General features: G+C 43.2%; 195 protein-coding genes and 4 tRNA genes (1 of these 199 cut by a window edge). 104 read left to right on the top strand and 95 right to left on the bottom strand.

The window, feature by feature from the left end; translation table 11 throughout:
- Positions 1-108: 108 nt before the first annotated feature.
- The 3 genes from ACP7AE_RS03500 to uvrA form a co-directional block, all read right to left on the bottom strand.
- Positions 109-1,134, bottom strand: coding sequence for a P-loop NTPase fold protein (locus tag ACP7AE_RS03500; RefSeq protein WP_426241378.1), 1,026 nt, complete (start codon positions 1,132-1,134; stop codon positions 109-111).
- Positions 1,135-1,264: 130 nt separating this feature from the next.
- On the bottom strand, positions 1,265-1,531 hold the full coding sequence (locus tag ACP7AE_RS03505) for a hypothetical protein (protein ID WP_372860084.1): 267 nt from the start codon (positions 1,529-1,531) through the stop codon (positions 1,265-1,267).
- Positions 1,532-1,836: 305 nt separating this feature from the next.
- The gene (gene uvrA / locus ACP7AE_RS03510) at positions 1,837-4,743 is read right to left on the bottom strand and encodes an excinuclease ABC subunit UvrA (RefSeq protein ID WP_426241380.1); all 2,907 of its coding nucleotides are present in this window, start codon (positions 4,741-4,743) and stop codon (positions 1,837-1,839) included.
- Between the two features lie 678 nt (positions 4,744-5,421).
- On the opposite strand from uvrA, the gene ACP7AE_RS03515 reads away from it, so the two are divergent.
- From ACP7AE_RS03515 to ACP7AE_RS03580, 14 genes are all read left to right on the top strand, one after another.
- Entirely contained in the window at positions 5,422-6,786 is a 1,365-nt protein-coding gene (locus ACP7AE_RS03515; protein ID WP_426241382.1) for an MFS transporter, read from the top strand.
- 136 nt (positions 6,787-6,922) lie between these two features.
- Positions 6,923-7,534, top strand: coding sequence for a DUF3833 domain-containing protein (locus ACP7AE_RS03520; protein WP_426241384.1), 612 nt, complete (start codon positions 6,923-6,925; stop codon positions 7,532-7,534).
- A 264-nt stretch (positions 7,535-7,798) separates the two neighbouring features.
- On the top strand, positions 7,799-8,422 hold the full coding sequence (ssb, locus tag ACP7AE_RS03525) for a single-stranded DNA-binding protein (protein WP_201581943.1): 624 nt from the start codon (positions 7,799-7,801) through the stop codon (positions 8,420-8,422).
- Positions 8,423-9,105: 683 nt separating this feature from the next.
- The gene (locus ACP7AE_RS03530) at positions 9,106-9,717 is read left to right on the top strand and encodes a hypothetical protein (protein WP_201540264.1); all 612 of its coding nucleotides are present in this window, start codon (positions 9,106-9,108) and stop codon (positions 9,715-9,717) included.
- A 114-nt stretch (positions 9,718-9,831) separates the two neighbouring features.
- Positions 9,832-10,350: a BLUF domain-containing protein gene (locus ACP7AE_RS03535; RefSeq protein ID WP_426241386.1), complete on the top strand. Its 519-nt coding sequence runs from the start codon at positions 9,832-9,834 to the stop codon at positions 10,348-10,350.
- Between the two features lie 63 nt (positions 10,351-10,413).
- Positions 10,414-10,851, top strand: a complete 438-nt coding sequence (locus ACP7AE_RS03540) for a BLUF domain-containing protein (protein WP_201540263.1) — start codon at positions 10,414-10,416, stop codon at positions 10,849-10,851.
- 430 nt (positions 10,852-11,281) lie between these two features.
- The gene (locus tag ACP7AE_RS03545) at positions 11,282-11,605 is read left to right on the top strand and encodes an H-NS family nucleoid-associated regulatory protein (protein ID WP_045453321.1); all 324 of its coding nucleotides are present in this window, start codon (positions 11,282-11,284) and stop codon (positions 11,603-11,605) included.
- 346 nt (positions 11,606-11,951) lie between these two features.
- Positions 11,952-12,779: a type II secretion system protein N gene (gene gspN, locus ACP7AE_RS03550; protein WP_201540262.1), complete on the top strand. Its 828-nt coding sequence runs from the start codon at positions 11,952-11,954 to the stop codon at positions 12,777-12,779.
- A complete protein-coding gene (locus tag ACP7AE_RS03555) occupies positions 12,780-13,676 on the top strand; it encodes a type II secretion system protein N (protein ID WP_426241389.1) in 897 nt (298 codons plus the stop codon).
- Positions 13,677-13,830: 154 nt separating this feature from the next.
- Positions 13,831-16,077, top strand: a complete 2,247-nt coding sequence (gspD, locus tag ACP7AE_RS03560; protein WP_426241391.1) for a type II secretion system secretin GspD — start codon at positions 13,831-13,833, stop codon at positions 16,075-16,077.
- A 237-nt stretch (positions 16,078-16,314) separates the two neighbouring features.
- Positions 16,315-16,491 carry a hypothetical protein gene (locus ACP7AE_RS03565; RefSeq protein ID WP_426241393.1) on the top strand — a complete coding sequence of 59 codons (177 nt, stop codon included), beginning with the start codon at positions 16,315-16,317 and terminating at the stop codon, positions 16,489-16,491.
- A 187-nt stretch (positions 16,492-16,678) separates the two neighbouring features.
- Positions 16,679-17,659 (top strand): TatD family hydrolase, encoded by a 981-nt coding sequence (locus tag ACP7AE_RS03570; protein WP_426241395.1) that lies wholly within the window; start codon positions 16,679-16,681, stop codon positions 17,657-17,659.
- 165 nt (positions 17,660-17,824) lie between these two features.
- Positions 17,825-18,676 (top strand): tRNA threonylcarbamoyladenosine dehydratase, encoded by an 852-nt coding sequence (locus ACP7AE_RS03575; protein ID WP_296239636.1) that lies wholly within the window; start codon positions 17,825-17,827, stop codon positions 18,674-18,676.
- A 21-nt stretch (positions 18,677-18,697) separates the two neighbouring features.
- Entirely contained in the window at positions 18,698-20,515 is a 1,818-nt protein-coding gene (locus ACP7AE_RS03580; RefSeq protein ID WP_426241397.1) for an ATP-binding protein, read from the top strand.
- A gap of 291 nt (positions 20,516-20,806) precedes the next feature.
- On the opposite strand, the gene efp is transcribed toward ACP7AE_RS03580, so the two are convergent.
- Positions 20,807-21,382, bottom strand: a complete 576-nt coding sequence (gene efp / locus ACP7AE_RS03585; RefSeq protein ID WP_193012364.1) for an elongation factor P — start codon at positions 21,380-21,382, stop codon at positions 20,807-20,809.
- A 167-nt stretch (positions 21,383-21,549) separates the two neighbouring features.
- Between efp and epmB the strand changes: the two genes are divergently transcribed.
- The 8 genes from epmB to ACP7AE_RS03625 all read left to right on the top strand — a co-directional run bounded on the left by epmB (position 21,550) and on the right by ACP7AE_RS03625 (position 32,837).
- Entirely contained in the window at positions 21,550-22,557 is a 1,008-nt protein-coding gene (epmB, locus tag ACP7AE_RS03590; RefSeq protein ID WP_426241400.1) for an EF-P beta-lysylation protein EpmB, read from the top strand.
- A 220-nt stretch (positions 22,558-22,777) separates the two neighbouring features.
- A complete protein-coding gene (locus tag ACP7AE_RS03595) occupies positions 22,778-24,553 on the top strand; it encodes a hypothetical protein (protein WP_426241402.1) in 1,776 nt (591 codons plus the stop codon).
- Between the two features lie 354 nt (positions 24,554-24,907).
- Complete coding sequence (locus ACP7AE_RS03600) at positions 24,908-26,995, top strand: EAL domain-containing protein (protein WP_426241404.1); 2,088 nt, start codon at positions 24,908-24,910, stop codon at positions 26,993-26,995.
- 289 nt (positions 26,996-27,284) lie between these two features.
- A complete protein-coding gene (locus ACP7AE_RS03605) occupies positions 27,285-27,749 on the top strand; it encodes a c-type cytochrome (protein WP_045444348.1) in 465 nt (154 codons plus the stop codon).
- A 218-nt stretch (positions 27,750-27,967) separates the two neighbouring features.
- Positions 27,968-28,996, top strand: coding sequence for an AAA family ATPase (locus ACP7AE_RS03610; RefSeq protein WP_426241696.1), 1,029 nt, complete (start codon positions 27,968-27,970; stop codon positions 28,994-28,996).
- 148 nt (positions 28,997-29,144) lie between these two features.
- Positions 29,145-30,194, top strand: coding sequence for a DUF58 domain-containing protein (locus ACP7AE_RS03615; protein WP_426241406.1), 1,050 nt, complete (start codon positions 29,145-29,147; stop codon positions 30,192-30,194).
- A complete protein-coding gene (locus ACP7AE_RS03620; protein WP_426241408.1) occupies positions 30,191-32,491 on the top strand; it encodes a transglutaminaseTgpA domain-containing protein in 2,301 nt (766 codons plus the stop codon). The genes ACP7AE_RS03615 and ACP7AE_RS03620 overlap by 4 nt, the downstream gene beginning before the upstream one ends.
- Positions 32,492-32,558: 67 nt before the next feature.
- A complete protein-coding gene (locus tag ACP7AE_RS03625; protein ID WP_201540250.1) occupies positions 32,559-32,837 on the top strand; it encodes a DUF4031 domain-containing protein in 279 nt (92 codons plus the stop codon).
- A gap of 110 nt (positions 32,838-32,947) precedes the next feature.
- Here the strand turns inward: ACP7AE_RS03625 and ACP7AE_RS03630 are convergent, their stop codons facing one another.
- Both ACP7AE_RS03630 and ACP7AE_RS03635 read right to left on the bottom strand, forming a co-directional pair.
- A complete protein-coding gene (locus ACP7AE_RS03630) occupies positions 32,948-33,466 on the bottom strand; it encodes a DUF302 domain-containing protein (protein ID WP_426241410.1) in 519 nt (172 codons plus the stop codon).
- A 173-nt stretch (positions 33,467-33,639) separates the two neighbouring features.
- The gene (locus ACP7AE_RS03635) at positions 33,640-34,533 is read right to left on the bottom strand and encodes a LysR family transcriptional regulator (RefSeq protein WP_426241412.1); all 894 of its coding nucleotides are present in this window, start codon (positions 34,531-34,533) and stop codon (positions 33,640-33,642) included.
- A gap of 191 nt (positions 34,534-34,724) precedes the next feature.
- Between ACP7AE_RS03635 and ACP7AE_RS03640 the strand changes: the two genes are divergently transcribed.
- On the top strand, positions 34,725-35,849 hold the full coding sequence (locus ACP7AE_RS03640; RefSeq protein ID WP_426241414.1) for an S-(hydroxymethyl)glutathione dehydrogenase/class III alcohol dehydrogenase: 1,125 nt from the start codon (positions 34,725-34,727) through the stop codon (positions 35,847-35,849).
- Positions 35,850-35,956: 107 nt separating this feature from the next.
- Here the strand turns inward: ACP7AE_RS03640 and ACP7AE_RS03645 are convergent, their stop codons facing one another.
- Positions 35,957-36,652, bottom strand: a complete 696-nt coding sequence (locus ACP7AE_RS03645; protein ID WP_426241416.1) for a haloacid dehalogenase type II — start codon at positions 36,650-36,652, stop codon at positions 35,957-35,959.
- Positions 36,653-36,709: 57 nt separating this feature from the next.
- Positions 36,710-37,378, bottom strand: coding sequence for a DsbA family oxidoreductase (locus ACP7AE_RS03650; protein ID WP_201540245.1), 669 nt, complete (start codon positions 37,376-37,378; stop codon positions 36,710-36,712).
- A gap of 340 nt (positions 37,379-37,718) precedes the next feature.
- Between ACP7AE_RS03650 and nfsB the strand changes: the two genes are divergently transcribed.
- From nfsB to ACP7AE_RS03690, 8 genes are all read left to right on the top strand, one after another.
- Positions 37,719-38,375, top strand: a complete 657-nt coding sequence (gene nfsB, locus ACP7AE_RS03655; protein ID WP_426241419.1) for an oxygen-insensitive NAD(P)H nitroreductase — start codon at positions 37,719-37,721, stop codon at positions 38,373-38,375.
- Between the two features lie 299 nt (positions 38,376-38,674).
- Positions 38,675-39,322, top strand: coding sequence for a 2Fe-2S iron-sulfur cluster-binding protein (locus ACP7AE_RS03660; protein WP_426241421.1), 648 nt, complete (start codon positions 38,675-38,677; stop codon positions 39,320-39,322).
- The gene (locus ACP7AE_RS03665; protein WP_426241423.1) at positions 39,319-40,311 is read left to right on the top strand and encodes an FAD binding domain-containing protein; all 993 of its coding nucleotides are present in this window, start codon (positions 39,319-39,321) and stop codon (positions 40,309-40,311) included. Before ACP7AE_RS03660 ends, ACP7AE_RS03665 begins: the two co-directional genes overlap by 4 nt.
- Positions 40,312-40,313: 2 nt before the next feature.
- A complete protein-coding gene (locus tag ACP7AE_RS03670; protein ID WP_426241425.1) occupies positions 40,314-42,773 on the top strand; it encodes a molybdopterin cofactor-binding domain-containing protein in 2,460 nt (819 codons plus the stop codon).
- Between the two features lie 126 nt (positions 42,774-42,899).
- A complete protein-coding gene (locus tag ACP7AE_RS03675; protein ID WP_426241427.1) occupies positions 42,900-44,282 on the top strand; it encodes an XdhC family protein in 1,383 nt (460 codons plus the stop codon).
- Positions 44,279-45,019, top strand: coding sequence for an NTP transferase domain-containing protein (locus tag ACP7AE_RS03680; protein WP_201540239.1), 741 nt, complete (start codon positions 44,279-44,281; stop codon positions 45,017-45,019). The genes ACP7AE_RS03675 and ACP7AE_RS03680 overlap by 4 nt, the downstream gene beginning before the upstream one ends.
- A gap of 31 nt (positions 45,020-45,050) precedes the next feature.
- Positions 45,051-45,626 carry a GNAT family N-acetyltransferase gene (locus ACP7AE_RS03685; protein ID WP_426241429.1) on the top strand — a complete coding sequence of 192 codons (576 nt, stop codon included), beginning with the start codon at positions 45,051-45,053 and terminating at the stop codon, positions 45,624-45,626.
- Between the two features lie 125 nt (positions 45,627-45,751).
- On the top strand, positions 45,752-46,273 hold the full coding sequence (locus ACP7AE_RS03690) for a DUF308 domain-containing protein (RefSeq protein WP_055124633.1): 522 nt from the start codon (positions 45,752-45,754) through the stop codon (positions 46,271-46,273).
- A gap of 289 nt (positions 46,274-46,562) precedes the next feature.
- On the opposite strand, the gene ACP7AE_RS03695 is transcribed toward ACP7AE_RS03690, so the two are convergent.
- The 5 genes from ACP7AE_RS03695 to ACP7AE_RS03715 all read right to left on the bottom strand — a co-directional run bounded on the left by ACP7AE_RS03695 (position 46,563) and on the right by ACP7AE_RS03715 (position 49,876).
- Positions 46,563-47,177, bottom strand: coding sequence for a hypothetical protein (locus tag ACP7AE_RS03695; RefSeq protein ID WP_055124632.1), 615 nt, complete (start codon positions 47,175-47,177; stop codon positions 46,563-46,565).
- Between the two features lie 41 nt (positions 47,178-47,218).
- Positions 47,219-47,836 carry a hypothetical protein gene (locus ACP7AE_RS03700; RefSeq protein WP_060491697.1) on the bottom strand — a complete coding sequence of 206 codons (618 nt, stop codon included), beginning with the start codon at positions 47,834-47,836 and terminating at the stop codon, positions 47,219-47,221.
- A 157-nt stretch (positions 47,837-47,993) separates the two neighbouring features.
- Complete coding sequence (locus ACP7AE_RS03705; protein WP_055124630.1) at positions 47,994-48,743, bottom strand: PhnD/SsuA/transferrin family substrate-binding protein; 750 nt, start codon at positions 48,741-48,743, stop codon at positions 47,994-47,996.
- A 3-nt stretch (positions 48,744-48,746) separates the two neighbouring features.
- The gene (locus ACP7AE_RS03710) at positions 48,747-49,241 is read right to left on the bottom strand and encodes a PAS domain-containing protein (RefSeq protein WP_426241433.1); all 495 of its coding nucleotides are present in this window, start codon (positions 49,239-49,241) and stop codon (positions 48,747-48,749) included.
- A gap of 272 nt (positions 49,242-49,513) precedes the next feature.
- Entirely contained in the window at positions 49,514-49,876 is a 363-nt protein-coding gene (locus ACP7AE_RS03715) for a roadblock/LC7 domain-containing protein (protein WP_010201036.1), read from the bottom strand.
- Positions 49,877-50,512: 636 nt separating this feature from the next.
- Between ACP7AE_RS03715 and gdhA the strand changes: the two genes are divergently transcribed.
- On the top strand, positions 50,513-51,859 hold the full coding sequence (gdhA, locus tag ACP7AE_RS03720) for an NADP-specific glutamate dehydrogenase (RefSeq protein WP_055124628.1): 1,347 nt from the start codon (positions 50,513-50,515) through the stop codon (positions 51,857-51,859).
- 195 nt (positions 51,860-52,054) lie between these two features.
- The gene (locus tag ACP7AE_RS03725) at positions 52,055-52,639 is read left to right on the top strand and encodes a PepSY domain-containing protein (RefSeq protein WP_426241435.1); all 585 of its coding nucleotides are present in this window, start codon (positions 52,055-52,057) and stop codon (positions 52,637-52,639) included.
- A gap of 182 nt (positions 52,640-52,821) precedes the next feature.
- Here ACP7AE_RS03725 and hutI read toward each other — a convergent pair whose 3' ends face one another.
- From hutI to hutU, 5 genes are all read right to left on the bottom strand, one after another.
- Entirely contained in the window at positions 52,822-54,147 is a 1,326-nt protein-coding gene (gene hutI / locus ACP7AE_RS03730; protein ID WP_201540234.1) for an imidazolonepropionase, read from the bottom strand.
- A gap of 47 nt (positions 54,148-54,194) precedes the next feature.
- Positions 54,195-55,253, bottom strand: coding sequence for a formimidoylglutamase (gene hutG, locus ACP7AE_RS03735; protein ID WP_426241438.1), 1,059 nt, complete (start codon positions 55,251-55,253; stop codon positions 54,195-54,197).
- A 23-nt stretch (positions 55,254-55,276) separates the two neighbouring features.
- Entirely contained in the window at positions 55,277-56,839 is a 1,563-nt protein-coding gene (hutH, locus tag ACP7AE_RS03740; protein WP_426241440.1) for a histidine ammonia-lyase, read from the bottom strand.
- 119 nt (positions 56,840-56,958) lie between these two features.
- Complete coding sequence (locus tag ACP7AE_RS03745) at positions 56,959-58,320, bottom strand: YjiH family protein (RefSeq protein ID WP_426241442.1); 1,362 nt, start codon at positions 58,318-58,320, stop codon at positions 56,959-56,961.
- Positions 58,321-58,390: 70 nt separating this feature from the next.
- Positions 58,391-60,109, bottom strand: a complete 1,719-nt coding sequence (gene hutU, locus ACP7AE_RS03750) for a urocanate hydratase (protein WP_426241444.1) — start codon at positions 60,107-60,109, stop codon at positions 58,391-58,393.
- A gap of 305 nt (positions 60,110-60,414) precedes the next feature.
- On the opposite strand from hutU, the gene ACP7AE_RS03755 reads away from it, so the two are divergent.
- The 4 genes from ACP7AE_RS03755 to ACP7AE_RS03770 all read left to right on the top strand — a co-directional run bounded on the left by ACP7AE_RS03755 (position 60,415) and on the right by ACP7AE_RS03770 (position 63,923).
- Positions 60,415-61,200 (top strand): UTRA domain-containing protein, encoded by a 786-nt coding sequence (locus ACP7AE_RS03755; RefSeq protein ID WP_426241446.1) that lies wholly within the window; start codon positions 60,415-60,417, stop codon positions 61,198-61,200.
- Between the two features lie 314 nt (positions 61,201-61,514).
- Positions 61,515-62,351 (top strand): transporter substrate-binding domain-containing protein, encoded by an 837-nt coding sequence (locus ACP7AE_RS03760; RefSeq protein ID WP_426241448.1) that lies wholly within the window; start codon positions 61,515-61,517, stop codon positions 62,349-62,351.
- Entirely contained in the window at positions 62,351-63,088 is a 738-nt protein-coding gene (locus ACP7AE_RS03765; protein WP_055124618.1) for an amino acid ABC transporter permease, read from the top strand. The genes ACP7AE_RS03760 and ACP7AE_RS03765 overlap by 1 nt, the downstream gene beginning before the upstream one ends.
- 91 nt (positions 63,089-63,179) lie before the next feature.
- The gene (locus ACP7AE_RS03770; RefSeq protein WP_060491687.1) at positions 63,180-63,923 is read left to right on the top strand and encodes an amino acid ABC transporter ATP-binding protein; all 744 of its coding nucleotides are present in this window, start codon (positions 63,180-63,182) and stop codon (positions 63,921-63,923) included.
- A gap of 163 nt (positions 63,924-64,086) precedes the next feature.
- Here the strand turns inward: ACP7AE_RS03770 and ACP7AE_RS03775 are convergent, their stop codons facing one another.
- The 10 genes from ACP7AE_RS03775 to uraD all read right to left on the bottom strand — a co-directional run bounded on the left by ACP7AE_RS03775 (position 64,087) and on the right by uraD (position 73,125).
- The gene (locus ACP7AE_RS03775) at positions 64,087-65,034 is read right to left on the bottom strand and encodes a DMT family transporter (RefSeq protein WP_060491686.1); all 948 of its coding nucleotides are present in this window, start codon (positions 65,032-65,034) and stop codon (positions 64,087-64,089) included.
- A 295-nt stretch (positions 65,035-65,329) separates the two neighbouring features.
- The gene (locus ACP7AE_RS03780) at positions 65,330-65,977 is read right to left on the bottom strand and encodes an anthranilate synthase component II (RefSeq protein ID WP_426241451.1); all 648 of its coding nucleotides are present in this window, start codon (positions 65,975-65,977) and stop codon (positions 65,330-65,332) included.
- Positions 65,978-66,010: 33 nt separating this feature from the next.
- The gene (locus ACP7AE_RS03785; RefSeq protein ID WP_426241453.1) at positions 66,011-67,429 is read right to left on the bottom strand and encodes an anthranilate synthase component I family protein; all 1,419 of its coding nucleotides are present in this window, start codon (positions 67,427-67,429) and stop codon (positions 66,011-66,013) included.
- A 98-nt stretch (positions 67,430-67,527) separates the two neighbouring features.
- A complete protein-coding gene (locus tag ACP7AE_RS03790) occupies positions 67,528-67,803 on the bottom strand; it encodes a Trp family transcriptional regulator (protein WP_426241455.1) in 276 nt (91 codons plus the stop codon).
- 241 nt (positions 67,804-68,044) lie between these two features.
- On the bottom strand, positions 68,045-68,593 hold the full coding sequence (locus tag ACP7AE_RS03795) for an ureidoglycolate lyase (RefSeq protein WP_426241457.1): 549 nt from the start codon (positions 68,591-68,593) through the stop codon (positions 68,045-68,047).
- Positions 68,594-68,777: 184 nt separating this feature from the next.
- Positions 68,778-69,614, bottom strand: coding sequence for a bifunctional allantoicase/(S)-ureidoglycine aminohydrolase (locus ACP7AE_RS03800; RefSeq protein ID WP_426138309.1), 837 nt, complete (start codon positions 69,612-69,614; stop codon positions 68,778-68,780).
- Between the two features lie 55 nt (positions 69,615-69,669).
- Positions 69,670-70,650 carry an allantoinase PuuE gene (gene puuE, locus ACP7AE_RS03805; RefSeq protein WP_426241459.1) on the bottom strand — a complete coding sequence of 327 codons (981 nt, stop codon included), beginning with the start codon at positions 70,648-70,650 and terminating at the stop codon, positions 69,670-69,672.
- A gap of 97 nt (positions 70,651-70,747) precedes the next feature.
- The gene (locus ACP7AE_RS03810; protein ID WP_426241461.1) at positions 70,748-72,070 is read right to left on the bottom strand and encodes a urate hydroxylase PuuD; all 1,323 of its coding nucleotides are present in this window, start codon (positions 72,068-72,070) and stop codon (positions 70,748-70,750) included.
- A 122-nt stretch (positions 72,071-72,192) separates the two neighbouring features.
- Positions 72,193-72,561 (bottom strand): hydroxyisourate hydrolase, encoded by a 369-nt coding sequence (gene uraH / locus ACP7AE_RS03815; RefSeq protein ID WP_426241463.1) that lies wholly within the window; start codon positions 72,559-72,561, stop codon positions 72,193-72,195.
- A 42-nt stretch (positions 72,562-72,603) separates the two neighbouring features.
- The gene (gene uraD, locus ACP7AE_RS03820; RefSeq protein ID WP_426241465.1) at positions 72,604-73,125 is read right to left on the bottom strand and encodes a 2-oxo-4-hydroxy-4-carboxy-5-ureidoimidazoline decarboxylase; all 522 of its coding nucleotides are present in this window, start codon (positions 73,123-73,125) and stop codon (positions 72,604-72,606) included.
- A gap of 254 nt (positions 73,126-73,379) precedes the next feature.
- Here uraD and ACP7AE_RS03825 point away from each other — a divergent pair, with 254 nt between their 5' ends.
- Positions 73,380-74,045 (top strand): TetR/AcrR family transcriptional regulator, encoded by a 666-nt coding sequence (locus tag ACP7AE_RS03825; protein ID WP_045444445.1) that lies wholly within the window; start codon positions 73,380-73,382, stop codon positions 74,043-74,045.
- A gap of 150 nt (positions 74,046-74,195) precedes the next feature.
- Here the strand turns inward: ACP7AE_RS03825 and ACP7AE_RS03830 are convergent, their stop codons facing one another.
- Positions 74,196-75,605 (bottom strand): uracil-xanthine permease family protein, encoded by a 1,410-nt coding sequence (locus tag ACP7AE_RS03830; RefSeq protein ID WP_426241467.1) that lies wholly within the window; start codon positions 75,603-75,605, stop codon positions 74,196-74,198.
- Between the two features lie 656 nt (positions 75,606-76,261).
- Between ACP7AE_RS03830 and ACP7AE_RS03835 the strand changes: the two genes are divergently transcribed.
- Positions 76,262-78,337 (top strand): TonB-dependent receptor domain-containing protein, encoded by a 2,076-nt coding sequence (locus ACP7AE_RS03835; protein WP_426241470.1) that lies wholly within the window; start codon positions 76,262-76,264, stop codon positions 78,335-78,337.
- A 146-nt stretch (positions 78,338-78,483) separates the two neighbouring features.
- A complete protein-coding gene (locus ACP7AE_RS03840; protein ID WP_426241472.1) occupies positions 78,484-79,878 on the top strand; it encodes a PepSY-associated TM helix domain-containing protein in 1,395 nt (464 codons plus the stop codon).
- Positions 79,879-79,903: 25 nt separating this feature from the next.
- On the opposite strand, the gene ACP7AE_RS03845 is transcribed toward ACP7AE_RS03840, so the two are convergent.
- The 4 genes from ACP7AE_RS03845 to ACP7AE_RS03860 form a co-directional block, all read right to left on the bottom strand.
- Complete coding sequence (locus tag ACP7AE_RS03845) at positions 79,904-80,674, bottom strand: ABC transporter ATP-binding protein (RefSeq protein ID WP_201540218.1); 771 nt, start codon at positions 80,672-80,674, stop codon at positions 79,904-79,906.
- A gap of 100 nt (positions 80,675-80,774) precedes the next feature.
- On the bottom strand, positions 80,775-81,836 hold the full coding sequence (locus ACP7AE_RS03850; protein WP_201540217.1) for an iron chelate uptake ABC transporter family permease subunit: 1,062 nt from the start codon (positions 81,834-81,836) through the stop codon (positions 80,775-80,777).
- A 116-nt stretch (positions 81,837-81,952) separates the two neighbouring features.
- Positions 81,953-83,053, bottom strand: a complete 1,101-nt coding sequence (locus ACP7AE_RS03855) for an ABC transporter permease (protein WP_201540216.1) — start codon at positions 83,051-83,053, stop codon at positions 81,953-81,955.
- Positions 83,054-83,138: 85 nt separating this feature from the next.
- Positions 83,139-84,188, bottom strand: a complete 1,050-nt coding sequence (locus ACP7AE_RS03860; RefSeq protein WP_426241475.1) for a siderophore ABC transporter substrate-binding protein — start codon at positions 84,186-84,188, stop codon at positions 83,139-83,141.
- Positions 84,189-84,700: 512 nt separating this feature from the next.
- Between ACP7AE_RS03860 and ACP7AE_RS03865 the strand changes: the two genes are divergently transcribed.
- The 3 genes from ACP7AE_RS03865 (at position 84,701) to ACP7AE_RS03875 (ending at position 86,927) form a co-directional block, all read left to right on the top strand.
- The gene (locus tag ACP7AE_RS03865) at positions 84,701-85,675 is read left to right on the top strand and encodes a TonB family protein (RefSeq protein WP_426241477.1); all 975 of its coding nucleotides are present in this window, start codon (positions 84,701-84,703) and stop codon (positions 85,673-85,675) included.
- Between the two features lie 78 nt (positions 85,676-85,753).
- The gene (locus tag ACP7AE_RS03870; RefSeq protein WP_426241479.1) at positions 85,754-86,443 is read left to right on the top strand and encodes a MotA/TolQ/ExbB proton channel family protein; all 690 of its coding nucleotides are present in this window, start codon (positions 85,754-85,756) and stop codon (positions 86,441-86,443) included.
- 82 nt (positions 86,444-86,525) lie between these two features.
- Complete coding sequence (locus ACP7AE_RS03875) at positions 86,526-86,927, top strand: ExbD/TolR family protein (RefSeq protein ID WP_045444454.1); 402 nt, start codon at positions 86,526-86,528, stop codon at positions 86,925-86,927.
- Positions 86,928-87,088: 161 nt separating this feature from the next.
- Here the strand turns inward: ACP7AE_RS03875 and ACP7AE_RS03880 are convergent, their stop codons facing one another.
- Complete coding sequence (locus ACP7AE_RS03880) at positions 87,089-87,562, bottom strand: DUF2799 domain-containing protein (protein ID WP_201540212.1); 474 nt, start codon at positions 87,560-87,562, stop codon at positions 87,089-87,091.
- Positions 87,563-88,062: 500 nt separating this feature from the next.
- Between ACP7AE_RS03880 and ACP7AE_RS03885 the strand changes: the two genes are divergently transcribed.
- Positions 88,063-88,659, top strand: coding sequence for a hypothetical protein (locus tag ACP7AE_RS03885; protein WP_201540211.1), 597 nt, complete (start codon positions 88,063-88,065; stop codon positions 88,657-88,659).
- A gap of 287 nt (positions 88,660-88,946) precedes the next feature.
- On the top strand, positions 88,947-91,613 hold the full coding sequence (gene topA, locus ACP7AE_RS03890; protein ID WP_426241482.1) for a type I DNA topoisomerase: 2,667 nt from the start codon (positions 88,947-88,949) through the stop codon (positions 91,611-91,613).
- Positions 91,614-91,782: 169 nt separating this feature from the next.
- On the opposite strand, the gene ACP7AE_RS03895 is transcribed toward topA, so the two are convergent.
- The 3 genes from ACP7AE_RS03895 to lon all read right to left on the bottom strand — a co-directional run bounded on the left by ACP7AE_RS03895 (position 91,783) and on the right by lon (position 96,263).
- The gene (locus ACP7AE_RS03895; protein WP_198329377.1) at positions 91,783-92,340 is read right to left on the bottom strand and encodes a superoxide dismutase family protein; all 558 of its coding nucleotides are present in this window, start codon (positions 92,338-92,340) and stop codon (positions 91,783-91,785) included.
- A 199-nt stretch (positions 92,341-92,539) separates the two neighbouring features.
- Positions 92,540-93,688, bottom strand: a complete 1,149-nt coding sequence (locus ACP7AE_RS03900; protein WP_426241484.1) for a hypothetical protein — start codon at positions 93,686-93,688, stop codon at positions 92,540-92,542.
- Positions 93,689-93,830: 142 nt separating this feature from the next.
- A complete protein-coding gene (lon, locus tag ACP7AE_RS03905; protein WP_109589636.1) occupies positions 93,831-96,263 on the bottom strand; it encodes an endopeptidase La in 2,433 nt (810 codons plus the stop codon).
- Positions 96,264-96,864: 601 nt separating this feature from the next.
- On the opposite strand from lon, the gene ACP7AE_RS03910 reads away from it, so the two are divergent.
- Positions 96,865-98,226, top strand: coding sequence for a Na+/H+ antiporter family protein (locus ACP7AE_RS03910; protein ID WP_201540208.1), 1,362 nt, complete (start codon positions 96,865-96,867; stop codon positions 98,224-98,226).
- A gap of 93 nt (positions 98,227-98,319) precedes the next feature.
- On the opposite strand, the gene ACP7AE_RS03915 is transcribed toward ACP7AE_RS03910, so the two are convergent.
- From ACP7AE_RS03915 to ACP7AE_RS03925, 3 genes are all read right to left on the bottom strand, one after another.
- Positions 98,320-98,757: a hypothetical protein gene (locus tag ACP7AE_RS03915; protein WP_201540207.1), complete on the bottom strand. Its 438-nt coding sequence runs from the start codon at positions 98,755-98,757 to the stop codon at positions 98,320-98,322.
- A 141-nt stretch (positions 98,758-98,898) separates the two neighbouring features.
- Positions 98,899-99,147 carry a hypothetical protein gene (locus ACP7AE_RS03920; RefSeq protein ID WP_201540206.1) on the bottom strand — a complete coding sequence of 83 codons (249 nt, stop codon included), beginning with the start codon at positions 99,145-99,147 and terminating at the stop codon, positions 98,899-98,901.
- Positions 99,147-99,797, bottom strand: a complete 651-nt coding sequence (locus ACP7AE_RS03925; protein WP_201540205.1) for a 5-formyltetrahydrofolate cyclo-ligase — start codon at positions 99,795-99,797, stop codon at positions 99,147-99,149. Before ACP7AE_RS03925 ends, ACP7AE_RS03920 begins: the two co-directional genes overlap by 1 nt.
- A 195-nt stretch (positions 99,798-99,992) precedes the next feature.
- On the opposite strand from ACP7AE_RS03925, the gene fumC reads away from it, so the two are divergent.
- The 3 genes from fumC to ACP7AE_RS03940 all read left to right on the top strand — a co-directional run bounded on the left by fumC (position 99,993) and on the right by ACP7AE_RS03940 (position 103,059).
- Positions 99,993-101,396: a class II fumarate hydratase gene (gene fumC, locus ACP7AE_RS03930; protein WP_201540204.1), complete on the top strand. Its 1,404-nt coding sequence runs from the start codon at positions 99,993-99,995 to the stop codon at positions 101,394-101,396.
- Between the two features lie 438 nt (positions 101,397-101,834).
- Positions 101,835-102,266, top strand: a complete 432-nt coding sequence (locus tag ACP7AE_RS03935; RefSeq protein ID WP_201540203.1) for a DUF7606 domain-containing protein — start codon at positions 101,835-101,837, stop codon at positions 102,264-102,266.
- A gap of 277 nt (positions 102,267-102,543) precedes the next feature.
- Complete coding sequence (locus tag ACP7AE_RS03940) at positions 102,544-103,059, top strand: DUF6680 family protein (protein ID WP_201540202.1); 516 nt, start codon at positions 102,544-102,546, stop codon at positions 103,057-103,059.
- 155 nt (positions 103,060-103,214) lie between these two features.
- On the opposite strand, the gene ACP7AE_RS03945 is transcribed toward ACP7AE_RS03940, so the two are convergent.
- The 4 genes from ACP7AE_RS03945 to ACP7AE_RS03960 form a co-directional block, all read right to left on the bottom strand.
- Positions 103,215-104,027, bottom strand: coding sequence for a MipA/OmpV family protein (locus tag ACP7AE_RS03945; protein ID WP_201540201.1), 813 nt, complete (start codon positions 104,025-104,027; stop codon positions 103,215-103,217).
- Positions 104,028-104,257: 230 nt separating this feature from the next.
- Positions 104,258-105,232: a rhomboid family intramembrane serine protease gene (locus ACP7AE_RS03950; protein ID WP_426241489.1), complete on the bottom strand. Its 975-nt coding sequence runs from the start codon at positions 105,230-105,232 to the stop codon at positions 104,258-104,260.
- A 157-nt stretch (positions 105,233-105,389) separates the two neighbouring features.
- Entirely contained in the window at positions 105,390-106,577 is a 1,188-nt protein-coding gene (locus ACP7AE_RS03955; protein ID WP_426241491.1) for an alpha-hydroxy acid oxidase, read from the bottom strand.
- A 36-nt stretch (positions 106,578-106,613) separates the two neighbouring features.
- Positions 106,614-106,931, bottom strand: a complete 318-nt coding sequence (locus tag ACP7AE_RS03960; protein WP_426241493.1) for a glutaredoxin family protein — start codon at positions 106,929-106,931, stop codon at positions 106,614-106,616.
- A gap of 227 nt (positions 106,932-107,158) precedes the next feature.
- Here ACP7AE_RS03960 and mtgA point away from each other — a divergent pair, with 227 nt between their 5' ends.
- The 6 genes from mtgA (at position 107,159) to ACP7AE_RS03990 (ending at position 111,923) form a co-directional block, all read left to right on the top strand.
- On the top strand, positions 107,159-107,845 hold the full coding sequence (gene mtgA, locus ACP7AE_RS03965; RefSeq protein ID WP_426241495.1) for a monofunctional biosynthetic peptidoglycan transglycosylase: 687 nt from the start codon (positions 107,159-107,161) through the stop codon (positions 107,843-107,845).
- 198 nt (positions 107,846-108,043) lie between these two features.
- Complete coding sequence (gene ppk1 / locus ACP7AE_RS03970; protein ID WP_426241699.1) at positions 108,044-110,251, top strand: polyphosphate kinase 1; 2,208 nt, start codon at positions 108,044-108,046, stop codon at positions 110,249-110,251.
- A gap of 372 nt (positions 110,252-110,623) precedes the next feature.
- Entirely contained in the window at positions 110,624-110,794 is a 171-nt protein-coding gene (locus ACP7AE_RS03975) for a hypothetical protein (RefSeq protein ID WP_201540198.1), read from the top strand.
- A gap of 75 nt (positions 110,795-110,869) precedes the next feature.
- The gene (locus ACP7AE_RS03980) at positions 110,870-111,121 is read left to right on the top strand and encodes a hypothetical protein (protein ID WP_055125157.1); all 252 of its coding nucleotides are present in this window, start codon (positions 110,870-110,872) and stop codon (positions 111,119-111,121) included.
- 124 nt (positions 111,122-111,245) lie between these two features.
- Positions 111,246-111,632, top strand: a complete 387-nt coding sequence (locus tag ACP7AE_RS03985) for a hypothetical protein (protein ID WP_426241498.1) — start codon at positions 111,246-111,248, stop codon at positions 111,630-111,632.
- An 87-nt stretch (positions 111,633-111,719) separates the two neighbouring features.
- A complete protein-coding gene (locus ACP7AE_RS03990; RefSeq protein WP_201540196.1) occupies positions 111,720-111,923 on the top strand; it encodes a hypothetical protein in 204 nt (67 codons plus the stop codon).
- Positions 111,924-112,079: 156 nt separating this feature from the next.
- Here ACP7AE_RS03990 and ACP7AE_RS03995 read toward each other — a convergent pair whose 3' ends face one another.
- On the bottom strand, positions 112,080-112,775 hold the full coding sequence (locus ACP7AE_RS03995; RefSeq protein WP_201540273.1) for a tRNA-(ms[2]io[6]A)-hydroxylase: 696 nt from the start codon (positions 112,773-112,775) through the stop codon (positions 112,080-112,082).
- A 682-nt stretch (positions 112,776-113,457) separates the two neighbouring features.
- On the opposite strand from ACP7AE_RS03995, the gene ACP7AE_RS04000 reads away from it, so the two are divergent.
- From ACP7AE_RS04000 to ACP7AE_RS04050, 11 genes are all read left to right on the top strand, one after another.
- Entirely contained in the window at positions 113,458-115,656 is a 2,199-nt protein-coding gene (locus ACP7AE_RS04000; RefSeq protein WP_426241500.1) for a malate synthase G, read from the top strand.
- Between the two features lie 733 nt (positions 115,657-116,389).
- A complete protein-coding gene (locus ACP7AE_RS04005; RefSeq protein WP_201540194.1) occupies positions 116,390-117,454 on the top strand; it encodes a porin in 1,065 nt (354 codons plus the stop codon).
- Positions 117,455-117,649: 195 nt separating this feature from the next.
- Positions 117,650-119,284 (top strand): CTP synthase, encoded by a 1,635-nt coding sequence (locus tag ACP7AE_RS04010; RefSeq protein ID WP_426241503.1) that lies wholly within the window; start codon positions 117,650-117,652, stop codon positions 119,282-119,284.
- 230 nt (positions 119,285-119,514) lie between these two features.
- Positions 119,515-120,390 (top strand): 3-deoxy-8-phosphooctulonate synthase, encoded by an 876-nt coding sequence (gene kdsA, locus ACP7AE_RS04015; RefSeq protein WP_426241505.1) that lies wholly within the window; start codon positions 119,515-119,517, stop codon positions 120,388-120,390.
- Positions 120,391-120,420: 30 nt separating this feature from the next.
- On the top strand, positions 120,421-120,675 hold the full coding sequence (locus tag ACP7AE_RS04020) for a heavy-metal-associated domain-containing protein (RefSeq protein WP_060491650.1): 255 nt from the start codon (positions 120,421-120,423) through the stop codon (positions 120,673-120,675).
- Between the two features lie 233 nt (positions 120,676-120,908).
- Positions 120,909-121,133: a heavy-metal-associated domain-containing protein gene (locus ACP7AE_RS04025; protein WP_422548621.1), complete on the top strand. Its 225-nt coding sequence runs from the start codon at positions 120,909-120,911 to the stop codon at positions 121,131-121,133.
- Between the two features lie 219 nt (positions 121,134-121,352).
- Positions 121,353-123,713, top strand: coding sequence for a heavy metal translocating P-type ATPase (locus ACP7AE_RS04030; RefSeq protein WP_426241508.1), 2,361 nt, complete (start codon positions 121,353-121,355; stop codon positions 123,711-123,713).
- A gap of 320 nt (positions 123,714-124,033) precedes the next feature.
- Positions 124,034-125,350 carry a phosphopyruvate hydratase gene (eno, locus tag ACP7AE_RS04035; protein WP_055125148.1) on the top strand — a complete coding sequence of 439 codons (1,317 nt, stop codon included), beginning with the start codon at positions 124,034-124,036 and terminating at the stop codon, positions 125,348-125,350.
- 124 nt (positions 125,351-125,474) lie between these two features.
- A complete protein-coding gene (locus ACP7AE_RS04040) occupies positions 125,475-125,783 on the top strand; it encodes an FtsB family cell division protein (RefSeq protein WP_426241510.1) in 309 nt (102 codons plus the stop codon).
- A 150-nt stretch (positions 125,784-125,933) separates the two neighbouring features.
- On the top strand, positions 125,934-126,701 hold the full coding sequence (locus ACP7AE_RS04045) for an IspD/TarI family cytidylyltransferase (protein ID WP_201540190.1): 768 nt from the start codon (positions 125,934-125,936) through the stop codon (positions 126,699-126,701).
- A 406-nt stretch (positions 126,702-127,107) separates the two neighbouring features.
- The gene (locus ACP7AE_RS04050) at positions 127,108-127,731 is read left to right on the top strand and encodes a BLUF domain-containing protein (protein WP_045444510.1); all 624 of its coding nucleotides are present in this window, start codon (positions 127,108-127,110) and stop codon (positions 127,729-127,731) included.
- A 384-nt stretch (positions 127,732-128,115) separates the two neighbouring features.
- Here the strand turns inward: ACP7AE_RS04050 and ACP7AE_RS04055 are convergent.
- The 4 genes from ACP7AE_RS04055 to pyrC all read right to left on the bottom strand — a co-directional run bounded on the left by ACP7AE_RS04055 (position 128,116) and on the right by pyrC (position 130,762).
- Positions 128,116-128,191, bottom strand: a tRNA-Glu gene (locus ACP7AE_RS04055).
- A 53-nt stretch (positions 128,192-128,244) separates the two neighbouring features.
- Positions 128,245-128,442, bottom strand: coding sequence for a hypothetical protein (locus ACP7AE_RS04060; RefSeq protein ID WP_140412980.1), 198 nt, complete (start codon positions 128,440-128,442; stop codon positions 128,245-128,247).
- 298 nt (positions 128,443-128,740) lie between these two features.
- The gene (gene rnt, locus ACP7AE_RS04065; RefSeq protein ID WP_201600334.1) at positions 128,741-129,400 is read right to left on the bottom strand and encodes a ribonuclease T; all 660 of its coding nucleotides are present in this window, start codon (positions 129,398-129,400) and stop codon (positions 128,741-128,743) included.
- 291 nt (positions 129,401-129,691) lie between these two features.
- On the bottom strand, positions 129,692-130,762 hold the full coding sequence (gene pyrC, locus ACP7AE_RS04070; protein WP_426241513.1) for a dihydroorotase: 1,071 nt from the start codon (positions 130,760-130,762) through the stop codon (positions 129,692-129,694).
- 327 nt (positions 130,763-131,089) lie between these two features.
- Here pyrC and ACP7AE_RS04075 point away from each other — a divergent pair, with 327 nt between their 5' ends.
- Positions 131,090-132,328 carry an argininosuccinate synthase gene (locus ACP7AE_RS04075; protein WP_201540187.1) on the top strand — a complete coding sequence of 413 codons (1,239 nt, stop codon included), beginning with the start codon at positions 131,090-131,092 and terminating at the stop codon, positions 132,326-132,328.
- A gap of 146 nt (positions 132,329-132,474) precedes the next feature.
- On the opposite strand, the gene ACP7AE_RS04080 is transcribed toward ACP7AE_RS04075, so the two are convergent.
- Positions 132,475-133,773, bottom strand: a complete 1,299-nt coding sequence (locus ACP7AE_RS04080; protein WP_201540186.1) for a hypothetical protein — start codon at positions 133,771-133,773, stop codon at positions 132,475-132,477.
- A 146-nt stretch (positions 133,774-133,919) separates the two neighbouring features.
- On the opposite strand from ACP7AE_RS04080, the gene ACP7AE_RS04085 reads away from it, so the two are divergent.
- Together ACP7AE_RS04085 and ACP7AE_RS04090 are read left to right on the top strand one after the other, a co-directional pair.
- Positions 133,920-134,459, top strand: a complete 540-nt coding sequence (locus ACP7AE_RS04085; RefSeq protein WP_426241515.1) for a L,D-transpeptidase family protein — start codon at positions 133,920-133,922, stop codon at positions 134,457-134,459.
- A gap of 211 nt (positions 134,460-134,670) precedes the next feature.
- Positions 134,671-135,285 carry a nitroreductase family protein gene (locus tag ACP7AE_RS04090; RefSeq protein ID WP_426241517.1) on the top strand — a complete coding sequence of 205 codons (615 nt, stop codon included), beginning with the start codon at positions 134,671-134,673 and terminating at the stop codon, positions 135,283-135,285.
- Positions 135,286-135,492: 207 nt separating this feature from the next.
- Here the strand turns inward: ACP7AE_RS04090 and ACP7AE_RS04095 are convergent, their stop codons facing one another.
- Positions 135,493-137,184 carry a CYTH domain-containing protein gene (locus ACP7AE_RS04095; protein ID WP_426241519.1) on the bottom strand — a complete coding sequence of 564 codons (1,692 nt, stop codon included), beginning with the start codon at positions 137,182-137,184 and terminating at the stop codon, positions 135,493-135,495.
- 251 nt (positions 137,185-137,435) lie between these two features.
- Between ACP7AE_RS04095 and ACP7AE_RS04100 the strand changes: the two genes are divergently transcribed.
- Positions 137,436-138,590 (top strand): DUF4349 domain-containing protein, encoded by a 1,155-nt coding sequence (locus ACP7AE_RS04100; protein ID WP_426241521.1) that lies wholly within the window; start codon positions 137,436-137,438, stop codon positions 138,588-138,590.
- A gap of 221 nt (positions 138,591-138,811) precedes the next feature.
- Here ACP7AE_RS04100 and ACP7AE_RS04105 read toward each other — a convergent pair whose 3' ends face one another.
- Positions 138,812-140,398, bottom strand: a complete 1,587-nt coding sequence (locus ACP7AE_RS04105) for an isocitrate lyase (RefSeq protein WP_045444527.1) — start codon at positions 140,396-140,398, stop codon at positions 138,812-138,814.
- 689 nt (positions 140,399-141,087) lie between these two features.
- Here ACP7AE_RS04105 and ACP7AE_RS04110 point away from each other — a divergent pair.
- Both ACP7AE_RS04110 and ACP7AE_RS04115 read left to right on the top strand, forming a co-directional pair.
- A complete protein-coding gene (locus ACP7AE_RS04110; protein ID WP_045444529.1) occupies positions 141,088-142,077 on the top strand; it encodes a LysR family transcriptional regulator in 990 nt (329 codons plus the stop codon).
- Positions 142,078-142,478: 401 nt separating this feature from the next.
- Positions 142,479-143,861, top strand: coding sequence for an NAD-dependent succinate-semialdehyde dehydrogenase (locus ACP7AE_RS04115; RefSeq protein ID WP_426241523.1), 1,383 nt, complete (start codon positions 142,479-142,481; stop codon positions 143,859-143,861).
- A 154-nt stretch (positions 143,862-144,015) separates the two neighbouring features.
- On the opposite strand, the gene purN is transcribed toward ACP7AE_RS04115, so the two are convergent.
- Both purN and purM read right to left on the bottom strand, forming a co-directional pair.
- Positions 144,016-144,708, bottom strand: a complete 693-nt coding sequence (purN, locus tag ACP7AE_RS04120; protein ID WP_426241525.1) for a phosphoribosylglycinamide formyltransferase — start codon at positions 144,706-144,708, stop codon at positions 144,016-144,018.
- The gene (gene purM, locus ACP7AE_RS04125) at positions 144,708-145,757 is read right to left on the bottom strand and encodes a phosphoribosylformylglycinamidine cyclo-ligase (RefSeq protein WP_426241526.1); all 1,050 of its coding nucleotides are present in this window, start codon (positions 145,755-145,757) and stop codon (positions 144,708-144,710) included. Before purM ends, purN begins: the two co-directional genes overlap by 1 nt.
- Positions 145,758-146,099: 342 nt before the next feature.
- Here purM and ACP7AE_RS04130 point away from each other — a divergent pair, with 342 nt between their 5' ends.
- The 3 genes from ACP7AE_RS04130 (at position 146,100) to ACP7AE_RS04140 (ending at position 149,107) form a co-directional block, all read left to right on the top strand.
- The gene (locus ACP7AE_RS04130) at positions 146,100-147,206 is read left to right on the top strand and encodes an AI-2E family transporter (RefSeq protein WP_426241528.1); all 1,107 of its coding nucleotides are present in this window, start codon (positions 146,100-146,102) and stop codon (positions 147,204-147,206) included.
- Between the two features lie 332 nt (positions 147,207-147,538).
- Positions 147,539-148,342, top strand: coding sequence for a DnaA regulatory inactivator Hda (gene hda / locus ACP7AE_RS04135; RefSeq protein ID WP_060491634.1), 804 nt, complete (start codon positions 147,539-147,541; stop codon positions 148,340-148,342).
- Between the two features lie 75 nt (positions 148,343-148,417).
- Positions 148,418-149,107 (top strand): DUF2057 family protein, encoded by a 690-nt coding sequence (locus ACP7AE_RS04140; RefSeq protein ID WP_201502674.1) that lies wholly within the window; start codon positions 148,418-148,420, stop codon positions 149,105-149,107.
- 95 nt (positions 149,108-149,202) lie between these two features.
- Here ACP7AE_RS04140 and ACP7AE_RS04145 read toward each other — a convergent pair whose 3' ends face one another.
- Together ACP7AE_RS04145 and ACP7AE_RS04150 are read right to left on the bottom strand one after the other, a co-directional pair.
- Positions 149,203-149,679, bottom strand: a complete 477-nt coding sequence (locus ACP7AE_RS04145; protein WP_426241531.1) for a Dps family protein — start codon at positions 149,677-149,679, stop codon at positions 149,203-149,205.
- Positions 149,680-150,054: 375 nt separating this feature from the next.
- Positions 150,055-150,714: a YcxB family protein gene (locus ACP7AE_RS04150; protein WP_055125130.1), complete on the bottom strand. Its 660-nt coding sequence runs from the start codon at positions 150,712-150,714 to the stop codon at positions 150,055-150,057.
- A gap of 432 nt (positions 150,715-151,146) precedes the next feature.
- Here ACP7AE_RS04150 and serS point away from each other — a divergent pair, with 432 nt between their 5' ends.
- The 4 genes from serS (at position 151,147) to ACP7AE_RS04170 (ending at position 156,601) form a co-directional block, all read left to right on the top strand.
- The gene (gene serS / locus ACP7AE_RS04155) at positions 151,147-152,433 is read left to right on the top strand and encodes a serine--tRNA ligase (protein ID WP_426241533.1); all 1,287 of its coding nucleotides are present in this window, start codon (positions 151,147-151,149) and stop codon (positions 152,431-152,433) included.
- A gap of 256 nt (positions 152,434-152,689) precedes the next feature.
- Complete coding sequence (gene tkt / locus ACP7AE_RS04160; protein ID WP_426241535.1) at positions 152,690-154,687, top strand: transketolase; 1,998 nt, start codon at positions 152,690-152,692, stop codon at positions 154,685-154,687.
- A gap of 128 nt (positions 154,688-154,815) precedes the next feature.
- Positions 154,816-155,472 carry a LysE family translocator gene (locus tag ACP7AE_RS04165; RefSeq protein WP_426241537.1) on the top strand — a complete coding sequence of 219 codons (657 nt, stop codon included), beginning with the start codon at positions 154,816-154,818 and terminating at the stop codon, positions 155,470-155,472.
- A 76-nt stretch (positions 155,473-155,548) separates the two neighbouring features.
- Entirely contained in the window at positions 155,549-156,601 is a 1,053-nt protein-coding gene (locus tag ACP7AE_RS04170; RefSeq protein ID WP_426241539.1) for an NERD domain-containing protein, read from the top strand.
- A 12-nt stretch (positions 156,602-156,613) separates the two neighbouring features.
- Here the strand turns inward: ACP7AE_RS04170 and ACP7AE_RS04175 are convergent, their stop codons facing one another.
- From ACP7AE_RS04175 to exaC, 9 genes are all read right to left on the bottom strand, one after another.
- Entirely contained in the window at positions 156,614-157,585 is a 972-nt protein-coding gene (locus ACP7AE_RS04175) for a peptide ABC transporter ATP-binding protein (protein WP_426241541.1), read from the bottom strand.
- Positions 157,582-158,664 carry an ABC transporter ATP-binding protein gene (locus tag ACP7AE_RS04180; RefSeq protein WP_426241543.1) on the bottom strand — a complete coding sequence of 361 codons (1,083 nt, stop codon included), beginning with the start codon at positions 158,662-158,664 and terminating at the stop codon, positions 157,582-157,584. The genes ACP7AE_RS04175 and ACP7AE_RS04180 overlap by 4 nt, the downstream gene beginning before the upstream one ends.
- Position 158,665: 1 nt before the next feature.
- On the bottom strand, positions 158,666-159,580 hold the full coding sequence (locus tag ACP7AE_RS04185) for an ABC transporter permease (protein ID WP_087814459.1): 915 nt from the start codon (positions 159,578-159,580) through the stop codon (positions 158,666-158,668).
- Positions 159,581-159,722: 142 nt separating this feature from the next.
- Positions 159,723-160,739 carry an ABC transporter permease gene (locus ACP7AE_RS04190; RefSeq protein WP_045453107.1) on the bottom strand — a complete coding sequence of 339 codons (1,017 nt, stop codon included), beginning with the start codon at positions 160,737-160,739 and terminating at the stop codon, positions 159,723-159,725.
- Between the two features lie 213 nt (positions 160,740-160,952).
- The gene (locus tag ACP7AE_RS04195) at positions 160,953-162,593 is read right to left on the bottom strand and encodes an ABC transporter substrate-binding protein (protein WP_426241546.1); all 1,641 of its coding nucleotides are present in this window, start codon (positions 162,591-162,593) and stop codon (positions 160,953-160,955) included.
- A gap of 469 nt (positions 162,594-163,062) precedes the next feature.
- Positions 163,063-164,676, bottom strand: coding sequence for a GMC family oxidoreductase (locus ACP7AE_RS04200; RefSeq protein WP_426241548.1), 1,614 nt, complete (start codon positions 164,674-164,676; stop codon positions 163,063-163,065).
- A gap of 196 nt (positions 164,677-164,872) precedes the next feature.
- Positions 164,873-165,199, bottom strand: coding sequence for a DUF779 domain-containing protein (locus ACP7AE_RS04205; RefSeq protein WP_045444568.1), 327 nt, complete (start codon positions 165,197-165,199; stop codon positions 164,873-164,875).
- A gap of 206 nt (positions 165,200-165,405) precedes the next feature.
- Positions 165,406-166,434: an alcohol dehydrogenase AdhP gene (gene adhP, locus ACP7AE_RS04210; RefSeq protein ID WP_426241550.1), complete on the bottom strand. Its 1,029-nt coding sequence runs from the start codon at positions 166,432-166,434 to the stop codon at positions 165,406-165,408.
- A gap of 97 nt (positions 166,435-166,531) precedes the next feature.
- Positions 166,532-168,058, bottom strand: coding sequence for an acetaldehyde dehydrogenase ExaC (exaC, locus tag ACP7AE_RS04215; protein WP_238035328.1), 1,527 nt, complete (start codon positions 168,056-168,058; stop codon positions 166,532-166,534).
- A gap of 290 nt (positions 168,059-168,348) precedes the next feature.
- Between exaC and ACP7AE_RS04220 the strand changes: the two genes are divergently transcribed.
- The 4 genes from ACP7AE_RS04220 to ACP7AE_RS04235 all read left to right on the top strand — a co-directional run bounded on the left by ACP7AE_RS04220 (position 168,349) and on the right by ACP7AE_RS04235 (position 172,068).
- On the top strand, positions 168,349-170,274 hold the full coding sequence (locus ACP7AE_RS04220) for an AAA family ATPase (protein WP_426241552.1): 1,926 nt from the start codon (positions 168,349-168,351) through the stop codon (positions 170,272-170,274).
- Positions 170,275-170,450: 176 nt separating this feature from the next.
- Entirely contained in the window at positions 170,451-171,641 is a 1,191-nt protein-coding gene (locus ACP7AE_RS04225; RefSeq protein WP_426241554.1) for a type I glyceraldehyde-3-phosphate dehydrogenase, read from the top strand.
- A 162-nt stretch (positions 171,642-171,803) separates the two neighbouring features.
- Positions 171,804-171,894, top strand: a tRNA-Ser gene (locus ACP7AE_RS04230).
- A gap of 83 nt (positions 171,895-171,977) precedes the next feature.
- Positions 171,978-172,068: transfer RNA gene (locus ACP7AE_RS04235), tRNA-Ser, on the top strand.
- A 92-nt stretch (positions 172,069-172,160) separates the two neighbouring features.
- Here ACP7AE_RS04235 and ACP7AE_RS04240 read toward each other — a convergent pair.
- From ACP7AE_RS04240 to ACP7AE_RS04250, 3 genes are all read right to left on the bottom strand, one after another.
- Complete coding sequence (locus ACP7AE_RS04240) at positions 172,161-172,895, bottom strand: hypothetical protein (protein ID WP_426241556.1); 735 nt, start codon at positions 172,893-172,895, stop codon at positions 172,161-172,163.
- A gap of 230 nt (positions 172,896-173,125) precedes the next feature.
- Positions 173,126-173,467, bottom strand: coding sequence for a hypothetical protein (locus ACP7AE_RS04245; RefSeq protein WP_045447190.1), 342 nt, complete (start codon positions 173,465-173,467; stop codon positions 173,126-173,128).
- A 374-nt stretch (positions 173,468-173,841) separates the two neighbouring features.
- Positions 173,842-173,917 (bottom strand) — tRNA-Asn (locus ACP7AE_RS04250).
- A 486-nt stretch (positions 173,918-174,403) separates the two neighbouring features.
- Here ACP7AE_RS04250 and ACP7AE_RS04255 point away from each other — a divergent pair.
- The 14 genes from ACP7AE_RS04255 to ACP7AE_RS04320 all read left to right on the top strand — a co-directional run bounded on the left by ACP7AE_RS04255 (position 174,404) and on the right by ACP7AE_RS04320 (position 189,203).
- The gene (locus ACP7AE_RS04255) at positions 174,404-174,748 is read left to right on the top strand and encodes a DMT family transporter (protein ID WP_055125113.1); all 345 of its coding nucleotides are present in this window, start codon (positions 174,404-174,406) and stop codon (positions 174,746-174,748) included.
- Between the two features lies 1 nt (position 174,749).
- Positions 174,750-175,322: a TetR/AcrR family transcriptional regulator gene (locus tag ACP7AE_RS04260; protein WP_426241558.1), complete on the top strand. Its 573-nt coding sequence runs from the start codon at positions 174,750-174,752 to the stop codon at positions 175,320-175,322.
- Between the two features lie 172 nt (positions 175,323-175,494).
- The gene (betB, locus tag ACP7AE_RS04265; RefSeq protein ID WP_426241560.1) at positions 175,495-177,009 is read left to right on the top strand and encodes a betaine-aldehyde dehydrogenase; all 1,515 of its coding nucleotides are present in this window, start codon (positions 175,495-175,497) and stop codon (positions 177,007-177,009) included.
- 117 nt (positions 177,010-177,126) lie between these two features.
- A complete protein-coding gene (gene betA / locus ACP7AE_RS04270) occupies positions 177,127-178,827 on the top strand; it encodes a choline dehydrogenase (RefSeq protein ID WP_426241562.1) in 1,701 nt (566 codons plus the stop codon).
- Between the two features lie 257 nt (positions 178,828-179,084).
- A complete protein-coding gene (gene betT, locus ACP7AE_RS04275; protein WP_087814470.1) occupies positions 179,085-181,130 on the top strand; it encodes a choline BCCT transporter BetT in 2,046 nt (681 codons plus the stop codon).
- A gap of 190 nt (positions 181,131-181,320) precedes the next feature.
- A complete protein-coding gene (locus ACP7AE_RS04280) occupies positions 181,321-181,812 on the top strand; it encodes a M48 metallopeptidase family protein (RefSeq protein WP_045455132.1) in 492 nt (163 codons plus the stop codon).
- 160 nt (positions 181,813-181,972) lie between these two features.
- Positions 181,973-182,461, top strand: coding sequence for a hypothetical protein (locus tag ACP7AE_RS04285; protein WP_087814515.1), 489 nt, complete (start codon positions 181,973-181,975; stop codon positions 182,459-182,461).
- A 200-nt stretch (positions 182,462-182,661) separates the two neighbouring features.
- The gene (locus ACP7AE_RS04290; RefSeq protein WP_426241565.1) at positions 182,662-183,084 is read left to right on the top strand and encodes a tetratricopeptide repeat protein; all 423 of its coding nucleotides are present in this window, start codon (positions 182,662-182,664) and stop codon (positions 183,082-183,084) included.
- Between the two features lie 50 nt (positions 183,085-183,134).
- A complete protein-coding gene (locus ACP7AE_RS04295; protein ID WP_426241567.1) occupies positions 183,135-184,331 on the top strand; it encodes a flavin monoamine oxidase family protein in 1,197 nt (398 codons plus the stop codon).
- Positions 184,324-185,265 (top strand): DMT family transporter, encoded by a 942-nt coding sequence (locus tag ACP7AE_RS04300; protein WP_426241569.1) that lies wholly within the window; start codon positions 184,324-184,326, stop codon positions 185,263-185,265. The genes ACP7AE_RS04295 and ACP7AE_RS04300 overlap by 8 nt, the downstream gene beginning before the upstream one ends.
- Before the next feature lie 389 nt (positions 185,266-185,654).
- Positions 185,655-187,415 carry a TrkH family potassium uptake protein gene (locus tag ACP7AE_RS04305; protein ID WP_201581747.1) on the top strand — a complete coding sequence of 587 codons (1,761 nt, stop codon included), beginning with the start codon at positions 185,655-185,657 and terminating at the stop codon, positions 187,413-187,415.
- Between the two features lie 57 nt (positions 187,416-187,472).
- Positions 187,473-188,174, top strand: coding sequence for a potassium channel family protein (locus ACP7AE_RS04310; RefSeq protein WP_045455117.1), 702 nt, complete (start codon positions 187,473-187,475; stop codon positions 188,172-188,174).
- A 43-nt stretch (positions 188,175-188,217) separates the two neighbouring features.
- Positions 188,218-188,760 carry a DUF3124 domain-containing protein gene (locus ACP7AE_RS04315; protein WP_087814475.1) on the top strand — a complete coding sequence of 181 codons (543 nt, stop codon included), beginning with the start codon at positions 188,218-188,220 and terminating at the stop codon, positions 188,758-188,760.
- Positions 188,761-188,789: 29 nt separating this feature from the next.
- Complete coding sequence (locus ACP7AE_RS04320) at positions 188,790-189,203, top strand: PaaI family thioesterase (RefSeq protein WP_045447171.1); 414 nt, start codon at positions 188,790-188,792, stop codon at positions 189,201-189,203.
- 91 nt (positions 189,204-189,294) lie between these two features.
- Here the strand turns inward: ACP7AE_RS04320 and ACP7AE_RS04325 are convergent, their stop codons facing one another.
- The 7 genes from ACP7AE_RS04325 to ACP7AE_RS04355 form a co-directional block, all read right to left on the bottom strand.
- Complete coding sequence (locus ACP7AE_RS04325) at positions 189,295-189,933, bottom strand: YceI family protein (RefSeq protein ID WP_426241572.1); 639 nt, start codon at positions 189,931-189,933, stop codon at positions 189,295-189,297.
- A gap of 174 nt (positions 189,934-190,107) precedes the next feature.
- On the bottom strand, positions 190,108-190,899 hold the full coding sequence (locus tag ACP7AE_RS04330) for a PAP2 family lipid A phosphatase (RefSeq protein WP_426241574.1): 792 nt from the start codon (positions 190,897-190,899) through the stop codon (positions 190,108-190,110).
- Entirely contained in the window at positions 190,896-191,369 is a 474-nt protein-coding gene (locus ACP7AE_RS04335; RefSeq protein ID WP_250162943.1) for a diacylglycerol kinase, read from the bottom strand. Before ACP7AE_RS04335 ends, ACP7AE_RS04330 begins: the two co-directional genes overlap by 4 nt.
- Before the next feature lie 284 nt (positions 191,370-191,653).
- Positions 191,654-193,000 (bottom strand): sensor histidine kinase, encoded by a 1,347-nt coding sequence (locus tag ACP7AE_RS04340; protein WP_426241576.1) that lies wholly within the window; start codon positions 192,998-193,000, stop codon positions 191,654-191,656.
- A gap of 72 nt (positions 193,001-193,072) precedes the next feature.
- On the bottom strand, positions 193,073-193,759 hold the full coding sequence (locus tag ACP7AE_RS04345; RefSeq protein ID WP_426241578.1) for a response regulator transcription factor: 687 nt from the start codon (positions 193,757-193,759) through the stop codon (positions 193,073-193,075).
- Between the two features lie 40 nt (positions 193,760-193,799).
- Positions 193,800-195,521: a phosphoethanolamine transferase gene (locus ACP7AE_RS04350; RefSeq protein WP_426241580.1), complete on the bottom strand. Its 1,722-nt coding sequence runs from the start codon at positions 195,519-195,521 to the stop codon at positions 193,800-193,802.
- Positions 195,522-195,919: 398 nt separating this feature from the next.
- A complete protein-coding gene (locus tag ACP7AE_RS04355) occupies positions 195,920-196,360 on the bottom strand; it encodes a CopD family protein (RefSeq protein ID WP_198329311.1) in 441 nt (146 codons plus the stop codon).
- Between the two features lie 63 nt (positions 196,361-196,423).
- Between ACP7AE_RS04355 and ACP7AE_RS04360 the strand changes: the two genes are divergently transcribed.
- The gene (locus ACP7AE_RS04360) at positions 196,424-196,903 is read left to right on the top strand and encodes a hemerythrin domain-containing protein (RefSeq protein WP_426241582.1); all 480 of its coding nucleotides are present in this window, start codon (positions 196,424-196,426) and stop codon (positions 196,901-196,903) included.
- Between the two features lie 24 nt (positions 196,904-196,927).
- Here ACP7AE_RS04360 and modA read toward each other — a convergent pair whose 3' ends face one another.
- From modA to ACP7AE_RS04430, 14 genes are all read right to left on the bottom strand, one after another.
- The gene (modA, locus tag ACP7AE_RS04365; protein ID WP_426241584.1) at positions 196,928-197,773 is read right to left on the bottom strand and encodes a molybdate ABC transporter substrate-binding protein; all 846 of its coding nucleotides are present in this window, start codon (positions 197,771-197,773) and stop codon (positions 196,928-196,930) included.
- 94 nt (positions 197,774-197,867) lie between these two features.
- Positions 197,868-198,359, bottom strand: a complete 492-nt coding sequence (locus ACP7AE_RS04370; protein WP_201600185.1) for a molybdenum cofactor biosynthesis protein MoaE — start codon at positions 198,357-198,359, stop codon at positions 197,868-197,870.
- Between the two features lie 59 nt (positions 198,360-198,418).
- Complete coding sequence (locus tag ACP7AE_RS04375) at positions 198,419-198,709, bottom strand: MoaD/ThiS family protein (RefSeq protein WP_060491602.1); 291 nt, start codon at positions 198,707-198,709, stop codon at positions 198,419-198,421.
- A gap of 63 nt (positions 198,710-198,772) precedes the next feature.
- Positions 198,773-199,291: a cyclic pyranopterin monophosphate synthase MoaC gene (moaC, locus tag ACP7AE_RS04380; protein ID WP_426241587.1), complete on the bottom strand. Its 519-nt coding sequence runs from the start codon at positions 199,289-199,291 to the stop codon at positions 198,773-198,775.
- 59 nt (positions 199,292-199,350) lie between these two features.
- On the bottom strand, positions 199,351-200,109 hold the full coding sequence (gene mobA, locus ACP7AE_RS04385) for a molybdenum cofactor guanylyltransferase (RefSeq protein ID WP_426241589.1): 759 nt from the start codon (positions 200,107-200,109) through the stop codon (positions 199,351-199,353).
- A 3-nt stretch (positions 200,110-200,112) separates the two neighbouring features.
- Positions 200,113-200,643 carry a molybdenum cofactor biosynthesis protein B gene (gene moaB, locus ACP7AE_RS04390; RefSeq protein WP_426138528.1) on the bottom strand — a complete coding sequence of 177 codons (531 nt, stop codon included), beginning with the start codon at positions 200,641-200,643 and terminating at the stop codon, positions 200,113-200,115.
- A gap of 66 nt (positions 200,644-200,709) precedes the next feature.
- Positions 200,710-201,825 carry a GTP 3',8-cyclase MoaA gene (moaA, locus tag ACP7AE_RS04395; RefSeq protein WP_193008700.1) on the bottom strand — a complete coding sequence of 372 codons (1,116 nt, stop codon included), beginning with the start codon at positions 201,823-201,825 and terminating at the stop codon, positions 200,710-200,712.
- A 334-nt stretch (positions 201,826-202,159) separates the two neighbouring features.
- Positions 202,160-203,455 carry a gephyrin-like molybdotransferase Glp gene (gene glp / locus ACP7AE_RS04400; protein ID WP_426241591.1) on the bottom strand — a complete coding sequence of 432 codons (1,296 nt, stop codon included), beginning with the start codon at positions 203,453-203,455 and terminating at the stop codon, positions 202,160-202,162.
- A 144-nt stretch (positions 203,456-203,599) separates the two neighbouring features.
- A complete protein-coding gene (locus ACP7AE_RS04405; RefSeq protein WP_426241701.1) occupies positions 203,600-204,499 on the bottom strand; it encodes a peptidylprolyl isomerase in 900 nt (299 codons plus the stop codon).
- A 290-nt stretch (positions 204,500-204,789) separates the two neighbouring features.
- Positions 204,790-205,515 (bottom strand): respiratory nitrate reductase subunit gamma, encoded by a 726-nt coding sequence (gene narI / locus ACP7AE_RS04410; RefSeq protein WP_045447153.1) that lies wholly within the window; start codon positions 205,513-205,515, stop codon positions 204,790-204,792.
- Between the two features lie 14 nt (positions 205,516-205,529).
- Positions 205,530-206,384: a nitrate reductase molybdenum cofactor assembly chaperone gene (gene narJ / locus ACP7AE_RS04415; RefSeq protein ID WP_426241593.1), complete on the bottom strand. Its 855-nt coding sequence runs from the start codon at positions 206,382-206,384 to the stop codon at positions 205,530-205,532.
- Between the two features lies 1 nt (position 206,385).
- Complete coding sequence (gene narH / locus ACP7AE_RS04420; protein ID WP_055125087.1) at positions 206,386-207,924, bottom strand: nitrate reductase subunit beta; 1,539 nt, start codon at positions 207,922-207,924, stop codon at positions 206,386-206,388.
- A gap of 92 nt (positions 207,925-208,016) precedes the next feature.
- Positions 208,017-211,775, bottom strand: coding sequence for a nitrate reductase subunit alpha (locus tag ACP7AE_RS04425; protein ID WP_426241596.1), 3,759 nt, complete (start codon positions 211,773-211,775; stop codon positions 208,017-208,019).
- A 348-nt stretch (positions 211,776-212,123) separates the two neighbouring features.
- Entirely contained in the window at positions 212,124-213,503 is a 1,380-nt protein-coding gene (locus ACP7AE_RS04430; protein ID WP_426241598.1) for a NarK family nitrate/nitrite MFS transporter, read from the bottom strand.
- Positions 213,504-213,904: 401 nt separating this feature from the next.
- Between ACP7AE_RS04430 and ACP7AE_RS04435 the strand changes: the two genes are divergently transcribed.
- Together ACP7AE_RS04435 and narL are read left to right on the top strand one after the other, a co-directional pair.
- The gene (locus ACP7AE_RS04435) at positions 213,905-215,938 is read left to right on the top strand and encodes a histidine kinase (protein WP_426241600.1); all 2,034 of its coding nucleotides are present in this window, start codon (positions 213,905-213,907) and stop codon (positions 215,936-215,938) included.
- Between the two features lie 82 nt (positions 215,939-216,020).
- Positions 216,021-216,680: a two-component system response regulator NarL gene (narL, locus tag ACP7AE_RS04440; RefSeq protein WP_045447151.1), complete on the top strand. Its 660-nt coding sequence runs from the start codon at positions 216,021-216,023 to the stop codon at positions 216,678-216,680.
- A 194-nt stretch (positions 216,681-216,874) separates the two neighbouring features.
- Here narL and ACP7AE_RS04445 read toward each other — a convergent pair whose 3' ends face one another.
- Positions 216,875-218,353 (bottom strand): MFS transporter, encoded by a 1,479-nt coding sequence (locus ACP7AE_RS04445; RefSeq protein WP_045455078.1) that lies wholly within the window; start codon positions 218,351-218,353, stop codon positions 216,875-216,877.
- Positions 218,354-218,678: 325 nt separating this feature from the next.
- Between ACP7AE_RS04445 and ACP7AE_RS04450 the strand changes: the two genes are divergently transcribed.
- The gene (locus ACP7AE_RS04450; RefSeq protein ID WP_055125082.1) at positions 218,679-219,080 is read left to right on the top strand and encodes a DUF1971 domain-containing protein; all 402 of its coding nucleotides are present in this window, start codon (positions 218,679-218,681) and stop codon (positions 219,078-219,080) included.
- Positions 219,081-219,158: 78 nt separating this feature from the next.
- Here the strand turns inward: ACP7AE_RS04450 and ACP7AE_RS04455 are convergent, their stop codons facing one another.
- Positions 219,159-220,286 carry an alkene reductase gene (locus ACP7AE_RS04455; protein WP_238035363.1) on the bottom strand — a complete coding sequence of 376 codons (1,128 nt, stop codon included), beginning with the start codon at positions 220,284-220,286 and terminating at the stop codon, positions 219,159-219,161.
- Positions 220,287-220,464: 178 nt separating this feature from the next.
- On the opposite strand from ACP7AE_RS04455, the gene ACP7AE_RS04460 reads away from it, so the two are divergent.
- A complete protein-coding gene (locus ACP7AE_RS04460) occupies positions 220,465-221,361 on the top strand; it encodes a LysR family transcriptional regulator (RefSeq protein ID WP_426241602.1) in 897 nt (298 codons plus the stop codon).
- A gap of 141 nt (positions 221,362-221,502) precedes the next feature.
- On the opposite strand, the gene ACP7AE_RS04465 is transcribed toward ACP7AE_RS04460, so the two are convergent.
- Together ACP7AE_RS04465 and ACP7AE_RS04470 are read right to left on the bottom strand one after the other, a co-directional pair.
- Entirely contained in the window at positions 221,503-223,437 is a 1,935-nt protein-coding gene (locus ACP7AE_RS04465; protein WP_201540017.1) for an oleate hydratase, read from the bottom strand.
- Between the two features lie 205 nt (positions 223,438-223,642).
- Positions 223,643-224,119, bottom strand: a complete 477-nt coding sequence (locus tag ACP7AE_RS04470) for a hypothetical protein (RefSeq protein WP_201540018.1) — start codon at positions 224,117-224,119, stop codon at positions 223,643-223,645.
- Between the two features lie 631 nt (positions 224,120-224,750).
- On the opposite strand from ACP7AE_RS04470, the gene ACP7AE_RS04475 reads away from it, so the two are divergent.
- Both ACP7AE_RS04475 and ACP7AE_RS04480 read left to right on the top strand, forming a co-directional pair.
- Positions 224,751-227,108: an ATP-binding protein gene (locus ACP7AE_RS04475; RefSeq protein WP_426241605.1), complete on the top strand. Its 2,358-nt coding sequence runs from the start codon at positions 224,751-224,753 to the stop codon at positions 227,106-227,108.
- A 33-nt stretch (positions 227,109-227,141) separates the two neighbouring features.
- On the top strand, positions 227,142-228,080 hold the full coding sequence (locus ACP7AE_RS04480) for a response regulator (protein WP_426241607.1): 939 nt from the start codon (positions 227,142-227,144) through the stop codon (positions 228,078-228,080).
- Between the two features lie 75 nt (positions 228,081-228,155).
- Here ACP7AE_RS04480 and ACP7AE_RS04485 read toward each other — a convergent pair whose 3' ends face one another.
- Both ACP7AE_RS04485 and ACP7AE_RS04490 read right to left on the bottom strand, forming a co-directional pair.
- A complete protein-coding gene (locus ACP7AE_RS04485) occupies positions 228,156-228,983 on the bottom strand; it encodes a sulfite exporter TauE/SafE family protein (protein ID WP_426241609.1) in 828 nt (275 codons plus the stop codon).
- 88 nt (positions 228,984-229,071) lie between these two features.
- On the bottom strand, positions 229,072-230,686 hold the 3' portion of the coding sequence (locus tag ACP7AE_RS04490) for a TonB-dependent receptor (protein ID WP_426241611.1). The gene runs 689 nt beyond the window's last position; only the last 1,615 of its 2,304 coding nucleotides appear in the window; its start codon lies beyond the right edge, outside the window — the gene reads right to left on this strand; it ends in the stop codon at positions 229,072-229,074.

Here is a 230,686-nt window from a genome sequence, read left to right on the forward strand (position 1 = left end):
TATTAACGATTTGATTATCAGTAAAGCGTGTCTTTTTCATAGGATTCTCCTGCTGGTATATTTTAGCAGTTAATCTCTATTTCTAAGTGTTCTTATTTATTGGGGGGATTACCTAATCAATTCGATAACAACTTCAGTCCACCCTTTCATACGAAAGTTAGGGTAGAATTTTGAAAGCTTTTTCTCTACATCATCTTTTTTAGTTCTAACATTTGCTTTTAACGCTTCATCATCATTTTTTAAAAATATATCTAATCGATCATCGAGACCATCTTCAGAAAAGTATAGTTCTAACTCTTTCATATCGATATCAAGAACTTTAGGAATGTCATTAACAAGCTTGATAATAAGAATTTGTCTTAGGATTTCTTCTTTGCTCAACTTTGATAAAGATGATGAGTATTTTATTATCTCCTGATAGACTTTCTGAACACGCTGATAAAATCTAAGATTTCTAACGTCCATATTTTGATAGAAATTTTCGTAGATAGGGAATGTCTCGACATCACTAATCTCGCGTTTAATAATTGATAATGAGTCGTCTAAAATTAGGACTTCATCAAACACCTTTTCTTTATTTTTGTCAAAATATTCTTTATCTTCTGATTCTTCGTCATGCGTTATCATCAGTATTTGGCATTTACGCTCATTTCTTAAATAGTTTATCAAACCCAATATTTCTGACATTGGTAAGCTATCTGATTTCCTTTCTATATCATCTAAGCAAACTAATGTATTTTTGAGATGTGAAAAAACAACACTAGTAATAATATTATTACCAAGATTCAGTCCTATGCGCACATCAGAAGTAGTTCCAATGCTGCTACCTGTCAGGGATGATAGAAACTTTTTAGTAGGTTTGAGGATATCTTTTTTCCATATGCTGTCACTAACCCCAACTGATTTATGAACTTCTATAGCAATGGCAGATTTTAGGCTTGCTAATGAATCCAAGCCAAACAAAGAGACGTAGGCATACTTCTTACCAGAAAATGATTTTCCATTGTTATCACGAATTTCGTTCCACAGGTGCGTTTTCCCAACTCCCCATTCGCCAGTTAAAGCAATGGCACAAGGTTTTTCAGTTTCGATAAGATTTACAAGTCTTTTTTCTAGATTTTCTACATTTGCCATTGCTTATTGCCTTACATATGTTCTTAAATTAACGATTATATTAACACCAAAATAAAACTCCTACCCAACAAAAAAGGCCACTCCCTAAAGAGTAGCCTTTCATCAACGATTATCTAGAAATCATTAGTTATTAGTGACGACCTTGGCCTGCAGGCTTCTCAAACCCTTTTGCACTCATGCATGAATCTATTTTCTTCATATCGCTTTTACTTGGACGACTCTCTTTATTCATTTTTACGCCAACTCGTTGAGCACAATCATTCATGGCTTGTTTCATGTCTGCTGACATAGCAGGTCTTTGATGGTTGCGATCGTTTGAGCCATTTGATGTACCGTTTGACGCACAGGCACTAATGCCAACAGTAGATGCTAAGACAATGAACAGTAATTTTTTCATAAGAAGTCCTTGAGAGTTTTAGGGATAGGATAGGGGTTAGCTGTGTCAATGTGTAAGTGCTATTGCTTGCTACCCAGTTTTTAACCAGATATTTCTATATCGTATGCGTCTACGCATCATATCTAACGATTTAAATATTAATACAATCAACGTTTAAGTATCTTTAATAAATATTAAGAAAGGTAACGCAACGCGTTATATATATTAATCAAGATATATAGCGCGCAGGTTTTACAAAGCCTTATTTCACCCAATAAAAAAGGCCACCCTATAAAGAGTGGCCTTTTATCAATCATTCACTTGTATTAGCTGACTTCTTTCATGCCTTGCTCTAGCATCGGCTTTAAGAATATACCCGTGTATGACTCTTTGACTTCGGCCACTTGTTCAGGCGTACCTTCTGCGATGATCATACCGCCACCTTTACCGCCTTCAGGGCCCAAATCAATTACCCAATCTGCCGTTTTGATGACATCCAAGTTATGCTCGATGACCACGATGGTATTACCTTTATCGCGTAGGGCATGTAGGATATTGAGCAGCTTATCGATATCATGGAAATGCAAACCAGTGGTTGGCTCATCCAAGATATAGAGCGTCTGTCCCGTATCGCGTTTGGCAAGCTCACGCGCTAATTTAACACGTTGCGCTTCACCACCTGATAGGGTTGGGGCAGATTGACCTAAGCGAATATAGCCTAGACCCACATCCATCAAGGCTTGCAGGCGACGATAAATCGCTGGAATCGCTGAGAAGAACTCAGTCGCGTCCTCAACAGTCATATCGAGTACATCGGCTATACTCTTGCCTTTGTAGTGAATCTCTAAGGTCTCGCGGTTATAGCGCTTGCCCTCACAGGTATCACAAGGCACATACATGTCGGGTAAGAAATGCATTTCAACTTTGATAAGACCGTCACCTTGACACATCTCACAGCGTCCGCCTTTTACGTTGAAGCTAAAGCGACCCGGTTTATAACCGCGCGCGCGTGCTTCTTGCGTTTGTGCAAACATCTCACGTACCGGCGTAAAGACACCGGTATAAGTCGCTGGGTTTGAGCGCGGGGTACGACCAATCGGGCTTTGATCGATATCGACCATTTTATCCAAATGCTCAAGACCACTGATGCTGTCATGCTTATCCGCGATGAGTGTTGAGGCATTGTTTAACTGAGTCGCTGCCAATGGCATAAGGGTACGGTTGATCAAAGTTGATTTGCCCGAACCTGAGACACCCGTGATACAAGTCATAATACCAATGGGAATGGTCAAATCTACATCATGCAAGTTATTACCTGAGGCACCTTTTAGCTCAATCGTCATCGGAACTTTTTGAGCTTTGGTCTTACCTGTGATTTCAACATCCATCGTCTTGGCTTTATGACGAATGCTTGGAATCTCGATTCTCTTCTTACCAGACATATATTGCCCAGTCAGCGATTCTTTATTGGCCATGATGTCATCGACCGTACCCTGAGCGATAATATGACCGCCATGTACACCTGCACCAATACCGATATCGATGACGTGATCTGCTTGGCGAATGGCATCTTCATCATGCTCAACGACCAGTACGGTATTACCCAAATCACGTAAGCGCGTTAGAGTTTTTAGCAGACGGTCATTGTCGCGCTGATGTAGACCAATCGATGGCTCATCAAGCACATACATCACGCCCATCAGTCCTGCGCCAATTTGGCTAGCCAAGCGAATACGCTGCGCCTCACCGCCTGATAATGTTTCAGCAGAGCGGGCGAGTGATAGATAATCAAGTCCGACACTGACGAGGAAGTTTAAGCGCTCGTTAATCTCTTTAAAGATTTTTTCCGCGACTTCACCTTTATGACCGCCAATCTTGAGCGTTTTATAATAGTCAGCAGCGTCACCGATAGACAGCTTAACGATTTGAGCGATGGTTTGGTCATCGACACGGACATTGCGCGAGATTTCATTGAGACGCGCGCCATCACAGACGTTACAAGTGGTATCAGCCAAGTATTTCGCTAGCTCGTCACGGACGAGATTACTTTGCGTCTTAGCATAACGGCGTTCTAAGTATGGAAGCACCCCTTCAAATGGCACGGTCTTATTGGTTTTACGACCGCGCTCATCAGTAAAATTAAACGTCAGCTTCTCTTTACCAGAACCTTGCATAATCAGGTCTTGCTGTTCTTTTGGCAGATCTTGCCACGGTGCATCCATGTCAATTTTAAAATGATTACAAACGGTCGATAGCAAACCAAAATAGTAGGCATGACGCTTATCCCAACCATTGATCGCCCCTTGATTGAGCGATTTTTCATGATGGGTAATCAGTTTTTCGGCAGAGAAGTACTGACGTTTACCGAGACCATCACAGCTTGGGCACGCACCGTATGGATTGTTAAAACTGAACATACGCGGTTCAAGCTCAGGTACGGCACGATCACAGACAGGGCAAGAGTGCTTAGCTGACATGACTTGATTGTCATCGCCGCCTTCTTTTGGATTGCCATCCATAAAGTGCAGCGTGACCAGACCTTGTCCTAAGCGTAAAGCAGTTTCCAAGCTTTCAGCGACGCGGTTACCTAAATCATCACGGACTTTAAAGCGGTCAACGACGACTTCGATGGTATGCTTTTTCTTTTTATCGAGCGTTGGTAGCTCGTCAGTATCGTAGACATCGCCATCGACGCGCACACGTACAAATCCTTGACCAATCAGCTGCTCAAGCAACACGGTATGCTCGCCTTTACGCTCACGAATAACCGGTGCAAGTATCATGATCTTGGTATCATCGGGCAGCGCCATGACTTGATCGACCATTTCAGTCACCGACTGCGCGACCATTGGCTCGCCATGCTCTGGGCAAAAGGGAGTACCGATACGCGCATAGAGCAGGCGCAGATAGTCATAAATTTCGGTAATCGTACCGACCGTTGAGCGCGGGTTATGGTTGGTTGATTTTTGCTCGATAGCAATCGCCGGTGACAAGCCTTCGATACTATCGACATCGGGCTTTTCCATTTGCGAGAGGAACTGACGCGCATAAGCCGAAAGACTTTCAACATAACGGCGTTGCCCTTCAGCATAAAGCGTATCAAACGCCAATGAAGATTTACCAGAACCTGATAAACCGGTAATTACCACAAATTTATCGCGTGGAATGTCTAAATCGATATTTTTTAGATTATGAGTGCGTGCGCCGCGAACCTTAATATACTCGTGTGCCATCGGTGTTAGGTTTCCTATTTGCTAAAAGGGGATTGAAAATATCTCAAATTAAAAGCTAAATACAGATCAATAGAATGGTTGGTTAAAAACGTGAATATTTTGTAAGTTTATAATATGGTTATAAATAATATTTTTATAAAGTGTTCATACGTTGATGAAGTGAGAGCTATAGATGCCTAATTTACTGTTTTAATTTTTATAATTGCTGAGCGGTATACTGCTTGGCGTTCATTTTGCTGTTTTCTTATTCTACAGCCTTTGAGGTGATTGGTTTTCGTATGACTAAGCAAATCTAAATCAAATCAATGTTAAGTAGTAGTCATCTTTTGTCATGGTTTTGACCAAAATGTCGTTTTATAGAGGAGTTTGTCATCTAAGCGATCGCTCTAGCTGACGAGTAATAATGTTTATGACGCCTTACTTTATTGTCATGGCGACCGCATTATTCAAGGTGTGATTGCGCATCCGATGCAGTTGGTAACAAAATAATCGCGTAATATGAATGGCTTGGGTTGAGACGGTATAGGAGGCTGCACCAATAAGACAAAAGTCTCGGCAAGCAAACGGCGAATGTCTTATACTAGTGGGCTTAATTTGTAGCTAAAGTCTTGATAGCATCACAATAGTATAAGCAGCGCAGTAGTGATAAATCAGCAATGACGAACCAGTGAGGCAAGTATGAATAGCGTAGAGAAACGGGCAATCCTCGGGGTCGGTGGTATATTTGCTTTGCGGATGATTGGTCTGTTTATGATTGTGCCTGTGTTTTCTGTATATGGTGACAATTATGCGCACGCGACGCCGTTTTTGATTGGCTTAGCCGTCGGTATTTATGGGCTAGGGCAGGCGATATTTCAGATTCCCATGAGTTTGGCTGCGGATAAATTCCCGCGTAAGCCGATTATCTTTTTAGGACTCATCTTATTTGCTCTCGGTGGTATCATTGCGGCAAATGCGACGGATATTTACGAGGTTATCATTGGTCGGGCGCTGGCAGGTAGTGGCGCGGTTTCTGCGGTATTGATGGCGTTATTGGCTGATGTAACGCGCGAAGAGATGCGTACCAAAGCAATGGCGACGATGGGCTTGACCATTGCGACTTCTATCATGCTCGCTTTTGCCTTTGGTCCGTTATTGGTTGGCTCGCTGGGTATCTCTGGTTTATTTTGGTTGACCTCAGGCTTTGCCGTATTGGCAATGCTGTTATTGTTGTTTGTGCCGACACCGTTACGAGTACTTAAACACAATTTAGACAATAAATCGATTGGTCAACAATTAGCGACCGTCCTAAAAATTGGCGATTTAAACCGTTTACATATCGGTATCTTTGCTCTGCATCTAACCATGACGGCGATATTTGTGATATTGCCGCATCAGCTTAATGAAGTGATGGGTTTATCGGTACGTCAGCAAGGTTTAGTATATCTGCCTTTATTATTTATCGGTTTTTCTGTCGCCATTCCTTTTATTATCATCGCTGAAAAGAAACGCAAAATGCGTCAAGTATTCTTAGGCGCGATTGCGTTAATGACCGCTGCTTTAGCGATATTGGCCATTGGCAGTCAGGTTGGCGTTGGTATTATATTAGGTCTGTTGTTGTACTTTATGGGCTTTAACTTGCTTGAGGCAACGATTCCTTCATGGATATCTAAGCGCGCCCCAGTCGCCAATAAAGCAACAGCGATGGGGCTAAATTCATCGAGTCAGTTTTTTGGTGCGTTTGTCGGTGGAGCAATGGGTGGGTTGTTATTAAGTCAGCCGAATTTGCTGGCATGGGGTATTTTAGCCGTCATTATGGCCGCTGCTCTGCTCATTATCATTCCGATTGCACAGCCACCTTATTTATCAAGTACCACTGTTACGATTCCCAAGGATATCAATATCCAAGACTGGTCACGGCAAATGCTGGCGGTAGATGGCGTGGATGAGCTGGTCGTGATGGCAAAAGAACAAGTGGCCTATCTCAAGCTAGACAAGACACAATTGACAGATGACTCGCGGATGCAGTTATCGAGTTTGGCACAGAGTCCGCTAGATATTTAACAAACGGTATAGACAACGTACTTAGGCGAGTAGAGGTAAGGTTGAATAGGCAAAACCTGAGTAGACAACGACTAGATAGACAGCCATTATTAATAAGTGAACGATAAATCTTTATCTCTATTTAAAAGGAATTAATATGAGTAAGTTTACGATGTTTTCTGGTGGTGTTAGGAAAAATATTGCACCTCGAGTCATGGCCAAGCTGGCAATAGGTGCTGGTCTATCAGCCACGTTACTACTCTCAGGTTGCGCCACACAAAACATTCAGGCCTATCAGCACAGCACGCCGACGCTCGATATGCATGAGTTCTTCTCAGGTCAAATCGATGGTTGGGGCATGTTTCAAGGTCGCAATGGCGAGGTCAAAAAACGCTTTTACGTCGATATTGATGCCACTCAAGAAGGCGATAATGTCATCGTTTTAGATGAAAAATTCTCATGGGCAGATGGGTCAAAATCACAGCGTATATGGCGATTGACCAAACAAGCTGATGATAGCTGGAAAGGCACAGCAGGCGATGTCATTGGCGAGGCAACAGGGAAAGTGGTTGGCAATACCTTGCATTGGAATTACTTGTTAGAGCTACCCGTTGAGGATAAAACCTACAAAGTAAATTTTGATGACTGGATGTATCTGGTTGATAAAAACGTCATGCTCAATCGCTCAGTCATGAAAAAATTTGGCGTAGAGCTGGGTAGCGTCACCTTGAGTATGCATCGCAATAACGAGAGCAATGATTCTAAATAAGTTTATAAAGGGCAGAGTGAGTTGATAAGTCAGTAACTGGTAATAGTATTAATTCGCTTAATAAAATGGCAAAATAGCAATATCATGGTTTTTTAAACCCAAAAATTATAATATATATCTAAACGACATAGATTGTCGTCTTTAATAGATAGCTTGTAGATATTCCAATAAAAATTGATTACAGTAAAATCATTAATGAATGCGCTTAGCTGCACAGTCATTAAAGCGATTCATAAAATTATTCATAAGTAAAAGGACGGTATCATGCGCGGAGTTAATAAAGTTATCATCATCGGTAACCTTGGAGCAGACCCTGAGGCACGTCAATTTAATAACGGCGGTAGCGTGACCAATATCTCGGTTGCAACGTCAGAGCAGTGGACCGACAAGCAAAGTGGCGAAAAAAGAGAAGCGACGGAATGGCATCGTATTTCTCTATTTAATCGTTTGGGTGAAATTGCCGCGCAGTATTTGCGTAAAGGCAGTAAAGTTTATATCGAAGGCAGTTTGCGTACCCGTAAATATCAAGATCCCAATGGTCAAGACCGTTATATTACTGAGATTCGTGCTGAGCAAATGCAAATGCTAGATGGGGCGACTGGTGGTCAAAGTGATAATAGCTTTGGCGGTCAAAATCAGGGTCAAGGTGGTGGCTATGGCAATCAAGGTGGCCAAAACAGTCAAAACAACTTTGGTCAGCAAGCAAACAATCAGCCAGCACAGCAAGGCGGTTACAACCAGTCAGCTGCTCAAGGTGGTCAAAACAGCTTTAACAATCAAAGCGCACCTGCTCAGCAGAATCAATTCAATCAACCTGCGCAAAAGCCTGCACAGTCAAAGCCAACAGCAATGCCAGACGGCCCTGTCGATGATGATATTCCGTTTTGAGGAATACGTTATCTGTTAAGAATAATCTATAGAAGACCCTGCAATTGCAGGGTTTTTTTATGGCTAGTGATAAATGACTTAAAAAAATAAATTTTCTATAGTGCCCATAAAGGTCGTATGAGAGTGAGCGCGTTAAGAAAGATAGACTTTGTCAATTGCGATATTATCTCGCTAAAAAAGTAAAACGTTTGTTGGTTTTTATAGTTGCGCCCTGATGGTTATTTGAAAAAATAGAAAATTAATTATTGGGTGGCAAACGATTTAGTAAGAAGATAAAGCGGATAAATATTAACCTGCTTTATCGATTTTTTTATTCTCATTATTTTATCAAATTTTATATTGAAATTTATGAAAACTACCTTTCATATCCTATATAGACCGTCTGTTCTATTGGATTTAATTAATGCTAACGGTTCATTAAATGGGTTGATATAATCCACTCGAATCAATAATTCAAACAATATTAAATGTGGGGCTTTGATTTAAAGCAATTTTTATTAGCCACTGAAAAGTCAAAATCTGACTGTTCAATGGCTGAAATAATAAAAATTCATCTGGTCGACCGCTTACGATAGGGTTGGTTCAATGTGAAAGGTTAAAGCTGTCACGCTTTTATAATCAATTGACTATAAAAGTGCCCACCTTACTGCTATTGCTGAGTACAAAGAATGAAAGATGGTGATGTGTTTCAAAAAACTGATTTGGGCAGAGAAGAGATTAAATCTCAGAGTCTCGGCATATTGCCGCGTGAAGCGAGAACATTGCTCATTATGATCGATGGCAAACGCACGTATCAAAGCTATCTTGATACGCTTGACCGTAGCAAAATGTTTGCCGATTTTGGCGGTGTTGCACCACTATTTGAGTTGCTGTTAGGGCTTGAGTGCATAGAGATAGTGGGCGCTGATAATGCTGCCTCCCAAACATTCACTGCGCCGCAAGCACCGACGGCTGATCAGTCTCAATCATCGTCGTCTGAACGAAATATTGAGACAGAGTTTGATCGCACCTTTAATGATAAAGGTCTCAATAAAATGGCAGCATTAGGCAAGAAATCAATCAGTAGTATTTTCAAGGCTAGGTTATCTGGTGCGAGCTACGAAACGATAAAGTCAGAGTTGGCTAACTATATTGAAAAAAACGCACCACCAGTAGAAGCTTGGGGTTACTTGTTGAGTTTAGAACAATGCGCGGATAGCTCGCAATTATTGAGCTTGGTCAAAGAAATACAGAGCACTAGTAGCAGTAATTTATCACGCGGCATGAATGATTTTATCAAAAAAATTCAACGTTAATATATACGCGACTTATGTTATAAAAAAATGACTTATACCACAAATACTTGGTTATAAAAGACAGTAGCTGGGTGGGGATAAATGAAAAGTTTAGCAAACTAATTGGAGTGTTTTGTGGAATCAGCTGAGCTTTCAGAATTAAATCGTCTAAAAATGCATCATGGCGAGCATATTATTCTACGTTTAACTTATATTAGCCGTTATAACACCGACAATCCTAAAGGTGAAGTAACGCGCATCCTGGCACAAGCTCAGCAAAACAATGAGCGCAATGGTATTACGGGTGCTTTGGTGTTCAATCACAATTATTTTTTGCAAAGTATTGAAGGGGCGAGACCCGTCATTAATGAATTGCTCAGAAAACTGGTTAAAGATGATCGGCATCATGCCTTACAAGTCATTGAATGCCGTGAAGTAGAGCTGCGCCATTGGAGTAAATGGTCAATGAAGTATTTGATTCCGAGCGATGAAAACAAAGGACTTGCGCTCAAGTTTTCGACAGGTACTCAGTTTAATCCTTATTTGATGAACACCAATCAAATCATGATGTTAATTGAGACGTTATCAGATCTTCAAGAGCAAGAAGCAGCGCGCGCCGCTACGAAAAAGAAACCATGGTTTTCTATTGGCTAATTGACTGATATTTATAAACGCTAAAAAACCATCACATCCATGATTTTTTATAAGAGATAAGATATGACATCAGCAATGGAAGATGCACACATTTTGATGAGCATGACATACGCTAGCCGTGCCAACCCAGATGTATCGGCCAACGACTTCAACGAAATCTTGCAGCAAGCACAAGTAAATAATGCCGCCAATGGCATCACTGGTATGCTGACGTTTAATAAAGATTATTTTTTGCAAACCATTGAAGGGCCAAGAGCACAGATCAATCGTCTGTTATATAGTTTAATTGCTGATCCGCGTCATCATGACTTACAACTTATTGAAACACGTGAATTAAAGCATCGAGCATGGTCTAAATGGTCTATGAATTATGCTTCCCCGACTGAAAAAAATGCGGCGATTTATTTAAAATATTCGACAACGATTGATTTTAATCCCTATTTATTGAGCGCCGAAGCAGCCTATAATTTGATGAATGAGCTTAGTGATCAGCATGATTAATCAATGGCGATTTTAACTAATCGGTAGGTATATATGGAAACAATCGGTTGCTATTTTTTATGGATTTATGTTTGCTGAGTTATTCGTTTAACCGTTTTTAGGATATTGTTTATAAAGACTGGTTTTATCTTAAAATTAATAACTGTTTACGAATAACTATTAAATAAATAGTAGTTTTTCATTTACCCGATTTTACTATTCACTGACTTTTGTTATAGAAGATATAATAATCTACTGTTGTGATAGCAAGGTTTTTTGTTTATATTATCTATGCCCTTAGGTATTGTGTCTAACAATATTTTATTTGGTTGAAAAAATATCGATTTGTGACATTCATCGTTGTATTTAATGATGAATACGTCATTCTTAGTTCTTAATAGTGAATAATATCTATTAAGGTTATATTTTTTATCTTACAGTTGGATTTATTATGAGCAAAAATACCGCCATTGATTTAGAAAACCTGAACGTTGATGAGCTACGTGCCATCACTGAAAATGCCCAGCAGCTTATTGCCAAAAAACAACATCAGCGTTTGTATGACGCTTATATGCAGTTTGAGAAAATTGCAGAAGACAGCAATGCCTCTATCGAAGAGATTCTAAAAGCTGGTGAAACGCTAGAGAAAAAACGCAGCATCAAGTATCGCAATACTGACAATAACGAAGAAACATGGACTGGCCGTGGTCGCAAGCCAACGTGGTTGGTTGAAGCGCTAGCAGCAGGTCGTAGTATCGAAGATTTTGCTATCTAAATAGTGTAGTGGCTAACAAGATGATGTCGGTTTAAATTTAGCAAGGTACAATTTTTATTAAAGGCTATTTAAAATAAGCGCTCGTCTAAATAAGCGCTTGTTTAAATAAGTTCTGTTTTAAAAAAGCGCCATGTTATATCTACTCTGATCATCGGGCTTGTTTCTCATGATTTGTGTGTAATGATAGCGTTTGATCGTGATAGTCCTTTCGTCTTAGAAGCTGATAAAAGCCAGTATCTTTATTGCCATTATGTTGGTAAAAAGATACTGGCTTTTTTTCTGTCATCTGTATGCCATTGTTTGTTATGATAATGACGTTTTTGTCTTATATAAGAGTTATGCAACCGTGCCCCAAGTATCTGCGTCGTCTCATAAGCGCCCTCGTAAGCTGTGGTGGCTGGTTGGGTTTGTATTATTTGCATTATTTGCTGTGTTGCAAATGCCAGCGGCGTGGCTGCTTGAAAAGTATGCTCCCGAAACGCCTTATGTACAGCATGTGTCGGGTAATTTATGGCAAGGCTCCGTTATCTGGCAGATGCCTTTAGCAGCGACACCGCTCACAGGTACGGCAGAATGGTCGTGGCAGCCATGGCATTTGTTATTGGGTAAGATAAGTGCAGAGGTCGATATCAATTCAGCACAAACTCGCCTCAATGGACAAGTAAAAATAGGCACCAGCTCATGGCAAGTGGATAATATGAGCGGCAAGATAGCACCTGAGACGTTGGCAAGTTTGGTTGATTGGCAATTGCCCAATACACCGATTCAGGTCAATAATGTCTCGCTCAGCCGTCAGTCTGGCTCAATTGCCGCCGCAGAAAATGCTTCAACAAAAAATCCATCTGGTTTTACTCAAGCCGATGGTCAGTTGACATGGGTCGGCGGTGAGATAGGTTATCCTAGCGGTGGCAAGGTTTTTTATCTGACCATGCCTACGATGCGTGCTGAGTTAAGTGCCGAGCAAAAAAACAATAAAAACCTACTCCATATCAATTTATTAAACAATCAAGATAAGCGCTTGGGCGACTTATATATCGATGGCGATAATATGTTGGATGTCAGTTTGACGCAGCGTTTATTAGAAAGTATGCCTGAGTATAAAGGGCAAGCACCCCAAGATACGCCAGTTGTTAGTGTGCGTCAGCCGTTGCTAAATGGGCTGGGGACACGCTAGATGATGAATGTTTCTACAACTTTAAAACCTGTGCTTAACACCCTTAATCGATTCTCAGGTTGGGTATTGTTATTGGCTGTTGCTTGGTTATGCTGGACAGCGGCTCGATTACTATGGTTGTTGCTCGCAGCACCATTGGCACCGATGTTGCCACCAGCAGCTTTGCAAAATACATCGGCATCTGGCAAGGACTATAGTGGATTATTTGCTATTTTTGCAGACCCTGATCCTATTGCAGCAGCAGTGCAGCCACCGCCCAATGTCAATCTAAAAGGCGTTCTGTTAGCAATGCCAGAGAGCATGTCCTCGGCACTACTGGATGTCAATGGTGAAGTGAAAAACTATCGAATCGGTGACGCGCTAAAAGACAGTGGCTATACCCTTGTCGCTGTCGATTGGAACTCGGTTGTCATCGCTGATGCTAGTGACAAGCAAACCGTCATTAGCATGCCAGCCGCGATGCCATTAGACCAAAGTGACATGATCGCAGGTGCCGTCAGTAATCAGCGCTTGCCAGATAACAGCATGTTGCCAAACGCCCCTCAGCCTACACAAAATACTGAGGAAGAGTCCGCTGCGACAGGCAGTGACAGTAGCCCGCAATCTGCTATCGATGAGGCGGTCACAGAATTGCAAGAAAACCCCGCCAGTTATTTGAGTAGGATGGGGGTTATGGCAGCAGGGGAAAACTATCAAGTAACGCCTGCAATGCCAGCAAAGCTGCGTAATCGCCTAGGGCTTGAGCCAGGTGATAAAGTGCTAACGGTTAATGGTCAAAGCGTGGGTAGTAATCCTGCCCAAGATGCTAGTGTGCTGCAACAGGTACAGCAATCAGGTGAGGCGCAAATAGAGGTGCAACGCGGCGATCAAGTCATTACCATTCGTCAGCAGTTTTAAGCAAATAAGTTTTAAGTAAACAAGTATTTAGATAGTGCCACTTAAATAATGCCATTGTGGGCAGAATATTAAGTGAGCAAAGCAATCATTGAGCACCTTAGCACACAATAAATCCAGTACATACTAAGCGACATCACTGTAGGTAATCATCAATATGGTAAGTTTTCATAATTTTTCAGTCACGCCTCTGTACCATGTTTTGCAGCGCCTGATGCGCCTGTGTCGTCCTCTTTGCCTAGCCGTACCATTATGGGCTGCCAGTACGGGTCTTGCGAGTGCTGAGAGCTGGAAAGTCAACTTACAAGATGCCGATATCAAAGCCTTTATTAATGAGGTGGCAACCATCACTGACCAAAACTTTGTCCTTGATCCGCGTATCAATGGCAATGTGACGGTAATTTCTAACAAAGCCTTGTCGCGTGACGAAATCTATCAGCTGTTTTTGAGTGTGATGCAAGTCAACGGTATTGCAGCGATTGACTCGGGAACGACCATTAAATTGGTGCCAGATAATGTCGCCAAACAATCTGGTGTGGCTGTTGATTTACGTGGTGACAGTGTTGGTGAGGCATTAGCTACTCGTGTTATTTATTTAACCAATACTCAAGCTGCAGAAGTGCTGGGTGTCATCCGTCCGCTTATGCCCCAATCAGCTCATGCCGCTGCCGTGCCTGGCGTCAATGCCTTGGTATTGTCCGATCGTGCAGATAGTCTTAATCAGCTGACCTCGCTTATCCGCGATTTAGATAGCAACGTCAATGACAGTTTGCAAGTGATACCACTACGTCACGTCGATGCTGAACGTATGATGGAATTGATTAGCGCTTTGGTTGCAAGCGCTGGTAGCGGGCAAGCACAAGGTAGTAATAACCAGCTTAAAGTCATCGCTGATACCTCTAGTGATAGATTGTTAGTGAAAGGCAGTCCGGAGATGATTGCTAAAGTCAAAGAGATGGTCAATCAATTGGACACCACGCCTACAAGGCGTTTGAGTGGTCTGCGCGTCTTTCGATTAAAATACGCCAGTGCAGGTCATATTGCAGATATGCTACGCGGATTGCTCGCCAATCAATCTATTAATAGCGCTGGAGCAACGTCCTCGTTAGAGTCGGCATCATTGAATGATTCCAGTAGCACTGGCGCTACTTTGACTAATGAGTCTAGCACTAACACAACGAACAACGCGTCGACCTCAGCGACCTCTGGTGCCAATTCGAGTAGTACTGGTACAGGTGTTGGCGGGCGACCTTTTAGTATTATCGCTGATGAAACCCAAAATGCCGTTATTGTCAATGCCGCACCTGAGCTGATGTTTGAGATTGAAGATGCGGTCAATCAGTTGGACAGTCGCCGCGCGCAAGTATTGATTCAAGCGGCTATTGTAGAAGTGTCAGGTGATGATGCGACCCAGCTTGGTGTGCAATGGGCGCTTGGCAATGCCAATAGCGGCTACGGAGTCGTAAACTTCAATAACGTAGGCGCGAGTGCTACAGCACTTGCTGCCGCGGCGTTGGGTGGCGGTGCCGCCAGTATCAGTGCAGCAGCAGGCTCGATAGCTGGTGCTTTGATTGGTATTGGTGATAGCAGCAAAGACAGTCAGGGAAACACCCAGTTTTATGGGGCTATCTTGCAAGCACTTGATTCTTCTACCAGTGCCAATCTGCTGTCTATGCCATCAATTTTGACATTGGACAACGAAAAAGCCAGTATTTTAGTGGGTCAAAACGTGCCTTTTGTGACAGGCTCCTTTACCACCAGTGGCAACGATTCTAGCAACCCCTTTCAAACCATCGATCGTCAGGATATTGGTATCAACCTAAATGTCATTCCTCATATTGGCGACAATGGCACCGTACGCTTGGAGGTCTCGCAAGAAGTCTCGTCGGTGGTGCCTGGCAGTACGGGTAACGCCAGTGGTTTGATCACCAATAAAAGCCTCATCAATACGACGATTCTGGCTGATGATCAGCAGACCATTGCTCTCGGTGGCTTGATGCGTGAAAACAGCACCACGCGCCAACAAAAAGTCCCTGGCTTGGGTAATGTACCAGTCATTGGTAGACTGTTCCGCTCTGACAATGACACGACGCAAAAAAGCAACTTAATCATATTTTTACAGCCAACCATTTTACGTGATGGCAGGGCAGTCGCCAGTGTCACCGAACGCAAATTTAACCAAATGCGCGTCCTACAATTGGTCATTGATAAAAACGGTACCATTAAACAGCTGCCATTGAGCGGTACGGAAGGTTGGAATGGCGATGTTAGCGCAGATTATGAATTGATGCCGCTCAATCCCCTTGTTCCTAAGCGCGATCAGACACCAAAGTCTCAGTCTCAAGGTTTTACCAAAGTAGACAGTCCTAATAATGGTATGACAACTTACCCTTTAAACCGTTAAGCACTCAAAAAAGCGCTTTATTAATGATAGCTTAATAAAGCGCTTGCCTCCTATTCTTATAGCATGTAGAGACACGGTGTAATAAATAAACTACGCCGTACATTAGCTTGCGTATTCATAACACAGATAAACATAGCAGTTTTTATATCGCAGTATACTAATGAGTAATTGAGTAGTAAGTATGAACACTTGCTGATAAATATTGCAGATGATGATATAAAGGTAGGGGTGGAAGCAATGACAAGTCATACAAATACTAAAAAGTGGTTTTTATTAGCAGTCGCTGCCACCGCCTTATTGGTGATTCCTCGGCGTAGCAGTCGACAAGCTGATACCAGAGCGTTAGATGAGCACAATGTATCAGATGAGCACAATGCAAAAGCCAATCATGATAATACTAATAGGGCGTGTTGAAGGTCTCTTTACTTATCAAAAGCTCTTTTGTTGATTGGCATTTTTTAACTGTCGAAATCATTTTAAATAAAGTTGCCATTCTAAAGTGTTCATTGATGTGGTTATTGCTACAAAATGACAAATAATGTCTATTGAATGACAAATCACGGAACGCCTCGCTGAAAACTATTAATTTTGGAGTCTATCAATGACCCCTATCGATTCACCTAAGATGATTAAACAGCCCTTATCTACTATTTATCCTCTCATTGACACGCATACTCATTTTGATGCCCCTATATTTGATGATGATAGAGAAATACTGACGCAGCAGGCTCACAATCAGGGGGTACGCCATCTGATATTAGTGGGTTATCTATATCAGCATTTTGAGCGGATGTATGAGACTGAGCGCCTGTTAAATACGCTGTCATTACCTACGACAGCCAATGTCGATAGACAAAAAGTGTCAGATTTTAGTAGCCATATTGCGGTCGGTTTGCATCCTTTTTATATTAAACAACATACTGACGATCATTTAACCGCTATGGCAAAAAGGATTGCTGATAAACGCCCATTAGCAATCGGCGAGATTGGTTTAGACACCTTTACTGAGGCGATGAAAGCGCCTGACATATTTGCCAAACAAGTACGATTTTTTAAGGCACAATTGGACATGGCGGTGACTCATCAGCTGCCAGTGATGCTGCATATTCGTAAAGCACATGCAGAAGCGTTGGCCATACTAAAAGCGCATGACTACGATGCGCACAAACTTGGCGGTATCGCGCATAGTTTTAGTGGTGGGACGCAAGAAGCCAAAGCATTTGTTAAGTTGGGATTTAAGCTTGGGGTTACCGGTCAAATCACTAATCCCAATGCTAAGAAACTGCGCCGCGCCATTCAAGCAGCGGTTGATAGCTATGGCATTGAATGTTTGGTGATAGAAACGGATTGCCCTGATATGACGCCTATCATGTGTCAAATATCTGACCCTGATTCATCAGTGCCAACTCAAAAATCAGACAGTGCACGAGCCGTACATAATAGAAATGTACCTGCCAACTTGCCATGGGTGTTGCTAAGCTTGAGTGAGTTGCTCAATGTACCACCCGCCAGTTTTGCTAAGCAATTGTGGCACAACAGTTGCAGTGCTTTGCAAACAAAATGGGATTATCCGCTGTCGTAGTGCCACATATTTTAGTCACTGACGGTTTATTGTATGGCTAGCCATTGATATGATAGTGAATGAGATAGCCGTGAATAAAGAAATTAACGTAATATAAGCGTCACCAAAATAATTTAAAAGAGCATTTAATCTGTTATGAGTGAAATAAAACCATTTGAGCAAATAATGACAGAGTCCATTGGCACCGAAGACGTTACAAAGACAGAAGAGCTGAGCGAAGACAATGTGCAATATGAGCGCCGTTTTCAAGGTACGCGCACTCTTTATGGTACGACAGCTGTCACTACTTTTGCCGATGCGCATGTATACGTTATTGGCGTCGGAGGCGTTGGTTCTTGGGCAGCTGAGGCTTTGGCAAGAACGGCAGTGGGCACTATTACGTTGATCGATTTGGACGTATTGGTTGCGTCCAATGTCAATCGGCAGTTGCCTGCACTAGACAGCACCTTTGGTGAGAGTAAAATTGCAGCGATGGCCACCCGTATTCGTGAAATTAATCCCAAAGTAACGCTAAACTTGATCGATGATTTTTTAACTGTAGAAAACGTCGCCACTTTATTGCCAAGTCGCGATGAAGCAAAAGCCGCTATCGCTCAAGGCAGACCTATGGTCATTTTGGACTGCGTAGATGATATGAATGCCAAGCTTGCCATCGCGCTACATTGTCGTTTTAATAAATTAAAACTGGTGTGTGCAGGCGGCGCAGGTGGCAAGATAGACCCTAGTCAGATTAGGGTGAGTGACTTGCGTGACAGTTACCAAGATCCTTTACTTGCCAAATTACGCAATAAGCTGCGCCACGAAAAAGGCATTAATAGTACACTAAAAGAAAAGTTCGGTATCAAGTGTGTCTACTCTACAGAGCCACCACGTGTAGATAAGAGTTGTCAGACAGGCGGTTTGCAGTGTGGTGGTTACGGCTCAGCAGTAGTGGTCACATCGGTGGTTGCGATGATTATGGTGAGTGAAGCATTACAGTTATTAATAAAACAGGCAGGCATCAAGCCGAGCGTCTGATCTTATTTAATGGAGTCTATCTTGTCTATATTGAACGCACCTAAACACAGCTACCCAGTAGCGGCAGATGAAGTAGAACGCATCAATAAGCTTAGGAAGTATCAGGTGCTCAACGACAATGATGAGCCTGCATTTAAGCGTCTAATTGATCTGGCAAAGCTATTTTTTGATGTACCAGTCGTGACCATCACTTTCATGGACGAAGAAACACAGTATCTAAAATCTGTCCAAGGACTGGGCGGTGTTTGCCGCACGACGCGTGAAGTAGCTATTTGCAATTATACCGTGCTCTCTAACGACGTCTTTGTAGTACCGGATTTAACCAAAGACAGTCGCTTTAGCCACAATCCCCTAGTGACAGAATCGCCATACCTACAGTTCTATGCTGGTGCGCCAATTATCTTGCATGAGGACAATAAAAGCTATCGTTTGGGCTCGCTGTGTGTGATGGATATGAAGCCCAATCATGACTTTGATGAGCAAAAAGCAAAGGTGTTGGCTCAATTTGCGATGATGGCGGCTGATGCCTTGCAGCTACAGGATAAGCAGCGTAATGCCAAACATGCCAATGAGATGAAATCAGACTTTTTGGCCAATATGAGTCATGAAATCCGTACCCCAATGAATGGCATTATTGGTATGGTGGAGATGCTTGGTGAGACCAAACTCAGCAGTGAGCAACAAGAATACGTGGACAATATCAAAGTTTCCAATGAGCATTTGATGGCCATCATTAACGGGATTTTAGATTTATCGAAAGTAGAATCTGGGAAAATGACCATTGATTCTATTCCTGTTAACTTATCTGCATTATGTAATGAGGTGGTCAGCCTCTTTGCTGTCAAAGCACGTCAGCGAGGGCTCATTTTAGACTACCATTATACTGAGTCGTTATCGCCCTATGTACAAGGCGATCCGGTACGCCTCAAACAAATTTTAGCAAACCTTGTTAATAATGCGATTAAATTCACTCGTGAGGGCGGGCGAGTCACTATTGATGTCAAACATGTACCCAATTGTCATTGTGATGGTTTTGACGATGGCAGCGCTGACCAATATCGGGCTCAAGGTATTTCGGCAAGTGATCTCAGCAAAATAACGGCTCAAGAAGCTATCAGTAATACCATCTATCATGAAGTCATGACCTTATGCATTGAAGTCACAGATACGGGTGTCGGCATCAAAGCTGAGTCATTGGATGCAATATTTGATGCTTATGACCAAGCAAATAAATTCACACACCGTCTTTATGGTGGCACAGGTCTAGGACTCTCGGTTTGTAAGTCTTTAGTTGATTTGATGGGCGGTTATATCGATGTGGATAGCGAAGTAGGTGTGGGCACTACGTTCAGTGTTTTATTACCGCTACCGACTATTGATGAAAGCCAGTATGAGATGTGGCAAGAGTCAAATGACTTTACGATGATTGAGCCGACCCATGAGCGAGCTGGTCATATATTGTTGGTTGAAGACGATACCGTCAATGCCATCATCGCTAAAAAAGCCCTGAATAATAGTGGTCATACGGTCACGCATGTCACTGATGGGCAGCAGGCTATTGAAATTTTTGCGCTCTCACCTGAGCGTTATGATGTCATTTTAATGGACCATCATATGCCTATTTTAGATGGCGTACAGGCCACTATTAAATTGCATGAACTCTATGATCCTCAATCATTACCACCTATTATTGCGTTGACCGCCAATGCAATGGACGGTGAGCGCGAAAAGTATTTAAAAGTTGGGATGCAAGATTACTGTACCAAGCCTTTTAAACAAGAGCAGTTAAATGCGTTGGTACAATATTGGCTGATACAGAAACACTCATCAGCAGAGTAGTGTTTTGGTAGATATTTATAGAAGGTTATACGTCATCGCTGTCATCAATAGCGACAGTTCATCCACTATAAAAAACCACAGCGTTAACCTTGCTTGACATACTCCATATGAATTTTTACTCGGTTGCTTTGGAATACTTTTCAATCAAATTAACTACAGAGACAATATTAAAAAAATATTTATAAATAAAAAAAGCTGAACCGCTTTATCAGTGGTTCAGCTTTTTTGTGGAATAACAGCTAGAGGCTAACTGTTAAGTTCTATTATATCGAGCGCTATGACTTTTACATACTATTGGCTAACGCGAGTTTGATAGTCACCTGTGCGAGTATCAACACGCACGACTTCGTCTTGTTGTACAAACAATGGCACACGGACGACAGCACCTGTCTCTAACTTGGCAGGCTTGCCGCCACCACCTGAAGTATCACCACGCACACCAGGATCTGTTTCAGTGATTTGCAACTCAACAAAGTTAGGCGGTGTTACTGAAAGAGGAGTACCGTTGAATAAAGTGATGGTACATAGTGCATTGCTGTTTTCTTTTAGCCACTTTATTGAATCGCCCATCGCTGTTTTGTCCGCTTGAATCTGCTCAAAACTTTCAGGGTGCATGAAATGCCAAAACTCACCATCGTTATATAGATAGTTCATTTCAGTGTCCATGACATCAGCAGCTTCTAAGCTATCGCCTGACTTAAAGGTTTGTTCCAATACTTTACCACTACGAAGGTTGCGCAATTTAACACGGTTAAAGGCTTGACCTTTACCTGGTTTGACAAACTCGTTTTCAAGAATGGCACAAGGGTTGCCATCGAGCATGACTTTTAGACCAGCTTTAAATTCATTAGTAGAAAAACTTGCCACAAGAAACTCCTAGGGGTTATAAATAGGGTGGTAGATAAGGGAATGAATAGCTTGCTGCGTTAAAATCGCTTATTACGCTAAGTGTTTAAAGGATAGGTCGTATGCTTTGATAGGCTACGCACTAAGCGCGTATAATAGCGACTTTTGGGCACAGGTATTAGGTTGTCATGATAAACCATTTAATCACACAAAAAAACTGGCAAACGCAATTATCCGAGGCCATTACCTCTATCGATGAGCTGTTAAGCATCCTAAGGCTAGAATCATTGCGGGCAGAGGTTTATGTGCCTAAGCATTTTGAGCTGCGCGTACCACGTGGATTTGTGGCAAAAATGAGTATTGGCGATAGCAATGACCCTTTACTGAGACAAGTATTGCCTGATCAGCGCGAGCAAATCAAGGTAACGGGCTATGTGGCGGATCCTTTGAGCGAGAATACGCAAAACCCAGTCAAGGGTATGCTGCATAAGTACCAATCCAGAGTATTATTGACCGTGACAGGTGCTTGTGCCATTCATTGTCGTTACTGTTTCCGTCAGCATTTTGACTATAGTGCCAATATGCCGACGGCTGATGCCAAAGAAAATATCATTGATTACATTACCGCACACCCTGAGATTAATGAGGTGATTTTGAGTGGCGGTGATCCACTGAATGTGACAAATAGACGCCTGTTTGCTTGGCTAGATACTTTAGAGTCACTTCCGCAATTGACCACTATTCGCTTACATACGCGCTTGCCGCTGGTCATACCAGCGCGTTTGGATGATGCATTATTGACCAGACTGTCTCAAAGTCGCTGTCATATTGTGATGGTCATCCACTGTAATCATGCCAATGAAATCGATGCCTTAACAGCAGAGCATATACAACGTGCTCGAGCGGCTGGCATAACGTTATTGAATCAAGCGGTGCTATTAAAAGGCATCAATGATAGCGTTGCTGTTCAAACACAATTAAGTCAGCGTTTGTTTGCCTGTGGGGTACTGCCTTATTATTTGCATGTATTAGACAAAGTGGCTGGAGCCGCACATTTCGATAATGATGAGCGCTTCGCAATTGAGCTGTATTGGTCATTGTTGGCAGCACTCCCTGGTTACTTGGTACCCAAGCTGGTCAGAGAGCTACCAAATAAACCTTTCAAAGTACCGATTGATATTTACAATGATCGTTAATATAGGCACTATGGTATATTGAAAAATTAGTGAACAAAGCGTGGTTTTTAGAAGATGGGCGTGCGGTTAGATGATGCTATAGAACTTAATTGTTACTAAAAATGGGTGCTGTCGATTTTGATGGTTGCTGCTGATTTGTATCTTTTATCTTGTGTTGTTGCATACGGCATGGTTGAATATTTGCCTCCTGCCAAGTTACTCAAGGTTACTAGGAATACTGATGATAACTTTATCGACGTTTCAAGAGCACCTATCTTCTACAGAGGCATTGCCCCTAGTTTCTAAGCGATCCGCTAATGGCCAAGAAGGTTATTTGCTAAAATTGTTGGCAGCGTTACCTTCGCAAACGCAAGCACAGCAAGCTGAACAATTGGCAAAAATACTTACGGTACTACGCGTAGCTAATATAGATGAGTCGCAACGTCTTACCCTTATGGCGACAGTGATAGACGCCTCAGATCAGTTAATTGCCACTTTGCGACAGTCTTATATTTATGAGACAGGCGTGCTTAGCGACATTCAAATGGGTTATGTGGCTCAAATAAAGTCGCTATATTATTCAATGATTATGGTCTATGACAGAGTGATACGTCATAAAACCTCATTGCTCAATAATCAGCGAAAATACGCTGCAAGTAATGGCTGGCAGCGCTATTTTAATGGTGATAAGTCTTCATCAACGACACTCGCCATTGCTATTTACCAGACGCTGCTGATGTACCAGAAGCTATTGGGCGAAGAAGCACTGTGCTATCAAAAACCCTCATCTTACTTATGGCACAAAATCAATCAGCTGTATTACCTTGCTTATCAGTATCATGCGGCTGAGATTAATATGAGTGTTACGGCAGGCACCCAGCGTGCCAAGACGGTTCATCAGCTGTATTGCCAAATTTGTTTATACAGTCTATTAAATGTACGTGCCATGCGTCGTCCCAATATTCTGCTCGTCCAACGTTTGTTACCTGAATGGGCTAAGCATATCGTTGCGACGATTGAGCCAACCACTGAGACACGCGTGTTCGTTGATTTACAAAGTGACAATCCGCCAACTTACCTGACGGCCAGCTCTACAATCAACCCATACGACGATCGCTATCACTGTTTATTCATAGAAATTGCCCCGCTGGTTGAGTATCTTAAACGACGCAAACAGGCTTTAGTTACGGAAGGGGGTGACGGCGTTGAGAGTCACTTGCTTAATAAAATAGCGATGACGCTCAATTACCGCTATTTACAGCCGCCGCTCACCCTAGCGACTAAACATAGTGCGAAAGAAGACGCTGTTTTGATTACAGGTTTTAATAATATTCATTACCGGGTGAGCCATTCGCATAGCTTTACCAGTTTAATCGCTATAAAAGAGTTACCAGATGAGCAGCGTCCTCGTTATGATACCGTGAATAAAAAACAAGACAGCAGCCACGTATTAGCCAGTGAAACCTTTGATCGTAATGATGATTTGTCATTATTTCGTACCCTACGATTATCACAAACAGTAGATATTTTAAATAAAGACCGCTTTCATAAAGATGTCTTTCATAAAAACCGTGTTCATAAAGACAGTCTTAATATAGTGGCTGATGAGAATGCATCTGCGACGACTGCACCGCCAGCATTACATATGATGAGCCTTTTTTTAGTCTGTAGATCTGATACAATCACGCCGCCTGATTGGTCAATGGGCGTGGCGCGCTGGCTTGATTTTGATAGCAAAAACCCAGAGATTGAGTGGCAAGTACTCGGACATCAGCTAGTGGCTTGTGGCGTGCGTTTAGAAGGTAGAGAAACGCGTAGTCGCCATTTTGTGCCAGCATTTATCCTTGGTAGAGATGAGCGACTACAAACCACTGGTACTTTGATTGTACCGACTTCTTACTTTCAGACCAATGATAGAGTCATTATGCGTATTAATAGCAAACAAACCCCTTTACGTTTGGGACAGAGGTTGCTGATTACGGATGAGTTCAGCCAGTATGAGGTGGTGCAGCTGTAGTTTGTTTGAGCGTCTATGGGAAAGTTGTCAAATAGTAATGTCAATAAATGCTGGTTTAAAGGTTACTTCATTGAATTTTTTTATTCGATAATAGCAGTGAATAAATGTACTGAATAATGATGATAAGTTAGTCTGCAATCAGTCAAGTTATTGTCTATAATGATTGATACAGTTATGTTCGTTTATACGATGTTTTTGCTTCGCCAAGATGTCGCCTTGATTCGAAAAACGATGCCAATCTACTAAAAACCGCCAAGCCTATCCCTGATAGTATTTTCCTTGCTAGGTTAATGCTTGGAAAAGGTGTAGGGTATCAAACATAAAAATAAGATCACAAGATCCAAAAGGCTTCTTATGCGTACTCAGTCCATCTTAAACCTCTTAGTCATTGATGACGATCAGCTCTACGCTGAGCGTCTTGTGCACTTACTAGGTTGCTATTATGACACCATCAATTTAGGGTTTTTGGACGATAAAGAGGAGCTGTTAAAGTCACTTCGACAACCGTGGGATGTCTTGGTGTTTGGCAATGCTTATGATATGAGTTTCACCGATGTGGTGGGCGTCGTTCAAGAGCAAAGTATTGATTTGCCTATGATCTGCCTATTCAATGAAGAGATGGTAGCGTCCACCAATAATGATGAGGGGTTACCTGATATTATTAGCGGCACGATGGTCAAATCGCTCAAAGTAGACCAAGAAATGGCAGTAGTGATGTCTATCTGTCTACAGCATGATAATTTACGCAGTCGTCGTGAGCTTAGAACGTTGCGCCATGTTCTCTCTGAAGCAGAGCAACGCGCCAACGTATTGATTAAAAACTCTAAAAGTGCGGTCGCCTATATTGATCAGGGTATCCATATTTTTGCCAATGACCCTTATCTTCAGCTTTTTGGTTTTGAGTCAATGAATGATGCCATAGGCGTGCCTGTTGTTGACCTGATTGCAGGCGGTGATAACGTTAAGGGTTTCAAACAGTTCTTACGTCAATTTGATAAAGGTAGCCGCCAAGAAGTCGAGTTCAATTTTGAAAGTAAGCGGATGGATGGCAGTACTTTTGAGGCAAAGCTACAATTGGCAGCAGCGACCTTAGATGGCGAGCCAGTGACGCAGGTTATTATCCAACAAAACCATAATAACAGTGCGGAAGTCGCCAAGCGTTTGGCGGCCGCTGAATGCAAAGACAGTCTGACAGGAATCAACAACCGCCGCGGCTTTGAAGAACAAATGGCAATCGTGTACCAGCAAGCTCGTCAAGGTGTACTGACGGCTGGGCTTTTGTATATTCAGCTCGATAATGTCGGTAAAATAAGAAGCAGTCTAGGTTTGCAAGGGGTAGATGCGACCGTCAAGCAAGTCGCCTATGCGTTAGATGAGCTGATATCAGACGGGCATGTGAGTCGTTTTAGTGATACCGCCTTTACTATACTGGTGGAGGATAAGAGCACCACAGAGCTTGAAACACTGGCTAAGCATATTGGTTCACGTATCAGTGATATGCTCATTGAAGTAGATAAGCGTACGACCAGTACGACTGTCAGTATTGGTATTGTCAAAATCGAAACCAATACAGCAGAGCCAAGTATCGTGCTCGAACGTGCGATGGATGCCATCAATCAGATTATGATAGAGACCTCTAATCATGGCGGCACCTATCATTTATATGATCCAAGCGAGCATGCCAATAGTGATGATCATGCGCTTGCCGAATCTTTAGTTGACGCCATTGCCAATAGCCGTTTTGAGTTATCTTTCCAGCCAATATATGATATTAACAATGACCGAAGCGACTTTTTTGAAGTATATCTGCGGTTGCCATTGGCGGATGCGGACAATACGATATTGACGCCTGATCAATTTATGGCAGTCGCCAAGACACATAGATTGCTCGAAAAAATAGATCGTTGGGTGCTCATCAATGCCTGTAAAAAGGTCAATGAGGTACGTAAAACGCATCCTGAAGCCAGATTGCTAGTGCAATTGACCAGTGCCTCATTGATAGACAAAAAACTGCCTAGTGTTGCCAGTCAGCTTATAAAAGCGGTGGGCGGTGCAGCTGGTGTACTTACCTTGCAGTTCAACGAAAAAGACGTCTCAGACCATCTCACAGTGGCAAAAACACAATTTGCCGCCCTTAGCCAAGTCAGCTGTCAGATGGGCATCAATAATTTCGGTTCTTCTGCCAAATCCATAGAGATTGTCAGTTTTGTGCAGCCAGATATGGTGCGTTTAGCACGCAGCTATGTGGATGGCATTGATTCAGCAGACAATTTAGAAACTGTCAAATCACTTATTATGCGTACTAATGAAGTCAATGTGGACGTATTGATGCCTTATATTGAAGATGCGGCGACCATGTCCGTTGCTTGGAGCGTGGGCGCGCGCTATTTACAAGGCTATTATTTAGAAGAACCCAGCAGTACGATAAAGGTTGCGACCTAAAGACATTTAGAGTGCGTTTGATATGCAACTATCAACAGTGCCTATTTATGGAATACTCTACACGGCTTAATAGCTCATAAATTCTTTATCGTCATACATTACAAAAGTTTTACTCAAACTGTCCTATAAGCGTTGTTTATTGGCTCGATATGCCCCAATAAATAACGTTATGTTTTTACAAGCAGCTGTTTAGATGTGAAGAGGGTTCCACTTTGCATGTGTTTGACCCTACCTTATTATCTATATTGTTCACCTATAGCTGACATTCCTTAACCAAAGATTGCCGAAAATGCCCATCATTAATAAATATCAAATAAGCAGTATATTTGCTGCTGTTTTATTGCTCAGCGCTTGCGGAGAAAGTACGCCACCGGATCATCGTGCTGCTGTGACATTGCCGCTCTATACGGAAGGTGATGCTGATAACGGCGCGATCATTTATCAAGACGCTTGTGGTCAATGTCATCAGCTGAATGCGGGGCTCAACAAAAAAGGTCCGCAGCTGATGAATATATACGGTGCGCCCGCCGCTGAGCTGGAAGATTACACCTATAGTGACGGGCTAAAAACATCAGGTTGGGTATGGGATGCGCAAACGCTCGACCCTTATATTGCGGATGCAGAAAAAGCCATGCTAGACTCAAAAATGCTATCAAACCCGATGCCCGATGCGCAAGAACGCGCAGATGTCATCGCTTATCTGTCAACGCTTCGTGCCGCCGCGCCGATAACTGAAGATGACTCAAAGCAATAGACAATCTATGGCGTGTCCTCAAGCTAAACGAAAGCGACTAAATGGGCTAAAGATGGTTGAATTTTGCCAAACCACGTCAAACAATTGGTTAATATCTCGATATTATCAGCGCTATTTTCCTTGTTTGGCCGCCATTTATCTCATTTTTGTCACCATTTTCAAAATAAGAACACGCCCTAGACACACTAATCCCATAAGAAATGAGCCAATAATTGACTATGACCCACGCAGCTATCGATAGAGCCATTACAACACCACATCAATCAGCAGCAGAGGTGATTCATAATTCGACCTTTAGCGCTGCCGATTATCATCACAATCAGCAAAAAATTGCCCAACTTATGGCGCAGTTAAATCATATTGTGTTAGATAAGCCGCAAGTGGTTAAGCTTGCGCTGAGTGGTATTTTGGCAGGTGGACATTTGTTACTGCAAGATCTGCCGGGTATGGGCAAGACGACATTGGCGCAAGGCTTGGCGCAATTATTAGGCTTGAGCTTTAGTCGTGTACAGTTCACCAATGATATGCTGCCAGCAGATATTTTAGGGATGAGCATTTATGATCAAAAGGAACAGCAATTTGAGTTTCGAGCAGGTCCTATTTTTACTCAGCTGCTACTCGCTGATGAGATTAATCGCTCTAGTCCTAAGACGCAAAGTGCGTTACTAGAAGCGATGGAAGAACGGCAAGTTACCCAAGATGGGCAAACCTATCCTTTGCCGCAGCCGTTTTTTGTCATTGCAACCCAAAATCCTTTGCAGCAAGCAGGTGTCTATCCGCTTCCTGAATCGCAGTTAGATAGATTCTTATTATGCTTGTCGCTTGGTTATCCGTCGCCTACCGCAGAGCGTGAGCTATTAAAAGGTCAGGATCGCCGCGAGCTACTAAAAAAATTAGATGCGCTGCTTGATACCGAGGCGGTCTTATTAGCACAGCAAGGTGTTAAACACGTTTATGTCGCGGATGTGGTCTTGGATTATCTGCAGCGATTGGTCGCAAAGACACGAGCAAGCTCCGAGTATCATGGCTTATCACCGCGTGGAGTATTGTCGCTACAGCGAGCCGCGCAGGCTTATGCGTATGTATCGGGGCATATGGAAGTGACACCTGAGGATATCCAAGCGGTGTTTGCCGCGGTCACAGATCATCGTCTCGGTCAGCGTTTTGTCCCAGCGCATGTGACTGGTGGGCAGGCGACACAGACCATCGCACAACGTATATTGGCAGAAGTGGCTGTTATCAATTAAATGGTGGTTATTTAAATAGTTGTTATTACAATCACTGTTATCTGAGTATTTATTTTTCAGCTGCTTGTTGTTTCATAGCGTATTTGTTTTTAAAGCTATCACCAATTATGAATGAGAGTATCAATTTTATGGTAAGGATAGGGTAGTCATGAGCTTTTTGCCAAAAGCCTTAACCGTACCAGCCACTTCAGCATTAAGCCGTTGGTTTGCCTCGCGTGCGCCCAAAAGTGATAGTGCCACCCTCAATTTGCGTAACGTCTATATCTTTTTTAGCCGTGAAGGGACTCTATATGCGGTGTTATTAATCATCACCTTTATCGCTGGTATTAACTATGGCAATAACTTGGTGTTAGGTTTATGTTTTTATTTGGTCAGCGTCTGGCTGATCAGCTTTCATGTAACCTTTGCCCATATCTCAGGTCTTAAAGTACAGTTAATAGAAGTAACCATGGCAGAAGCGGGCGCGCCTGTTTGGGTGACTTTACAGTTGCGCAGTGAGAGCCGTCAACCGAGACGACAGTTGTTATTTAGCTTCGAGCAGGCTAATAGCAAGCTTAATAGTAAGACAGATAAAAAAGCCCATAAAAAAATCAAACATAGCGCTGATAATAAACAGTCGATACTGGTGACACGACTGCAAGGCGAGAAAATTATTCGCTTGCCAATACCGACGCAGAATCGTGGGCAGTTTGAATTACCGCGCTTAAAAATAAAAACGGTTTATCCTTTGGGCATTATGCGGGCGTGGTCCTATGTTTATTTTGCCCGTACTGCTTGGGTGTATCCAAAACCTGAAGTATTTGATTGGCAATCGCAATATGCCGTTGCCAGTCAGGAGGATTTGCCAACAGGTGGGCAATATCGGCAAGGTCAAGATGATTTTGAGCGGCTAGATAACTACGTTGAAGGCGAGTCGCTGGCACGGGTGTCGTGGGGACATGTAGCACGTGGTCAAGGCATGCTGACTAAGCACTTTGCTGATCCAGTCGGTCATGAGCAAACGTTGGATTATGCTGATATGCCAGCAGCACATCATGAGCAAAAACTGGCACAATTGGCGTATGGGGCGATGAAATTAGGTGAGCTGGGCGTGACATTTCATATGCGCTTACCCAATGATACCCAGTCTACTGCACCAATGGGTGAAGGCGACAGTTTTGCACAAGCGTGCTTGCTAAAATTGGCGAAAACGCCATGAACAACTCTGAACGATTCCCTACAAATGACGCTGAAAACACATTTATAGGTTTTCCTGAAACAAGTCCCACAAGCTTTGAGCAGTTGGCACTGGGTCAAAACGTCACTGATCGTGTTCTACAGGATAGCGCTGCAAAATGGACTCGTAAGCTATTCGCATTGCCTGCTTATTATTGGGTACTAATTGCTCAAATTACCGTTATTTTACCTCATGCGGCGCATCTGCCGTTTTGGTTGATAGGTTTTGCGGTGGTCAGCATCGCCGCACAGCTACCGTCTATAAAAGCTAAGTTTAAAAAAACAGCGCATTTAAAACGTGTCTATCAAGGCATGCAAATGCTCGGCTTTTTATTGGGGCTGGCAGGTCTATGGCTGACTTACAATACAGCGTTTGGACTGGATATGGGCGTGGCGTTTTTAGTGCTATGTCTCATTAGCAAATTGTGGGAGATGTATAAACGGCGTGATGCTTATGTGGTCCTAAATTTATCACTATTTGTCCTTGCCGCGCTGTTTTTGATGGATCAAGGTCTTGTTACGACTTTAGAAGTGATTGTTGGTGCAGTTGTCATTTTATTGGCATTTATTGCGCTTAATGATGACGGCAACACTCGCGGTGATGGTCGCTTGCGTACTTTGGGTGTGCTGGGTATCGGGGCATTACCGTTATTAGTCGTGCTATTTTTGTTCTTCCCGCGCTTGCCACCACTATGGTCAGTACAGCTATCAGGTCAGCAAGCAACCACTGGCGTGTCCGACAGTATGTCACCCGGTGATTTTGCCAATTTAGGACAATCGACTGAGCTGGCGTTTCGGGTAGAGTTTGCAGATAATCGCCCGCCGCAACAGCAGTTATATTGGCGTGGTTTGGTGTTTAGCGACTTTGACGGTATTACATGGCGTCCTAGCCCTCAGCAACGACAATGGCGACCTGCACCGCAAATGCCATCTTGGATTGAGAATGCCTTTGCAACTGTCCCTGATGAAGTAAAGGTTGCGCCTACCAGCTATGAAATTATCCTAGAGCCGACGCAGCAAAACTGGCTATTTGGACTTGATTATCCTTTTGCCCAGCGCCAAGATGTCAGTATTACTTCAAACTTTACCTTATTAAAAGATCAGCCCGTCACTCAGCAGTTACGTTATGACGTATTGCAATTTGCACCGATGCGTATCGATCCGATTCTCTCTGATGAGTTACGACGTCTAAATCTTACCTTGCCAGCCGACGGAAATCCGCAAGCAAGAGCACTGGCACAGCAGTTATTTGCGCAATCAGACTCAGACCCAGTGCGCTATATGGCGGCTATTGAACGCTGGATTAATCAAACAGAATTTCGTTATACGTTATCACCGCCACGGCTGAGTAATAACCGTATTGACGAGTTTTTATTTGAGACCAAAGCTGGGTTTTGTGAGCATTATTCCTCCAGTTTTACCTTTATGCTGCGCGCCGCTGGCATACCCGCGCGCGTCGTCGCCGGCTATCAAGGTGGTGAGCTGAGCCGCGGTGGTAATGTATGGGAGGTGCGGCAAAAGGATGCGCATGCTTGGACGGAAGTGTGGCTTGAGGGTCAAGGCTGGGTACGTGCCGATCCGACTGCTTTTGTTGCGCCTGAGCGTGTCGAGCAAGGGATGGATGCGCTGACGCAGGCACAAGGAGCGGCAATGTTCGGCGATGGCGCTAGCGCACAAATCAGCTATCAGCAGTATCAAATGCTACAAACCTTACGCCGTCTGTCCGACCAAGCCAGCTACTATTGGCAAAAAGACGTCGTCGGTTACGATCAGGACAAACAAGCAGACTCGCTACTCAAATGGTTTAATATCCGCTCAGTGATGCAGCAAATTATTTGGTTGGCAGTGAGTGCTATTACCGTCATGGCTATTTTGGTCTTTATCATCTGGCAACGTCGCCGTAAGCGTTGGCATCCAGCAGACCAGCCGCTTGCACAGTTATCAAAACGTATTGGCAAAGCGGATAAATCACTTGCTCGTGATGAAAGTGAAGGTCAGTTGGCTTGGCTTGAGCGTGTGGCAATAGCGGTTAATGACCGAGAAAATGATTCAAAGGCTGATATTAACGCTGATATCAATGCTAAAAGCAATAATAAGAGCAGTAAAGCTAGTAAGCTAACAGATAGCGGTGATTCAGACATTGCCCAAGCAAAAATCATGCAGATGAGGCAGGACTATCGTCAACTGCGTTATGGACGTCTAAGCACGCTTGGAACCAATCATAGCGAATACCAAACTATCCTGAAACAGCTTAAGAAAGATGCACGTGAATTGTTCTAATGGCTGCTCTGTGAAAGCGTTGCTTAACACATGATAAAAAGTTAAGGATAATAAAGGAGACGGTTCTATGGCGATATATGTGGATTTTATGCAGATAGAATTTAAAGGCTATAAGTGGTGCCACATGCTGGCAGATACCCTGCAAGAGCTGCATGATTTTGCCGCACTAATTGAAGTGGATAAGCGCTTATTCCATCGAAACGCCAGCTATCCGCACTATGACTTCACGGTACAAATGCGAGAAATAGCGATTGAATATGGGGCTATTCCTGCTGGTCGAAAAAAGATTATCGAATGTGCAAAGAAGTTAAAAATAGAGCTACACGATCTAAACAGCGCTATATGAGCAAGTAGCACAGTCTGAAGATTGCTAATACGTTAATTTTTTAAAGGCAAATAAAAGGTGGGAGTGCTTTTGCATTCCACCTTTTTTTTGTTCAGGTTTTCATTTATAGCTTATTTTGCAACTGCTGCTTTACTAACGCTATCAAGGGCTTTTGCGATATTCGCCAATTGGGTATCACAACCCTTTATATTATGGCGGTCTTTGAGATATTCAGGATTATTGTACGACAACCAAACTTTTTTATCAGCATCTTCACTGATGAGAATTTTTTGCGGCAAATCGATAGCGACGCTTTGCTCGCAATTCATCAATGGCGTACCCGCTTTTGGATTACCAAACATAATCACTTGCGTCGGTCTTAATGTTAAATCGACACCTTGGGCATTCTTCTGATGATCGACGCGTGCAAATACTTTCATACCTTTGCTTTCAATAACTGCCGCCAGTTTATCAGCAGTATCTTGCACGGAATGATTGCTTTGCATCGTAACCAAGCCTTTTTCGGCATCGATAGCAGTCATCGTTGCTGGCGTTGATGGTGCTTTGTCCGGCGCGTTTAAAATATTTTCAACACTGGCGCAGGAAGATACGGCCAATGCTAGGGCAGCGATAGAGATAATTTTAAGCATAAAAAGTCCTTTTATTGTCATTGTTTATTCAGCACATGATGGCTGGCAAGATCGAATATTTAGTGTGAGCCATGATATTCCTTGTGCTTAGTAGCATTGTGCGTAATAAACCGCGCATAGTAAAGCCTCGCATTGCAACACACCTTAAAAAATGCCTAAGCCAAAACGCATAGCTAAACCAAATGCTCTGCTAGATAATCAACGAGCAGTCTAATCTTTGGCGATAAATGATGGTTGTGCGGATATATGGCCCAGATACTTTCTTCAGGCTCTCGATAGTTATTCAATAAGCTGACCAGCTCACCTGATGCTAAGTATTTTTGCACATAATAATCAGGTAGCTGGACGATACCCAGACCTTTTAACGCCGCATCGACTAGACTGTGACCGCTGTTATATTGGACACTGCCAGACACGCGCAGGTTTTTTTCTTTATCAGCATTTTTTCCAGAATCTATTTTTCCATCTTCTATAAAGTGCCAATAGTCACGCGTGCCAAGTAAGCAGTTATGCTGACTCAGATCGCTCAAAGAATGTGGTATGCCGTATTTTTCGAGATAAGCAGGCGCGGCACAGACGAAATTGGTACGACGGCTGAGTTTTTTTGCCATCATCGTCGAATCACTTAATTTTCCGATACGAATCGCCAAATCATAACCGCCATCAATGAGGTCGATTTTTTGATTGCTCAAAAACGCCGTCACTTCGATATCGCGATATTGCACCATGAAATCATTGACCAGTGGCAATAATTGCTGCTCGCCATAAGTCACAGGAGCGGTCAGTTTAATCCTACCTTGCGGCTTTGATTGTAAGTTGCTAACCGCCTGTTCAGCAGCATCCAAGCCATCGAGCACACCGCGGCAGTGCTGATAAAACACGCGACCTTCTTCAGTCAGCGATACCTGACGCGTCGTGCGATACAGCAGTTTAATATTCAGTCGTTTCTCTAAAGCGCTTATCTGCCGACTGACTTGCGCGGTAGAAATACCCAGTTCTTTTGCCGCGCGCGTAAAGCTTTCGTGCTCTGCTACATAAACAAATTCGCTAATACCATCCCAGCGCATGATTATTACCACTGTGTAAAAGATATTTGCAAATATAGCACATTGTTATCGCTATAGAAAAAACTATAATAGTCAGTATAAAGCTTTACAGACTGCTACAACTGCCGCTTGCCTCCATTCAACAAGCAAGATAAGCTGAATAGAGGTCTGCGCTTAATAACCCATAAAATGAATTAAAAAGAGAGATAACGATGTCAGATAAATTTATTAAATCAAAAGCCGCCATTGCTTGGGGTCCAAAGGAGCCACTATCTATCGAAGAAGTGGATGTGATGCTGCCCCGTAAAGGCGAAGTATTGGTAAAAATCGTGGCAAGCGGTGTCTGTCATACTGACGCTTTTACTTTATCTGGTGAAGACCCAGAAGGGGTATTCCCAGCGATTTTGGGTCATGAAGGTGGCGGTATCGTTGAGCAAATCGGCGAAGGCGTCACCAGTGTGCAAGTCGGCGATCATGTCATTCCTTTATACACAGCAGAATGTGGCGTCTGTAAAATGTGTACCTCAGGCAAAACCAACTTGTGCTCAGCGGTACGCGAGACCCAAGGTAAAGGCTTAATGCCAGACGGCACTACGCGCTTTTATAAAGATGGTGAGCCAATTTATCATTATATGGGCTGCTCAACCTTCTCTGAATATACCGTGTTGCCTGAGATTTCTTTGGCGAAAGTAAATAAAGAAGCCCCACTAGAAGAAGTCTGCTTATTGGGTTGCGGTGTCACCACGGGTATGGGTGCAGTGATGAATACTGCAAAAGTTGAAGAGGGTGCAACCGTTGCTATCTTTGGTCTCGGCGGTATTGGTCTATCAGCGGTCATCGGTGCGGCAATGGCAAAAGCCAGTCGTATCATTGCTATTGATATCAATGAGAGCAAATTTGAGCTGGCTAAAAAGCTTGGCGCAACCGACTGCATCAATCCAAAAGATTATGACAAGCCAATTCAAGAAGTCATCGTTGAATTGACCGATGGCGGCGTCGATTATTCATTTGAGTGTATCGGTAACGTCGATGTCATGCGTTCAGCGCTTGAGTGCTGCCATAAAGGCTGGGGCGAGTCGGTCATCATCGGTGTTGCTGGTGCTGGACAAGAAATCTCTACGCGCCCATTCCAGTTAGTGACTGGTCGTGTCTGGCGCGGTTCAGCATTTGGCGGCGTAAAAGGTCGCAGTGAATTACCAGGTTATGTTGAGCGTTATTTGGCTGGTGAGATTCCACTACAAGATTTCATTACCCATACCATGCCATTAGAGGATATCAACGAAGCGTTTGATTTGATGCATAAAGGCGAGAGTATCCGTACGGTTATTCATTTTTAAAAATCATTATTAATAATAGTGATTATAGATTTAGCCTTATAAAATAGCAGTATGCTAAACCAAAAATGCCGTCCTTATATAGGGCGGCATTTTTTTGGCATTGGCAATTATCTTTTAGTGGAAAAAATTATCTGTTCGGCAAGCGTGGTTAGATCTGCTGCTACAAAGTCTGGCGCTGGAACGTTTGGCGCTGATAATAAAGCGTTGTGCGGTCGCGTGAGAAAAGCCCCTTGGCAGCCAGCCGCTTGCGCGCCTATCGTATCCCAAAGGTGACAGGCAACTAAACACAACTCTGAAGTTTCAACAGACAGCTCCTTAGCGACCATTTGGTAGGTTTTAGGCGCAGGCTTGAATTTACCGACACTTTCAACACTAAAATGCTGTTCAAAGAAATGGCTGATGCCGGCTTTTTCAAGCGGGGTCGGGGAAGCGCTATTTGCTGAGTTGGTCAACGTCACCAGTCGAAACCCTGCCTCACGCAGCTTGGTTAATGCAGGAACTACATCAGGGTGAGCAGGCATTTTGCTCATACGCTCTTTTAATTCGTCGACATCACTATCTATCAGCCTAACGTTATGAATATCAGCGGTCATCTGTAAGGCACTGACGCCAAGCTCGCCAAAAGGCGTATAAAGTCCTGATAACGTCATGGTTTGTGAATATAGCACCAATTGCGCAAACCATTCTCTTAGTAGTATTTTATTGCCAAATAGGCGAGCAAATAATGGCTCAAGAGAGGTAATGTCGAGTAGCGTCTCATTGACATCAAACACGATAATAGGGAGAGACTTATCAGAGAACATAATAGATCCTTTTTTGAACAGCTAAAGAAACCTTGCCAAAAAACCTCGTCAGGAAAACTAGTCTGGCATGTTAGCCAACTGCTGCAAGATATTTTTGAAATTTTCTACGCCTTGTGCACCACTAACCAGATGACGCTTATTAAAAATTACCGCTGGTACGCTTTGAATGCCTTGTTGTTGCCAATGTTGCTCTTCTGCGCGCACCTCTTTAGCGAACCTCTGGTCTGCTAATACGGCTAGCGCCTCATCACGATCTAGTCCAATCTCTGCTGCGATATCAGCAAGCACGGCATTGTCAGAAATATTGCGACCATTGGTAAAATGAGCGATGAATAACGCCTGCTTTAAGTCATGCATGCGACCTTGCTGATCTGCCCAGTGCAGCAATTGATGCAAGTTGAACGTATTGTGCATACGCGTGTCATCGTTAAAGTTAAACGTAAAGCCAACCTCATTACCCGCTTCCATTAATCGAGCACGGCTAGCATCAGATTCTTGCTTACTCGAACCATATTTCTCCATAATATGTTCACGCATATTTTGTCCTGCGCTTGGCATATTTGGATTAAGCTCAAACGGATGCCAGTGAATCTCGTGTTCGGTGTTGGTTTGCTTGAGAGCTTCTGTCAGCTGGCGGTAACCAATGACGCACCAAGGACAAACAACGTCTGAGACGATATCTATGCGTAGTGGCTGCTCTGAGGATAACTGCTTTGAATGTTCCATATCTATCTGCCTAATTCAGTATTCATTTTTTATATAAGCTGTCTGTGGTCGACCGCCTTATAAATCAATGTTCATTATCAATGCTAATTAACTAATGCTAATTAACTAATGCTAAGAGAATGAGGGAACAATTACAATATTGTCTAAGTTACTGTTTAATGAGTGTCCGTCTAATAAGTATCTGCTTAAATAACTGTTCAAATGGCGGCTCAAATAACTCAGCGATGCACTGAATTATCAGCAACTTAATAACAAAATAAGTGACTACTTAACCAATCTGTAACGGTCATCAAACGGGTTTTTGCTTAAAGTGGCGGTACTAAAAATCTTGGAGTCATAAATGAAAAATATCACTGAAGCCATGAACTGGCGTTACAGCACCAAAGAGTTTGATGCCAATAAAAAAATATCAGCAGCAGACTTTCAAAGTTTAAAGGATATCCTACGACTTAGCCCATCAAGCACCAATATCCAACCTTGGCATTTTGTGATCGCTGATGATGAGGCTGGCAAGGCACGTATCGCAAAAGGTACGCAAGGGATGTTTGATTTCAACACAGCAAAGGTGAAAGATGCCTCTCACGTTATCATTTTCTGTAGTCGTATCTATGCTGATGATGAATTTTTGCATGAGGTATTGGATAAAGAAGAGGTGGATGGCCGCTTCGCAGAACCAAAATTCAAAGAGCAAATGCATCAAGTGCGCAAAATGTTTTTGGACATTCGCCGTTATGAGCAAAAAGACGAGCCACATTGGCTGGTCGAGCAAGTGTACCTAAATATGGGCGCATTATTACTGGGTGCTGCTACTTTAGGCATTGATGCCGTACCGATGGAAGGCGCTGATCTAAAGGCACTCGATGAAGAGTTTGAGCTACGTAGCAAAGGCTACACAGCTGTTGCCATTATCTCACTGGGTTATCGTAGTGAAGATGATTTTAATGCCGATTTGCCAAAATCTCGATTGAGTGAAGCGAGCATAATTACTAAAGCGTAATGCCCGACTGGTATTTTTAACTGACTATATTGAACTCAAATAGCGTTATAAACGGCATGTTTATAGCGCTATTTTTTTGCTAATAAAATGAGTTTTTGAGTTTCATTTATAAAATTGATGGTGAATAAGCGAGATAGAATAGTGAGAAGTAAAGTTTTCATAGATTAAAAACTACACTGTAATAACTACAAAGTGAAAACAAATCGACATTTCTAATAAGTCATAATAAATCGATTGGCGCGACTTTTAAGGAGCGTTTAACCCTATTTTTTATGATTATCTGCCAGCGAGAAGCCAGCATGCCTACCTTGAACTTAACCATTAATAAGCAAGATTATCAGCTCGACAATCTTGATTCACGCACGACCTTACTCGATGTCTGTCGTCAGCACCTTAAAATTACGGGGCCTAAAAAAGGCTGTGATCATGGTCAATGCGGCGCTTGTACCATACTTATCAATGGGCGTCGGGTCAATGCCTGTTTGACCTTGGCAGTTATGCACGATGGTGATGACATTACCACGATTGAAGGTATTGGCATGCCCGAATCATTATCGGAGCTACAACAAGCCTTTAAAGATAATGATGCGTTTCAATGTGGTTACTGTACCCCTGGGCAAATTTGTTCAGCAACAGCGCTGATCGATGAGATTAAACAAAACTGGCCCAGTCATGTCACTACAGATTTGCAAAATCCTGATGGATTGCTGCTTCAAGAAATCGCTGAGCGTATGAGTGGCAATATTTGCCGCTGTTCTGCTTATCCCAATATTATTAAAGCCATCTCACAAGTACTAGAAAATGAAATGAATGATTCATCTAAAACTGACGCAGTACAAAAATCAGAGGTGACGGGTATTTGGTCGCCACCACCTAGTGAAGCGCAGCTAGGTAGTCAATCTATGAAGAATAAGGCGGCAACTAGCAGGTTAGGAGATCGCTCATGAAACGTTTCGAGTATAGCCGTGCTACCGCGCCAAAGCAGGCAGCCCAATCTGCTAGTGTAAAAGACGCCTCATTTATCGCAGGGGGTACCAACCTTTTAGATTTGATGAAGTTAGAGATTGAAACGCCAATTAAGCTGGTGGATATCACTCGCTTAGCATTAGCTCAAATTGAGAAGACTACAGATGGTGGCCTACGCATCGGTACGCTAGTGACCAATAGCGACTTGGCCGCGCATCCTGAGGTTATTGCCAATTACCCAGTGCTATCACGGGCGATTTTGGCAGGTGCGACGGGACAGTTGCGTAATAGAGCGACGACGGGCGGTAATCTATTGCAACGTACTCGTTGTTATTATTTTTATCAGACAGACAGCGCCTGCAATAAACGCAACCCAGGTTCTGGTTGCCTAGCGATAAATGGTGAAAATCGTACCTTGGCAATTTTAGGTACTAGCGAGTCCTGTATTGCCCAGCATCCATCTGATATGGCCGTCGCGATGCGCTTATTAGATGCCACTATTGAGACGTTAAAAACGGATGGTTCAACGCGTAAAATCGCGATTAAAGACTTTTATTGTCTACCAAAAGATACGCCACATATCGAAAACGTTTTAGAGTCTGGTGAGCTTATCACTCATGTTGTGTTGCCAGCGCCCATCAAAGGCATGCACACTTATGACAAAGTGCGTGATCGCGCGTCCTATGCTTTTGCCTTAGTGTCTTGTGCATCAATCATAGACGTGACTGATAATGGGCGTTTGGACACAGTGCGCTTAGCATTCGGCGGTATTGGTACTGAGCCATGGCGCAACGAAGCCGTTGAGGCATTGCTGACGGGTACTGATGGCAATGAAAATGTCATCAAACAAGCAGCGGACTTATTATTAAAAGAGGCTAAAGGTAGTGGTCAAAATGATTTCAAAATACCGCTGACTCGTCGTCTACTTAAACAAGTTATTCAACGCGCATTAGCGGGCAAGGGAGCATAATCATGTCGTTATTGGATTCAATATTACCAGCAGAACCGACCAAAAAAATGATGATGAATGCGCCTGTCGAATCACTTTTTGATAAAACAGCGAGTAAATTGGTGGGTAAGCCCATTAACCGTGTTGAAGGGTCACTAAAAGTCAGTGGTCAAGCACCTTATACGGCAGAGATTTATTTAGACAATCAAGCCTATGGTGTCTTGGTGAGTGCAACCATTGCTAAAGGGCGCGTTAAGCAAATTGATAGCAGCTCTTTAGAGGGTGTTCCTGAGATTATTAAAGTGGTGACCGATCCTGAGCACTTTTTACGCAATGCCCAACAAGGCGGTGCAACCAAATCACCTAAGCAAGGCGTTAGTGAAATTTTTTATCATGGTCAGCCGATAGTAGTTGTCATTGCTGAGACGTTTGAGGCGGCGACCGAAGGTGCAAAAGCGCTCAAAGTGACTTATGAAGATGAGACTAATCAGGCGGCATTGAACTTTACGGCAGAGCTACCAAATGTTCATGACGTTAATGAAAAAAAAGGTTCGGATAAAAATTCAGAAAAGGGTAATCCAGAACAAAGCCTCGCAAATGCTGCGGTAACCCTTGACCGCTTTTATCATACGCCAAGTCAAAACAGCGCAGCGATGGAGCCTCATGCAACGCTTGCTCACTGGGAAGGTGAGAAGCTGATTATGTATTCGTCTAATCAAATGCTGTCCTCGTGCAAAAAGCAAATCGTGGATGCATTGGATTTGGATGCAGATAATGTGCAATTAATCGCTCGTTATGTCGGTGGCGGTTTTGGTAGCAAGCTTGGGATTTCTCCAGAATCGATAGCCGCCGCACTCGCCGCAAAGGACTTGGGTCGTCCCGTGTTAATTACCATGACGCGCCCGCAAGTGATGGAGGCGACGATTAGACGCTCAAACACGCGTCAACGCATCGCAATTGGCTGTAGTGAAGACGGTATTATTGACACCATGATTCATGAGACGGTCTCTAGTAATTTGCCAGGAGAAGCCTTTTTTGAGCCAGCAGCGCTCTCTACGCATTATCTGTATCGCGGCGACAATCGCCGAGTCAATTACCAACAAGTAGACATGAACCAAGTATTGTCAGGCTCGATGCGTGCCCCTGGCGAAGCAGTCGGACAGATTGCCCTTGAGTGTGCGATGGATGAATTGGCAGAGCAACTCAACCTAGACCCTGTCGAGCTGCGCCGTCGCAATGAGCCTGAGCAAGATCCTAGTAAAGACATTCCGTTTTCAACGCGTAAGCTTATCGCTTGTATCGATCAAGCGGCTGAACAGTTTGGCTGGAATCAACGCAATGCTAAGCCTGCCACTCGCTTAGAAGGTGATTGGTGGGTGGGTATGGGTATGGCAGCGGCAGCTCGCGGCAACAGCTTAGCGCCATCAGAAGCACGGGCGACCCTGCAAATAGATAACTCAAAAGCACTGGGCGTGAAGGCGGTAATCGAGACAGACATGACCGATATCGGTACAGGTTCTTATACCGTATTTACTCAGGTTGCTGCAGATTTATTAGGGCTACCAATAGATCATATTGAAATGAAGCTTGGTGATACCAGTTTGCCACCTGCGGTAGGCTCAGGGGGCAGTATGGGCGCTGCCAGTTCAGGCAGTAGTATTTATCTTGCTTGTCAGCAGCTACGTGAGATGATCGCAGAAAAAGTCGGTCTATACCCTGACACCATTCAGCTGGATAACGGTCAAATTAAGCAGATAGGTGAGCATGATGCTAATTTGGTAGAAACAGTGGTAGAAACCGTTATAGAAGCAGGAAAAGAAAAAGTAGCAGGTTTGGGCGATAACATCGTAGATAAAGTGGCTGATTTAAAAGATAAATTAGCTGAAATAACGGGAATCTCACTAACTGAATCGAAAGAATATGACTTTAGTAATTTCCAGACTCATTCATTAGCCGGTATTGTCGCTCAATATGATGACCAAAAAGTCAGTGCAAAAGGTCAAATTGCACCGGGTAAAAATGCAAAAAGTCATCGCCAAGCGTCATTTGGTGCTAACTTTGCCGAGGTCGCTGTACACCGAGTGACTGGTGAAATACGCGTTAAACGTATGACTGGTGCCTTTGCAGCAGGGCGTATCCTCAATCACAAAACTGCGACCTCACAGTGCTATGGCGGCATGGTATTTGGTATTGGTTCGGCATTGATGGAGCAGGTGATTCACGATAAGCGTGACGGTCGGCTATGTAATCATAATCTTGCAGAATACCATGTCCCAGTCAATGCGGATGTTCCTCAGCTTGATGTTATCTTGGTAGAAGAGGACGATCCGTACACCAATCCAATGCATATAAAAGGTATTGGGGAAACGGCGATTGCAGGTGCTGCCGCTGCTATTGCTAATGCCGTTTACAACGCCGTGGGTGTACGAGTTTATGACTTTCCTATTACCCTCGACAAATTACTTTATGAGCTACCAGAATAGGTTTTTAGTCAAATAGATGGACAATATAAACCCGCTAATTGTAGTCGTTAGCGGGTTTTATAAGTGGGCTATGATGGATATAGACCGTATATAGACATCAATGATAGAGAGTATATAAGAGGCGTTATGAATCAAATTGCTGATATTCTTAAGCTGGCACGCGAGGCTCAGCAACAACAGGTTAACGCTGTACTAGCAACCGTCGTGCGTACCGAAGGGTCAGCCTATCGCCTCGCAGGCGCGATGATGCTCATCTGTGAAGATGGTCGTTCGGTCGGGATGATTAGCGGCGGCTGCTTGGAGCCACATATTATCAAACGTGCTTTCTGGCTCACGCGTGATGGTGCAAACGTGCAAGTTTACCAAACGGGTGACGACATCGAATATGCTGAAAATGGTAATGTGCCAGCGAGCATATCAGAAGATGATTTTGACTTTGATAGAGGTAGTGATATTAAAGGCATAGATAATAAATACGATGAACAAGATATTGACTCGGACGAATTGAATTTTGGATTAGGCTGTAATGGGCGCGTACACGTGTTGTTTGAACGGTTGGCAACGGCAATGCCTTTGTTAAATGTCATCAGTCAGGTTCGTCAGTCTCAGCAGCCAGTAACGGTAGCAACTTTAATTCGCTCTACAATCCATTTTAATAACCAAAATAATCCAAACTCTGAACTTCAAATTGGTTTGCGTCTTAACCTAGACAATTATATCAAGTTAGGAAAACTCACCGCTATCGACGCTAATAATTCAGGTAAAGTGGTATCTAATGCTTCAAGCACAGTTATCCATGCTGTTGACGTATTAGCGAAATATCAAATATTTGATAATAGTGCTAAATATATTAAAGTGGATGGCGAAGACGGTACCACAGAGTGGTTTGTACAAAGACTGGAACCACAGATACGTTTGCTGATTTGTGGTGCTGGCAATGATGTGATGCCGCTAGTTACGATGGCAAAGCTACAAGATTGGCATGTGACAGTGGTAGACAGTCGAGTGCAATATGCCACGCAGCGGCGTTTTCCTCAGGCAGATAGAGTGATGGTACTGGCGTTAGATGATAGTGACACTTTACTAAAACTAAGTAAAAATACCGCCGTTGCTTTGATGTCGCATAGTCTCAGCCAAGACCGTGCTCGCCTTGGCGTATTATTAGAGCATGCTAATCACTATAAATATCTTGGACAACTAGGACCACGCTACCGTACCGAGCGCTTAATCGAAGAAATTAGTACAACGCTTACAAATCCTGCCAGTTTAAACCTAGGTATCAAAAAACTGCATTATCCGATTGGTTATAAGCTGGGCGGAGATGGACCTGAAGCCTTAGCACTGGGTATCATGGCACAAGTCAATGCGGTCGTGCACAATCAAAACCTATCAGCAGAAAACTCAGACACTCATCTTTCAAATACTAACTTTACAACGCTGTTTTCTACGCATATTGATTCTATAGAGACGACTGCGACAAGTGCTCGTGCCGCGATAAATTTATCATGAGCCGCGACGCATCTATTTTAGCATCTACGCAACTAAAGCCAATAAATCTATCAAAGCCACCAAACCATGTGGTCATTATTTTGGCCAGTGGACTGAGCCTGCGTTTAGGTCAAGCAAAACAGTTACTGTGTAAAGATGGCGAACCCTTAATTTGCTTCATGACCAAACTCGCACTTTCTACAAAACCGCAAGCAATTATTATAGTCATTCCTGATAATCAACCATCAATAGCCAGTGCGATGAATGAATTGGCTTTTCAGTACTCTATGATTCAAATGGTCGTAAATCCCACGCCTGAAATAGGTATGGCGTATAGTTTGAATTTGGCTATTGAGGCGGTCACGCAGTTAACAAGCTCATTAATCGAGCGCGTCGTCATTATGGGTGTTGATCAAGTTTTACTCGATGAGCAGCATTTGGCAAAACTGCTGGCAGATAAGCGGTCTGTAGTGGCAAGTACTTATGGTAGCTGGCAGCATTCAAATAATATGAATTTAAATGAAACGTCTGCTGCCACTGCATTAAAGCAAAATATTATCGGACTACCTTTAACGATTGATTCTGATTTACTCAGAGAGTGGCAAGCATTGCTGGTAGGCGATAAAGGGCTGCGTTATTTAATTAGAGGTTTGCCGCCCAGTCAGATAAGTACCGTTGTTAGTAATCAACTGAGCTATGATATCGATACTCCTGAGCAACTTGCTCATGCCAAGCAACAAGGCTGGCTGGATAAATAGTATCAACAGTGTCAATCCATAAGTGATAAAAATGATAAATGTGATAGAAACAGAACGTCTTTACCTTAGGCAATGGCAAGCAAGTGACTTTGCTGTTTTTGCTGAAATAAATGCTGATCCTAAGGTAATGAAGTATTTCCCCAAGTTATTAACGCCTAAAGTAAGTGACATCATCGCTAGTAAATGCCAGCAGCTTATCGCTAATCAAGGCTGGGGACTTTGGGCAGTATGTTTAAAAAATAGCACCAAAACATATGATGGTTTTATCGGTTTTGTTGGCTTGAATGATACTCACGCAGATATGTCTTTTGCCCCTGCTGTCGAGATTGCATGGCGACTACATAAAGATTATTGGGGACAGGGCTATGCTACAGAGGCGGCACGTGCGGCGCTGAATTTTGCTTTTACTGAGCTGTCGCTCGATGAGGTTGTGTCATTCACAGCGGTTATCAATAAACGCTCGCAATTGGTTATGGAGCGCCTTGGCATGATGAATACCCGCGCCAACTTCTACCACCCAGCCCTTGACCCTAACCATCGGCTGGCTGAGCATGTACTTTATAACATGACGCGGCAACAGTGGAACAATCAGTTAGCAGGCTTGTGACCACAAATCAATGCCCACACTCTGATATTAACAGGACTACTCGAAGATATTACTACCGTTATACAACACAAGGTAAGGTTTGCGATATAATTTATTTTCTATTAAATGTAAAATAAGGTCGTCTTATGAATCGTACACTGTGGTTAGTCATTGGCATCATTAGTATTCTTGGCGGTATCTTTGCATTTTTTAATCCTCTTAGCGCCACATTGGCCGCTGAGCAGTTAGCAGGTTTTATCTTCCTTTTAGTGGGTATATTACAGTTTATCGCCTTGTTCCGAGCACATAGTACCACTGGAAAAGTGCTGGCTGCCATCGGCGGTGTACTTGGTGTATTGATTGGTATTGAATTATTACAAGATCCGTTGCAAGGCATATTAACCTTGACCATGGTAATTGCTATTTTATTTATGGCAACAGGTATAGTCAGAGTTGTTGTTGCTTTCGGTCTACGTCGGACAGTGGCTTTTGTCCCCATATTACTCTCAGGTCTGCTCTCGATTATATTGGCTATCATGATATTTACCAGTTATCCGCAGTCAGCGACGTATATTCTTGGCATACTGTTAGCCGTCGAGTTGATATCTAACGGCATATCCTTAATTATGTATTCACGTATACAATCAATTGTGGTGCGCAATATATAAATTTAGTTCTAGCAATAAACAAAAAAGACGCTGCAAATAGCGTCTTTTTTTTATTTCATAATTTATTTGAATATCACATCTTAATAATGCGTAAAGCCTAAGTGCAATTTGTAGTACTTTATCCTTGTATACAAATCGTATTAAATCGGCTATAGCAGAAGATGAAAGAAAAAAAGATATTGAAAATAAAGCAGATGTGAGAGATTGAAAGAAGTGCGCTTGATTTGATATAAGCGCACGGGTCAGTATGGCAGCGTGTCATAATGATATATCAAGTGGTTTGGTTGAATTAACTAAGAAATCTTAATCCAGATGTTTTCAATGCCCATACCATCTCAACAAAGGCGCGGCTATTAGTCAAAGGTTCGCCATCGATGATGAGGGCGTAACCTGACCCATCAATCCATAAGAACACAAAGCTGGTCTCAGGAATCAATAAGTCAACTTGTTGAAAAAACGAGATGGCTTGGCTTTCGACCGCCCAGCCGCGTTGTTTTTGGCGGATCATAAAACCTGAAAAGTCAGCAGCAGCAACACTTAGCATGTCCGCTTCTTCTTGGCTGTAACCGATTCGTGCTAGGCAAAACCCTTCATCAGAGCCAATAGCGGCACGGCGTTTACCGGATAAGCTGGCAACCACATACGGTAAAAACTGGTCCAACGGCAGATTGGGTGCGGGTAACAACAAAGACAGCTTTTCAATCCAGCCGTGTTCTATAAAGCTCTGTAGCCATTCGTCAGAATAACGCTCAAGCCAATCAGCGGCGAGCAATGTCTGCCCATAGGACATTAAGTCTTGTAATGACAGCTGTTCATCAGTGGGCTCACTTTGTGAAAATGCCTCAAAAATACCGGCTGGAGTGAGGGTTAGATACGTTTTATCAGCATTTAAGTAAGAGGACATAGCGGCTACCATTGTGATGAAAGGGTTAAATCGGCGATAAATTAGGTCTTGATGGTCTGATCAAGATGCTGTTGACAGTTGTTCCAGCGCTCATCGAACTGCCAGTCGCTTTTACCCAAGCGAAACCATACTAACGAGAAGGCAAGTCGATCATTGCGAGCAATACAGTGAGCAAAGAATTCGTTTTCGATCTGCTCAATCGTGCCCCAATCCTTATCTTCACGCGCCTGCATGAGCTCAGCGGTGATGTCTTTGGATATCTCTTTGGCGTCATCGCTACTGATAAGCAATCGCTGTTTTTGCTCATTGAGAGACGGCGATATCAGGACACTCCAGCGAGTCGCCAGCATACTATTGCGTTGAATATATCGCTTCTTACTAATACAATCGCGAAACCCTTGCTGCACATGAGGGTACAAGCGATCTTTAATACGCGTAAACAGGTTATTTACATCGTAAGGGATGTCATACCAACAGCCATAAAAAAAGTCTGCGACGGCACCTTGTAGCGGCTCTTTTTCGGTTAAAAGTAATGCGGCATTGATACGTTGTTCATGAAAATGACGGTTATTGGGTGCCAAAAACACTTTACGCGAATATAAACGAAATACTCGGCGCGCCTCCATCTCATTTTCTTTGATAAGGTCTAAATCAGACATAATAGTGTCCTTTAAGTCATAGTATCTATTATATGGCTAACAGCTTATGGCTAATATCGTATGGTCAAAATGATATAGCCACTATTGAGCGACAATAGCCTATGACTTCACTAAGCGAAACGGTGCAACGTGCCAATTAATAAGTAGTAATTAATAATTAATCAAGTAAAGTTTGCATCAAATCTATCATAAATTCAGCATCTTCTTCGTCCATGGCTTCAAACCCTTGAGGCATGCCAAGTTCAGCCAATGCTTCTTTACCATCGTCATCATTATGCAAGTTCAGGATCGCATTCATGAATATTTCTGTATCAGGAAAGCCATCTTTAATCAGTAATACATGGCTAATATCTGCCAAATCACTTTCGATTAGCACTGACAGCTGAGTTTTGGTCAGGCGTGAAAAGCTATGAAAAATTTCTGCTAAGAAGAAGGCCGCTTGAGCATCACCTTTGATGACTTTACGGGCAGCTGCCTGATAAGTCTCAGTGATATCCCAGTTAAGATCAGATTCTTCTATATCCACGGCTTCTAGTAAGCGTAAGCCAATCAGCTTAACATCACGGTTGTCTGCCATTGCTACGGTCGCACCCGCTTTAATGTCTTCTAAGCGCTTGATATCACTGTTTGCCGCAGCAGCAATGACCATCTCATCCGATTTGCCGATAGGGCGTGCAACAGCGCGATAGCCTTGTTCACGGATCAAAGTAGCTGCATCAAATGGGTTGGCATAGATAACTTGAATGTCACCTGCCTCAATGATTTTCTCTTGTTCAGCATGTGAGGTAGGTATGTTCAGATGCATATTTAGGTTGGCACGTTTTTGAATCAAAATATTAAACATGTGCCAGCCTGCAAAACGCTCAGGAGAAAAATCAGGGGCGATTAACATATTGTGTGTCGTCATGATTTAGCCTTCCTCATTTTGATTCATTTGGGCATACTGAGCCATAGTCGCTTCGATTTTGCTACGTGATGGCTTACGGCGTACCGAGGTATAACCCACTGTTTCGCCGCGACGAATGTTTGGCACAACGGTCGCATAGACCCAATAGTGACTACCATCTTTGCATAAATTCTTAACGTAGCCATGCCATTTTTGCCCAGCCGCTGCGGTATCCCACAAATCTTTATAAGCGGCTTTTGGCATATCAGGGTGGCGCAAAATAGATTGTGGCTGACCAATAAGCTCATCAACGCTGTAGCCACTGATTTCGACAAAAGCATCGTTGACGTGAGTCAGCACACCATCCAAATCGGTGCGCGATACAATCAGCTTGCCATCAGGATAAGGGCGTTCAATACCAGTATCATAGACAGTCCGCGATGTACCATCATAATAAGTCAGAGTAATCTGCTCAGCGGGCATATCAGGCTTATGTGCATCAGGGATTGGAGAACCCATCGTAATCTCCTTTATTTATCGTTATATTTATAATGATTAAAAAGCCAATCTGGTGTGGTAGTTGTCGATAACATCATGTTGCCTTTCAGCTCAGTCGTCGTCCCAATATTTATCAGGCTATTATTCCATACAAATAATGTGTGCCATCTTAAATATTTTTTATGAGACAGTCACCTCATTTTGATTTAAAGTCATATTTATCAGTCGTGCTATGTGCTATATGACATTAAATAATAAAAAATGTGTTATCGACAAAAATCCAAATTTACCAGTTAGATAAGTTTTGCAAGGGCTTCTGAGGCACGCTTGATATCTAAGAATATCAAACCAAGTTTTGCATTCGGTTTTGCCATAATAGTAAGTACCGCTTCATCTCCAGATGAGGTCATAATCACGTAGCCTTTTTCACCTTGAATCATAATACGATCGATACTACCACGTGCCAACTCACGACCTGCGCGGTCACCCAATGACAATAAAGCCGCTGACATAGCGCCAACACGATCTTCATCAACGCCCGTTGGTAGTGCTGAGGCAATCATCAGACCATCGTTAGAAATAAGGGCAGATGCTTCAACATCGGCTGATGAGCTGTTTAGGTCTTCCAAAATTTGCTGGAATGAATCTGTACGCATATCGCTTTCTCTATGACGGGTTATTCAATTGATAAAATAACAGTTAGTAATGGTGGAGAATAAATGTTGATTAAGTCGGCTATTATAAACCCTTGCTGTTAATATTGATATACATCGGCTCAAGCAAAAAGCCAATTTTTTGGGTCTTTTATACCGTTTGGTGCTGATTATTGACCTTTCGTCTTTACTTAACGGTTATCAATACACAAATTTCCATTAATATTTGATTTATTGACCGATTAGAAAAACGAAAATTTTTTAGTAATACAGGACTATTTTTAGCACAATCAATGAGATCTGTAAGCTCATCAGTCGGCATCTCAAGGTGCTATGCAAAGGCGTACTCTAGACTGTACCAATAAAAATCGCTTATAACTTTTCATGATGGTGATATTTACTAGACTTATACGCCTCAAAAATGATATATATTATGAGATAAAAAATGTTCTTGTCTCTGAATGTGGCGTCTAGGCATAAATTCAGTCAGCTTTTTTAATCCCATTTGTCTCTACACAAGCCAGCGTGTCGGGGCAATTTCAGTTTTACACCAGTGTCTACAATCCTCTCGTTTGTTGTCATACGACGTGACATCGGTGTAAGTAAGCACGTTCACCATTTTTACCCTAAGGAAAAGATATGAGTATCAGTCAGGCCATCGAAAAAGTCGAAGCGCGTTATGCACATCAACCTGAATTCGTTCAAGCGGTAAAAGAAGTTGCAATTACGATTGCGCCGTTATACGACGCCCACCCAGAATATGATACTTTTAAAATATTTGAGCGCCTCGTTGAGCCTGACCGCGTTATTGCTTTTCGTATTAACTGGGAAAATGACCAAGGTGAAGTTCAGGTTAACCGCGGCTGGCGTGTCCAGTTCAGCAATGCCTTAGGTCCTTATAAAGGTGGCGTGAGATTTCATCCGACTGTCAACCAATCTGTGTTGAAGTTTTTAGGCTTTGAGCAAATTTTCAAAAACGCTTTGACTGGATTGCCAATGGGCGGCGGTAAAGGTGGCTCTGATTTTGATCCCAAAGGCAAAACAGACAGTGAAATCCGCCGTTTTTGCTATGCCTTTATGCGTGAGCTACATCACTATGTGAATAAAGACATCGATGTGCCCGCTGGTGACATTGGCGTGGGTGGGCGTGAAGTCAGCTATATGTTTGCTATGTATAAGAATTTAACGCATGAATACGGCGGCGTTTTGACCGGTAAAGGCGTTGGCTTCGGTGGGAGCTTGATGCGTACTGAGGCGACAGGTTATGGCGCGGTGTATTTCTTAGAAAACATGCTTACGGCGCAAAATGACGATATCAAAGGTAAGAGAGTATTGGTTTCAGGTGCTGGTAACGTCTCATTACATGCTGCTGAAAAAGCCCATATGCTGGGTGGCATCGTCGTTACTGTGTCAGACTCACAAGGGACTTTGTATGATGAAGCGGGTCTAAATCAAGAAAAAATTGATTGGCTCAAGGCGCAAAAAGCAAAAAGCAAACCGTTGGCTGAGTACGTCGATGTTTATGGTGGAGAGTGGTTTGCGAAGCAAAAGCCGTGGCAATTCAAAGGTGACATCGCGATTCCATCAGCGACGCAAAACGAAGTCAATGAAGAAGATGCCAAGCTCATGGTTGAAAATGGCATCACATACGTTGTCGAAGGTGCCAACATGCCATTGACTGCTGAAGCCATCGACTATATTCGTTTGCACCGGGTGCATTATGCCCCAGGTAAAGCCGCCAACGCGGGCGGTGTAGCAGTCTCTGCGCTTGAGATGTCACAAAACTCAGTCCGTCAGTATAAGAGCTTTGAGCAAATCGACTTGCGCCTCAAAAATATCATGAGAAATATCCATGACTGCGCAGCTGATGCCTCAGAACAGTATGGTCAAACGGATAATGGCTATATCAACTATATGGCTGGTGCAAATATCGTTGGCTTTAAACGAGTTGCTGATGCATTGGTTGCTTACGGTATTTTAAACTAAGCACTTTTATCATAGCCACCTATTAACGAATAACGCGTCTGTTTTAACGATAGGCGCGTTTTTTATGGATTAACTCTACCGTGAATAGTCAAAGTGGTTTTTATGAAGTGATACGATTGACCTATTGATAATGTGTGTTTTTTAAAAGATAATAATTTTAGAACACTCAATAAGATTAATTTTGTGGAGACCGTTATGAGCAAGATTTTCAAGCCATTTTCGCTAACGACTTTGGGTACTCGTGCTGCAGTAGTAGTGGGTGCGGCTATGTTAACTACGACAATCTATGCATCTACGCAGCAACCGCTAGCAAGTGAGGTGCAAGCCGCCAAAGCCAGTAGAATAAGCTTACAACAAGCAATAAATATTGCGGCGAAAAAGTCATCTGGTCTATTGATGAGTGCCAGCTTTGATCACGATGATGATAAAGCGCAAGGCGGTGTGTATGAGATGGAATTTGTAACCAGTAGCCGAAACTATGAAATCAAAATTGACGCCATGAATGGTAGAGTGATTAGTACGGATGTGGAACGATTAGACAGTGATGATCTGGTAGATTATAAGGCACTTAAACAAGCGAAGATTGATGTTAAACAGGCAATGAAAATTGCTGAAAAACAATCGGGCGGGCGTGTTATCGAGATTGAGTTTAAAAACGACCGAGATTATAGTGATCATGCGTCCTATTATGAAGCTGATATCCTCAAAGGTAATAGTATCATTTGGCTAAATGTTGATGCCAATACTGGCAGTGTATTTAACAATAAGTTTAAGAAATAGCTAAGTAAGTTAGACAGATAGATAGATAGATATGATAGATATGATAGGTATCGCTAATAGTCGTTTTTCTCGCTACTCAGTTTTTTTGAAAATGGGATAGCAAAGCTGTGCATTTATTATTAAAAAAGCCCCAATCATTCAATGACTGGGGCTTTTTTAATGTGAGTAGTTAGATAAATTCGCTATACTGTCTCACGCCACTTGCCTTGAACCATAATGCCGTTAATAGGGTTTAGTCCCATCTGATAAGCCAAATCCGCAGGGCGGGCGATATCCCATAGGACTAAATCTGCATCACAGCCAACTTCTATTTTACCTTTATTAGATAGCCCCAGCGCTTGTGCTGCATAAACGGTTGAGCCTGCCAGTACCTCTTCAGTCGTTAAGTAAAATAGCGTACAGCCCATGTTCATCGCAAGCAATAATGAGGTAAGCGGTGAGGTGCCAGGATTGCAGTCAGTTGAAATAGCCATAGGTACTTGGTGCCTGCGTAATGCCTCAATGGGTGGCAACTTAGTGTCACGTAGCGTATAAAATGCACCGGGCAATAGAACTGCAACGGTATTGCTTGCTGCCATTTTTTTAATGTCGTATTCTGATACATGCTCTAAATGGTCGCTTGATAAACCCTTATATTCAGCAACCAAGGCGCTGCCACCTATGTCAGATAATTGCTCAGAATGTAGTTTGACTGGTAGGTTTAATGAGCGTGCCACCTCAAAAACGCGTCTGATTTGATCGCTACTAAAGGCAATATTTTCACAAAAGCCATCGACCGCATCGACTAAGCCTTCTGAATGCAAGATGGGTAGCCACTCGCAGACTTGCTCGATGTATTCGTCTGTGCGGTCCTGCACGTGAGACTTGTATTCAGGTGGTAGGGCGTGCGCCGCTAGATACGTGGTGCTCACATGGATATTGTGCTTGTCACCAAGTTGGCGGGCAACCGTGAGCATTTTACGTTCGGTGTCTAAATCTAAACCGTAGCCCGATTTGATTTCGATACTGGTGACACCCTCTTTCATGAGTGCGATTAAGCGTTTTTCACTTTGTGCAAATAGCGATTCAATATCGGCAGCGCGGGTGGCAGTGACAGTTGAGACAATGCCGCCGCCTTGTGCCGCAATGTCTTGATAACTAGCACCTTGCAAACGTGCCTCGAACTCGTTACTGCGATTGCCACCATAAACGATGTGAGTGTGACAGTCGATAAGTCCAGGAGTTATCCATTTACCATCTACGTCTGTGATTTGGTGGTCTTGATAGTGAGTCAGATGAGCAGTGATTTGATTGTGCTCACCAATCCAAGCAATGCTGCCATTTTTAATACCGATAGCAGCATTGTTTAATTGACCATATGGGATGCTATTTGCATGTTCATCTGTATACATGCCAAAACTATACTGCGCTGAAAAAGTCGCAAGATTGGCATTGATAAAAATATGATCAAATGATGCCATGCTAGCATCGTCGAGCGTGATCTCTGTCGTATTATTGGAATCATCCATAATGTTCTCCTGATTATTTTGCAGGCAGTGATTTTTGTTAGTAAGACTTAGATGACCAGTAAATGCTGCTCTATAATAGTCGCTAATAGTCTTGCCGCAACTTTACAGCTACGTGCATCAATATCAAAGGTGGGATTAATCTCGGCAATGTCGGCCATTTTTACTTTACCAGTAGCCATAATAGTTTTTACCATGCGTTCAACAAAACCAAGCCCAATACCATAAGCCGCTGGGGCACTCACACCGGGTACAACACTGGCAGGCAAGCAGTCCATATCGATGGTCAGATAGACCACATCGACCTGATTGATAAAGCTGATAACCTGATCAGCAAGTATCTGCCAAGGCTGATAGTGACAGTCTTCATCACTGATAACATGCACACCCAATTGCTCAGCGCGATCGAAAAGCGCCGCCGTGTTAGAGAAGCGACTGACGCCAATACAGCAATAATGAAAGGGCTGACCATGTGCAACAAGGTGCTCGGCAATTTGGCGAAACGGTGTCCCAGAGGTCGCTACATCAGACTGACGAATATCAAGGTGGGCATCAAAATTAATAATTCCGATAGTAGGTGCTGTATGTGTGCTGATAGTTGTATCGTTTTGACTTTCTAAAGCCTGCCATAACCCTAAAAAGCTGCCGTAAGCGATGGCATGATCACCGCCCAATCCGATAGGCAAACCGCCTTGCTTGACGATAGCGCTCACTTCCTCAGCATATTTAATCTGAGCTTGTTCAAGAGTATTCGTGGCAAAGTCATCATCGTCGTGACAATGAATGTCACCAGCATCACCCAATAAGGTTGATAATTGTCCATCAAAGCGCTGTTGCAATTCAGCGATGACTGGCAGCGTAGCAAATGCTCGACGAATTAATGGCGGGGCTGCTCTAGCACCCACGCGGCCTTGATTACGTCTGACCCCTTGATCACATGCAAAGCCAATTAGCCCAATATTTTGACTCTCATAAGGCTGAGCAAGCTGATACCAATAGCGGGCGCGTACCGTCTCAAATGGCTCGGCGCGCCCTGTCCATTGGGTCATATCAGCAGGGGTGTGGCCAATGTGAGTGGTAGTCGTTGCTGTTGTTCTCGCTATTGTCATCGCTGTTCTCTGCCCATTAATATTTATTTAGACTCGTACCAATCGCTGCGTAGTGACTGCCAATGTTCAGCAAGCGTACCGTCTAATACCAACTGCTTGGCCGCTTCAATATCTGGGGCGAGGTAGCGATCTTTATCATAGAAAGTCACTTGCTCACGTAGTTTTTGATGCGCCACAGTCAAGGGCTCTGACGTATCTAATCCACGATGGAAATCGATACCTTGACCAGCAGCTAATAGCTCAATGCCAATGATGGTCGCGGTGTTTTGCGCCATCTCGTATAGGCGGCGTGCGCAATAGGTGGCCATCGATACATGGTCTTCTTGATTGGCAGAGGTTGGGATACTGTCGACACTGCCTGGGTGAGCGATAGATTTATTCTCTGATGCCAGCGCGGCTGCGGTCACATGGGCGATCATAAAGCCTGAGTTGACCCCAGCGTTATCAACCAAGAATGGCGGCAGACCACCTGACAGCGTCGCATCGATAAGTAAGGCCACACGGCGCTCAGACATAGAACCAATCTCGGCAATTGCCAAGGCTAAAATATCAGCGGCAAAAGCGACTGGCTCAGCATGGAAGTTACCACCTGATATAGCCACTGGGCCATCTTCGTTATTAAAAATTAGCGGATTGTCAGTGACGGCATTGGATTCGATTAGTAGCGTTTTACCTGCTTGATTGATGATATCAAGACAGGCACCCATGACTTGCGGCTGACAACGCAAGCAGTAAGGGTCTTGAACTCTATCGTCTTGCTCGCCATCATGTGAGGCACGAATGGCACTGCCTTTGATTAGCTGACGGTGTGCTTTGGCGATTTCAATTTGACCATGATGCCCACGCACGTCATGAATACGCGCATCAAATGGTGAATCCGATCCTTTGGCGGCATCAATCGACAGTGAGCCAACAATGGTGGCGGTCTCAAGCAAATCACGCGCTAAGAAATAACCCCGTAATGCCAATGCGGTTGAGACTTGAGTACCGTTGATAAGTGCGAGGCCTTCTTTGGCTGCTAGGGTAATTGGCTCAAGTCCATGTTGCGCTAAGGCATCAGCAGCTGGTATTTTTTTACCAGCGACAAACACGTCACCTTCACCCATCATTGCAAGCGTCATGTGTGATAAAGGCGCTAAATCACCAGAAGCACCAACAGACCCTTTTGCCGGAATGTTTGGCGTGATTTGATTATTGATTAAGGCAAGTAAGCTGTCCACTACCTCGCGGCGTACGCCTGATACACCTTGTGCTAGGCTGGCTACTTTCATGACCATAATCAGTCGTACCACGCTGGCAGGAAGTGCTTCACCAGTGCCTACTGAGTGAGAAACAATTAGGTTACGCTGAAGTAGCTCAAGCTGATCATCACTGATACGGGTCTTTGCTAACAGGCCAAAACCAGTATTGATGCCATAAGCGCTTTTGTCTCGGGCAATAATCGTACGCACATCTTCGTGTGAGGCATCGATGGCCTTATAAGCACTCTCAGGTAATGTCAATATGACAGGCTGCTCATAGATATCACGTAGCATCTTAAAGCTAAGCTGGCGAGGGTGTAGCGTTAATTGTTTGATATCGTTCATAGGGTGATCCTAGTATTGTAAGACATATGGGTTATATTATTTTTGATTCATGTCTTTGTTGAAATGACGTTTTTTAAATGTTTTTAGTTAACGTAATACCTGTTATTAAATTTGTTTTTTTAGCCAATCCAGTTGAAGTACATGGCTAGATGTCCGAATGCCGCAGCCAATAAAATACTGAGTACCACACGCTCAAACCAGATAATGACCATTTTGCCGACAGATAATGGTATTTCAGTGGCAAGCACACAAGGAATCATGGCAGAGAAAAACAACACGCTGCTAATAGAGATGACCCCTGCAACATAGCGAGTCAGTATATCAGCCTCACTGAGGAGCAGTGCTGGCAAGAACATTTCAGCCAATCCCGCTGACATACCTTTGGCGGCAACCAGAGGCTCTGGTAAGCCGCTAAGCCATGTGAATGGATAAAGAAGCAAGCCTAAAGCATCGAATACAGGCGTATACTTTGCTAATATCAATCCTGTCAAGCCAACCGCGATGATAGAAGGCACAATCGCCGCTGCCATCGTCAGCCCATCGCGAAAGTTAGACCATAAGATTTGTTTTAGGTCAGTGGCACGGCGTGAAGTGGACAAACCCAAATCAAATGCTGCCGCCAGACGTGTACCACGTTTATGGTCTAAAGCGGGACGTTCAACGCTATCATCAACAAGGCTAATGGGTGGAATACGAGCAGTAATCGCAGTGACGATAAAGGTAATCACTAGCGTAGACCAAAAGAACAGATTCCAAAACTCCATCAGACCAAGCGTTTTGGCAACGATGACCATAAATGCCGCTGATACGGTCGAAAATCCAGTCGCAATGATAATGGCTTCGCGCGCTGAATATTGCTTTTGCAAATACACGCGATTAGTAATGAGCAGCCCGATAGAGTAGCTACCAACAAAGGATGCGACCGCATCAATCGCTGATGAACCTGGGGTTTTCCAGATAGGTTTCATGATCGGCTGCATGAGCACACCGACCATCTCGAGCAAACCAAAACCCACCAAAAATGCTAAAATTAATGCCCCAAGCGGTACAATCATACCGACTGGTAATGCCAGTTTTTCAAACAAAAACGGCAGCATGTCGGCTTCCATCATAAAGGCAGGCGCTACGTCAGCAACATACATCACTGCTAGTATCAGACCAATGATTTTAAAAGCAGTCATAATCATGTGGGTGATGTTTTTACGCCATGAGCCGTCTATAAATGGCTTGCTTACCCCAAAGATCATCAGTAAAAACAATAACGTCACAGACAATGTATGCTGCTGATTGACCAGATAAGTTGCCCCATGATCGAACAAAATCGTGCTTTTCTCATCGATGGTAAATGGCACAAAAAACATTATCAAACCGATAGCACTAAAGATTATCAATTGCATTAACGCTATAGGTTTAGACAGTAGTGCTTCAGTTGGTGTTGCTGCTGCATCCTTGAGATTTAGTGTCGTATTTTGCTCAATCACATTATCCTCCTTGATAAAATGTCGATGATATCCTTATGTCAAATAATCACTTATAAGGATAAAGGGTATGCTACTTAATCATCGGCAGATTCAGACCATAATCTTTCGCTGTTTTAATCGCCAGATCATAACCTGCATCGGCGTGACGCATAACACCTGAGCCGCAATCATTGACTAGCACTCGTGCCAAGCGTTTGGCTGCGCTATCTGTACCGTCAGCGACGATGACCATGCCAGAATGCTGCGAGTAACCCATGCCAACGCCGCCGCCATGATGCAATGATACCCAAGTGGCACCGCCTGCGACATTCAGCATACCGTTCAATAATGCCCAGTCAGATACCGCATCTGAGCCATCTTTCATGCTTTCCGTTTCGCGGTTTGGGCTGGCAACAGAACCCGTATCCAAGTGGTCACGACCAATGACAATAGGGCCTTTTAGCTCGCCGTTTTTGACCATTTCATTGAATGCGAGCCCTGCTTTGTCACGCTCACCCAATCCTAACCAGCAGATACGGGCAGGTAAGCCCTGAAACTGAATACGCTCTTTTGCCATATCTAACCAGCGATGGATATGTTGGTTTTCAGGGAACAGCTCTTTGATTTTTTGATCTGTCTTATAGATATCTTCTGGATCACCTGACAGCGCCACCCAGCGGAAGGGGCCTTTGCCTTGGCAGAACAGCGGACGAATATAAGCGGGGACAAAACCTGGGAAATTAAAGGCATCTTTAACGCCTTCATCAAAAGCCACCTGACGGATATTATTACCATAATCGGTCGTTGGAATGTCCATTGCCTGCAAGTCTAGCATCGCCTGTACGTGTACGGCACAAGACTGAGCGGCTGCTTTGGTGAGTGCTGCATGTTGCTCTGAATCTTCTTGTGCAGCTTTCCATTCTTCTACTGTCCAGCCAACTGGCAAGTAACCATTGATTAAGTCATGTGCTGAGGTTTGATCGGTGACCAAATCAGGCTTCATGCCACCATCGTGCGCACGCTTGACCATCTCAGGTAGGATATCTGCGGCATTACCAAGTAGGGCAATAGAGACCGCTTCACCTGCGTCGGTATGCTGTTTGATCAATTCATAAGCATGGTCGAGATCATCGGCTTGCTTATCGACATAACCAGTACGCAAGCGGAAATCGATACTAGACTGTTGGCACTCAATGTTCAGTGAAGTTGCCCCTGCAAAAGTAGCCGCAAGTGGCTGCGCGCCGCCCATACCGCCCAGACCCGCGGTTAAAATCCAACGTCCTGCCCAGCTACCATCATAATGCTGACGACCTGCTTCTACAAAGGTCTCGTAAGTACCTTGGACGATGCCTTGCGTGCCAATATAAATCCAGCTACCCGCGGTCATTTGACCATACATCATCAAGTCTTTGCGATCGAGCTCGTTAAAGTGCTCCCACGTGGCCCAGCGTGGTACAAGGTTAGAGTTTGCAATCAATACACGCGGGGCATTTTCGTGCGTTTGAAACACGCCAACTGGCTTGCCTGATTGCACGAGCAACGTCTCATCGTCTTCCAATTCTTTTAATGACGCTAAGATTTGATCGTAGCTTTCCCAATTGCGGGCTGCGCGTCCGATACCACCGTAGACGACTAAGCTTTTTGGGTTTTCGGCCACATCAGGATGCAAATTGTTTTGCAGCATACGATAAGGCGCTTCGGTTAGCCAGCTTTTACAATGTAGAGTACTGCCAGTGGGCGAGGCGATTTCGCGGCTCTCATCACGGCGAGTCAGCTTAGTCTCTTTATTGGTTCCATGGTTAGTAGTCATTATCATATCCTTGTGATATCTGTTAAGACGATAAAGTAATCAAAGTAAGTGTTTTACCGTCAGTCTATAAATTCAGCGAAACATCGATTAGATGACGCAGATTTTTTAGCACTGTCGTAAAGTTGTATATACAAATTATCAAAGATACTTTTTTCATGCAAGCAATATTTTATGAATGACTCAATTATTTTTGTGAGGGTTTTGGTAGATAGATAAATGTCACAGTGTTTTGCCAAGGTTCATGACGTTATCTCGTGATAGTATGGCGCTACTATTATTGGTAAAACTAACGGTTAAACACGGACATGAAAAAGACGATTCCGGCATATCAGCGCATAAAAAACGCCATATTAGACAATATTCACTCGGGTAAATGGCAAGCGGGCAATGCAATTTCTACAGAAATGGCGTTGGCAAAAGAGTTTGGCGTATCGCGTATGACGGTCAATCGCGCTCTAAAAGAGCTGAGCGAAGAGCGAGTGCTAGAGCGCCGGCAAGGGTCGGGGACGTTTGTCGCCCAGCAGCAGTTCAATCACACTTTTGTAGAAGTACGCAATATCGCGCAGGATTTAAAATCTGCCAACCGCGATTATCAGGCGCAAGTGGTGAGTAAACGCATACTTACGGCTGCGATGTTAGACGATGAATTACGGCGTAAATTTGATATTGATGAAGTAGCTGTGTCTTCTAATACAAACGCTGATACAACCGTAATGGATGACAGTACTGGCGCAGATAGTAGCAGCGACGTTGCTGTTTTATACGAGGTAAAAATCATTCACTTTGCGGATGGTCAGCCCATACAGTTCGAAGAGCGCTGGGTGGATGCGCAAAAGGTGCCAGAATTTATTGAGCAGGATTTTAGTGTGGTCAATACCAGTGATTATCTCATTGCCAAAAGTCCACTAGAGCGCGGCAGCTATACCATTCGTGCACTGGCGGCACCAGATGAGATTGCTGCGCTACTGCAAATCGCACCGCAGTCACCGACATTGGTATTGCGTCGTCAGACGTATTCAGCAGGTCGAGTATTGACCTTTGTGAAGATGTGGCATGCAGGCGATCGTTATCAATTCTCTGGTGAATTATAATAGTCTTACGCATGCTCACTGTTTTTGTACGTTTATTCTTTCTGAAGTGCGCTAGTATATGAATAAATGGCTATTTAATTGGCAATAATAACGTTAATATCTGCCTAAAAAATGTCCAAAAATTCAAAGATAATATAGAAACAGTATTGAAAAATATGCTGATCATCCTCAAATCGAGCAGCCAAAGCTAAATAATGCGGCGCAAATACTTTATTATAGTATTTGCCTGTGCTGGTCTTATCCTTATTTGTTGCTATGGTTTTATTGGCACGATACCTTTTTGCATTATTCATTCACTCTTATAAGGACGTCTTATGAAACGTCGTACTCTTTTAGCACTTGCCGCCAGTACTATGCTACTTGCCGCTTGTGGTCAGTCTACTACCAATGAAGCAGAAACCAATGCGACAGACAGTGCCGCGACGGGTGGCTCTGATTTACTGCAACGTATCAATAATGGTGGCACCATCAACGTCGGTACAGAGGGTACTTATCCGCCATTCACTTATCATGATGAGAGTGGCAAGCTAACTGGCTATGATGTCGAAGTGACACGTGCGGTTGCGGATAAACTGGGCGTAGACGTCGAATTTAAAGAGACCCAGTGGGATGCTATGCTGGCAGGTCTTGACTCAAAACGCTTCGATATGGTGGCAAATCAAGTAAGCTTGACCACGCCTGAGCGTTTGGCTAAGTATGACAAAGCCATGCCATATAGCTGGTCGGGCGCGGTTGTACTAGCACCGACTGATGACAATCGTTATAGCTCGTGGGAAGGTTTAAAAGGTCTGCGTACTGCGCAATCACTGAGCAGCAACTATGGTGAGCTTGCAGAACGCTACGGCGCAGAAATCGTCCCTGTCGATGGTATGGCGCAAGCGATTCAACTGGTTAAGCAAGACCGTGCTGACTTCACGATGAATGACAATCTGGCAGTATTGGATTATCTCAAAAAATTCCCAGATGCAGCACTTGAGATCAAGCTGACAGCGCCTGCGAGTGAGCAGACTGGTTCAGGTCTAGTACTCATCAAAGGGGATGACGCTGTGGTGGCAAAATTGAATGAAGCAATGGTCGCATTAGCAGCTGATGGGACGCTGACCAAGCTTAGCGAAGAGTTCTTTGGTGCTGATATAAGTCAACAAAAATAATGCTAGCGTCTATCACGTCAATGCTAGCTGAGTTACTGGCACTACTACCATTTATGGATCCTGCGCGGGCGCAAATTGTCATCAATTCATTTTGGCCAATGCTTAAAGGCGGTATTTATTATTCGATACCGCTGGCGTTGATCTCATTTGCGATTGGTATGGCTATTGCGCTGATAGTGGCGCTGATTCGTATCGTACCGCGTGCTGGCTGGTTCCATGAAATCATATACAGACTTGCGCGTATTTATGTGTCCGCCATTCGCGGGACACCAATGCTGGTTCAGCTATTTATTATTTTCTATGGCTTGCCAAGTATCGGGGTAAAGCTTGATCCTTTTCCCTCAGCGATTATTGCCTTTTCGCTAAATATTGGCGCTTATGCATCGGAGACGGTGCGTGCCTCTATTTTGTCCATTCCAAAAGGGCAGTGGGAAGCAGGCTCGACCGTAGGCTTGACGTATCTACAAACCTTTCGCCATGTCATTTTGCCGCAAGCACTTCGGGTGTCAGTACCCCCGTTATCCAATACCTTTATTAGCCTAGTAAAAGACACGTCTTTGGCGTCATTGGTATTGGTAACCGAGCTATTTAAACAGGCGCAAATCATCACGGCACGTAACTATGAATTTATGTTGGTCTACACCGAAGCGGCGATTATTTATTGGGGTATTTGTCTGTTCTTAACCTTTATTCAAGGTAAGCTTGAAACCAGACTTGATCGCTACGTGGCGAAATAAACCCTTGATAATTTGGACAGCATAGGATGGTAATGCCGCGTCGATAAGCGTGTGTTATTAGCAAACAGATATCAGTACAACAGGAAGCTTTATGATTCAAGTCACTAATATTCACAAAGCTTTTGGTGGCAATCAAGTGCTTAAAGGCATCGACTTGACCATCGAAAAAGGCAAGGTAGTGGTGATATTAGGACCGTCAGGGTCTGGTAAAACCACTTTTTTACGCTGCTTGAATGCGCTGGAAATTCCTGATCAAGGCATCATTGCTTTTGATGATGGTAGCTTAACGGTTGATTTCGCTACCAAGCCTAAGAAAAAAACATTGCTGGCGCTGCAGCGTAAATCAGGCATGGTATTTCAGTCTTATAACTTGTTTCCACACAAGACCGCGATTGAGAATTTAATGCTTGGGCCGACGGTAGTGCAAGGGCAAACTAAGGCGCAAGCCCGCGAACAGGCACTGGCATTACTTGATAAAGTAGGCTTATCGGATAAGGCAGATCTGTATCCGTTCCAGCTCTCTGGTGGTCAGCAGCAACGTATTGGCATTGCTCGTGCACTGGCTATCGAGCCGTCATTATTATTATTTGATGAGCCAACGTCTGCGCTCGATCCTGAATTGGTACAAGATGTACTGGGCACGATGAAGCAACTGGCATCTGAAGGCTGGACGATGGTCGTTGTGACTCATGAGATTAAATTTGCTCGTGATGTGGCGGATCATGTGGTGTTAATTGAGGATGGTCATGTGGTCGAAGAAGGTAGCGCTAAGCAGATGTTTGAAGTGTCTACTCATCCACGTACGCAGGCCTTTTTGCAGCGTATTGAACAGTAATATTATCAAGACAATCCAAGTTATTTAGCAACTGTCTATGGTGTCAATGCTTTGCTCTAAAGTAACGTTCCAATAAAAAATCTCCAGCTATTAATTATAGTTGGGGATTTTTTTCGTTTGATAATACAGATATAAAACTATTTAAAACAATCAAAAGTCACCACTAAATTCTTTGTCGTCTTTTTAGCCAGCGTGGTACGCGAGTGGCAGTGCCGTTTAATATGGCATTAAATAAAGCTGCCAGTAAGATTAACACCACGCCCACATATTGAATCCAAGATAAGGATTGATGCAGTAATAGTATGGCAAGGGCAATGGCAGTCAATGGCTCAAAAATCGTAAATACTGATGCACGAGTGGCAGGTAATTTCTCTAATGCTTTCATATAAAGGGCAAAGGGCACGACGGTTCCAATCAAAGACAACCCTAAAGCATAGCCCCACGTATGTAAAGGTAAGCTCAATAACCGCCCATAGGTTTGATAGGTTTCAGGTAATAAGAGCAGTACACCAGCACTGATGATAATAGAGGTAAAAAACACCAAAGGCGCAGGGTGAGCATCGTGCATCGCGCGCTTGCCCAGTACCCCGTATAAGGAATAACAGACGCCTGCTAGCAGTCCTAATAGGATGCCCCAGTTGACTTGCGCTTGCTCACCAAGCATCGTCAATCCAACACCAAATACCGCCATGAGCGCCAGTAATGCCGACTGGCGAGTGATAGATTCATCAAGCAAGAATGCGGAAAACAATAAGCTAAATACAGGCGCAGTATAAAGCAAGGCAACCGCAGGGCCAGCACCGACATAGATCACAGCAAAAAAGTAGCATACCGACATACCAAGTACGCCAATCAAAGACTGCAATGCCAGCCCAAGCCACTGCTTTCGACGAAGCTTGATAAGATGCGGCCATAATTTTGGTAGCATGACAAGAATAAGAAAAGCCGCGGTCACGATACGTAAGATCGTAATCTGCCAGCCACTAAAGCCGATTTGATTGAGGTAGGTCGAGAATATCCCCAAGGTACCCCAGCAGACAGCGGCTGTGATAATTTGAATGGTGCCTATCCATGACTGACGTGCTGACATTACGCCATCGGTATTTGCCATATAGCTCTCTATTTTTATGTTATATCAAAACCTATGCCCAAACTCAAAACCTCAAACTTTCCAAGCCTTGTAGCTAATGGCGTCATACAATACTGAAATAAGAAAAAGACAACCCGAGTAAGGGCTGTCTTTTGTTTGTTTTTTCAGTCTATCATTAAAGCGTTAATTAAGTTCGAACACAAGTCAGTTAGACATAAAATTCAATTTATTTGAGTTAGAGGTACGCTTGTTTTTAGCTTATGTCTTTAGCTTATCACCCTTTGGTGTCATATCCCCCAAACTTAAGCATCAAGATTTACACTTGTAGTAAAAAATTCGTCAGCAAGCGTTTGGCACCTTCCGTCGCAAATGACTCTGGGTGAAACTGCACACCTTGAATGGGATAGTCTTTATGCTGTAGTCCCATAATCTCCTCACCTGCTAGCGCAGATTCGGTTAGGCTGAACTCAGCATGAGCATTATTGGCGACGACAGCTGTGACAGTCAAGCAATCTGGTAAGGTATCCGCTTTTACCATCAAGGAGTGGTAACGCATGATTTCAATCTCTTGTGGCAAGCCTTGATAGACACCCGCGCCATCATGGCGAATGGAGGATACCTTGCCATGCATCGGCACGCTCGCCCGTACCACATCGCCGCCGAACACATGCGCAATCCCTTGCATACCTAAGCAGACACCCAATAGCGGCGTCGTCTTACCCATGACTTCAATCACTTCGGCACAAATACCGAAGTAGGCAGGGTCGTCAGGAGCGCCAGGGCCCGGTGAAATGATAATGCGGTCAAGATTCATTGCCTGTACATCTGCTAACGTTATCTCATTATTACGTTTAACAATGACGTTTGTGGCTTTATCGCCGTCCATCGTCTGCAAAATCTCACCGATATATTGGTAAAGATTAAAGGTAAAGGAGTCGTAGTTATCTATAATTAAAACATTCATGGGTTATCAACTCTTTGGCAAAATATAAACAATTTACGGGTTCATAAAACTGTCTAATACCACTTTCATGGCAGACAATTTACGCTGAATTTCTAGATATTCATCAGCAGGATTGGAGTCATAGACATTACCACCACAGGTCTGCGCATAAGCGGATTCGCCGTTGATGAATAGGCTGCGAATAGGAATAGCAAAGATACAATCGCCATTGAAATTAAACGATCCAAGCGCACCACCATAAGCACCGCGACCATCTGGCTCCAGCTCATTGATGACTTTAATCGCTTCAACTTTTGGTGCGCCTGACAACGTCCCAGCAGGGAAGTTACTGGCAAGGGCGCTAAACATATCTTCATTAGGATGTAAAATTCCGACGATCTCAGAAGAGATATGTTGCACGTGAGAGAAGCGTTTGATATCCATGAGGCTACGTACTTTTACCGTACCAAATTGTGCCACACGGCCGATATCATTGCGGTGCAAATCGACTAGCATATTGTGCTCGGCAATTTCTTTGGCATCGTTTAGTAAGGCGCGGGCAAGCTGTCGGTCTTCGATGACATCGACACCGCGCTTGGCAGTACCTGCTAGTGGATAGGTTTCCATCTCACCTTGACGCAAGCGAAACAGCAGTTCAGGCGAGGCACCAATGATGCACTGCTGGGCAAATTTCATAAAATACATATGCGGCGACGGATTGACCGACCGCAATTTTTCATAAATGGGCATTTTATCGCCGGCAATACGGTATTTGGATTTAAAACCTACCTCACACTGAAAGATACGCCCTGAGATGATGTCTTCTTTGACTTGCATGACAGCTTTTGCATGCTCTTCTGGACTCATGCCGTCACCCAAAAACTCAACTGTAGGCGGCTCATAGCTTGGAATTTGCTCATCAAGTAGCGCTTTGATTTGCTCGATGCGATTTTCTTGCTGCGCAGTTGGATAATAAAAGTAGAAAATCTCACCGGTCATCTTATCGAGCGTTAGACCATCCAAATATACGCCAAATTTAAAGGGTTCAAAGTCATCGCTCGCTTTAGCATTGAGACTGGGTTCAAAGAAATTGACACTGTCGTAACCCAAATAACCGACAAGACCACCGCTTTGGTCGCGAGCAATGACGTGCTGCGGCGTAATTTTGCGCAGTAGCTCGTAAGGATTATCCGTTTGATAATGAGTGGTTTCAGCGGTTTTATTATCAGTAATCGCGAGGGTTGTACGATCGATGGCAGCAATGGTCATCACTGGATCAAAACCAATCGCATGATGCCGCGCCATATGTCCATCTTCGCCCAATGATTCAAGCAGATAACAGGTCTCAAAAGCGCGCTCAATACGTTTGAACAACGCAAAAAAATCAATATCCTGCGTGAGTTTAATGCGCTGTGGTTTACTAGGGATATCAATAGCAGCAGGTTGGTTAGGTTTTGAATTAGGAGAGATCATAACAATATCCAAATTGGTTCAATGGTTGATCAAATGAAAATAAGGCACATTAAAATTCTAGTTTCTGTTTGATTAAGCAGCTTTTTCAGGCTTGTTTTTTATGAGTGTTTTCTATGAGTCATTAGTAAGGCACTCACATCGTGAACTTGCATGGCTTTGGCGCCGCGCGATACGGTAGCGATACCGACACCTAGCTGCTCAGATATCTCGCGCTGGGTGACACCGCGCTCAAGCAAGTCAAAAATGCGGATACGATTGGCGATTTCCTGCTGCTCTTTTTCCGTCAATAGCGCACTGAATAGCAGGTCGATAGCGGTGCTGTCATGACAACTGGCTAAATGGCTTAATAAGCTTTGATAAGGGTCTGTGCTCATAACATTCATCTTAATGGAAAAGAAAAGGGAAGCTTACTTCGTTTCAGTATTCTAGTACGATAGTACATAAAAGGCAAGTAGCCTATGTAGATGTTTTGCTACTGCTGTTAAATGGGTACTGTGTTTTGGAAGATGATTATTTATATAGGATGGATCCTACATTCATAAAGATAAAGCCAGCTAATCTTTATTAACTGGCTTTATCTTTATGAATGGTTAACAGTTCGTTTACAGACCCTAATTAAACGGAAGAGTGCTCACTGGCAAGTTCAATTTGCACCTGCCAATCCTCTATATCCAGCTCATAACAGTTTTTGCCTTCGCCATTGATACGATCTATCACCAAAAAATCAGAGTCACAACCGAGGGCAAGTAGCGGATGATGCCAGACATTGGCGTCATATTGCACACCTTGATGAGATTGGACATAAAACACGGTCAAATCAGCCGCAGACTGTGGCGGCGCACCAGCAGGCGCAACGATGACGATATAATCCTGACTATTCATCGAAAAGAACGCTTGCGTGCCAAACGGATGATATTCCATGACCGATAAGGCAATAGGGAATTCACGCTTTTTGGCGCGGAAGATACTCATGCCGACATCGCCGCCGTCAAGTTTGGCTTCAGCGATGGCGTGATGGCGGCAGGCATAGCCTTTATTGATATGGTAGCTATTTTCAGGCGTCTGTGCTTCCTTGTCATAGGGTTCGATTACGGTGCCGTAGGGCGCAAACTCAGCTTTGGTTAAAGGTCTTGCAACGATCGTAGTCTTCATAAGAGTACTCATGACTTTGCCTTACTTTTGGTGATCACTGTTTATAATTGCTATGAGCTACTTTGCCATAAGCCCGTACGCGAATTAAATCAACATCTGGGAATAAATGACATATTCGAATGAACGATTATGCCGCTATATTGCTCATCGTTCTGAATGCTTTGTTGTTCTGATTATTATTGTTCTTGCGCAGGGCTTATCGTGCTGGGCGAATAAACGGCATATGACGATTCACGTCTTTGTATAGTAAGTATCTAAATGGACCAGGTCCGCCAGCGTAACAAGATTGTGGGCAGAATGCGCGTAGCCACATAAAGTCGCCTGCCTCAACTTCTACCCATTCACCATTTAAGTGATAGACGGCTTTACCTTCTAGGACATATAAACCATGTTCCATGACATGAGTTTCATCAAATGGAATCACGCCACCTGGTTGGAAAGTCACGATATTCACATGCATGTCGTGACGCATATCAGACTGCTCGGTAAATCTGGTGGTTGCCCATACGCCATCAGTACCCGGCATCTCAATTGCTTCAACATCGTGATCGCTGGTTACAAAGGCTTCAGGCACATCAATTCCTTCACAGTGTTGATAAGCTTTACGAATCCAATGGAATTTAACGTGCGTGTCGCTATTGTTTTTTAGCGACCATTTGCAGCCAGGTGGTAAGAATGCATAACCACCTGATTCAAGATGATGCGACACGCCTTCGATAGTCATGTCCATTTCGCCTTCAACGATGAATATAACCCCTTCAGCGTTTGCATCTAGCTCAGGCTTTTCTGAGCCGCCATTAGGCTCAACTTCAACGATATACTGTGAAAAAGTCTCAGAGAAACCTGAAAGTGGGCGTGCAAGCACCCACATGCGCATACCTGTCCAAAACGGCAGATAGCTAATAACAATGTCGGTCAGTACACGTTTGGGAATAATTGCATAAGCTTCGGTGAAGATAGCGCGATCAGATAGCAGTTGTGTTTGTGGAGGTAATCCGCCAGTGGGTGCGTAATAAGTACTCTTTGTTGACATTGTTGATGTTCCTTAGTGGTGTTGTGCCGCAATAAATTTGTGTCTAAACGTATGGTTACATCCAGTTTGCAGTGTTATCGGCAGTGGCTGGATGGTTTTTATACCAGTGTTTGGCAATGTCATCACGGCGGCATACCCACACATCGGGCTTGCTGGTGATATATTGCAAAAACTTTTTGAGGGCAACGATGCGACCGGCGCGACCAATGATGCGGCAGTGCAAACCGATTGTCAGCATCTTGGGTGTGTGTGCGCCTTCCTCGTATAAGGTATCAAAGCTGTCTTTTAAGTATTGATAAAAAGGCTCGGCGTTGGTAAAGCCTGGGCTTGATGCAAAGCGCATGTCATTGGTCTCTAAGGTATAGGGAATGACCAAATGCGGCTTACGAGCGATTTTGTTACCGTCTTCTACTTTGACATTGAGCCAGTAAGGGAGCTCATCCGCGTAAGAGTCTGAGTCATAAATATAGCCACCTTGTTCGGCGACCAACTCACGAGTATTCGGGCTATCTCGTCCCGTGTACCAACCAAGCGGCTGACCACCGATCATGCGTTCGAATATTTCAGTGGCACGGCGCACATGCTCGCGCTCGGTCTCGCGGTACATATTTTGATAAGTAATCCAGCGTAGACCGTGACTGGCGATTTCGTGCCCATCTTCTAATACTCGCTCGATAATATGCGGTGTTTTTTCGGCAGCAGCAGCGCAAGTGAAGGTCGTAATAGGCAAACCATATTCTTTAAAAGTGTCTAATACTCGCCAAACACCCACACGGCTACCATACTCAAATGCCGACTCAATCGACTGATGACGATTGTTAAACTCTGGCGTACCCAAGACATCCGATAAAAACCGCTCTGATTGACCGTCACCATGAATCACGCTATTTTCTGCGCCTTCTTCGATATTGAGGACGAACTGTACAGCGATTTTAGCGCTGCCTGGCCAGCTGGCTTTTGGCGGCTTGTCAGCATAGCCTTTTAAGTCGCGAGGGTAGGCGTCTTGATTGAAATCGCTGATTATTTTTTTGGTCATTGTCAATATATCCTAAATATTTTAAAGCAACTTAAGTCAATTAAAGCAAAATAAGGCGTAACTTTGGATCCATATAATATTTATCTACGGCCTTTATTTATAACCCTGATGCATAAGCCACCATTTGCTGACGTTCTTCATCCGTCAATTTTGTGAGATTACCCAGTGGCATATAGCCTGTTTGTACAGCAGTGACGATTTTTGCTTTATGAGTTTTCATGTCGGTTGGTGTCTGCAAGATGATACCAGCTGGCGGCGCGGCAAATCCTTGCTGAGTAGGCTGAGCGGCATGGCACGTGCTACAGCGCGTGTGCACGACATCCATAATGGCATCATCAGCAGAGGCAGTTACTGGCACGACGTCGGCAGTGATATTTTCATTTGAGGCTGCATCAGTGCTTATAGTAGAATCGTCGACTGCACTAGCAGTAGTTGTTGGTGGCACATTATCTGGTGTCGCCGTTTCAGCAGTGACAGCAGTGACAGCAGGTAATGGCTCAATTGGTTCTGGGCGCATCCAAATAATTAATAATACGGTTAAGACAGCAGGGATGACCAAATAACGCGGCTTATGATTGTCCAAGTGCTTTTGGTTAAAATAGTGACGTACAATAGCCGTGATGATACCCACAAATACCAATACCAACCAGCCGTGAGCATGAGAGTACATCATCGGATAATGGTTGCTAATCATGGTAAAGATCAGCGGTAAGGTAAAATAGTTGTTCATCAGCGAGCGGTTTTTTGCTTGTAGTGCCAAGTCCGCTACTTCTTTGCCTGGTTTTTCGCCACGCCTCACGCATTCTACCAGCGCTCGTTGAGCAGGCATGATGCCAAAGAACACATTACCTGCCATCACAGTACCTAAGATAGCACCGATATGAATGAACGAAGCACGGTCACTAAATAGCTGATAAGAACCCCAGCAGGCGATGATTAATAGGATAAAAATAATGGTGCTAAAAATGAAGGAGTTTTTGCCCAAGTGGCTGCGGACAATCACTTCATAAATGAAATAGCTGCCGAATAAAAATAACAAACTGGTCGAGATGGCACCGATACTACTACCAAAATCGACTTTGCTGGGATCAATCAAGTAGGCAGTCGCATTGGCATAATAGACGATAGAGAGCATCGCCATACCCGTCAGCCAAGTAGTATAAGCTTCCCATTTAAACCAGTGCAGGGTCTTTGGCATCTCTTCGGGTTCAAGCTTGTATTTGGCAATTTCATAAAAGCCGCCACCATGTACCGCCCATAGGTCGCCTGAAATGCCTTTGTCAGCCTTCCACTGTGGTGGTTTACGTAAACTAAGATCTAGCCAAACAAAGTAAAAAGACGCACCAATCCATGCCACGCCAGCGATGACGTGGAACCAGCGAAAAAATAAGTTAAACCAATCGAGATAATAAGCGCCCATGTTGCAAATGTCCTTTTTACAATTTTCTTTTGTTCAGCTTTTTTCAATCTTTCGACGCGTTTTGCTAAGGCGACGTTCTTTTATGAGGTTCTTTTATATGGTGATGCTACATAACTACATAACTAAGAGCCGCGGTATGTGCTGTAGCCATGTGCGCTAAGCAATAGCGGTACATGATAGTGACCGTTATCACTTATCATAAAATCGATGACTACTTGTGGATAAAAAGCCGTGAGATTTTGTGCATCGAAATAAGACTGCGTATCAAAGGTTAAGGTATAACGACCAACATCTAAGTGATATTCAGCAATATCAATCGTTGGGTCAAACGACCAGCTATCTGGTGCCACGCGTCCATCCGCGTTGGTGACGCCCTTGGCTAATAAAGATGCCTCGCCACTTGCGCTTACGCGATCTAGCGTCACGGCAATACCAGCGGCTGGTTTGCCCAAGTGGGTATCTAAAATATGCGATGAGAGAGTACCTGACATAATAATTCCTTTTATATAAATGAGTCAGATGGGCTGAATGCGTTAAGCGTCACTCAGCAGTTTCTGTAAACGTAAGCGGGTAATTTTATTTTGCTCAGCCGCCGCATTGACCAGCTCAGTAGCGCGATCATTGGGCAGGCGTGCTAACAATAAATCGAGCATTTGCTGCGCGCTCTTACCAGTGGCAAATACGATAAAGATAAAGCCAAATTTATCAAGGTAGTCTTGATTGCCTTGAGCCAAAGCTTCAATCACCTCGTCATTGGCATCATTGGCACCCGACTGCTCATGGGCAGCACTGTCTTGAGTGTTGCGATATTTTTCTTTTAACGAGTCGACATTGCCTATTTGTGGATGACCATCAAAAGCCTCTAGTAACTGGGCTTCTTCTGTTTGTGCTTGTTGCCAAGTGTGGTCACTATGGGCAAGTAGTGTAGATATATCTGAAAAAGGACGCTTTTTTTCTAAAGCCTGCGCCCAATGGGTGCTGGTACAGCAGGTCAATAGATGTGAAATTGCCTCAGCTGTTGAGAGCTCATTAAACTGCTGTAAAGATAATTTCACAATGACATCCTTTTCTTTGCTGACAAAAGCAGTGGAGTAACATTTCTCGATAACATCTCATGCTAAAGTAGTATTTATCGAATAATAATTGGTTTACTATGAGCTATTCTGCTTAAACCTGACCATTTGGTCAACTACTTTATGCAAATATTTTATTTAGACTGGTGATATTTCATAAAAATTAGCATATGAATCCAGTTATTGGCTGGGATATGGCTCTTTATTCATCACAATAATGACAGGTAACATTTATCATGGCTCAACATAACGATATAGAACCACAAGCCGCGTCTGACGCACCTGTACAGCGCAATCAGCAAGATATCCGCGCCCACAATCAAACCGTCATTTTGGCGGCGGCAGAAGAGGAGTTCGTGCTGCAAGGTTTTCGCGGTGCGACGATGCAAGGTATTGCCGATAGAGCCGAGCTGCCAAAAGCCAACGTGCATTACTACTTTAAGAATAAAAAAAATCTGTACCAAGCCGTGCTGCATTCTATTATTCAAGAGTGGAATGATGGCTTGGTCGCTATGAGTGTCGATAGTGACCCTAAAACGGTCATCGAAAAGTTTGTCCGTACCAAATTGCATCAAGCGTTTGCTCATCCCAATCGCCATAAATTGTTTGCGCTGGAAGTCATCGGCGGTGCTCCTCATCTGCATGAATTTATGTCGGCGACCATGAAGGAGTGGGCGCTAGACAAGGCACAAGTGATGAAAACTTGGCATGAGCAAGGCAAAATTGGCATCGCTGACCCTTTACAGCTATTGATTTTGATTTGGGCAACGACGCAGCGATATGCTGAATTTGAGACAGAAATTGTCGGTTTGATGGAAAAGAGTGAGTACGATCAGCAGGATGAAGCGCGGGCGGCAGACTTTCTAGTGCCGTTTATTTTGCGTGGCTGTGGTCTTGAGTAGTGCTTATGTATTATTATTTTACGTCTATCACATGCCCTTAATACGAAAGCATTCTGAATGTTTTCGTATTAAGGAGCGCTAAAAGAGTCAATGTCCAGAACCAGAACAGCAATGCTGATTGGTAAAGAATTTGACTATCCTAACGTACGTTTAAGAAGCCTTTTGTCTAAGAGGCTTTAGACCGTCATCCAGATGCTGCTCTGCTGTATCAAATTCGACACCGTAGTTTTTGGGCAAAATCATATCGAGAGTAATGGCCACAATACCTGACATAGTAACCGCCGAACCAAAGATATTACGGAAAAGCTGAGGCGCTTGTGCGAATACATCAGGAACAAAAGCCACGCCCATGGACAGACCTAGCGAAGTGGCAATAATTAAGATATTTCGATGGGTAAAGTTGACCGTTGATAGGATGCGAATACCAGCGGTCGCTACCGTTGCAAACATCAATAACGTCACACCGCCAACGACTGGTTTTGGCAATTGGGTAAAGATAGCACCCAAAATAGGGAATAGCCCCATAGTGAACAAGATAGCCCCAACATAAAAGCCCACATAGCGACTGGCAATACCAGTCATCTGAATCACGCCGTTGTTTTGGCTAAAAGTCGTCACTGGGAACGTGTTAAACACCGCCGCAATTAATGAGTTGACACCGTCTCCCAATACGCCACCTTTAATACGTTTCTCGTATAGAGGTCCTTTAATGGGTTCGCCCGATATCATCGAAGTCGCCGTCAAATCACCAGAGGTTTCAATACTGGTAATGACATACATAAAGGCGATAGGAATAAAAGCCTGCCAATCAAACCCAAAGCCAAACTTGAATGGTACAGGTAGCGTAAAAATAGGGGCATCAGAGACCAAAGAGAAATCAATACGTCCCATAAGAATGGCTGCGATCAGACCAAGCATCAACCCTATAAAAATAGCACTGGAGCGAATGACTTTATTATTAACAATACTAATCAACACCACACTGACCAAGACCCCGCCACCGAGCAACAGATTCTGTATACTCCCGAAATCTTCAGCGCCCACGCCGCCTGCCAAATCCGTCAGACCAACCTTGGTTAATGACAGACCGATGGTCACAATCACACAACCCGTCACGATAGGGCTCATCAGAGATTTGAGTTTGGTGATGAATTGGCTTAAGAAAATCTCAACGAAGGCACCAAGAAAGGAGACGCCAAAGATAACAGAGAGAATCTCCTCCGGACTCCCGCCTTTGTTTTTTACCACAAAACCTGCCGCCAATACCGCGGCCAAGAAGCCAAAACTGGTTCCTTGTAACGCCATAAGACCGGAACCTACTGGTCCAACTTTATGGGTCTGAATAAAGGTAGCGACCCCTGATACCATCAATGACATGCTGATGAGATAAGGGATATGTTCACCCAGACCCAAGACGCCACCTATGATTAATGAGGGGGTGATGATACCGACAAAGCTGGCAAGTACATGTTGTACTGCGCCCAAAAAGGCTTTTGTAGGGGTAGGGCGGTCATGCAATCCGTATAGTAAATCGGGGTTCCCTTGAATGTGTTCGCTCATCTTGGCTTCCTCCTAAAGTGACTTTTAGTCCAAGCTCTGTGGAGAGCGCTAAGCAGTGTGATGAATTTAGAGATGGATATCGACACACCGTTTATTTTCATATTGCTTAGTTGTCTCACAAAGAGTCGCACTTATCCTTGTGCTAATAAATATCAGCAGCTAGCTATTATTTATCAATATGACTAATAGTCGTAGGTTTAAACCTGACTAATTGGTCAGCTATCTAAGGGTATAGTGAAAGGGTTGGCTATTGCAACGTTTTTTTTCATGTTGATGGCTTTATTTTTTAAATAATAACAGTCTATTAGACGAACATAGCGCAGCGGATTTGGTTTGCTGGCCATTTCTACTCGTCTAAAAACAGTAAGCAACAAAACGGAATAAGTCAGCCAGATTTAGCGCTATTTTTTAATATTAAATTTCTCGCATTAATTATTGCCAAATTGTTAATACTTCGTTATTATGCCTCTCATTATTTAAATGCTAACAATTATCATTAACATTGTTATTCGTATGAAAGGTTTTGGCTTTGTCAAGACTCCAATCGTCTAAAAAATGGTTTTCAACAATAAGCGGTGCAACTGCCACAAGCTGTGCTCAACAGTAAATAGCTTTTAAAAATTCTAATTTGTGATAGTCAACAAGGTGAGTGTGTTATGCGTGAAGTAAAGTTATCAAAACTATCTAGTCAAATGACGGTATTGTCCATGGGCGTGGCAGCGGTATTATGGTCACAAGCAGTCAGTGCAGCACCTGCAGAAGACATGCCAAGCACCACGTTGCAGACCATTACGGTGACAGCCAATAGCTCAGTACGTGATAAAGTGCAAACCGATTCTGTTTACATAGAAGACTATACGCCAGCACAGCAAGCCAGCCATTTAAGCGATTTTTTGAATGTCGTTCCTGGAGTTACGGTAGGTGGTACCTCTGCGGTCAATCAGCGTATTCGTATTCGTGGTCTTGAAGACAGCAACCTAAAAGTCACTATCGATGGGGCGCGTCAAGAAGGCAAACTTTTTTATCATATGGGTGACATTACTATTGACCCTGACTTGCTTAAGCAAGCAGATGTCTCAGTCGGTAATAACTCAGTGACGCTCGGTAACGATGCGATTGGCGGGGCGGTGGCTTTTAAAACCGTTGATGCAGTGGATTTGCTGAAACCGGGTCAAAGAATAGGAGCTAAAGTTCACGCAGGCTATGCCAGTAATAATGACGAGCTACTAACGTCAACGACTGTATATGCCGCACCAACGGACAATGTTGACTTACTGGCTTACTATGGCAAGCGTGATAGCGATTCTGGCGAAGATGGTAACGGTCGTGAGCTGTTTGAAGACAGTAAAACTGAAAGCATCTTATTAAAGGCGGGTGCTTATATTGCGGATGACCATCATATTGGCGCAAATTTCAGCCAAACTGAAAAGAAGGGTATTTTCCCATTTCGCCCTGATTTTCCGAGACTTCCTAATGATAAAGGTCCTGATGTAATCCCACAACAAGTAAAGCGCGATACTTATGGTATTGATTATAGCTTTAATCCTAGTAATCCACTGATTGATATAGATACCAACGTGTATCAGACCAAAACGCAGATTTTACGTGATTCTAAATATGCAGGTAGCTTTGATTTTAACGCTGAAGTTCAAACCACAGGCGCAAAAATCCAAAACACCAGTGACATTGCTACGAATGTTGGCACACACAAACTTATCTCTGGTATTGAGCACTACAAAAAAGAATCGGAGATGGAGCGCGACTTCGTCAAAGCAGGGTCAGACGAGGCAACCAATACATCAGTATATCTAGAAGACCAATGGAAAAATGGTAAGCTCACTTTAACACCTGGTGTGCGTTATGACCGCTACAAATCTCCTGAGTTTATCTCTGGTGGCAAAACCTATGATAATGTCGTCGGGGCACTTGCCGCAAGCTATGAGATTGCACCATTGACGCAAGTATTTGCAAGCTACACGCAGTTATTTAATGGTCCTGATTTAAGCCAAACCATTTTTAATTCAAATGGTGACAAAACTTACGTTAATAATGACTTAAAAGCAGAAGAAGGGTCTAATGCTGAAGTGGGTATCGTTACAACGTTACGCGACCTAACGGTAGCCGGTGATGCACTACAACTAAGCGGTAAGTACTTTGAAACCGATATCGAAAACTACATCGAATTTGTTCGTTCCGGCGGCACTCGCGTTGGCTTAGACTGTGTCACTGGACAATTAGGTGGTGAATGTCAAGGCGTCATCAATAAAGATGAAGATTTTAAAATTAAAGGGGTTGAGCTCGCTGCCGACTATAAAATGAATAACTTTAGTATGGGTTTGAGCTATTCACGCGCACGCAGCGAAGGTGAAAAAACGGGCTACAGCATTCCTTCAGTGACTGGAAGCAGCTCAGAATCAGGCGATAAATATATGGTCAATCTGGCTTATGCCCCAACAGAGACCACAGATATCGGCTGGCGCAGTACGTATGTCGCTTCAGTGATGCCGAATACGTCTGAAAATGAGATTGAAAAACCAAGCTATAATGTTCATGATATCTTTATGAACTATTCGCCAAAACAAGTTGATGGATTAAAAGCCACGCTTGGCGTTTATAATCTTTTCGATGAAGCTTATGCGAGTCACTCATCTCGTCTAAATCCGATTGATGATGTTGCTACTGACTTTGAGAAAGGTCGTAATATCAAAGCGTCATTGACGTATCAGTTCTAATCTTATTGTCACTTGATGATAGATGAAAGGGCCAGCTGTCTGTACAAGATAGCTGGCTTTTTTATGGTCAGTAAATGGTGAAGCATGCGATAGCAATTACAACTTTTTTTAAATACCAATAAAAATAACCAATGAATAAAGAAACGATGAATAAAAAACTAATACTAATGACTTTATTTCCCCTTACGTTGCGTCAGAGCTGTTTATGGATTCATCGTTATACTGGGCTTGCGACGGCCGCCTTTTTGATCATTGCTGGTATCACGGGCACGCTATTGGCGTTTCATGATGAGCTGGATGATGTGTTTAATCACAAGCTGGCAAATATTGAAGCGCAACACAAGCCGCCACTACCGATCGCCACACTGCATGATGCTGTTATCAGTGTCTATCCACAGTATCAATTTTCTAGTATGCCAACGTTAGTAGAGCCTAACAAATCAGCGGTTTTTTCGGTAGATAGAACGCGAGGTCAGGCAGCAGAGAATGCTCCTAAAGCCCCATTTCAAGAGGTATATGTCGATCCCTTTACGAGTGAAATCATCGGTACGCGTGATAAAGAGGCGTGGGCATGGCGCAATACGATGTACAAGGTATTTTGGTTCCACCGTGATTTATTGCTAGGTGATATCGGCAAATTAATACTGGGTATCGTATCTTTAATTTGGACGATTAATTGTTTCATCGGCTTTTATTTAACCTTTCCAAGAGCAGTTAGTGCCAATAAATCTCAACAAACCGCATTGAGAAAACCATCTGGCAAACTCCGCGCTTCATTTTTTAAACGCTGGCTACCTGCTTGGAAAATCCGCCGAAAAACCAATACTTTTAAGCTCAATTATGATTTGCATCATGCGTTTGGCTTATGGCTCTGGCTCATGTTGTTTGTCATTGCGTGGTCGAGTGTTGGTTTTAATTTAAAATTGGTATATCAGCCTGTAATGCAAGCGCTGGTAGGACTTGAAGGTAGAGATGAAAGCAAAGGAAAGAAACAAAATAAGCCTGCGATAAACACTGAATCTAGTAGCGATGAGGCGACTACTGTTGGCACTAATATGAACAGTACTAATAAGGTAGACAAGGCTAATAGTATTGCTTATTTAAGCAGGAAGGCAGAGATCGCCGCACAAAAAAATGGCGTTAGCGTCCAGCAGCTATTGGGAGTGCGTTGGGTAGAAGAGGACAATCAATGGCAAATGCGCTTTAAAACCAATAAAGATATCGGTAAAAAAGGGGGTGCGTCATCTATCACGGTTGACGCCGCAACAGGCAATGTCGAGCGTGTTAATTTTGGGTATCAAAGCTCATTTGGTAATCAAGCTGATCAATGGATGGCAACGCTACACATGGGTCATATCAGCTATGGCGTAGGTCATTTGTTGTATCAAATATTTTTAGCATTGACGGGGTTAGCCGTGGCGGTCTTATCTGGCACAGGTGTTTATCTGTGGGTCAAAGGGCGTCAAAGTCGGTTAAAGCAAAGGCAAAAATTGACGGTTAAAGACAACTCTTTGAAGCGGTTACGCGAAACCAGCCATTAAAGAGCAACTATAAGATATGCTGTACTTAAACCGCATCGACAATCACTGGGCGACCTTGATGACTGAGCACGGTAACATCGACGTTATACAGATCCTTCATGGTTGCTTGGGTGATGACCTCTGCAGGTTGACCGACAGCCATCACCTGACCCTCTTTCATAGTGACCACGGTATCGGCAAATTGTGCGGCTTGATTGATATCGTGCAGCACGATGACCACCGTTTTTTGCTGGCTATGGCTTAACTCACGCAGCTCACGCATCAGGCGACCAGCATGATACATATCCAAATTATTGAGCGGCTCATCGAGTAATAAATACGGCGTATCTTGGCAAACAATCATCGCAATTAACACCCGCTGACGCTGACCACCCGATAGTGTCGATAAAAAACGCTCGGCTAATGGCGCAAGCTCAAAACGTTCGATAATTTCTTGCACTTTTTGCTGATCATCAGCCGTCGGCTGTCCTTGATGATAAGGGTAACGACCAAACATCAGCAGCTCATGTACGCGCAATCGCCCTTGTACTTGGTTGTCTTGTCCAAGCATCGCCACAGTTTTGGACAAGGTTCGCGCATGACAGCTAACAATATCACGTTCCTCATTATCTACGGCAAAACTGACCTGTCCCGACTGTAGCGGTTGCAAGCGTGCCATGACCGAAAATAAAGTAGATTTACCCGCGCCATTGGGACCAATCAGGGCAATCACTTGGGCGCTTGGTAACGACAATGTAATGTTATGAAGAATTTGCTGTTTGCCAATATGGTGCGAGATGTTATTGAGTTTAATCATAGTGGTTCTTATTTTTACAAAGGATCTGATTTTTCATTACTATATCAATGGTTTTTAGATGATTGGCTACTAGGTCAATGATTATTAGATAAGCGTGGTATTAACGACGCTGAGTCATAAAAATCAATATTAAGAATACCAAACCACCAGCCAATTCAATGACCACCGATAGTACCCCTGCCATGCCCAATAGTTGCTCAAATATCGTCTGACCGAGTACCAAGCAAATCATCGCCACCAAACAGACCAATATCAGACGCTCGCTGTGATACATATGGCGAGCGATACGATTGGTTAGCGCACAAACTAACAGACCAAAGAAAGTCACTGGACCGACCAATGAGGTTGCCGTGGCGACCAATACCGCAATGACCGTTAATAGTCCAAACGCTAGGCGTTGATAATTGATACCGAGGTTAATGGCTTGTGATTTGCCAAGCATCAATACGTCACATTGATAACGCCAGCGCCAGATAAATAGCGCGCTAATGGCACAGATAACAATGCTGATACCAAGCAGCTGCGGATTGACCGTATTAAATTGCGCGTAACTGGCAGATTGCACGACGACGAAATCATCAGGATTGATCAATCTGGCAATCAGGGCTGATAAGCTACGAAACAATACCCCAAAGATAACGCCGACCAATATTAGTCGTGTCAAATCTTGACTGCTTTTTGAAAACAGCAGCTTAAATAATAATAATGACGCGCCAAACATTAAAACAATTTCAAGGGTGAATTTGGCAAGAGGATTGATACTGGTAAAACTTATTGCACCCAAAAAGAAAACCAACAGGCTTTGTAATAAAACGTATAGCGAGTCAAAACCCAACAGTGATGGCGTCAGGATAGGGTTGTGGGTCAAGGTTTGAAACAATAAGGTCGATACGCCAATCGCATAACCGACGACCATTAACGCCAGTAATTTCTTACCTCGAAGTGGTAGCGCAAAGTCCCAATGGCCGTTGACATTGACTGTCAAAAATAGGATGGCTGAGATCAGCAATATGATAGCGGCTATGGATTTTGGGTGACTGACTATAAATGTCCAGAGTCGCGCAAGACAACTTTGTCCAAAAGTAGTTTTGTCGTTATTTTCTGAAGCACTGTCATCTAGAGTGTTATTGGCTGCGGCGCTAGGCTTAGACGGTGAAAACATGCGTAAATCCTATAGTGCTAGGCTTATCTAATCAGACAAAACAACGATAAAAGAAAGAGAAGAGGCAAAGAGGTTTAATCAGTCATTATGAATAAAAAACTTTATAGCGAGTTATTTTATTGTTCAGCAGGCGCACGTAATAATAGCCATAAAAACAGTACCGTACCGACCACCCCAAAAACCGTCGCCACAGGCACTTCAAATGGATAGCGAATCGAGCGTCCAATAATATCGCACAATAGCACTGCCGAAGCGCCCAATAATGCCACCGCTGGTAAGCTACGGCGCAATTTATCCCCCATCAATCGGCTGACGATATTAGGCACGACCAAACCAATAAAAGGAATCATGCCAACGGTGACAACGACAACCGCACTCATCATCGCCACCATGCCAACGCCAACCCATGTCACTTGTCGTTTGCTGATGCCTAAATTGAGCGCGATATTGTCACCCAAACCGACGATAGTCAGTTTGTCAGCAATGATATACGCCAGCACGCACAGTCCGCCTGTCAGCCACAGCAGCTCGTAACGACCTGCTAAGACGCCAGAGAAATCACCAAATTGCCAGACGCTGAGCATCTGTAACGATTCTGTTTGATAGGCGATAAAAGTCGTCACTGCCTCAATGATACCGCCAAAGACGATACCAATCAGTGGGATCATCAAAAAATCCGTCGGCGGAATACGATGAATCAGTAGCATAAACAGCATCATGCCAAATACCGCGGCGATGGTAGCTACACCCATTTTGACAATGAGCGCACTGGCTGGAAATAGTAGGCTAACTACCAGTAATCCCAGTGCGGCGCTTTGAGTTGCACCGACCATCGATGGCTCAACGAAGCGGTTTTTGAGCACCACTTGAATAATCATCCCAGCAACTGCCATGGAAACACCGGTCAAGATAATAGCGATGGTACGCGGTAGGCGACTGACCAGTAGCAGTGAGCTGTCGGAGTTGGCGCTATGGTTGATAAGGCTGTGAAATATACCTGACCACGAAAAATCAGCCACACCAATTGATAAGCTTAATAACACCAAAAGCCCCATAATAATGAGGCTGCCCGTGTTGATGAGCCACGGCGGTATAGAAGCACGGCGATTTTTAGAACTTAGACCACGGCTTGCGCTTTTTTGCCAACTCGTTGATGCGGCTGGTAAAGTAGGGCGGGCTTTGACGCTGGTCTGCGCACGAGAGGAAAATAACGGCATATCAGCTACTGGCTTAAAGTGAGGGTTGGCAACTGACAGTGATGACAGTTGCCTAAAAATGAATGACGCTCATTTAACGCATCATCTATTTAGCGTTAGCAAAAGCCTCTTTAATGGTCGTCAAATCCTGCATCCATTGATAATAACCGCCAAAGGCAAGATATGAGTCTGGGCTAAGGTAAACCACTTGATTTTTACTCCATGCGTTGGTTTGCGCGACCAATGGATTGTCCAATACGGCTTTGGCACCAGCACCATCTTCACCAATGGCGGCACTGCGATCGACGACGAATAACCAGTCTGGATTGGTTTTTTGTATGTATTCAAACGAGATTGGCTGACCGTGGCGCGCATCGGCGATTTGGTCATCTGCCATTGGAATATCCAGCACGGTATGGATGAAACCGTAGCGTGATTTGTCGCCGTAGGCAGACAGCTTATTGCCATTGACCATGACCACTAAGCCTTTACCTTTATCTTTGGTTAATGTTTTAGTCTCATCAATGAGCCTGTCGATATTGCCTTGCAGTTTCGCTGCTTGAGCACTTTTACCGAACAATGCACCCAAATCATGCAAACGCTGCTTGCTCGATTCATAGATATTTGCCGTATCAATCGTCATGTCGAGCGTTGGCGCAATACTGGATAGCGCATCATATTTTTCTGCCATGCGTGAGCCGACCAAGATAGCTTGCGGCTGCATCGCGTTCAACGCCTCAAGATCTGGCTCAAATACGGTGCCGACTGTTTTTGGTTCAGGCTGTGTTTTAGAGTGTAAATTGTCTAATTTTAGACCGCTTGGCATGCCATCGACAGCAACATCAAGCGCGGCCAAATCCTGCATCAATGTCATATCATAGACCACCAACGGCGATGGATTCATTGCCAAGTCGACATTACCTTTTACCGTGTCGACCGTGATTTTTTCAACAGAGACCGCATCGTTATTAGCGACATTCGAGGCATGATCTGCTGTTTGATTTTCAGTCTTAGCGTCAGCGGGCTCGGAGTCGTTAGATTCAGGTGAGCTACAACCTGTCACACTGATCGTAGCAACCAGTGCGGTCATCATAGCAGTCAGTAAAGAGCGTTTGAAAAAAGGAGTAGAGCGGTTAGGCAATAAAATAATAGACATAAATAACTCAGTATATCAGCTGGTTGGACAAAGGATGTATCAAATAATCGGTCATATAAAAGTAAAAAGAACTTCATCGATGTGATGCTTCACACCATACAATGCTCGACGGTATTACTTTTGACGTTATGATTTTTCATTGGTTGTTTTACGCTTAGCTATTGAGATGTTCAACATGCCTTAATATCTTGAGATTTTGTAATCTTAAAGATTCGCAGTCGATTAGGGGCTATGATAAATTAATTGAGACTCATTATCAATACAAATGATAATGGTTTTTATTACGTCACCGTATTCATGGGGTTTGACTGCCTTGGCACAATAAGTCTGTATAGCGATATTCGAGATAGAATGGTCGAATGACTAAGCAGATTTTGCTTATTAATAACGCTAAATGATTAGCCGATTATTTGCCTGATAAGCAAAATTATTATAAATTTATTATTGATAATAATTATCGTTTGCATTATTATCTACGCCATTCTACCTCGGTTAATGAATATTAGGGTGTTATGAGTTCAACGGATTTAGACGCGCCACCACTTAAATTGATACTCGCAGCTATTATTATAGTGGTGGGCTTGCACGTGCTGACGGCAGTCGCATTGGTGGCGATCAAGACGCCTGAGATAAAAGTTGAACCAAAAAAAGACACGCCACCTATCGAGATAGAGATGGTGACGTTACCTGTCAAAACAGCCGTCCCTGAAGTAGAAAAAGTTCAGGAAGTAACGCCCAAAAAAGCAGTGCCTAAAACAGAGTCAAAACCTGAACCTAAAAAACAAGCACCGTCAAAACCTAAAGCAGCTCCAGTAGTGAAGGCTAAGCAAAATACACCAGAAAAACCGGTGGTAAAAGCCAAAAAGGCTGATATAGCACCTGTCGTAAAAGTAGAAAAAAAGAAGCCGGATATTATTAAAAAAGAGGTGTCGAAAAAGCCAATAGTAGAATCGAAAGTCGATACCTCAATGGCTGATAGTCAACGTGAAGCTGAAGAACGACGTAAGATTCTAGCAGCAGAATCACAAAAGGCCGCTCAAGAAGCCCATGATAGAGCAGTGCAAGACGCTAAGAGAATAGCCGATGCCAAGGCTGCCCGAGAAGCTCAAGCCGAAGCGAATGCCAGAAAAGCAGCAGAAGACAAAGCGGCTAAAGATGCCGCGCAAAAAGCAGCAGCCGCTGCAAGTAATGAACCTGTGAGCTTTACTGCTAGTGCTGCAGACTGGGCATCAGCGCCAAACTTTAGCTTTCCTACTCGCGCCGCTCGTAGAGCATCTTCGGGTGATACATTCAAAGTGGTATTGATATTAAGAGTGAATAAGCAGGGCGGTATTGATAGCGCCCGGGTTGCTCAATCTTCAGGCAATTCAATAGTAGATAAAGAGGCGCAGCGTCAAGTAAGCTCTGGAAAATTCAGACCTTTTACTAAAAATGGCGTGCCAGTCGTCGGTAATGTGACATTACCTGTTACTTATAATGTGCCATAAATACATGGTTATTAGTACCAAGCATCGGCTCAATCGCAAATAATCGAACAATGGTAATAAAATACAAAGGAGTCTGACATGGACTTTATGCAATACTGGCAAATCAGCGACATGGTGACAAAAACTTTGTTCTTTTTGTTGCTTGCTTTATCTATACTTTCTTGGGTGACAGGCATCATTCGTGTGCTACAAAGCCGCAAATTGGCCGCCAATGTTGCAGATGATTTGAGTCAGCAGATTCAAGTAAAACAGGCTGAGATGATAGCAGCAGATGCCACTACTCGCCGTTTGGTTACTGAGCAGGTCTTGCTCAAGCATATTGGTCGTTACCGTTTTGCCAGCGAGCGCGGTTTACCTATTCTTGGGACGACAGCCGCAATTGCGCCATTTATCGGTTTGTTTGGGACGGTATGGGGAATTTTTCATGCGCTACATAACATTGGCATGAGTGGGCAAGCAGGCTTGGGACAAGTAGCAGGGCCAGTCGGTGAGGCACTTATCATGACAGGTTTGGGGATCGCCGTGGCGATTCCAGCCGTGGTATTTTATAACCTTGCAGTGCGTATCAATCGCCGTGTGATGTATCACGCCAACGATAGAGCGCATGACTTATTGGCATGTTCTGCCGAAATGGTCGTTACCCAGCAGCCGTTAACGGACAGCAAATCGACTGTTACCCAAGATTCGTTAGCAAAGGGTATGCACTCAAACACAGCAGATGCTCAGCAAGTGACTCATTATCATAGTTCAGCCGCGTCGCAGCCTTAACGATTATCCATTGATGGGACAGTCCGTTAGGCGATAGTCAAGCGAGCTATATTGCGAATAACCAAATGTATTGAGAGTAATTATGGCATTTCAATTGGGTGATGATGACAGTCAAAGTATGAGTGAAATGAACCTCATTCCGCTTATCGACATCATGCTGGTATTGATGATTATATTTCTATTGACGGCGACCGTACTGAATCCGACAGTGCCACTAGAGTTACCGAAGACCAGCGCTGCGTTAAATGAGGCGCCACCAGAGGCTATTCAAATTAGCATCGATAAAGACGCAGGGATATTTTGGGACAGCGATGCGATTAGCATGGAGGAGTTAGAGGCACGGTTACAACAGCAAAGTGCTGGAGGTAAAGACCCTTCTGTACAATTGCGTGCTGACAAAGACAGTAAGTATGACACGGTCGCTCAAGTGCTAGCCGCTGCCAGTCAAGCAGGACTTACAAAGATAGCCTTTGTCAATGAATAAGGCGAGTCTATAAAAGACATGATTATCATATGATGTTCGCTAGATAGCCAACCAACCATCAAAAAGGTAGCTAATATAATAATAAAACAAAAATAATAAACTTTTCTCCAGCCTCAATGAGTACTTAAACCTCAAATTAAGTACTCATTGGGGTTTTCTTTTTACCAGCCATAGCCAAAGGGATGATAGCCGTAACCAAAGCGCCCAGGCCCGTAGCCAAACGGATAAGGCGAACGTAGGTAATCGAGATCACGTTGGCGGATATAGTAGTAACGTCCTTGCGCGTAAGCTTCTTCTAGCTTTTCGATGCCTTCGAGCGGACAAACGGGCTGCCAGTCGTAGCCTTCGCGACCAAGTTTATAAGCATTGAGCTCGGTGCAGTAGCTTTTGAGACCTTGCTGTCGCCCTTGCTCCCATTGTATGCGGTTGGGTATGGGACCACCTACCTTTGCGCAGCTATCGGCATAGTGACCAAAATAAGCACCTGAACGCCCTTGCAAGCCATCAGCATAGCCGACTTCTTGCCAGTTGCTTTCCTGACATTGCTGCGGAGTGAGACTTTGCGTCGTTGCACAGCCTGATAGGGTAAATAAGGCAGCGCCTACTAGCGAGAGGGTAAGCCCAGTTTTACTCATGAGTTTATGGACACATTTGCTCGCTAGTGAAGCGGTCGATGAGTTTCGCTTAAGAAGATAATTCATAATAAACCTGCGCGCGTTTAAAATTATGGTTTATCATAGCACTTTTTGATGCTGACAACTTTTTGTATCTCGTTTTTATGCTGTTTTTTATTCGAGCTAAGTGTTTGATCTATTAGCACATATAGCCAAGCCATCGAGATTCGAAAACGTGAGTGGTTGGTGATTATCAACTTATCATGCTTGATTTTTAACGGTTCGTGCTCATTATAAGCTTCTATATAGTAGCCAGTATTTAGACAATCATTCGTGAAACAGCCGCTCATTAGAACGCTACTGGTTAGAAAATGACTGGTTAAAAAGTTACTGCTCAAACAATCGATGATTGCTTTTTTATAGTTAGCTGGGTAATCACTGTCTTTGTTTTAGCCTGTTGTATAGATAGTAGCGGTTTTATTTTTTAGTACATTTTCATTTATCCAAAAGGTCGGACCATCATGGGAACATTCATTGGCGTTATCATTGTACTATTTGTATTAGGGAGTATGATGGCGCTCAAACCTAACGGTATCGATCAGCGTTTGGATAAGCTGCGCATGACCGCGCGTCGTTTACAATTGAATCCAAAGCTGGTGAGTTGTCCTGATTGGATCAAAGGTAAAGACAACGAATATGGGCGTGGAATGTTAGGTCAATACTGTTTAGTGTTAGATGATGTGCAGCTGCCGCACACGCGCTATCAAGTGATTGATGGGCAATGGCGACCAGATAGTAGTTTTGTTGATACAAGCAAAAATGATGTTAAGCTCACGATTCCAAGTGCGATTCGTGCTAATAACAGCACTAATAATACGATTATCAAGAAGACCAATTTTAGCTTGGATAAAGCGCCGCTAGACTTGCCAGTCAGTATTGAGCCGTTTGTTAAAGGTTTGCTGACTAAGGCGAATAGTATCGTGATTTATTGGGAAGATATCGCTTATGTGCGTCCTTCATCCAATCCTGCTTATCAGCAAAAATTGATTGAAGCAGATTTATTGGTGCTCAAAAAACAGCTTGAACAATGGGCGTCAGAGATGCAAAAGCGCCTATAAAACGGCTACAAGGTAGAAAATCATTTTTTAATCTCCATTTATAAGCAATATGCAAGCACTTTTGGCAAACTCTCAGTCATTTACAGTTGACAGTGTAACGCTTAGCAGTGTAACGTCTTTATAACTGACTCTTTATCTTATGGTTATTGTTTGTTTTATAAACGTTTTTTTAAGCAGCTATTACTATAATGATTCACCGCGCTACTATAACTCACAATTATAAATTGCCATGCTGCTGTATTTATTCTTACTTTTAATTTACTCATATAATAATGGTGTCGTCACATATGGCAAAAACCGCAACCAAAAAAAGTCCAGCGCCCGCTGCTGGTAATCCCAAAGGTAGTCCAAAGGGCAAGTCTTTGGTGATTGTAGAATCACCTGCCAAGGCAAAAACAATCAATAAATACCTTGGCGATGACTTTATCGTGCGCTCCAGTATTGGTCATGTCCGTGATCTACCGGTTGGCGCAAGCAAAAGTGCAAAAAAACCAACAACGACTAAAAAAGATGACAGTCTAAGCAAAGAAGAAAAAACCCAGCAAGCCTTGGTACGGCGCATGGGCGTCGATCCAGAACATGACTGGGCAGCAGTTTATGAAGTATTACCAAATAAAACTAAGGTCATTAAAGAGCTTAAAGCCTTAGCTAAAGACGCTGACAAAATCTATCTGGCAACGGATATGGATAGAGAGGGGGAGGCGATTGCGTGGCATCTTAAAGAAGTCATCGGCGGCGCTGACAGTAAGTATGAGCGTGTGGTTTTTAACGAGATTACCAAATCAGCCATTCAAAATGCCTTTAAGCAGCCATCCAAACTCGATATCGACCGTGTCAATGCCCAACAAGCGCGGCGCTTTTTAGACCGTGTCGTTGGCTTTATGGTATCGCCGCTGCTGTGGCAAAAGGTTGCTCGCGGTCTCTCTGCAGGTCGCGTTCAGTCCGTTGCTATGCGTCTGGTCGTAGAAAGAGAACATGAAATTCGCGCCTTTATACCAGAAGAGTATTGGCAAATTCATGCCGATACTCACGTTGCCAGTAGCAAAAAGGACGCTGAGCAAATTGCGATTCGCTTAGAGGCGACCAAGCAAGGCGGCAAAACGCTTAAGCTTGTCAATAAAGAGCAGACTGATAAAGTCTTAGCAGTGCTTAACTCAAGCGACTTTATCGTCAAAGAGCGTGAAGAGAAGCCAACGCAATCGCGTCCGAGTGCGCCATTTATCACCTCGACATTGCAGCAAGCAGCCAGCACACGATTGGGCTTTTCAGTTAAAAAGACCATGATTTTGGCGCAGCGCTTATACGAAGCGGGTCATATTACTTATATGCGTACCGACTCGACTTTCTTATCTGGTGATGCACTTGCTGCGGTACGTGGCTATATCGAAGACAGCTATGGCGCAAAATACGTACCCGAAAAGCCAAATTTCTACGGCAACAAACAAGGCGCACAAGAGGCGCATGAGGCGATTCGTCCCTCTAACGTCAATATGAAGTCAACGCAGCTTAAAGGGGTTGAGCGTGATGCCATCCGCCTGTACGAGCTGATTTGGCGGCAGTTTGTCGCTTGTCAGATGCTGCCAGCAAAATACTTGTCAGTGAATCTATTCGTCGCTGCCAATGATGTCGAGTTAAAAGCACGTGGTCGTACGCTAGTATTTGATGGTTACACCAAGGTTATGCCACCGGCAAAAACTGACGATACCTTATTACCAGATGTGAAAAAAGGCGATAAATTAATACTAGATAAGCTCGATCCGAGTCAGCATTTCACCAAGCCGCCACCGCGCTATACCGAGGCAAGTTTGGTGAAAGAGCTTGAGAAAAAAGGCATCGGTCGTCCATCAACTTATGCGTCTATCATCTCGACCATTCAAGATCGCGGCTATGTGAAGCTTGAGAACAAGCGCTTATTTGCTGAAAAAATGGGTGATATCGTCACCGACAGACTGACTGCAAGCTTTCCAGATTTGATGGATTATACCTTTACCGCCGCGCTAGAGGACAAGCTTGATCATGTCGCAGAAGGCGATACAGATTGGAAAGATGTCCTCGATAATTTCTATGGCGACTTCAAAACAACGCTTGATCGCGCCAAAGAAAAAGACGGCATGCGTCCAAATGATCCCACTGACGTACCAGACGTGCATTGCGATCTTTGCGATCGTCCAATGCAATTACGTACTGGCTCAACGGGTGTATTCTTAGGTTGTACTGGCTATAATTTACCGCCAAAAGAGCGCTGTAAAGGCACTAAGAATTTAATGCCCGTCGAAGCTTTTGCCAATCTTGATGAGGCAGAAGGTGATGATGAAGCGGCAGAAGTTCGCGATTTGATGGAGAAAAAGCGTTGCCCGAAATGTAGCACGGCAATGAATGGTTATATCGTCGATGGCGGTCTGAAACTGCATGTGTGTGGTAACAATCCTGATTGTGATGGTTATGTCTTAGAAGAAGGCAAGTTCGAAGTGCCTGGCTCTGATTCTCCAACCATTGACTGTAATAAGTGCGATGGACAAATGGAGCTAAAGACGGGACGTTTTGGTCCTTACTTCGCTTGTCAGCAATGTGATAATACGCGTAAAGTGCTAAAAACAGGCGAAGCCGCACCGCCGCGCATGGATCCTATTCATCTGCCAGAGCTGAAATCAACCAAGCACGATGATTACTTTATCTTGCGTGAAGGAGCAGCTGGGATGTTCTTGGCGGCGTCTAAATTCCCGAAAGTACGCGAGACACGCGCACCAAAGCTGGCTGAGCTACGCGAAATCAAAGATAAAATGGAAGATAAATTCCAGTATCTTTTTGAAGGTCCAGATGAAGATCCAGATGGTAATCCAACTATTCTACGCTGGTCACGTAAGAAGAAGGAGCAATATATTGGCTCTGAGAAAAACGGTAAGGCCACACGTTGGGGTGTGTATTGGCGTAATGGCAAATGGGTAGAGGAGTAAGTCTCCTTTACCTTTTATATTGGTGATTGATTGTTAATATATGAGCTTCTGTATCACCAATATTGTTTTAAGCTATAAAATTTTAAATAAAAAAAACCTCTTAGATTCTAAGAGGTTTTTTTGTGCTATTCATATTTGTGATATCAATAACAGCTAAGTTCAGATGCTATTAGTTCTTTTCGATGATACCGCAAGCAACGCGGTCGCCTGCATTACCAGCTGGTTGGCTAGTATAGTCGTCAGCACCGCTATGCACGATAAAGGCTAGACGATTAACGCTATATTTACCAGCATCAGCGACAGAGATTTTCTTATTCACATAGTTAATAGTAGCCACGCCATCTGCATTGGCAGTCAGGTTAGGCAAGTCGCCAGCATGACCATTCATGTCGTCAGGGTTAGAGTGTGGTTTATTATCTGGATTAAAGTGACCACCTGCCGCTTTACCCATATCAGCACAGCTGCCTGTTTCGTGAATATGTAGTGATACCGTTTTGCCTGGCTGCAAATTCATCAGCTTACCGTAGACTTGTACGCCGCCATCAACTGGACGTAAAAATACTTGACCCACTTCATTTTTATTACCAGCGACTGCATTGATAGTCGACTTTAGCGCAGGTTGGCTCAGTGGATTGCCGGTTTGCATTTGACCTTCGACGGTTTGACAACCCGTCATTACCAACGTTGAACCACATAATAGCGCACTTGCAAGCATCGTCTTATTCATTATTATCTCCAATTATTTTTAATATTTAGTTATTTTTGATAAAAAGCTAACTCTTGAAGGTTTATAGATAAATACCTTTTGATTTCTATAAACATTCGTTAATGTCGTCATCAGTATAGCTAAGGATTAGATATAGTTATTCATCAAATGCGCAACAATCGGTTAATAAATGTAAGTATCGTATGGGTTTGAAAATTGTTTACGGTATTTTCTTTACTTCGTTTTGCCATACTAGAGTTTCGCCAGTCTCCATCGTTTGCAATAAATTATAGCGAGGCATATCAGTCTGATTATCTGCTGTTGGCGATATTGATTGTGAAGGTTGCAAACTCAAACTAAGAATGCTTTTGCTATTCCTGATAAGCTTAGCAAGCTCGCCCTCAATTCTATTACCAGTAACACCGCAGCCCATGAGCGTTTGTGGTCCCGAGCCAACTATCAATGTATAATCTTTCATCAAAATATAAGGACCACCGATACCATTGCAGCTAGAACTAAAAAATGCGTATTGACTATCGTCATACCCTCTAAATTTTAGCGACACTGGAAACTCTGGATGATAAAAATAACCAATAGACTGTCGAGATATTACCTGCCCTTTGTCATTAATGGTATTACGAACGGCGCTAACCAGTCGCCAGTCATAGCGCTCTAACAATGCTTTATCAATAGGCAGTCCAGTCGGTTCTTTAAATGTCCTAGGTGTACCATCAAATGTTAACGTATTGCCATTTTCGATTTTAACGACCAAGTTTTTTGATACAATCTGAGTATTAACGAGTTTGCTTTTTGCGACTGGTAATAGCTCAACATCTAACTTAATAATATTATTATCGTTAGGAAATAACTTTTTGATATTTGCTTCATTTGCTTCATTTGCTTTGTTTTCAGGAGCATTTTTGCAGGTCGAGGGTCTTTCTCTGAGCTCGCTACCATACTCAAAAGGCGGTGCGGACATCCATACGAATCTGATAGCAAAATGTTGGCAGCCTTGAAACAAGCTTAACGAACTGGGCGCTACTTCTAAAGTAATCGGCGCGTCAGTGTTAATATTAATAGCGTTGCTTTTTTTGTCTTCAACTTGTGTTAACTGCCAATGATAATTACTTGCCCATTGCAGCGTCGTAACTTCGTTAGCTGTTTCATCAGCTACCACTACAATTTTTTCTTCCAGCTTTTCAGTTTTTATGATGGGCTGATATGATATTGGGGTAGAAGTGCTAAAGCCAGTCATCATTGAGTTAGTAGGTATAGAGTTATCTTTTGCAATATTGGACTGACAGCCTATTAGCGCTGCTGGAAAAGAGATAGCGAGCAATAAAGATAGAGTTAAGCGGTTTAAAGTCATTTTCGTTACTACATCAACATTTGTCTAAAATATAGCATAAGGTATTATTAAGAGTGTTCTTTATTTTTGCCAAAAAAAAAGCCGCCCATCGTTATGATGAGCGGCTTTCTGATTTATAAGACTGGATTAGTAACTAATCAGATTAATTATGCAGCGCTTTCCCTGCAGTTTTATCGACCGTCACTTTCGCAGGCTTAAGCGGAACTGGCATACTGACCAAGGCAACCTTCAATATCTCATCAATCGTTGCCACTGGCTGAATGGTCAGACCAGCTTTAACGTTATCAGGAATATCGGCCAAATCACGCTCATTAGTCGCCGGAATCAACACATGCTTGATACCGCCTCGATGAGCAGCTAGCAGCTTCTCTTTTAGACCACCGATACGCAGGATTTTACCGCGTAAGGTAATCTCGCCTGTCATCGCAATATCTGGACGAATAGCAATACCAGTTAAAGCGGATACTAACGCTGTCGTTAGCGCACCACCAGCAGAGGGACCGTCTTTCGGTGTGGCGCCCTCTGGCATATGCACATGGACGTCAGTAGTCTTAAAGGTCTCGTAATCGATACCTAAGCTATCGCCGCGAGCACGTACCACGCTCATAGCAGCGCGAATCGACTCTTTCATGACATCGCCAAGTGAACCGGTAAAGCTCAACTCGCCTTTACCTTTCATCGCCACCGCTTCGATGGTTAATAGCTCGCCACCGACTTGTGTCCAAGCAAGACCCGTAATACGACCAATCTCAGGCTCTTCTTCTGCTAGACCGTAGTCGTACTGATGCACACCTAGATAGTCATCGATGTTTTTGTCATCGACCACGATTAGCTGACGTTCTGCTTTCTTCGGAGCACGTGCGCCATGGGTTTCAACCGAACCGCGAACGACTTTACGGCAGATTTTATTGACTTCACGCTCAAGGTTACGCACACCGGCTTCACGGGTATAGCTACGCACGATGCTATGCAATGCCGCCTCAACAATCTCAATTTCACCTTCTTTGAGACCGTTGTTTTTAATCGCTTTTGGCACGAGATATTTCTGGGCGATATTGACCTTTTCTTCTTCGGTATAACCCGGTAAACGAATGACTTCCATACGGTCAAGCAGGGCAGGCGGAATATCCATGCTGTTAGCGGTACAGATAAACATCACTTGTGATAAATCTAAGTCCATATCTAAATAATGGTCGTTAAAAGTATCGTTCTGTGAGGGATCTAACACTTCAAGCAATGCTGATGCTGGATCACCGCGGAAGTCTTGCGCCATCTTATCGATTTCATCTAATAAAAATAGCGGGTTTTTAACTTCGACTTTAGCCAGTGATTGGACAATTTTACCCGGCATCGCACCGATATAAGTACGGCGATGACCACGGATTTCCGCTTCATCACGCACGCCGCCAAGCGCCATACGTACAAATTTACGACCAGTCGCACGGGCAATAGACTCGCCTAATGAGGTTTTACCAACACCCGGAGGACCGACTAGGCAAAGAATAGGGCCACGGAGTTTTTTCACTCGTGACTGTACGGCGAGGTATTCTAAGATGCGATCTTTCACATCTTGCAAGCCATAATGATCTTCGTCTAATACCGTTTTTGCTTTTTCTAAATTAATCGAAACCTTGGTTGTGGCATTCCACGGTGTGTCCAAAATCCATTCAATATAGTTGCGCACCACGGAAGACTCTGATGAGGCAGGTGGCATCATTTTGAGCTTTTTCAGCTCCTGATCCGCTTTTTTGCGCACATCTTCTGGCAAGTCGGCATCTTCTAGACGCTGCTCTAGCTCAGCCACATCATCTTCGCCATCGAACGCACCGTCATTCATATCTGACAGCTCATTTTTAATGGCTTTCATCTTCTCGTTTAAGAAGTATTCGCGCTGATTGTCTTCCATTTGCTGACGGACCGCTTCTTGGATATCTTGCTCGATATTTTGTTCAGCACTCTGCTTAACCAAATATTCGGTTAAGGTGTTGATATGGGTTTTAAGGTCATCATTTTCTAAGAATGATTGCTTAATATCTAAATCCATCGACACACGGGTCGATATGAAATAAACCAACTCAAGCAAGTCATCGATACGTTTTGCCACACGAGTCAGCTCACGAGCATTACGCAGACGCGCATCGGCATAGCTTTCAAACAATGTGGTTAATGCTTGAATCGTGTTTTTCTGCTGGCTCTCATCCATACTGACATCAAGGTCAGCACGCTCAAAGCTTGCCATCAATAATGTGTCGTGATTTTCTATATTATCAACGCGCGCACGATATTGACCTTCGATCAATACTTTGATGCAATTCTCATCACTGTCATGCGGCATGGTACTGACGATGCGGCAAACCGTACCGTATTGATACAAGTTATCTTGATCAATGTCTTCGGTTAGCGAGTCTTTTTGTGCCACGACCAAGACTTTATTGCCATACTCAGCCTGTGCCAACTCAACGGCCTTTACCGATGGCTCACGACCGACGAACAAGGCAATCTGCATGTGCGGATAAACGACAACATCGCGCAATGCCAGTAGTGGTAAATAGTTTTCTGTACCGTCACCTTTTATACTATCGTCTTTTGCGTCATCGTCTTCAATAGTGTTGTCCTTGTCATCACTATTTTTGCTATCACCATCTTCAACGCGATCAGCTGTTACAGCTACATCACCTGTCGTATCGTCAGGCGCGTTGTCTCGCTCTTGATCATCAGCAATAGTAGATGAAACGTCGACATCGATGTCGATATTGTCTTGGGCAATTTTATGTTCACTCATATATTCTTCCTCGTTCACCAGACTTGTAAAGTCAAGTTCGTGGTTCATGTTTAGATAAATGGTGCTCACCGATAAAATTGCAAGGCTTGTGGGCAAAGTCACACGCTTATCTGCGCAAAATAGTTATATCTATCTAAAGACTGCGAGTCATATTGTTATTCATAATTTTAAATAACAGGTGACATTCAATGTGTACAGAGCATGGATAAGAAGTGCCTAGCTAACACCTATTGGGTTCTGTGCGTAGGATTTGTGTGCAAAATAAGGTAAACTGACGCGCGTCTTAAACGGTAGTTTTAGCGTCAAGTGGTTTAGAGACAAGGGTGATATCTATCGTCCATGAGATATTAATAGGTCTTAATCAGGCTATAGCAGACAGAATAAGAGGCAATATATGACCATCAATGCGGTACTGCTGGCAGTCATCATCATGCTAGGGCTGTCTTTGGCGCGTGTACACGTGGTACTCAGCTTATTAATCGGTGCGCTGGCAGGCGGACTCATCGCTGGTTTGGGTATGACCGATACTTTGAATGCCTTTCAAGAAGGTATCCGTAATGGCGCACAAATTGCGCTGTCCTATGCGCTACTTGGTGCTTTTGCAGTGGCGATTGCGCATTCAGGATTGCCACAGTCACTGGCAGGGGCGGTGATCAAACGCATTGATGCGGGCGGCACCAGTGGCATGATTAAATACATGCTGTTTGCAGGTTTAATCACCATGAGCTGCTTTAGCCAAAACTTAATTCCCATTCATATTGCCTTTATTCCATTGCTGGTACCGCCATTATTGCTCGCCTTCAATCGCATGCACATCGATAGACGTTTAATTGCTTGTTTGCTGACTTTTGGTCTCGTGACTACTTACATGTTTATTCCGTATGGCTTTGGCGATATTTATCTCAATCAAATCATGCTGAAAAACGTCGGTGAAGCAGGCATTGATATCAGTAACATCTCAGTCACCAAAGCCATGGCAATTCCGGCTTTGGGTATGTTTGTAGGCTTGCTCGTCGCCGTATTTATCAGTTACCGTAAACCGCGCCAGTATCAGCAGCTAGCAATTGATAAAGCTGCGCATGATGAAGTATTAGAGGGTGATGCGTTAAGCAAAACCGCGGCTAGTGCGCAAACACAAAGCAAGATGAAAACGTTGGTGGCGCTTGCCGCGATTGTGACGGCATTTGTGGTGCAGATGTATACCGACTCACTCTTGCTTGGTTCAATGTTTGGCTTTGGCGTCTTTATGGCAACGGGCGTCGTTAAATGGAGTGAAGCCGATACAGTCTTTAATGATGGTATCAAATTGATGGCAATGATTGGCTTTATTATGATTACTGCGCAAGGCTTTGCGGAAGTGATGAAAGCAACTGAGCAGATTCAGCCATTAGTTGATGGTGCTGCGTCATTATTCGCAGGTAATAAAGCGATAGCTGCATTTATTATGCTGTTAATTGGTTTAATTGTGACTATGGGTATTGGTTCGTCATTCTCAACCATTCCTATTTTGGCCGCGATTTATGTGCCGCTATGTATCTCGTTAGGGTTTTCGCCATTGGCAACCGTGGCGATTATTGGTACGGCTGGCGCGTTGGGCGATGCAGGTTCTCCAGCATCAGATTCGACTCTCGGACCCACTTCTGGTCTAAACATTGACGGTCAGCATGACCATATCAAGGACAGTGTGGTGCCGACATTCTTGCATTACAACATTCCATTATTGATATTTGGTTGGATTGCAGCGATGGTTCTGTAAGGTTGTAAAATATCTAAGTTATAAGATAATGAAAAAAGACGCTTTTCTAAGCGTCTTTTTGGTTTTCAAAAAATCATTTAATTAGGAAAAATCTTAAGAAACCAATGTTATTTCTTCATTATGTGAGCCTTGTTTAAAGTCTCTTATCCCTTTAGATAGAAGGTATAGAAAAAATAACTCAATCACAGGATCATAAATCCGCTCTAGTTTTAGATTGCCATTACTGTAGTCTATGATTGATAAACCAAATAAAACTAGCAAAATTAATAAGACTATAGGAGAAATTATGGCAATAAAGCGGTGAAAAAATATATTATTAGGCTGCCTTATTCGTTTTATTTCAATATAAGTTGTCAATGCAAAGGTATAAAATGCAACTAACGCAAAAGAAAAACTTCTCAGCTCGGCAATATCAAAATCATTGTAATCATAAATATAAGCAGCTGGTGTGAGAAACAACATAATTACCCAAAAGTAAAAGCATACTTGTAATGAAGCGGGTGACATGAACTCTTTTTTTGCTTTATTCATGGTAGATTGGACCAGTATTGTAATGATAATTTTTTACATTAATTGTATTTCATAATTTAAAAATAAACAATAGTCCATATCATGTAATATATCAAGAGGTTACTAATATAGTGGCTTTTCAATTGACCAGTGGGTTATTTGTTAGTTATCTGTACTTTTATCAAAATCTTTCAACTCACCATTCAAATTACTCAAAAACGCATCACTTTGCGCGAGCAACTCATTCAAGCGTTCTTCATTGACTAGCCGTGTCATCTCATCAGAGCTAAAAGGTTGCTCTTGACTATAGTAACGCAACTCTCTAGCGCCCTCGTTACCTAACGTTTGCAAATACTCGTCCACATGATCAGCGCTAGAGTTAGTATCCATCGCTTGCTTATCCTCTTTCATCAAAACCACCTTATGCCACTTGGCGTAATTAAGCCATCTAGTGGCACATCCCATGGTTGCCGCTGTAATTGTTCGACTACTTGGAAGTCATAACACCAGCCGATCTTTAATGGTCTTTTAGCCCCTGATCGATAGCTTTTGCCTAACGTCGTGTCATAAAAGCCGCCACCCATGCCCATACGATTGCCGTTGAGGTCTACTGCCACGAGCGGACAGATAATCACATCCAATTCTCGCGCCCAAAGTAATCGGCGATGATGGTTTTGCTTCATGCCTAAGCTATGAATGCGAGTCGGTATATTGAGCAGCTTTGATTGATAAATAGGTACGAAACGTAGATGTTTATCATCGCTGCCATCGCTCGCACGACTAAGCGAGCCGACGACTGGTAAATAAGGTAAATAGCCTAAGCCTTGACACCAAGTTAGCAGTGGCTGAGTAGGTAGCTCACCAAAGCCATCGTAGTACAGTCCAATACGTGCGTTTTTTGGTAGCCGCTGCTGTAGCTTAGATAGGTGCAAACTTGCCATGCGCGCGTAATGTCTACGTTCGCCAGCCGTTAATTGCCGACGCTGGCGGGTAAATTGCCGTCTCGGCGGATTACTCACTGTAGATATCTGAGACTCAGAATGTTTTAACTCAGGATGCATAGATATACTATCCAATAATGTATTAAATTGATGATGGCTGTTGTTTTTAGAGAGCCGCAATGGCTATTTGTGAATATTCAACACGGCCTAGTCATGCTATCATAATGCCACTTTACAGCGTATTTTCCTTTATGTGCAGCGTGTGTTGCACTTTTTTCGAAGCAGCTATACAACAAACCATCAAAGAGGGTAGTTATGTCGACACAGAATCAGGCAACTCGTACCGAAAAAGATACCATGGGCAACGTGGAAGTCCCAGCCGACGCTTATTGGGGTGCGCAAACCCAGCGTAGCCGTGAAAACTTCAAAATCGGTGGCGAGACTTTGCCGCGTCCAATGATTGAAGCAATGGCACTGGTCAAAAAAGCCGCTGCAATTACTAATGCGAGCCTTGAGCGTATTGAAGGCGATAAGCGCGACCTAATCGTACAAGCCGCTGACGAAATCATCAATGGTGGCCTAACCGATCAGTTCCCATTGGTTGTATGGCAGACGGGTTCTGGTACGCAGTCAAACATGAACATGAACGAAGTACTAGCCAACCGTGCCAATGAAATCGCTGGTTCTGAGCGCGGTAGCTACACGCCAATTCACCCAAATGACCATGTAAACCATGCACAGTCTACCAACGACAGCTTCCCAACAGCGATTCGTGTGGCTGCTGCTCGTCAGATCAACAGCTTGTTGATCCCTGCGGTAAAAGCACTACGCGACACATTGGCTGCTAAAGCCAAAGAGTTTGATAGCATCGTAAAAATTGGTCGTACGCATTTACAAGACGCTACTCCATTAACGTTAGGTCAAGAGTTCAGCGGCTATGTCAGCCAACTTGATCACTCATTGGTACGTATTGATAATGCGCTACAAGGTCTATATGAATTGCCACTAGGCGGTACTGCGGTTGGTACTGGTCTAAACGCTCATCCTGATTATGCGGTAACAGCTGCTGAGCAGTTAGCGACTTTGACTGGTTTGCCATTCGTAACGTCACCGAACAAATTCGAAGCACTAGCCGCTCGTGATGCTGAAGTATTTGCGTCAGGCGCACTAAAAACGTTAGCAGGTAGCTTAAACAAAATCGCTAACGACGTACGTTGGTTGGCATCAGGTCCTCGTTGTGGTCTAGGCGAATTGACGATTCCTGAGAACGAGCCAGGCTCTTCTATCATGCCGGGTAAAGTAAACCCAACTCAGTCAGAAGCATTGACGATGGTTGTCGCTCAAGTCATGGGTAACGATGTGACGATCAGCATGGCTGGCGCATCAGGTAATTTTGAGCTAAACGTTTATAAGCCAGTTATCGCGTTTAACTTATTGCAATCTATCAAACTATTGGGTGATGGCTGCAACAGCTTCAATGAAAACTGTGCCGTTGGTATCGAGCCTGTTAAAGACAAAATCGATGACTTCTTACACAACTCATTGATGCTAGTGACTGCATTGAACCGTCATGTTGGTTATGAGAATGCTGCGAAAATCGCTAAAACTGCTTATAAAGAAAACAAAACCTTGAAGCAAGTGGCGGTTGAGCTAGAGCTATTAACTGAAGCTCAGTTTGATGAGTGGGTAATTCCTGCTGATATGGTAAATCCTAAGTAAGCAGTAGACCAAATAATGACCTGCTACGGCGTCAGACTCGCTTAATGTGCGATAAGTACCCTTTGCACTCGTCTTTCTGGTAGCAGCGTCATATTTGTGACACTGATAATTTAGAAATAAAAAAGACCTTGTCATCCTTTGTAAACGGATGTTCAGGGTCTTTTTTTGTCTATTAATTGAAGTACCTGCATCGAGCGAAACAATGTCTTACCCTCAAACAACAAGTCAACTAATATTTATAACGAGTAAAACTAAAACTTTGGTTAGAATAGGCACATAGGTAAGTGATGATGAAAAATAATTTTTAAATCATCATAGTAAATCAACACATGCACAATAAGAGCGAACGATTAGACTAACTAAAAATAGTTCGCCGCTAACGTCCCTGTTTGTATTCTCTTATCTATGACCATTCTAATTATATCATTGAGGTAATTTATGAAAAAGTTAACGACCGCTCTATCATCAGCTGGTATTTTGATGGCAATGTTAGGTTCTGGTTCTGCCATGGCTTACTCGGACCAAGTAATGGAACCAAGCGAAAGCTATGACACCGCTGTTAAAATTAGACAAGTCAACTATACTTGCCAAAGCAACAAGAAAGTAAGCGTGACTTATGGCTTTAATAAAGAGTATTTACCGACCTTTGCAGAAGCCAATCTGAACGGCAAAAAAAGATTTTTACCGATTAACTTAGGTCGTTCTGACAATGTTGGTACCGTGTTTGGTGATGAAGACAACTTTAGTATCATGACTGGCGCATTGCGTTTAAATAACTATCATAAATCATCGGCTAATATACAAAACGCTAAGAGTGAAATCCTTTATAAAGGTTGTAATGTTGCTTCTATCAAAAAGCTTAAAGGCTAGTTTCTAGTAGGTTGATACATAGATAAAAAAAGACCTTGTCACGTAATGTGGCAGGGTTTTTCATATTTAAGGGTGGAGCTAATACCTAATAAGCGTTAAAAAATGTGTCTGTCTACTGTAAAAAACAGAATATATCTTATATTCATCTACAATGAGGCAAGAGACGATTATAAATTTTATTTGGGCTATCTTGAAATTTCAGCTGTGAACTTGCAGTATACTCTTGATTGAGTTTTCATTGATAATCTTGAATATTATTAGAAAAGGAATTAAAAAAATGGGTATAGCTGATTGGCTTATGATATTTGCAGTTTTATTTGGGCCAATAATAGCTGTCCAGTTGACTAGATACTTAGATAGAATAAAGGAAATAAGAGAAAGAAAGTTGGATATATTTAAGACCTTGATGGCAACCAGAGCTTACAACGTTTCATGGGCGCATGTCGAGGCTCTTAATCGCATTGATTTAGAGTTTGACCATAATAATAAAAAAGAGAAAGCTGTAATTTCTGCTTGGAAAGAGTATCTTGATTTATTAAGCAATAGTTCTATTAACTCTGAACAGTGGAATATTAAGAGAGTGGATTTATTAGTTGAACTCCTGCATAAGATGGCAAAAGTCCTCAACTATGATTTTGACAAAATTCATATCAAAAACTCTTTTTACGCACCAACGGTTCATAGTGCAACTGAAGAGGAGCAAATAGCTTTGCGTCGTGGATTACTAGAAGTTTTAGAAGGAAAGAAGCATATACCAATATCTTTTCCTGACCTTAATAATTATAAAAAATAACTTTAAAGTATCTTAGGGTGCGTTCCCCACATCTATTCTAAGAACTATGTATTTTATCGGTGCGCTAGGCGCACCCTACATTTAATGCTCTGAAATAAAAAGACCTTGCCACATCACGCGGCAAAGTCTTTTTTATATCAAACATCTAATCTCAACTAGAACTTATAAAGCAAACCAAGCGTCGAGGTTGACTCAGTACGCGAGTCAACCATTGGGCTATCGTATTGTTCATTCGGCAAATAGCTTAAGCTTTGATTAGCAAACAATGCCCAACGTTCATTGAAATCATAGTTGGCACTAATGTTAACGTAAGGGTTCAAGCTCGAATTGGACTTATAAGCGGCGACGCCTGTTTCCGCTGACTCTTTTTCGCTGATGCCATAATAGTATTCATTATAGTCAGCATCGTTGTATTCGAAGCCAATGCTTGGATAGACTGTTAGCTTGTCTTTCGTAATTCTAGCAAGATAGGTCAAGCGGGCAGTATTGCCACCACTACGGTCTAAAACATCAGTCGCGATTTGAGCACGGAAACCACCGACGGGCGTGCGGCGCAAATAAGTCAGACCAGCAGCGACTGACGCTTCACGCTCATCAAGACCTTGTAATGCGCCTCTAGCATCATCAGGATCGAAATCGTTGCCAGCGAGCTGAGCATAAGCCGATAGCTGATTTTTGCCATCATTAATGATATAAGCACCCGCTTGAGCGCCGCGCACATAGAATCTATTGTTGTCATAAAAAGCGCCCGGCAACACACGTACATCGAGGCTGTCTTCCATATCGTAGGCTGAGTTGACGGCTATGACGTTGACGCCCACGCTTAATACAGCGTCTTGGTCAGTAGGTAAATTGTCCTTAAAAAGTGCAGCATTGGACATACTGGTGACACTAAATAACGCGGTAGCCGTTAATGCGCTAAGCATGACGCGCGTAGAAATATGAGGTAGCGCTACAGGTTTAAACATAATAAAGTCTCGTGAATGGATGAAATAATTGGGGGCAATCGTGTATAGTCAAGGAATTTTAAAATCGCTACAAGGCGAACGACCGCAGATAGTACACTGAGTACATCTAGGGCGGGTAACACGGTAGCGGTTTAAAAGTGCTCTGACTTATAGCAAGAAGCGAGTAAGGAAAACCTAACCAGTAAGCTGTTATCATGAACTATTTAGCAATGATAAATAACTATGAAGGTTTACTCAATGGTTTTTAATACTTGTAGTATTTGATCATGAATATCTTGCCACCACCAAATAAAGCCAATGCTAATCAGTAGCATCATTAGCCATGGTAGTAATTGCCAAATAAGGATAGATTTGGTCGGTGTTTCTTGTTCACTAAGGTGGCTGCGATTAGCATGAGTATTTAAGTGTGAGTTTACAGCAGAGTCGGGGTGGAAACTGCTGTTATTGTCAAAATCAACATTATTAAAGTGCTCGTTATTAGCAGAAGAATCAGTATCGCTGCTTGCTGGAAAATTGATATAAGTTGTTCGATAACGGTCTTCATAAGCAGCTGGATTAGGCATATTCTGTAACGCTATTGTCATACGCTGACGGTAGGCGATTGCGAATGCCAGTGCAACCACTAAGCCAGTCACCGCGCCGCCAATATGCCCCGCATTGTCGATACCGGGTACGGCAAAACCATAAACAAGGTTAATGCCCATGATAAATATCAAGCTTTTAAGATTGAGCACCATGCCATTGACCGATATTTTAAACAGCGCGGCTATTAATAGTGCTGCGCCGATACCCATGATGCCACCTGACGCCCCAGCCGATAGACCCAGTTGACCAGTTCCTTCTACAATACTGTGCCACGTGACATAGTTATTCAGTAAGTTGCCCCCGATCGCTGCCAGTAAAAACAATGCCAAAAACTTGGCTGAGCCAAACATCGGCTCGGCAATCTGCCCAAAGAAATACATGGCAAATCCATTAAACAATAAATGCATCAAGCCGATGTGTAAAAAGGCACTGCTGACCAAGCGCCACGGCTCATCACCCATGGTAAATGGCAATGCATTGGCACCCCATTTTAAGAGCGCCTCAGTCGATGGATTATTGGCGTCGACGCCTGTCAGTACCTGCATGATGAATAACCCAATAAAGCTGGCTAGTAATAGGGTGGTGACAGGGGCTGTTTTTAATAATTGTTGAATGGTCATAAAGGTGAGATATCATTAGAATGTTGTAAATAGAGTATAAAGGGTATGGTCAAATAATGTTATACATCTGCATGACATTATGATTTGATGATTAGTACTCTTAAAAGATTGGTGCCCTTAATAGTGGATCGTTTTAACGACCGTTTTAATGACAAATTTAACGATTAGCAACTTTGAGGTTCTCATAAGTGCCTTTTACCAATATATCAGTGGTAACCTTATTGATATCAGTGTGACCACAGAATGCCATCGATAGATCGCATTCTTTATGGATGATTTCCAGCGCACGTCGCACGCCATCTTCGCCATAAGCGCCCAGACCGTAAAGAAAAGCGCGACCAATCATCGTGCCTTTTGCGCCCAATGCGAGCGCTTTTAGTACATCCTGACCCGAGCGAATGCCGCTGTCTAACCACACCTCGATATCGCTATTTTCAGCCTGCACCGCTTGTACGATATCGGATAGGGCAGAAATGGAGGAGAGGGCGCCATCTAATTGACGACCACCGTGGTTTGAGACGACCAGTGCATCGGCACCGCTACGAGCAGCCATAATGGCATCTTCAGGTTCCATGATACCTTTAATAATTAATTTGCCGCCCCACATATCTTTGATACGTGCCACGTCATCCCAGCTCAAGCGCGGATCAAACTGCTTTTCCGTCCAAGCGGTGAGAGAAGATAAATCGTCGACGCCTTTTGCATGACCGACGATGTTGCCAAAGCTATGACGTTTGGTGCCCAGCATATTCATACACCACTGAGGCTTGGTCATCAAGTTGACGATATTGGCAAGTGTAGGTCTAGGCGGTGCAGACAAGCCATTTTTGATGTCCTTATGGCGCTGTCCCAGCACTTGTAAATCCGCGGTGAGGATCAATGCCGAACAATTGGCATCTTTCGCCCGCTGAATTAAATTGGCCACATAGTCATGATCGCGCATCACATATAGCTGAAACCAAAAGGGCTTGCTGGTATGAGTGGCGATATCTTCGATAGAGCAGATACTCATGGTCGATAGCGAAAACGGCACGCCGAATTTTTCTGCTGCCCGCGCGGCATGAATCTCACCATCCGCCCACATCATACCGGTAAAGCCAGTGGGCGCGATGGCGACGGGCATTTTTACCTCTTCACCAATCATCTGGGTTGCCAGACTGCGATTGTCCATATCTACCAATACCCGCTGGCGTAACTTGATACGGTCAAAGTCGGTTTCATTACTACGATAAGTCGTCTCAGTCCATGAGCCTGAATCGACATAATCATAAAACATACGCGGTACTTTACGTTCGGCAGCGCGGCGCAGGTCTTCAATTTCAGTAATTTTGCTCAAATTTTTCATTATGTTCTCACTACATCGTTTTTTATTGTTTGCTTGCTATGATTGTATGAAAAGTTGCTGTAAATCCATGACTGAAAATGGATAATTTAATCGTGTTGATGGTGTCAAAATCACCGGAATAGTGGTGGCAAATTCCATCATCAGTGCTTCGTCGAAATTAGCGATATCGACCTGTTTATAAGCAATCGGCTGTACGGCTTGAAACTGAGTCAGCACTTGCTTTGCGATGTCGCACAAATGACAGCCAGACGTTCCAAGTAACCACCATTTATCATTATTTTCAGCATCCCCTAGATCGGGGTTTGCAGCAACCATACGTTCTCGTAAGGCTTTTATATTATTATCATCGTACATACTTATTCTCTTGTCTTAATACTTGTCACAAAGTTTCGGTTTTTAGGACTTCGTTTGCCAGTATAAATACTGCCTGATCTTTTTTACGTAGACTCTATGGCATGATAAAGAAATGGGGTAAATAATGACAGCGATTGTGAGATTAGGTAAGATGACCTGCTGTTTTTAATTACTGGCTCTTCAGCTCATCTTATCTTATTACCTTTTCAATCACTTGGATATCGCGCATGGCAAGTTTTGGCAAATTTTTCAAACGATTATTGATGGCAATCATGCTATTGGTTGTCGCATTTCATGTATTAGTCGCTGGGCTACTATTAATTTGGAAAACGCAGCCGATTAATAACAGCATGTTTATGCTGACTCATCGTTTGACGGGTGGTACTGTCAGCCAAACTTGGGCGGAATACGATGCCATCGCAAAATCTGCCAAACAAGCCGCGATAGTGAGTGAGGATTCGACATTTAGTCAGCACAATGGTTTTGATTTTAAAGGCATTGAGGCGGCACGTAAGAAAAATGAAGAGACGGGTAAGATGTCTGCTGGTGGCTCGACGATTACCCAGCAGCTAGCAAAAAACTTGTTTTTGACCTCGCATCGCTCGTATGTTCGTAAAATTGAGGAAGCGATTATCACTGTCATGATTGAAACATTATGGGATAAGCAGCGTATCTTGACCGCTTATCTCAATGTGGCAGAGTTTGGCAATGGTATTTATGGTATCGAAGCGGCAGCTCAGCACTACTTTGATAAATCTGCGGCCAAGCTGAACCGTGATGAATCAGCCTTACTTATCGCTATGTTGACCAATCCAAAATACTACGAAGACAATCAGGGCGATAGACGTTTACGCAATAAACAACGTATTATCAAAAAGCGCATGAGCAATGCAGTGTTACCACAATCGGCTTAATGGATTGTACCTATGACCATTTAATAAATAGCGCTGTGTTTTTGAATGATAGTTTTAAGTGACGGTTTTGAATGGCAGTTTCAAGTAGTAATGGATGAAAAAAGAACCCTGATAAATTTCTTAGTGGAAAAGCGATTATAAAAGACAATTGGTATTGAAGATGATGGCGTATCGATAACGCAAAGGAGTAGTGACGTGATGGATGTGAATAATAAGCAGGACACTGATAGCAATAATACAGTGATAGCAGTTGATAATAAAAGCCATACAGAGAGTCACAATGACAATTTAACTGAGGTTGCATGGCAGCGTTCAGAAGACGGCAGCTATTCACCCAGCAGTTATATCAATCGCGACTTGTCTTTATTACAGTTTCATTTACGTGTCTTAGCGCAGGCGGCAAGTCCTCGTCATCCGCTACTTGAGCGCTTGTTTTTCTTGATTATTTTCTCATCGAATATCGATGAATTTTTTGAGATTCGTGTCGCAGGCATTATGCAAAAGCTCAATATGGGTGATGTCTCGACCAGTGTTCATGGCATGCGTCCCAGTGAAGTGCTGAATGAGATATCTACCGTAATGCACGACGCCATCGCTGAGCAATATCGTATTCTCAATGAAGATATCTTACCAGCACTGGCGCTTGAGGATATCCGTTATCTAAAACGCGACGAGCTAAATGCTGAGCAGTCGGCATGGATGAAGCGCTACTTCACTGAGCAAGTATCGCCAGTGTTGACACCGATTAGCATCGATCCGGCGCATCCGTTTCCGCGTTTGGTCAATAAGAGCTTAAACTTTATCGCTACTTTAGAAGGTAAAGATGCCTTTGGTCGTGATATCAATCTAGCGATTGTGCCCGCACCGCGCAGTTTGCCGCGCGTGATTCGCCTGCCTGATGAGCTGACAGGTGGCAAAGAGCATCACGTCATGCTCTCAGCTATTATTCATGAGCATATCGGTGAGCTGTTCCCTGGGATGAGTGTGACGGGCTGCCATCAGTTTAGACTGACGCGCAATGCCGATTTAGATTTGGCTGATGATGTTGAAGATATTGCTAAGGCTCTGGAGGGCGAGCTAGAAAACCGCCGCTTCGGTGATAAAGTGCGGCTAGAAGTCACCACCGATTGTCCAACGCCTATCAGTGATTATTTGCTTAATGAATTTGAGCTGCATGACAATCAGCTGTACCGCGTCAATGGTCCTGTCAACTTAACGCGCTTATTGTTTGATTTCAATATTCCAGCGCTGCGCTATCAGCCCTTTACCCATGTGGTGCCAAAAGAGTTCCGTCGTGAGATGGATAAGCTGGAAAAAGCAACCAGTATGTTTGCCGCCATGCGTAAAAGCGATGTGCTGGTGCACCATCCTTTTCATGCGTTTTCACCGATTATCAATCTGCTTTGGCAAGCGGCGAGCGATCCAAAAGTGTTAGCGATTAAGCAGACATTGTACCGCTCAGGCACCAATTCAGAAATTGTTAAAGCATTGGCTGCTGCTGCTCGTAATGGCAAAGAAGTGACTGCCGTCATCGAGCTGCGTGCGCGTTTCGACGAAGCCTCTAATATCGCCGTCGCCAATTATTTGCAAGAAGCGGGTGCGGTCGTTGTTTACGGGATTGTCGGCTATAAAACCCACGCCAAGCTGATGCTCATTGTGCGCCGTGAGGATGATCGAATCCGCCGCTATGTGCATTTAGGGACGGGCAACTATCATGCCGCCAATGCCAAAGTTTATACCGATTATGGTTTATTTAGCGCAGATCCTGATATCTCAGAAGATGTACATAATATATTTCAAGAGCTGACGGGAATGGGCAAGCCTGCCAATCTCAAAAAGCTGCTGCATGCGCCTTTTACCTTGCATGATAAGTTGATAAGCTTTATCGATGATGAAATTGCTCATGCAAAAGCCGGCAAGCGCGCTCATATTATCGTTAAGGTTAACGCTTTAACTGAACGTCGATTGATTAGCAAGTTATACGATGCCTCGCAAGCAGGCGTCAAAATCGAGCTCATCTTACGCTCAATGTGTTGTTTGCGTCCGCAAGTAAAAGGTCTATCAGAAAACATTACCGTACGCTCTGTTATCGGGCGTTTTTTAGAGCATACGCGTGTTTATTATTTCTATAATAATGGCGACGAGCGCTTATATTGTGGTAGTGCAGACTGGATGGATCGTAATTTATTCCATCGCGTCGAAGTGGCGTTTCCAATTGAAGACAAAAAACTATTCAAACAAGTATATCAAGACGGTTTACTTAACTATCTGAAAGACAATACCCAAGCGTGGATACTTAGCGGTGATGGTGTTTGGCAGCAGCTGCAACCAGCCGTAGGTGAAACGCCGCATACTGCTCAAGAGTATTTATTAAAAGTGATTAATGGCGTTGATGCATCAAGCTAGCTTAATATTTCAACGACATCTTCAAAGTGGTAAACACGTCTTTACAAACAATAAATACCAAGCAAAAAACCAAGTATAGAGTACTTTCTATGCTTGGTTTTTTTTGGATAAACGATTTGTCTGAGTTACAAACTGTCTTGTAACCTCACATTTATTCACATATTGATACGGCAGCACACTGGTGCAGTCCGTTATCTCATCCTTATAATCAAGGTCAGCCCTTACGCTATTATTAAACCGATTTGATGGTTTAATAAACAATTAGCACTCTAGTAATTCATGCAAAATTGCTCGTATTACTATCATTGATCGTATTACGAAAAAGAGCAGGGACTGCCTAAATCAACGAATTATAAAAATAGGAAACATCTTATGAGCAATACCGATAATGACACATCAGATATCAAAAAAGCTGTTGAGCAAGCAGATAGTCAGCAAATTGCGCGAAATCTCAAAGACAATAAAGCGGTCGATGCGCCTGAAGCATTAAGTAAAGACGAGCAAACTTCTTTTATTGAAGATGATTTGCGTACGGATAAATGATAAATAAGCTGTGATATAAATATTTGGATTAACTTATTTTATCTATTAATGACATATTGATGCGAGGGAACTGCAATGCCAAATAACACCCATCCAAATCATGAAGAAGCGGTACCAGTTCGTGATCCAGCCGCCTTACACCCAGACAATGCACAAGACAGTTATGAAGGTCGTAAGCACGAACCTAATATCGATGGTCCACAACAAGAGTCGCAAGAAACCGACGAGATATATGTTGACCCTCGTAAAGAAGAGAATTTACCCGCTGGCGGCAAGAACGTCGCAGATTTGAATGCCTATGACTTAAGCCAAGAAGGCAATGAATAGTACGGCTTACAGGCTAGGTTGAGCTGGGTATTAAATTAGGCTCACCATTTGCTAAACCGCCATAAAAACTCTAAGCACATTAAGCAATTGCCAAAACACGAATAACAATAATAAGGATATAGCTATGCAAACCAATGATCCAGCACTCACCAAGACACGCATCAGTGAAAATCATGACTCAACCAATAGTCATGATGCTGCTAATACCTTCCCTAGTAGACCTACTTCTAATGAGCATAGTGATAGTGGCATTGACAAGAGCATCACTGAAAATAAAGGAACGGATACTTTCAAAGAAGGCGTCGTTAACTCAGAGCATGTCAATGATAATGACAACCCCGCACGTCAGCCTGATCGCCGAGACCAAGAAGGTAATGCCTTTGATGATGGCGTGAATGAGCATACGATGGTTAGCGAGACATCCAAAAGCGAAGGTATTAACAACATGAATCGTTATGCAAATATCGATAATGCTCAAACACGGGTGTTAAATCCTGACGAAAAGGATTAATAGCTTTTTATGAAAAATTGATTAAATACAGATTTTTTATCTTTATAGAATGACTATTATGATAATAAATGATAATAAGGAGTAATGATGAATACGCCAGATGACAAGGCTGTCAACCAAGAAGACCATCAGTTAAGAGATGCGAACGATAACCATGGTATCGTACCTGACGATGCGCTACAAAAAGTCAATCCAGCAGCGGCAGAAAGGGCAACCGATGATCACGATCCCCATCATGTTGCGAAGGATAGTAAACAGTACGACAGCTCATTAATGAAAGATGATAAATAACCATTCATTTTGCTATAACGAAGTTCAAATAAAAGGCTAATAAGTGAAGTAGCAGACCAGAGCATGAAGCTTGGTTCGTTACTTCACTTATTATCTGTATAATTATTTATTGTATAAGAGGGTATCTAATCTAAAGTGATACCTAATCTTAGGTATTTAAGCAGGTGTGCCGCTATGAAAGCGTAGCTCATGATCTGGGCTAGAAATCAGTTCTGCTTCTACGTCTTTAAAAAATGCGACGCGCTCATCAATACTGTCCTCAGACAGTGATTGAGCCAAGGCTAAATAATCCTCAAAGTGACGACTCTCTGACTTAAGTAAGTAGCGATAATACTTTGCCAAGCGTTCGTCGTCGATGACCTCAGCAAGGGCGGCAAAACGTTCACAAGAGCGTGCTTCGATAAATGCGCCAATTATCAACACATCAACCATCGCTGCTGGCTCATAAGTACGTTTGTGTTTTAACATGCCTTTAGCATAACGTCCAGCACTCAGATATTTCCACGCCTGACCACGGTCATTCATAATACCTAAAACCTGCTCATAATGCAGCATTTCTTCGCGTATCAATTGTGCCAATTTACGCTGCAAATCATAAGAAAACTCATAGCGGAATATGAGATTCATGGCAGTGCCAGCGGCCTTTTTTTCGCAATTGGCATGATCTTGAATGATCATCGGTACATTCGCAATCGCCGCATCAACCCAAGCTTGTGTTGTGCGCGCACCCAAAAAATTATAAACAGCAGATAGGTCAACCTTGATTGGGGTGCGTAGCTTTGTGATATCAACATCGTCCTCTTCTATCTCGTCTTTTACTATACGAGGTTCTTCTATATTGCTGTCGTTCATAACTTTGTCGTTACTGTCCTTGGTTCTTATATCTTCTTTATTCATAGTTTTTGCCATAATCGAACGTTTAAAAAATCTTTTACTAATATTAGATAGATAACGGTTAAGCATAAATCCATGGAGTAATGATTACTGACAGTTTGTCTATGCGATATCAAGTATTGATCAATAAGCACTAATAAAACCTCTTAGCGCCTGTCTCATATAGATTATCATTATAATACAACCCCAGTATTTATCTAGTGAATGATGTTTTCTTGTTTATTTCTTTATTTGATAGTAGGATGATATTTTGCTTAAGCGCTATTTTGTCTTACTATTGATGTGTCGCCATATTGTGTTGTCGCAGTGGTGATGATTGCCAATGTTATGCAGTTGAAACCGTTTACAGTAGGTGCAAGGCAACCGAGCTCAAATCGTACACTGAGTACATTAAGCAAGGTTGACACCATCATCCGTTATAAATGCTTTGACCATGCTAATGGCTAATGCAGCAAAAATATAGGTTAATAGCATAGCATAAATAGTTAATTTGCTATTCACCACAAGCTTGTATGATATATCAGTAGGTTTGCTTAGTATTTCATCTAAATTTGGAATAGATGCCTAAGACCGACAATGTGTAATCATTGCGGTAGCAACTTCGTATTCACACCCCTCACGAACAGATAAGGATAACAACATGAGCCAGTCTTCTAACGCCAATCGTATTCAAAGAGGCATTCTTGCCATCGACCAGCAATTGTATGACTTTATTGAAAACGAAGTGCTGCCGAAAGTCGGTGTTGATTCAGACAGTTATTGGTCAGGTTTTGAAAAAGTCATTAAAGAGTTTACGCCGCGCAATAAAGCATTGCTCGCAACTCGTGACAAGATTCAAGCGCAGATTGACCAGTGGCACCTGCAACATCCTGCCAAAGACGGCAACATTGATTATCCTGCTTACAAAGCATTCTTACAAGAGATTGGCTATCTGTTGCCAGAAGGCGATGATTTTAAAGTTAGCACAGAAAATGTCGATGACGAGATTGCTCATATTGCAGGCCCGCAGTTGGTCGTACCAGTACGTAATGCGCGCTACGCATTGAACGCGACCAACGCTCGTTGGGGCAGCTTGTATGATGCTTTATATGGTACTGACGTTATCAGTGATGAAAATGGTCAAAAAGCAAAAGGTGGTTACAACCCAACTCGCGGTGCTGCTGTCGTTGCTTATGCCAAACAATTCCTAGATGAAAACTTTGCATTGGCGTCAGGTTCATATAACGATGCGACCGGCTTTAAAGTGGTCGATGGTAAGCTTGAAATTGTCCAAGGTGATAGCAGTACTGAGCTAAAAGATGCCGAAAAATTCGTTGGTTTCGTCGGTGATGCAGAAAGCCCAACGGGTATTTTATTAAAAAACAACGGTTTGCATGCAGAGATTCAAATAGATGCCAATCATCCAGTCGGTAAAGACGACCCTGCACATATCAAAGATGTGTTGCTAGAGTCAGCTATTACGGCAATTCAAGATTGTGAAGACTCAATCGCTGCCGTCGATGCAGAAGAAAAAGTGGAAGTGTATCGCAATTGGCTTGGTCTCATGAATGGTGACTTGCAAGAAACCTTTGAAAAAGGTGGCAAAACCCGCACACGTCAGCAAAATCCAGATCGTGAATACACCACCCCAGATGGTGGTAAGCTTATCCTGCCAGGTCGTTCGTTATTGCTGATTCGTAACGTCGGTCACCTCATGCAAAACCCTGCAATATTGGTCGACTTGGGTGATGGTCAAGAACAAATATTTGAAGGCTTGATGGATGGCTTGATTACACCACTATTGACGCTCAATGACCTTAAAGGTAAAAATGCGCTATCAAATTCACGTAAAGGTTCAATGTATATCGTTAAACCAAAAATGCATGGCCCTGAAGAAGTCAAAATGGCCAACGATTTATTTAATGCAGTAGAAGACTTATTAGGCTTAGAGCGTAATACCATTAAAATCGGTATCATGGATGAAGAGCGCCGTATGACGGTCAACTTGAAAGAAGCCATCCGCCAAGCGAAAGAACGTGTCATTTTCATTAACACAGGTTTCTTAGATCGTACTGGTGATGAGATGCATACCAGCATGAATGCAGGCCCATTTGTACCTAAGGGTGAGATGAAGTCACAAGCATGGCAGCCAGCCTACGAGCAGTGGAACGTTGATATCGGTTTAGAGACTGGTTTACAGGGTGTTGCTCAGATTGGTAAAGGCATGTGGGCGAAGCCTGACGAGATGAAAGAGATGATGGACACCAAAGCTGCACATCCTAAGTCTGGAGCCAGTACCGCATGGGTACCGTCACCAACAGGGGCAACCTTGCACAGCATGCACTATCATCAAGTGAGTGTTGCTGATGTTCAAGATAGCCTAAAATCACGTGAGCGTGCCAGCTTAGACGACATTTTGACCATTCCATTAGCAAAAAATACTAATTGGACAGATGAAGAGAAACAACAAGAGCTTGAAAATAACGCTCAGGGCATCTTAGGATATGTTGTGCGTTGGGTAAACCAAGGCGTTGGTTGTTCTAAAGTACCAGATATCAATGATGTGGGTCTAATGGAAGACCGTGCAACTTTACGTATCTCAAGTCAACATATTGCCAACTGGTTGCATCACGATGTCGTGAGCGAGCAGCAAGTGATGGATACGATGAAGCGTATGGCAAAAGTGGTAGATGAGCAAAATGTAGGCGATAGTGACTATCAGACGATGGCAGATAACTTTGACCACTCTTATGCCTTTAAAGCGGCCTGTGACTTAGTGTTTAAAGGTCGTGAGCAGCCGAGTGGTTATACTGAGCCATTATTGCATCAGGCACGTCTTGATCTAAAAGCAGGCTGCTAATATTGCGCAGGTTAATATTAGAATATGGCATACTTGACATTCTATTATAATACTGTCATGACTGAATGAGGCTTGTTATTGGCTTTTATACTTAATAAGAAGTCTGTGATAGCCATTGACTAAGGTTATAGTCTGGAAACAAGAGCAGTGAAAATACCTTTTTTACTGTTCTTGTAGCAATTTTCCAGTCTCAATTGTGACTGTCAGCATGTCATAAATCACCTTTATTATTTTCTATTAGCCCTACTTGTCAATAAACAAGTAGGGCTTTATGTTTGTTAATTAAAGGGTATTCATTACGATAGTTTCAAGTTCTTGGTAATTATATTAATCAATAATATCCTTATCTATTTGAGCAGATAGAGATTTTTTTACAATGACCCACATTCTATAGTAGATATGGTGTTCAACAAATACTGGGTTTAAAAATCTAAAAAAAATGTTGCAAATTATGTCAAAGTTGTTATGCTTGTATTCGAAGTATGAGTTTGGTAACGGATGTTACGCAACGGAGCGATAAAGACCTAAGATTACATGGCAGTTACTTTTTAATCCCAGTTATGTAAGTCATTGTTTTTTTCATCTTACTGTAATAGAACTTCGCCACACTTGTTTCTGACTAATCTCGGTAGCCAGTTACACATTATATCTTTGAGGATTTGTGACGATACCATTATGAGCACCAGCTAATCATAGCTCGCTTATTACTAAAATTGTAAAGTGGAGATACCCCATGAAAAAACTACTTTTAGCTACAGCAGTTGCTGCCTTATCTGTATCTGCAGCCAATGCAGCACCGACTATCTATGGTAAAGCATTTGTAGCTGCTGACTACATCAATGCAGAATTTGATACTGATAGTGGCAACATGTATGATGAAGACAATGTAGAAATTAATTCTCATGCTTCACGCTTAGGTTTTAAGGGCTCTGAAGCCATGACTGCCAATACTGATGTTATCTATCAGTTAGAGTATGGTACAAGTATTACTGGTGATAATGCCACTTTCACTAACCGTGATACGTTTCTTGGTTTAAACAACAAGCAGTTCGGTGAGTTCCGTGCTGGTAAAAACCAGTCAACGCTAGCTCGTATTGATAACGTTGTTGTTAACGAAGGTTACTGGGATAACCTAGGTCAAACTGTAAATGAGAAAGAAACAGTTGCAGCATTAAACATGGCTGACAGTAATCGTCTTGCAAGTTCAATCATTTGGACTGCACCTAAGTACAATGGTCTACCATTACAACTATCTGCAATGTACAGCTCTAATGATGTAGATGGCGATGACTCTGATGACGCAGGTTTCGGTGTTGCCATGTTGTTTGATCAAGGTACTGGCTTTACTGCTGGTGTTGCGTACGATAAAGATCAAAATATTGATGGTGACATCATCCGTGGTACAGCGACTGTAGATCTAGGTAAATTTATCGCTGCTCCTGTAAATTTAGGTGCCTTATATCAAGTAGCTGACTATAATTACGGATCTTCTAAAGAAAAAGGTTTGGTGGTTAGTGCTCAGATGGCTCTAGCTAACTTTGCGCGTCCAGCCTCTATCTACACTCAGTTTAATAAAACTGACAATTTAGATGGTATGGACAACGCTGATTCAAATCAGATCGTTGTTGGTGGTAAATACTTCTTTAAAGACAATATCATTGCTCATGCCTATGCTGGTATGAACAAAGCTGATAATGTTAACTACACATATGTTGATGATATTCTAGAAAAAGATATTAACGTACGTGGCGATGCAGAAGTATTAGTAGTTGGTACTGGTCTAGAATACAAATTCTAATCTAAGCATTAGAATCTGATTATAAAAACTCATCCTTCGGGGTGAGTTTTTTTTGTTATATCCTTTTTGAGTGGGTAGTGCGTTATAATAGCTAAGTACTAAAACTTGAATGTTTCAAAGAGTTTATGCTTTTGCCCTATATTTTTTGACGTATTTTTAGTAAAATCCTTCTTTACCAATTACCGACAGAGTACTATGACCAAGTTTATATTTGTGACCGGTGGGGTAGTGTCCTCACTAGGAAAAGGTATCACCGCAGCCTCTCTTGCAGCGGTCTTAGAAGCCCGTGGCGTGACCGTCACGATGACCAAGATGGATCCGTATATCAACGTCGATCCAGGTACGATGAGCCCATTCCAGCATGGCGAAGTATTCGTCACCGAAGATGGTGCAGAGACTGATTTAGATTTGGGTTACTATGAGCGCTTCTTACGCCATTCAAAAATGAGTAAGAGCAATAACTTTACTAGTGGTCGTATCTATCAAAACGTTCTAAATAAAGAGCGCCGTGGTGAATATCTTGGTGGTACAGTACAAGTTATTCCACATATCACTGATGAAATTAAGAGTAAAATTTTAGCCAGTGGTGAAGGTTATGATATCGCGATTATTGAGATTGGCGGTACCGTTGGTGACATCGAATCGTTACCATTTATGGAAGCCGTCCGCCAAATGCAAGTAGAGCTTGGTCGCAATAGAGCCATGCTGATGCATTTGACGCTAGTTCCTTACATTGCTAGTGCAGGCGAAACCAAAACCAAACCAACTCAGCATTCAGTAAAAGAGCTGCGTTCTATCGGTTTGCAGCCTGATATATTGATTTGCCGCTCTGATCACCACATCTCACAAGACAACCGTCGCAAAATAGCGCTGTTCACCAATGTGGAAGAGCGTGCGGTTATTATGTGTGAAGATGCGCAAAGTATTTATCAGATTCCACGCACGCTTCATGAGCAGGATCTTGATGATTTGATCTGTGAGCGTTTTGGTTTAGATGTACCAGAAGCAGATTTGAGTGATTGGGACAAAGTGGTTGAAGCGCAGCTTAATCCTGAAATGAGCCTTACGGTAGCGATGGTTGGTAAATACGTCGAGTTACCTGATGCTTATAAGTCGATCAACGAAGCACTGCTGCATGCTGGTATCACTCATAAAGCCGATGTCAAAATTGACTATGTCGATGCTGAGCGTCTAGAAGATGATGACAGCTTATTGGCGCAGCTACACAATGCTGATGCCATCCTAGTACCGGGTGGTTTTGGTGAGCGTGGTACCAATGGTAAGATAAAAGCCATCACTTATGCTCGTGAAAATAACGTGCCATATTTAGGTATTTGCCTTGGTATGCAGCTAGCAGTGATTGAATACGCGCGTAATGTACTCAAAATCGATGCCAACTCTTCTGAGTTTGATCGCAAAACGGCAGAGCCTATCATTGGTCTCATCACTGAGTGGTTAGATGAGCGCGGCGAATTACAGATTCGTAGTGATGACTCGGACCTTGGCGGCACCATGCGTCTAGGCGCGCAGCAAGCCGAATTGGTTGTTGGTAGCAAGCTTAGCCAAATCTATGGCGCCAAAAATATCACTGAGCGTCATCGCCATCGTTATGAGATGAACAATCGCTATATCGAGCCATTAGAGCAAGCAGGCATGACCATATCTGGTTATTCTGCCAAACAGCATCTAGTAGAATCGGTCGAGATTGCTGATCATCCTTGGTTTGTCGCCGTACAGTTCCATCCTGAATTTACCAGCTCGCCACGCGGTGGTCATCCACTGTTTAACAGCTTTGTAAAAGCGGCTAAGAACTATAACGAAAGCAAATAATCGTTAATGCATAAAAATTTACATGTATAAAAAAGACTGATCTTCGGATTGGTCTTTTTTTTGCGTTTCATTTTATGACTGTGGTTATGAATGAGATTGTTTTTAAGCAATAAACATGACAATTTTTCTAATGGTTGGTCAGCAATTACGCTTAACCCCTTTTTTTACTGAGTCTATCGGTTACAATATAGGATAGAAATATTAATAACAATAAAGAGGGTGACTACTTCATGGAACATTTATCAACGGCGCAATCACATATCAAACTTACTACGCCAAATGGCAATACTCTTAATATCGGTAACGACCAACCATTTGTGTTATTTGGTGGTATGAATGTCTTAGAATCAAAGGAATTGGCCTTCGAGATTGCAGAGCAATATGTCGAAATATGTCAGCGTTTGGGCATTGGCTATGTCTTCAAAGCCAGTTTTGATAAAGCCAACCGTTCAAGCCTGCACTCATATCGAGGTCCTGGATTAGAGCAGGGTATTGATTGGCTGGGGCAAATCAAAGAAAAATTCCAAGTGCCTATTATCACGGATGTACATGAGCCGTATCAAGCTGCACCCGTCGCTGAAGTCGCAGATATCATTCAACTACCTGCATTCTTATCACGTCAGACAGATTTGGTACATGCGATGGCGAAGACAGATGCGATTATCAACATCAAAAAAGCACAGTTTTTAGCGCCGCATGAGATGCGTCATATCGTTAACAAATGCCTTGAAGGTGGTAACGATAAGTTGATCCTTTGTGAGCGCGGCAGTGCCTTTGGTTACAATAATTTGGTCGTTGATATGCTTGGTTTTGATACCATGAAGCAGATGGATATCCCTGTATTTTTTGATGTGACGCATAGCTTACAGCAGCCAGGCGGCCGTAGCGATAGTGCGGGTGGACGCCGTGAACAAATTACAACCTTGGCACGAGCAGGGATGGCGACAGGACTGGCAGGGTTGTTTCTAGAAGCGCATCCAAGCCCAGAGACTGCAAAATGCGATGGTCCGTGTGCGCTACGTATGAGCCAGTTAGAGCCGTTTTTGCGTCAGTTGAAGCAAATTGATGACTTGGTCAAAGGCTTTGAGGTGTTAGATACCCATTAATGTATTTACAGACAATAAGAGGCTGAGATTATGGCGATGCAAACAGCAACAGTCAGTATCGAAAATATCGATGATGATGAAGGGTTAAAGAGTGTGATGACAGCGCTGAAAAATATCACAGGGGTGACGGCAATCGAGCTTGATCCTGATAATAATGTTGCCACCATACGTTATGAAGATACAGACACCAGTATTCATGCGTTTACGGCGGCAATTAGTACGGTCGATTATGTGACTCAGCCATTTCCTCTTGATGCACCGCAAAACCCACGTCATGATGATTAGGTTTTATTCTAAATTAAGCGCTATTGTCTGTTACTTAGGCATAAATTCACAGTTCTATGAATAAAGTGATGACCAAAGAGTCTTGTTGTTAACCGTGATAGGGCTTAAGCTGGTTAAGTGCTATTTTTATAACGTCTTAAAAGATAGCCGTCTTAAAAAGACAATTATAAAAGCAATTCTTTAATAAAAGTATTTACCTATAAAAACTCAGTTACAAAAATAAGGAGCCTCTCATGGCAAACCAAACACGTATTATTAAAATTAATGGCATGACTTGCGGTGGCTGTGTGGCCAGTGTTCATAACGCCACTGCCGATATCGATGGCTTAGACGATATCAGTATTGAGCTGGCAGATAATCAAGCGACGGTTACTTTTGATGATAGCAAAACCAGTGTAGAGACAATTGCTGCTGCTATCGACGATGCAGGCTTTGATGCCACTGTTGCCAATGCTTAACCTACTCCGTTTGTATTAAAAAACCGGCTATCAAGGCTGGTTTTTTAATGGTTGAAAATTATTGATAGTAGCGTACTAACTATTCAGTGTGACCATACCAATATCAAATTTAAAAGTGTGCTATTTGTTTGACTTAGATATTCCATCCACTGAGTTGCTGTCCTAGCTCAGACGACTTTATAACGCCATAACGCATAAACGCCATACCGAGTTTTATTTATGAATGATACTACCCAAACCGACAATCATGATGCCTACGATGTAAAAACTGACATTCAATCCAATACGCCGCTCGCGCCGCAGCGTGCACATTTGCAGCTAGCAATTGAGGGGATGACATGTCAAGCCTGCGCCTCACGAATTGAGAAGGTGCTCAATAAAAAGCCGTCGGTATACGAGGTGAGTGTAAACTTCGCTGGCGAAACTGCCAATGTTGATTATGACCCAACGCAGACAACGCCTGAACAAGTGACAGAATGGGTAAATAAAACAGGCTTCGTTGCCAATTTGCAGGCGGCCGATAGTTTGTTTGCAAAAACAGACGAAGATATCGCGACTCAGTACCCATGGCGCTTGATTGGGTTATGGGTTTGTTTGGTGCCGTTTTTAGTTGGTATGGCAGGTATGCTCGTTGGGCAGGGTATGGCGTGGATGCCGCCGATTTGGATTCAGTTTATATTAGCGACCATTGTACAGTTTGGATTTGCCTTGCCATTTTACAAAAGCGCTTGGGCATCTATTAAAGGTGGTCTTGCCAATATGGACGTGCTAGTCGTCATCGGTACCGTGACTATTTGGGCGTATTCAACGTATCTGTGGCTGACCCATGGCGATGGCACTTTAAACAGTTTGCTGCAAAGTGGTCATGCTGGTGGTCACGGTGCGGATGGCAGTCCTGCGGTGTATTTTGAAGCAGGCGTCATGGTCATTGCTTTTGTGCGTACGGGTAAGTATCTAGAAGAGCGTACTAAGAAACACAGCCTCAATAGTATCGATTTATTATTGTCTTTAACGCCCGATGAAGTCGAACAGCAGCAGCCTAATGGTGATTTTCATAATGTTGCTCTTAAAGACGTGCAAGTTGGTGATATTTTGCGTGCTAAACAAGGCAGCCGCGTCGCAACCGATGGGGTGGTTATCGATGGTGCTGGCTGGTGTGTCGAGAGTCATTTAACGGGTGAGTCGGTACCGCTTAAAAAAGAAGTGGGAGATAAATTATTAGCAGGGGCGTTGGTTGAAAATGGCAGCTTATTATACCGCGTCAGTGCTAAAGGTAGTGATACAAAGCTTGGTGATATGGTACAAGCCCTCAGCGATGCCCAAGGCTCAAAAGCCAATTTAGCCCGTCTCGCCGATAGAGTGACGGCGGTATTCGTCCCAGTCGTCGTTGCCATTGCGCTTATCACCTTTGGAGTGACGTGGTGGCTGACTGGCATGATGGATACTGCCTTGATGCATGCAGTTTCGGTGTTGGTCATTGCATGTCCTTGTGCTTTAGGTTTGGCAACGCCAGCCGCTATCATGGCTGGTATGGGCGTTGCTGCTCGTCATGGCGTCTGGTTTAAGGATGCGCAAAGTCTTGAAGCGGCAGGCAACATCGATACAGTAGTGCTCGATAAAACAGGTACTTTGACCATTGGTAAGCCGACTATCGTGGACCATGTGATGGTGGATAAATCGATCGCAGTCGATGATGTGTTACAAATTGCCGCAAGCGTTGAAGCACATGCCAGTCATCCGCTAGCAACAGCATTGGTTAACGCGGCTACTGAGCGAAATTTGCCGTTGATGAATGTGACTGATATTAGTGTCATTAAAGGCGCTGGTATACAAGCAAATATTGAAGGTTTGGGTGTGGTAAAAGTCGGTACCGCAGAGTTTGCCAATTTAACACTGCCTAAGCTGATGCCAAAGGTATGGCAAATTGCCAGTACCGTTGCTGTTAGTATTAATGAGGAAGCTTTGGGTGCTTTTGCTCTAGCTGATGACCTAAAGGTAGATACTCCGAAGGCTATTACTGCGCTGCAAGACGCAGGTATCAATGTCATTTTGATGAGTGGTGATAAGCAGTCTGTGGTCGATCATGTGGCAGGGCAGCTGGGTATTGAGCAAGCTTATGGTAAAATGAGCCCACGCGATAAGGCCAGTCAAATTGCCTTGTTGCAAACGGCTGGTCATAAAGTTGCAATGGCAGGTGATGGTGTCAACGATGCGCCAGCGATGGCAACTGCCGATGCAAGCTTTGCCATGTTTGAAGGCACAGACGTCGCCCAGCATAGTGCGTCTGCCCACTTGATGGGTGAGTCACTGATGCATATTGATGCCGCGCAAAAAATCGCTAATGCAACGGTGCGCAACATCAAGCAAAATCTGTTTTTTGCTTTTATTTATAACTGCTTGGGTATTCCGCTGGCTGCTTTTGGTTTCTTAAACCCTATGATTGCCGCCGCTGCGATGGCGCTTAGCTCTATTTCTGTATTAATGAATGCCTTACGTTTGACCCAATTTAAAACAAAGGTTGAGCTGGATAACACAGTATCTGGCTCCCACGCTAAAACAGAACGTCTAACAAAAGCATAAGAGTCATATGGCTTTTAATATTATAGGTGCTGAGACAAATCCATAATTGGTAATTTGTTTATCTAAGTGTGATTTTATCAGCGCCAGTCGGTGCAAGATAAGGGAAGTTTGGCAAAATTTATGCTATGATGCCAAGCACTATAGCTAACGATTAAAGTATTAAAACCACCTTTAATCCTGCTCAAAACTTGCTGACTATATAGATAAGCAAAGCTGGTTTGAGCATAGCACTATACGATATTTTGCTTTATCTTTTTTGTATTCTAGTTGCCGTTATTTATCCCACAAACTTGGCATGACCAAAGGAATTAACAGACATTATGTACGCTGAAGAAACCACCAACGTCACCGCAATTAAAGACATTCGCGCCCGTGAGATTTTAGACTCGCGTGGTAACCCAACCATCGAAGCTGATGTAATCTTAGCTGATGGCACTATCGGCCGTGCTGCTGCGCCAAGTGGTGCATCAACTGGTTCACGCGAAGCGCTTGAGCTACGTGATGGTGACCAAAGTCGCTATATGGGTAAAGGCGTCAAAAAAGCCGTTGCTAACGTCAATAGCCAAATTCGCAGTGCATTGATGGATAAAGACGTCACCGAACAGCAAGGCATTGATGATGCAATGATTGCGCTAGATGGCACAGAAAACAAAGATAGCCTTGGTGCCAATGCCATGCTAGCGGTGTCTCTTGCTACTGCAAAAGCCGCTGCCAAGTCACAAAATCTGCCATTACATCAATATATTGCAAACTTGCGCAATCAGACGTCGCTGACGATGCCTGTACCGATGATGAACATCTTGAACGGTGGTGAGCATGCGGATAACACGGTTGATATCCAAGAGTTCATGATTGAGCCTGTTGGTTTTACCAGCTTCTCAGAAGCATTGCGTGCTGGTACAGAAATTTTCCACAGCTTGAAATCTGTGTTGAAATCACAAGGTTTAAATACTGCGGTTGGTGATGAAGGTGGTTTTGCGCCAAACCTGCGTAGCAATGAAGAAGCCATCACCGTTATTATGCAAGCGATTGAGCAAGTCGGCTATAAAGCGGGCGAAGACATTCATTTGGCGTTAGACTGTGCGGCTAGTGAGTTTTATAAAGATGGTCAATATATCTTGGCAGGCGAGGGCAACAAAGCCTTTGATAGCCAAGGATTCTCAGACTATCTAGTCGGCTTGGCGCGTCAATATCCTATTATCTCTATCGAAGACGGGCTTGACGAGTCTGATTGGGATGGTTGGAAATATTTGACTGAGCAGATTGGTGATAAAGTTCAGTTGGTTGGTGATGATTTATTTGTGACCAATCCTGCTATCTTGCAAGAGGGTATTGATAAGCATATTGCCAATGCAATTTTGATTAAGTTTAACCAAATCGGTACTTTATCAGAAACGCTAGATGCGATCTATCTAGCGAAGAAAAATGGCTATGCAACCATTATCTCACATCGTTCAGGTGAAACTGAAGACAGCACCATTGCAGATTTAGCCGTTGGTACGGCTGCTGGTCAGATTAAAACTGGCTCACTATGCCGTTCAGACCGTGTGGCAAAATACAATCAGCTGCTACGTATCGAGCAACAAGTACGTGCAAGCTACCGTGGTCGTGAAGAGTTCATCGGTCTACGTGGTTAACAAGCCAGATTTCTTGCTACAGCTAGGCGATATGTCATCATTAATCTGGTGATATATCGCCTAGCAAGCTTAGCTGGTTTTTTATTTTTATTATTGTCTCTATGTTGTTTGGCGTTATTATCTTATGAAATACTTTAGCCAATTTATGCTACTTGCTCTAGCCGTTGCCGTCCTTTTGGGACTGCAATATCAGTATTGGCTGGGCGAAAATGGTCGCTTTGAGCATAATAAATTGCTGACTCAAATCGAAGAACAACAACGCTTAAACGAAAACCAAGTGGCAGCAAATAACTTATTGCGTACTGATGTGCATGACTTAAAAACTGGTCTTGAGGCAGTAGAAGAGCACGCTCGTTTAGACTTGGGTTTGATTAAGCCGAACGAGACCTTTGTACGAGTATCTACGGCGCCCACCACACATAGCCGTTATTAATTGCTCTTAACTGTCTAAAATTATGATCTTCTATTGTCTATAATAGAAACCTTATACACCTGAAATTCGTTACTTCTCTTATTCCTCGTCTATCCCTAGCAATACTGTCATGGGTTCTAACCATGAATACTACTTTATGAACATTGCCCTATGAATATCATCCCTAATGTACATGCCATGATCGTCGCTGCGGGTCGCGGTAGTCGTTTTGGTGCCTCTATCGCCAAGCAATATACGATGTTGCAAGGGCAGACCTTGCTACAGCATAGTGTGGCACGGCTTGCTACTAGTGCTTATATTGATACATGTTTATTGGTCGTCGCAGCAGATGACAGTACAGCACAGACGCTTAATTTTGCGCTCCCCATCAAATATGTGATTGGCGGCGATGAGCGTTGGCAGTCAGTAAGAGCAGGGGTAAAGGCGATTATTGAGGCGGGAGCCGACGATTCAGATTTGGTTGTTATTCATGATGCTGCGCGTCCTGCGGTTTCCAGTCATGATATTGAAGAGGTCATCGAAGCGGCGATGCTAGAGCCCTATGGTGCTATCTTAGCGACACCGGTGGCTGATACTTTAAAGGAATCCTATCCGCAGTCTACCGCTCAATCTGAGCTTGTAGGTGAGACGCCTGTAGTTACCCTGACAGTGAGTAGCAGCCCATATTCTTACGCTAAACGTACTATCGATCGCCGTCATATGTGGCAAGCACAAACGCCGCAAGTGTTTCGCTTAGGTCAGCTGCAAAAAGTATTGACTTATGTCGCTGAACACGAGCTCACTATTACTGATGAAGCCAGTGCATTTGAATGTTTAGACCTACCCATTCGCCTCGTGACTGGCAGTCGCCAGAATATCAAGCTCACTTATCCTGATGATGCTATTTTACTCACAGCGATTATTAATGCCCAGTTCTGAGTAGACAAAAAATAATTAAACATTCGTAATAGACATCAGTCTGTATCAATCTCATTAATGAGCCAGTGGTCTTATCGCTCATTGGTGACGATTTTTATCATAACTTTCCTCTCCCATATTACCTATTTATCCTATCGCTGCCCATAAACCACAGTGCAAGTTCTCGATATAAATAATTGCGAATTATTGTTTGGTTTTTTCAATTAATGATATAAGATAAACATATATTGCTTTGATGACTAAACTAGCCTATGATGTAACCAACTTAATACAATTAATATAAACATTTATAAAATCAATAATATACCAAGCCTATTTGATATTTTCAAAGATCTTGTTTCTATGTTTTTTCTAAATTTAGTATGGTTGTCTTAGCTACATTTACCTGAAAATAGGGAGAAGCTGATTGTCAACAATCAACGATTCGACAAATCCAGTGACGACAGATCTCTGCCAGCTTATATATATAAGCCAAATTACTTCGACTGGTCTTTCAAGCCCCAGCACGCTTAACGACATCTCAGAGGTCGCGATTGAGCGTAACCAAGCCGATAATGTTACGGGTATTCTTTGCTATGGCAATGGCTACTTTTTTCAATGTGCAGAAGGGTCAGAACAAGATTTAACCAATCTAAAGAATCGCTTATTATTAGACGATCGACATAAAGAACTAAAAATCTTAGATTTTTCAGAAATTACCGAACGCCGTTTTTCGAACTGGTCTCTACGCTCCATTACACTTGAACGTTGGATGACCAAAGAGCCTGAGCTGAAAAAACTCATGCCATTTAAACCCTATGATTGGGGCTCTAACGCATGGCGCGAATTTTTAGATATCTTACAAGGGTATTATGAGGAACAAGCAAGAACTGGCAATATTGACACGCCACCTATCAAGTACAGCACGTTAGGGGTGACGTTAAGTAAGGTTGTTGGTCAGCATCAAGCATTCTTCTTGATTCAAACAGTACTCGGTATCATGATTGTGATGACATTGTTGTGGCTAATGCTATCAGATAAGATTTGGTAGTTTTTGTAAAAATAGATTGTTTGATTTAAAAATCCAGTATTCAATGCTGGATTTTTTTGCTTAAATTTATGATAAAAAATTCAATAAATAAACAAAACATCAAGTTAGGTATAGAAACCATGGATAGCGACACTTAGTAAATATATCTTAATATTTTGAGCGAACCTAATACTGGATCTTATCTATAAAATTAATTATGCTTCATTTATCAAGTAAATCGGCGATGACGAACTGAGTGCTAAGGTATCAAGAACCTCATGATATAAAAAACAGGCATAAAAAAAGCCCAATCACAATGGTATTGTGATTGGGCTTTTTGGTGGTACGCTTATTAGTCTTATCAGATGCTTTGCAGCAAACTTGCTAATAAGTGACGCCAAATAGTGGCGTCCCCAGGGGGATTCGAACCCCCGTTACCGCCGTGAAAGGGCGGTGTCCTAGGCCTCTAGACGATGGGGACTAGTAACACAACACCTCAGCTGCTTTCACCTTTATGCTGAAGTGGTGCGTATTCTAATAGCGTCTGCGCTTGCTGTCAAGCCTTTTTCTTCTTCTTTTTAAAATTAAGTATCTTTTTTTGATCGCACGGCGAGGATGTAAGTCATTACGCTTTAAATGATAGCGAATCCATAGTGAAGTGCAAGCACTAATAGTCAATGCGAGCAGCATATAACCGAGGATGGTTCCCCATAACTTAAGCTGTGGATCCATAATAGAGTCCCTCCTATTACGCCTCGATAGCATGAATCGTACTGGCTATCGCGACAATGTGGGCAACTTAAACCATCTATAGGATATAACGAGACGTTCTAATGTGAGTAATTACAACAACTTGTCTGGTTTTTGAATTGTTTTACACAATATGATATTCAACGGTTAGACAAGTGGCTGATTTATTGTGATATCAATCATATCCCTATTGATTGTAAAACCAAGATGTTAAAGTCATCAAGTATTACAAATAGCACTATTATGGGTAGTTGGCAATATAGGATATGTGATAAATGGATTATTTGTGACTACTCTCAGTCGAATCCTCTTTATTTTCTTCAGTATGCATCGCATTAGCCAGCATAGGATAATGGTTTAGGATATGACAAAACAGCTCAGCGGTCTTTTGTGTATCGTATAGGGCAGAATGTGCATCATTACCATCGAAATCAAGCCCTGCTGCTTTGCAAGCCCGTGCTAGTACTGTCTGACCAAATGCCAGCGCAGATAAAGTCACTGTGTCAAAAACTGAAAAGTTATGAAACGGGTTGTGACTTTTGTTATTGGTACGCAGCACCGCCGCATTCAAAAATGCTAAGTCAAAATGAGCGTTGTGCCCGATTAAGACACACTGGCGGCAGTCTTCAGTACGGCGTACTTCTTTTAACCCTTTGAAGATACGGCGTAGTGCTGTTTTCTCATCTTCGGCAATGGCTTTACGCATTGGATTGTTGGGATCAATGCCAGTGAAGGCAAGGGCACTTGGCTCAAGATTCGCGCCTTCAAAGGGTTCGATATGAGCATTGAATGCTTCCCCAGGATAAAACACGCCTTGCTCATTCAGTAGTACAGGAATGCAGGCAATCTCTAGCAAAGCATCGGTTTGCGCATTAAAGCCGGCAGTTTCCACATCAACGACGACAGGCAGAAACTTACGAAATCGGTCTTTTAGACGCATTGGTGCTAGCTCGTCTGCTGCGGCATCTTCTGTGTGACTATTTGATGGGCTCTTAATGCTATTATCTACAGGGTTTGATGGGTTTTCGTCAGGTAAGGCGGCATCGTTTGGAGTGGTCATATCTGGTTAAATCGCTTTTATCAGTCGTACTGTTATATTGAATTAAGACATTAAATGAAAAATAAATAACCTATGATACAAATCACACCGCTGGTTAGCAGATGTCATTCTTATCATAGGGTTAAACTTCTCAAGTTAAAATAGAATACAGATGGTTTTGCTTAGTGCGTTTTATGCTTTGATAGACCAAGGCAGTGTCTCGCCTGCCATAAGCGGGGTCAATGATGAGCCATCAAAGTAAGGGTAGGCTGCTGGCACTTGCATAGGTGTATTGACAAGCGTAATCGTGCTTTCATTGACTGGCAATCCATAGAACTGAGCCCCAAAACGACTGGCAAAGCCTTCTAACTTGTCTATTTTTCCCACGCTATCGAAAGCGGTGGCATACAATGTCAAGGCAGTTGCGGCACTATAGCAGCCAGCACAGCCACAAGCGGCTTCTTTTTTATCCGTCGCATGCGGGGCTGAATCCGTGCCTAAGAAAAACTTGGGATTGCCACTGGTTGCCACGTCTAATAATACTCTTTGATGGCTTTCACGCTTTAAAATAGGCAAGCAATAAAAATGCGGTTTGATACCGCCAACCAATAGATGATTGCGGTTAAACATTAAATGCTGCGGAGTGATAGTGGCGGCAATGTGATTGCCTTGTGCTAAGACAAAATCAGCGGCATCACTGGTAGTAATATGCTCGACGACAATCTTTAATGTAGGGAATTTGACAATGATTTGCGCCAACACTTCGTCTAAAAAGCGCTTCTCGCGGTCGAAGATATCCACATGATCTTGCGTCACTTCGCCATGTATCAATAGTGGTAGGTTGTACTTTTCTAATGCTTCAAAAACATCGACACAGGCGTTAATATTGGTGACACCATCAGCCGAATTGGTAGTCGCGCCAGCAGGATAAAGCTTGACCGCTTGGACGATACCTGATTTTGCTGCCATCTCGATATCTTGGGCAGTGGTTTTGTCAGTGAGATATAAAGTCATACGTGGATCGAATGCAGTTTTGCGCTCAGCACTCAGCTCACTGGCTACTAAGTGCGCCATGATACGGTCGCGATAGGCATGCGCATCGTCAGTGTTCTTAACAGGAGGCACTAAGTTTGGCATACATATGACACGGTTAAAGCTGTTTGCTGCGTGCGATACAGTAGTGCTCAATGCTTTGCCATCACGCAAATGGATATGCCAATCGTCTGGCTGAAGGATGGTCAACTCTCTAATCGAATCAGTCATAATGTCGTCGCGCTCTATATCGTCATATACGGAAATAAAAGGAAGGGATACTGTACCGCTATCATAACAGATTTGCCTACTTGACTAAATATGCGGCTAAATATCTGTACATAATAGATGGGTTGTTTTTTAATTTGCGGCAGTCAACTGTCAACTATATGTGAATAATTGAAATCTATCGACCCAAAATTTAAATCAAAAGCTTATGCCATGGGGCAGTTGCACTTTTGCCTATAGTAAATATGATGTACACTGAGCAAGTAATTTATCTTTTGATTGAATATTAGCGCTTTTCCTAACACTAAATGCTCACAATAGGAGTTCTTCATGGCTCAACTTGATCCAAAAAATATTAATAAAATCGTCTTGGCCTATTCAGGTGGTCTTGATACCTCCATCATCGCTAAATGGTTGCAAGAGACTTATGATGCAGAAGTGATTACCTTTACTGCTGATATCGGTCAAGGCGAAGAAGTTGAGCCGGCACGCGCTAAAGCTGAAGCTATGGGCATCAAACATATCCATATTGAAGACTTACGTGAAGAGTTCGCCCGTGATTATGTATTCCCGATGTTCCGCGCTAACGCTATCTATGAAGGCGAGTATCTGCTAGGGACTTCTATCGCCCGTCCGTTAATTGCCAAGCGCTTGGTTGAAATTGCTAAAGAACACAATGCCGATGCGATCAGTCATGGCGCGACTGGTAAAGGGAATGACCAAGTCCGTTTTGAGCTTGGCGCGGTTGCTTTATCGCCTGACGTGGTCACCATTGCCCCTTGGCGTGAGTGGGACTTGTCTAGCCGTGAGAGCTTGATGGAATATGCTAAAGAGCATAACATTGCGATTGATTATGCGGGCAATAAGAAAAAATCTCCGTACTCAATGGACGCCAACTTACTACACATCTCTTATGAAGGCGGTATTTTAGAAGACCCTTACGCCGAAGCAGAAGACGATATGTGGCGCTGGTCAGTCAGCCCAGAAGAAGCGCCTGACCAAGCACAATATCTAGAACTAGAATACAAAAAAGGCGACATCGTTGCCATCGATGGTGAAGCACTTAAGCCGTATGAAGTCATGATTAAGTTAAATGAGATTGGCGGTCAGCATGGTATCGGACGCCTAGATATCGTAGAAAACCGTTATGTTGGCATGAAATCACGTGGCTGCTACGAGACGCCAGCGGGTACGATTATGCTAAAAGCGCATCGCGGCATTGAGTCGTTAACGCTTGACCGTGAAGCGGCACATCTAAAAGATGAGCTAATGCCACGCTACGCAAAAATCATTTATAACGGTTATTGGTTCAGCCCTGAGCGTATGATGCTACAGGCCTTGATTGACAAATCACAAGAATATGTCAATGGTACTGTACGTCTAAAGCTGTACAAAGGCAGCGTCAGCGTTGTTGGTCGTAAGTCAGATGATTCGTTATTTGACGAAAAAATCGCGACTTTTGAAGATGATGCTGGTGCTTATGATCAGAAAGACGCAGAAGGCTTTATCCGTCTGAACGGTTTACGTCTGGCGATTGAAGCCAGCCGTGGTCGTGATTTATCAAAGTAAGTATGCTTTGCTAGATAAAGCATGAATAAGATACATGAATAAAAAAAGGCGCTATATGAATAGCGCCTTTTTTTTGTGGATTTTTTGAAGGTTTGTTCGATGATTTTTTGCTAATTAAGAGGTTCTGTATTCAGAGCTTTTATTTATCATTGAGCCGCTTTTGTTTCTTTGTCATCAGGCTCCTCATCGTCAACCATGACGATAGCCACATCCTGCTGTTGACGTTCTTCGATAATATCTTGTTCTATGACTTCTTCTGTCGCCAGTAACACACCGTCAGATTTTTGGCTTTGATACTTGAGCGTTGCAAGCCCGCCAAGCACCCCGATCACAGCAATAATAATCAGGATAACCGGATTTTTCCAGAGGGGTATTGATGCCTCGTATTCAATGGGCTTTTCGCTGGTGGTGGTCGGTGTATTGTCGTTATTACCACCAATTAAACCCAAGCTTACCAAAGGTGGTTTGGGTGCGCTGGCAGGTTCGGAGGTAATACGTAGGCGATTACGACTGAGATAGATATCTGAGATTTTGGCGAGCTGTAATAGCCAGCGTTGGTGTGGCAAGGCAATGGCTTGCATTTCTGTAAAGACTAGCATGTCGTTATGACGACCTTGCTGCAAGTTATCAGGTGAGCGTCCAATGGCTTTTAAATAATTGCCAGTTGCCAACTGCATATCTTGCACAGGCTGTTGATTTTCAGGCTTGAATGTCGTCAACTCATGCCAGTAAGGATTGAACGCTGGTGGGGTGTCAGCGAGCTGCTCTGCACTTAATAAGGCACGTTCTGTATGAGGATTGTTGTCGGATTCGTCTGCTGCTTTTGTTTTTACTGCCGAGTCTGAATTGACCTCTGATGCTGCGACTAGACTGTTATCTTCATTTACCTCATTCAATTTAACAGAGACAGACGCTGGCTTATTGATGGCAAAGCGAGCAGCTGATAAAAACTGTGGCTGTAAAGCGAACCACTTATCCATCTCATTGCTATCAAGTTGGCTATAGTCGGCTAAAATAGCCAGCTCACGTAAGACAATCACGCATAGAGATGTGAGGAGTATCTGTACTTGCTGCGTTGTTGCGTCAATCTGCTGAGCAATATAGTCACTCGCTTTAATCACGCGAGCATTATCATAAAATATCGCATCCGCCGCTTCATGGCGATGATATAACGTCGCATTGATAGTCGAAAAATTCATCGAATTATATTGGCGTAGCTCTTTAACAGCGCCGCGACTAAATAGCTTTTTGCTTACAGCTTGTCCGTCGTTATGCTGCTGGTAAGCAAGCAAGGCACTGATAATGGCCTGCAAACTGGCATCCATCGCCAATCGAGCTTGTGGTAATGAAAGCTTGGCGGCATCTGCCAATAAAGATACCATTGGCTTGGTATCTTGATAGAGAAAATCATACATCGACACACGTGTCGGTGAAATAGTCGTCATAATCTGCTAGCATCAAAAAGTGTGCCCCTATATTACGGTGCCAAAAGCCTTGATACAATCCCTTAATAATAGAAAAAATCAATCCACTTACTTATCACGCGGTCAATAATGATATCTATTGGGTAAATGACCGTTGGAAACATTCTATGACAAATAACGAAAGCTATAACGAGAAAAATAATGAAAGTTCTGATGTGCAATTGGTGGTTAATATTGCTAAGCAAACATTAACGCTCTACCAGCATAATAGAGAATTGGCTCAATATACGGTGTCTACTGCTAAAAATGGCATTGGCAGTCAGCAAGATAGCGGCTGCACACCTCTTGGCAAACACTTTATCGCCAAAAAGATTGGCGCAAATGAACCCATGAATGCCGTGTTCATCGGACGCGTTCCTACAGGCGAGATATATAGTGCTGAGCTTGGTGAACGACATTCTGAGCGTGATTGGATATTAAGCCGTATTCTTTGGCTAAGTGGTGTGGAAGAGGGCTTTAATAAAGGCAGTAATAGTCAAGGTGGCTGCGATACTTATCAGCGTTATATTTATATTCATGGTACGCCAGACAGTGAATCGATGGGTGTGCCACTCTCGCATGGCTGTATACGTATGCGTAATGAGGATATTATTGAATTGTTCGACCAAATTGCAGAGGGCATATCGGTGACGATTGTCGCTAATTAACGACTATTTATTAACGATTACGTAGTAAATTATTTTCTTACATCTTAAGTAAAACAGAATAACTTCATAGAGTAATTGATAAATAAAACTTTATAGAGTATAGATATTATTTAGTATATTGCTATAATAGCTTGCTTATGAATGATCAACTTGTCATGCCTAGTATGGCTCATTTGATTTATATTATATGATAATTATAAGGATAATATTGATGTCTAAAGAAAGCCTAGTCACTTTACAACAAGCCTTTGATGAACGCCGGTCAATATATGCTTTGGGCAATGAGCTGCCAGTAGAGCCACAAGCAATTGTCAATATGGCAGAGCGTGTTTTATTACATACGCCTTCTGCTTTTAATTCACAATCTTCGCGCTTGGTCGTACTGTTTGGTGCCGAACACCAGAAATTATGGGATATCGCTGAAGAAACACTGCGTGCAGCCGTCGGCGATGGCGACTTTTCTGGCACTAAGCAAAAGTTAGACGGCTTCCGTGCGGCAGCGGGTACAGTGCTGTTTTATGAAGATAAAAACGTGACTGAGTCATTGCAAGAGCAGTTTGCGTTATATGCAGATAGATTCCCAGTTTGGGCACAGCAAACCTCAGCCATGCATCAGTATGCGATGTGGACTGAGCTACGTACTTTAAATGTTGGTGCCAACCTACAGCACTACAATCCGCTTGTGGATGAAGACGCAGCTAAGGTTTATGCTATCCCAGATAGTTGGGAATTGGTGGCACAAATGCCATTTGGCAACATTGTTGAGCCTGCTGGCGAGAAAACGTATCAGCCAGTTAGTGAGCGTATGAAAGTGCTAGGTTTATAAAAGTACTAAGTTTATAAAAAAGACAGCTCATATAAAATGAGCTGTCTTTTTTATTCTAGGCTTGGCTTATTTTAAGCTTGGTTCATGTTGCTATAGTCGATTCAATTTAAAAGTAGAACAAGGCAACCGAGTGTAAATGTATATTAAATACTTCAAGCGAGGCTAACGCTGTAATGCTTTTATAGTGGAATGACTATAAGAGCCTTTTTACCGAAATATTGAGCTGTCTGCCACTTTAGCCAAGTGTTTTTCTGTGCGCTTAAGGTCTCTCACTAGCATGGCTGCAAACCAGCCAGCGCCATACAATGCACTGCTATCTGTCTTCGACTTTAATTGATAGCGCTGTTGGTACATTTTATGATTATGATATTTATTCAAAGTCTTTTGTGCTTTTGCTAAGTATTTTAGCCAGCGTTTGCTTTCCTTCTTGGCTTTTTTCTTTTTTGACTTTTTCTTATCTAATAATGGCGTGGCAAACTCACTGATATAAAGTAAGGGGGTTAACTGCTCATGCAGCTCATGCTCTGCCTCATTATCGTCTAGATCAATATTTTCTATATCGTCACTTTTTGAATCTACGTTTTCTAAGTCACTATCTTCTAAGTCAACACTTTGTAAATCATCATCTTTTAAATCATTGCTTTCTATATTAATGTTATTTGAGCCAAGGTCTTTTTTACTCTGTAGCTTTTGTACTGCTTTGCCAAGCTTTGCCTGCTGTTTGGATAAGGTTTTTGCCAGTTTATCGATGGCGAGTTGATCAGCCTGCGGTTCAAGGCTTGGGTCGCTCATGGTAAAGGCGATCAACTCAAGTAAGGTCAGCTGAAAATCGTTGGCACTGACAGCATCTTTCGGAGTAATCTTCAGCGCATCCATATCTGTTGCCCAATCGACAGTAGGTGCACCTTGTTGTTGCAAATTAGGCTCTATATGTGAGGCAAGATGGGCAAGCTCTCGATATTCATTCAATAACATGGCTGTTTGTTTTAGTATCGGCAGCCAGTCTGGATTGATTTCGTCAGAATAGCTGGCAAATGCTTGTAGGGCAGCTTGTAAGCGGGTAATACCAATGTATAGTTGTAATGCATGGTCGTCCTCTTCGCTGCCAGCGACGATAGCGCTGCTATTGGGCAGTATTTGCAACAGACAGTTATGTACCGCTGCACGCACAAAGGCAGGCATACTGATTTTCTTATCGATATTTAGCTGATCAAGGTCAGCGTGGACAGCTGGACTATGCTGCTGTTCTGTGATGAGTAAACCACCGCGCTCAGCTTTGGTCACCGTAGACAAACAAAGCTTGTAGCGCTTACACCAAGTTTTGGCGGTTGCAAATAAAAAATCGATATCTCCTGATATTAGCTCAAACTCAATCTCTTGAATAGCATCACGCTGAGTATCATCATTACCGTGAATAATTTCTCCATAGTCGTACGCCATCTCGACATGGTTATTTGCATCACTATCACCGCCATTATCATCCACTAGCAATCGTGTGGTACGCTCTACATCGGTCACATATAACCGTGTGAGATTTTTAGCCAGTTTTTTTAGCTTAAATTCAGCTAGGGCAGGGGCGACAGAGGTGTTTTTATAAATAGTTAAATCAGGCATGAGCGTATTATTATCGAGCATCGCTTGTACTTGTTCATTATCCAGTACCGCATTATGCTCTAGGCGTGCTGCAATGCCATCGCCGCCCGCTTTGATGGTTTGTACCCAAGCATCGCCTTCTTTACGGATACGCAAGCCAATGCCTGCCTCTGCAAGCTGTTGGTCTGGGGTATCATAATAATGGGCAGCCAGTTGCGTCACCTCAGAAGATTTGACTCGTGCTTGGCGCATCAAACCTTTCAGTCGCGACTCTGGTACCAAAAACTTTAGCTCTATCTCTTGCATGATGGCTCCCGATTATTTTAATAAATTTGAATGACTACCATCGTATGAAAGCTATCGGCGAATAACAAGCAAAATTTTTTCTATAAATACTCTGAGCCAATATTAGAGATATACTTTTAGTAAGTAATCATTATAATTAATGTTAATTATTGAACAAAAGTAGGATAAAGGTGGTTGGCTTTATAATAGAAGCTAAAATATTTTTATCCAATATGTTTACCATATCTCATAAAATGCCGGATTATAAAATAATGACGCAATGCAATCAAAAGAAGTATGACACTCAGCAATCTCATTCGATATTACTGCCTAAAGCCTTGTTTCCATCAGTTTTATGTCTACCAATAATGCTTGGGTCTGTTTTATTGATAGTTGGCTGCGATAGCTCTTCTGAATATGCAGAGAGTAGTGCTGATATGGAGTCGGTTCAGTCTGCAACGGAGGAGGTTGCTGATAGTGAGATGGTTGGCATCATGTCCGATGTGGCAGCTGATAATGCCTCTAACGCTGATGATTTAGAGGTTGCAAACCTATCGAGCACTAGTGAACAGCCCCTTGGTAGTCAGGCAGCAGACATTAAAATTGCTGGCAAAGCGCTATTGATAACTGCTAGTGCTGATTTTAAAGTTGAAGATGTCGTCAAAACTAGTGATGCTATTGAGAGTTTGACACGGCAACAGGCTGGTTATGTGGCACTTAGCAATATTAGCAATCATCCACGTGATAGTCGAACCTTTGTACAAGGCAATAAAGATATCACGATTACAACCTACACTCGTCAAGCTGACATGACGGTTCGTATTCCTCGCACCAATGTCAGTAAGTTCCTAGCGCAATTACAACAGCAAGTCGCATTTTTAAATGGGAAGCAGTTTAGTGCTCAAGATGTGACATTAGATATTTATCGTGAACAGCTAGCGAGCCAGTTAAATAGTGATATGGCAAGCGAGCTTAGCCAAGAACGCCTCAATAGTAAAAATGATAAAGACCAAGGTAGCAATGTTGATGCTATTACCGCGACTTATGCGGCACGTCGTCAGCAAGAGCTTGCCAAGCTTGAGCAACTGGCTATCGCTGATAAAGTTCAATATAGCACCATTAACCTGACCTTTATGCAGCCAGATATCAGTTATAAAGAAACCACACAAAATCTAGATGTGCTATTAGATGCTGAGCAGCCAAGTTTTAGTAGTCAAGTGAGTCAAGCATTTAAAGATGGCTGGGAGATACTTAGATCAGTAGCGCTTGGATTGATACAACTGTGGTGGCTGCTTGTACTTGGCGGTATTTTTTATCTAATTTACAGAATGATAAAAGCAATCTATCGTAAATTTTTTAAACATGATCCCCGTATAAAAAATATGAAGCGTGAGCTGATGGGTGAAAATCCAAAAATTCACGATTAAGTCGGTATACAGAGTAGTCAGAAAGAGGATAATAGCAATAATATAAAAGAGGTTGATAGTAAGGATAATAAGCACTCAAATTAAGAATTAACAAGCTCACAATGCTCAAAATCTTACAATAATAGAGTGAAAATAAGCAGACATAAAAAAGCCGCCCTACAAGATAGGACGGCTTTCTCTATAAATAGTACTTACGAGATGTACTTATAAGTGGTCGGTGATTAGAACTGGTTCATTGTGTTCTTGCCGCCGCCAGCTTTAAGGGCATTTTCACCAGAGAAGATCTCTTTGTGATCATCGCCAAGGTCAGAGCCCGCCATTGCTTGATGCTTAACACAAGCGATGCCTTCACGGATTTCTTTACGTTGTACGCCAGCAGCATAAGCAAGCATACCATCTTCACCGAAGTAGCCTTTAGCAAGCTCATGCACGCTAAGCGCAGTGGTGTGGTAAGTAGGTAGCGTGATTAGGTGATGGAATACACCTGCTTCACGTGACGCATCACGTTGGAAGTTTCTAGCCGCTTCGTCAGCTGCGGTATCAAGTTCAGTACCATCGTAATCAGCACTCATCAAGTCATCTTTATTGTAGGCAGATAGGTCTTTGCCTTCTTCTTCCCACTGAGCGATGATTTGCTTACGGAAGTTAAGCGTCCAGTTGAACGATGGGCTGTTATTGTATACAAGCTTGGCTTTTGGCTGTTGCTCTTTAATACGATCAACCATCATTTTGATGTGTGCGACGTCTGGAGTCGGTGTTTCGATCCATAGTAGATCCGCGCCATTTTCTAGAGCCGTTACACAGTCAAGTACGACACGGTCGATGTTCGTTTCTTCACGGAATTGATATAGACCATTTTGAAGACGAACTGGACGTACTAGTTTGCCGTTATGCTTAAGCAAGCTGTCGTTCTCTTTGGCGTTTTCTAGCGTGACTTCTTCCATCTCGATAAAATCGATGTACTGAGAAGCAAGATCGCCTGGCTCATTTGATACTGGGATTTTTTGCGTGAGTGACGCGCCTTCAGAGTCAGTACGAGCAACGATAACGCCGTCTTCAACACCAAGCTCTAAGAATGCATAACGAATAGCGTTGATTTTTGCGATATAGTCTTCATGCGGTACAGTGACTTTACCTGCTTGGTGACCACATTGCTTCGCGTCAGATACTTGGTTTTCAACCTGAATAGCACAAGCACCAGCTTCGATCATTTGCTTAGTTAGCAAGTAAGTGGCTTCTTCGTTACCGAAACCTGCATCGATGTCAGCAATGATTGGCACAACATGTGAATCAAAGTTTTCGATTTTTTCTAGGATGGCTGAGGTATCTTGACCCGCTTCTTCTGCAGCATTTAGTTCACGGAAGTAGTCGTTTAATACTTTAGCATCAGCTTGACGCAAGAAGGTATAGATTTCTTCAATTAGCTTAGGTACAGAGGTTTTTTCGTGCATAGATTGGTCAGGAAGAGGACCAAACTCAGAGCGAAGGGCTGCAACCATCCAACCTGATAGGTAGATGTAAGTTTTAGACGTCGTACCAAAATATTTTTTCTTAGCGTACATGGTTTGTTGAGCAACAAAACCATGCCATGCACCTAAAGACTGCGTGTACTGAGACGTATCATTGTCATAGTCTTCCATGTCTTGACGCATGATTTTTGCAGTATATTTGGCGATATCTAAGCCCGTCTTAAAACGGTTTTGTGACATCATACGTGCCGCATCGGTTTCGCTGATATTCTGCCAGTTACCGTGCTTTTGCTTTAATTCACGTACTAAGTCGATCGCTGATTTATATGCAGTTGACATCTATGTCTCCTTGGGGTGGTGAAAATTAGTAACTTAGAAAATTACAAGTATTGAGGTAATTTTGATATATGTAGAAAGATGCTGGCAGAAGTGAAAATCTAAAATATAAACCTTATGCGTTAGCAATCTCTACTAAACTATAAGAAAATTATGATAAAAGCAAATAAAACCTGTCGAATTGGTCAGCTTTTATTGTTGGGTCTTTCGTTTTAGGTTGAATGCGCTTTTTATAAGTCTTTTTTGACTGTTAAAGTGCTTATTCCCCTAAAAAGTGCCAACTACTAATTCAAGCTTAAAAACAAATGAGAGCAAAAAATTAAGTTTGCGTAATAAATGTTATGTCCGTATTTCCGCATGAAAATGCGATAAAATACCTGTGGTCGTCAATCTATCAAAACGCACGGCGACTGCCTAACATTAAACAAGGATTGATTAAGCGCTTGCTAGCCACTATAGCTAGGTTGCCTTGATTTATCTAGTTTATGATTATTATCTTGGGTATTTAATTTTATGATAGTATATATAAAACAATGACTTATAATGAATGATTTCAGTTATAATAAGCGTATATCAAAATAATTAATATAAAATTGTCCTTATTTCATGCTGTTATAGATGATTTATACTAAATAACAGGGCAAAAAACGCCGCGTTTGTAGTGGTATTTATTTTAAGGTAAAGAGACATATATGAATTTGCAGCGGGTAGATTTAAATTTATTGGTACATCTAGATGTGTTGCTACGAGAAAAAAACGTCACTCGTGCAGCTGAGCAGCTTGGCATTACCCAACCTGCGATGAGTAATATTTTGCGCCGGCTGCGTAAGCTATTTAATGATCCGTTGCTGGTACGCTCATCCGAAGGCATGACGCCGACTGAACGCGCTTTGGAGTTACAGCCTCGTATCCGTGAAATACTGGCAGATTTGACACAAGTATTAGAGCCACGCACAGAGTTTCGTCCTTATAGTACCTCGCGCGTTTTTCGTATCATGACCTCAGACTATGCTGAAGCGACATTGGTACCAAAATTGGTCAAAGCATTGCGCTCAGAGGCACCAAATGTCATCTTGGATTTCCTAACGCCATCGGACGTCTCATATCGTGATATGGAGCAGGGGCGAGTGGATTTGGCGATCAACCGCTTTAATGAAATTCCGCAAAGTTTCCACCAAGTTTTGGTCTGGCGTGATACCTTTAGCTGCCTATTGTCCTCTGACAGTCCCTATGCTCATCGCTTTAATCTCAAAAATTATCTTAAGGCGCAGCACGTTTGGGTGTCTAAAACTGGTATGGGTGTGGGATTTGGTGTTAATCCAGAAAAATCTGGTGGCCTAGGTTCAATTGATCAAGCACTGCAACGTTTAGGTCAAAAACGTCAAATCAGTGTTTTTACCCGCCACTATCAAATGCCAGCCATGCTTGCAGCCAATAAAGATTTGGTTGCAACTTTGCCTACGCGTGTGGCAAAAATGCAAGCTAATAACGACAGTATCATGATGGTCGAGCCACCATTTTTTATCCCTGAATTTGAGCTAACGATGGCGTGGTCGCCTTTGCTGCAGCATCATCCCGCCCATCGATGGTTGCGTCAGTTGATCATGCATGTTGCTCGTCAAATTGTTGACGAAGAAGAGAATCCACCCCAAGAAATTCCTGTGATGAATCATTTGTTTTAAGCCATTTATTTTTGGTTATCAATTGCTTATTTATTAAACCAGCCCAAGCGCTGGTTTTTTATCGGCGTAATTTTACTGAAAAATCTCGTCCAATATTTCAACCTAATAAATCGGTCAGTCACATTCTTAACATCTTACGAACACTTCTTTATAACTTGTAAAACTACTCGTTGTACATTTTGCTATGATGAATTTTCTTTAAGAAAAAAGATAAATACATAGCCTATTGTTAAGTTATACGACAGTATCGGATTTCATAAAATCGTTGATGAAGTTGTTCAATTTAACCAGATATGTTTATAAAAATGACCACTCTTGGTTTATGTGTTTCTAAGTTTTCAGATATTGAAGCGATCAATTTTCAAACCAATAAAATAGTTTAATAAATAAGGATGATAATCATGGCAGATATTACTACTATAAACCCAGCGACGGGTGAAGCGATCAAAAAATATAATTACATGAGTAATGATGAGGTGAACAAGATTGTTGAATCCTCGCACCAAGCATTTACTGAGTGGCGTAAAACCAGCCATGAAGCGCGTGCAAAAGTCATCAATTCTATTGGTGAGACATTGCTCAAGTATAAAGAAGAGTTGTCTAAACTCATGACTGAGGAGCGTGGTAAGCTCTATAGTCAGAGTTTGCAAGAAATAGATTTGTGTAAGGCGATTTGCGACTATACCGCAGAAAAAGGGGTGACTGCACTTGTTGACGATGAACGTGATATTGAAGGCTTGAAGAAAGGTATTGTGACTTATCAGCCTATCGGTGTCATTTATGGTATGCAGCCATGGAACTTTCCTGCTTACCAAGTATTCCGTTATACCATCGCAAATCTGATGGCAGGTAATAGTATTTTACTCAAGCACGCGTCAAACGTGACTGGTTCAGGCTTGTTAATCGAAAAAATCTTCCATGAGTCAGAGTTACCAAACGATTTGTTCCGTACGATTTTAATCGATCACGACCAATCAGAAGCATTAATCGGTCATGACAAAGTGCGCGGTGTCACACTGACAGGTAGCGACGGTGCTGGTAGCATTGTGGGTCAGCAAGCAGCAAAAGCCATTAAAAAGGTGGTGCTAGAATTAGGCTCAAATGATGCCTTTATTGTCTTAGAAGATGCTGATGTAGAGTTAGCGGTAGAAACTTGTACCCAAGCGCGTCTCATTAATAATGGTGAAACTTGTGTCGCCGCTAAGCGCTTTATCGTTGTGGATAGCTTATACGATGATTTCCGTGAACGCATTGTCAAAAAATTTGCAGACGCTAAATCTGGCGATCCGATGGATGATGCCTCTGATCTTGGTCCATTAGCCCGCAAAGATTTACAAGAAAAATTGCATGAGCAAGTAGAAGACAGTGTGGCAAAAGGCGCAACGATTGCTGTTGGTGGTCAACTGCCAGAAGGTAAAGGCAGTTTTTATCCAGCAACTATCTTGGAGAATGTCGAAAAAGGACAACCTGCCTATGATGACGAATTATTTGGTCCTGTCGCCTCATTAATACGAGCCAAAGACCAAGATGATGCATTACGTATTGCCAATGACAGTCGCTACGGTTTGGGCGGTGCTATCTTCTCTAAAGACGAAGACAAAGCCATTCGCCTAGCGCGTGAAGAGTTTGATACTGGCATGGTCTATATCAATGGTTATGGTCTTGCAAATCCAGCGTTGCCATTTGGTGGAGTGAAAAACTCAGGTCATGGTCGCGAGCATGGCGGTTTTGGTATCAAAGAATTTGTAAATATTAAAGGGCTACATGTTCATAAAAGTCAATAATAGCTAACGTCTTCGGGATTAATATGCTTTAGAAGATTTTAAAGGTAGCTATTAGAAAGCCCAGTCATTCATTGAGTGACTGGGCTTTTTTATGCAAAGAGTTTAAGTTTGACAGTTGGTGCCTGATAATTTGTGACTGTCGCTATTTACTTACTCAGTCGTTCAAATATAGTTTTAACGGTAGCGTTGGTAAAGACATACTTTGTTGATTAGCTGCTTGAGCATGATCTAGCGAGAGTGCGCCTTTGGCCAATAATAAAATCGTCCAAGGGAGCAATTGATGCTCAAGCTTTTGCACGCGTGCTTGCAAGCTATCGGCAGTGTCTTTTTGATGTATCTCTAACAGCGCTTGGGTCAAAACAGTACCCGCGTCAAGCTCAGCGGTGACCACATGAATACTACAGCCATGATGTCGCTCACCTGCTTGTATCGCACGTTGATGGGTATCAAGGCCTTTATAGATAGGTAGCAAAGAGGGATGCAGATTAATCATCGTCGCTGGTGCATTATCGATAAAATCTGCACTTAAGACACGCATAAAACCAGCTAACACAATGAGATCTGGCTGCCATGCGCTTAATTGCTCGCTGGCATGACTCTCAAAAGTCTTGATTCCCATGCGTTTGCCGCTAGCAACATGTGACAATACTGCCACTGGAATGTCAGCGTCTTTTGCACGGGTGACGGCATAAGCATCCTCGCGGTTGCTAATGACGCCAACAATCTCAATTGGTAGTGCGCCAGCTTGCATCGCATCTATCAGTACTTGCAAGTTGCTACCACTACCAGAGACCAGTACAGCAATCCGTAAAGGGTTATTATCAATTTTTTTTTGACTGTCTAACATTAACGGTACACCACTGCGTCCGCTTCACGACTAACCATTTCACCTAATTTCCATGCTTTTTCACCAGCATCATTCAAAGTTTGAATGGCCGCATCTGCTTTATCTTTAGGCACGACAATGACAAAACCAACGCCGCAGTTAAAGGTGCGGTACATCTCGCTTTGTTCAATATTTCCTTGGGTTTGTAACCAAGTGAATAGCTCTGAGAACTGCCAGCTAGTCGTATCAATGCTAGCAGCTAAATTCTCTGGTAATACACGTGGTAAATTATCGGTTAAGCCGCCACCAGTGATATGTGACATTGCATGCAGCGCTGAGCTACCAAGAGTATCTTGTAGCGCTTTAATCGCTTTAACATAGATGCGAGTAGGGGCCATTAACGCGTCTTGGATAGGCTGACCATCTAATTGCTCATCGCTAGTAGTCACATCAATGCCGCTGACTTCGATGACTTTACGCACCAATGAATAACCGTTTGAGTGTGCACCACTTGAAGCAAGAGCGATCAATACATCGCCTTCTGCGACGTTTTCGCCAGTGATGACTTCCGCTTCTTCAACCACACCGACACAAAAGCCTGCCAAGTCATAATCGTCGTCTTGATACATACCTGGCATCTCAGCCGTTTCGCCGCCGATCAGAGCACAGTTTGATAGCTTACAGCCTTCACCAATACCAGTGACCACAGTCGCTGCTACATCAATATCAAGCTTGCCAGTTGCATAATAGTCTAAGAAAAATAAAGGCTCTGCACCGCAAACCAATAAATCGTTGACGCACATGGCGACTAAATCAATGCCGATAGTGTCATGACGATTCAGCTGTAACGCCAGCTTGAGCTTAGTACCGACGCCGTCAGTGCCCGACACGAGTAGAGGAGAAGTGTAACCAGTTGGTATACGACAAAGCGCTCCAAAGCCGCCAAGTCCGCCCACAACCTCAGGGCGAGAGGTGGCTTTTGCCACTGATTTAATACGTTGTACCAACGCATCGCCAGCATCAATATCAACACCAGCATCTTTGTAGCTTAAAGAAGGCTTGTTACTCATGGTCATCTCACAAATTTTATAGGGAATGAAGGTCTGTCAGTAGAAAATCGAGTTGGTCGTGTTAATTCTGAATATAGTGCGCGCATTATACCCAAAAATGACCCTTACTCGCAAAGCAACTTGCGGATATTTGGCGGATATTTCACGAAGACTGACTTTAAGTGGTAAATAAAAAGTTAAGAAACAAAAAATGACGGATTTTTTGCTGTACTCTGCGATAATGGAACGCTAAATTTATTGTCGATAACAGTTCGCTATTACACCGTTATTGTACGATAAGACGTATCATTTCTTTCAATTATACTTCCATCTTAAATCAGCCTAATCATAGGATTCCTTGTCATGATGAACCAACCAATAGATCCTTTTTTTCGGCGCTTATTTATTGTCGTTGCGATGGTGGTGGGTATATTGTTACTGTATTTGATGATGCCAGTCATTATACCGTTTGTCTTTGCTTTCGTATTGGCTTACTTGTTCAATCCGCTGGTCAAACGCTTATCGAAGTATATCAAACGCTGGATGGCGATTATCATTGTCTACTCCACCATCACTTTAGGAATGGTGCTACTGCTTTGGTGGTTGATACCGACCTTGTGGCATCAGTTGCAAGCGGCGTGGGAGTATCTGCCTAAGGTCTTAACTTGGTATAATGAAGTCGTACGCGAATGGTTCGTTAACAACAGTCGTATCAATCTGCCAGAGTTGGAGTCTAAAGGGTTTTCTGAGACATTGGTTGAATACATGCAGACCAATTATAAGTTTGAAGATGCCAGTACCATGATGAACCAAATATTGGTGTCGAGCATGAACTTCATCAATAATGCTGGACTCATTGTGCTAGTACCGATTTTAGCCTTTTATTTTTTGTTCAATTGGGATCAGCGTCTGCAGACATGGAAGCTGGCGATTCCCGCTGCGTATAGCAAAAAAGTCATTCAAATTGCTCGAGAGTGTGACCTTGCATTGATGGCATTTATCAAAGGTCAGCTATTGGTGATGGTATTATTGGGTGCGATTTATGCAGTGCAATTACAGCTTATTGGGCTTGAGCTTGGGCTGATTATTGGTATGGTTGCCGGTATTGCTAGCTTTGTTCCTTATTTGGGTTTTGGCATTGGTTTTATCGCTGCCATTATCGCCTGCCTGTTCCAGTTTGGGCTAAATTGGACGTATTTGTCGCTGATCGTCGGAGCGTTTTTAGTTGGGCAAGCCGCAGAAGGTTATATTCTACAGCCGTTACTATTGGGTGATAAGATAGGTCTATCGCCGCTTTGGGTGATTTTTGCCGTATTGGCAGGCGCAAGCTTATTGGGTTTTGTTGGTATGCTAATTGCTTTGCCTGTCTCTGCCGTGCTTAATGTACTGTTTCGCCATTTATACATCTACTATCGTTCGACAGATTTTTATAAAGGTCGTAAGCAATTGGCTTTGTTTGAGAAGAGGTAAGTATTTTATCGTTACATTGATAGAATCATGGGGGATTAATAGTGAATGGTGTGAGAGATAAACAGCGATGGATAAGGCTTAATAGGTAAAAGACTTGTCAGTCATTTTGCAAATATGTTATATATAGGCGCAGTATTGACAGTATCAGCCGTTATCCAGTTGGTCGTTAACAAGATGACTTTTGATTAGGTAATTCTCAGATATATTCCTGATTAAAATGACGAGATGCTAACGCAGCAAGTTTATATCAGGTAGTATAAGAGCATCTCAAAAACAGTTATTAATAATTTATCCTTTTATTTATTGCATTACGCAAAACGAGTTGATGATTCATGGCAGAAGCACAGCTAAGTCTCAATCTGGACATTAAGCATGATGCAAGTCTAAGTGACTTCGCCGGTCCTGGTTGGATGTCGATTATTGATGCAGTGCGGCAACTACATGTCGGCCTGATCGGTCAGCTGTACCTATTTGGCAGTCCTGCTACGGGCAAGTCGCACTTATTATCCGCTATCTGTGAGTCATTTATTGAGATGGACAAGTCAGCGATTTGTTTGTCACTCAATGAGTTGATTCATACCGATGTGCACGTCCTCTCCTCTCTAGAAAACTTCGATCTAATCGCGATCGATGATCTAGAGGTGCTGGAGCAAAGCAGTCAATGGCAAGAAGCCTTATTTCATTTGATTAATCGCAGTCGTGAAGGTCAGCGTCAATTGTTGTTTGCAGCCAATAAGCCTGCTGGTGATTTGCCCTTTCAATTGAGGGATTTACTGACTCGTTTGGCACAAGCACCTACGTTTAAAGTACCCAATGGTCATGACTTAGCTGACCGTCAGGCGTTATTGCAATCTATCTTGCGTCGACGTGGTTGGCAGTTTGATGATCGAATTATTGATTATTTGCTTACTGAAGGACCACATCGCATCGGTGCGATGATGGAAGTACTCAATTATATTCAGCCGATGTTTTCGAACCTTGGGCGTAGCAATATATCCAAAGCAGTCATCACTGACGCATTGCGTACCATTGATGAGCAGACACTAGCAGCAGAGCTTGCTGATATTGCGCAAGAGACACAAGTAGATAATGATTCAGCGGAACAAGATCAACATACGATGCCACTCGATTTTTAGCATTAACAACTAAAGTCTTTTATCCAAAGCGCTTTTACTATTGCCAAAACGTTTTCACTATTAATGGAATCACTTATGAAATCCAATGCTTCTTTGCTAAAAAAACTGACCATCAGCACGTTGCTTATTGGTGCAGGCTCTGTCTCTATGCTGTCGCATGCCGAAGTAACGCTACTGGTTGATGACCATATCAAAGTCACAGCTATCAATGGGCAAGAAGTGCAGCAGAGCGCTTTTCAACCATTGACTAAAAAGTTCACGCTTCAGCCGGGTCAACATGCGATTACTGCGAAGTATGATCGCTTATACGACTTGCGCCGTGATGAGCATGATTATTTACGTTCGGGTAATGTGAGCGTGACGGCAGAATTGGCGGACAATCAAACCTATCGTCTGACCATGCCGAATCAGCCAGAAGAGTATGCAGCAGCTAAAGAATATGCCAAACGTCCGATACTGGCAGTAGAGAAAAACAATACTGTGATTGCAAGTCAGCAAGGTATCGCTGGTAATCAAGGTGGGTTGTTGTCAGGTTTAGGCAAGGCGTTCGGCGGTGTATTTGGCGGGGCAGATGATGCAGAGCTACAGAATCAGCGTGCGATTGCCGCATTAGATCAACCAAATGTGAATACGGGTACGGTAGCGACTACTAAGCAAACCACTAGCGTTAATTCATCTGCTAATACCTTAGATCAATTTATGCAAATTTGGTTACAAGCCACGCCTGCTGAGCGCGAAAAAATGCGTCAATGGATGCAAAAATAAGGTTTCATTAGCAACAGCAAGCACAAAAAAAGCACCTAAAGTAGGTGCTTTTTTATGATCTAGATTTTAGTGATGTACTGTTTCATTAGTAATGATTAACCCAAAAAGGCGTTATACATCCAGATGAGCTTTTCTTGCTCTTGTACATAGGCATCTACCAGGTCAGCTGTCCCTTGATCTTCGCTGTCTGCTGCTAGAGCCGATACTTTACGCTGCTCTGCAATTAAAGCTTGTAAACCAGTTACCACACCTTTCACACAAGCATTGCCATCTTTGACATTTTTATCTTCTTGAATGCTAGTATGCTGAGTAAAATCGCTATAAGCATGCAGCGGTGTGCCGCCCAAAGTTAAGATACGTTCAGCAATTTCATCAATTTGTAATTGTAGCGCGGTATACAGTTCTTCAAATTTTGGATGCAAGGTGAAAAAATGCTCACCTTTTACATTCCAGTGATAGCCACGGACGTTTAAATAAAATACGTGATAAGTTGACAATAAATTGTTTAGTTGTGCAATGACTTCGCTCATGTCAGCTTTTTCTAGACCGATTTGATTAGTAGCGTTACTCATAATATTATCCTTATAGTTTGAGTGTTGATATAAAACATTAAATGAAGAAGATGAGAAGTGTAGCAACTCGTGTGCTGCATTACTATGCTCTTTAATATATTAACGCTTTTCAGCCTTAAAAAGTAATAATCTTAGAAAATAGTATGATAAAACTGACATATAGAATGGCATCAGCTTAAGCTAAAATCATAACTATACATTCATATAATTTAGAGCAGTTATCACCTTGCTTTTGATAGCTATCATAATAGCAGAGCACCATCGATAAGTTAATTTCAATAAATTTATAATTATGATTGGTTTTATAAAAAGCATTTTTTATTGATCACTTCTTTATCGCTCATATAATAAGCGATAAAGAAGTTTTCTACTATTTTATGCTGGCGGCTGTAAGTTTTCAGGGTTTAAACCTTTAACGGGGATAACTTCTTGCAAATGCTGACGTACCGTATCGATCGGAAACTTCTGTGCTTCTAAGCGTTTTGGCACAATTTGGCTGCCTTGTTGACCTTTCATCTCAAACATCATAAAGATATAGTCGTCCGTCTCATCCCAGCTTTTGACAGCTGACCATGGAATGACGGCTTGCTGGGTCGTGCCTGCTCGCATTTGCATGCCGCGCATTTGGTTGTTATTAAATGTGTCAGGCTGATTCACTGGCATCGCCATGACGAGGCCATGCTTTTGTACGCCCAATTTCATCTGACGCATCTCGTCCGGCATTTCTTGGTCAGCCACTTGCTTGTCAAACTCTCTTTTGACATACCATTTGAAGCCAAGGGTACGAACCAGTAAATAAATGACGACTGAAACTAGCATCAGCCAAAAGATAATGGTTGAGTAGCCTGTCACAAAAACCAACCCTGCGATCGCTAGTACCACGGTTACCGCCATAATGATCCATTCTTTCATTTTGATACTTTTTAGACCGAAAGAAGGGCTGGCACTGGCAAATAGCTCGTATTGTGCTTGGTGAAATTCTGCCTCAGTTAGGTTTAAGGCGACAGGTTGTAGCGTATAGGGGTACAAGGCCATAAAGGTTTCTCAAATACTTGTATTGAAGTGTTGGGTTTAAATCGACAAAACATAGCAGCTACGTCGTACTTGGCTAGAAGTCGAATAAAAGGTATGCGCTTATCTTACCGAAAAGTACCCCTAAATGAAACATATAAGCCGCTCTGTTCGTTGATAGAGGTGATATTAATGGTTTTAATAAAGATGGGCGAGGCTTATTGAGGTAAGCTGAACTTTGAGAGATGCATTTAAAGCAAATATAACTGGCTACAGATAATGAAAGTAATAAATGAAAATTCAATCAGCAGAGGTCAAAACATGGTCAAATCTGCTGTGTCTTGGTATTATAGCGGCTATCACTTATTTTGATAAAAACAGTACCTTTAAAAACAGTATCTTTAAAAATAACACTTTCGAACCTCTTCCTCACTTCTAGCGTTACAGGCAACTATTATGATTGATCCAAAACTCTTACGCGGCGATTTAAGCGATTTACAACAGCAACTGGCCACTCGTGGTTATGCACTTGACATAGATTTTTGGCAAACGGTTGAGTCAGAACGTAAATCTTTGCAGATCAAAACCGAAGAGTTGCAGTCGAGCCGTAATGCTGGTGCTAAGCAAGTGGGTGCTTTGAAAAAGTCAGGCGAAGATGCCAGTGAGCTATTGGCTGAGATGCAGAATGTCAGCGGTGAGATTAAAGCGGCTGAAGATGAATTGCGCACTCTACAAGAGCGTATTAACAAAGCTGCTATGCAAATTCCAAATATTCCAGCAGCCGATGTGCCAGTGGGTACGTCAGAAGAGGATAACGTAGAAGTGCGCAAATGGGGCACGCCACGTACGTTTGATTTTGAAATTCAAGACCATACGCATATCGGTGAGACACTTGGCATGCTCGACTTTGAAGCCGCGACTAAGCTGACTGGCAGCCGCTTTAATGTACTAAAAGGACAGTTGGCACAAATGCATCGTGCACTGATTCAATTTATGCTCAATACCCATACCATGAAGTACGGCTATCTTGAAACGTACGTGCCTTATATTGTGAATTCAGACAGCCTAAAAGGTACGGGGCAGTTGCCTAAGTTTGAAGATGATTTGTTTAAGCTGAAAAATCACACAAACAATGAAGACATGGACTTTTATCTCATTCCTACTGCTGAAGTGCCAATGACCAATTTGGTACGTGGCGAGCGTTTGGACATCAGTGAATTACCGCTTAAGTTTACCGCGCATACGCCTTGTTTCCGTAGTGAAGCGGGCTCTCATGGTCGTGATACTCGTGGTCTAATCCGTCAGCATCAGTTTGAGAAAGTCGAGATGGTCAATATTGCTACGGCTGAGCAGTCTGATGGATTGCTTGAGGCAATGACTGGACAAGCCGAATATATCTTGCAGCAATTAAACCTGCCATACCGCACCGTTCAGTTATGTACGGGTGATATGGGCTTTGCAGCGCAAAAAACTTATGATATCGAAGTATGGTTACCGAGCCAAGATACCTATCGTGAAATCTCAAGCTGCTCTAACTGTGGTGACTTCCAAGCGCGCCGTATGGGTACACGTGTCAAAGATGGTAAACAAACCAGCTTAGCACACACGCTAAATGGTTCAGGCTTGGCAGTGGGTCGTACACTATTGGCAGTGATGGAAAATCATCAAAATGCTGATGGTAGTATCACCATTCCAGAAGTATTGCGTCCGTTTATGGGCGGTGCTGAGACTATTTCAGTTTAATATCTATATTGCTTGTACTAGTTGTGAGTTACTAAGATGACTCACAGCTTTTTAATATAGGGTAGTTTAATAAAACTGATATGAATAATTATTAAACACAAACGATTCTGTCATACCATTTCTTAGCTAGCCCTATAGCAAATATGTTAATATTGCACTTTGATTTTATAGTCTATAACTTAGGGACGCATTTGGCGTCCTTATGCTTATACTCCTTTGAGTAAACTCTCCTCTTAGCCCAATACTAGGACACTCTATGCCAGCTCCAATTAGCGAACGTAAATTAGCCAATGCCATCCGTGTACTGTCGTTTGATGCGGTTCAAAAAGCCAACTCTGGACATCCAGGCGCGCCAATGGGTATGGCCGATATTGCCGAAGTTTTGTGGCGCAAGTTTTTGAAGCACAACCCAACCGATCCACAGTGGCACAACCGCGACCGCTTTGTCTTATCGAACGGTCATGGCTCAATGCTTATTTACTCATTGCTACATTTATCTGGTTATGATGTCAGCGTTGATGATCTGAAAGGTTTCCGTCAATTGCATTCAAAAACCCCGGGGCATCCTGAGCTTGGTTATACACCTGGTGTTGAAACCACGACAGGTCCATTAGGACAGGGTATTGCCAATGCGGTTGGTTTTGCGATTGCTGAAAAAACACTTGCGGCACAGTTCAACCGTGAGGGTCATAACATCGTTGATCATCACACCTATGCATTCCTCGGCGATGGTTGCTTGATGGAAGGTATCAGTCATGAAGTGTGCTCATTGGCTGGCACGTTAGGTCTTGGTAAGCTGGTCTTCTTCTATGATGACAATGGCATCTCTATCGATGGTAATATTGAAGGTTGGTTCACTGATGATACGCAAGCGCGCTTTGAAGCGTATAGCTGGCAAGTTATCAAAGTAGATGGTCATGATGCCGATGCCATTACTCAAGCAACTGAACAAGCGCTTAAAGAGACGACGAAACCAAGTCTTATTATTTGCAAAACCACAATTGGTGCGGGTAGCCCGAACAAGCAAGGCCTAGCAGCGAGCCATGGCGCGCCATTGGGTGATGACGAAATTATCTTGACTCGTGATGCACTGTCTTGGACGCATGCGCCGTTTGAATTAGATGATGAAATCTATGAAGCGTGGGATGCCAAAGCTAAAGGCGACGTACAGCAAAAGAATTGGGAAGCCGACTTTGAAGCGTATAAAAAAGCCTATCCAGAACTAGCCTCTGAACTACTACGTCGTCTAAATGGCGAATTGCCTGCTGACTTTGATAGCCAAGCACAAGCCTATATTCAGCAAACGCAAGAAGCGGGCGGTGATGTCGCCAGTCGTAAAGCCAGTCAAAATGCGATCAATACCTTGCAGCCATTATTGCCAGAATTGCTAGGCGGTTCAGCGGATCTCGCTGGTTCAAACCTAACGCTATTCAAAGGCGCTAAAGGCATCGAAAAAGACGCTGACGGCAACTATATCTATTATGGTGTACGTGAGTTCGGTATGACTGCGATTGCCAATGGTATCGCGTTGCATGGTGGCTTTATCCCTTACGTGGCGACGTTCCTGATGTTTATGGAATACGCACGTAATGCCGTACGCATGGGCGCATTGATGAAGCAGCGCGTCATCCACGTCTATACGCATGACTCTATCGGTCTGGGTGAAGACGGCCCAACGCATCAGCCAGTTGAGCAGTTGACTAGCCTACGTACCACGCCAAATCTACGCACATGGCGTCCATGTGATGCGACTGAATCTGCCACTGCTTGGGTAGAGGCGATCAAGTCAGCACACAACCCATCTGCATTGATCTTTAGCCGTCAAAGCTTGCCACATCAAGCGCGCGATAGCGAGCAAGTAGCGAACATCACCAAAGGTGGTTATTTACTGGCGAAAGAGCAAGGCGAGCTACAAGCCATCATCATCGCCACAGGTTCAGAAGTTGGCCTAGCGATGCAAGCGTACGAGACGCTAAGCGCAAACGGTGTTGGCGTCCGTGTGGTGTCTATGCCATGTGCTGAGATATTTGTAGAGCAAAATGCTGACTACCGCGAAGCGGTATTGCCTGCCCATATCCGTGCTCGCGTCGCCGTAGAAGCGGCTCACGTGGACTACTGGTTTAAGTTTGTCGGTCTAGATGGCAAAGTCATCGGCATGACCACTTATGGCGAATCTGCGCCTGCTAGTGATCTATATAAAGAGTTTGGTATTACCACTGATGCTGTGGTTGATGCGGTAAATAGTTTGGTGTAATCCGTTAAAAAAGTTATAAATAAAAAAGCTGCTAGAGAAATCTGGTGGCTTTTTTTATTGGCTAAATAATCAGTGTATTCATATTGGTATTTAGTCCATAATTAAAAAAAACAGAGTACGGAATAATTATGAACTGGGATTTGTTGAGTATTTTTATCACGGTCGGCTTGGCGCATTTTCTTGCACTATTGAGTCCTGGACCGGATTTTGTATTGATCGTAAAGAGTGCGATTAAGAACGACAGTAAAGACGCAATAGGGGTTGCGCTCGGTATCACCTTTGCTAATGCAGTGTACATCGGTCTATGTCTAATTGGTGTTGGCTCAATTTTAGCCGCCTCTGCACCTATTATGATTACGCTAAAAATCATTGGTGGGTTGTTTTTAATGTACCTTGGGATACAGGCGTTACGCGCACGAAAAGATGCGTATGACCAGTTTCAGGTAGCCCAATCAGCCCATTCAAATATACCTAAGACAACTTTTTTAAAAGAATTTACTGCAGGGTTTTTGTCTGGAATATTTAATCCTAAAAATCTACTCTTTTATCTCAGTTTATTCACTGTAGTGTTGACACCAGAAATAAGTTTTGTGTTCAAATTGGGCTTAGGTATTTGGATGACTGTTGTGGTATTTGCATGGGACACTGCCGTCATATTTATATTGTCGACTCGCAAAGTACGCGCTAAATTCGCCCAAGTCGCTTATTATATTGATAAAATTACAGGGGCATTGCTTGGCGTCATTGGTTTAACTATCGTCAGAACAACAATTGTAGATCGGTAATTTTAACCAAAAGTGATTAGTATATTGATATTGAACGTTATTTGTTTTTTCATAACTACTTTCAAGAAAAACAACCATGTCCCTAAAATCCAGCTTCAAAGGTTTCCTAGGCGAGACCGTTATCAATGTCGCCATGTGGTTAAAACTTGAAAAAGATGTCTATCACCGATTAAACGGTATTACCTTGCCACGAGCTAATGGTGGCAGTACCCAAATCGATCATATCATCGTTTCTGTATACGGCATCTTTGTGATTGAAACCAAAAATTATAAAGGCTGGATATATGGTAGCGAGAAGCAAAAGCAGTGGACGCAAGCTTTTCCAAATGGAAGTAAGTTTAAATTTCAGAACGCATTGCGCCAAAACTACTTGCACATTAAGACGCTCGCAGATTTATTAGGCTTGGAGCTGAGCTACTTCCATTCGATGATTGCTTTCATCGGTGAGTGCGAATTAAAAACCCGCGATGAGTTGCCCGAGCATGTATTGACGAGTGGTATGGTCTCGTATGTAAAGAAAAAGCAAGATAAGATACTCACTGAAGATGAGGTTGCATCTATCGTTGAGCAGATTAATAGCAATAGATTTAGTAAGTCTTGGCGTACCAATAGAGAGCATAAAGCCTATCTAAAAGCCAAGCATAGCAATCCAAGCCAGAATACGAATAAGCAGCCTAGCGGTAACGCTAATGATAAACCAATTGCTAACACGGCTAACAAGCCTACACCAGAGCCGATAGTAAAAGAAACCACTAAACGAGCCGCGCTGAAAAGCAGAGAAGTGCTGCAATGGTCTGGTCAAACTGAAATTGAATCTAGCGATTTACCAATTGATAGTTTTAGTACTCAGCAGACAAATACACCATATGATATGGCTAATAAAGTGTTTCTTACACCGTTTGAGGTTGTAGAGTCTGAGCTATTGCGCAATGACCTTAAAACTAATGAGCGTGAGACGACCAAGTCTAGTGCAACCAATCATACAGTTGTTCCAGAGCAAGTACCTACCTGTCCAAAATGTCATGGAGAAATGGTTGAACGTGTTGCAAAAAAAGGCCTGAATCAAGGTCAGGCCTTTTTTGGTTGTAGCAAATTTCCTAAATGTTGGGGCGTGGTAAATATTGATTAGTCGTTAATGGTCTTACCCATATATTTCTTCCAATCGTAAACAAGCCACCAATCGACCATCCCATTCACGCAGTTGTGGCTCTATCTCGCTACATTGCTGTTTGGCATATGGGCAGCGTTTGTGCAGGGCGCAGCCACTTGGTGGATTGAGTGGGCTTGGTAACTCCCCTTGTAGGGTCAAATCATTCTTATGACCATTTACAGTGGGCGCGGCAGCCAATAGGGCGATGGTATATGGATGTTTTGGCGCATTATAAATCGCTTCTTTCGGGCCGTGTTCGATAGCCTGACCTAAATACATGACCATCACATCATCAGCGACGTGGCGTACGACAGATAAGTTGTGCGAGATAAAGACGTAAGCAGTACGATACTCGTCCTGCAAGTCCATAAATAGGTTCAATACTTGCGCTTGGATTGATACATCGAGTGCGGAGGTAGGCTCATCAGCGACGACAATCTTAGGATTGAGCATCATAGCGCGGGCGAGGGCAATACGTTGGCGCTGACCACCGGAAAACATATGCGGATAGCGGCCAGCATGTTCGGGGCGCAGACCCACATTTCGCATCATCTCATTGATTTTGTCACGCTTGTCGTCTTTAGACAGTTTGGTATGGATATCCAGTGGTTCAGTCAATTGATAGCCAATGGTATGGCGCGGATTTAAGCTACCATAAGGGTTTTGGAAGACCATTTGAATTTCGGTACGCAGATCTTTTAGCGCTTTTCTGCTATAGCCAGTGGTGGCTTCATCGTTGATAAATAACTCACCATCAGTAGGCTCTTCGATGAGTGTGAGCTGGCGGGCAAGGGTAGATTTACCGCAGCCTGATTCACCGACGACGGCCAGTGTCTTGCCAGCCTCAAGCTCAAACGACACACCATTTAAAGCCTTAACATATGCTTTTGCTTTACCCAAACCTTGAGATACAGGGTAATGCTTGTGTAGATTGTCTGCTTTTAGGACCACTTTATTACTCATACTTGTGACTCCAATGTAGCAGCGTGAGAGGTGGATAGGTGAGAAGGAGCGCTCGGTAATTCTGGATGAATACAGCGCACTTTGCCATTAGGAGTATCCAATATGGGCGGTGGCACTTCACAGGCAGGCTCTTTGTACGGGCAGCGAGGAGACAACAAGCAACCACTCGGGCGATCGTATTGGCTGGGTACGACACCGGGCAAGCTATTCAGACGGTCTTGACCGATAGCCAGCTCTGGGATGGCTTGTAGCAACGCCTCAGTATAAGGGTGAGCAGGCTTTTGAAAAATCTCCGGCACGGTACTGGTTTCGACCACTTGTCCGGCATACATGACCGCGACATCACGCGAGTTTTGCGCGACCAAACCCAAGTCGTGGGTAATCAGTATCATCGCCATTTGTTTTTCGCGTTGCAATCGGCTTAGCAAGTCCATGATTTGCGCTTGCACGGTGACATCGAGTGCGGTGGTTGGCTCATCTGCGATCAGTAGTTTGGGCTCACAAGCAATTGCCATCGCAATCATAACTCGCTGACTCATGCCGCCTGAGAGTTGATGTGGATAAACCTTGAGGCGGTTTTTGGCATCGGGAATCTCGACCAACTCTAACAGCTCTAAGATACGCGCCTGTACGGCTGAGCCACGTAAGCCTAGATGCTTGCGTAAGACTTCACCCAGTTGCATCTCAACCGTAAAGCTTGGATTTAAGCAAGACATGGCATTTTGAAAGATCATTGAGATCTCTTTGCCAATGATGCCGCGTTTTTCTTTTGCTGACATACTGAGCATGTCTTTATCATCGAACATAACGCGCTTGGAACGGACAGTTGCAGAGGGTGGTAGTAGCCCCATCAGTGCCATCATAGTGACCGACTTACCCGAGCCAGATTCACCCACGACTGCGATGACTTCGCCTTGTGTAATCTTTAACGACACATCATCGACTGCACGAAAAGCGCGCACACCTTGCCCGAAAGTAACCGAAAGATTTTCAATATCTAACAACAATGGTGATTCTTTTTTTGATGCGTCATTCATAGAAGTGTGAGTGGTAGGCGTTTTAATTAATGGTTCAGTCATCTTAGGTCACCTGCTTTAATTTGGGATCTAGCGCATCGCGTAGGCCATCACCAGTCAAGTTAATTGACAATGCGGCTAAGAAAATAGCGACACCGGGCCAGATAGCGAGCCAAACATTACTTTGAATATATTGACGCGCCGTACCAAGCATTGCCCCCCATTCAGCATCGGGTGGCTGTACACCAAAGCCTAAGAAACCAATTGCACCTGCTTCTAAAATAGCAGAAGAGAAAATCATCGTTGCTTGTACGATAAGCGGTGCCATACAGTTGGGCAAAATGGTGATAAACAATAAACGCAACACGCCAGCACCCATCACTTGCGAAGCGATAAAATACTCACGCTGTAGCTCTACCATCGCGGTAGCACGAGTCAAACGAATAAAAGGTGGCGTACAGACCAAGGCGATGGTAATAATCGTATTGGTCATAGAAGGACCTAGGATGGCGGCGATAATGATCGCCAATAGTAAGCTCGGATAAGACATCAAAATATCATTGACCAGCATGACCGCTTTGCCCCAAACCTTGGGCCAAAATGCAGCACTAAGTCCTAATGAAACACCGACTAACATGGCAAGAGTCGTCGCGCTCAGACCGATAAATAGAGAATAACGCGCGCCATACATCACCCGAGACAAGGTGTCTCGTCCAGCATCATCCGTGCCTAGCCAAAACATGGTATTGCCGCCATCTAGAAAGGCAGGCGGCAACTGCTCTTGACCAGTAAATAATTCGTAAGGGTCATGGGGCGCAATGGCAGGCGCAAGGATGGCAATAATGACCATCAATGCCAGTACAATAAAACCAAGCACCGCGCCTTTATTTCGGCAGAATGTCGATAAAAATAGCTGCCAAGATGACGGCGGTGTGGCGGCCATAAGGTTGACATCAGAGGGAAGAACAGAAGGCTTCATGAGCAGTTCCTATAGTGGCTAGCGCGTTACAAGTATGTAGAGTTCCATTTCTAGCAAGCATTTAAAATGTGCTAAAACTCACTCAAGACCATACAAACACCAATAACCACTATTTATAATATGAGTATTTATCAATGTTAAATTAAGAAGTATGTCGAATACGCGGATTGATCAGACCATACAAAATATCAATAAATAAACTAACCAAAATCAGGGCGGTGGCGACCAATAAAATACCGTTTTGCACAATAGGATAATCACGAGTGAAAAACCCATCTAGCAGCCAATTACCAACACCTGGCCAACTAAAAATAGTCTCAGTGATAATAGCCCCCGCGAGCAAGGTCGCCATTTGTAAACCAATCACCGTCACCACAGTTATCAGGGCATTGCGCATGACGTGTACCAATATCACGCGGCGCGGCGATAGGCCTTTGGCGCGCGCTGTACGCACGTAGTCCTCATCTAACACCTCTAGCATCGCCGAGCGTGTCATCCGTGCAATCATTGCGAGTGGTATAGTCGATAAGGCAATAGACGGTAGGATAAAGTGTTTCACCACATCCCAAAATGCGCCAGGTTCGCCTGATGTTAAAGAGCCAAGTAGCCATGATCCATATAAAGGTTTGACGTCTAAAAACTGCGCGACAGATATGACACCGGCGACGGGCAACAGGCCGAGATAATGGGCGAATATACCAGTCAGGATAGGCCCCAATAAATAGATGGGCATAGAGTAGCCAGCCAGCGCCCCTGACATTAGAGTGTAGTCAATCCATGTACCACGTCGTAGCGCGGCAAAGATACCTAAGCTCACACCGACAACACTGGCAATGACAATGGCACACAAAGCCAGCTCTAAGGTTGGTACAAAATGCGCAAAGAAATCTTGTAATACGGGAGTACGAGTACGAAAGGATTGACCAAAATCACCGGTCAATATTCCGGTTAAGTAATCCCAATATTGGACAATGAGGGGTTTGTCTAAGCCAAGTCTTTCTAACGCTCGAGCATGTAGCTCTGGATCGACCATACGCTCACCCATCATAATCTCGACAGCATCTCCAGGGACGAGCCGAATTAGGGTAAATGTCGATAGCGTTAAGCCAAGATAGACAGGAATTAGAATGGCAATGCGACGCAAAATATAAAGTAGCATGGGCTGCTCAATTCAATAGTTGTGGTTCAATCGTTTGAGATCGATGAGTAGAATGTTGGCAGAGATGAGAGAGTCGGTGACAAAATGCTTAAAAAATGCTTAATAAGTGCTTAACTCATATAAATATGGCTGGAGCAGAGTGTCTGACCCAGCCGAATATAAATTAAACAATCATACATGCATGCATGTCTTACCGGACGTCATCAGCTCAGGTTATTCAACCTTTACACCATCGAAGCGTATTGAGCCAAGCGGACTAATTTTATAATCGACTACGTTTGGTGCGGTGAATACCGTGACCACCGAATGCGCCATTGTCGTCCAAGGCAGCTGCTCTTTGAATATCTGCTGAGCTTGTACATAGTCGTTGACGCGCTCATCTTGATTGGTAATCTGACGGGCGTTAGTCACCAAAGTGTCAAAGTCTTTATTACACCAGCGTGAGTAGTTATTGCCACCGACAGCATCGCAAGATAGTAACGTACCAAGCCAGTTATCAGGATCCCCATTGTCACCAGTCCAGCCCGCTAGAATGACATCAGGCTCACCTTTAGCAGCGCGGTTTAGATACTCGCCCCATTCATAAGTCACAAGCTTGGTATCGACACCAATTTTTGCCCAATCTGCTTGTAGCATTTCAGCCATGAGTTTGGCGTTAGGATTATATGGGCGTTGAACGGGCATATACCATAGATTAATGGCAAGTTTGTCCGCGCCTGCTTCTTTTATAAGGGACTTGGCTTTTTCCACATCGTAAGGCGCATCTTTGATAGATTTGTCGTAACCCCATTGTGTGGGCGGCATAGGATTGGTGGCTTTTAATCCTTCGCTTTGATAAACCGCATTTATAATAGCGTCTTTATTAATTGCCATGTCTAATGCTTGGCGAACTTTAAGGTCGCTAAGCTTCGGTTTTTCAACGTTATAGCCGACATAACCGACGTTAAAGCCGGGTTGATCGAGAACGGTGGCCTTACCAGATTTTTTGACAGAGTCAATTTCGGCAGGTTTTGGATAAGCGGACACATGACATTCACCTGCTTGCACTTTTTGCGCACGCACTGCTGAATCTTTGGTGATGACAAAGACTAGATTATCGATATGAATATCGTCTTTGTTCCAGTAGTCTGGATTTTTGGTATAACGAATTTGCGCGTCTTTTTGATAAGAAGTAAAGACGAAAGGTCCTGTACCAACGGGTTTGGTGTTGATATCAGCAGCATTACCAGAAGCCATTAACTTTTCTGCATACTCAGCAGAATCGATATAAGCGAATGGCATCGCTAGGTTCTGTAAAAATGGCGCATTGGTTTCGCTGAGTGTAATTTTGACGGTATTGTCATCAACTTTTTCGATATTGGAGATAATATCAGGTAGCCCCATACCGACCGAATAAGGGAACTCAGCAGGATAGGCTTTATTAAATTCAAACTCTGGATTGGTGATACGCTCTAGAGTAAAGACAATGTCATCTGCGTTGAAATCACGGGTTGGGGTAAAGTAATCGGTCTTACCATATTTAACCCCTTTACGTAGGTTAAAGGTATAAGTCTTGCCGTCTTCACTAATATCCCAGCTTTCGGCTAAGGCTGGCTGAATCTCAGTACCATCTCTTTTGAACTCTACTAAGCCGTTGTAGATGGGAAAGGCGCTCGCATCAAAATCCGTACCTGCAGTGTACTGTGCTGGATCGAATCCAGCCGGACTACCTTCTGAGCAATAAAGTAAGGTTTTGGCTGCTTTAGCATCTGAGCTGGCAGCAGATTCATCGGTGGTTTTGTTGTCGCCGCTACAGGCACTGATGCCTAGAATAACTGTCGCCAACATCGTCAGTTTGAAGAGTAATTTTTGCATTATTACATCCTATGTAATGATAAATAGTCGCCAATATATTTATAAGATCGTTTTTGACCCATAAATATAATGAGCGTGCTTTTAATTCCCTTTAAAGCAATTGTTTATATCGTGTTTCTAATATGCAAAATAAAAAATATTTCAGGTTATATTAACCATTATTCAGATTTGCAAAAAATACCGATATAAATAAGTGGTTTAAATATACTCTGTTCAACAGTGGTAATGCAAGACATCCGTAAGCTAATTTGATAGAAAACGTTCTGTTTTACTATCTTTATTGCTGAATTCGTTAGAGTCTCTCCTTATTTTAGAAATGCTGGTAAAATAACCACGAAAAAATATGGGTTGAACTTTGATACAATCTGCTTATTTTCATTTTATTGAATATAAAGTTTTAGTAAATAAGTTTCTTAAATAAAAATACTAATTATAAGACGCATATCTTCCTATGTTTTATGGCGTGATATCATTCGATATGACCGTGATTTGCTTTGATAAGATCTGCGAGTTTTTCAGCAATCATAATCGTTGGCGCATTGGTGTTACCGCTGATGAGAGTCGGCATGATTGAGGCATCGATGACCCTTAATCCATTTACACCGCGTACTTTTAATTGCAAATCAACCACGGATTGGTCATCTGAACCCATACGGCAAGTGCCGACAGGATGATAAATGGTATCTGACTTGTTGCGGATATAGCCGAGCATACCGTCTTTTTCGATATAGGGGGCAGGGTAGTCTTCAGTAATATATTTGGCGATGGGTGATTCTTGCATGATGGCGCGCGTACGCTCCGCGCCTGCAATCATATATTCCACATCTTTTGGGTGTGAGAGGTAGTTTGGATCAATCAATACCGCGTCTGAGGGGTCGGCGGAGTCCAGTCTGACCGTACCGCGGCTTTCAGGGCGTAGGTAGCAACTGTGACAAGAGACCGCAAAGCCACGTCTGAGATCACGACCATGCTCAATCACGCGGGATATGACAAAGTGCAGTTGGGTATTTGGCCACTCTTTTGGATCATCACCGACACTAAAGAAAGCGCCCGCTTCAGCATAGTTGGTAGACAAGAGGCCTGTACCATCCTTTCTCCACTGCCGAATACTTTTGGTCAATGTCGAAATCGTCGCCATACCAATACCGATGACGTCAGTGGTATTGACCTCGTAATCAAAAACGACGTCCAAATGATCTTGTAGATTACCACCAACATCGGGCGCATCTACCACGACGTCGATGCCATGCGATTGTAGATGCTCAGCAGGTCCAATACCTGACAACATCAGGACTTTGGGTGAGCCAAAAGTGCCCCCAGATAATATCACTTCATGACGCGCCATAACCGCATGCTCGACGCCATCTTTTTCATAAGCGACACCAACGGCTTGTTTGTCTTCAAAAATGACGCGGTTGGCTTGGGCGTGGGTGATGACGGTCAGATTTGATCGGTTTTGTACTGGATGTAGATAAGCGGCCGCCGCAGAGCAGCGTTGACCTTGTTTTTCGCCATGAAAATGGGTGACTTGATATAGCCCTGTACCGTCTTGCTTTTCGCCATTAAAATCTTGATTATGATCTAAACCATTAGTGATGGCGGCTTCTACGAATGCTTTGGAGATATCACGCGGACTTAGTAAGTCACTTACATGCAGCGGTCCGCTATCACCATGCAGCTTATCACCTCCATGAATATTATTTTCTGCTTTGATAAAGTAGGGCAGTACATCATCAAATCCCCAGCCTTCGCAGCCTTGTTCCACCCAACGTTCATAATCGAGCGCACTACCACGCGTATAAATCATGGCATCTAAGCATTGACCACGTGGTTGGAAGCCACGGCGGTCATTCAGGTGCGTCTGCGGCGTGGTGTGAAAGCACCAATTATTCAGTTTCAGCGGCTTGCCTGGCACCATCAAAATCAGTCCAGCAGGGACACGGACAGCAAGGTCTTTGCCTTCACCGCCATATTCTAATAAGCAGACACTAATGTCTGGGTTTTCTGTTAATCGGCTAGCAAGTACGCAGCCAGCTGAACCACCACCCACGATGACGTAATCAAATTTTTTATCAAATTCCATTTTACATTCCTTCTAGCATCCATGCTGAGTAAAACGTGCTCGTTAAAACGCGTTTATTGAAATAGGGTACGCATTACAGTATCTATTATTTTGCTGGAATAATAAAATAAAAATGACTAAGGGGTACTTATCAATCAATATATGGCATGGCAAAACAATACTAGGACGTGAAACCGCTGGTATAGGCTATTTAAACTTATATAGCACATATCTCTGAACGTACGATAAAGCGCTTACCTTCAGGTATCTCAAGCGAAAAACTGGCTCCGCGTCCATCGACCACATCTATCGTTAGATCGGTATGTTGCCAGAGCTTATACTGAGCTTTACCCATATAAAATGGACAGCCAACCAGCTCGCCGATGAGTACGTCTTGTCCGCCTACTTTAAATTCGCCCAATGGATAACACATGGGTGAACTGCCATCGCAGCAGCCGCCTGATTGATGAAACATCAGCTCGCCGTGCTTAGATTTTAGTAAGTCGATTAATGCTTTGCAGGACTCTGTCGCTGTGACGTTCATAATGATTTCCTTATCGTTAGACCCGAACGGATGTCTTTCATAATCATACTGAGTAGAAAATAAAGGGTCGCATCATATTCACTCACATCATTTATCATATGTGGTTGAAAACGATACGACCCTTTACTGATGATTACTCTAGCCAGTCATTGAGACGGTGTTACGAATTTCAAAATATCATAAATCATATGGCTAGATAATGGTTGCTACAGACTATAGTCAATGACAATGCGACCTTCGATTTTGCCATCACGCATACGATCAAAGATATCATTGATATTTTCTAGTGGCTCAGCGGCAACGGTGGCTTTTACTTTGCCTGCTGCTGCCATGTCTAGCGACTCTTGCAAATCGAGACGCGTACCAACGATTGAGCCACGAATGGTAATACCGTTTAAAACAGTATCAAAAATAGATACTGGGAATTCGCCCGTTGGTAGACCATTACAGACCAAAGTACCACCGCGTCGTAACATGCCCAACGCTTGATCAAAGGCTTTTGAAGATACTGCTGTCACGAGCGCACCGTGAGCACCGCCGATTTCTTTTTGTAGATATTCAGCAGGGTCAGTATTTTTCGCATTGACAGTGACTTTGGCGCCCAGTTTTTTAGCGAATGCCAGTTTTTCGTCATCAATATCCACAGCAGCAACATTCAATCCCATCGCAATGGCATACTGAACTGCCATATGCCCCAAACCGCCGATACCTGAAATGACGACCCAATCGCCTGGCTTGGTGTCGGTCATTTTAAGACCTTTGTAAACCGTGACACCTGCACATAATACTGGTGCAATTTCAATAGAGTCAACGCTTTCAGGAATGATACCGACATAGTTGGCATCTGCTAGTACATATTCTGCAAAGCTGCCGTTTACAGAGTAACCAGAGTTTTGTTGGCTTTCGCATAAAGTTTCCCAACCACCTAAGCAATGGGTACAGTGTCCACAAGCAGAGTAGAGCCAAGGGATACCGACTCGGTCGCCTTCTTTGACGTGAGTGACACCTTCGCCAACGGCGGTGATAAGACCTACGCCTTCGTGGCCTGGGATAAACGGTGGGCTAGGTTTAACTGGCCAATCGCCCTCAATGGCATGCAAATCGGTATGACAGACACCTGATGCCTGCATTTTTACGACGATTTGACCAGCACCTGCGGTTGGAATATCTACTTCTTCAATTTCTAAGGGTTGTCCGAATTCATGCAGCACGGCCGCTTTCATTTTATTACTCACGTTGTAACTCCTTGTCATCGTTCTTTACATTAAGATGCTCGGCGAGCATCGAGGTCGCACTTTACGGTTTTGCCATAAAGTGCTTTGAAAAACAGAATTAAAAGAAGCCCATCGCTTTAGGACTATAAGAAACCAGCATATTTTTGGTCTGCTGATAATGGTCTAGCATCATTAAATGGTTTTCGCGGCCGATACCAGATTGCTTATAACCGCCAAACGCCGAATGCGCAGGATAAAGGTGATAGCAATTCGTCCAAACGCGACCAGCTTTAATGCCACGACCGAAACGATAAGCACGAGTACCATTACGCGTCCAGACGCCAGCACCAAGACCATATAAAGTATCATTGGCCAGCGCCATCGCTTCTTCATCGTCTTTAAAAGTGGTGACAGCGAGTACGGGGCCAAAGATTTCTTCTTGGAACACACGCATATCATTCGTGCCTTCAAAGATGGTTGGCTGCACATAATAGCCGTTTGCCATGTCGCCATCATGTTTGGCGAGTTCACCGCCGACAAGAACTTTTGCACCTTCTTTTTTACCGATATCGAGATAAGACAGGATTTTTTCTAGCTGATCTGAACTGGCTTGCGCACCAATCATGGTATCGGTATCAAGCGGGTTGCCCATTTTAATGGCTTTAACGCGAGCGATACAGCGTTTCATAAATTCATCATAGATACTTTCATGCACGAGGGCGCGTGATGGGCAAGTGCAAACTTCGCCTTGGTTCAGTGCAAACATCACCAAACCTTCAACTGCTTTGTCTAAGAAGTCGTCGTCTTCATCCATGATATCGGCAAAGAAGATATTTGGGCTTTTGCCGCCCAGCTCTAGCGTGACCGGAATGATATTTTCACTGGCGTATTGCATAATTAAGCGACCAGTGGTGGTTTCACCCGTAAAGGACACTTTATCGATACGCGGGTTGGAAGCGATTGGTTTACCGGCTTCTACGCCAAAACCGTTAATGACGTTTAGTACGCCTTTCGGTAAAATATCCGCCGCGCCTATGATGTCAAGCATGTATAAAACAGAAGCTGGAGTTTGCTCGGCAGGCTTGAGGACGATACAGTTACCCGCAGCAAGGGCTGGGGCAATTTTCCAAATCGCCATTAGAATAGGGAAGTTCCAAGGAATGATTTGACCAACGACACCAAGCGGCTCATGAAAATGATAAGCGACGGTATCTTCATCAATTTGACTAATGCCGCCTTCTTGTGCGCGGATAACGCCCGCAAAATAACGCAAATGGTCGATGGCGATTGGGATATCAGCGGCAAGGGTTTCGCGAACTGGTTTACCGTTTTCATAGCTTTCAGCGATAGCGATTGCCTCTAAGTTGGCTTCGATACCATCGGCAAGTTTGAGCAACATATTAGAGCGTTCAGTGACACTGGTTTTGCCCCATGCGTCTTTTGCTGCATGAGCCGCATCTAGCGCAGCTTCAACATCGGCAGCTTTAGAGCGTGCAATTTGACAGAAGGTTTTACCATCGATTGGACTTGAGTTGTCAAAGTATTCACCATCGATTGGCGCGACCCACTCACCATTGATGAAGTTGTCATATTTTTTGCGGAATTGAACAGGACTATTTTCAGTATTGGGATAGGCGTATAACATTAACGACTCCTTGTTGTGTATTATGGCTATTTAAGAACAAACGACTTAAGCATAAATATTTGGCCATCCTGACCAAGCTATGACCCTATCGTACTGAGCTTTAGCGATGAGCGATAATGACTTTTTATAATGATATATTTCGTATCGTATAACTTTAAGTTATGTGGCTTATCAGGGTTAAAGTCGTCCGCGAAACGGATGTAGCTGCTATAATTGTTAGCAGCTTTTTCTCTTATTATTTGCTCTTAAGCTGTTTGTCTTATTACTATTAACTTAATTGGTTTAGATATATGCGTCAATCTTCTGCTCTTGATATCTTAAAAACGGGTCAAAATGTCTTTTTGACTGGCTCAGCAGGTTCAGGTAAGACTTATACTCTCAATCAATATATCGACTATCTGCGTGCGCGCCGTGTGCCTGTCGCCGTCACTGCGAGTACTGGTATTGCTGCCACACACATGAATGGCACAACGATTCATAGCTGGTCCGGCATCGGTATCAAAGATGAGTTGAGCGACCGCGATTTGACTACGTTATCACGCAAGCAGTTTTTGGCAGACCGACTAAAAGACACCGCGGTATTGGTCATTGATGAGATATCGATGTTGCATGCTAAGCAGCTCAATTTGGTCAGCCAAGTACTCAAGCATGTTCGCAAAAATGACAAAGCCTTTGGTGGTATTCAAGTAGTCGTCGCAGGAGACTTTTTTCAGCTGCCGCCGATTGGTAGTAAGGGTGAAACCAACCGTGAAAAATTTGCCTTTATGTCTGAAGCGTGGCTTGATGCCAAGTTCCATATTTGCTATCTGTCTGAGCAACACAGGCAGGTTAGTGAAGCGGCAAATGGCGGGCTTGATTTGGACGATATTCTCAACCAAATTCGTCGTCAGGAAGTCACTTTTGAATCAATTGCCGCGCTGGAGGCGACTTTTGATCAAAATGTCGATATCAAACGTACACGTCTTTATACCCATAATCTCAACGTTAATAGCATCAATGATAAAGAGCTTGCCGCGTTAGAGGGCGAGATGATGCGCTTTACCGCAACGTCTACGGGCGACAGTAAATTGGTTGAGACCCTTAAAAAAACGGTACGTACCCAAGATGATTTGGTACTAAAAGTCGGTGCCAAGGTGATGTTTATCAAAAACAATACTGAACTTGGTGTGTCCAACGGTACGATGGGTGAATTAATTGGTTTTGCCGCTGTTAAAATCGATGATAGCAAAGACAGCAGTGATGATTTAATCGAAGATGATGATGAAAATACTGAAAGTGAGACGAATAAGACTGTAAAAGGCAAAGGTAAAAAAGCCATAAAAGAGAAACCCAAAGCCAAAAAGCCAACGACGCAAAAAATGCCCGTGGTTCGGCTCAATTCAGGGCGTGAAGTCATCGCTGAGCCGGAAGAATGGATTATCGAAGATGAGACAGGAGATGTGCTGGCAAGCTATGAGCAAGTACCGCTTTGTCTAGCATGGGCGATTACCATTCATAAGTCACAAGGCATGACCCTCGATGCTGCTGAAATAGACTTATCGCGCACCTTTGAGCTAGGGCAAGGCTATGTGGCATTGTCACGGTTAAAGTCGCTGGCAGGTTTGCAGCTGCTCGGTATGAACGACATGAGTTTGCAGCTTGATCCGCTAGCACGCGGCGCGGACAAACGGTTTTTGGTACTGTCAGAAGAAGCCGATGCCAATTATGCGATGCTTGATGAAGAGAGCATGACTCAGGCACATGAGAAGTTTATTTTAAAATCGGGCGGTACGCTGAGTAAATCAGTGATTGATGCTTACTCCACTTTGCAAAAAAAGCGCCGCGAGCAACAACAAGCGCAAATAGACAAAAAACAGAAACTGGGCAATCAAGTTTCTGACAAATCAGACAGTACCTTGCTTGCGACGCGATTATTATTAGAGGAAAGCTTGTCGATTGCAGAAATCTCGCAAGCCCGTCAGCTTTCACAATCAACGATTATGCGTCATATTGCTGACCTAAAATCACAAGATCCAAGCCTTGCTTGTGATCATTTGCGGCCAGAGGATGAGGTGATGACGGCGGTTGGTAATGCCTACGTCGCGATTAAAGTCACCAATAATCCAAATGATTTCAATGATGATGGCAGTATTAAATTGCGTCCAATATTCGATCATCTTAAGCAAAGTATTGATTACAATGCCATTCGTTTGGCACTGATTTTTATAACGCCTTAATGCCCAATGGTGTCTTGATACTGAGTATGACAATTCAGGGTTAAAGCATTCACCAAAGCCATTTAGCTTTTATATAACAATTCTTAGAGCCGATTAACAACTTGTTGGTTTTATTTCATTGTAGCGCTGACTTTGTAGTGCTCAATTTTTTTATCCCTTTATAGCGATATCCTTTTATGCCTGATTTTTCGAGCGCCACTTATCAATTAACGTCTGACCCAGTAGCAGCAGCGGCGTTTCATGCATCTAGTGAGCATACACAGCCACTGAGGATTGCTATCAATGGTTTTGGACGTATAGGGCGCAACGTTTTGCGGGCATTGCTAGAGCGCTTCGAGGTATTAGGCCGTGCGATCCATGTCGTGGCGATTAATGATTTAGCCCCAGCGGATATTTTGCTGCATTTATTAAAGTTTGACAGCACGCATGGTCGCCTAAGTCGCCTTGGGGTCAGTGCTGATATTGTGGCAAGTAACAACGATGAAGCGAGCGATGACAGTAACAATAACAGCGCCAGACAGCTTTGTCTGACAAAAAACAATTATACCTATTGTATCAATTTATTCTCAGAACCTAACCCTGCGCAGTTGCCTTGGCAGGCGCTGGGTGTCGATGTGGTACTAGAGTGTACCGGACATTTTCGCTCTTATGAGCAAGCACAACTGCACATAGTGGCTGGCGCGCAGCAGGTGATTATCGGTGCGGCGCCATTTGATGATGTCGATGCTTGTATCGTTATGGGCGTTAATACTGATGAGCTAAAACGTGAGCTGCCGATTATATCGAGCGTTTCTTGTACCACGCAGGCCTTGGTTCCCTTGATTGCGACGCTTGATACCGCATTTGGGGTAAAGTCAGCAATGATGACGGAGATTCATGCTGTCACCGCTGATCAAACAGTGCTTGATCAATCCCACCGTGACCCAAGACGCGCGCGCGCGTCTGGTTATAACATTATTCCAACCACCTCTAGCAGTATCGCGGCGACAGAGCGTGTCCTACCTGCTATGGTAGGCAAGATAAATGGGCATTCGATACGCGTACCTACCATTGATGTAGCGGCTATTGATGTGACCTTTGTTTTTGATACGCCCGATGTGTCTGTCGAGGCAGTCCGCGAGGCACTCAAATCTGCCAGTCAGGCACATTTGCGTGACATCATGGCTTATACGGATGAACCATTGGTATCCAGTGATTTTATCCATCAGACAGAGTCTTTGATCATTGATGGTCAGCAGCTCATGCAAGTGGGTAGCCAGTACAAGGTTTTTGCATGGTATGACAACGAATGGGGTTACGCCAATAGGCTACTTGATATGTGTCTACATCTGGCATCTCATAAAAAACCTATCGTCAATTCTCTATAATAGAGTGACCGCGTTAACCTCGATTGAAGTATTACATATACCTCTGCACGCAGTTGCCTTGACTCTTTTTTAAACTGAATCAACGATAGCATCAAAATAATTTAAATTCGTGCAATTAATTGCTTGCATTCTCATGTTATATCGCTATAATAATGCACAAATGGAGACGTGGCAGAGTGGTTGAATGCACCGGTCTTGAAAACCGACAAGGGTTTGTAGCCCTTCGAGAGTTCGAATCTCTCCGTCTCCTCCAAATTCGAAAGCCGCAATCATTATTAATGATTGCGGCTTTTTTTGTTGCATTTTTATTTTATATCGCTATAATAACGCACAAATGGAGACGTGGCAGAGTGGTTGAATGCACCGGTCTTGAAAACCGACAAGGGTTTGTAGCCCTTCGAGAGTTCGAATCTCTCCGTCTCCTCCAAATTCGAAAAAAGCCCCAATCAGTGATGATTGGGGCTTTTTTTTATGCTGGATATTTATCCTATAATTTTATAAATACTCTGCAGCACTTTTTTATTTCATTAGCGACTCATCAAACTTAATTTCCTGCCCATTCTCCAATATCAATGTGCCTTTACTGATCATGATGGTCAAGTCTTTGGTGTTTTTAATGGCACGCATAACGTTGATGTCTTCAATACTGCTCTCGATGATGATCTTACCAGACTGCTCTGGTTTAATAGGCGGGTCAAACTGGGTTAGTGGTACGTTAAAGCTTTTGCCCTGCGCCAAGTTAGCATCTTGCATGGTCAGTGTGCCCTTAAAGCTTTGAATGGCGATCTTGCCGTGATTAGAGAGCATAAACTGCAGTTTTACTTGATTTAAGCTGTCACTATCGCTGGTTTTGACTGGTAGTAGAGCGACAGGGTAGTTCTGCGCATTGGCACTATAAGCTGGCTGGCTGCTGACGATGGGGCTTTTTTTACCTGTTGGATTGTTTGGATGTAGTCGTTCGTATTCACGCTGTTGCACAAGGGCTTGCTTGATAGTGGTACGCGGCATCGCCCCCGACTCATAGGCACCGCTGAGTTTCATTCGCAACATGTAGCGGCTGAGTAATTGCTGCTCAGATTGAGGTAACTGCTCAAAAGTGGTGCCGAGTTTTTTCTGCCACTGATCTGAGTTGGTCGGTATGGTTTTTTTGGTTGGATCCGCGGTTGGCTGTGAGCAACCAGAAACGATTGGTAGTATCGCTAAGGCAATCGTCAATAACAAAGCTTTATTCAAGCGTTGATGTAAACTCGCCATCGTACACCTCCTTAAAAATCTTTATGGATAATAAAGAATGACAACAAAATAATGAGCGTTTTCTTAATATACCTCGTTTGATGAGAGGTTGTGTTTAATTATCGCTAAATGCTGTATCGCAAGCAAAATAGGCATATTTTTGTTACGCCCACAAAAAAAGACTGAGTGCTGTTAAGCAAACTCAGTCTTTTTTTATTAACAGCAGTAACACCTAACGACTGTTTGAATGGTTAGTCATGAGTCTGGTCATTTTCTTGCAGCTCAGATAGTGAGTGAGTAATATTATTATTGTGGGTCACAACAATGGCCTCATCAATAATACGCTGGCTGACCCCGCGTTTACGCAGGCTTTCGATGAACACCTCGTCATGGGCTAGGGTGTAGTCTTGATGATCGCGGTCAAGCCCTTGACGAATATATAAACGAATAAGCCCTTGGATGCGTTTAAACCCCAACTCTTTTGAAGTGGCTTCTAATAGCGAAATCATCTCTTCAGACAAACGAATACTGATCGGGCGCATGATTTTTTGCGGATGATCAGAAAACTTATTTTTCACACGTACAGGTATCATAATAAACCATTATTTTTAGTGAGTAGGAGTAAAGCACTCAGACAAAAACTAACCCAATCAAAACTATCCTTACCATACAACAAAAACGCCTAAAAGAACACCGTAGCCATGCCAATCGTACTAGGACGTGTCCTCAATTCAATCGATTAACCTCTAAATGGGCTAAAAATGGCTAAATTTTGCCAAACATCGTCAAATAGCTTATTAATCTCTCGATATTATTTGCGTTACTGTCCTTGTTTGACGGCAATTTATCTCATTTTTGTCACCACTTTTAAAATGAGGACACGCCCTAAGATTGCGGCTATCCTCTTAATTGAAAACGGCAACCATAAAAAAACCTTCATCAAATAATGATGAAGGTTTTTAGTATATGGCTCTCCAACCTGGGCTCGAACCAGGGACACACGGATTAACAGTCCGTTGCTCTACCAACTGAGCTATTGGAGAATAAGTTGGTATAACGATAAGTTAGATAAGCGCTATTGCTTGTCTTGTTTGCGTTATGTGGGGCACATTTTAGCCAAGTTGTTATAGGCTGTCAACCTTATTATGCCATTAATTATAAATATTGTTGTTATCTGTCAAAAATAACCAGCAATCCCTTATAAAGCGGGCTGTTTTGGCAAATTTTGACCGCTAAAATATTATTTGTTGACTAGGGCGTGTTTTCAATTCAATCAATAAATCTCTAAATGGGCTAAAAATGGCTAAAATCCTTATTCATGTAAGTTGGATATAAAATCTAGCGCTAATTTGATTAGACAAGTCGGCTATCTTTTTGAATAGTAAAACAATCTGTACCTCCCTCGAAACAAAAAAATCAGAAACAGCCCTTCACATTGCTAGAATATTTCTATAGAATACCGACCGTATGGTTTCTTTAATGTATATACATTATTAATATGTGATCAATCTGAGACAGGTAACCTAATTATGAGTCCCACCACTATTGCCTACGGTTATCTAGCCATCGCCATCATTTGCGAAGTGGTTGGCACGACCTTTTTAGTCAAGTCAGAGCAGTTTACGCGTTTGGTGCCGACCCTGATTATGGGTGTGCTTTATGCCATCTCATTTTACTTATTAACACAAACCATCAAAACCATACCGCTTGGTATTGCTTATGCACTGTGGGGCGGATTGGGGATTGTGCTGACATCGCTCGTAGGCTTGATGTTTTTTAAGCAAAGTCTTGATACAGCAGCTGTGGTTGGTATCGCTATGATTGTGGGCGGTGTCGTGGTGATGAACTTATTCTCTAATTCTGTGGTGCACTGATATGGAAATGGAAAACGCTTACAAACGTAAAAAACAGCCCGAAGTTGTCCGTCGTGCGCTACTAGATCATGCAGCGCGAATCACGTTAGAGCAGGGCTTATCAAAAGTGACCTTTCAGGCGGTCGCTGATGCGGTCGGGGTGACCAAAGGCGGGGTGATGCATCATTTCACCACTAAAAATGCACTCATTCTTGAAGTGTTTCATGATGCGATGGCGAGGTTTGAGGCAGAAGTTAATCAAGCCATGGCAGAAGACCCTGTGCATTATGGCTCTTTTACTCGTGCTTATATCAATGCCACGATTAGCTTAGGCGAAAAGGGGCAGGAAGAGCTCGATAGTCAAGCAACCTTATATGCATTGATGCTAGGCGATAGCGAGTTACGTGAGTTGTGGGCCAAGTGGGCAAATGCACAATTAAAGAAACATCAAGCAACCGACAATACCGAAACATTATGTATGGTGCGTCTGGTGGCTGATGGTATTTGGCTCTCTGATTTTTCAGGCATTAGTATCTCAGATAAAACCTCTATTCATAAGCGTTTGATAAAAATGACGCAACCTGATAATGAATAAAATATTGTTCTTAAATGATTGATCAAATAAGCATTTTTTATCAAAAAATTATTGAAAGACAGGCTTGTAGCAATAGGCTATATAAATTTATTTTAAACATTTAACCCATGAAGACATCATTTAGCATTAGCTTGTTTATAAGGCTTTTGCCAGTCGTTAATAGGAGCACCGCATGACAGATTCAAAAACAGACCTAAACAACTTAACAGACATCATTGATTTAAAACAAATACAAACTGCTTATATTAATGGTCGTTACTTAGCAATCGACGAATCGCTTGCTACTTTTGAAGACATCAATCCAGCCACGGGTGAAGTGTTAACTACCGTTCAGCAAACGACCAGTGAACAGATTAATGAAGCCGTAAAAGCGGCACAAAAAGGTCAAAAAGTTTGGGCGGCGATGACCGCGGTTGAGCGCAGTCGTATTTTGCTAAAGGCGGTTGCACTATTACGTGAGCGCAACGATGTACTCGCGTTACTTGAAACCAAAGACACGGGCAAAGCACTCTCTGAAACCAAATATGTCGATATCGTGACTGGTGCTGATGTCGTTGAGTATTATGCAGGGCTTGCGTCGATGATTGAAGGTCGTCAGATTCCATTGCGTGATACTAGCTTTGTCTATACTCGCCGCGAGCCACTTGGCGTCGTCGCAGGTATCGGTGCGTGGAACTATCCTATTCAAATCGCGATGTGGAAAGCAGCACCAGCATTAGCAGCTGGCAATGCGATGATTTTTAAACCCTCAGAAGTCACACCGTTAACCGCGCTAAAACTGGCAGAAATATTGACAGAAGCGGGCTTACCAGACGGCGTATTCAACGTCGTGCAAGGGGATTATAAAGTCGGCGAAGCGTTAACACAGCATCCTGATATCGCAAAGGTATCATTTACGGGTGGCTTACCAACGGGTAAAAAAGTGATGGAAAGTGCCGCATCTTCGTCGCTTAAAGATGTGACATTAGAGCTTGGCGGTAAGTCGCCCTTGATTATATTTGATGATGCGGACATCGATACCGCCGCTGATATTGCGATGATGGCGAACTTCTATAGCAGTGGTCAAGTCTGTACCAATGGCACGCGCGTGTTTATCCCTAAAGCCTTACAAGCCAAGTTTGAAGAAGCCATATTATTGCGCGTCGAGCGTATTAAATTGGGCGATCCAATGGATGAAAGTATTAATATGGGTCCATTGGTCAGCTTCCCACATATGGACAGAGTGCTTGGCTATATCGAGCAAGGTAAAGCGAGTGGTGCTCGTCTGCTAACAGGCGGTGAACGTGTTACGACTGAAGGGCTTGCGAATGGTGCATTTGTCGCACCGACTGTGTTTACGGATTGCAGCGACGATATGACTATCGTGCGCGAAGAAATCTTTGGTCCAGTGATGTCGATATTGACTTATGAGACTGAAGAAGAAGTGATTCGTCGTGCCAATGATACCGAATACGGCTTGGCAGCAGGAGTCGTGACCGCTGATTTGACTCGCGCTCATCGCGTGATTGCACAGATTGAAGCGGGTATTTGCTGGTTAAATACGTGGGGCGAGTCAGCCGCACAAATGCCAGTGGGCGGTTATAAGCACTCAGGTATTGGCCGCGAAAACGGCATTGAAGCCCTTGAGCACTATACACAGACCAAATCTATCCAAGTAGAGCTTGGTAAGTTTGAATCGGTATTTTAAGCAGTTGTATTGTGAGAGCTTTAAATCGGTAAGGCTGAATTATTAGGACTAATTTGTCCTTTTGGCACCGCCTTACTGATATGAAATGATGGATTTTTTAATATTATGGAGCGTTTTATGACATCAACCACACCTGAATATGACTACATCATCGTCGGCGCAGGCTCAGCAGGCAATGTGCTGGCCACCCGTTTGACCGAAGATGCCAACATTAAGGTGTTGCTGTTAGAGGCGGGTCGTCCAGACCATCGCTTAGACTTTCGTACGCAGATGCCAGCAGCGCTCGCTATGCCGTTGCAAGGTACTACTTATAACTGGGGTTATAAAACCGATCCTGAGCCCTATATGAACAACCGCGTCATGGATTGTGGTCGCGGTAAAGGGTTAGGTGGCTCGTCTCTGATTAATGGGATGTGTTATATCCGTGGTAATGCCTTGGATTTTGACGATTGGGCGAAAATCAAAGGTTTAGAAGATTGGACCTATTTGGACTGCTTACCGTATTTCAAAAAGTTAGAAAATCGCGATGCTGGTGAAAATGACTATCATGGCGTCGGTGGTCCCGTCGAGATGACCACTTCCAAGCCAGGAGTCAATCCGCTGTTCCAAGCGATGATCGAAGCAGGCGTGCAAGCAGGCTATCCAAGCACGGATGATTTAAACGGCTATCAACAAGAAGGCTTTGGGCCGATGGATCGTTTTGTGACGCCTAATGGTCGCCGCGCGTCAACGGCACGTGGGTATCTAGACCGTGCTAAACCGCGCAGCAATATCACGATTTTGACGGGTGCGCTGACCGATGTTATTTTGTTTGATGGTAAGCGTGCTATCGGTGTAAAGGTAGAACATCAAGGTCAAACCAAGAACTTTCATGCGTCTCGTGAAGTGATTGTTTCATCGGGTGCTATTGCCTCGCCGCAATTATTGCAGCGCTCTGGTATTGGTCCTGGTCAATGGCTCAAAGATTTGGGTATCAATGAGATTTTAGATTTACCGGGTGTTGGTAATAATCTACAAGACCATTTAGAGCTGTATATGCAGTACGAATGTAAGCTGCCAGTGTCGATTGCGCCTGCCAATAAATGGTGGAATAAGCCTGCCATCGGTGCCGAGTGGTTATTCAATGGCACAGGACTTGGCGCGTCAAATCAGTTCGAAGGTGGCGGTTTTATTCGTACCGATGAGAAGTTTACCCATCCTAATATCCAGTACCACTTCTTGCCATTAGCAGTGCGCTACGATGGTCGTAGTGCCGTGAAGTCGCACAGTTTTCAAGCGCATGTGGGCTCATTGCGCTCGCCAAGTCGTGGTCGCGTCAAGCTAACTTCGAAAGACCCAAGCGCCCATCCAAGTATCTTATTTAACTATATGTCGCACGACCAAGACTGGCACGAGTTCCGTGCGGCAATGCGCATCACCCGTGAAATTATGCATCAGCCAGCACTTGATCCTTATCGTGGTCGCTCGATTGCGCCAACCGATGACTTGGTGACCGATGCGCAGCTAGACGAATATGTTCGTAATCATAGCGAAACGGCTTATCATCCGTCGTGTACTTGTGCGATGGGTGAAGGTAATGATTCGGTGGTCAATGGCGAAGGACTCGTACACGGCATCGATAGCTTGCGCGTCGTTGATGCGTCGATTATGCCAAATATCATCAGTGGCAATCTAAACGCCACCACCATTATGCTTGCCGAAAAAATCGTCGATAAGATGCGTGGTAAGCAGTTGCCACGCTCGACGGTAGACTATTACGTTGCCAATGGTGCACCGCTTAGAACTGAGCCGATGCGCGCTTACCGCTCTACTGTCTAAAGAGCTATATGAGCTATTAGGCAATGAAATATATAAGCAATTTCAATAAGAAGACCTTTCCACGCAAAGGTCTTTTTCATCAGCGCTAACGTATTAAGTATTTTTAATACTGTTATGGCTGCCTTTGATTGTCATTTAAATTTTTATTTACATCGCAATTTTTATTTATTGGTACTGCTTTGTGCGTCATACAGTCCTCAAATTATGACGGACAAATCAATATCAGACCCTGTTTAATTTACCTATTGAGGTCTTTTATGTACAGCTCGCCATCAAAAGATGCGACGAAACCCCTGACTCTAAACAAGACGGTTTTTTTAGGTTCAGCTATTATTTCTATTTTATTAATTATCTGGACGATTGCGTTTCCAGATTATAGTGAGACATTGTTAAGCTCAAGCATGGCATGGGTATCAGAGAGTTTTGGCTGGTATTACATGCTGGTGGTTGCCGCTTACAGTATATTTGCACTATTTGTTGGTTTTTCTAAATACGGCGATATCAAGCTTGGGCAAGATCACGAAAAAGCCCAGTTTCCTTTCCTAGCATGGGCCGCGATGCTGTTCTCTGCGGGTATCGGTATTGATTTACTGTTTTTTGGTGCCTCTGAGCCATTGATGCATTATTTAACGCCGCATACGGGGCTGGAGCCTGCCAGTGCAGAAGCCATGCGCGAAGCACTTGCGCAAACCTTTTTACATTGGGGTCTACATGGTTGGGGTATTTATGCACTCATCGGTATGGCATTGGCGTACTTTGCGTATCGTAAAAACATGCCATTGGCGCTGCGTTCACCACTGACGCCTATCTTTGGCGAGCGTTTAATCAAGGGCTGGCTTGGTGATGGTATTGATACCTTTGGTGTTGTTTGTACCTTGATGGGTATCGCCACCAGCTTAGGCATTGGGGTATTGCAGGCCAATGCTGGACTGACTCATGTCTTCGGTATCGAATCGAGCAAAACAGTACAGACGCTTATTATTGTAGGTGTCGTTGCTGCTGCGGCTATTTCGGCGATGACAGGTGTGGAAAAGGGCGTACGCCGCTTATCTGAATTTAATATGCTATCGTCGATATTACTATTAATCGCCATATTGGTGATGGGTAATACGGTGTACTTGCTGAATACTTTCACCCAAAATATTGGTCAATATTTCCAAACCATTCTCTTTAAAACTTTTGATGTATATGCCTATGACGGTACTGCTGGTGCTGATTGGAAATCAGGCTGGACGATATTTTTCTGGGCATGGTGGGTCGCTTGGGCACCGTTTGTTGGTCTATTTATCGCGCGTATTAGCCGTGGTCGTACCTTACGTGAGTTTGTCTTTGGCGTGATGTTTATTCCGCTTGGTTTCATTTTTGCCTGGTTCTCTATCTTTGGCAATTCGGCAATAGACTTGGTTGCTAATGGTGCCACTGAGCTTGGTGAAATCGCTGTTAATGACGCCGCCATGGGTATGTTTGCCTTGTTTGAGTATTTTCCTTACAGTGACGTTTTATCATTCGCTGGTGTGGTCATTGGTTTAGTATTCTTTGTGACCTCAGCGGATTCGGGTGCTTTAGTATTAGCGAACTTGAGCTCACGCGGCATGACCAATGACACCGATGCCCCGGTTTGGTTGCGTCTGTTTTGGGCAGCAGCAACAGGTCTTATCACTTTGGGATTATTGTTTGCTGGTGGCTTTGCCTCATTGCAGTCAGTATCTGTAATTGCTGGTTTGCCATTCTCGCTTATCCTTGTACTTTATATGATGTCAATGTGGAAGTCGCTAAAAGAAGAAGGTAATAAACGCAAAGCCAGTACGATTGGTACGGCTAATGTGCTTGATAGTGGTAAGAGCTGGAAAGCACGCTTGCAACGTATCGTCAGTTTCCCTAGACATGCACAAGTTGAACGCTTTTTACAAAATGTGGTTAGACCTGCCATGACGGAAGTTGAAAAAGAGTTTGCGGCAGGCGGTCTAAAAACCTCTTTGGACATCCGTAACCCTGAACATATCGGACAAGATATAGATGAAGGACTGGATGAGAGTAGCGGTCAAATAGATGGTCTAAAATTGCGAGTTGGACATGGCGATGAAGACGACTTTATTTATGAAGTGAATTTGATTAAAGCTGAGCGTCCTAACTTTACATTGAGCACCTCAACTAAGAATGCAGAGTACTATTACCGTGCGGAAGTGTTCTTAAGTGAAGGCTCACAAGAGTATGACTTGGTTGGTTACTCCAAAGAGCAAGTGTTGGTCGATATCTTAAATCAGTACGAGCGCCATTTGCAGTATCTACATTTAGAGCGTTAATTGATTTATCAACACGTCCTGAATATTGAAGTAAAAACACTTAAGTAAAAACATCGTAACAAACAACCCCATAAGTTGAATGCAGCTTATGGGGTTGTTTTATGAAAAATAAAATCAGTAGATATAGGGTAAAATATATAAAGATACGTTTCGGATTATCAGTTTCGAAATATTAGCAAAGGATAAGTTTGTGACCACATTAAAGTACATCGCTCATTATTCTGAGCAAGTTCAAACCCAAGCGGCATTGCTGATTAGCGATGGTACATTGGGCGCATATCTAGAAAAAAAGTATCCCACTCAGCACCAAATAAAAAGTGATAAGGCGCTTTATCAGTATATCAATGAGATAAAAAACCAATATATGCGCAAAGTGGGACAGTTATCGAATGTCAGCTATAGCAGTAAATTAACGGTCCTCAAACATGCGCTAGGTATTCATACCACCCAGTCTCGCATACAGGGCAGTAAGCTAAAATCCCACAACAGCATCACCGTGGCCAGCTTATTTCAAGAAGCGCCGCCTGAGTTTTTGCGCATGATTGTCGTGCATGAGTTAGCGCATTTTAAAGAGCATGAGCATAATAAAGCGTTTTATCAATTATGCTGTCATATGGAGCCTGAGTATCATCAGTTTGAGCTTGATACGCGGTTGTGGTTGCACTGGCGCGAATTGAGGTGATCGCAGTGCTGTATCCTTTTCTTCTCAAAATGAGGACACGCCACAGATTATATTTCTTATCATAACTTTCTTATCATAAATAATATTATACCTTTTGTTAATATATTTTAGTGTATAATTTAATAACGATGATTTTAATGATTGTTGATAAATGGAGAAGATGATGAAACGGATAGTTGCTACTGCACTTGCTATAAGCGCCGCCTCACTGATGGTTGGCTGTACAGCGACCAATGCCATGTCACAAAAGAGTGACGTCATTCCAGAGAATAAAAAACCGACGCCATCGGTGTTGATAAATGTGACATCAGACGATGCTCAAGTGCAGCTGATGTCGATGGTACTGACCATGCAATCAGCGCAGCAAGGTGCCAATACTCGAGTATTGCTCTGCGGTCCAGCCGGTGATATGGCACTCCGTGATGCGCCAAAAAGTGTGACCACAGCGCAACCGCCTAAAAATATGAGTCCACAGGGTTTGATGCAAATGGTCATGAAGAATACCAATACCAAGGTTGAGGTTTGTGCACTTTATCTACCGGGTAAGGGTATTGACCAATCGGCACTGATTGACGGCGTGAGTGCTGCTGATCCTGCTGATATCGGAGCGTTAATGGTCGATCAAACCACCAAGATAATGAGCTTTTAGGCAGATAAAAAATAATTAGTAGTTTGATGAATAAAAAGGGTGTGATATCGACTATCGCATCCTTTTTTTGTGTCAGTCATTTTGGCTAGTGGAATTGCGTTATAATCCCAGCTAAGCACTGTTTACCAAGTAATATTCGCCAAGTACTCTTGGCTGAAAAACAAGTACCATAGATCCTAATTCATAAAAGGTTATGAGCAATGATTAATACCAAAATTTATAAAGCAATTTATACCTTAGCTGAAGAGTTATTGGAAGCTGATCGTATAGGCAATCAAGCAGCATTTGATGGGTTTTATGCTGAATTAGAAGCCATTTGTAATGATAATGAAAATACCGATAAAGACCATCCAGAACAGTGGGAAACATTGGCTGACTTTACCGAAGATTTAGACGAAGCCTTAGTTATTTATGACAAGGCCTTAGCCAAAGCGACTGCGATTAATTCAAAAGATCATTTATCGTCGATTACTTTTTCTATTGCAGTGTTACAGCTTGAGACAGGTAACAAAGAAGCGGCTATTCAAAGTCTACAGAATGCCAAAATTACGGCTAATAAGATTGAAGATAAAGAATTTAAGGTTGAGATAGACGAGCTGCTTACCAAGTTGTTGGCTGAATAACTTCGATACTGAGTACTGAAAAATCTTCAATTAAGCAGGAATGATTTGTTATGCAAAACCTACCTATTGCAATTATCGGTGGTGGTTTGAGTGGCTTATATGCAGCGTTTTTGTTAGAGCAACGAGGCATCGATTATATATTGCTTGAGGCTCGCGATAGATTGGGCGGACGCATCGCTGTTGCGAAATCATTAGTAGATCAGAATGCTAGTAGTCAAAGTATCGACCATGAAAAATCAAACGATGGCTTTGATTTAGGGCCGTCGTGGTTTTGGCCAGAGTATCAGCCGCAGTTGAGCAGCCTTATTGAAATGTTAAATTTACCATGTTTTGCGCAATTCGAAGACGGCGACATGATGATTGAACGTGCTGCCAATGAGCTGCCTATCCGTACCCAAGGCTATCAAAGCTCGCCACCGTCTATGCGTCTCGTCGGTGGTATGGCATCCTTGACTGATGCTCTGTATGCGCGCTTAAATCCTACGCGCATTATCACGGGGCAAATCGTAAAGCGTGTAATCAAGACTGATCACTATATCGACATAGAGAGCGAATGCAGCTCTGAACAGATGACAGCTGGTCAAATAACTACTTATCACGCGCAGCATGTGCTTCTTGCGCTACCGCCTCGTTTGGCGGCGAGTAACATCAAGTTTGAACCTGCTTTACCACAGCCGTTGATAACAGAATGGCAAGAAACTGCGACATGGATGGCGCCACATGCCAAATATGTGGCGGTTTATGAGTCGCCCTTTTGGCGCAATCAAGAACTATCGGGTTCAGCGCGCAGTGCAGTAGGACCGCTTACTGAGATTCATGATGCGTCCTTGGTAGAGGGCGAAGGTGCATTGTTTGGCTTCTTTGGGGTTCCTGCTCACGTCCGTCAAAGCGTCTCTGAAACAGAGCTAAAAGCCCATTGCCGCGCGCAGTTGGTACGTTTATTTGGTGCACAGGCAGAGACGCCAACGGCTGAGTATCTGAAAGACTGGGCGCAAGATTCATTGACCGCGACGCCTGCTGATGCCAGTGGCGCAGGTCAACATGCTGGCGCACCGAACGCTAAGCCAAACACAGGGGTATGGCAAGACTGCCTAACGGGCAGCGCAAGTGAATGGTCAGAGGCGTTTCCTGGTTATATTGCTGGTGCTATCGACGCGGCAAATAAAGCAGTACAAGGTTTAGATTTAGGTTTGTCTGATGGGCTATCGTCATCAGCGTCGCTACCCAATAGGATAGTTGATGAGTGAGTCTTTAGAACAGCAAGCTTCTCGCAACACCAGCACATGGCTCATCCCTTTTGCTTGCTTGTTAGGTGGAGGAGGTCTGATTGGTATTTCTACCAATTTGGCAAAATATGCTGGTGAGATAGGTATTACACCACTGGCATTTCTCTTTTGGTCCATCACGGGCGCTGCTGCTATTTTATTGATCGTTGCCTTCATACGGCACGAATTACCTCCCTTAAATGCGCGTAGCTTTGAATACTATTTTGTGGCCGCGCTCATCAGTGTTGCAGGTTCTAATTTACTACTGTTTTCGGCTATCCCACATGTGGGTGCAGGTTTCGTCGCGCTCATTATCTCGCTTCCACCATTGTTGACTTATCTTGGCGCATTGGCACTGCGGATGGAGCAGTTTAATATCGTCCGTGCTTTGAGTGTGGCCGCGGCGCTTCTTGGTGCAGGAGTATTGGCAGCGCGTAAGTTTTCGACGCCAGACGCCAGTACTTTTTGGATTTTGATCGCGCTTTGCGGGCCAGTATTATTGGCTATTGGTAATATATATCGTACCTTACGCTGGCCTGATAAGGCATCACCTAGCGCACTCGCGCCAGGTATGCTAATCGCGGCGTCGCTGTTGCTGCTGTCATTTAGTGTATTGCCTAATTTTTCAGTGAATATGCCGCTAGACTGGTTGCCGCTAGGTTTGATTGGCATACAAGCCGCCGTATTTGCGGGTCAATTCTTATTGTTGTTTTTATTACAAAAAACCGGTGGTCCTGTTTTATTAAGTTTATTAGGCTCGGTCGGCGCAGTTGTCGGTGTGCCAGTGGCTATTTTTTTGCAGGGTGAGATGCCGCCAGAAGGGTTGTTTTTGGGTGCTTCATTGATCGCATTGGGCGTTGGTTTGGTGACATGGGGCGGGGTGAAAATGGCGACCACATCGACAGAAGGTATGTAAAGATGACCATTGGGATATAGCGCTCACAAATACGCTAACCTATAGACTAATGACCCTACTAGAGCATATGTTTGCACTGTAACTATCCAAAAGTGTAGCCATGTAAAAACATCACTATATAGAAATGCTACTATTTAAAAATGTCATTAAGCGACCCTCACAGTGATCATTTTTTATCTAATCCAACCTCACAAAACCTCGTTAAAACGTAAATATTACCGTCACTGCCAATCTATAATTTATCTACAGCCATCTTAGCAATCCGTATGGCTAGGTATGAGTGTTCAACAGGGCATCATAATTGGTTACGATTATCTCAAATCAGTTTTTGTGAGTAACACAAAAAAGGAGTATAAATATCGTGGTTATTCCTATCATGGATTAGGGCGATGCATGCAGCCAAGCGTTATCGATTGTTAAATAATGTCACGATTGTTATTAGTATTATCGGCGTAGCCATTGCTTTATTAGACAGTGGTTTCACGCTGCCGATGTGGTTACAACAGGTTTTCCATATTTTTTATCTGGCGATTATTTTTTTAGGCTTTGTTGTGACAGCAGGGCGTTACCTCTATAGCAAAAAGCCGCTGACCCTAAATAAAGTCGCGGTCTTTGACTTACTGACCAGTATTGCGATTGTCATTTTACTGGTAGCGCATTTCACTGATTTAGTGCGCTCTGGGATGTCGGTCGCTGTTGATGGCTTCGTTGCCATCAAAATTGCTGTCTTTGTGACCTTTATTCGTGAAATATCTGACCACGATTTTAATCTCAATCGTACCTTTTTAAACCCTGCGCAGTTTTTTATCTTAAGCTTCCTGTCATTGGTATTGGTCGGTGCATTGCTACTGATGATGCCCAATGCAACGACGCAGCCGCTGTCTTTTATTGATGCGCTCTTTACCGCGACCAGTGCTGTCTGTGTGACTGGTCTCATCGTGGTAGATACGGCGACTTATTTCACAACTTTTGGGCAAGTCATTATCATGGGGCTGATACAGATCGGCGGCTTGGGTATTTTGACCTTTGTGACGTATTTTAGTTATTTCTTTAAGGGCGGTGTCAGTTATGAGACGCAGGCGAGCATCAGTGAGATGTCTTACATGCGCGGCATGGGTGATGTGGTATCGACCCTCAAATCCATCCTATATGTGACATTTGCCGTTGAGGCAGTGGCTGCGGCACTCATTTATATTAGCATTTATGACATACCAGATATGGATTGGTCTGAGCAGTTATTCTTCTCTGTTTTCCATGCGATTTCTGCGTTCTGTAATGCTGGATTTTCTACATTTAGCGCTGGCATGTATGATGACGCGCTACGTTTTAATTATCCATTACAACTGATTATCGCTACGACCTTTATCTTTGGTGGCATGGGTTTTGTCATTGTGGTCAATGTGCTGCGTTATTTACGTGATCGTGCCGAGCGCCTGATATATCGTCATGATCAGCGTTATATTTATCGACCATGGTTGCTCAATATTAATAGCCGAATAACCTTGATTACGACGGGCGCTTTATTGTTGGTAGGTCTCATCGGTGTGATGATATTTGAATATAATAATGTGCTGGCAGACCATCGCAGCTTTTTCGGTAAGCTTGTCACAGGGCTGTTTACTGCTGCCACGCCGCGAACCGCAGGATTTAATACCATCGATATGGGTGAACTCGCGTTTCCCACGATTATGTTGACGATATTTTTGATGTGGATTGGTGCTTCGCCAAACTCGACGGGCGGTGGTATCAAAACCAGTACGTTTGCGATTGCCTTGTTAAATACTTTGAGTTTGGCACGTGGTCAGACCAATGTTGAGGTCTTTAAGCGCCAGATTGCTGACATCTCGATTCGCCGTGCATTTTCTATTATGTGGCTGTCTTTATTGGTCATCGGTATGGGTGTGACGCTCATCAGCTATGATCAACCAGAGCTTGATTTAATCAAGGTGGTTTTTGAGTGTTTTTCAGCTTACAGCACGGTGGGATTAAGTCTGAATTTGACGACAGAATTATCAGATTTTAGCAAAATGGTGGTGTCAGTCATTATGTTTGTTGGGCGTGTCAGCATGTTGACCATCTTTATTGCGCTACTTAAAAATAGACGCCAGCGCAATTATCGCTATCCAACTGAAGAAATCACGATCAATTAAATGGTCGTAAATAAGCCATTTCATCATTAAAAAATACTGCAAAAGGTTAATAAGGTTATGAAATATATCATTGTAGGGTTAGGGAACTTTGGCTCATCGCTAGGCATGGCGTTGACCCGTCAGGGGCACGAAGTGATTGCCATTGACAGCAGCATGCAAAAGGTTGAGGCGTATAAGGAAGTCATCTCTCATACCATCTGTATGGATGCTACGGATGAATATACCGTCAATGGTTTACCGATTATCGACACCGATATCGTTATTGTCGCAATCGGTGAAGACCAAGGCGCAAACGTCATGGCGACGGCATTATTTAAAACCCTAAAAGCGAAACGTTTGATCAGTCGCAGTATCAATCCGCTGCACGAAAAAGTGTTGCAAGCTATCGGTGTGGACGACCTTATTCATCCTGAAAAAGAGGCGGCCAATCGCTGGGCCAAACGGCTGTCGCTACGTTATTTCGTCGACTCGTTTGAGCTGAGTGATCATTTCAGTATGGTAGAGATTAGCATTCCCAAGTCGTTGATTGGTCAGACCGTTGATGACTTGCAGTTGGAGCAAAAGTTCAATATTCGATTGCTTAGTACCTTGCGCTATGAGTATTATGAAGACAGCTTTGGTCGTACGCAAAGTAAGCCTAGTATTAAAGGTTTGGCGGCGCCTGAGCAAGTATTGCAAGATAAAGACGTATTGGTCATCTACGGTGCTAACAAGCATATCAACGAGTTTCTGCGTAGTGTCGGTGTGAAAATCAAATAAACATTTGCAACAGCCGTGACATGAAAAGGCAAAGGGGAAACTTATGAGTAAGCGCACTATATCCATCTTGTTGCTTGCGACGATGGCATTGTTGTCAGGTTGTGACCAGACGCCGCAAGACCCGAACGTGTTGTATTCAGAAAAACATCAAGACCCCATTCAAGAGCTGGAGATGACAACAGCGGTTGATCGTAGCCAGTTTGCCTATAAACAAACCTTTTATGTGCCCATTTATTCTGACATCTATACCGATAGAGACAATCGTAAAGTCTTGCTATCAGCGACTTTGAGTGTACGCAATACCACGCTAAAAAAATCGCTGTATATCAATAAAATTGACTACTATGGCACTGATGGAACCTTTATAAAATCCTATTTAAACAAACCGATTGAGCTTCCAGCAATGGCCACGCTCAATTATATCGTCGAAAAAGAAGAGGATAAAGGCGGATCGGGCGCCAACTTTATCATTGAGGTCGAAGGGATAGACGAGACGGTCAAGCCAGTCATTGAGGCGGTGATGATCGGTAATTTTAGCAATAAAGGCTTTGCATTTAGTACAGAAGGTACGCCAGTGGTGCATTGATTAAGGATAATGAAATCCAAGGAAGGGATATGTCTGCAACCAAAGAAGAAATTGTCGCCTTTATGGCGTTGGAATTTCCACAAACCAAATGTGTCATCGAGGCAGTCGGTGACAATCGCTCGACCTTATCACACGATATTGGTATCAATGAATTGCGTCCCGGTGGTACGGTCTCTGGACCAGTATTGATGAGCATCGCTGATGTGGCTCTCTATGTGGCGATACTTGGTAAAATAGGTATTGTGCCATTAACGGTGACGACGAGTTTGACCATTAACTTCCTGCGCAAACCCTCAGCAGAAGCACGTATTATCGCTGAGTGTACGTTGATGAAAGTTGGGCGCACGCTAATCGTTGGCGAGGTTGCGCTTTATTCTGAAGGCTCTCGCGACATGGTGGCTCACGTAGTTGGCACGTATTCCGTACCGCCTCAGCACGTTTAGCTATTTTTAGCCCATTTTTAAAATGAGGACAGTCTCTAAAAAAGCAGTGCTATAAAAATTAATGTCATAAAATTAATGCTGATATGGACTGCTACTGTTTGGTTGCCTCGACCTGAATGTTTAAGTGAAGGTTTTTAGTGACGCCAAACCACGCATATTTATCGATATTCCATTTGGTGCGATCAATCATCGCCGTAAAATCCCCACCACAAATATCTTTTTTGAGCGTGGGATGTAGATAACAGTCAAACTTAGTCGCTGTTAAGCTAATAGGGTGGGTTTCGCCATGCAGCGTTAGATGACCGTCTACTTTTGTGACCATTGGGCGTGATTTGCCTTGGCTAAAATACCATTTGTTAGAATCAAAACGTGCCAACGGAAAGCGTTGCATATCAAAGAAGCTAGGGCCTATCAAAGTCTGGTTAAATGCTTTATTTCCCGTATTTAGAGAGCTGATCGGAATGACCAAGGAGATATTGCCAGTTTTTAAACTTGAGTCATATTGCAGTTGACCTTGGACATTATAAAAGCCGCCCGCAGTGGCAGGGGATTGAAAGCGTTCAATGGCAAAGCGCACATGGGTGCCAGCAGGATTGATGGTATAACTGGCGGCATGGCTGCTATGTACAGCGCTTATTATTAATAATGGCAGTGTCAATGTCAATGTCAGTGCCAATGTCAGTAAAGGGTAGATAGGTGATCTTTGTAGAACAAAAGATAGGATGCTCATAGCTACATTCCTTTGCGGGCTATTGATAAATAAAGAACGTCGTCGATGAGCGCAATCCATGCTGTTACTCAATGTTAAGTCAGTCAGCAATAACTATTTATACATTATTTATCAAATGCTTAGTAGCTTTATTTTTATAAGAATATCATTGTTAATTTGGCTATTATTCAACAGCTAAGATTGGGTTTTCGACGATTTTTGAAAGCTTGCCGTATCAGGTTTTTTGCCATTAGCATTGATACTGTTGGCTTTATTCGCTACTGGGTATTTAAAAAATAGCGTTGCAAGCGCGCAGGTTATGGTCAATGATAGAAGCATCGATACTAATGTATGACTAAAAAAATGATCACCAAACAGCATCTTATACAGTCCCATCGTCCATCCTACGACCGTGACTATTTCAAATATTCTATAGCGATACTGATGTAGAGTGGGTAAAAATGCCAAGCCATATAGAGAAAATCCGGCACTGGCATGAGCCGCTGGGAAGCACTTGGCAGGCGTGTTAGCGACTATATTTTGCCAAATATTTAGATAAGGCAAGTCGCCACCAAACAGTATTAAATGATTGGGGCAACTGACATGAGTCACACCTTTGAGTAGCGCAATCATACTGGGAACGGCAATTAAAACAAGCAGTAGATAACTTATTTCACGCGTGGATAAAGGCGTGAGCAATTTATCGTACTTAGTATTTTTTATTACCAGATTGATGTCTGAATTCTGTTTATGTCTCAGAATTAGAATGGTTATGAGATAAATGCCAAGTAAGATGAGTAGCAATTTAGGCAAGTCATAAAAAATAAAGGCGAAAGGTTGTGTGCCTTTTTCTAGTAGCCAGTGTCCATTAGTGTAAAAAATCTCACTAATATGAATGTCTAATTGGCTGTGCTCAAACAACAGTGTCGCTATGATGGTCAAGCATAGGAGTTTAAGCCAGACTCCATTGGCTGAATATGTTTTCAAAATACAACACTCAATAATGCCATCATCCACAAGATAAATAGCAGCATTAATGCCAGAAATTGCGCCGCAGAGCCAACATCTTTGGCTATCTTTGCCAGTGGATGCTTGGCGGTCGATGTGTGATCGACACTGGCTTCGATTCCAGTGTTAATGAGTTCGACAATTAATGATAAGAAAGAAGCGACGACCAGCAGCATTTTGATGCTGATAGTGAAAGGGCACAATATAATAGCCATGAATAATATGAGATTAAGCCAAAATACTTGTCGAAAAGCCGCCTCAAATTTGTAAGCTGCTTTAAAGCCATCTAGAGAGTAACCAACGGCTTTTATAATACGGTAAAATCCTGTTTTACCCTTGGCGTCACTAGCATAGCTATGAGGTAGCAGTTGTTTTTTGCCTGTTATTGGGCTTAAAACCCCACGACTGGCAGACTGGTCTTCAAGATTAATAGGATTTGCTTTATTCATGTCAAATGCTTCACAGTCTATTAATATCAAGGTATGCGATAAGTTTCAATCATTCAATCATTCAATCATTCAATCATTCAATCATTCAATCATTCAATCATTTAACTATTTAACTATTTAACTATTTAACTATTTAACTATTTAACTATTTAACTATTTAACTATTTAACTATTTAACTATTTAATCGTGGAAAAAATAAATGGACAAAATAAATCAGCAGATATTAAGTATAAGCGGGCAGGCATTAAGAAAACGTTAAGCTTTTTTAAAATAGAGATCTTCTCTAATGATAATTGATGATAAAGGTACTGCCACCTAACGGGTTGACTTGATGGGTAAGCTGCCAGCCCATATGTGTCATGATGCGCTGTATGATACTGAGTCCCAAGCCTGTGCCTTCTGCTGGATAATGGGCGTCAGCTGCCGATGACGATTCTGTATCCAATGAGATGTCTTTATACTGCTGCTCTAGACGCTCAAATCTCTCATATAGCAGCGGCATCATCACCTCAGGAATACCTAGACCAGTATCAGTGACGGTGATTTTTTCAGCATCGATAGTGATGATGACCTCACCCTCATCGGTGTACTGAAACGCATTTTTTATCAAATTACCCAGTGCCATTTTTAGCAGTTCAGGTCGTACGTGTGCGACATACAGCTGTTCTGCGACTATTTTACAAGTGACTGACTTATGGCGAAGCAAGTAATTTAAGCGATGTACTTCATTTAACGCGATGTCATTGATAGACGTTGGCGGTGCATCCAGTTTTTCAGGAGCACGAGACAGCAATAATAAGGCGCTGATAATCTCCGAGGTTTCTTTGGCGGTCGTACTGATACGAGTGGCAAATGCGCTCAAGTGAGGGTCGTTTTCTAGTTGTGAGGACAATACTTCTGATGCCCCCATGATAATCGTCAAAGGCGTGCGCAGCTCGTGACTGACATCACCAGTAAATAGCTGCTCGCGTTTGAGGTACTGCTCAAGTTTGTGGTTTTTTTCATCGATTGCGCGTGCTAACACGCCAACCTCGGAGGGCAGATGCGTCAATTCCGTCAAGTTGTGATGATCTGTTTCTACGGCTTGCTTTAAGTCTAATAAAGGTTTAATGATTTGCTTGGAGGACAGCGATGAAAATATCGCTGCAATCAATAAGCTCAAAATGACTGCTACTTTTAGGGCGTTGGCAAATATGTCTTCTAAATGCTCAAATATGGCCAAAACAGGGTAATTCTCCATCACCATTTCAGTGTTTTCTAAGTAAGTTAAAATATAGTTTTCTTTGTCTTTTTTATAATTAAAAAAATGTAACTCTGTTGTCGATTGACCATTTTCAGTGGTGACAGTGACGGGCATCTCTTGTACGGTTTGGGTGGCCAGTTTTTGCAGATTGCTCGGTGCGTTATCGAAGCGATAAATTTTAATACCCGGTTCAGCGGTATAAATAGGCTGATCGCCATCTTTTTCTTGGCTAAGCTCTAACTGTTGCAATAAGCGAGCTTTGACCAGCTGTTGCTCCATTCTGACTTCAGCATACATGAAAATACTGACGAAAGTGGCACACAGTAATAGGGCAAATAACAAGTAGGAGAGTCGAAACTTATTGGCAATGGAGTCGATATTAAACATGGTATTTAATTCGTTGTGAAAGACGATATGAAAGACAGTGAGAGTCAAATAAGGACATCAGACGCTGATTTTTTAGGCTTTATCTGGATCAATAATCTGATAACCGACACCAGGCAACGTGACTATCATGATTTTATCGAACGGCTTATCTACCTGCGCACGGACCCCATGCATGTGAGTGCGCAATGCATCACTGCTTGGTATGTCTTCGCCCCATACTTTTTCTTCCAGCTCGGTTTTGCTAACCACGCGCGGCGCCGCACTCATCAAGGTATGTAGTATTTTGAAGCCTGTTGGTGTGAGTTTTAGCGACTTACCTTCACGTGTAATCGTATGCTCACTATGATTTAAAGACAATGTGCCAACGGTTAAACCATGCTCAAAATGATTATCTTTATGTCGGCGTATGAGAGCCTTAATACGAGATTCTAATTCCACCAATGAGAAAGGCTTAACCAGATAATCGTCAGCGCCACTATCGAATCCTGCCACTTTATCTAAAATCGTATCGCGAGCGGTCAGCATCAATACTGGCGTTTTGTCATGCAGCTCTTCCCTGAGCTTTTTGCACAGTTTAGTGCCATCCATGCCCGGCAGCATGACATCTAACAAGATGACGTCATATCGATTATTCGAGGCGAGCGCTAAGCCACTAATGCCATTATGGGCATTGTCTAGCTCAAAGCCTTTCGGCTCAAAAAAAGCATAAATATTGGCGACGATATCGGGATTGTCTTCAATGATGAGTATCTTGTACATGAGTATTATTACCTAAAAAGGCGGAGCGATGATAAAGAATTCAATTATCCACTTTAAAAAAGGTGGGTGCTGCTTTGGTTTCGTCAGTGGTGATACCAAAGAACTGAAGCAAGGTTGGCGTAATAAAATCATGTGATACGGGCTGATCAATCATGTTAGCTAGGCTACTGTTAGCAATAGTGCTGCTATCAATGCCGTTGCCAGTCGGTGACCAAATAATCACTGGCACGTGCTTTTGTGCATTTGGCGCAATAGCATATGGCAGACCATGCAAGTAAATATTGTTTTCGCCCAAACTTTCTCCATGATCACTAATATATACCATCACCACCTCATAATCTTGCTCATAAGGTTTTAAGGTGTCGATCACGCTATTTAAAAAATAATCTGTATAACGAATGGCATTGTCATAACCATTGATAACCGATTGGTTGTCGCATTTCGATAGCTCATTGGTCATACAGACGGGCTGATATTCTGCAAAATCTTTAGGGTAACGCTTAAAATAAGCGGGTCCATGATTGCCCATTTGATGCAGCAAAATAAGGGTGTCTTTAGGTGTCTCTTTCTGTAAGCTGCCTGATTTAACCAGTTTATCAAAACCATCAAGCATGCCTATATCTCGACACTCAATATCACAATCTGGATTGAGCGCGGCTGTTTTATAATCCTCAAAAGTTACGCGGTCAGCCACCCCTTTGGCGCTAGAGTTATTGTCTCGCCAAACGACCTTGACGCCTTGCTTGTGTAGTGTATCGAGCACGTTTTCATTATAGCTAGCGCTATCAGGGTCATAATTTTCTCTATTGGCGTAGCTAAACATGCAGGGTACTGAATAGGCGGTGGATGTGCCGCATGACGAGGCGTCTTTAAAGCTGTAGATGTCTGATTGTTTTGAAAGCAAAGGCGTGGTGTTGCGCTCATAACCGTTTAAGCCAATATGGTCAGCGCGAACGGTTTCTCCTACTACAAATACCATCAACTTAGGTTTTACAGCGCTGTTGCTAGTGTTGCTAGTGTTAAAAGTAATGCTGCGTTTTGCATCTGTGGCATGAAGGATTAGCGTATCGGGACGACGGCGCTCAGCGATATAATCAGTACCCAGTTTGATAACAGAGTAAACAGGGGTAATAGGATTGACATAACTACGGACTATTTTGTGCTGGCGAAAAAAGCTGGCGTATTGGTCACCAAATGGTACCAGACACACCGCTACCAATACGATAGGTAATAATAGGGTGACTGATTTTTGAAGGGTTGCTTGTTGCCAAGACAATCGCTTTAGACGAATGTTACCAATTATGAAAGCAGGCACTATACCTAGTAAAAACAGGCGAATAAATAGACTGGGTGCCATTAATCCCATGGCTTCTGCTTGATCGGTTTGTAAGCCGTTAATGAGCATATCACGATTAAATATCGTCCCGTAGGCGTCGGTAAAGTAACCACAGATAGCTGCAATCAGCACCATTATGATAAGCACTACTTTTGCCGTTGAGCGATAACACAGCAGTGACAACACCAACCATATCAGCCCAAATAATAAGCCTGTGATGGAAAAAATAAAGCCCGTGTTTGTGCTCAATGGATAAACGCTGAGTACTTGCTCAAAAAAGCCAATATTCGCCGTCGCTACTAAGTACAGAACAACGACTATGATCAGATGATTGAGATTGATCTCACGCTCATAGAGCTTGCTTAGGAAGCGGATTTTTTTATTAGCTTTGGGGGCATTGATTTTGGCGGCTTGAGATATTGACATACAAGTACTTCTCAACAGGATGGTAAGGAGTGTAATGCCTTACAGTAACAAGTACGCTGTTAAGAAGATGTTAAGGTGGTTGAATTCAATAAGATATTAGGACATATTAGGGTCTGTTGAACATTCACAAATAGGCACTGCTGATTGATCAAATCGTTTCAGACAAGGCGCAAATTGAAGATAATGCTCGTGCCTTAGCTAGACTTGCAACACAGTATGAAGCGATTTTAACATCAGCTCAAAGAGACAGGACTCTTTTTTGCCGCTTCGTCATTAAAAACATCCGCTTAGAACGACTAAACTAGATATTTTTAATCTAAAATCGACTAAAAAATAGTCACTGTCAGTGCCGTGGTCGAATGTTCAACAGACCCTAATAACCTAAACGATGACACATCCTAATTTAAACCTGTGCGAAAGAGCGTGCCAACGACAACAAAGGCGACAGAAAACAAAGTGACCAATATGATATTGATTGAAAATCCTTGCAGGGTGTGAATAGACAATCTGGGTATTCGATAGAAACGAGCGTGCAAGGCAACCAGAACAGTCATTAGTAATAATAGTAATTTGAGAGTAATAAGAATACTAAAATCATTATCAAGTTTAAACCATGCAGCAATGTTGGGTAATAGCTGGTAGGCCATCCAAAGTCCAGTGATTATTTGCAGCACCAAAGCTGGCATCCCAACCCTTTCAAACAGCTGCTCAAATTGCATCAGGCCATCAATATTTCGGGATGATAGCGCTTTTGGTAAGACCACCAAGGTCAAAATCAGATGACCACCTGTCCAGACAGTAGCGCCTAACAAGTGTAGTATGAGTATATAGTTAAGCATAGATAACAATCCTTAAATGCCACTGACATAGGGCTTTATGTCGATTAACTGAGGTACTTAATCATGAAACGCGTCGCACAATTACAACCATTATCTCGTCAACATCATCTAGGTCTAAATCTATCTCGCCATGCTAAAGAGTGCGCTGATGAACCTAACGCAATTGCCGAGCATTGGCTAAATATCACGTCTTATATTAACGAGATGCAACAGCATTTTCAGATTGAAGACAATCTAATTGCTCATGCCTTACAGCCTCATAGCAGCTCCAAACCTGAGGTGGCATCGGTACTAAATACACTTGATGCGCAGCACAAGTCCCTGCATGCACTCATGGCAGAGGTTCAAGATTTGCCACAATCTCAAAGCAATCACGTCACCGTTGGACAAGTCAAAAAACTCGCCACCTTGCTATACGATCATATTCGTTTTGAAGAACGAGAATTGTTTCCTATCGTTGAGCGCTATCTGACAACAGAAGAATTAGAGGCTATTTATGATGCCAGCCCAGACAGTATCAAACGCTCAGATGAGAACCGCTAAAGCGCATTTGTTATCAAAGTTGTCTTAATCTATAGCGAGATAACCTGCGTCAGAAAAATACTGCTGTCCAGTAGGTGAGCGCAGATAGTTTGAAAAATCTGTCGCGGCAGTAGTGTCACTAATCACCAACCCGTCTTGCAAAATAGGGGGATAAGCGTCTGGCGCTAACGTATAGAACTGCTCAGGCGTGGCTTTAATCGCTGTCAGTTGTGATTGAGCGACAAAGCCATAATCGACATTACCAGTATGCGCATATTGAAACGCTTGCCCGATATTTTCAGCTTGAATAATACGACTTTGCTCAGCGAGCGTGTCAAAGATTTTTTGTGTTTGTAGATAGGCTTGTGCCGACTTGCCATAGGGGGCGAGTTCTGGATTGGCAATGGTGATTTTGCTATCAGATTCAGACATCAATAATGCATTTAAAGTAGTAGTATTGAGTCCTTTAAGGGATTTGTTAACGCTATAAAGTGCCAGCTGACCTTGGGTATAAGTAAAGGGCTCGTGGGTTGCTTCGTCAGCAGATTTTGCGTTATCTAGTTTTTCTTTGGCAAGTTTGGCAGGGAATTCTTGATTGGCGGATAAAAATATATCGTAAGGTGCGCCAGAGGTAATCTGCGCATATAACTTACCTGAAGAGGCATAAGTCACGTCAATCGCTTGTGCAGGCAAGTTCTTATCCATTTTATAACCCGCAATAATCTCAGGCAATACATCTGATAAGTTGGCAGCCGCTGCGATGCGCAGTGTTTGACTTTGCTCAGTGGCGTTGTTGGCGTCCGATTGAACAAGCTCAGCGGTTTGCTCTTTGCTACAAGCGGTGAGCGTTAATGCTAAGCAAGCTGATGATATTGTTATTAGTTTAATCATTATTATGAAGCCTTCTTATTATTGCTCGCCAGTGTCGCTCACTGTTATTGCTAAAGGTTAGCTATCGCTTTAAGTAGTCATTTGAAGCGCATTATTACCCATTATTACTAAGCCACTTAGAGGAATCGTCTTGGTAATATTCTTGCTTCCAAACTGGAATGTCGGCTTTAATAGTATCTAATATCCAGCGACAAGCATCAAAGGCAGGATAGCGATGGGCGGAAACCACGCCAACCCAAATAGCGACATCACCAATCTCTAATGCACCAATACGATGGATGGCAATGGCATGGGTAATCTCAAAGCGCTTTTTGGCTTCTTCAATAATGGCGCGACCTTGATTAATGGCAAGATCTTCGTAGCCATAATAAGTCAAACGATTGACGCTACTGGCATTATTATGATTGCGTACCCGTCCCTCAAAGCAGACAAACGCGCCGCAACTGTCATCATCAAGGGTGCTTTTAAGCCGACTTTCATCAATATCGGTATCTAACAGCGCAAAACCATCACGTTCAGCGATGAGGTACGCCTCATCAATGGTACGTTTAATGCTCATCGATTGACCGTGTACATTGTCTGTCATAACCATTTTCTCTTATTGTTTTTAAGATTCTTAGTGATACAGATGATAGTTAAATGGTTTTAACCACCAGCCACTGGGGTGATAAAAACCACACTATCACCCTCATAAATCTCATCTGTCCATTTAGCAAAATAGTCATTTACTGCCACGCGTAGCTCCGACTGCGGACGACTAAAGCGATGCTTTTGGCTCAGCTGTTCATACAGCTCAGTTAATGAAGTTGACTGTGGCACAGTGACTGTTTCTTCATGACAATTGGCTTCATCAGCTAAGCTAGCGAAATATAAGACGTTAATATTCATCGTGGTGTCTAACTTAGAATTTGTATTGCTTTCTATTAAAGTGCTCATAGCAATCTCCCTTATTTCTGAACTGCTTATTAACAGTTTAATTTTATAGTTTTCAAATTACTTTCAGGCATGTTGATAATCGGACTTACCACCGGTTTTTTTCATCAAATGAATATTATCAATCACAATGTCATGCGAGATGGCTTTGGTCATGTCATAAATGGTCAAGCAAGCGACACTGACAGCGGTTAATGCTTCCATTTCTACCCCAGTTTTATGGGTGACTTTCACGGTAGCAGTCACAGTGATACTGTTTTGGTCATCATCGTATGCAAAGCTTAAGCTGATTTTATCTAAGGGCAGAGGATGGCAAAGTGGAATCAAGTCGTGGGTGCGTTTGGCTGCCATGATACCGGCAATATGAGCAGTCTGAGTGATGCTGCCTTTTTTGGTCATGCCGTCAGCGGCTTTGATTTGCGTATAAATGTCCGCGGGAAAAACCACTTGTCCGAAAGCACAAGCTTCTCTGGTGCTCGCTGTTTTGCCACTCACATCGACCATGGTGATATCACCGTCGCTGTCTAGATGGGATAAGCCAGATTGATTGTTTTTATTATTGTTGTTCACTTGGTCGCTATTCATTCTTTATTTCTCTTAAATGGTCAGTTTTTCTGAAAGCTAGTTTCTCTCAATAAACCTTTTTATAAGTCGTTTAAAGCTAAACAGGCATGCTCAAAATCTTTAGGCGTATTAAAATTGGTTAGATACTGCCAGTTTTTTGCGAAAGGAACGGGCTGCACAATTGGCTGAATAAACTTCATTACTTGCCGCTGTCCATCGTCAATATAATCCTTTAAATCAGGTTCAATACTTAAACGATATAAACCTAACAAGGGGTATAAATGATGATCATCGGAGAGACAAATAACAGTTTTATCAGGATTTTTCGTCATATAAGGTCGCAGTTTTTGCCATAAATCGGTGACAGGAATTAAACTGTCACAGCTGATAACCATCAACCAAGATATATGTGGGCTTGTGTCTGTCGTTAATTCTATTGAGCTTGTTACAGATTGCAACGCTGACTCAATCGCTACCAACGCGCCACCTGTTTCAATCGGCTTATCATCGTTGCTTGACAGAATCTTGTTAGAAAGATCGTTAGCAGATAGATAATCATTAATATGAAAGACTGGCGATGGCGAATTCTTAAGCAAATCTGGATTGATGCTAAAGCCGCGTCCGTTATCGGCAATCATAATAGGTAAGTTGCTTGTCAATGCAGCACTCAATTCAAGCGCTTGTCTAACATGATAATCAAGCAAACACTCGCCTGTCGGGAGTATCAACTCAGCTTTTGGCGTTCCCATACGTTTGGATGCGCCGCCCGCCAAAATTACGATACCTGCTAAATGATTGAATCCATCTGCTTTGATTAAGCTATCCGCAACTTCAAGCATTAATTAATCATGACCTGGATTGGTACGCATAAAGTGCGGGACAAAATTACAGGGGCGTGTGCGGTTATCAAGCTGCTCTTGTAAGATACCTTCCCACGCAGTGCGGCAAGCGCCTGATGAGCCGGGTAAGCAAAAAATACCCGTGCCATTCGCCATACCAGCCACAGCGCGAGATTGGATGGTAGACATGCCGATATCGTCTTTTGAGATTAAGCGGAACATCTCACCAAAGCCATCAACCGATTTATCAAATAATACGCCAACCGCCTCTGGCATACTGTCGCGAATATAAAAGCCAGTACCGCCAGTGGTGATAATAGCGTGCACATTTGGGTCGGCAATCCAACCGCTGATGACGGCTCTGATTTTATAAATATCATCAATAATCAGCTGACGATCGGCAAGTTGGTGTCCTGCTGTGGTCAGCTGGTCAACCAAATACTGCCCTGAGGTATCTTCTGCAAGAGTACGACTATCAGAAACCGTTAAGATGGCGATATTAAGCGGGGTAAAGGGTGCTTGCAGCTTACTCATGAATAATCCTTAATAAATAGGCTTGTTATGGAAATAAAAGTTTTTATTATTGATACATTATTGATTTTATCCACCAATCATCGACAAGTTATTCATCATGCCGCTGTTTGATTCGTGAAGATGATGATGCTCAGGTTTAATCGGCATAAAGCTGTGCAAGGTATTCACAAGCCCTGCCACATCGTCTTGTTCGAGATGCTGACGAATATCGTAGTTACCTTGATCAAATAGACACAGATGCACCTTGCCTTGACTGCTGACCCGCAGACGATTACAACTGTCACAAAAATGGGCAGCATAAGGAGCAATCATGCCGATACGGCCTTTATAATCTGGATGGCTATATTCTATCGCTGGACCGTCATTGCTGCCACGGACATGGGTTTGCCAGCCGTTTTTTAATAAGTAATTGGTAATAATATCGGACTGTGCGTGCTGCGCAAAAAATAAGTCGCTGTTGTCACTGGTTTGCATAAATTCAATAAACCGATAAGTAACAGCTCTATCTTTGACATAGTCGATGCCATTCATCAGATTTTCAAAGGCAGTTTCAGCCATTAAAATACTGTTTATTTTTAGTTTGATATCCGTGGTCGCTAGTAATTTATCCATATCAGTCAACAGCTGCGGCAACATATCAAAGCCAGTCATTTTATGAAAAGTAACAGCATCAAAGCTGTCCATACTGATATTAAGCTGATTCAGTCCAGCCGCTTGCCAGCTGGCTAAGTGCTTACCAAGCTTATAACCATTACTGGTCATGGCAACGGTTTCAATGCCTTCGGTGTTTTTGATTGTTTTAATAATATCGACCACATCACGGCGTATAGAGGGTTCACCGCCCGTAATCCTGACTTTTTTAGTACCAACTTCCGCAAATCCACGGATTAAAGTAGCAATTTCAGTGACGCTAAGCTCATTTTGTGGTGGTTTGCCTTGATAGCCATTGGGCAGGCAATATTCACAGCGAAAATTACAGAAATCAGTAATCGATAGACGTAAGTAGGTGAGACGTCGTGCGAAACCATCGGTTAATGGTTGAGAGAGCGTGACCGGAAAATACGTCGACGTGCTAGCAGTTTTCGATGCAACGTTCGATGATGAGTCACCATCAAAAATAACGGGTGCAGCGGCAGGCGCATACAATTGCGCATTACCTAGGGTAGGGGCAAGATGGTTCATAGATGATTACCATTAATATTAAGTATAGTGTGTACTTTTAGGCGTTGCCTCAGGTTGTGAGTGGGAAGTTCTATTTGGGTATGATTATGACAGCTTGCTAGCAAATAACCATTCACCGTAAGTGACCCAAAAACTACCACTAAAGTAGTAGATGCTACTTGGTTATGATTTTTAAAATCAACATACGCCCCAAGCAGTTTCTCATGATTCATGGCTAATCAACAGTATAAAGAATGCTTAACTGTGTAACGCTTTATACCCTTGATTAGCCATGCAGCTTTTTAACTATACTGTTATTAATGATTCAATTATTTAGCTGTTGTTTAGCGATTATTTAGCAATGCAACCAAGGAAAGGGCTGCACTTTTACGGTTTCACCAGCGGCTACATTGCCAGAATCTTGTGCTAGTACAATGAAGCAGTTGGCGTGGCTTAGTTGTTTGATACGGTGTGATTGTTGCTTGGTAAAGCTTTCAACTTGGAAATCGCCAAGTTCGTTTTGGGACAATATGCCTCTTTGAAAATCCATCCGTCCCGCTGATTTTTTGATATCATTTTTAAGCGTTGCAGTGAGACTTAACTGCATAGGTCGCTCTTGTTGCGCAGCGCCTGCCATTTGCCACAAGGCTGGAATGACAAATTGCAGACTACCAACGATGGTCGATAGCGGATTGCCGGGTAAGCCAAAATATAGCACGGGCTTGGCAAGATCTTTGGTTAGCTCGCCAAAGACAAATGGCTTACCGGGCTTCATCGCGACTTTATAGTGGTTAATCTGTCCAAGCTGCCCAATGACAGTGGTTAAAAAGTCATAGTCGCCAACCGATACCCCAGCCGTGGAGATAAGGACGTCACACTCTTGCATGGCTTGGGTTACGGCGGCGGTGGTTCTATCTAAATCATCTGGGATAATGCCATAATCACGAATAGTAATGGGTAAATCAGCTAGTAAGCTTTTTAGGGTAGGCGTGTTCGAGTTATAGATTTGCGCCAAACTGGTCAGCTCATTGCCAATCGCCACTAGCTCATCACCGGTTGCGAGCACACCAACGATTAAAGGCTTATATACCGTCACTTGACCAAAGCCCAAATTAGCCAATAAGCTAATATCAGCAGGATTTAGGCGTTTACCCTTTAATAGAACCGCTTCGCCAACTTCAATTTCTTCGCCTTGTTTACGGATATTGTCATCATGCTTAGCGTCTTGACTGAGGGTAATAGTATAAAGCTGCGATTTATCAATGCTGCCTTTTATGGCGGCAAAGTTGGTGTTTTCTTGCATGATGACCGTATCACAGCTATCAGGAACGACCGCACCGGTAAAGATACGCACCCCTTGTCCTGCTGAAATGTCGCCACTATAAGGACTGCCCGCTTGTGATTCACCCACGATATCAATCGTGCTGTCTGCTGAGAGTAGGCTGTCTTTAGCGATCGCATAACCATCCATCGCCGATAGATTTTGTCTTGGTATGGCAAAAGGCGAGACAATATCTTCTGCCAATATATGATGACGGCTGTCTAATAAATCGTAGCTTTCGACCACTCTTTTGTGTAGCGGATAGTCGTTAGTATTATAAGTTTCTATGCGCTGCTGTATTTCAGAGATAAGTCCTGCAACCGTAATCATAAACGTCTACTCATTTTATTAATATTGAACTGTGTTATTGATATTGAACGACACATAGCATAAAAAGGGTGTTGTATCACAAGAACCTTTATACCATAGCAGCTACTTTATAACATAAGAATTAAGTGACCGACAGCGGACTGCTTAGCCGCGGAAGATATTCTCTTGCTCAAGTGTCATCTCGATACCTTGGATATCAGCCTCATGCGCTAAGGTAAACAAGTAGTCGCATAATGATTGGTGAAAGGCTTGTTGGCTCAATTTGTTGTGGATTGCAGGGCTGACTTGCTCATAAGTCATCTGTATCCCAGGTTCCTTATTGAGCACCTCAACGATATGAAAACCGTAACGGCTTTCGATAGGACTTGGCGCAAGTCCTTTATCGAGCTTAAACAATACACCTTCAAATTCTGGTACGGTTTGACCTTTGCTAATCACACCTAGTTCGCCACCTTGCTCTTTTGAAGGGCAAGCAGAATACTGGCGTGCTAACTGGATAAACTCGGCATCAGGATTGTCATTATTTTTGATTTGTTCGATAAACTCATACGCGGTTTTTTTAAGCTTTAAGCGCTCATCGCCATCTTCAGGCGGGCATGCCAATAAAATATGGCGTACAGTCATGATGGGATCAGTCTTAAAGTCAGTCATATTCTGCTTATAATAGCGCTCACAGGTTGCCATATCTGGCATCGTTGCTTGAACGTTTTTGTCTATTAAAGTAGAGATAGCTTGCTCTTCGTCGTTTTCCCACGCCGCTTCACCAAGGCTTGGCTCATCTAAAACCGCCAATCTCAGTAATTCGCGCACAACCAGCGCTTGCGTCGCTAAAAAGACGGCGTCTTCTTTGTTTTCTGCTGGATGATATTGCAGCTCTTGAGCAATATTGGTTCTATCTATCATCACCCCATTGACCGTCACTGAAGGCAGCTCATCACGGCTAGAGGCAATCAGGTTTTTATGGTTGCTGCGCTCTTCCGCCATTGCTTTTTCGATGAACTCTTGGTCAGAATGCGGTTTTTGCAAATCAGATAAGGTTGGCATTACTCTAAGAATATCATCACCGCGACCAGTAGGGGTGTGATCGGCATGACTGTGACTGTCATTATCATGGCTGTGATGATTACCACTGTGCACATGAGCGTTTTGGTTGGTCGCATGGTCGGCTGGATTGTAGGTACTGACAGTCATGGCTTTGCTCCACTAAGGATTCTGGTAATAGAAATTCTAAAATATAGGGCGTGTTGATTCATCGTTAAAGGTAGGGTAAAGAGCAATATCTAGGTGAGGATAGGGTTGAAAACGCCGTTCCATTTAGATACTGCTCTACAGCCTTACTGAGAGTTCTTTTGTCTGACAATTTGATAGCGACGGCCGAAATACCAAATTGGCGCGCTGATGATATGAATAAGCCGTGTAAACGGAAATATCGCAATCAGGGTGATGCCTAGCGCCATATGCAGCTGATAAATTAAGTCAGTTTGCTCAATGCGCGCCGCTGCCTGCAAAGGTCTTAATATTGTGATGTCCTGTGCCCAGCCTGCCAAATTCATCATGGTATAGCCATCTAAATGCTTCACTGACGTAAAGATGGACAGCAGACCTAAGTTCAGCTGGATAAATAACAGCACCAGTACCAGCTTGTCTGAGAACGATGAGGTGTTTGAGATACGGTCATCGGTAAAGCGTCGCCACATGAGCATGACCAAGCCAAACCAACAGAATACCCCTGCGATACCCCCAACGACCACTGCTAAAATCTGCTTATGCCCAGCGCTGATAAATCTGTCATAAAGAAAATGCGGTGTCAACATGCCAAATAAATGACCCAGCAAGACTACGATAATGCCAACGTGGAATAAGTTACTGGCAAGGCGCATGTTTTTGCTTCTGAGCATCTGCGTCGAGCCCGTCTTCCATGAATACTGAGATAAATCAAAACGTACCCAAGTACCAATAATAGCGATGGTCAATGCCACATACGGATAAACGCCAAAAAGGAAAATTTGTAGCCAGTTTAGGTTGGCTAAAGACTGCACACTAGGATCTGCGATATTCATGTCCTTTCTCCTTATTATGATTTAACCGGTTGGTTGGTTTTAAAATCTACCCAGTGCACTGGAGCATCGACTGCATTAGCAGCAGAGGCATTTTTTATACCAGCTTTTGCTGCAAGATTTTGGGTACTTGTTTGTGACGGGCAGCGCTCTTCTTGTTGCGCATCCAAAAACGTCACCACTTCTTCTTCCCATTCTTTATCTAATGCTTCAAAGCTGTCATCACGCTTCTCTTTGCTGATTTTTTCTTGATACTCTTCAACGATATCGAGCGGTTTACCAGCGATTTGCAATAGCGCATTAAAGCAGCCTTTATACAAGCTACCGCGACCCTCTAATCTGGCAGCAAGCAAAGCGAGGATATGGCTCACATCAGCGATATCCATACGAATTTGAATGTCGTCTTCAATAATGGTTGCTTGATACGCTAAAAATTCAAGATACAAAGGCAGATAATCAGGCAGCTCTTTGACGCTAATCTCAAAGCCCGCTTCTTGATATTGACCCATCAAATCGACCATCGCTTGACCACGGTCGCGCGATTCGCCATGTACATGCTCAAACAACCATAGTGATAAAGAACGCCCGCGCTCAAACAGACCGTCATAACGCGCTTGCGCCTCAAGAGAGCCGGTATCGATTAAATCTTCAATCAAATCGATGATTTGCGCACGTACTTCAGGGCTAATTAGTGTTGATTTGGCGACAATCTCTGTGCAATCGGCAAGCGTATCGCCGAGAAACAGCTCATTACTTGGATAATCGATAAGTAGACTGAGTACCTTGAGTAGTTTTAAGTCTGAATGGCCGATGGTTGGTTGGGTAATTGGCTCATGCACTGAAGTGCTGTTATTAAGTTGAGTAGTTTGCATCTTATGACTCCCACTTTTGGACAGTATCGATGAAATCGCGGCGATTGGTTTTGCGTTGTCCAAACATGCTATTGTCCGAATGTCCTGAACAGCCTTCGCCAAAGGTGAATCCGCAACCATTACGCTCAGCGAATGCATCACTCAATGCTTCTTCACGATGCGCCGTTGGAATTACAAAGCGATCTTCGTAGTTGGCGATAGCCAAGTAGCGGTACATCTCTTCCACTTGCAGCTTGGTCAAACCCACATCATCCAAGATACTTTGGACTTCTTGTTTTTCAACCAATTGCATACGCTTGTAGCTACGCATAGCCAGTAGGCGCTTCAATGCCAAACGTACTGGCTCTTCATCGCCTGCGGTAAGCATGTTTGCTAAATAGCGCAGTGGAATACGTAAGCTGTCGACATCTGGAATCAAACCATCCATACCGACTTTGCCTGCTTCAGCAGCATTTTGAATCGGTGATAATGGCGGTACATACCAAACCATCGGTAGCGTGCGGTATTCAGGGTGTAGCGGTAGCGCAAGTTTCCAATCCATCGCCAGCTTATAAACTGGTGAGCGCTGGGCTGAATCAATGACCGATTGCGGTACACCGTCTTTTAATGCTTGGGCGATAACAGCAGGGTCATTTGGATCTAAAAATACGTCTAACTGTGCTTGATAAAGGTCTTGCTCGTTAGGGGTGCTTGCTGCTTCAGCGATTTTGTCAGCATCATAAAGCAAGACGCCCAAGTAGCGGATACGACCAACACAGGTTTCTGAACAAACGGTCGGTAAGCCGGCTTCGATACGTGGATAACAGAAGATGCATTTTTCGGATTTCCCCGACTTCCAGTTGTAGTAAATCTTTTTATACGGGCAGCCTGAGATACACATGCGCCAGCCGCGACATTTTTCTTGGTCAATCAAGACAATGCCGTCTTCTTCACGCTTATAAATCGCGCCACTTGGGCATGACGCCACGCAAGTTGGATTCAAGCAATGCTCGCACAGACGTGGCAGATACATCATAAAGGTGTTTTCGTACTCGCCATAAATCTCCGCTTGAATATTGTCAAAGTTCTTATCTTTGCGACGTTTTTCAAACTCTGAGCCGAGGATTTCTTCCCAGTTAGGACCCCATTCAATCTTTTGCATACGCTTGCCAGTAATGGCTGAGCGCGGGCGGGCGATAGGTTGATGGTTGCTGATAGGCGCAGTATGTAAATGCTGATAATCGAAATCAAACGGCTCGTAATAGTCATCAATTTCTGGTAGGTCAGGGTTAGCAAAGATATTTGCCAATACTCTGAATTTACCGCCGATGCGTGGATTGATAGTGCCATTGGCATTGCGTATCCAACCACCTTTCCATTTGGTTTGGTTCTCCCACTCTTTGGGATAGCCAATACCGGGTTTTGATTCAACGTTGTTAAACCACGCATACTCCATACCTTCGCGGCTGGTCCAGACGTTTTTACAGGTGACTGAGCAGGTGTGACAACCGATACATTTATCAAGGTTAAGCACCATGCCGACTTGCGAACGAATTTTCATGGATCTGTGCTCCAAATAATAGTAAAAAAGCAGCTTTATGTTCTTCCTAGATATCCTGAAATCAGGATATCTTTTCGATAGAAGAAACAGCTTTACCCTTCAATGCTGGTTGGTAACGGACGTGGCAATTCGTTATCTGGCTTATCTTCTAGCCAGTCGATTTTTGACATTTTACGAATCACGACAAATTCATCACGGTTACAACCGACGGTGCCATAATAGTTAAAGCCATAAGACTGCTGGGCGTAGCTGCCAATCATATGCGTCGGTTTCAAAATCGTCCGAGTGACCGAGTTATGGATACCGCCACGCGTGCCTGTTTGCTCAGAGCCTGGAATGTTGACCAATTTCTCTTGGGCGTGATACATCATGGTCATGCCTTCTTTCACCCTTTGGCTGACGATGGCACGGGCAGTGATTGCCCCATTAGCATTGAACAGCTCAATCCAGTCGTTATCGACGATGCCGGCTTTTTGCGCATCGACTTCTGACATCCAGACACAAGGTCCACCGCGACTTAGGGTCAGCATCAGCAAGTTTTCAGAGTAGGTACTGTGGATGCCCCATTTTTGGTGCGGGGTTAAGAAGTTCAGTACAATCTCTTTATTGCCATTTGGTTTGGCGTCTTTGAGCAGCTCAGTGGTCTTGGTATCGATAGGTGGACGATACTGCTGCATTTGCTCACCAAACGCCTGCATCCAAGGATGGTCTTGATAAAACTGCTGGCGACCAGTAATCGTACGCCATGGAATCAGCTCATGGACGTTGGTATAGCCCGCGTTATAACTGACCTGATCCGACTCAATGCCTGACCATGTCGGGCTTGAGATGATTTTGCGGGGCTGTGCGACGATATCTTTAAAGCGGATTTTTTCATGCTCGCTAGATTTGGCAAGATGAGTATGGTCGCGACCAGTAAATTCAGAGAGTGCGGCCCAGCCTTTTACGGCGACATGACCATTGGTCTCAGGCGCGAGCATCAAGATCATCTCAGAAGCATTAATGGCTGTATCGAGACGTGGTCTGCCTTCAGAGATACCCGTTTCAGTCACGCGGTGGTTTAAATCACCAAGCTGTTTGACCTCGGTTTTCATATCCCAATTCAAGCCTTTTGAGCCATTGCCCAGTTTTTCTAAGGCAGGACCCATAGAAGTGAACTTTTTATAAGTGCTCGGATAGTCACGCTCAACCACTTTAATCATGGGACAGTTTTTACCCGGTATAGGTTTTTCGCCAGCCGTTTTCCAGTCAGTGCCACCAAATGGTTGTGCCAACTCACCTGGGGTGTCATGTTGCATCGGCAAGGTGACAACGTCAGTTTCAACACCTAAATGACCTTTTGATACTTCAGAGAAGCTCTTGGCAATGCCTTTATAAATTTCCCAATCGGTCTTAGATTCCCACGCAGGGTCAGTCGCGGCGGTTAATGGGTGAATGAATGGATGCATGTCTGAGGTATTCATGTCATCTTTTTCGTACCAAGTTGCAGTTGGTAGCACGATGTCAGAATACAAACAGGTAGAAGACATGCGGAAATCTAGGGTGACAACCAAGTCTAATTTACCAGTAGGGCCTTTTTCTACCCAATCGACTTCTTTTGGTTGTAGGTGACCTTCTGCATTTTCTTTATTGAGCAAGCCGTTTTTGGTGCCCAAGAAATAATGCAGCATATATTCATGACCTTTACCTGATGAGCCCAATAGGTTTGAGCGCCAGATAAACATGTTGCGAGGGAAGTTGGCTGGGTTATCAGGTGATTCACAAGCAAAGCGTAAGCTGCCATCTTCGAGAGAATCGACCACATATTCTTCCACACCTTTGCCACTTTCTTTGGCTTTGGCAGCGATGGTCAGTGGGTTACGGTTGAGTTGTGGTGCTGAAGGCAACCAGCCTGCGCGTTCTGCTTGAATGTTGTAATCAAGCATATGCTCAGGGAAGAACTTTTTATCAACGAGAGGCGAGAGTATCTCATGGGCAGAAATGGTTTCGTGACGCCACTGTGAGCTGTGATTGTAGAAGAAGCTCGTACCATTCATATGACGCGGCGGACGATGCCAATCAAGCGCAAAGGCCAATGGCAACCAACCCGTTTGAGGGCGCAGTTTTTCTTGACCAACATAATGTGCCCAGCCGCCGCCAGATTTGCCGATACAGCCACATAGCATGAGCATGTTAATCACGCCGCGATAGTTCATATCGAGGTGATACCAGTGGTTCATACCCGCGCCGATGATAATCATCGATTTACCATGAGTCTTATGGGCATTTTCAGCGAATTCACGCGCGACTTGAATGACGCGCTCACGGCTTAGACCGGTGATGACTTCTTGCCAAGCAGGCGTACCCGGTACGGTGGCATCGTTATAGTCATCGGTGACATGCTCGCCGCCAACACCATTATCCACGCCAAGGTTGGCAACGGTTAGATCAAAGACGGTCGCAACGATAGCGGTGCTGCCATCGGCAAGGGTAATGGTTTTACAAGGAACGGTTTTTTGCTGTATCGCTTCGCCCGGTACGGAGGTGAAATGTGGATGATCCACATGACCAAAGTAATCAAAGCCGACTTTGCAGGTCTCATTGCTGTCTTTTAAAGTCAATGTTAGGTCAATTTCTGCGCCTGTCGTACCATTTTTTTGCTCAAGGTTCCATTTGCCTTTTTCGCCCCAACGATAGCCAATCGAGCCGAGTGGAGAAACCAGTTCACCATCACTATTTAGACCGATGGTTTTCCATTCAGGATTGTTTTCTTGACCTAAATTATCGATTAAGTCAGAAGCGCGCAGGTAGCGACCAGCACGGCGTGCGCCTTCTTCACCTTCTAGCATCACGAGCACTGGTAAATCGGTATAGCGTTTGGCGTAACCTAAGAAATAGTCACTTGGCTGCTTAAGATAAAACTCTTTGATAATGACATGACAGAATGCTTGCGCAACAGCCGCATCAGTACCCTGTTTTGGATTTAGCCATAAGTCAGTTAACTTAGAAACCTCCGCATAATCAGGGGTGATAGAAACGGTCTTAGTGCCTTTATAACGGACTTCAGTAAAGAAATGCGCGTCTGGTGTACGCGTTTGCGGAACGTTTGAACCCCATGCAATAATATAATCAGAGTTGTACCAATCAGCTGATTCTGGCACGTCAGTCTGCTCGCCCCAAACCATCGGCGACGCTGGTGGCAGGTCACAATACCAGTCATAGAATGACAAGCAAACACCGCCGATAAGTGATAAATAGCGACTACCGGCGGCGTAACTGACCATCGACATCGCAGGAATCGGAGAGAAGCCAACGATACGGTCAGGACCAAAGGTTTTGGCGGTATAGACATTACTAGCAGCGATAATTTCATTAACTTCCGCCCACGTTGAGCGAATAAAACCGCCCAAACCGCGCTTGGATTTATACTGTTCTGCTTTGATAGGGTCTTGGACAATGCTGCCCCACGCATCGACAGGATCAGGATACTGCGCTTTAGCTTCACGCCATAATTTTAGAAGCGGCTTACGTACTTTAGGATATTTCACACGGTTCGCTGAATACATGTACCAGCTATAACTTGCGCCACGAGGACAGCCACGCGGTTCGTGGTTTGGTAAGTCTGGACGGGTTTCAGGATAGTCAGTTTGCTGCGTCTCCCACGTGACCAAGCCATTTTTTACGTAAATTTTCCATGAGCAAGAGCCGGTACAGTTGACCCCATGCGTTGAACGCACGACTTTGTCATACTGCCAACGGCTACGATACACGTTTTCCCAGTCACGAGACTCATCGCGCGTCTCACCATGCCCATCGGAGAATTCGCCCTTTTTACGTTTAAAAAAACGGAATTGGTCGAGTAAATGGCTCATTTCGCTATCCTCTGTATTATTGCCTATGGGGTATCTAAAGCTGAATGGCGTGGTAAAAACAACCCTCTGCCCAAGCTGTAAATGTTTTTCGATGGTATTATTTTAAGTAAGCCATCGCCCTCTTGCTATCCGCTAACATGAGCAGAGCACTACCACCTTAGTAGTAGCGATAAATGATAAAATGTGCTTAAAAAATCGTTGAGTATTTATAAGTCGGGCTTATTTATAAGTAGAATATGGATTGGTAAAAATAAAAAAAGTGCTACTTACGCTGGCAAGTAGCACTATAAAGAGAGATGTTTTTAATTTGAAAATCTGTTTTCAAAGAATGATTTATAAAAGGCTACTTTAGCAAGGAATCTCAGCATTAGGGCGACTGTAATACCACCATGTCAACACAATACAGAGAACATAAAAAACAATTAAAGCGATAAAAGTACCATCAACACCCAGTCCTGAACCAAACATTTTTGGGACAAAGAATGCGCCATAGGCCGCTATCGCTGAGGTAAAGCCAACCACTGCTGCTGATTCTTTACGTATCTCGACAAACAATTCCTCTGTACCTGCTTTTTGAGGTTCAAGGCGTTCATGAAAGGTTCTGAAGATAACGGGAATCATGGTAAAGGTAGAGCCGTTACCGATACCCGTGGTGATAAACAGCACCATAAAGGAGATGAAGTATCCGACAAAGCTGCCCTCATGAGTCTCGCTAGGCAGGAAATACATCACCGCCAATACCGCCAATACCATCACGATGTAGTTCCAAAAAGTCACTTTTGCGCCACTGGTTTTATCAGATATCCAACCACCTAAGGGGCGAAATAGCGCACCAACTAAAGGACCCAAGAAGGCAAATTTAAGCGCATCAATGGCGGGAAATGAGTTTTTAATCAGCATCGGAAACGCGGCTGAAAAACCAATGAACGAGCCAAAGGTCGCCATATATAGGATACACATGATCCAGTTATGTTTGCGTTTAAAGATGACGGATTGGTCTTTAAAGGAAGCTTTAGCAGTGGCAATATCGTTCATGCCAAACCATGCCAGTGCTGAAAATAGCAGAATAAAGGGTACCCAAATAAAGCCTGCATTTTGTAGATAAAACAGCTGACCGCTTGCAGAGACTTGTGGGTCGCCGCCTAAGCTGCCAAAGGCTGCTACTAATATAATCATCGGTACAACGAACTGCATGACCGACACGCCAAGGTTACCCAAACCCGCGTTTAGCCCAAGCGCAGTGCCCTGTTCTGCTTTTGGAAAGAAGAACGAGATATTGGACATGGAGGAGGCAAAGTTACCACCACCGAAGCCACAAAGTAGGGCAATGATGGCAAATATCATAAATGGCGTATCAGGGTTCTGAACCGCAAAGCCCATCCATAATGCTGGAATTAACAGGGATAAGGTAGATATCGCTGTCCAACGTCGCCCACCAAAGATAGGCACCATAAAAGAATAAAAAATTCGCAGCGTTGCCCCTGATAGTCCGGGCAGCGCGGCGAGCCAAAACAACTGCCCATCATCAAAATCAAAACCAATCTCTGGCAGACGGACGATGACGGCACTCCATACCATCCATACTGCAAATGCCAATAGCAACGATGGAATGGATATCCATAAATTTCTACGAGCGACTTTTTTGCCGCCTCCTTCCCAAAATTCTTCTACTTCAGGTCGCCAGTCAGTGATGAGCTTACCACCTTTGAAGTTGTAATTATTGCCCATGTTATTCCTCACTTAGTATCAGCTATGCCTAGTTATGTTCAGTATTTTTTATCATCAAATGGCTGTCTAAACTTAAAGTAAACCGTAGCGCTTACTCCTGTTATTGTTGATGACAAAGAGCCGCCGTACTGGCTTATGAGCGCTATGAATCACTTGCTCTATCAAAAAATGATAACTCACGGTACTGTGTTATCACGGTGAGTAGTATTCATACATAGTGGTATACTGATGACTAAAAGGGGTATATTGCGGGTAGGTTTATCACTAAAATTTTGCTTGTCGATGGAATGATAAGTGCGCTGTAGTATTTTTTATGCTGTATGTTTTTTGCTTTTGCGACGTTCAATTTTAAGGTCTCAAATCTTTTGTGCAGAAAGTGTTTGATGGGAGCGCTATTAATCATGTCTAATCTACGACGGCAGTCTTTGTTCCTTCATACTTGGATTGCTATTACGATCATCGCTACTTTGTTTTTGATGTCAGCGATAGGCAGCGGTGCGCTCGCTTGGGTCGCAAAGTCTGATGCTGAGGCGATTAATACCGCAGGCTCGATACGCATGGCAACGTATCGCATTAGCTTTCAGCTAGCGACTGACTTTGCGGATAACCATCCCTTTAGCTCAAGCCTAAATATCAAACAAGATGGCTTAGATAGTGACAATGCGCCGCAGGTAGAAAAGCAAGACAGACTGGATTTCTCCAATAAAAGTGAGTCTGAAAAAATAGACATACTGGTTGAAGACATGGAGAGTCGTCTCAACAAATTACAAGCGTATCAACTGACCAGTGCCAACAGAGATAAGGCGATCAGTGAGCAATGGAGCCAGATAAAATCACAATGGTTTCGTGATTTAAAACCAGCATTGTTGGCACAAGACAAGCAAGGCTTTTATAGTAATTCAACCAAGTATATTGATGATGTTAATCGTTTTGTTGGCGTGTTACAGGATAGAAATGAGCAGCGTCAGACATGGCAGCAAAACCTACAAATACTATCATTGATACTGAGCATGATTATTATGCTGATAGGCGTACGGAGATTACAGAACTCAGTGCTAACGCCTATTCAACAACTCATTAAAGCCAATCGGGCGTTTAAAGAAGGCAAATATGATACGAGAGTGTCTATCAGCGGTTATAGAGAATTTGAAGCGCTTGGCAATTCTTTTAACGGTATGGCCAGTACCATTGAGAGGTATCAGCGCTCACTTGAGAGTGAGGTACAGACAAAGACCCAGCATCTGGTAAAAGCCAACCAAGCCTTATCATTGTTTTATGATTTCTCAAAGCAATTGACCAGTAGCCCTGTGAGCTTACATCGGCTTGATGAATTGATTACTGGCTTTGGGTGTATATTCCCATATTTAGATTTTACGCTGTGTATCCAAAGCAATATTCTAACCAATAAAAACTCTATAGCCCTGCACGATGATAGGATGAAGGAGCTATGTACCAAACTCACTTGTGATAGCTGTTCTATTAAAGAAGACGTTTATACCAAAACGTTTCCGATTATTCATCAAGATATAGAATTTGGTGAGCTAAAGGTCAGACCAAAATCTGTCTTAATGACCAATAAAGCTTATGCAGAAGATAAGAAAAAAAGCGAGGAAGATTCAACACGCATCAAAGTAGTAGAAGTGGATAGTAGTTATTTAATTGCTAAAAACAATGAGTTGATCGTTGTGCTGACCAATCTCGTCAGCACCGCCTTATCGCTACGCAGACAAAGGCAGCAAGACCATCAGCTTATTCTACTTGAAGAGCGCTCGACCATTGCTAGGGAGTTGCATGATTCTTTAGCACAGTCATTGTCTTATCTAAAAATACAAGTCAGCGTGCTCGAAAAACATCTGCAACTGTCTGCTGATAAAGACAGTGGGCTGGTGGTATTTGATGAGCAAAGTCAAATCAAGGTTGGGCAGCATATCGGTCAAATAAAAATGGGTCTGAACTCTGCTTATCATGAGCTGCGAGACTTATTGACGACTTTTCGCTTGACGATTGATAGCGGCAATTTTGATGAAGCTTTATATGAGGCGGCTGATGAGTTTGCTGTAAAAGGGCAGTTTGACATAAAGGTCAACAATCAAATCCTATCCTTGAATCTAACGGCAACCGAACAAGTACATCTCATTCAAATTATAAGGGAGGCACTGTCGAATATCAGTCGCCATGCCCATGCTAACAGCGTCACTATCGATTTGGTTTATGACGATGAAAGTAATTATGTAGCGATGATGGTCAATGATGACGGCATCGGCATATCAGGGACTGTCAATCAGACCCAGCATCATGGTCTAATGATTATGAAAGAGCGTGCCTATAAATTAGGCGGTGATTTGATCATCTCTAATAATGTACCCGCAGGTACCAGCGTCATCGTCAGGTTTGTACCCAGTTTCTTTACGGATTATATGGCTGAGCAAAACTAAGTGAATAGGCTTAGTAAACGCTCTTAACCACTGCATTACTGCATTGTATTTTTTGTACCATTTTTCAATTTGTGAGTATTTTATGACTACTAAAGTTTATACGTCTGCTTCTCCGGCTCGGCTACTATTGGTTGATGATCATCCTATGCTGCGCCGCGGTGTCGCAGAACTGCTCAGTCTCGAAAGTGATGTAACGGTCGTTGGTGAGGCGAATAACGGACAAGAAGCATTGGATTTTTTGGCAAACAATCCGGTCGATCTGGTCATTCTAGATCATAAAATGCCAGTGTTGACTGGTATCGAAACCTTAAGAGAAATCAAGGCCAGAAATATTGACGTGGCTACCTTGCTATTTACAGTTTCTGACAGCGGAGAAGACGTGCAAGAAGCGTTGAAATTAGGGGTGGACGGATATTTGCTAAAAGATATGGAGCCTGAGTTAATCATCGTCGATATTAGAAAAGTGTTGCGCGGTGAGCTGGTTATCAGTCCCAATTTGGCCTCAATCTTGGCACAAACATTACGTACACCAAGCATTGAAGATATCGCTGGCAATCTCACCACTAGAGAGTTGCAAGTGATTCAAATGATTGCGGAAGGCTTAAGTAATAAAATGATCGCCAACAAACTGGATATCGCAGAATCCACAGTAAAAGTGCATGTTAAGCATATTCTGAACAAAACTGGACTACGTACACGGGTAGAGGCAGCAGTATGGACCGTGAATCATTTATCAAAGTAGTCGTTTGTCAAAATGGTTATTTATCGAAGTAGTTGTTTTTTGAAAATGCTACTTTTTGAAAGCGTTACTTTTTATAAAAAAATCATGGGTCATCTGAATAACCCCTATTACATGTCTAGATAGTTCTCTATATCAGTCAAAAAGCCACCGAGCAGTGATGCTGGGTGGCTTTTTTATTTTATAAGGTAATCAAATTAGCCTTCTTCAGCGGCAATTTGACGATCGACCGAGGACATTTTGTATTCGTCACCAAAGGCATCTTCAGGCTCTTTTAACCAGAAGAAACAAAGTACCCAAGCGATAAATGCACCTATCGCAATGATAAAAAAGAACTGATTTGGTTCGACCAAGGTAAATATAAATAGATAGAACACAGCGCCCACGTTGCCATAAGCCCCCGCCATACCAGAAATTTGACCCGTTAAGCGCCGCTTGATTGAAGGGATAATACCAAAAGTTGCGCCTTCTGCCCCTTGCACAAAGACTGAGCATAGAATCGTAAAGACGACCGCGATAAACAATGGCCACTCTGCATTCAGCAATCCCATCAATCCAAAGCCGATACCGATACCGAACATGTATACCAACATCACCAAGCGACGATTGCCAACCTTGTCAGAGATATAGCCGCCAAGTGGTCGCGCCCATAAGTTAACAAAAGCAAAGGTCGATGCAACTAACCCTGCGACGGTAGGATCGAGCTTCCACGTTGCGGCAAAGAACATCGGTAGCATAGAGACGACCGCCAGCTCTGCGCCAAAGTTAGCAAAGTAGGTGACATTTAGGGCGGCAACAGAGGTAAAGGGGTATTTGTCATCCTCAGGAATACCCGCTTTAAGCATGGGTACGTTGACACTGATGGCTTTATAAATTTGGTAAATGACCACCACAGCGATGAGAGTATAAAACCCCCAAGCGCCTGTTTCACTCAGGAATCCCATGTTTTTAGTGCGATAAACCAATACACCCAATACGCCATATAAAGGAATAATAAATAGGCAATATAATAATAGATCCCTCCAACTTGATACCTCTAAAGCACCCGCCTTACGTGCTTTTTTATGGGTATCTTGTGTAGGACCATCGGTGATCAAAAACCAGTAGGCTACCCCGTAAGCGGCCATCAGTAAGCCAGATAATGCAATTGCCCAGCGCCAACCGTCATCACCACCAAAGAACTGTAGCGCAACCGTCGGAATAGTAATCGCTGCAGCAGCTGAACCAAAATTACCCCAGCCTGCATAAAATCCTTCGGCAAAGCCAATGTCTTTTGGCTTAAACCAAAGGGCAGTCATGTGAATGCCAACGACGAACCCTGCGCCCACGATAGACATAAATAGGCGAGCGACGAACAGCTGCATCGCGGAATCACCAAACGCGAAGAACCATGTCGGTATCGCCATGACGACCATCAGTATGGAAAACACGCGACGCGGACCGAAGCGATCCAATGCCATACCGACCACCACTCGCCCTGGAATGGTCAAAGCAACGTTGGCAATGAGAAATAATTTGATGTGTTCAGAAGTTAGATAGCTTTCGGCCTCTAGCATAGAAGTGGCTAGTGGTGCCATATTGAACCAGACATAAAAGGTCAGAAAAAAAGCAATCCACGTATAGTGGAGCGCTCTTATATCACGGCGTTCAACCTCAAGTAGCTCTTTTGCATGCATGACAAGTATTCTCCACCGTCGAACTGGATAGTTTAGATGGAGTTAATGTAGCAATAAGTAAGCTCGCTAACCATTAGGCGAAAGCAGTATGAATGTCATTTCACATACTACTTAATGGGGATTAAAAAGTGGCTTTAATATCCTATATATTGATGGTTAACTAAGATTATATGAGGATAGCAATACATTTGAAAATATGATGCGCTATAGTAATAAGAACCATTACTGTGCGTGTTTTTCTCGTTTATTCATAGAATTTTATTCTCAAGTACGCTGTTAATAAAAAGGATTGGGATACACCCATCAAATTAGCCAAGGAGTTACCATGAGTCATACTGTCGCCTCAAACCCCGTCATACCCAGCCATTGGAAAATAAAGCGTTCGACCCACTTTTTTACTAAAGATAAAGTCCCAAAAGCCTTGTTGACTCATCACAATACAGCAGAGGGCGTATACGGCCAAATTTGTGTCATGCAAGGCACGGTAACCTTTTATGGCTTTGCTGATGAAGCCGCCACTGAACCTGAAAAAACCATTGTTATTAAAGCAGGGCAGTTCGCGGTCAGTCCGCCTCAATATTGGCACCGCGTAGAATTAAGTGATGATGCCCAATTCAATATTAATTTTTGGACAGAAGCGGATACTGGTAATAAGTCGCTGTTCAATAGCTCAAAGATACACAGCAAGCCTATCGAAAAGTTGTTTGATCAGTCGGATGAATCATAAGGGCTATATATATGCATCAGCTATTAAAAATATCCTATTTATAAGCAAAAAAATAAGGCCACGAATGGCCTTATTGTATTAAGAGTTTTGATAGTAAGGATAATCATTATAGCCAATTTCGGTGCCACCATACATCGTGGTAGGATCTGCCTCGTTGAGTGGCCAATGATTGGCGATGCGCTCAGGTAAATCGGGATTAGCAATAAAAGGACGACCAAAAGCAAATAAATCACCATAACCTTTAGCTAGCATATGTACCGATTTTTCCGTCGTGTATTTACCCGCATAGATAATGCGTCCTGAAAACTCAGCTCTGACGGCCTGATAAAAAGTCTCTGGTAAATCAGGAGCATTGTCCCAGTCAGCTTCTGCAATAGATAAATAAGCGATGCCCGCTTGTTCAAGTACTTTAATCGCTTCAATATACGTATGATGTGGATCTGATTCCACTAGCCCTAAATATACGCGAGTCTCATCTGTGCTAGCAAACAGCGGTGCAAAACGTACGCCTAAACGATCAGCGCCAACCACTTCACTGACGGCAGCTACGATTTCTTTTAAGAAACGCAAGCGATTGGTCAATGAACCGCCATACTGATCATCACGTGTGTTGCTATGTTCAGAGATGAACTGATTCACCAAATAGCCATTGGCACAATGCAGCTCGACGCCATCAAAACCTGCCTCCAATGCATTGCGTGCGGCTGCCGCATACATAGCGACCAGTTCACTAACTTCATCAGTACTGAGTGCGCGTGGCTCACTAGGATCGGCTAACGCGCCTGCACCTGGTGCTGTTTCGATAAATACTTTTACATTGTCAGCAGTGATAGCTGATGGTGCAATTGGCTGAGCGCCTTGTGGTTGTAAGCTGGTATGCGACACGCGACCAACATGCCAAAGCTGAGCAAAAATGATACCACCTGCTGCGTGTACCGCTTGAGTGACCTTTTTCCAGCCTTCGATTTGGGCATGCGAATGTATGCCTGGCGTCCACGCATAACCTTGACCCCTTGGCTCAATTTGTGTGCCTTCAGTGACCATAAAACCTGCAGAGGCACGCTGTGTATAGTAGCTTGCCATTAATTCATTAGGAATATTGTCCGGTTGCGTGCTGCGAGAGCGTGTCAACGGTGGCATGACAATACGGTTTTTTAACGTATATGGTCCAAGTGTGACAGATGCAAATAATGGGCTGGTATCGATATTAGATGGTTCCATAAAACTCTCTTTTAAAACAAATGGACGGGGTTATTGTTTAAACCATTGAGCTTGTTTTGATGCTTTATTACTGCGTAAGTAAGGTTGGTAAGCATAGAGTTTTATAGATACAATTGGAAACAAGGTTTTGTTGTTTAAGATACAATTATTAATGGTATATGTTATGAATGGAATTAACCGACTCGATATCAAGCAGCTGAGAGTGCTACATGCGTTGCTTGATCTAAAAAATCTCTCACAAGTTGCGCGCAAAATGGGGCTGACACAACAGGCAATCAGCGAACAATTACGTAAGCTGCGTGATTTGTTTGATGATCGTTTGTTTATTCGTCAAGGCAATAGCATGGTGGCAACCCCCAAAGCGCTATCGATGCAGCAACCCATTAGTCGCATATTAGAGCAGTTAGAAGCACTGTTAGAGCCAGATGTGTTTTCGCCGCAGACTTATAAAGGCGTATTTACGATTAGCGCGACCGACTATGCGACGCAGGCATTATTACCGCAGTTGTTTCATATAACGCGCCGCGACGCGCCTGATTTGAAGTTAATCGTACGTGATTTTGCCTCAGACAATATCAATCAGCTTATTGCGGCAGGCGAGCTTGATCTGCTGATTACTTTCCCAGAATTTATTCCTGATAACTTGGCTTATGTGACGCTGCTTGAAGAACAACATTTCTGCATTACTGGTTGCAATAATAGTTTTACAACAGAGCCGCTGTCACTGGCGCAAATTGCCGCACACTCGCAGCTGGTGGTGTCACCTTCACGCGCTAACTTACGTGGTTCTCATGACCAGTGGTTTGCAGAAAAAGGTCTTAAACGAAACATTGTTATGTCCGTTCCTAGCTTTTCTGCGGTGCCAGATATCCTTTATACAACCGATATGATTGCATTTTATCCCTCGCGTTTATTACCAAACAGTCGGGTTAAAGAGCTCAAAGTGGAAGCCCTGCCACCCACATTTAAGGTGATAGCAGCATGGCACCCACGTACCAGTCACAGTGGTATACACCGTTGGCTGATTGAGCAATTACAGCAGTTGTCCAAGTCTGACTAGGGCATGACCTCATTTCTATCTGCATTTTTAAAATGAGGACATGCCCTAGAGCGTTATCGCTTTTATTTTTCGTCATTAGTTTTACTAAAGCCATTTTTATCAAAGCTGCTTTTATCAAAACTAACATTACTGATGCCAGAACTACTTATGCCAAATCCCTTTGATTGCCTCCCATTGCTGAGTAAATATTGAGTCATTGCCGTTGGTGGATTGATTGGCTTTTGGCAATATGTGCTCGTAATAAGTACCTTTAAGAAGCTTAGTTAATAGACCTTCGCCGATGAAACCTTTACCATCATTGAGTGTATTCGCGGCTTTCAATAATTGACGGATATCGTATTGTAATGGGTTTATATCGGGGACTTGTTTTTGCACATTTATTAGCTCATAAACTGCGACACGAGCAGTACGAACAGAGCTCTCCATGGTAAATACCACATCATTATGTGTCTCGACGAACTGACCGACTAGACCCATATTGACACAACCATCAGGGACTATCTCAGGACGATCGCCTTTAGCACGGGGCATAAACATCGAGGTGATGTAGGGCATATAAGCCGTTCTGACGATGGTATTGGCCATGATATTCTCTATATCATCGAGGATGCCAAGGTGATGACAGAGTTCGCTCAAGATCTCTTTGCCTGTACATTCTGGGATGGGTTTTTTGACATAATTGCCTTCTTTATCCATAAACAAGGCATATAGCCATACGACTAACGTGTCTTTTGGCTGATCAGGGAAATGCGGTTGACGGTTACAAGTAAAGCTCATCAACCAGTTTGAATCCGTAATGGTAATGATACCACCGGTCACTGTTTTACCCGTATAAGGATCGTTGACAGACAGAGTTTTGAGCTTATCAATAAAGGCAGACGGCTGGCAGGTCAACGTCGCCGACATCCAAGCAGATTTATCCACATGCTGATTAAATTTTTCTGGGTGACCAAAGACGGCAGATTGCTTAGCCAAATTATTCCATACTTTCCAACCAGACGATTGCCCCATGCTGTCTTTTGTGAAATCTAGCGTCGGCGCAGTATTATCATCACCATAGCGGGTATCTTCGGTCATGGAGCCAGTCGTCACGATAACGAAATCATTGCTACCCATAGGAATGGTGGTTTGCTCACTCGCTTTCTCCGTGATGATGGCTTTGACCTTTTTGGTGCCTGTTACTTTATCAGCATGCTCAAATTCAATGTCTAAATCGGTAACGAGCGTGTCATACTGAAATTGCACACCTTTATCTTTTAAATAATTTTGTAGTGGCTTAACAAAGCTATCAAATTGATTGTATCTTGGGAATACCAGTGCAGACATGTCGTTTAGACCGTCCAATGCGTGTAAAAATCGATGCGTATAAAGCTTAAACTCAAGTAAGCTGTGCCAGTTTTCAAAAGCAAACATGGTTCGCCAAAATGTCCAGAAGTTACTACTCAAAAAGCTGTCATCAAAATAATCTTCAATAGTGATATCGTCTAGCTCTTCCTTGGGTTTTAATAGCAAACGAATTAAAGCGAGTTGGTTGGTTTTACTCAATCCCAGTTGACTGAAGTCTTTTATCTCGCCTTGCTTATGGATCAGGCGTGCAATAGAGTAATTGGGATCGGTGTCATTTGCTATGCGATACTCATCCAAGGTGCTATAAGGCGCAGGCATTTCAAGAGCGGGGATATCTTGGAATAAATCCCAAAAGTTTTCGTAGGTGAAATCCATTTCACGACCGCCGCGCACCATATATCCCGTTTCAGGATTGCCGCTACCATCTAAGGAGCCACCTGCCACGTCAAGATGCTCTAAAATGGTAATGTTTTCAGCGGATACTTTGCCATCTCGGATGCAGTAATAAGCACTGGCCAAACCTGCAATACCGCCCCCAACAATATAAACCTTACTGTCCTGATAAGCGTCAGTGGGCGTCCCAATATTGCGCTGATAATTACCAATTTGATCAGGGAAGGGTAAGCGCTTGCCTGGTATGTTTGCTACACGAGTTTTACTGGCATCAGGCTGATGGATAAATGTGTCGTGGTCTACCGGATTATTGATTTGAGTCTTTATAATTTTCATAGGTTCATCCTTATTTAGTAAGACTGATATAAAAGGTTATTTGACTAAAATGAAGGGTTTATAGACATACTATAGGGTGTTTTTATTAAACAATAATGACATCGATCGAAAGTAATATAAGTACTTATTTGCCAAATTATGCGTTATCCATTGGCTAATGGCTGACTATTTATGATGGTTGCTAACCACAATAAATTCTATGCAATTACGTAGGCGCTGTTTCATACGCTCCAGCAACGGCGCAACCTTGATAGCTTTTATTATCATAAGTCAACGTCACCGTAAATTCATTTTGATAGCCATTATCATCGGTACAAATCTGGCTATTTATATTCATAATAATAGGTTTGCCGCTAACGGTACTCACGTATTCCACACCTTCGGCATAGGTCGAACGAGAGACAACGATGGTCGTTGGTTTCAAAAAATCTGCTTCAATGCTAAGTTGGTTACCATCAATTACTGTGCGCCAACTTTTTTCTGTATTACCAAAAGCGGTGAATGCTGATAACGGTTCTTCGGCGCTGGACTTCTCCATGCTTAGCTGTTCGTCAGCGTTCTCTTTTGTCGTGTTGGTAATGATAGCTGTTGATTCTTTTGCCGTGGTTGGTGGATGACTACTACAAGCCATTAGTGAAAGACTGCTTGCTAAGCACAAAGTACTAAAAAACAAAGAGCGCATCGCTTTTCCTTTAATATTTAAAAGAGAAAGACTTTGTGAGCGCCTTTCTTTAGGGTTAGTTGAATAACGGTATGAGCGAGTTATATCAAGCTCTGAGTGTACAACAGACAGGCATTGCAATCAGTGATAAGTGACGGTGATCCGCGACATTATATAAAATACAAACACGCCCTCTATATTAGTATTATTAATATAACATATGTATAAAATTTCACAGTACAGAACAATATAAACTTGGCAGACTCTATAATCATAGAGATATTGATGACATAAATAGAAAAATTAGAGACTGACTTGCATATGAAGAAGCCACTTAAAAAAATAAGTGGCTTTTTTGTACCTTGCAATGGCTGATAGTACAGCTATGCGCTCAATAAGCTGCATGATGTTATTGATGATAAAAAGAGAGCAGCGCTAAATGAGTACAAGGTTGTATCTATCAACGGCAAGCTAATAGTTGTTAATTAAAAGGTACTGGTCAACAGATAAGAAAACAAAACTTTTGTCATCATATTGTCATGATGGCATCGTATCCTTGAGCGCACTATAAATGGTGGTTGCGTATCACTGATGTCTTTATTTATTAAGTGATGCATTGATGATGGTAGATGCATCAATATAAGGTTTCTCTATGAGTGTTGCTGGTCGGCTTGGTAGTATTTCCACACGCATGCTGATTATTTTAGCATTGGCTTTTTTACTAATTATCCTGATGGTGTATTGGGTTATTGAGACTCAAGCTAAGCCTCGTATATTGGAGATGACTTCAGAGACAGTGGTTGAAACGGGTAACGAAGCCATTAATAGTATTATGGCGAATATCAGCCATGTCGACGGACTGGCAAAGGCAACCAGTGCGATGGCGGGCGGCTTGCCAAAAGAAGACCGCCTTTATAGAGAAACTTTTGGTAATCTTATGCAACAAACCGATCAACGGATTGTGGGCGGTGGCGTGTGGTTTGATCCAAATATGTACGCTCAAAACCGAGAGCGGCAGTCGTTTGTGTGGGCGCGGGATGACGCAGGCAGCATGCAGCCGTTAGAGCAGTATAATCAAGTGCGTCAAACGCCGAGTCCCTATTATCGAGAGTGGTGGTACATTCCTGCGATGTACGCACGCCATGACCACTGTGTTTGGAGTCGTGCGTATGTCGATCCGCAAAGCAATCAGCCGATGATGACGTGTGCCAAGGCATTGTATGACAGTCGCAATCAGGCTTTTGATGGAGTAGTGAGTTTTAATCTGCTATTAGATAACCTCGATGACGCCATGAAAAAGTGGCAAGATAAGCTGAGTGGTTATGTCTTTTTGGTAGACTTGGACAATCGATTTTTGACCTTTCCTGATCAATCTATGGTCACGCAAGCGACTGAAGATAATCCCCAAGGCGAGATGGTAACCGCGCATCAATTGGCCGAGAAACATTCAAGCTTTGCCCCTATTGCGGACAGCCTAGATAGCATTAATCAAACACTCATCGATGAGGCAGTTGCCAGAGATGAAAGTCGTTATACGCTCGCGGCACGTAGTATTTTGAGTACGACCAATTTGGATAAAATCAGCGAACAAGAATCCAAGTTGCTGTCAGCATTGCTGCTATTGAATATTGACCAAACGTTTAATCTGGTAGACACTCACTTGATTGAGACCATCGCTGTGCCCAATGACTTTGTGTTGCAGCAGTCCGCCACCGCCTTTGTGTTTCGCATGCCATTTACCTATTGGAAGATGGTCATCGTCAAGCCCAATAATGACATGATGAGCGTGGCAAATGCGTTGTCGAACCAGCTGATTCAAACCATGCTACTGGGTTTTATTCCTATCCTGTTGTTGACCGCGTGGGTGTTCCGTCGCTACTTTACGCGACCGCTAAAATATATGGCACTAGCAGTGGCTGATATGGGCGCATTAATTGAGCAAAAAAAATATCAACAATTAAGCGCCCTTAAACTGCCACACTCAAATGTCAGCGAGATTCAAATCATCAGCGAGCAGACCAATCAACTGATTGACCGCGTCATCGAAAATGAAGGCGCACTTGCCGAAATCAATGTTCATCTAGAAAAACAAGTCGCCGCCCGTACGCAAGACTTGCAGCAAGCCATGGATGAGTTAAAAGCCTCACAAGTGCATCTGGTGCGCTCCGAAAAAATGGCGACATTAGGTCAAATGGTGGCGGGCGTGGCGCATGAGGTCAACACACCGCTGGGCTATGTGCGTAGTAATATGGAGTTGGTCGGTGATAATCTCGTGCGTTTTGATGAATTGCTACAGCATACCGATCAATTATTGCAGGCGTTAAAAGCGCCAACTATCAATCAAGAGCAAGTCAAGATACTGATAGAAGAGACTTTACAATGCTGTGAAGAGATTAAAGAAGATGAAGTCAGTGAAGATTTGGCAGATTTAATCAAAGATGGACTGTATGGCGTCGACCAAATTGCTGAACTGGTCGTCAGCTTACGCGACTTTTCTCGACTAGACGAATCCAAAGTAAAAGATATCGATATCAATGATTGCATCAATACCTCATTGATTATGGCTCGCAATAATTTAAAAACCTTAGACGTCAATACCAATCTAGCCGAGCTGCCGCTCATTCAGTGTAATCCTTCACAAATTAACCAAGTATTACTAAACCTATTTAATAATGCCGCGCAAGCCATGCCGCCAGATCATAAAGGGACATTGCAAGTCAGCTCGTCTGTCGATGAGGCGCAGCAATATATCGTGGTACGCATTATAGATAATGGTGTCGGTATCGCAGAGCATATTTTAACGCATATCTTTGAGCCGTTTTTTACCACCAAAAAAGCAGGCGATGGCACAGGGTTAGGATTGGCCATTACGGCACAAATCATCGAACAACATGGTGGACGCATTGAGGTTAGCTCAATCGTTGGCGCGGGCACGACGTTTACCCTCATGCTACCGATACAGTCTATCGTTCATGAAAAGAAACCTGCGCAAGTCTTATTTGAAAGTTGAGAGACTTCCAACCATTTATTTAAAGAGAGCGTCATGCAAAAACCAAAAATCGCTTTTATCGATGATGAGCCGCGTATCTTGCGCAGCTTAAAAATGCATTTTCGCCAGTCACATGATGTATTTATTACTACCGATGCCACTGAGCTAATGGAATATGTTAGCCGGAATGAAGTACAAGTGGTCATCAGCGACCAACGCATGCCAGATAAGCAAGGTACAGAAGTATTGAGTGACATCAAAGCAGCTTCACCAAATACTATTCGTATCTTGTTAACTGGTTATGCGGATCTGAATGCCGTGATGGATTCTGTGAATGAGGGCGAAATTTATCGCTATATCACTAAGCCATGGCAAAATGATGAACTTAAAAAAATCGTTAATAAAGCCACAGAAATTGCTCAGCAAACGCAAGAAATCACACAAAACACTATGAAAAATGATGCAACTCAAAACCGTGTTAATAGTGGCACGGTTAGCAATCGCCATATATTGGTACTAGACGATGATGAGAGTGTCTATCAACAAATAAAAAGTCATTTTAAGAGCGCTTATACCGTGAGCTGGGCGAGTAACCTTGAACAGGCCGCAAAGTTATTACAAAAAAAACGCTTTGGTGTCACGATTACAGATTCGACGCTCAATAAAGAAAATATTACGCCCATCGTTTATGCCTTAAAAAATATCCAGCCAGATCTGATGGTTCTGATGTTGACTGAATTCAAAGATGCTCATATGGTCATTGATTTAATTAACAAGGGTCAGGTATATCGCTGTCTACCACGTCCGACTAACTTTTCTATCATGAGTATCAGTCTTGATCGGGCTTTTGATCATCACGAAAGATTGGTGCAGCAGCCGATACTGGCAGCTCGTCATCATGTTGAAGAGGTGCCGGAGTCAGAAGCTTTTAACTTTTCTGAAAGGCTAAAAGGTTTCTTTGCTAAATTCAGGGATTGGCGCATTAGTAGGTAAAAAAATAGGGCACGCTAAAAATGCCCTATCCATAATTTAAAATATCATTGCCTCCTATGTACATGAGAGACGTTTTTATTGCTCGTGATTCATTTGCTCGTGATTCATTTGCTCGTGATTCATTTGCTCGTGATTCATTTGCTCGTGATTCATTTGCTCGTGATTCATTTGCTCGTGATTCATTTGCTCGTGATTCATTTGCTCATGATTCATTTGCCCGTGTCCACCATGCATATTGGCCATGACCATCGGCACCGCTATGACGGCTAAGCCAGATAGCATCATGATTGCGCCATTCACTTGCCTTAGGCGCAAACGCCCGATTTGATTGCGCATCCAGTTGACCGTTTCGTGCGTGGCGACGAGCATGGGTACGGTTCCTAGACCAAAGACAAACATTAATACGGCACCTGTGAGCGGGTCATGACCGACGACCGCAATAAGTAATGCGCCATAAACGAGACCACAGGGTAAAAATCCCCATAATAAACCTGCCGTCAATGCTCGAGGAAAGGTGTTTAAGGGGAATACTTTCTGCCGAAGAGGTGATAGAGCTTGCCAAAAATGCATACCAAGACGTTCAAGCTTGTTCAAAAAAGGCAACCCTAGCATGGTTAATCCTACAAATACCAAAACCAACCCTAGTAGAATGCGAGGTGTGCTATTGCCAACCATTAAAGGGGTCAATACCGTAGTGCCAATCACTCCAGCAATTAAGCCCAATAGGGCATAACTGAGTAAGCGCCCCAAATGGTAAGTCGCAATGAGGCCGCGTTTTTTTGCTAGACTGGTTTCTTTCATCGATAGTCCGAATGCGGTGACGATACCGCCACACATACCTAAGCAATGCGGCGAACCAAAAAATCCCATTAAGAATGCTGCAATTAATAGTGCTATAGTCATGAAGGTGCTTCCTAAGATATAAAATAAATAAAATCCGTTGAAGGTTTAATCGTTATGTTAGTCAGTTAATGACCTATCTTAACGACACCTAGAACTTATAGTTGACACCCACATATAATGATCGTCCCGCGCCAGGAACGGCAGTACCCCAGTTAGAACTGTTGCCTATTTCGCCATTCATCGACATGGTTTTGCCTTGTCCCATGTATGCGCCCCCTAGAGGTAGGGCATAGTTTTTATCGAATACGTTATCGATACCAGCCTCAATTGCTACCTCTTTAAACTGATAGCCTGTACTGAGATTTAAGAGACCATAACCCGCCGTTTTAATTTCGTTACGAGGGGTTGAGATATCATTTTTAGCCGCGACACCCACCACTTCAATTTGGTTTGTCCAACCATTATTTTCCCGATTCAGGGCAACACTGCCATTGAATGGCATGATGTTATATAAGTCTGAGCCGCTGTCTTTATTTTCCCCTTTGGTATAGCTTAAGGAGCCTACCATATTCCAGTACCCCCAAGCATTTGCTGCCAGCTGCCGATTGGCTGAGATATCTATGCCATATATCTCAGCATCTTGGTTGGTATAGCGCAGCACATTATATTGATTCGTTGTTTGAGTGCTAGCTGCTGTGTTTGCCATGGGGTTCCACTGTACGGCATCGACATAGTCATCAATTTTTGAATAGTAAGGCGTGGCTTTAACGCCCCAGCTATCATCAGCACCGCGCCAGTCTAAGGTGGCAGATAGGGTATTGGATTTTTCTGGGTTTAGATTAGGATCACCAAAATAGCCATTACCGTCACCAACGGTATTATTCATGATGGCCGCCATTTTCCAAGTGGACCAGGTATAGCGTTCATATAAGCTTGGCGTGCGCTCTTTGTGCGATAGACCTAAGGCTAGATTTTTTTGTGAATCAATGTCGTAGCGTGCGAGTGCAGTAATATCAAAGTTGTTATCGGTGGTTCGGCGGTTACTGGCATTAAAGTTAGCGCTATCTCGCAGCTGATTGGTCATATTATTTTGACCATCGATTTGATAGCCATGTACTTCATCAGCACTGGTACGTACGTTTTCATAGCGAGCGCCAAGCTGGGTGCTCCAGTCAGGCGAGATGTCTTTTTCCCATTCGCCATAGATACCGATACGCTGACGCTGACCATTGTTGATATTTTGAAAGTCGTTTGGTGACATCATACCGTCGCCAGATGCCGCCCACGTGTCATCGAGCGTGTAGTCTTGATATTCAGCACCTATATTGAGCGTGCCTTGATTGGTCAAATCAATAATACCTTTAAGATTGGCACCGATGGTCTCGCTACTGGTGTACATCGGCATACCTTTGGCATTACCATATAAGAACTGTTTGTCTTCCCCAAAGTTCATATAGTGATCGACATCTTCATGATAGGCCTGTGCTTCTAGCTGCCCCCAATTTAACTCGCTTTTGTAGCGCAAATTAATGCGGTCAAGCTGATTGTCGAGCATGTCCATCCGCTGATTTGGATATAACTCTTTTGGGACGTTTTGCCACAAATAAGTGCCTTGTAGCAGATGATTGCCGTTCTTATAAGCCACATCTACTGACTGGTTTTTGCTTTCATAGGCGGTTGAACCAACTTCGTCTTTCGCTAACGTTTTACCAGCGTTCCCTGTCTCTGTATAAGATTTAAAATCACCACCAGCTTTATAATTA

The sequence above is a fragment of the Psychrobacter sp. TWP2-1-2 genome, from assembly GCF_049896785.1.
Classification (GTDB): domain Bacteria; phylum Pseudomonadota; class Gammaproteobacteria; order Pseudomonadales; family Moraxellaceae; genus Psychrobacter.

Excerpts from the sequence above, each read along its gene's own strand:
- ACP7AE_RS03500 (WP_426241378.1), bottom strand. The coding sequence starts at position 1,134 with ATGGCAAATGTAGAAAATCTAGAAAAAAGACTTGTAAATCTTATCGAA.
- ACP7AE_RS03505 (WP_372860084.1), bottom strand. The coding sequence starts at position 1,531 with ATGAAAAAATTACTGTTCATTGTCTTAGCATCTACTGTTGGCATTAGT.
- uvrA (WP_426241380.1), bottom strand. The coding sequence starts at position 4,743 with ATGGCACACGAGTATATTAAGGTTCGCGGCGCACGCACTCATAATCTA.
- ACP7AE_RS03515 (WP_426241382.1), top strand. The coding sequence starts at position 5,422 with ATGAATAGCGTAGAGAAACGGGCAATCCTCGGGGTCGGTGGTATATTT.
- ACP7AE_RS03520 (WP_426241384.1), top strand. The coding sequence starts at position 6,923 with ATGAGTAAGTTTACGATGTTTTCTGGTGGTGTTAGGAAAAATATTGCA.
- ssb (WP_201581943.1), top strand. The coding sequence starts at position 7,799 with ATGCGCGGAGTTAATAAAGTTATCATCATCGGTAACCTTGGAGCAGAC.
- ACP7AE_RS03540 (WP_201540263.1), top strand. The coding sequence starts at position 10,414 with ATGACATCAGCAATGGAAGATGCACACATTTTGATGAGCATGACATAC.
- ACP7AE_RS03545 (WP_045453321.1), top strand. The coding sequence starts at position 11,282 with ATGAGCAAAAATACCGCCATTGATTTAGAAAACCTGAACGTTGATGAG.
- ACP7AE_RS03555 (WP_426241389.1), top strand. The coding sequence starts at position 12,780 with ATGATGAATGTTTCTACAACTTTAAAACCTGTGCTTAACACCCTTAAT.
- gspD (WP_426241391.1), top strand. The coding sequence starts at position 13,831 with ATGGTAAGTTTTCATAATTTTTCAGTCACGCCTCTGTACCATGTTTTG.
- ACP7AE_RS03565 (WP_426241393.1), top strand. The coding sequence starts at position 16,315 with ATGACAAGTCATACAAATACTAAAAAGTGGTTTTTATTAGCAGTCGCT.
- ACP7AE_RS03570 (WP_426241395.1), top strand. The coding sequence starts at position 16,679 with ATGACCCCTATCGATTCACCTAAGATGATTAAACAGCCCTTATCTACT.
- ACP7AE_RS03575 (WP_296239636.1), top strand. The coding sequence starts at position 17,825 with ATGACAGAGTCCATTGGCACCGAAGACGTTACAAAGACAGAAGAGCTG.
- epmB (WP_426241400.1), top strand. The coding sequence starts at position 21,550 with ATGATAAACCATTTAATCACACAAAAAAACTGGCAAACGCAATTATCC.
- ACP7AE_RS03595 (WP_426241402.1), top strand. The coding sequence starts at position 22,778 with ATGATAACTTTATCGACGTTTCAAGAGCACCTATCTTCTACAGAGGCA.
- ACP7AE_RS03600 (WP_426241404.1), top strand. The coding sequence starts at position 24,908 with ATGCGTACTCAGTCCATCTTAAACCTCTTAGTCATTGATGACGATCAG.
- ACP7AE_RS03605 (WP_045444348.1), top strand. The coding sequence starts at position 27,285 with ATGCCCATCATTAATAAATATCAAATAAGCAGTATATTTGCTGCTGTT.
- ACP7AE_RS03610 (WP_426241696.1), top strand. The coding sequence starts at position 27,968 with ATGACCCACGCAGCTATCGATAGAGCCATTACAACACCACATCAATCA.
- ACP7AE_RS03615 (WP_426241406.1), top strand. The coding sequence starts at position 29,145 with ATGAGCTTTTTGCCAAAAGCCTTAACCGTACCAGCCACTTCAGCATTA.
- ACP7AE_RS03620 (WP_426241408.1), top strand. The coding sequence starts at position 30,191 with ATGAACAACTCTGAACGATTCCCTACAAATGACGCTGAAAACACATTT.
- ACP7AE_RS03625 (WP_201540250.1), top strand. The coding sequence starts at position 32,559 with ATGGCGATATATGTGGATTTTATGCAGATAGAATTTAAAGGCTATAAG.
- ACP7AE_RS03630 (WP_426241410.1), bottom strand. The coding sequence starts at position 33,466 with ATGCTTAAAATTATCTCTATCGCTGCCCTAGCATTGGCCGTATCTTCC.
- ACP7AE_RS03635 (WP_426241412.1), bottom strand. The coding sequence starts at position 34,533 with ATGCGCTGGGATGGTATTAGCGAATTTGTTTATGTAGCAGAGCACGAA.
- ACP7AE_RS03640 (WP_426241414.1), top strand. The coding sequence starts at position 34,725 with ATGTCAGATAAATTTATTAAATCAAAAGCCGCCATTGCTTGGGGTCCA.
- ACP7AE_RS03645 (WP_426241416.1), bottom strand. The coding sequence starts at position 36,652 with ATGTTCTCTGATAAGTCTCTCCCTATTATCGTGTTTGATGTCAATGAG.
- ACP7AE_RS03650 (WP_201540245.1), bottom strand. The coding sequence starts at position 37,378 with ATGGAACATTCAAAGCAGTTATCCTCAGAGCAGCCACTACGCATAGAT.
- nfsB (WP_426241419.1), top strand. The coding sequence starts at position 37,719 with ATGAAAAATATCACTGAAGCCATGAACTGGCGTTACAGCACCAAAGAG.
- ACP7AE_RS03660 (WP_426241421.1), top strand. The coding sequence starts at position 38,675 with ATGCCTACCTTGAACTTAACCATTAATAAGCAAGATTATCAGCTCGAC.
- ACP7AE_RS03665 (WP_426241423.1), top strand. The coding sequence starts at position 39,319 with ATGAAACGTTTCGAGTATAGCCGTGCTACCGCGCCAAAGCAGGCAGCC.
- ACP7AE_RS03670 (WP_426241425.1), top strand. The coding sequence starts at position 40,314 with ATGTCGTTATTGGATTCAATATTACCAGCAGAACCGACCAAAAAAATG.
- ACP7AE_RS03675 (WP_426241427.1), top strand. The coding sequence starts at position 42,900 with ATGAATCAAATTGCTGATATTCTTAAGCTGGCACGCGAGGCTCAGCAA.
- ACP7AE_RS03680 (WP_201540239.1), top strand. The coding sequence starts at position 44,279 with ATGAGCCGCGACGCATCTATTTTAGCATCTACGCAACTAAAGCCAATA.
- ACP7AE_RS03685 (WP_426241429.1), top strand. The coding sequence starts at position 45,051 with ATGATAAATGTGATAGAAACAGAACGTCTTTACCTTAGGCAATGGCAA.
- ACP7AE_RS03690 (WP_055124633.1), top strand. The coding sequence starts at position 45,752 with ATGAATCGTACACTGTGGTTAGTCATTGGCATCATTAGTATTCTTGGC.
- ACP7AE_RS03695 (WP_055124632.1), bottom strand. The coding sequence starts at position 47,177 with ATGTCCTCTTACTTAAATGCTGATAAAACGTATCTAACCCTCACTCCA.
- ACP7AE_RS03700 (WP_060491697.1), bottom strand. The coding sequence starts at position 47,836 with ATGTCTGATTTAGACCTTATCAAAGAAAATGAGATGGAGGCGCGCCGA.
- ACP7AE_RS03705 (WP_055124630.1), bottom strand. The coding sequence starts at position 48,743 with ATGACGACACACAATATGTTAATCGCCCCTGATTTTTCTCCTGAGCGT.
- ACP7AE_RS03710 (WP_426241433.1), bottom strand. The coding sequence starts at position 49,241 with ATGGGTTCTCCAATCCCTGATGCACATAAGCCTGATATGCCCGCTGAG.
- ACP7AE_RS03715 (WP_010201036.1), bottom strand. The coding sequence starts at position 49,876 with ATGCGTACAGATTCATTCCAGCAAATTTTGGAAGACCTAAACAGCTCA.
- gdhA (WP_055124628.1), top strand. The coding sequence starts at position 50,513 with ATGAGTATCAGTCAGGCCATCGAAAAAGTCGAAGCGCGTTATGCACAT.
- ACP7AE_RS03725 (WP_426241435.1), top strand. The coding sequence starts at position 52,055 with ATGAGCAAGATTTTCAAGCCATTTTCGCTAACGACTTTGGGTACTCGT.
- hutI (WP_201540234.1), bottom strand. The coding sequence starts at position 54,147 with ATGGATGATTCCAATAATACGACAGAGATCACGCTCGACGATGCTAGC.
- hutG (WP_426241438.1), bottom strand. The coding sequence starts at position 55,253 with ATGACAATAGCGAGAACAACAGCAACGACTACCACTCACATTGGCCAC.
- hutH (WP_426241440.1), bottom strand. The coding sequence starts at position 56,839 with ATGAACGATATCAAACAATTAACGCTACACCCTCGCCAGCTTAGCTTT.
- hutU (WP_426241444.1), bottom strand. The coding sequence starts at position 60,109 with ATGACTACTAACCATGGAACCAATAAAGAGACTAAGCTGACTCGCCGT.
- ACP7AE_RS03755 (WP_426241446.1), top strand. The coding sequence starts at position 60,415 with ATGAAAAAGACGATTCCGGCATATCAGCGCATAAAAAACGCCATATTA.
- ACP7AE_RS03760 (WP_426241448.1), top strand. The coding sequence starts at position 61,515 with ATGAAACGTCGTACTCTTTTAGCACTTGCCGCCAGTACTATGCTACTT.
- ACP7AE_RS03765 (WP_055124618.1), top strand. The coding sequence starts at position 62,351 with ATGCTAGCGTCTATCACGTCAATGCTAGCTGAGTTACTGGCACTACTA.
- ACP7AE_RS03770 (WP_060491687.1), top strand. The coding sequence starts at position 63,180 with ATGATTCAAGTCACTAATATTCACAAAGCTTTTGGTGGCAATCAAGTG.
- ACP7AE_RS03775 (WP_060491686.1), bottom strand. The coding sequence starts at position 65,034 with ATGGCAAATACCGATGGCGTAATGTCAGCACGTCAGTCATGGATAGGC.
- ACP7AE_RS03780 (WP_426241451.1), bottom strand. The coding sequence starts at position 65,977 with ATGAATGTTTTAATTATAGATAACTACGACTCCTTTACCTTTAATCTT.
- ACP7AE_RS03785 (WP_426241453.1), bottom strand. The coding sequence starts at position 67,429 with ATGATCTCTCCTAATTCAAAACCTAACCAACCTGCTGCTATTGATATC.
- ACP7AE_RS03790 (WP_426241455.1), bottom strand. The coding sequence starts at position 67,803 with ATGAGCACAGACCCTTATCAAAGCTTATTAAGCCATTTAGCCAGTTGT.
- ACP7AE_RS03795 (WP_426241457.1), bottom strand. The coding sequence starts at position 68,593 with ATGAGTACTCTTATGAAGACTACGATCGTTGCAAGACCTTTAACCAAA.
- ACP7AE_RS03800 (WP_426138309.1), bottom strand. The coding sequence starts at position 69,614 with ATGTCAACAAAGAGTACTTATTACGCACCCACTGGCGGATTACCTCCA.
- puuE (WP_426241459.1), bottom strand. The coding sequence starts at position 70,650 with ATGACCAAAAAAATAATCAGCGATTTCAATCAAGACGCCTACCCTCGC.
- ACP7AE_RS03810 (WP_426241461.1), bottom strand. The coding sequence starts at position 72,070 with ATGGGCGCTTATTATCTCGATTGGTTTAACTTATTTTTTCGCTGGTTC.
- uraH (WP_426241463.1), bottom strand. The coding sequence starts at position 72,561 with ATGTCAGGTACTCTCTCATCGCATATTTTAGATACCCACTTGGGCAAA.
- ACP7AE_RS03825 (WP_045444445.1), top strand. The coding sequence starts at position 73,380 with ATGGCTCAACATAACGATATAGAACCACAAGCCGCGTCTGACGCACCT.
- ACP7AE_RS03830 (WP_426241467.1), bottom strand. The coding sequence starts at position 75,605 with ATGAGCGAACACATTCAAGGGAACCCCGATTTACTATACGGATTGCAT.
- ACP7AE_RS03835 (WP_426241470.1), top strand. The coding sequence starts at position 76,262 with ATGCGTGAAGTAAAGTTATCAAAACTATCTAGTCAAATGACGGTATTG.
- ACP7AE_RS03840 (WP_426241472.1), top strand. The coding sequence starts at position 78,484 with ATGAATAAAAAACTAATACTAATGACTTTATTTCCCCTTACGTTGCGT.
- ACP7AE_RS03845 (WP_201540218.1), bottom strand. The coding sequence starts at position 80,674 with ATGATTAAACTCAATAACATCTCGCACCATATTGGCAAACAGCAAATT.
- ACP7AE_RS03850 (WP_201540217.1), bottom strand. The coding sequence starts at position 81,836 with ATGTTTTCACCGTCTAAGCCTAGCGCCGCAGCCAATAACACTCTAGAT.
- ACP7AE_RS03855 (WP_201540216.1), bottom strand. The coding sequence starts at position 83,053 with ATGCCGTTATTTTCCTCTCGTGCGCAGACCAGCGTCAAAGCCCGCCCT.
- ACP7AE_RS03860 (WP_426241475.1), bottom strand. The coding sequence starts at position 84,188 with ATGTCTATTATTTTATTGCCTAACCGCTCTACTCCTTTTTTCAAACGC.
- ACP7AE_RS03865 (WP_426241477.1), top strand. The coding sequence starts at position 84,701 with ATGAGTTCAACGGATTTAGACGCGCCACCACTTAAATTGATACTCGCA.
- ACP7AE_RS03870 (WP_426241479.1), top strand. The coding sequence starts at position 85,754 with ATGGACTTTATGCAATACTGGCAAATCAGCGACATGGTGACAAAAACT.
- ACP7AE_RS03875 (WP_045444454.1), top strand. The coding sequence starts at position 86,526 with ATGGCATTTCAATTGGGTGATGATGACAGTCAAAGTATGAGTGAAATG.
- ACP7AE_RS03880 (WP_201540212.1), bottom strand. The coding sequence starts at position 87,562 with ATGAGTAAAACTGGGCTTACCCTCTCGCTAGTAGGCGCTGCCTTATTT.
- ACP7AE_RS03885 (WP_201540211.1), top strand. The coding sequence starts at position 88,063 with ATGGGAACATTCATTGGCGTTATCATTGTACTATTTGTATTAGGGAGT.
- topA (WP_426241482.1), top strand. The coding sequence starts at position 88,947 with ATGGCAAAAACCGCAACCAAAAAAAGTCCAGCGCCCGCTGCTGGTAAT.
- ACP7AE_RS03895 (WP_198329377.1), bottom strand. The coding sequence starts at position 92,340 with ATGAATAAGACGATGCTTGCAAGTGCGCTATTATGTGGTTCAACGTTG.
- ACP7AE_RS03900 (WP_426241484.1), bottom strand. The coding sequence starts at position 93,688 with ATGACTTTAAACCGCTTAACTCTATCTTTATTGCTCGCTATCTCTTTT.
- ACP7AE_RS03910 (WP_201540208.1), top strand. The coding sequence starts at position 96,865 with ATGACCATCAATGCGGTACTGCTGGCAGTCATCATCATGCTAGGGCTG.
- ACP7AE_RS03915 (WP_201540207.1), bottom strand. The coding sequence starts at position 98,757 with ATGAATAAAGCAAAAAAAGAGTTCATGTCACCCGCTTCATTACAAGTA.
- ACP7AE_RS03920 (WP_201540206.1), bottom strand. The coding sequence starts at position 99,147 with ATGAAAGAGGATAAGCAAGCGATGGATACTAACTCTAGCGCTGATCAT.
- ACP7AE_RS03925 (WP_201540205.1), bottom strand. The coding sequence starts at position 99,797 with ATGCATCCTGAGTTAAAACATTCTGAGTCTCAGATATCTACAGTGAGT.
- fumC (WP_201540204.1), top strand. The coding sequence starts at position 99,993 with ATGTCGACACAGAATCAGGCAACTCGTACCGAAAAAGATACCATGGGC.
- ACP7AE_RS03935 (WP_201540203.1), top strand. The coding sequence starts at position 101,835 with ATGAAAAAGTTAACGACCGCTCTATCATCAGCTGGTATTTTGATGGCA.
- ACP7AE_RS03940 (WP_201540202.1), top strand. The coding sequence starts at position 102,544 with ATGGGTATAGCTGATTGGCTTATGATATTTGCAGTTTTATTTGGGCCA.
- ACP7AE_RS03945 (WP_201540201.1), bottom strand. The coding sequence starts at position 104,027 with ATGTTTAAACCTGTAGCGCTACCTCATATTTCTACGCGCGTCATGCTT.
- ACP7AE_RS03950 (WP_426241489.1), bottom strand. The coding sequence starts at position 105,232 with ATGACCATTCAACAATTATTAAAAACAGCCCCTGTCACCACCCTATTA.
- ACP7AE_RS03955 (WP_426241491.1), bottom strand. The coding sequence starts at position 106,577 with ATGAAAAATTTGAGCAAAATTACTGAAATTGAAGACCTGCGCCGCGCT.
- ACP7AE_RS03960 (WP_426241493.1), bottom strand. The coding sequence starts at position 106,931 with ATGTACGATGATAATAATATAAAAGCCTTACGAGAACGTATGGTTGCT.
- mtgA (WP_426241495.1), top strand. The coding sequence starts at position 107,159 with ATGGCAAGTTTTGGCAAATTTTTCAAACGATTATTGATGGCAATCATG.
- ppk1 (WP_426241699.1), top strand. The coding sequence starts at position 108,044 with ATGGATGTGAATAATAAGCAGGACACTGATAGCAATAATACAGTGATA.
- ACP7AE_RS03975 (WP_201540198.1), top strand. The coding sequence starts at position 110,624 with ATGAGCAATACCGATAATGACACATCAGATATCAAAAAAGCTGTTGAG.
- ACP7AE_RS03980 (WP_055125157.1), top strand. The coding sequence starts at position 110,870 with ATGCCAAATAACACCCATCCAAATCATGAAGAAGCGGTACCAGTTCGT.
- ACP7AE_RS03985 (WP_426241498.1), top strand. The coding sequence starts at position 111,246 with ATGCAAACCAATGATCCAGCACTCACCAAGACACGCATCAGTGAAAAT.
- ACP7AE_RS03990 (WP_201540196.1), top strand. The coding sequence starts at position 111,720 with ATGAATACGCCAGATGACAAGGCTGTCAACCAAGAAGACCATCAGTTA.
- ACP7AE_RS03995 (WP_201540273.1), bottom strand. The coding sequence starts at position 112,775 with ATGAACGACAGCAATATAGAAGAACCTCGTATAGTAAAAGACGAGATA.
- ACP7AE_RS04000 (WP_426241500.1), top strand. The coding sequence starts at position 113,458 with ATGAGCCAGTCTTCTAACGCCAATCGTATTCAAAGAGGCATTCTTGCC.
- ACP7AE_RS04005 (WP_201540194.1), top strand. The coding sequence starts at position 116,390 with ATGAAAAAACTACTTTTAGCTACAGCAGTTGCTGCCTTATCTGTATCT.
- ACP7AE_RS04010 (WP_426241503.1), top strand. The coding sequence starts at position 117,650 with ATGACCAAGTTTATATTTGTGACCGGTGGGGTAGTGTCCTCACTAGGA.
- kdsA (WP_426241505.1), top strand. The coding sequence starts at position 119,515 with ATGGAACATTTATCAACGGCGCAATCACATATCAAACTTACTACGCCA.
- ACP7AE_RS04020 (WP_060491650.1), top strand. The coding sequence starts at position 120,421 with ATGGCGATGCAAACAGCAACAGTCAGTATCGAAAATATCGATGATGAT.
- ACP7AE_RS04025 (WP_422548621.1), top strand. The coding sequence starts at position 120,909 with ATGGCAAACCAAACACGTATTATTAAAATTAATGGCATGACTTGCGGT.
- ACP7AE_RS04030 (WP_426241508.1), top strand. The coding sequence starts at position 121,353 with ATGAATGATACTACCCAAACCGACAATCATGATGCCTACGATGTAAAA.
- eno (WP_055125148.1), top strand. The coding sequence starts at position 124,034 with ATGTACGCTGAAGAAACCACCAACGTCACCGCAATTAAAGACATTCGC.
- ACP7AE_RS04040 (WP_426241510.1), top strand. The coding sequence starts at position 125,475 with ATGAAATACTTTAGCCAATTTATGCTACTTGCTCTAGCCGTTGCCGTC.
- ACP7AE_RS04045 (WP_201540190.1), top strand. The coding sequence starts at position 125,934 with ATGAATATCATCCCTAATGTACATGCCATGATCGTCGCTGCGGGTCGC.
- ACP7AE_RS04060 (WP_140412980.1), bottom strand. The coding sequence starts at position 128,442 with ATGGATCCACAGCTTAAGTTATGGGGAACCATCCTCGGTTATATGCTG.
- rnt (WP_201600334.1), bottom strand. The coding sequence starts at position 129,400 with ATGCGTCTAAAAGACCGATTTCGTAAGTTTCTGCCTGTCGTCGTTGAT.
- pyrC (WP_426241513.1), bottom strand. The coding sequence starts at position 130,762 with ATGACTGATTCGATTAGAGAGTTGACCATCCTTCAGCCAGACGATTGG.
- ACP7AE_RS04075 (WP_201540187.1), top strand. The coding sequence starts at position 131,090 with ATGGCTCAACTTGATCCAAAAAATATTAATAAAATCGTCTTGGCCTAT.
- ACP7AE_RS04080 (WP_201540186.1), bottom strand. The coding sequence starts at position 133,773 with ATGACGACTATTTCACCGACACGTGTGTCGATGTATGATTTTCTCTAT.
- ACP7AE_RS04085 (WP_426241515.1), top strand. The coding sequence starts at position 133,920 with ATGACAAATAACGAAAGCTATAACGAGAAAAATAATGAAAGTTCTGAT.
- ACP7AE_RS04090 (WP_426241517.1), top strand. The coding sequence starts at position 134,671 with ATGTCTAAAGAAAGCCTAGTCACTTTACAACAAGCCTTTGATGAACGC.
- ACP7AE_RS04095 (WP_426241519.1), bottom strand. The coding sequence starts at position 137,184 with ATGCAAGAGATAGAGCTAAAGTTTTTGGTACCAGAGTCGCGACTGAAA.
- ACP7AE_RS04100 (WP_426241521.1), top strand. The coding sequence starts at position 137,436 with ATGACGCAATGCAATCAAAAGAAGTATGACACTCAGCAATCTCATTCG.
- ACP7AE_RS04105 (WP_045444527.1), bottom strand. The coding sequence starts at position 140,398 with ATGTCAACTGCATATAAATCAGCGATCGACTTAGTACGTGAATTAAAG.
- ACP7AE_RS04110 (WP_045444529.1), top strand. The coding sequence starts at position 141,088 with ATGAATTTGCAGCGGGTAGATTTAAATTTATTGGTACATCTAGATGTG.
- ACP7AE_RS04115 (WP_426241523.1), top strand. The coding sequence starts at position 142,479 with ATGGCAGATATTACTACTATAAACCCAGCGACGGGTGAAGCGATCAAA.
- purN (WP_426241525.1), bottom strand. The coding sequence starts at position 144,708 with ATGTTAGACAGTCAAAAAAAAATTGATAATAACCCTTTACGGATTGCT.
- purM (WP_426241526.1), bottom strand. The coding sequence starts at position 145,757 with ATGAGTAACAAGCCTTCTTTAAGCTACAAAGATGCTGGTGTTGATATT.
- ACP7AE_RS04130 (WP_426241528.1), top strand. The coding sequence starts at position 146,100 with ATGATGAACCAACCAATAGATCCTTTTTTTCGGCGCTTATTTATTGTC.
- hda (WP_060491634.1), top strand. The coding sequence starts at position 147,539 with ATGGCAGAAGCACAGCTAAGTCTCAATCTGGACATTAAGCATGATGCA.
- ACP7AE_RS04140 (WP_201502674.1), top strand. The coding sequence starts at position 148,418 with ATGAAATCCAATGCTTCTTTGCTAAAAAAACTGACCATCAGCACGTTG.
- ACP7AE_RS04145 (WP_426241531.1), bottom strand. The coding sequence starts at position 149,679 with ATGAGTAACGCTACTAATCAAATCGGTCTAGAAAAAGCTGACATGAGC.
- ACP7AE_RS04150 (WP_055125130.1), bottom strand. The coding sequence starts at position 150,714 with ATGGCCTTGTACCCCTATACGCTACAACCTGTCGCCTTAAACCTAACT.
- serS (WP_426241533.1), top strand. The coding sequence starts at position 151,147 with ATGATTGATCCAAAACTCTTACGCGGCGATTTAAGCGATTTACAACAG.
- tkt (WP_426241535.1), top strand. The coding sequence starts at position 152,690 with ATGCCAGCTCCAATTAGCGAACGTAAATTAGCCAATGCCATCCGTGTA.
- ACP7AE_RS04165 (WP_426241537.1), top strand. The coding sequence starts at position 154,816 with ATGAACTGGGATTTGTTGAGTATTTTTATCACGGTCGGCTTGGCGCAT.
- ACP7AE_RS04170 (WP_426241539.1), top strand. The coding sequence starts at position 155,549 with ATGTCCCTAAAATCCAGCTTCAAAGGTTTCCTAGGCGAGACCGTTATC.
- ACP7AE_RS04175 (WP_426241541.1), bottom strand. The coding sequence starts at position 157,585 with ATGAGTAATAAAGTGGTCCTAAAAGCAGACAATCTACACAAGCATTAC.
- ACP7AE_RS04180 (WP_426241543.1), bottom strand. The coding sequence starts at position 158,664 with ATGACTGAACCATTAATTAAAACGCCTACCACTCACACTTCTATGAAT.
- ACP7AE_RS04185 (WP_087814459.1), bottom strand. The coding sequence starts at position 159,580 with ATGAAGCCTTCTGTTCTTCCCTCTGATGTCAACCTTATGGCCGCCACA.
- ACP7AE_RS04190 (WP_045453107.1), bottom strand. The coding sequence starts at position 160,739 with ATGCTACTTTATATTTTGCGTCGCATTGCCATTCTAATTCCTGTCTAT.
- ACP7AE_RS04195 (WP_426241546.1), bottom strand. The coding sequence starts at position 162,593 with ATGCAAAAATTACTCTTCAAACTGACGATGTTGGCGACAGTTATTCTA.
- ACP7AE_RS04200 (WP_426241548.1), bottom strand. The coding sequence starts at position 164,676 with ATGGAATTTGATAAAAAATTTGATTACGTCATCGTGGGTGGTGGTTCA.
- ACP7AE_RS04205 (WP_045444568.1), bottom strand. The coding sequence starts at position 165,199 with ATGAACGTCACAGCGACAGAGTCCTGCAAAGCATTAATCGACTTACTA.
- exaC (WP_238035328.1), bottom strand. The coding sequence starts at position 168,058 with ATGTTATACGCCTATCCCAATACTGAAAATAGTCCTGTTCAATTCCGC.
- ACP7AE_RS04220 (WP_426241552.1), top strand. The coding sequence starts at position 168,349 with ATGCGTCAATCTTCTGCTCTTGATATCTTAAAAACGGGTCAAAATGTC.
- ACP7AE_RS04225 (WP_426241554.1), top strand. The coding sequence starts at position 170,451 with ATGCCTGATTTTTCGAGCGCCACTTATCAATTAACGTCTGACCCAGTA.
- ACP7AE_RS04240 (WP_426241556.1), bottom strand. The coding sequence starts at position 172,895 with ATGGCGAGTTTACATCAACGCTTGAATAAAGCTTTGTTATTGACGATT.
- ACP7AE_RS04245 (WP_045447190.1), bottom strand. The coding sequence starts at position 173,467 with ATGATACCTGTACGTGTGAAAAATAAGTTTTCTGATCATCCGCAAAAA.
- ACP7AE_RS04255 (WP_055125113.1), top strand. The coding sequence starts at position 174,404 with ATGAGTCCCACCACTATTGCCTACGGTTATCTAGCCATCGCCATCATT.
- ACP7AE_RS04260 (WP_426241558.1), top strand. The coding sequence starts at position 174,750 with ATGGAAATGGAAAACGCTTACAAACGTAAAAAACAGCCCGAAGTTGTC.
- betB (WP_426241560.1), top strand. The coding sequence starts at position 175,495 with ATGACAGATTCAAAAACAGACCTAAACAACTTAACAGACATCATTGAT.
- betA (WP_426241562.1), top strand. The coding sequence starts at position 177,127 with ATGACATCAACCACACCTGAATATGACTACATCATCGTCGGCGCAGGC.
- betT (WP_087814470.1), top strand. The coding sequence starts at position 179,085 with ATGTACAGCTCGCCATCAAAAGATGCGACGAAACCCCTGACTCTAAAC.
- ACP7AE_RS04285 (WP_087814515.1), top strand. The coding sequence starts at position 181,973 with ATGATGAAACGGATAGTTGCTACTGCACTTGCTATAAGCGCCGCCTCA.
- ACP7AE_RS04290 (WP_426241565.1), top strand. The coding sequence starts at position 182,662 with ATGATTAATACCAAAATTTATAAAGCAATTTATACCTTAGCTGAAGAG.
- ACP7AE_RS04295 (WP_426241567.1), top strand. The coding sequence starts at position 183,135 with ATGCAAAACCTACCTATTGCAATTATCGGTGGTGGTTTGAGTGGCTTA.
- ACP7AE_RS04300 (WP_426241569.1), top strand. The coding sequence starts at position 184,324 with ATGAGTGAGTCTTTAGAACAGCAAGCTTCTCGCAACACCAGCACATGG.
- ACP7AE_RS04305 (WP_201581747.1), top strand. The coding sequence starts at position 185,655 with ATGCATGCAGCCAAGCGTTATCGATTGTTAAATAATGTCACGATTGTT.
- ACP7AE_RS04310 (WP_045455117.1), top strand. The coding sequence starts at position 187,473 with ATGAAATATATCATTGTAGGGTTAGGGAACTTTGGCTCATCGCTAGGC.
- ACP7AE_RS04315 (WP_087814475.1), top strand. The coding sequence starts at position 188,218 with ATGAGTAAGCGCACTATATCCATCTTGTTGCTTGCGACGATGGCATTG.
- ACP7AE_RS04320 (WP_045447171.1), top strand. The coding sequence starts at position 188,790 with ATGTCTGCAACCAAAGAAGAAATTGTCGCCTTTATGGCGTTGGAATTT.
- ACP7AE_RS04325 (WP_426241572.1), bottom strand. The coding sequence starts at position 189,933 with ATGAGCATCCTATCTTTTGTTCTACAAAGATCACCTATCTACCCTTTA.
- ACP7AE_RS04335 (WP_250162943.1), bottom strand. The coding sequence starts at position 191,369 with ATGAATAAAGCAAATCCTATTAATCTTGAAGACCAGTCTGCCAGTCGT.
- ACP7AE_RS04340 (WP_426241576.1), bottom strand. The coding sequence starts at position 193,000 with ATGTTTAATATCGACTCCATTGCCAATAAGTTTCGACTCTCCTACTTG.
- ACP7AE_RS04345 (WP_426241578.1), bottom strand. The coding sequence starts at position 193,759 with ATGTACAAGATACTCATCATTGAAGACAATCCCGATATCGTCGCCAAT.
- ACP7AE_RS04350 (WP_426241580.1), bottom strand. The coding sequence starts at position 195,521 with ATGTCAATATCTCAAGCCGCCAAAATCAATGCCCCCAAAGCTAATAAA.
- ACP7AE_RS04355 (WP_198329311.1), bottom strand. The coding sequence starts at position 196,360 with ATGCTTAACTATATACTCATACTACACTTGTTAGGCGCTACTGTCTGG.
- ACP7AE_RS04360 (WP_426241582.1), top strand. The coding sequence starts at position 196,424 with ATGAAACGCGTCGCACAATTACAACCATTATCTCGTCAACATCATCTA.
- modA (WP_426241584.1), bottom strand. The coding sequence starts at position 197,773 with ATGATTAAACTAATAACAATATCATCAGCTTGCTTAGCATTAACGCTC.
- ACP7AE_RS04370 (WP_201600185.1), bottom strand. The coding sequence starts at position 198,359 with ATGACAGACAATGTACACGGTCAATCGATGAGCATTAAACGTACCATT.
- ACP7AE_RS04375 (WP_060491602.1), bottom strand. The coding sequence starts at position 198,709 with ATGAGCACTTTAATAGAAAGCAATACAAATTCTAAGTTAGACACCACG.
- moaC (WP_426241587.1), bottom strand. The coding sequence starts at position 199,291 with ATGAATAGCGACCAAGTGAACAACAATAATAAAAACAATCAATCTGGC.
- mobA (WP_426241589.1), bottom strand. The coding sequence starts at position 200,109 with ATGCTTGAAGTTGCGGATAGCTTAATCAAAGCAGATGGATTCAATCAT.
- moaB (WP_426138528.1), bottom strand. The coding sequence starts at position 200,643 with ATGAGTAAGCTGCAAGCACCCTTTACCCCGCTTAATATCGCCATCTTA.
- moaA (WP_193008700.1), bottom strand. The coding sequence starts at position 201,825 with ATGAACCATCTTGCCCCTACCCTAGGTAATGCGCAATTGTATGCGCCT.
- glp (WP_426241591.1), bottom strand. The coding sequence starts at position 203,455 with ATGATTACGGTTGCAGGACTTATCTCTGAAATACAGCAGCGCATAGAA.
- ACP7AE_RS04405 (WP_426241701.1), bottom strand. The coding sequence starts at position 204,499 with ATGCCAACCTTATCTGATTTGCAAAAACCGCATTCTGACCAAGAGTTC.
- narI (WP_045447153.1), bottom strand. The coding sequence starts at position 205,515 with ATGAATATCGCAGATCCTAGTGTGCAGTCTTTAGCCAACCTAAACTGG.
- narJ (WP_426241593.1), bottom strand. The coding sequence starts at position 206,384 with ATGCAAACTACTCAACTTAATAACAGCACTTCAGTGCATGAGCCAATT.
- narH (WP_055125087.1), bottom strand. The coding sequence starts at position 207,924 with ATGAAAATTCGTTCGCAAGTCGGCATGGTGCTTAACCTTGATAAATGT.
- ACP7AE_RS04425 (WP_426241596.1), bottom strand. The coding sequence starts at position 211,775 with ATGAGCCATTTACTCGACCAATTCCGTTTTTTTAAACGTAAAAAGGGC.
- ACP7AE_RS04430 (WP_426241598.1), bottom strand. The coding sequence starts at position 213,503 with ATGGGCAATAATTACAACTTCAAAGGTGGTAAGCTCATCACTGACTGG.
- ACP7AE_RS04435 (WP_426241600.1), top strand. The coding sequence starts at position 213,905 with ATGTCTAATCTACGACGGCAGTCTTTGTTCCTTCATACTTGGATTGCT.
- narL (WP_045447151.1), top strand. The coding sequence starts at position 216,021 with ATGACTACTAAAGTTTATACGTCTGCTTCTCCGGCTCGGCTACTATTG.
- ACP7AE_RS04445 (WP_045455078.1), bottom strand. The coding sequence starts at position 218,353 with ATGCATGCAAAAGAGCTACTTGAGGTTGAACGCCGTGATATAAGAGCG.
- ACP7AE_RS04450 (WP_055125082.1), top strand. The coding sequence starts at position 218,679 with ATGAGTCATACTGTCGCCTCAAACCCCGTCATACCCAGCCATTGGAAA.
- ACP7AE_RS04460 (WP_426241602.1), top strand. The coding sequence starts at position 220,465 with ATGAATGGAATTAACCGACTCGATATCAAGCAGCTGAGAGTGCTACAT.
- ACP7AE_RS04465 (WP_201540017.1), bottom strand. The coding sequence starts at position 223,437 with ATGAAAATTATAAAGACTCAAATCAATAATCCGGTAGACCACGACACA.
- ACP7AE_RS04470 (WP_201540018.1), bottom strand. The coding sequence starts at position 224,119 with ATGCGCTCTTTGTTTTTTAGTACTTTGTGCTTAGCAAGCAGTCTTTCA.
- ACP7AE_RS04475 (WP_426241605.1), top strand. The coding sequence starts at position 224,751 with ATGAGTGTTGCTGGTCGGCTTGGTAGTATTTCCACACGCATGCTGATT.
- ACP7AE_RS04480 (WP_426241607.1), top strand. The coding sequence starts at position 227,142 with ATGCAAAAACCAAAAATCGCTTTTATCGATGATGAGCCGCGTATCTTG.
- ACP7AE_RS04485 (WP_426241609.1), bottom strand. The coding sequence starts at position 228,983 with ATGACTATAGCACTATTAATTGCAGCATTCTTAATGGGATTTTTTGGT.